Origin of the sequence: Vibrio rotiferianus CAIM 577 = LMG 21460, from assembly GCF_002741985.1 — a bacterium.
GTDB lineage: Bacteria > Pseudomonadota > Gammaproteobacteria > Enterobacterales > Vibrionaceae > Vibrio > Vibrio rotiferianus.
Genome location: NZ_APHW01000022.1, coordinates 115,343 through 346,028 on the forward strand (window position 1 = coordinate 115,343; position 230,686 = coordinate 346,028).

187 protein-coding genes, 2 tRNA genes, 13 pseudogenes and 1 riboswitch (2 of these 203 cut by a window edge) are annotated in these 230,686 nt (G+C 44.5%); of the genes and pseudogenes, 69 read left to right on the forward strand and 133 right to left on the reverse strand.

The window, feature by feature from the left end; all coding sequences use genetic code 11:
- The 15 genes from rnhB to rpsB all read right to left on the reverse strand — a co-directional run.
- A protein-coding gene (gene rnhB / locus B853_RS11065; RefSeq protein ID WP_038882875.1) for a ribonuclease HII crosses the window boundary here: on the reverse strand, window positions 1–411 show its 5' portion. The gene continues 228 nt to the left of window position 1, outside the view; the window shows 411 of its 639 coding nt (coding positions 1–411); its start codon is at window positions 409–411; its stop codon lies beyond the left edge, outside the window.
- Between the two features lie 9 nt (window positions 412–420).
- Window positions 421–1,560: a lipid-A-disaccharide synthase gene (lpxB, locus tag B853_RS11070; RefSeq protein WP_038882874.1), complete on the reverse strand. Its 1,140-nt coding sequence runs from the start codon at window positions 1,558–1,560 to the stop codon at window positions 421–423.
- Window positions 1,561–1,711: 151 nt separating this feature from the next.
- Window positions 1,712–2,500, reverse strand: a complete 789-nt coding sequence (gene lpxA, locus B853_RS11075; RefSeq protein WP_038882873.1) for an acyl-ACP--UDP-N-acetylglucosamine O-acyltransferase — start codon at window positions 2,498–2,500, stop codon at window positions 1,712–1,714.
- Between the two features lies 1 nt (window position 2,501).
- Window positions 2,502–2,954 carry a 3-hydroxyacyl-ACP dehydratase FabZ gene (fabZ, locus tag B853_RS11080; RefSeq protein ID WP_005430234.1) on the reverse strand — a complete coding sequence of 151 codons (453 nt, stop codon included), beginning with the start codon at window positions 2,952–2,954 and terminating at the stop codon, window positions 2,502–2,504.
- Between the two features lie 150 nt (window positions 2,955–3,104).
- On the reverse strand, window positions 3,105–4,136 hold the full coding sequence (gene lpxD, locus B853_RS11085) for a UDP-3-O-(3-hydroxymyristoyl)glucosamine N-acyltransferase (RefSeq protein WP_010449735.1): 1,032 nt from the start codon (window positions 4,134–4,136) through the stop codon (window positions 3,105–3,107).
- A gap of 6 nt (window positions 4,137–4,142) precedes the next feature.
- A complete protein-coding gene (locus B853_RS11090) occupies window positions 4,143–4,652 on the reverse strand; it encodes an OmpH family outer membrane protein (protein WP_010449736.1) in 510 nt (169 codons plus the stop codon).
- A 16-nt stretch (window positions 4,653–4,668) separates the two neighbouring features.
- Window positions 4,669–7,083 (reverse strand): outer membrane protein assembly factor BamA, encoded by a 2,415-nt coding sequence (gene bamA, locus B853_RS11095; protein WP_038882872.1) that lies wholly within the window; start codon window positions 7,081–7,083, stop codon window positions 4,669–4,671.
- Window positions 7,084–7,128: 45 nt separating this feature from the next.
- Window positions 7,129–8,487, reverse strand: a complete 1,359-nt coding sequence (rseP, locus tag B853_RS11100) for a sigma E protease regulator RseP (protein ID WP_038882871.1) — start codon at window positions 8,485–8,487, stop codon at window positions 7,129–7,131.
- The gene (gene ispC / locus B853_RS11105; RefSeq protein WP_038882870.1) at window positions 8,487–9,692 is read right to left on the reverse strand and encodes a 1-deoxy-D-xylulose-5-phosphate reductoisomerase; all 1,206 of its coding nucleotides are present in this window, start codon (window positions 9,690–9,692) and stop codon (window positions 8,487–8,489) included. Before ispC ends, rseP begins: the two co-directional genes overlap by 1 nt.
- Before the next feature lie 51 nt (window positions 9,693–9,743).
- On the reverse strand, window positions 9,744–10,586 hold the full coding sequence (locus B853_RS11110; protein ID WP_010449744.1) for a phosphatidate cytidylyltransferase: 843 nt from the start codon (window positions 10,584–10,586) through the stop codon (window positions 9,744–9,746).
- 12 nt (window positions 10,587–10,598) lie between these two features.
- Window positions 10,599–11,354 (reverse strand): undecaprenyl pyrophosphate synthase, encoded by a 756-nt coding sequence (uppS, locus tag B853_RS11115; RefSeq protein WP_010449746.1) that lies wholly within the window; start codon window positions 11,352–11,354, stop codon window positions 10,599–10,601.
- A gap of 96 nt (window positions 11,355–11,450) precedes the next feature.
- Window positions 11,451–12,008 carry a ribosome recycling factor gene (frr, locus tag B853_RS11120; RefSeq protein WP_010449748.1) on the reverse strand — a complete coding sequence of 186 codons (558 nt, stop codon included), beginning with the start codon at window positions 12,006–12,008 and terminating at the stop codon, window positions 11,451–11,453.
- Between the two features lie 97 nt (window positions 12,009–12,105).
- Complete coding sequence (gene pyrH, locus B853_RS11125; protein ID WP_010449750.1) at window positions 12,106–12,837, reverse strand: UMP kinase; 732 nt, start codon at window positions 12,835–12,837, stop codon at window positions 12,106–12,108.
- A 153-nt stretch (window positions 12,838–12,990) separates the two neighbouring features.
- Complete coding sequence (gene tsf, locus B853_RS11130) at window positions 12,991–13,836, reverse strand: translation elongation factor Ts (protein ID WP_038882869.1); 846 nt, start codon at window positions 13,834–13,836, stop codon at window positions 12,991–12,993.
- Between the two features lie 131 nt (window positions 13,837–13,967).
- On the reverse strand, window positions 13,968–14,696 hold the full coding sequence (gene rpsB, locus B853_RS11135) for a 30S ribosomal protein S2 (protein WP_005529366.1): 729 nt from the start codon (window positions 14,694–14,696) through the stop codon (window positions 13,968–13,970).
- Window positions 14,697–15,093: 397 nt separating this feature from the next.
- On the opposite strand from rpsB, the gene map reads away from it, so the two are divergent.
- The 3 genes from map to B853_RS11150 all read left to right on the forward strand — a co-directional run bounded on the left by map (window position 15,094) and on the right by B853_RS11150 (window position 19,233).
- Entirely contained in the window at window positions 15,094–15,972 is an 879-nt protein-coding gene (gene map, locus B853_RS11140) for a type I methionyl aminopeptidase (protein ID WP_005436764.1), read from the forward strand.
- A gap of 100 nt (window positions 15,973–16,072) precedes the next feature.
- Window positions 16,073–18,697 carry a bifunctional uridylyltransferase/uridylyl-removing protein GlnD gene (gene glnD, locus B853_RS11145; RefSeq protein WP_038882868.1) on the forward strand — a complete coding sequence of 875 codons (2,625 nt, stop codon included), beginning with the start codon at window positions 16,073–16,075 and terminating at the stop codon, window positions 18,695–18,697.
- 152 nt (window positions 18,698–18,849) lie between these two features.
- Window positions 18,850–19,233 (forward strand): DUF3461 family protein, encoded by a 384-nt coding sequence (locus tag B853_RS11150; RefSeq protein WP_005431713.1) that lies wholly within the window; start codon window positions 18,850–18,852, stop codon window positions 19,231–19,233.
- Between the two features lie 95 nt (window positions 19,234–19,328).
- Here the strand turns inward: B853_RS11150 and truC are convergent, their stop codons facing one another.
- Together truC and B853_RS11160 are read right to left on the reverse strand one after the other, a co-directional pair.
- A complete protein-coding gene (truC, locus tag B853_RS11155; protein WP_038882867.1) occupies window positions 19,329–20,096 on the reverse strand; it encodes a tRNA pseudouridine(65) synthase TruC in 768 nt (255 codons plus the stop codon).
- A gap of 5 nt (window positions 20,097–20,101) precedes the next feature.
- Window positions 20,102–20,416 carry a YqcC family protein gene (locus tag B853_RS11160; protein WP_038882887.1) on the reverse strand — a complete coding sequence of 105 codons (315 nt, stop codon included), beginning with the start codon at window positions 20,414–20,416 and terminating at the stop codon, window positions 20,102–20,104.
- A gap of 76 nt (window positions 20,417–20,492) precedes the next feature.
- Between B853_RS11160 and B853_RS11165 the strand changes: the two genes are divergently transcribed.
- Window positions 20,493–21,530, forward strand: coding sequence for a DUF3549 family protein (locus B853_RS11165; RefSeq protein WP_038882866.1), 1,038 nt, complete (start codon window positions 20,493–20,495; stop codon window positions 21,528–21,530).
- A 13-nt stretch (window positions 21,531–21,543) separates the two neighbouring features.
- Complete coding sequence (locus tag B853_RS11170) at window positions 21,544–21,843, forward strand: DUF3301 domain-containing protein (RefSeq protein WP_005446190.1); 300 nt, start codon at window positions 21,544–21,546, stop codon at window positions 21,841–21,843.
- Here B853_RS11170 and B853_RS11175 read toward each other — a convergent pair.
- Entirely contained in the window at window positions 21,803–22,288 is a 486-nt protein-coding gene (locus tag B853_RS11175) for a GNAT family N-acetyltransferase (RefSeq protein ID WP_081641138.1), read from the reverse strand. The genes B853_RS11170 and B853_RS11175 overlap by 41 nt on opposite strands.
- A 906-nt stretch (window positions 22,289–23,194) precedes the next feature.
- On the opposite strand from B853_RS11175, the gene B853_RS11185 reads away from it, so the two are divergent.
- From B853_RS11185 to B853_RS11195, 3 genes are all read left to right on the forward strand, one after another.
- A complete protein-coding gene (locus B853_RS11185) occupies window positions 23,195–23,488 on the forward strand; it encodes a hypothetical protein (protein ID WP_038882864.1) in 294 nt (97 codons plus the stop codon).
- Complete coding sequence (locus tag B853_RS11190; RefSeq protein WP_005436748.1) at window positions 23,485–23,928, forward strand: YaiI/YqxD family protein; 444 nt, start codon at window positions 23,485–23,487, stop codon at window positions 23,926–23,928. The genes B853_RS11185 and B853_RS11190 overlap by 4 nt, the downstream gene beginning before the upstream one ends.
- A 95-nt stretch (window positions 23,929–24,023) precedes the next feature.
- The gene (locus B853_RS11195; RefSeq protein WP_038882863.1) at window positions 24,024–24,749 is read left to right on the forward strand and encodes a MipA/OmpV family protein; all 726 of its coding nucleotides are present in this window, start codon (window positions 24,024–24,026) and stop codon (window positions 24,747–24,749) included.
- Between the two features lie 56 nt (window positions 24,750–24,805).
- On the opposite strand, the gene B853_RS11200 is transcribed toward B853_RS11195, so the two are convergent.
- From B853_RS11200 to B853_RS11210, 3 genes are all read right to left on the reverse strand, one after another.
- Complete coding sequence (locus B853_RS11200) at window positions 24,806–26,392, reverse strand: AbgT family transporter (protein WP_010449785.1); 1,587 nt, start codon at window positions 26,390–26,392, stop codon at window positions 24,806–24,808.
- Between the two features lie 228 nt (window positions 26,393–26,620).
- Window positions 26,621–26,746, reverse strand: coding sequence for a type B 50S ribosomal protein L36 (ykgO, locus tag B853_RS11205; RefSeq protein WP_004738564.1), 126 nt, complete (start codon window positions 26,744–26,746; stop codon window positions 26,621–26,623).
- A 3-nt stretch (window positions 26,747–26,749) separates the two neighbouring features.
- Window positions 26,750–27,010 (reverse strand): type B 50S ribosomal protein L31, encoded by a 261-nt coding sequence (locus tag B853_RS11210; protein ID WP_010449792.1) that lies wholly within the window; start codon window positions 27,008–27,010, stop codon window positions 26,750–26,752.
- A 122-nt stretch (window positions 27,011–27,132) separates the two neighbouring features.
- Between B853_RS11210 and tsaA the strand changes: the two genes are divergently transcribed.
- The 5 genes from tsaA to B853_RS11235 all read left to right on the forward strand — a co-directional run bounded on the left by tsaA (window position 27,133) and on the right by B853_RS11235 (window position 31,009).
- A complete protein-coding gene (tsaA, locus tag B853_RS11215; protein WP_038882862.1) occupies window positions 27,133–27,828 on the forward strand; it encodes a tRNA (N6-threonylcarbamoyladenosine(37)-N6)-methyltransferase TrmO in 696 nt (231 codons plus the stop codon).
- 111 nt (window positions 27,829–27,939) lie between these two features.
- Window positions 27,940–29,655, forward strand: a complete 1,716-nt coding sequence (locus B853_RS11220) for a proline--tRNA ligase (protein WP_010449796.1) — start codon at window positions 27,940–27,942, stop codon at window positions 29,653–29,655.
- A gap of 174 nt (window positions 29,656–29,829) precedes the next feature.
- Window positions 29,830–30,498 carry a tellurite resistance TerB family protein gene (locus tag B853_RS11225; RefSeq protein ID WP_038882861.1) on the forward strand — a complete coding sequence of 223 codons (669 nt, stop codon included), beginning with the start codon at window positions 29,830–29,832 and terminating at the stop codon, window positions 30,496–30,498.
- Window positions 30,499–30,611: 113 nt separating this feature from the next.
- Entirely contained in the window at window positions 30,612–30,818 is a 207-nt protein-coding gene (locus B853_RS11230) for a YaeP family protein (RefSeq protein ID WP_005529380.1), read from the forward strand.
- On the forward strand, window positions 30,818–31,009 hold the full coding sequence (locus B853_RS11235) for a DUF4250 domain-containing protein (protein ID WP_010449802.1): 192 nt from the start codon (window positions 30,818–30,820) through the stop codon (window positions 31,007–31,009). The genes B853_RS11230 and B853_RS11235 overlap by 1 nt, the downstream gene beginning before the upstream one ends.
- 93 nt (window positions 31,010–31,102) lie before the next feature.
- Here B853_RS11235 and B853_RS11240 read toward each other — a convergent pair whose 3' ends face one another.
- The 3 genes and pseudogenes from B853_RS11240 to B853_RS11250 form a co-directional block, all read right to left on the reverse strand.
- A complete protein-coding gene (locus B853_RS11240; RefSeq protein ID WP_005436738.1) occupies window positions 31,103–32,467 on the reverse strand; it encodes a sodium-dependent transporter in 1,365 nt (454 codons plus the stop codon).
- A gap of 243 nt (window positions 32,468–32,710) precedes the next feature.
- On the reverse strand, window positions 32,711–33,454 hold the full coding sequence (locus tag B853_RS11245) for a YggN family protein (protein ID WP_081641140.1): 744 nt from the start codon (window positions 33,452–33,454) through the stop codon (window positions 32,711–32,713).
- A 60-nt stretch (window positions 33,455–33,514) separates the two neighbouring features.
- Window positions 33,515–33,996 (reverse strand): annotated as a pseudogene (locus B853_RS11250) (GreA/GreB family elongation factor).
- A 76-nt stretch (window positions 33,997–34,072) separates the two neighbouring features.
- On the opposite strand from B853_RS11250, the gene B853_RS11255 reads away from it, so the two are divergent.
- Window positions 34,073–35,998 (forward strand): RecQ family ATP-dependent DNA helicase, encoded by a 1,926-nt coding sequence (locus B853_RS11255; protein ID WP_038882858.1) that lies wholly within the window; start codon window positions 34,073–34,075, stop codon window positions 35,996–35,998.
- On the opposite strand, the gene dinB (B853_RS11260) is transcribed toward B853_RS11255, so the two are convergent.
- Together dinB (B853_RS11260) and dinB (B853_RS11265) are read right to left on the reverse strand one after the other, a co-directional pair.
- Window positions 35,995–37,071 (reverse strand): DNA polymerase IV, encoded by a 1,077-nt coding sequence (gene dinB / locus B853_RS11260; protein ID WP_050568915.1) that lies wholly within the window; start codon window positions 37,069–37,071, stop codon window positions 35,995–35,997. The two genes, B853_RS11255 and dinB (B853_RS11260), sit on opposite strands and share 4 nt — an antisense overlap.
- Window positions 37,072–37,176: 105 nt before the next feature.
- Complete coding sequence (gene dinB / locus B853_RS11265; RefSeq protein WP_038882856.1) at window positions 37,177–38,226, reverse strand: DNA polymerase IV; 1,050 nt, start codon at window positions 38,224–38,226, stop codon at window positions 37,177–37,179.
- A gap of 270 nt (window positions 38,227–38,496) precedes the next feature.
- Between dinB (B853_RS11265) and B853_RS26005 the strand changes: the two genes are divergently transcribed.
- Window positions 38,497–38,661: a hypothetical protein gene (locus B853_RS26005; RefSeq protein WP_158111749.1), complete on the forward strand. Its 165-nt coding sequence runs from the start codon at window positions 38,497–38,499 to the stop codon at window positions 38,659–38,661.
- Window positions 38,662–38,819: 158 nt separating this feature from the next.
- Here B853_RS26005 and B853_RS11270 read toward each other — a convergent pair whose 3' ends face one another.
- The 4 genes from B853_RS11270 to B853_RS11285 all read right to left on the reverse strand — a co-directional run bounded on the left by B853_RS11270 (window position 38,820) and on the right by B853_RS11285 (window position 42,425).
- Window positions 38,820–39,455: a hypothetical protein gene (locus B853_RS11270; RefSeq protein ID WP_017046385.1), complete on the reverse strand. Its 636-nt coding sequence runs from the start codon at window positions 39,453–39,455 to the stop codon at window positions 38,820–38,822.
- A 56-nt stretch (window positions 39,456–39,511) separates the two neighbouring features.
- The gene (locus tag B853_RS11275) at window positions 39,512–40,594 is read right to left on the reverse strand and encodes a hypothetical protein (protein WP_128826879.1); all 1,083 of its coding nucleotides are present in this window, start codon (window positions 40,592–40,594) and stop codon (window positions 39,512–39,514) included.
- Complete coding sequence (locus B853_RS11280; protein ID WP_038882854.1) at window positions 40,587–41,657, reverse strand: PD-(D/E)XK nuclease domain-containing protein; 1,071 nt, start codon at window positions 41,655–41,657, stop codon at window positions 40,587–40,589. Before B853_RS11280 ends, B853_RS11275 begins: the two co-directional genes overlap by 8 nt.
- A gap of 369 nt (window positions 41,658–42,026) precedes the next feature.
- Entirely contained in the window at window positions 42,027–42,425 is a 399-nt protein-coding gene (locus B853_RS11285; protein ID WP_038885220.1) for an AbrB/MazE/SpoVT family DNA-binding domain-containing protein, read from the reverse strand.
- Window positions 42,426–42,930: 505 nt separating this feature from the next.
- Here B853_RS11285 and B853_RS11290 point away from each other — a divergent pair.
- Entirely contained in the window at window positions 42,931–45,552 is a 2,622-nt protein-coding gene (locus B853_RS11290; protein ID WP_038885219.1) for a TrlF family AAA-like ATPase, read from the forward strand.
- Between the two features lie 151 nt (window positions 45,553–45,703).
- On the opposite strand, the pseudogene B853_RS26900 reads toward B853_RS11290, so the two are convergent.
- Window positions 45,704–45,843, reverse strand: a pseudogene (locus B853_RS26900) (type I restriction-modification system subunit M N-terminal domain-containing protein); the annotation flags it as partial.
- A 13-nt stretch (window positions 45,844–45,856) separates the two neighbouring features.
- Window positions 45,857–47,962 carry a type I restriction-modification system subunit M gene (locus tag B853_RS11295; protein WP_081641195.1) on the reverse strand — a complete coding sequence of 702 codons (2,106 nt, stop codon included), beginning with the start codon at window positions 47,960–47,962 and terminating at the stop codon, window positions 45,857–45,859.
- Window positions 47,963–48,843: 881 nt separating this feature from the next.
- Here B853_RS11295 and ltrA point away from each other — a divergent pair.
- Window positions 48,844–50,315, forward strand: a pseudogene (gene ltrA / locus B853_RS11300) (group II intron reverse transcriptase/maturase).
- Between the two features lie 386 nt (window positions 50,316–50,701).
- Here ltrA and B853_RS26015 read toward each other — a convergent pair.
- The gene (locus tag B853_RS26015; protein WP_167411364.1) at window positions 50,702–50,869 is read right to left on the reverse strand and encodes a hypothetical protein; all 168 of its coding nucleotides are present in this window, start codon (window positions 50,867–50,869) and stop codon (window positions 50,702–50,704) included.
- A 279-nt stretch (window positions 50,870–51,148) separates the two neighbouring features.
- On the opposite strand from B853_RS26015, the gene parS reads away from it, so the two are divergent.
- Window positions 51,149–51,574, forward strand: coding sequence for a type II RES/Xre toxin-antitoxin system antitoxin (gene parS, locus B853_RS11310; protein ID WP_038885218.1), 426 nt, complete (start codon window positions 51,149–51,151; stop codon window positions 51,572–51,574).
- A 225-nt stretch (window positions 51,575–51,799) separates the two neighbouring features.
- On the opposite strand, the gene B853_RS11315 is transcribed toward parS, so the two are convergent.
- On the reverse strand, window positions 51,800–52,174 hold the full coding sequence (locus B853_RS11315; protein WP_038885217.1) for an MbcA/ParS/Xre antitoxin family protein: 375 nt from the start codon (window positions 52,172–52,174) through the stop codon (window positions 51,800–51,802).
- A gap of 232 nt (window positions 52,175–52,406) precedes the next feature.
- Between B853_RS11315 and B853_RS11320 the strand changes: the two genes are divergently transcribed.
- Both B853_RS11320 and B853_RS11325 read left to right on the forward strand, forming a co-directional pair.
- Window positions 52,407–52,742 carry a helix-turn-helix domain-containing protein gene (locus tag B853_RS11320; RefSeq protein ID WP_038885216.1) on the forward strand — a complete coding sequence of 112 codons (336 nt, stop codon included), beginning with the start codon at window positions 52,407–52,409 and terminating at the stop codon, window positions 52,740–52,742.
- Window positions 52,735–54,141, forward strand: coding sequence for a HipA domain-containing protein (locus tag B853_RS11325; RefSeq protein ID WP_038885214.1), 1,407 nt, complete (start codon window positions 52,735–52,737; stop codon window positions 54,139–54,141). The genes B853_RS11320 and B853_RS11325 overlap by 8 nt, the downstream gene beginning before the upstream one ends.
- Before the next feature lie 222 nt (window positions 54,142–54,363).
- Here B853_RS11325 and B853_RS26460 read toward each other — a convergent pair whose 3' ends face one another.
- From B853_RS26460 to B853_RS11360, 7 genes are all read right to left on the reverse strand, one after another.
- Window positions 54,364–56,775: a hypothetical protein gene (locus tag B853_RS26460; RefSeq protein ID WP_143700788.1), complete on the reverse strand. Its 2,412-nt coding sequence runs from the start codon at window positions 56,773–56,775 to the stop codon at window positions 54,364–54,366.
- Complete coding sequence (locus B853_RS26465; RefSeq protein WP_249027412.1) at window positions 56,775–60,509, reverse strand: ATP-binding protein; 3,735 nt, start codon at window positions 60,507–60,509, stop codon at window positions 56,775–56,777. Before B853_RS26465 ends, B853_RS26460 begins: the two co-directional genes overlap by 1 nt.
- Before the next feature lie 86 nt (window positions 60,510–60,595).
- Window positions 60,596–61,471: a DUF5677 domain-containing protein gene (locus tag B853_RS11340; protein WP_031852475.1), complete on the reverse strand. Its 876-nt coding sequence runs from the start codon at window positions 61,469–61,471 to the stop codon at window positions 60,596–60,598.
- A 430-nt stretch (window positions 61,472–61,901) separates the two neighbouring features.
- Complete coding sequence (locus B853_RS11345) at window positions 61,902–62,453, reverse strand: hypothetical protein (protein ID WP_038885212.1); 552 nt, start codon at window positions 62,451–62,453, stop codon at window positions 61,902–61,904.
- Window positions 62,446–65,229: a hypothetical protein gene (locus B853_RS11350; RefSeq protein WP_038885211.1), complete on the reverse strand. Its 2,784-nt coding sequence runs from the start codon at window positions 65,227–65,229 to the stop codon at window positions 62,446–62,448. Before B853_RS11350 ends, B853_RS11345 begins: the two co-directional genes overlap by 8 nt.
- Before the next feature lie 9 nt (window positions 65,230–65,238).
- The gene (locus B853_RS11355; protein WP_038885210.1) at window positions 65,239–67,488 is read right to left on the reverse strand and encodes a hypothetical protein; all 2,250 of its coding nucleotides are present in this window, start codon (window positions 67,486–67,488) and stop codon (window positions 65,239–65,241) included.
- Window positions 67,481–68,713, reverse strand: a complete 1,233-nt coding sequence (locus B853_RS11360; protein WP_038885209.1) for a site-specific integrase — start codon at window positions 68,711–68,713, stop codon at window positions 67,481–67,483. The genes B853_RS11355 and B853_RS11360 overlap by 8 nt, the downstream gene beginning before the upstream one ends.
- Before the next feature lie 317 nt (window positions 68,714–69,030).
- Between B853_RS11360 and B853_RS11365 the strand changes: the two genes are divergently transcribed.
- Window positions 69,031–70,245, forward strand: coding sequence for a diguanylate cyclase (locus B853_RS11365; protein WP_038885207.1), 1,215 nt, complete (start codon window positions 69,031–69,033; stop codon window positions 70,243–70,245).
- 76 nt (window positions 70,246–70,321) lie between these two features.
- Here B853_RS11365 and nqrM read toward each other — a convergent pair whose 3' ends face one another.
- From nqrM to B853_RS11410, 9 genes are all read right to left on the reverse strand, one after another.
- Window positions 70,322–70,555: a (Na+)-NQR maturation NqrM gene (gene nqrM / locus B853_RS11370; protein WP_005436655.1), complete on the reverse strand. Its 234-nt coding sequence runs from the start codon at window positions 70,553–70,555 to the stop codon at window positions 70,322–70,324.
- A gap of 22 nt (window positions 70,556–70,577) precedes the next feature.
- A complete protein-coding gene (locus tag B853_RS11375) occupies window positions 70,578–71,582 on the reverse strand; it encodes an FAD:protein FMN transferase (RefSeq protein ID WP_038885206.1) in 1,005 nt (334 codons plus the stop codon).
- A 155-nt stretch (window positions 71,583–71,737) separates the two neighbouring features.
- Window positions 71,738–72,961, reverse strand: coding sequence for an NADH:ubiquinone reductase (Na(+)-transporting) subunit F (nqrF, locus tag B853_RS11380; RefSeq protein WP_005436653.1), 1,224 nt, complete (start codon window positions 72,959–72,961; stop codon window positions 71,738–71,740).
- A gap of 33 nt (window positions 72,962–72,994) precedes the next feature.
- Window positions 72,995–73,591 carry an NADH:ubiquinone reductase (Na(+)-transporting) subunit E gene (gene nqrE / locus B853_RS11385; RefSeq protein ID WP_005436652.1) on the reverse strand — a complete coding sequence of 199 codons (597 nt, stop codon included), beginning with the start codon at window positions 73,589–73,591 and terminating at the stop codon, window positions 72,995–72,997.
- Between the two features lie 7 nt (window positions 73,592–73,598).
- The gene (locus B853_RS11390; RefSeq protein WP_005436651.1) at window positions 73,599–74,231 is read right to left on the reverse strand and encodes an NADH:ubiquinone reductase (Na(+)-transporting) subunit D; all 633 of its coding nucleotides are present in this window, start codon (window positions 74,229–74,231) and stop codon (window positions 73,599–73,601) included.
- Complete coding sequence (locus B853_RS11395; protein WP_038885205.1) at window positions 74,231–75,016, reverse strand: Na(+)-translocating NADH-quinone reductase subunit C; 786 nt, start codon at window positions 75,014–75,016, stop codon at window positions 74,231–74,233. Before B853_RS11395 ends, B853_RS11390 begins: the two co-directional genes overlap by 1 nt.
- Window positions 75,006–76,247, reverse strand: a complete 1,242-nt coding sequence (locus B853_RS11400; RefSeq protein ID WP_010449833.1) for an NADH:ubiquinone reductase (Na(+)-transporting) subunit B — start codon at window positions 76,245–76,247, stop codon at window positions 75,006–75,008. Before B853_RS11400 ends, B853_RS11395 begins: the two co-directional genes overlap by 11 nt.
- A 3-nt stretch (window positions 76,248–76,250) precedes the next feature.
- Entirely contained in the window at window positions 76,251–77,591 is a 1,341-nt protein-coding gene (locus B853_RS11405; RefSeq protein ID WP_038885204.1) for a Na(+)-translocating NADH-quinone reductase subunit A, read from the reverse strand.
- 460 nt (window positions 77,592–78,051) lie between these two features.
- The gene (locus B853_RS11410) at window positions 78,052–78,360 is read right to left on the reverse strand and encodes a BolA/IbaG family iron-sulfur metabolism protein (protein WP_010449838.1); all 309 of its coding nucleotides are present in this window, start codon (window positions 78,358–78,360) and stop codon (window positions 78,052–78,054) included.
- A 217-nt stretch (window positions 78,361–78,577) separates the two neighbouring features.
- Between B853_RS11410 and B853_RS11415 the strand changes: the two genes are divergently transcribed.
- From B853_RS11415 to B853_RS11430, 4 genes are all read left to right on the forward strand, one after another.
- Window positions 78,578–79,735 (forward strand): methyltransferase, encoded by a 1,158-nt coding sequence (locus tag B853_RS11415; protein WP_038885203.1) that lies wholly within the window; start codon window positions 78,578–78,580, stop codon window positions 79,733–79,735.
- 28 nt (window positions 79,736–79,763) lie between these two features.
- The gene (locus B853_RS11420) at window positions 79,764–80,333 is read left to right on the forward strand and encodes a YajG family lipoprotein (RefSeq protein WP_010449842.1); all 570 of its coding nucleotides are present in this window, start codon (window positions 79,764–79,766) and stop codon (window positions 80,331–80,333) included.
- Complete coding sequence (locus B853_RS11425) at window positions 80,333–80,878, forward strand: peptidylprolyl isomerase (RefSeq protein ID WP_038885201.1); 546 nt, start codon at window positions 80,333–80,335, stop codon at window positions 80,876–80,878. The genes B853_RS11420 and B853_RS11425 overlap by 1 nt, the downstream gene beginning before the upstream one ends.
- A 71-nt stretch (window positions 80,879–80,949) precedes the next feature.
- Entirely contained in the window at window positions 80,950–82,302 is a 1,353-nt protein-coding gene (locus tag B853_RS11430; protein WP_010449846.1) for an AmpG family muropeptide MFS transporter, read from the forward strand.
- Between the two features lie 67 nt (window positions 82,303–82,369).
- On the opposite strand, the gene B853_RS11435 is transcribed toward B853_RS11430, so the two are convergent.
- From B853_RS11435 to B853_RS11450, 4 genes are read right to left on the reverse strand one after another with little or no spacing between them, the layout of a single operon-like run.
- Window positions 82,370–83,029 (reverse strand): ChrR family anti-sigma-E factor, encoded by a 660-nt coding sequence (locus B853_RS11435; RefSeq protein WP_038885200.1) that lies wholly within the window; start codon window positions 83,027–83,029, stop codon window positions 82,370–82,372.
- Window positions 83,026–83,610 (reverse strand): RNA polymerase sigma factor, encoded by a 585-nt coding sequence (locus tag B853_RS11440; protein ID WP_029561030.1) that lies wholly within the window; start codon window positions 83,608–83,610, stop codon window positions 83,026–83,028. Before B853_RS11440 ends, B853_RS11435 begins: the two co-directional genes overlap by 4 nt.
- A 45-nt stretch (window positions 83,611–83,655) precedes the next feature.
- Window positions 83,656–85,017 (reverse strand): DUF4397 domain-containing protein, encoded by a 1,362-nt coding sequence (locus B853_RS11445; protein ID WP_038885199.1) that lies wholly within the window; start codon window positions 85,015–85,017, stop codon window positions 83,656–83,658.
- Window positions 85,014–85,610 carry an LON peptidase substrate-binding domain-containing protein gene (locus tag B853_RS11450; RefSeq protein ID WP_038885198.1) on the reverse strand — a complete coding sequence of 199 codons (597 nt, stop codon included), beginning with the start codon at window positions 85,608–85,610 and terminating at the stop codon, window positions 85,014–85,016. Before B853_RS11450 ends, B853_RS11445 begins: the two co-directional genes overlap by 4 nt.
- A 323-nt stretch (window positions 85,611–85,933) precedes the next feature.
- On the opposite strand from B853_RS11450, the gene B853_RS11460 reads away from it, so the two are divergent.
- From B853_RS11460 to csdA, 4 genes are all read left to right on the forward strand, one after another.
- Window positions 85,934–86,734, forward strand: coding sequence for a nucleoside-specific channel-forming Tsx family protein (locus B853_RS11460; RefSeq protein ID WP_010449855.1), 801 nt, complete (start codon window positions 85,934–85,936; stop codon window positions 86,732–86,734).
- Window positions 86,735–86,841: 107 nt separating this feature from the next.
- Window positions 86,842–87,732 (forward strand): 2-dehydropantoate 2-reductase, encoded by an 891-nt coding sequence (gene panE / locus B853_RS11465; RefSeq protein WP_038885197.1) that lies wholly within the window; start codon window positions 86,842–86,844, stop codon window positions 87,730–87,732.
- The gene (locus B853_RS11470) at window positions 87,729–88,328 is read left to right on the forward strand and encodes a DJ-1 family glyoxalase III (protein WP_038885195.1); all 600 of its coding nucleotides are present in this window, start codon (window positions 87,729–87,731) and stop codon (window positions 88,326–88,328) included. Before panE ends, B853_RS11470 begins: the two co-directional genes overlap by 4 nt.
- Entirely contained in the window at window positions 88,328–89,539 is a 1,212-nt protein-coding gene (gene csdA, locus B853_RS11475; protein ID WP_038885194.1) for a cysteine desulfurase CsdA, read from the forward strand. The genes B853_RS11470 and csdA overlap by 1 nt, the downstream gene beginning before the upstream one ends.
- 101 nt (window positions 89,540–89,640) lie before the next feature.
- Here csdA and csdE read toward each other — a convergent pair whose 3' ends face one another.
- The 4 genes from csdE to B853_RS11495 all read right to left on the reverse strand — a co-directional run bounded on the left by csdE (window position 89,641) and on the right by B853_RS11495 (window position 92,815).
- A complete protein-coding gene (gene csdE, locus B853_RS11480) occupies window positions 89,641–90,069 on the reverse strand; it encodes a cysteine desulfurase sulfur acceptor subunit CsdE (RefSeq protein WP_038885193.1) in 429 nt (142 codons plus the stop codon).
- A 21-nt stretch (window positions 90,070–90,090) separates the two neighbouring features.
- Entirely contained in the window at window positions 90,091–90,900 is an 810-nt protein-coding gene (gene tcdA / locus B853_RS11485; RefSeq protein ID WP_038885191.1) for a tRNA cyclic N6-threonylcarbamoyladenosine(37) synthase TcdA, read from the reverse strand.
- Between the two features lie 102 nt (window positions 90,901–91,002).
- Window positions 91,003–92,106 carry a murein transglycosylase A gene (gene mltA / locus B853_RS11490; RefSeq protein WP_038885190.1) on the reverse strand — a complete coding sequence of 368 codons (1,104 nt, stop codon included), beginning with the start codon at window positions 92,104–92,106 and terminating at the stop codon, window positions 91,003–91,005.
- A gap of 262 nt (window positions 92,107–92,368) precedes the next feature.
- The gene (locus B853_RS11495) at window positions 92,369–92,815 is read right to left on the reverse strand and encodes a DUF2850 domain-containing protein (RefSeq protein WP_010449869.1); all 447 of its coding nucleotides are present in this window, start codon (window positions 92,813–92,815) and stop codon (window positions 92,369–92,371) included.
- Between the two features lie 164 nt (window positions 92,816–92,979).
- On the opposite strand from B853_RS11495, the gene argA reads away from it, so the two are divergent.
- Both argA and B853_RS11505 read left to right on the forward strand, forming a co-directional pair.
- Window positions 92,980–94,317, forward strand: coding sequence for an amino-acid N-acetyltransferase (gene argA / locus B853_RS11500; protein WP_038885189.1), 1,338 nt, complete (start codon window positions 92,980–92,982; stop codon window positions 94,315–94,317).
- A 261-nt stretch (window positions 94,318–94,578) separates the two neighbouring features.
- Window positions 94,579–94,767 carry a hypothetical protein gene (locus tag B853_RS11505; protein ID WP_010449872.1) on the forward strand — a complete coding sequence of 63 codons (189 nt, stop codon included), beginning with the start codon at window positions 94,579–94,581 and terminating at the stop codon, window positions 94,765–94,767.
- Window positions 94,768–94,804: 37 nt separating this feature from the next.
- On the opposite strand, the gene recD is transcribed toward B853_RS11505, so the two are convergent.
- The 3 genes from recD to recC all read right to left on the reverse strand — a co-directional run bounded on the left by recD (window position 94,805) and on the right by recC (window position 104,630).
- Window positions 94,805–96,964, reverse strand: a complete 2,160-nt coding sequence (gene recD, locus B853_RS11510) for an exodeoxyribonuclease V subunit alpha (RefSeq protein WP_038885188.1) — start codon at window positions 96,962–96,964, stop codon at window positions 94,805–94,807.
- Window positions 96,964–100,602: an exodeoxyribonuclease V subunit beta gene (gene recB, locus B853_RS11515; RefSeq protein ID WP_038885187.1), complete on the reverse strand. Its 3,639-nt coding sequence runs from the start codon at window positions 100,600–100,602 to the stop codon at window positions 96,964–96,966. The genes recD and recB overlap by 1 nt, the downstream gene beginning before the upstream one ends.
- 551 nt (window positions 100,603–101,153) lie before the next feature.
- The gene (gene recC / locus B853_RS11520; RefSeq protein ID WP_038885227.1) at window positions 101,154–104,630 is read right to left on the reverse strand and encodes an exodeoxyribonuclease V subunit gamma; all 3,477 of its coding nucleotides are present in this window, start codon (window positions 104,628–104,630) and stop codon (window positions 101,154–101,156) included.
- A 359-nt stretch (window positions 104,631–104,989) separates the two neighbouring features.
- On the opposite strand from recC, the gene B853_RS11525 reads away from it, so the two are divergent.
- The gene (locus B853_RS11525) at window positions 104,990–106,807 is read left to right on the forward strand and encodes a DUF3413 domain-containing protein (RefSeq protein WP_038885226.1); all 1,818 of its coding nucleotides are present in this window, start codon (window positions 104,990–104,992) and stop codon (window positions 106,805–106,807) included.
- A 63-nt stretch (window positions 106,808–106,870) separates the two neighbouring features.
- Here the strand turns inward: B853_RS11525 and B853_RS11530 are convergent, their stop codons facing one another.
- Complete coding sequence (locus B853_RS11530; RefSeq protein ID WP_038885186.1) at window positions 106,871–107,845, reverse strand: TDT family transporter; 975 nt, start codon at window positions 107,843–107,845, stop codon at window positions 106,871–106,873.
- Between the two features lie 111 nt (window positions 107,846–107,956).
- Between B853_RS11530 and B853_RS11535 the strand changes: the two are divergent.
- The 4 genes and pseudogenes from B853_RS11535 (at window position 107,957) to B853_RS11550 (ending at window position 111,511) form a co-directional block, all read left to right on the forward strand.
- Window positions 107,957–108,873 (forward strand): annotated as a pseudogene (locus tag B853_RS11535) (LysR substrate-binding domain-containing protein).
- A gap of 147 nt (window positions 108,874–109,020) precedes the next feature.
- Window positions 109,021–109,320, forward strand: coding sequence for a YebG family protein (locus B853_RS11540; RefSeq protein WP_005380208.1), 300 nt, complete (start codon window positions 109,021–109,023; stop codon window positions 109,318–109,320).
- Window positions 109,321–109,476: 156 nt separating this feature from the next.
- A riboswitch (Fluoride riboswitch) is annotated at window positions 109,477–109,552 on the forward strand.
- Between the two features lie 259 nt (window positions 109,553–109,811).
- Window positions 109,812–110,504: an iron-sulfur cluster assembly scaffold protein gene (locus tag B853_RS11545; RefSeq protein WP_005386501.1), complete on the forward strand. Its 693-nt coding sequence runs from the start codon at window positions 109,812–109,814 to the stop codon at window positions 110,502–110,504.
- Between the two features lie 23 nt (window positions 110,505–110,527).
- Complete coding sequence (locus B853_RS11550) at window positions 110,528–111,511, forward strand: GGGtGRT protein (protein WP_038885185.1); 984 nt, start codon at window positions 110,528–110,530, stop codon at window positions 111,509–111,511.
- Window positions 111,512–112,010: 499 nt separating this feature from the next.
- Here B853_RS11550 and B853_RS11555 read toward each other — a convergent pair whose 3' ends face one another.
- The 3 genes from B853_RS11555 to B853_RS11565 all read right to left on the reverse strand — a co-directional run bounded on the left by B853_RS11555 (window position 112,011) and on the right by B853_RS11565 (window position 114,444).
- A complete protein-coding gene (locus B853_RS11555; RefSeq protein WP_038885184.1) occupies window positions 112,011–112,442 on the reverse strand; it encodes an SMI1/KNR4 family protein in 432 nt (143 codons plus the stop codon).
- Between the two features lie 18 nt (window positions 112,443–112,460).
- Window positions 112,461–113,384 (reverse strand): HNH/ENDO VII family nuclease, encoded by a 924-nt coding sequence (locus B853_RS11560; RefSeq protein WP_050568970.1) that lies wholly within the window; start codon window positions 113,382–113,384, stop codon window positions 112,461–112,463.
- A 223-nt stretch (window positions 113,385–113,607) separates the two neighbouring features.
- Window positions 113,608–114,444 (reverse strand): DUF3560 domain-containing protein, encoded by an 837-nt coding sequence (locus B853_RS11565; protein WP_227741915.1) that lies wholly within the window; start codon window positions 114,442–114,444, stop codon window positions 113,608–113,610.
- A 147-nt stretch (window positions 114,445–114,591) separates the two neighbouring features.
- Here B853_RS11565 and B853_RS11570 point away from each other — a divergent pair, with 147 nt between their 5' ends.
- Entirely contained in the window at window positions 114,592–114,852 is a 261-nt protein-coding gene (locus B853_RS11570; RefSeq protein ID WP_038885183.1) for a type II toxin-antitoxin system Phd/YefM family antitoxin, read from the forward strand.
- Window positions 114,852–115,154 carry a type II toxin-antitoxin system RelE/ParE family toxin gene (locus B853_RS11575; protein WP_038885182.1) on the forward strand — a complete coding sequence of 101 codons (303 nt, stop codon included), beginning with the start codon at window positions 114,852–114,854 and terminating at the stop codon, window positions 115,152–115,154. The genes B853_RS11570 and B853_RS11575 overlap by 1 nt, the downstream gene beginning before the upstream one ends.
- On the opposite strand, the pseudogene B853_RS26470 reads toward B853_RS11575, so the two are convergent.
- Window positions 115,129–115,335 (reverse strand): annotated as a pseudogene (locus tag B853_RS26470) (recombinase family protein); the annotation flags it as partial. The gene B853_RS11575 and the pseudogene B853_RS26470 sit on opposite strands and share 26 nt — an antisense overlap.
- 238 nt (window positions 115,336–115,573) lie before the next feature.
- Here B853_RS26470 and dapD point away from each other — a divergent pair.
- Window positions 115,574–116,605 (forward strand): 2,3,4,5-tetrahydropyridine-2,6-dicarboxylate N-succinyltransferase, encoded by a 1,032-nt coding sequence (dapD, locus tag B853_RS11585; RefSeq protein ID WP_038885181.1) that lies wholly within the window; start codon window positions 115,574–115,576, stop codon window positions 116,603–116,605.
- A 395-nt stretch (window positions 116,606–117,000) separates the two neighbouring features.
- On the opposite strand, the gene glpQ is transcribed toward dapD, so the two are convergent.
- Together glpQ and glpT are read right to left on the reverse strand one after the other, a co-directional pair.
- Entirely contained in the window at window positions 117,001–118,056 is a 1,056-nt protein-coding gene (glpQ, locus tag B853_RS11590) for a glycerophosphodiester phosphodiesterase (protein WP_038885180.1), read from the reverse strand.
- 54 nt (window positions 118,057–118,110) lie between these two features.
- Window positions 118,111–119,478 (reverse strand): glycerol-3-phosphate transporter, encoded by a 1,368-nt coding sequence (glpT, locus tag B853_RS11595; RefSeq protein ID WP_038885179.1) that lies wholly within the window; start codon window positions 119,476–119,478, stop codon window positions 118,111–118,113.
- 870 nt (window positions 119,479–120,348) lie between these two features.
- Between glpT and B853_RS11605 the strand changes: the two genes are divergently transcribed.
- The 6 genes and pseudogenes from B853_RS11605 (at window position 120,349) to mltC (ending at window position 132,657) form a co-directional block, all read left to right on the forward strand.
- Complete coding sequence (locus tag B853_RS11605) at window positions 120,349–121,203, forward strand: MIP/aquaporin family protein (protein WP_010449920.1); 855 nt, start codon at window positions 120,349–120,351, stop codon at window positions 121,201–121,203.
- Between the two features lie 58 nt (window positions 121,204–121,261).
- Window positions 121,262–122,779, forward strand: coding sequence for a glycerol kinase GlpK (glpK, locus tag B853_RS11610; RefSeq protein WP_038885178.1), 1,518 nt, complete (start codon window positions 121,262–121,264; stop codon window positions 122,777–122,779).
- Between the two features lie 189 nt (window positions 122,780–122,968).
- Window positions 122,969–123,760 (forward strand): DeoR/GlpR family transcriptional regulator, encoded by a 792-nt coding sequence (locus tag B853_RS11615; protein WP_038885177.1) that lies wholly within the window; start codon window positions 122,969–122,971, stop codon window positions 123,758–123,760.
- A gap of 178 nt (window positions 123,761–123,938) precedes the next feature.
- Window positions 123,939–125,498 carry a glycerol-3-phosphate dehydrogenase gene (glpD, locus tag B853_RS11620; protein WP_038885223.1) on the forward strand — a complete coding sequence of 520 codons (1,560 nt, stop codon included), beginning with the start codon at window positions 123,939–123,941 and terminating at the stop codon, window positions 125,496–125,498.
- Between the two features lie 358 nt (window positions 125,499–125,856).
- Window positions 125,857–131,366: pseudogene (locus B853_RS11625) on the forward strand (SslE/AcfD family lipoprotein zinc metalloprotease).
- Window positions 131,367–131,532: 166 nt separating this feature from the next.
- Window positions 131,533–132,657 (forward strand): membrane-bound lytic murein transglycosylase MltC, encoded by a 1,125-nt coding sequence (gene mltC, locus B853_RS11630; RefSeq protein ID WP_038885176.1) that lies wholly within the window; start codon window positions 131,533–131,535, stop codon window positions 132,655–132,657.
- 115 nt (window positions 132,658–132,772) lie between these two features.
- Here the strand turns inward: mltC and B853_RS11635 are convergent.
- Window positions 132,773–133,958 (reverse strand): annotated as a pseudogene (locus B853_RS11635) (NnrS family protein).
- Window positions 133,959–134,157: 199 nt separating this feature from the next.
- On the opposite strand from B853_RS11635, the gene B853_RS11640 reads away from it, so the two are divergent.
- Window positions 134,158–134,709 (forward strand): gamma-glutamylcyclotransferase family protein, encoded by a 552-nt coding sequence (locus B853_RS11640; protein WP_010449929.1) that lies wholly within the window; start codon window positions 134,158–134,160, stop codon window positions 134,707–134,709.
- A 38-nt stretch (window positions 134,710–134,747) separates the two neighbouring features.
- Here the strand turns inward: B853_RS11640 and B853_RS11645 are convergent, their stop codons facing one another.
- Together B853_RS11645 and B853_RS11650 are read right to left on the reverse strand one after the other, a co-directional pair.
- Window positions 134,748–135,359, reverse strand: a complete 612-nt coding sequence (locus B853_RS11645) for an outer membrane beta-barrel protein (RefSeq protein WP_038885174.1) — start codon at window positions 135,357–135,359, stop codon at window positions 134,748–134,750.
- Between the two features lie 141 nt (window positions 135,360–135,500).
- A complete protein-coding gene (locus B853_RS11650) occupies window positions 135,501–135,833 on the reverse strand; it encodes a tRNA-binding protein (RefSeq protein ID WP_038885173.1) in 333 nt (110 codons plus the stop codon).
- A 177-nt stretch (window positions 135,834–136,010) separates the two neighbouring features.
- Between B853_RS11650 and B853_RS11655 the strand changes: the two genes are divergently transcribed.
- Window positions 136,011–137,009 carry a substrate-binding domain-containing protein gene (locus tag B853_RS11655; RefSeq protein ID WP_038885172.1) on the forward strand — a complete coding sequence of 333 codons (999 nt, stop codon included), beginning with the start codon at window positions 136,011–136,013 and terminating at the stop codon, window positions 137,007–137,009.
- Between the two features lie 181 nt (window positions 137,010–137,190).
- Here B853_RS11655 and galM read toward each other — a convergent pair whose 3' ends face one another.
- The 4 genes from galM to galE form a co-directional block, all read right to left on the reverse strand.
- Window positions 137,191–138,249, reverse strand: a complete 1,059-nt coding sequence (gene galM / locus B853_RS11660; RefSeq protein WP_038885171.1) for a galactose-1-epimerase — start codon at window positions 138,247–138,249, stop codon at window positions 137,191–137,193.
- A gap of 52 nt (window positions 138,250–138,301) precedes the next feature.
- Window positions 138,302–139,462, reverse strand: a complete 1,161-nt coding sequence (gene galK / locus B853_RS11665) for a galactokinase (RefSeq protein WP_038885170.1) — start codon at window positions 139,460–139,462, stop codon at window positions 138,302–138,304.
- 201 nt (window positions 139,463–139,663) lie between these two features.
- Window positions 139,664–140,716, reverse strand: a complete 1,053-nt coding sequence (locus tag B853_RS11670; RefSeq protein WP_038885169.1) for a UDP-glucose--hexose-1-phosphate uridylyltransferase — start codon at window positions 140,714–140,716, stop codon at window positions 139,664–139,666.
- 150 nt (window positions 140,717–140,866) lie between these two features.
- Window positions 140,867–141,886 (reverse strand): UDP-glucose 4-epimerase GalE, encoded by a 1,020-nt coding sequence (gene galE, locus B853_RS11675; protein ID WP_038885168.1) that lies wholly within the window; start codon window positions 141,884–141,886, stop codon window positions 140,867–140,869.
- 457 nt (window positions 141,887–142,343) lie between these two features.
- Here galE and mrdA point away from each other — a divergent pair.
- The 5 genes and pseudogenes from mrdA to B853_RS11700 all read left to right on the forward strand — a co-directional run bounded on the left by mrdA (window position 142,344) and on the right by B853_RS11700 (window position 150,889).
- Window positions 142,344–144,241, forward strand: a pseudogene (mrdA, locus tag B853_RS11680) (penicillin-binding protein 2).
- 243 nt (window positions 144,242–144,484) lie between these two features.
- Complete coding sequence (gene ebgR, locus B853_RS11685) at window positions 144,485–145,471, forward strand: transcriptional regulator EbgR (protein WP_038885165.1); 987 nt, start codon at window positions 144,485–144,487, stop codon at window positions 145,469–145,471.
- A gap of 343 nt (window positions 145,472–145,814) precedes the next feature.
- Window positions 145,815–148,913 (forward strand): beta-galactosidase subunit alpha, encoded by a 3,099-nt coding sequence (gene ebgA / locus B853_RS11690; RefSeq protein WP_038885164.1) that lies wholly within the window; start codon window positions 145,815–145,817, stop codon window positions 148,911–148,913.
- A gap of 3 nt (window positions 148,914–148,916) precedes the next feature.
- A complete protein-coding gene (locus B853_RS11695) occupies window positions 148,917–149,366 on the forward strand; it encodes a beta-galactosidase subunit beta (RefSeq protein ID WP_038885163.1) in 450 nt (149 codons plus the stop codon).
- Window positions 149,367–149,455: 89 nt separating this feature from the next.
- On the forward strand, window positions 149,456–150,889 hold the full coding sequence (locus B853_RS11700; protein ID WP_005449069.1) for an amino acid permease: 1,434 nt from the start codon (window positions 149,456–149,458) through the stop codon (window positions 150,887–150,889).
- A gap of 100 nt (window positions 150,890–150,989) precedes the next feature.
- Here the strand turns inward: B853_RS11700 and B853_RS11705 are convergent, their stop codons facing one another.
- Window positions 150,990–151,916, reverse strand: a complete 927-nt coding sequence (locus B853_RS11705) for a LysR family transcriptional regulator (protein ID WP_038885162.1) — start codon at window positions 151,914–151,916, stop codon at window positions 150,990–150,992.
- Window positions 151,917–152,028: 112 nt separating this feature from the next.
- Here B853_RS11705 and chrA point away from each other — a divergent pair, with 112 nt between their 5' ends.
- Window positions 152,029–153,168, forward strand: a complete 1,140-nt coding sequence (gene chrA / locus B853_RS11710) for a chromate efflux transporter (RefSeq protein WP_038885161.1) — start codon at window positions 152,029–152,031, stop codon at window positions 153,166–153,168.
- A gap of 100 nt (window positions 153,169–153,268) precedes the next feature.
- On the opposite strand, the gene B853_RS11715 is transcribed toward chrA, so the two are convergent.
- The 15 genes and pseudogenes from B853_RS11715 to B853_RS26025 all read right to left on the reverse strand — a co-directional run bounded on the left by B853_RS11715 (window position 153,269) and on the right by B853_RS26025 (window position 166,876).
- Window positions 153,269–154,342 (reverse strand): phosphatase PAP2 family protein, encoded by a 1,074-nt coding sequence (locus tag B853_RS11715; protein ID WP_128826882.1) that lies wholly within the window; start codon window positions 154,340–154,342, stop codon window positions 153,269–153,271.
- Window positions 154,343–154,376: 34 nt separating this feature from the next.
- Complete coding sequence (locus tag B853_RS11720; RefSeq protein WP_038885159.1) at window positions 154,377–155,390, reverse strand: tetratricopeptide repeat protein; 1,014 nt, start codon at window positions 155,388–155,390, stop codon at window positions 154,377–154,379.
- A 15-nt stretch (window positions 155,391–155,405) separates the two neighbouring features.
- Window positions 155,406–156,350 carry a type II secretion system F family protein gene (locus tag B853_RS11725; RefSeq protein WP_038885158.1) on the reverse strand — a complete coding sequence of 315 codons (945 nt, stop codon included), beginning with the start codon at window positions 156,348–156,350 and terminating at the stop codon, window positions 155,406–155,408.
- A gap of 2 nt (window positions 156,351–156,352) precedes the next feature.
- Complete coding sequence (locus B853_RS11730) at window positions 156,353–157,321, reverse strand: type II secretion system F family protein (protein WP_038885157.1); 969 nt, start codon at window positions 157,319–157,321, stop codon at window positions 156,353–156,355.
- 9 nt (window positions 157,322–157,330) lie between these two features.
- On the reverse strand, window positions 157,331–158,773 hold the full coding sequence (locus tag B853_RS11735; RefSeq protein ID WP_038885155.1) for a TadA family conjugal transfer-associated ATPase: 1,443 nt from the start codon (window positions 158,771–158,773) through the stop codon (window positions 157,331–157,333).
- Between the two features lie 15 nt (window positions 158,774–158,788).
- Window positions 158,789–159,997, reverse strand: coding sequence for a nucleotide-binding protein (locus tag B853_RS11740; RefSeq protein WP_038885151.1), 1,209 nt, complete (start codon window positions 159,995–159,997; stop codon window positions 158,789–158,791).
- A 12-nt stretch (window positions 159,998–160,009) separates the two neighbouring features.
- Window positions 160,010–160,528, reverse strand: coding sequence for a TadE/TadG family type IV pilus assembly protein (locus tag B853_RS11745; RefSeq protein WP_038885149.1), 519 nt, complete (start codon window positions 160,526–160,528; stop codon window positions 160,010–160,012).
- Window positions 160,525–160,995: a TadE/TadG family type IV pilus assembly protein gene (locus B853_RS11750; protein ID WP_050568971.1), complete on the reverse strand. Its 471-nt coding sequence runs from the start codon at window positions 160,993–160,995 to the stop codon at window positions 160,525–160,527. The genes B853_RS11745 and B853_RS11750 overlap by 4 nt, the downstream gene beginning before the upstream one ends.
- A gap of 5 nt (window positions 160,996–161,000) precedes the next feature.
- Window positions 161,001–162,301 (reverse strand): annotated as a pseudogene (locus B853_RS11755) (pilus assembly protein TadG-related protein).
- Window positions 162,302–162,330: 29 nt separating this feature from the next.
- A complete protein-coding gene (locus B853_RS11760; RefSeq protein ID WP_038885145.1) occupies window positions 162,331–162,558 on the reverse strand; it encodes a hypothetical protein in 228 nt (75 codons plus the stop codon).
- A gap of 14 nt (window positions 162,559–162,572) precedes the next feature.
- Window positions 162,573–164,053, reverse strand: a pseudogene (locus B853_RS11765) (type II and III secretion system protein family protein).
- Between the two features lie 7 nt (window positions 164,054–164,060).
- A complete protein-coding gene (gene cpaB / locus B853_RS11770) occupies window positions 164,061–164,816 on the reverse strand; it encodes a Flp pilus assembly protein CpaB (protein WP_038885143.1) in 756 nt (251 codons plus the stop codon).
- Between the two features lie 14 nt (window positions 164,817–164,830).
- Window positions 164,831–166,146 (reverse strand): annotated as a pseudogene (locus B853_RS11775) (AAA family ATPase).
- Window positions 166,147–166,206: 60 nt separating this feature from the next.
- Window positions 166,207–166,689 (reverse strand): A24 family peptidase, encoded by a 483-nt coding sequence (locus B853_RS11780; RefSeq protein WP_038885139.1) that lies wholly within the window; start codon window positions 166,687–166,689, stop codon window positions 166,207–166,209.
- Between the two features lie 13 nt (window positions 166,690–166,702).
- Window positions 166,703–166,876 (reverse strand): Flp family type IVb pilin, encoded by a 174-nt coding sequence (locus B853_RS26025; RefSeq protein ID WP_010449993.1) that lies wholly within the window; start codon window positions 166,874–166,876, stop codon window positions 166,703–166,705.
- A gap of 340 nt (window positions 166,877–167,216) precedes the next feature.
- On the opposite strand from B853_RS26025, the gene B853_RS11785 reads away from it, so the two are divergent.
- The gene (locus B853_RS11785) at window positions 167,217–167,942 is read left to right on the forward strand and encodes a helix-turn-helix domain-containing protein (RefSeq protein ID WP_038885138.1); all 726 of its coding nucleotides are present in this window, start codon (window positions 167,217–167,219) and stop codon (window positions 167,940–167,942) included.
- Window positions 167,943–168,069: 127 nt separating this feature from the next.
- A complete protein-coding gene (locus B853_RS11790; RefSeq protein WP_038885137.1) occupies window positions 168,070–169,761 on the forward strand; it encodes an AMP-binding protein in 1,692 nt (563 codons plus the stop codon).
- Between the two features lie 69 nt (window positions 169,762–169,830).
- Here the strand turns inward: B853_RS11790 and B853_RS11795 are convergent, their stop codons facing one another.
- Window positions 169,831–170,040, reverse strand: a complete 210-nt coding sequence (locus B853_RS11795) for a DUF1127 domain-containing protein (protein WP_050568967.1) — start codon at window positions 170,038–170,040, stop codon at window positions 169,831–169,833.
- Window positions 170,041–170,137: 97 nt separating this feature from the next.
- On the opposite strand from B853_RS11795, the gene B853_RS11800 reads away from it, so the two are divergent.
- Window positions 170,138–171,067, forward strand: coding sequence for a LysR substrate-binding domain-containing protein (locus B853_RS11800; protein WP_038885136.1), 930 nt, complete (start codon window positions 170,138–170,140; stop codon window positions 171,065–171,067).
- Window positions 171,068–171,172: 105 nt separating this feature from the next.
- Here B853_RS11800 and fusA read toward each other — a convergent pair whose 3' ends face one another.
- A complete protein-coding gene (fusA, locus tag B853_RS11805; protein ID WP_038885134.1) occupies window positions 171,173–173,260 on the reverse strand; it encodes an elongation factor G in 2,088 nt (695 codons plus the stop codon).
- Between the two features lie 217 nt (window positions 173,261–173,477).
- Window positions 173,478–174,857 carry a DNA repair protein RadA gene (gene radA / locus B853_RS11810; RefSeq protein WP_038885133.1) on the reverse strand — a complete coding sequence of 460 codons (1,380 nt, stop codon included), beginning with the start codon at window positions 174,855–174,857 and terminating at the stop codon, window positions 173,478–173,480.
- 151 nt (window positions 174,858–175,008) lie between these two features.
- Here radA and B853_RS11815 point away from each other — a divergent pair.
- Window positions 175,009–177,359, forward strand: a pseudogene (locus B853_RS11815) (PilZ domain-containing protein).
- Between the two features lie 55 nt (window positions 177,360–177,414).
- Here B853_RS11815 and serB read toward each other — a convergent pair.
- On the reverse strand, window positions 177,415–178,395 hold the full coding sequence (serB, locus tag B853_RS11820) for a phosphoserine phosphatase (protein ID WP_038883839.1): 981 nt from the start codon (window positions 178,393–178,395) through the stop codon (window positions 177,415–177,417).
- Between the two features lie 91 nt (window positions 178,396–178,486).
- Here serB and B853_RS11825 point away from each other — a divergent pair, with 91 nt between their 5' ends.
- Window positions 178,487–179,092: a YtjB family periplasmic protein gene (locus B853_RS11825; RefSeq protein ID WP_029561031.1), complete on the forward strand. Its 606-nt coding sequence runs from the start codon at window positions 178,487–178,489 to the stop codon at window positions 179,090–179,092.
- 76 nt (window positions 179,093–179,168) lie between these two features.
- Here B853_RS11825 and deoD read toward each other — a convergent pair whose 3' ends face one another.
- From deoD to B853_RS11875, 12 genes and pseudogenes are all read right to left on the reverse strand, one after another.
- On the reverse strand, window positions 179,169–179,888 hold the full coding sequence (deoD, locus tag B853_RS11830; protein ID WP_038883842.1) for a purine-nucleoside phosphorylase: 720 nt from the start codon (window positions 179,886–179,888) through the stop codon (window positions 179,169–179,171).
- A 144-nt stretch (window positions 179,889–180,032) separates the two neighbouring features.
- Window positions 180,033–181,253, reverse strand: coding sequence for a phosphopentomutase (locus B853_RS11835; RefSeq protein ID WP_038883845.1), 1,221 nt, complete (start codon window positions 181,251–181,253; stop codon window positions 180,033–180,035).
- A 64-nt stretch (window positions 181,254–181,317) separates the two neighbouring features.
- Entirely contained in the window at window positions 181,318–182,646 is a 1,329-nt protein-coding gene (gene deoA, locus B853_RS11840) for a thymidine phosphorylase (RefSeq protein WP_010450019.1), read from the reverse strand.
- 98 nt (window positions 182,647–182,744) lie between these two features.
- Entirely contained in the window at window positions 182,745–183,521 is a 777-nt protein-coding gene (gene deoC / locus B853_RS11845; RefSeq protein WP_010450021.1) for a deoxyribose-phosphate aldolase, read from the reverse strand.
- 581 nt (window positions 183,522–184,102) lie between these two features.
- Entirely contained in the window at window positions 184,103–185,386 is a 1,284-nt protein-coding gene (locus tag B853_RS11850) for a NupC/NupG family nucleoside CNT transporter (protein ID WP_038883847.1), read from the reverse strand.
- Window positions 185,387–185,590: 204 nt separating this feature from the next.
- Window positions 185,591–186,366, reverse strand: a pseudogene (locus B853_RS11855) (TatD family hydrolase).
- Window positions 186,353–186,520: a DUF5363 family protein gene (locus B853_RS26030; protein WP_160167634.1), complete on the reverse strand. Its 168-nt coding sequence runs from the start codon at window positions 186,518–186,520 to the stop codon at window positions 186,353–186,355. Before B853_RS26030 ends, B853_RS11855 begins: the two are co-directional and overlap by 14 nt.
- 120 nt (window positions 186,521–186,640) lie before the next feature.
- Window positions 186,641–188,230 (reverse strand): peptide chain release factor 3, encoded by a 1,590-nt coding sequence (gene prfC, locus B853_RS11860; protein ID WP_010450029.1) that lies wholly within the window; start codon window positions 188,228–188,230, stop codon window positions 186,641–186,643.
- 120 nt (window positions 188,231–188,350) lie between these two features.
- Window positions 188,351–188,620, reverse strand: coding sequence for a diguanylate cyclase domain-containing protein (locus tag B853_RS26475; RefSeq protein ID WP_249027414.1), 270 nt, complete (start codon window positions 188,618–188,620; stop codon window positions 188,351–188,353).
- Window positions 188,599–189,426, reverse strand: coding sequence for a GGDEF domain-containing protein (locus tag B853_RS11865; RefSeq protein ID WP_249027415.1), 828 nt, complete (start codon window positions 189,424–189,426; stop codon window positions 188,599–188,601). Before B853_RS11865 ends, B853_RS26475 begins: the two co-directional genes overlap by 22 nt.
- Before the next feature lie 171 nt (window positions 189,427–189,597).
- Entirely contained in the window at window positions 189,598–190,053 is a 456-nt protein-coding gene (gene rimI / locus B853_RS11870) for a ribosomal protein S18-alanine N-acetyltransferase (RefSeq protein WP_010450033.1), read from the reverse strand.
- 12 nt (window positions 190,054–190,065) lie between these two features.
- The gene (locus tag B853_RS11875; RefSeq protein WP_010450035.1) at window positions 190,066–190,464 is read right to left on the reverse strand and encodes a DNA polymerase III subunit psi; all 399 of its coding nucleotides are present in this window, start codon (window positions 190,462–190,464) and stop codon (window positions 190,066–190,068) included.
- Window positions 190,465–190,527: 63 nt separating this feature from the next.
- Between B853_RS11875 and B853_RS11880 the strand changes: the two genes are divergently transcribed.
- Window positions 190,528–190,980 carry a DUF2541 family protein gene (locus B853_RS11880; protein ID WP_038883852.1) on the forward strand — a complete coding sequence of 151 codons (453 nt, stop codon included), beginning with the start codon at window positions 190,528–190,530 and terminating at the stop codon, window positions 190,978–190,980.
- Window positions 190,981–191,052: 72 nt separating this feature from the next.
- Here B853_RS11880 and B853_RS11885 read toward each other — a convergent pair whose 3' ends face one another.
- Window positions 191,053–191,556 carry a GNAT family N-acetyltransferase gene (locus tag B853_RS11885; protein WP_038883854.1) on the reverse strand — a complete coding sequence of 168 codons (504 nt, stop codon included), beginning with the start codon at window positions 191,554–191,556 and terminating at the stop codon, window positions 191,053–191,055.
- Window positions 191,540–192,067, reverse strand: coding sequence for a ubiquinone anaerobic biosynthesis accessory factor UbiT (ubiT, locus tag B853_RS11890; protein WP_010450041.1), 528 nt, complete (start codon window positions 192,065–192,067; stop codon window positions 191,540–191,542). The genes B853_RS11885 and ubiT overlap by 17 nt, the downstream gene beginning before the upstream one ends.
- Window positions 192,068–192,331: 264 nt before the next feature.
- Between ubiT and B853_RS11895 the strand changes: the two genes are divergently transcribed.
- The 3 genes from B853_RS11895 to B853_RS11905 all read left to right on the forward strand — a co-directional run bounded on the left by B853_RS11895 (window position 192,332) and on the right by B853_RS11905 (window position 196,431).
- Window positions 192,332–194,368 carry a sensor domain-containing protein gene (locus B853_RS11895; RefSeq protein WP_038883856.1) on the forward strand — a complete coding sequence of 679 codons (2,037 nt, stop codon included), beginning with the start codon at window positions 192,332–192,334 and terminating at the stop codon, window positions 194,366–194,368.
- Window positions 194,369–194,518: 150 nt separating this feature from the next.
- Complete coding sequence (gene ubiU / locus B853_RS11900; protein ID WP_038883858.1) at window positions 194,519–195,532, forward strand: ubiquinone anaerobic biosynthesis protein UbiU; 1,014 nt, start codon at window positions 194,519–194,521, stop codon at window positions 195,530–195,532.
- Window positions 195,533–195,552: 20 nt separating this feature from the next.
- Window positions 195,553–196,431, forward strand: a complete 879-nt coding sequence (locus B853_RS11905; protein ID WP_038883897.1) for a U32 family peptidase — start codon at window positions 195,553–195,555, stop codon at window positions 196,429–196,431.
- Window positions 196,432–196,501: 70 nt separating this feature from the next.
- Here B853_RS11905 and vmrA read toward each other — a convergent pair whose 3' ends face one another.
- The 17 genes from vmrA to rlmE form a co-directional block, all read right to left on the reverse strand.
- On the reverse strand, window positions 196,502–197,848 hold the full coding sequence (gene vmrA / locus B853_RS11910) for a sodium-coupled multidrug efflux MATE transporter VmrA (RefSeq protein ID WP_038883860.1): 1,347 nt from the start codon (window positions 197,846–197,848) through the stop codon (window positions 196,502–196,504).
- A 57-nt stretch (window positions 197,849–197,905) separates the two neighbouring features.
- Window positions 197,906–198,319: a MarR family winged helix-turn-helix transcriptional regulator gene (locus B853_RS11915; protein WP_010450050.1), complete on the reverse strand. Its 414-nt coding sequence runs from the start codon at window positions 198,317–198,319 to the stop codon at window positions 197,906–197,908.
- Between the two features lie 98 nt (window positions 198,320–198,417).
- The gene (gene nlpI / locus B853_RS11920; RefSeq protein ID WP_038883862.1) at window positions 198,418–199,335 is read right to left on the reverse strand and encodes a lipoprotein NlpI; all 918 of its coding nucleotides are present in this window, start codon (window positions 199,333–199,335) and stop codon (window positions 198,418–198,420) included.
- Window positions 199,336–199,515: 180 nt separating this feature from the next.
- On the reverse strand, window positions 199,516–201,648 hold the full coding sequence (pnp, locus tag B853_RS11925; protein WP_038883865.1) for a polyribonucleotide nucleotidyltransferase: 2,133 nt from the start codon (window positions 201,646–201,648) through the stop codon (window positions 199,516–199,518).
- Window positions 201,649–201,970: 322 nt separating this feature from the next.
- The gene (gene rpsO, locus B853_RS11930) at window positions 201,971–202,240 is read right to left on the reverse strand and encodes a 30S ribosomal protein S15 (RefSeq protein WP_010450057.1); all 270 of its coding nucleotides are present in this window, start codon (window positions 202,238–202,240) and stop codon (window positions 201,971–201,973) included.
- Window positions 202,241–202,390: 150 nt separating this feature from the next.
- Window positions 202,391–203,335 carry a tRNA pseudouridine(55) synthase TruB gene (gene truB, locus B853_RS11935; protein WP_010450060.1) on the reverse strand — a complete coding sequence of 315 codons (945 nt, stop codon included), beginning with the start codon at window positions 203,333–203,335 and terminating at the stop codon, window positions 202,391–202,393.
- A complete protein-coding gene (gene rbfA, locus B853_RS11940) occupies window positions 203,335–203,742 on the reverse strand; it encodes a 30S ribosome-binding factor RbfA (protein ID WP_005449148.1) in 408 nt (135 codons plus the stop codon). The genes truB and rbfA overlap by 1 nt, the downstream gene beginning before the upstream one ends.
- Before the next feature lie 110 nt (window positions 203,743–203,852).
- Window positions 203,853–206,537 carry a translation initiation factor IF-2 gene (gene infB, locus B853_RS11945; RefSeq protein ID WP_038883867.1) on the reverse strand — a complete coding sequence of 895 codons (2,685 nt, stop codon included), beginning with the start codon at window positions 206,535–206,537 and terminating at the stop codon, window positions 203,853–203,855.
- Between the two features lie 21 nt (window positions 206,538–206,558).
- Entirely contained in the window at window positions 206,559–208,046 is a 1,488-nt protein-coding gene (nusA, locus tag B853_RS11950) for a transcription termination factor NusA (RefSeq protein ID WP_038883870.1), read from the reverse strand.
- Window positions 208,047–208,082: 36 nt separating this feature from the next.
- Window positions 208,083–208,538 carry a ribosome maturation factor RimP gene (gene rimP / locus B853_RS11955; protein WP_038883871.1) on the reverse strand — a complete coding sequence of 152 codons (456 nt, stop codon included), beginning with the start codon at window positions 208,536–208,538 and terminating at the stop codon, window positions 208,083–208,085.
- 228 nt (window positions 208,539–208,766) lie between these two features.
- Window positions 208,767–208,843, reverse strand: a tRNA-Met gene (locus tag B853_RS11960).
- Window positions 208,844–208,899: 56 nt separating this feature from the next.
- A tRNA-Leu gene (locus tag B853_RS11965) sits at window positions 208,900–208,983 on the reverse strand.
- Window positions 208,984–209,000: 17 nt separating this feature from the next.
- Entirely contained in the window at window positions 209,001–209,342 is a 342-nt protein-coding gene (gene secG / locus B853_RS11970; protein WP_010450072.1) for a preprotein translocase subunit SecG, read from the reverse strand.
- Between the two features lie 223 nt (window positions 209,343–209,565).
- The gene (gene glmM, locus B853_RS11980) at window positions 209,566–210,906 is read right to left on the reverse strand and encodes a phosphoglucosamine mutase (protein ID WP_010450075.1); all 1,341 of its coding nucleotides are present in this window, start codon (window positions 210,904–210,906) and stop codon (window positions 209,566–209,568) included.
- A gap of 19 nt (window positions 210,907–210,925) precedes the next feature.
- Complete coding sequence (gene folP / locus B853_RS11985; RefSeq protein ID WP_038883898.1) at window positions 210,926–211,756, reverse strand: dihydropteroate synthase; 831 nt, start codon at window positions 211,754–211,756, stop codon at window positions 210,926–210,928.
- A 69-nt stretch (window positions 211,757–211,825) separates the two neighbouring features.
- Complete coding sequence (ftsH, locus tag B853_RS11990) at window positions 211,826–213,805, reverse strand: ATP-dependent zinc metalloprotease FtsH (RefSeq protein ID WP_038883874.1); 1,980 nt, start codon at window positions 213,803–213,805, stop codon at window positions 211,826–211,828.
- A 108-nt stretch (window positions 213,806–213,913) separates the two neighbouring features.
- On the reverse strand, window positions 213,914–214,543 hold the full coding sequence (rlmE, locus tag B853_RS11995; protein WP_010450082.1) for a 23S rRNA (uridine(2552)-2'-O)-methyltransferase RlmE: 630 nt from the start codon (window positions 214,541–214,543) through the stop codon (window positions 213,914–213,916).
- Window positions 214,544–214,681: 138 nt separating this feature from the next.
- On the opposite strand from rlmE, the gene yhbY reads away from it, so the two are divergent.
- The gene (gene yhbY, locus B853_RS12000; RefSeq protein WP_010450084.1) at window positions 214,682–214,978 is read left to right on the forward strand and encodes a ribosome assembly RNA-binding protein YhbY; all 297 of its coding nucleotides are present in this window, start codon (window positions 214,682–214,684) and stop codon (window positions 214,976–214,978) included.
- Window positions 214,979–215,044: 66 nt separating this feature from the next.
- Here the strand turns inward: yhbY and greA are convergent, their stop codons facing one another.
- On the reverse strand, window positions 215,045–215,518 hold the full coding sequence (gene greA, locus B853_RS12005; RefSeq protein WP_010450086.1) for a transcription elongation factor GreA: 474 nt from the start codon (window positions 215,516–215,518) through the stop codon (window positions 215,045–215,047).
- Between the two features lie 536 nt (window positions 215,519–216,054).
- On the opposite strand from greA, the gene B853_RS12010 reads away from it, so the two are divergent.
- Window positions 216,055–217,074: a porin gene (locus tag B853_RS12010; protein WP_038883875.1), complete on the forward strand. Its 1,020-nt coding sequence runs from the start codon at window positions 216,055–216,057 to the stop codon at window positions 217,072–217,074.
- 113 nt (window positions 217,075–217,187) lie between these two features.
- Window positions 217,188–218,612, forward strand: a complete 1,425-nt coding sequence (gene dacB, locus B853_RS12015; RefSeq protein ID WP_038883877.1) for a serine-type D-Ala-D-Ala carboxypeptidase — start codon at window positions 217,188–217,190, stop codon at window positions 218,610–218,612.
- On the opposite strand, the gene B853_RS12020 is transcribed toward dacB, so the two are convergent.
- Together B853_RS12020 and tyrS are read right to left on the reverse strand one after the other, a co-directional pair.
- On the reverse strand, window positions 218,591–219,436 hold the full coding sequence (locus B853_RS12020) for a magnesium transporter (RefSeq protein ID WP_010450092.1): 846 nt from the start codon (window positions 219,434–219,436) through the stop codon (window positions 218,591–218,593). The two genes, dacB and B853_RS12020, sit on opposite strands and share 22 nt — an antisense overlap.
- Before the next feature lie 424 nt (window positions 219,437–219,860).
- Complete coding sequence (gene tyrS, locus B853_RS12025; protein WP_038883879.1) at window positions 219,861–221,048, reverse strand: tyrosine--tRNA ligase; 1,188 nt, start codon at window positions 221,046–221,048, stop codon at window positions 219,861–219,863.
- 129 nt (window positions 221,049–221,177) lie between these two features.
- Between tyrS and shyC the strand changes: the two genes are divergently transcribed.
- A complete protein-coding gene (gene shyC / locus B853_RS12030; protein WP_038883881.1) occupies window positions 221,178–222,470 on the forward strand; it encodes a peptidoglycan DD-endopeptidase ShyC in 1,293 nt (430 codons plus the stop codon).
- A 38-nt stretch (window positions 222,471–222,508) separates the two neighbouring features.
- Here shyC and B853_RS12035 read toward each other — a convergent pair whose 3' ends face one another.
- The 3 genes from B853_RS12035 to erpA form a co-directional block, all read right to left on the reverse strand.
- The gene (locus B853_RS12035) at window positions 222,509–225,643 is read right to left on the reverse strand and encodes an efflux RND transporter permease subunit (RefSeq protein ID WP_038883884.1); all 3,135 of its coding nucleotides are present in this window, start codon (window positions 225,641–225,643) and stop codon (window positions 222,509–222,511) included.
- Between the two features lie 9 nt (window positions 225,644–225,652).
- A complete protein-coding gene (locus B853_RS12040; protein ID WP_038883886.1) occupies window positions 225,653–226,768 on the reverse strand; it encodes an efflux RND transporter periplasmic adaptor subunit in 1,116 nt (371 codons plus the stop codon).
- A 115-nt stretch (window positions 226,769–226,883) separates the two neighbouring features.
- Window positions 226,884–227,225, reverse strand: a complete 342-nt coding sequence (erpA, locus tag B853_RS12045; protein ID WP_005449174.1) for an iron-sulfur cluster insertion protein ErpA — start codon at window positions 227,223–227,225, stop codon at window positions 226,884–226,886.
- A gap of 246 nt (window positions 227,226–227,471) precedes the next feature.
- On the opposite strand from erpA, the gene hemL reads away from it, so the two are divergent.
- Window positions 227,472–228,767 carry a glutamate-1-semialdehyde 2,1-aminomutase gene (hemL, locus tag B853_RS12050; RefSeq protein WP_005425271.1) on the forward strand — a complete coding sequence of 432 codons (1,296 nt, stop codon included), beginning with the start codon at window positions 227,472–227,474 and terminating at the stop codon, window positions 228,765–228,767.
- A gap of 95 nt (window positions 228,768–228,862) precedes the next feature.
- On the opposite strand, the gene B853_RS26690 is transcribed toward hemL, so the two are convergent.
- Window positions 228,863–228,991: a hypothetical protein gene (locus tag B853_RS26690; protein WP_010450103.1), complete on the reverse strand. Its 129-nt coding sequence runs from the start codon at window positions 228,989–228,991 to the stop codon at window positions 228,863–228,865.
- A gap of 135 nt (window positions 228,992–229,126) precedes the next feature.
- Between B853_RS26690 and B853_RS12055 the strand changes: the two genes are divergently transcribed.
- Both B853_RS12055 and rsmC read left to right on the forward strand, forming a co-directional pair.
- A complete protein-coding gene (locus tag B853_RS12055) occupies window positions 229,127–230,212 on the forward strand; it encodes an AI-2E family transporter (protein ID WP_038883887.1) in 1,086 nt (361 codons plus the stop codon).
- Window positions 230,213–230,288: 76 nt separating this feature from the next.
- Window positions 230,289–230,686 carry the 5' portion of a 16S rRNA (guanine(1207)-N(2))-methyltransferase RsmC gene (rsmC, locus tag B853_RS12060; RefSeq protein WP_038883889.1) on the forward strand. The gene runs 625 nt beyond the window's last position, so only the first 398 of its 1,023 coding nucleotides appear in the window; the start codon lies at window positions 230,289–230,291; its stop codon lies off the right edge, out of view.

Below are 230,686 nucleotides of genomic sequence, written 5' to 3' on the forward strand. Positions count from 1 at the left end.
CACCACTGCTTGGGAGTCCATTGGTAGTTCAGGGCAACGATTACCATCGATAAGTGCAAGATCTGGCTGCACTTTCAAACCCGCAATCGCACGTTGCATGGCAACCATGGTCGCTTGCAGGATGTTAAGCTCGTCAATTTCCTCAGGAGAACAGCGGCCTACAGCCCATGCCAAAGCTTTCTCTTTGATTTCTGGCAGCAGTGCAAGGCGTTTTTTCTCACTCAGCTTTTTCGAATCGTTTAAGCCTTCAATTGGGTTATTTGGGTCTAAAATAACCGCGGCGGTAACGACATCGCCTACCAAAGGACCACGCCCTACCTCATCAACACCCGCAACTAACTGGTAGCCTTGCGGGCATTCAAACGGTGGTAGTTCAACTTTTGCTTTGGTCGTTTTTGGTTTTACAGCCATGGTAAATCTCTATTTTTCAATCAGTTTTAGAACCGCGTTTGCGGCTTGTTGATCCGCATCTTTGCGAATCCAATGGTGCATTTCAGTGAACTTATCCAACATTTCTCGGTTGTCGCTCTCTAGTAAGCGAGATACTTCGTCGAATAAATTGTCTGGCGTGCAATCATCTTGCAGATATTCTTTAACCAGCTCAGTATCGGCCAGAATGTTCGGCAACGAAACGTATTTGGTTTTCAGCAAACGCTTAGCGAGGAAAGCCGTCACCGCGTTTACACGGTAACCCACAACCATTGGACGCTTGAGCAGCATGCACTCTAACGCTACGGTGCCAGACGCCAACATCACGGCATCGGAAGCGGTAATCACGTTACGCGCCGTATCATCCACCAGCTTGAAGTCCAACTCTGGTGCATGCTCTTTCCACGCTTGCTCGAATTGTTCGCGACGTTTCTGGTTTACTAGCGCAACGGCAAAACCAAGATCTGGGAATTTCTGGTGTAACTTCTTACACGTTTCGATAAATGGCTGAGAGAGCATTTTCAACTCGCTGCCACGGCTACCCGGAAGTACCGCTAACCATTGCTTATCTTGCTCTAAACCCAGTAGCTCACGTGCAGGCGCTTTGTCTGATTGCAGCGGAATGGAATCAGCCAATGTATGACCAATGAATTCACAAGGCACGTTGAATTTATCGTAAAACGCTTTTTCAAACGGTAGGAATGCCAACACTAGGTTAGTCGCGGCTTCAATTTTGAAGATGCGCTTTTGACGCCATGCCCAAACTGACGGGCTTACGTAATGCACAGTTTTGATGCCAGCATTTTTCAGGTCTAGCTCAACACGTAAGTTGAAATCTGGCGCATCGATACCAACAAAGACATCCGGCGGATTATCAGTGAAGTATTTCACTAGCTCAGCTTTGACTTTCAGCAGCCTTGGCAAGCGACCTAGCACTTCCACCAAGCCCATTACGGCTAGCTCTTCCATGTCGAACAGAGACTTGCAGCCTTGCGCGATCATTTTAGGGCCACCAATCCCAACAAACTCTGCATCTGGGTATTGCTGTTTTACCGCCTTGATAAAGCCTTCACCTAGCGTGTCGCCAGACAGTTCTCCGGCAATGATGCCGATACGTAATGGTCTTTCCATATCTACTTCGCTATTTTCCTGTGCGCTATGGGTAGCGATTTACTCTATGTAGCCTTACAAACCGCAGCGTACAAACCGTTATCCATAAAACACAAAAAGACCGCAGCCCAATTTGGGCGCGATCTTTTCAACTTAACCGCTCATTCGTTATTTAACGAATAATGCCACGTTCCGTTGTTTCCAAAATATCTGAGAAACGTTGCACTGCAGGCCACTCTTGTGCCATTTCAGCTAGGATTGGTTTCACTTCTTCCAGAGTCTTACCTGAACGGTAGATTTCTTTGTACGCTTTTTGCAGCGCACGAATTTCTGGTTTTTCGAAACCGTTACGCTTCAAGCCAACCAAGTTCAAACCAAATGGTGTTGCGTGGTTACCTTGAGCCAATACGTAAGCTGGTACATCTTGAACAACCGCAGAACAGCCACCAATGTAAGCGTACGCGCCCACGGTACAGAATGGGTGAATAGCAGAAAGCGCCATTACACCAGCATGGTCTTCTACGGTTACGTGGCCACCAAGAATCGCATTGTTACCAATGTGAGTGTGGTTACCTACGACAACATCGTGTGCGATGTGCGCGTTAACACAAAGCAGGTTATCGTCACCGATCACTGTCGTCGCTTTATCTTGAACCGTACCACGGTGAACCTGAACCGCTTCACGAATCACGTTACGGTCACCGATAACCACTGTTGTATCTTCGCCGCCGTACTTCTTGTCTTGGTTTTCTTCACCAATCACAGCATGTGGGAAAATGCGGTTATCTTTACCAATTTTGGTGTGGCCTTTGATCACTACGTGAGACATCACTTCTGTGCCTTCACCAATCTCCACCGTAGAGGTGATGTAAGTGAAAGGACCAACGATCACGTTAGCGCCGATTTTCGCGCCTTCTTCTACCACCGCAGCTGGGTGGATTTTAGCGGTTTCATGAATCATATTAAAACTCTCGACGAGCACACTTCAGCTCTGCTGAACATACCACTTCGCCGTCAACTTTTGCTACACCACTAAATGCAGCAATACCACGACGCTCTTTTAGAAATTCTACTTCAATAATCATTTGGTCGCCTGGCACTACAGGTTTACGGAACTTAGCGCCGTCAACACTTGCGAAGTAGTACAGTTCGTTTTCCGTTGGTGCACCAAATGATTTAAACGCAAGTAAGCCAGTTGCCTGAGCCATTGCCTCTAAGATTAGTACGCCTGGGAATACTGGCAGCTGTGGAAAGTGACCTGTAAACTGAGGTTCATTAACCGACACGTTTTTAATCGCGTGAAGGTACTTCTCTTCTTGGAAGTCAATCACTCGGTCGATCAATAAGAATGGGTAGCGATGAGGTAGTAGCTCTTGAATTTCAGAGATGTTCATCGTTTTCTTTTCAGTAGTCAAAGTCGTCTTCCTATATCAATTCTCAACAACCAAGATGGCCCCCCCCTTACTCTGGGGACGGTAAACCCACTTGGTGATAAATCTACTTATAGCGCGTCATTATAGAAGAAAAAGACCCGCATTTCGCGAGTCTTTGTTCAGAAAGTGGAACTAAGATTCTTCTTTCGGTTTAAGTTGCTTTTCAACGGCTTTCAATCGTTTGTTCATCTCATCAATGCGGTGAACTCGAGTTGCCGTCTTACGCCACTCTCGGTTGGTTTGCAATGGAATGCCTGACGAGTACAGGCCTTTCTCTTCGATACTGCGCATAACCATGCCCATACCGGTAATAGCAACCCCATCCGTGATCTCGATGTGGCCATTGATAACCGACGCGCCACCGATTTGGCAGTACTTACCAATTTTTGTACTGCCTGCCACAATAGTACCACCGGGCATCACCGTACCATATCCGATCTGCACGTTGTGAGCGATTTGAAGTTGGTTATCAAGAATTACATTGTCTTCGATGATCGTATCTTCAAGAGCACCACGGTCGATAGTGGTACATGCACCAATCTCAACACGGTTGCCGATACGTACAGAGCCAAGTTGAGGAATTTTAATCCACTCACCTTTGTCATTCGCGTAACCGAAACCGTCTGAGCCGATGACGGTGCCAGATTGCACTAGGCAGTCATCGCCCAGCGAAACTTCATGATAGATAGTAACATTAGCCCAAAGCTTGGTGTTGTTACCTAGCTTTGCGTTTTTACCGATAAAGCAACCTGCGCCAATACTTACGTTGTCGCCTAACTCTACACCCGTTTCAATCACTGCGTTTGCACCGATTGTTACGTTAGTACCCATCTTCACGTCTGCTGCGATTACGGCACTTGGCGCAATCTCATCAGCTGGCTTTGGCGTTGTATCCATAGCTTGAACTACACGAGCAAAAGCGATGTAAGGATCGGCAACCACAAGAGAGTTTCCAATACATTGGTCCTTGTGATCGGCTTTCACCATTACAACTGTCGCTTTACACTCAGAGAGGTGCTTTGCGTATTTAGGGTTAGACAAGAAGGTAACATCACCTTCTTGTGCTTTATCCATGGGAGCTACACGGTTTACAACGAGAGACTCGTCACCAAATAGCTCACCCCCGGTAATTGTCGCCAACTCGGCTAATGTTAATGTCTTCATAACTTCTTATTTTAGAGCTTTAATTACGTCTTCAGAGATGTTGTATTCTGGCTTACCGTATTGAAGTGAAGTAGTGTCAATAACGAGATCGTAACCTTTCGCCTTAGCAACTTTTTCTACTGCATCTTGGATAGATTTGAATAGCTTCGCTTTCTCTTCAGCTTCACGGCGAGCGCCAGCTTTCTCTAGTGCTTGAGCTTTTACTTTGTATTCACTGTCTAGCTTAGCAATATCAATACGTAGCTTCTCAATTTCTTCTTGACCTAAAAGTTCACCGTCACGCTGCAGTTTCTCAATCTTTGTCTTAGCTTGCGCTTGGATTGACTTAAGCTCATCAGCTTTGCTTTTGAAGTCTTTCTGCATTTTTTGTAGAACCACTTCACGCTGAGGAAGAGCCTGAAACACTTGTGCTGTATTGATGTAGGCAATCTTTTGCGCTGCTTCTGCAGCGTTTGCAAACATAGATGAGCTCAGTACAAGAAGGCCTAAACCAGCCGCTTTGATCATTTTATTCAAAATATTTTCCTCAAATTTAGAAGGTTCTGCCGATAGTGAATGTGAAGACTTCTTCGTCATCGCCATCGTATTTTTTAAGTGGTTTCGCTAGTGAAAATACCAGTGGCCCCATTGGAGACATCCATTGTAACGCCGCACCATATGATGAACGGTAGTTAGTAGGATCAGAGTAATCGTAATAGTAACGGTCACCAAACTCGGCACCAGAGTCTCGATAATCGAACTCTGTATCCCAAACACTCGCCATATCAAAGAAGATACTGGTACGAATCTGGTTACGAACTTCATCAGATGCAAATGGGGTCGGAACAATAAGCTCCAAACTTGCTAACGCTACTGCGTTACCACCTACTGCGTCATCAGTCGCGGTATCTACACCGTTGTTAGAACCAGAGTAATCACGGTAAACGGCTTTTGGACCAACCGAGTTAGAGCCGAAGCCACGTAGAGTCGTGAAACCACCCGCGTAATAGTTCTCGTAGAATGGGAACAAGTTGTCGTTACCATTCGTCTGACCATAACCGTTACCGTAACCTAGACGACCGCGGAACAAGAGCGTGAACTCGTGTTTTTTAGTCAATGGTACATACTGACGCACGTCATATTGCATCTTAAAGTACTGAACATCAGAACCTGGTACCGTCATCTTGTAGAATGCACGTTGGTGATTACCCGCTGTAGGGAAATAGCCACGGTTCAAATTGTTTCGTGTCCAAGAAATATTGATATCGAAGTCATTGGTATTCAATGCACCGTTCGCATCAATATTTTCTGATTGAGCTTGTAGGAACTGTTCAACCTGTAGGTAAGGAGAAAGGTTACCGATCTTGTTGTGCGTGTAACCGACACCAAATTCGAAGCGGTTTAGTTCATCAAATGGGAAACCCCAAGTCAGGTTAGCGCCGTAACTTTCATTGGTGTAGTCAACGATACCTGCTTCAGATGCTTCAAACTCATCATAGAAAATTTTACCGCCAAGACTCACACCATCGAGGTTCCAATAAGGGTCTCGATAATCTAAGCTGATATTTTTTTGGTAGTCATTCATCATCGCATTGATACCAACGCGGTTACCACTACCAATAAAGTTATCTTGCTGTAGACCAACTTGGAAGCTTACACCTGATTCTGTACCGTAGCCGACACCAAAGTTCACGCTACCAGAGTTGGCTTCTTTAACCGAGTAAACAAGATCTACTTGGTCATCGCTGCCAGGAACACGTACCGTTTGAACTTCTACGTTTTCGAAGTAACCAAGACGGTTAAGACGCGTTTTACCCGTTTCAATCGATTTCGAGTTTAGCCAGCTGCCTTCCATCTGACGCATCTCGCGACGCAAAACTTCATCCTTAGTGGAGTTGTTGCCCGTAAAACGAATATCACGAACGTAAATGCGGCTACCTGGCTCAACATTTACAACCAATGACACTTCTTTGTTCTCGTCGTCGAACTCAGGAATTGTACTTACCTGCGGATAAGCATAGCCAGACTCACCGAGCACACGTTTGATGCCTTCCTCTAGCGAGGTCACTTTAGAGCCGTTGTAGGTCTCGTTGGCTTCGAACGGCACCATTTTCTCGAATCGAGCGTCTTCACCAATCAAATCGCCGCGGAATTTTACATCTTTAACGGTGTAAACCTCTCCTTCCTCTAGGCCAAGAGTGATATACACCCCCTTCTTATCTGGGGAAATTGCGACTTGCGTCGAGTCTACATCAAACTTCAAATAACCACGGTCTAGGTAATAGGATTTCAGAGCTTCAATATCACCAGCAAGCACTTGCTTTTGATACTTTTCATCAGCGAGGAAGTTCCACCACGGCACATCAACGTTTAAGTTAAAACGAGAGCGGAGTTCATCATCAGTAAAGACTTCGTTACCAATAAAGTTGATTTGCTGAATCTTCGCCGATACACCTTCGGTGAAGACGAATTTCAAATCAGAACGATTACGAGGCAATGGAGTAACAACCGCTTTTACCGTAGCGTTGTACTTACCAACGCTATAGTAAAAATCTTCTAAGCCTTTTTCGATATTACGTAAAGTGGTTCGGTCTAGAGCTTCACCTTCACGGATACCTGATGCATTCAGGTTTTCCTGTAACTGCTCATCTTTGATCGCTTTGTTACCAGAAAACGCAATGCTAGCAATAGTCGGTCTTTCTTTAACCTGGACTACAAGTACATCTTGATCCTTAAGTACTTTTACATCCTCAAAGTTACCCGAAGCGTAAAGAGCACGAATGATGTCCGCAACATCTTGTGAATCGACCGTGTCTCCTACTCGAACAGGCATTTTCAACAACGCAGCACCAAGTGCCACACGTTGTAATCCTTCAATCTGGATGTCTTGAACTACAAAGTTTTCTGCCCCATTTGCCGAGACACTGGTTGCCAGTAAACTCGCAAATAGAATTCGCTTAATCGCCATATTTGTTCTAATTATTCCTTGCTACTGCTAGATGTCTCTGAAGAATCACAGACGAGTAAAATCATTAAATAGTGCCAGTGCCATTAACGAAAAGATAATCGCACCACCAATTTTATATCCCATTTCCTGCACTTTCTCAGGAACTGGGCGTCGGATGACTGCTTCAATTGCAAAAAAGAGCAGGTGACCACCATCCAACATTGGTAAAGGAACGAGGTTAATAATACCTAGGTTAACACTGATCAGTGCTAGAAAACCTAAAAAGTAAACCAGACCGTAGTCTGCTGTCGCCCCTGCCCCTTTGGCTATCGAGATTGGTCCACTTAAATTATTCAAACCAACATCACCTACAATCAGTTTCTTAAGCATACTGATTGTAAGTCCAATAACTTGACCTGTTTTGTCAATCGCTTTGCCAATAGACTCGAATACACCAAACTGTAATTCGAAGCGATAACTTTTTGGCCATTCTGCGACTTTAGGTGCGATACCCGCAAAGCCAACTAATTGTTTGTTAGCTAGCTCACGACTACCCGGAGTCAAAGTGAATGATTGCTCTTCACCTTGACGTAACACTGTCAGTTCCATTGATGTTTCTGGGTGAGAACGAATGGCTTCGACCACTTCTTCCCATTTAGAAATCTTATTACCATTAATCGCGATGATTTTATCGTCGGCTTGCAGACCTGCTTTTTCAGCAGCCCCACCTTCGCTTACTTGCGCTAACTCCGTGAAAATCTCTGGCGTATATGGTTTAAAGCCAAGTGATTGCATCGTAGATTGCGTTTCTGGGTCAAAGTTCCAATCACGAATATCAAGTGTTCTCGTGACCTCTGAACCAACTTCGTTTGCTGAAGACAACGTCATCGTCACAGAATCATCACCAATATGGGAAATTAACCCCATGTTGACTGATTCCCAGTCCGGAGTTTTGATACCTGAGATGGATTTTAGTTCCATTCCAGATTCAATTCCTGCTTGAGCAACGATTGAATTGGGTGTTACTTCACCGATTACTGGCTTTACTGCTGGTACACCAATAAGGAAAACTAACCAATAGGCTACAATAGCAAATAGAAAGTTAAAGATAGGGCCGGCGGCAACGATAGATGTGCGTTTCCACAAAGGCTTTTGATCGAACGCCAGGTGTTTTTCATGCTCTGGGATATCATCAATACGGCTGTCCACCATCTTGACGTAGCCACCCAGAGGAATCATAGAGATGCTATACTCTGTTCCGTCTTTGCCTACCTTACTCCAGATAGACTTACCAAAACCGATAGAAAACTTTTCAACTTTTACACCGCAACGACGCGCAACCCAAAAGTGACCAAACTCGTGCACGGCAACCAAGATGCCCAATGCAACGATAAAAGAAACCAAATTCCACAAGATACCAGTCATTAGCTACGCTCGCGTAAAAATTCTAAGGCGATAGTTCGTGACATTCTATCTAGCTCTATCAAGCTTTCCAAGTTATTCACATTCTCAGTTGTATGGCTTGCGGTGATTTTGTTCAAAACTGACTCATTGATGCGAGCGATATCAGTAAAACCAAGGCCATTATTCAAGAACGCATCCACAGCAACTTCATTCGCAGCATTTAATGCTGTTGTAGCATGCTGACCTTCATAGCATGCATCAATCGCTAACTTAAGACATGGGTAGCGAGCAAAGTCAGGTTGAAGGAATGTCAACTCACCAACTTGAGTAAAGTCGAGCGGTTTCACTCCGGCATCCACTCTTGATGGGTAAGACATCGTCAATGCAATCGGGGTTGCCATATCTGGCTCCCCCATCTGCGCCAATACTGAACCATCACGATATTGCACCATAGAGTGAATCACCGACTGAGGGTGAATGATCACTTTCAACTGTTCGCGAGCCGCATTGAATAGCCATTTTGCTTCAATGTACTCAAGACCCTTGTTCATCATGGTCGCAGAATCAACCGAGATTTTTGGTCCCATTGACCAGTTCGGGTGAGCAATGGCTTGCGCTGGAGTCACTTTCTCTAGATCTACGATATCGGTGTAACGAAATGGCCCACCAGAACCAGTGAGAAGAATAGAAGAAATACCATGCTCTTCTAAGTTACAACGACCTAGGTTAGTTTGAACTTGTTGTGGGAGGCACTGGAAGATCGCGTTGTGTTCACTATCAACAGGGAGAAGCTGAGCACCATGCTCGGCAACCGCATCGATAAACAGCTGACCAGACATTACTAGCGCTTCTTTATTGGCTAGCAGTACACGTTTACCCGATTTTACCGCTGCCATGGTTGGTAACAGACCTGCCGCACCAACGATAGCTGCCATTACGCTGTCGACTTCTTCTAAGGCAGACACATGACAAAGCGCATCGACACCACCTAACACCTCAGTATTTGGTGAGATAGAAGCCAGCTCTGATTGCAGAGCCAATGCCGCCGCTTTATCCGCCATCACAGCGTATTTTGGTTGCCATTTACGGCAAAGCACGACCATCTTTTCAACGTTAGTGCTTGCCGCTAATGCGACGATAGAAAACAGCTCAGGGTTCTGTTCAACCACTTTAAGTGTGCTTGCACCGATTGAGCCTGTTGCACCAAGAATCGTTAACTTTTGCATGATGTAAGACCGTTAGAAAAACTCAGGAGCGACGAAGCCGCTCCCGATAAATTAGAATACGTAGTAAAGAAGAGCAAATACTGGGAAGGCAGCAGTTAGGCTGTCGATACGGTCAAGAATGCCGCCGTGCCCTGGAATGATATTACTGCTGTCTTTGATACCTGAAACACGTTTGAACATACTTTCGACTAGGTCACCAAGCACAGAGATCACAACCGTAATCAGCGTAATGATCACCATATGAAGTGGGCTAGTAAATTGGATATCAAACCAACCTGCAAATAACCATCCAACAATCAATGCTGCGATGATACCGCCAATCAAACCTTCGATTGTTTTGTTTGGGCTCACATGAGGTGCCATTTTGCGTTTACCCATGCTTTTACCAGCGAAGTAAGCGCCGCTGTCTGCAGCCCATACCAAGAAGCAAACGTACAGCACAAGTTTTGCGCCGTGGTATGGATCTACTGAAATATCAGAAGCCCTAAGAATGATCACACTCCAAAGAAAAGGGATCAGAGTTAGAAAACCAAACACATGACGAAGGGCTTTACTGCCTTGCCATAAGTTGGTGGTTTTAGGATAAGTGATTGCCATGCCACTTGCGATAATCCACCATGCAAAACCAAGCGCTAATAAGGCGTAGTGTGGTGCTGCAAGTTGATTTAAGCTTGTTACATCTGGCGAAATGAATAGAAAACTTAGTCCGGTTACAACGGCTGCCGGAACAAGCGCAGCAATACGTGAATTGCTTTCTGTAAACTGTGTCCACTCCCAAAAGCCTAACAGCGTTACCGCAGTCAAAGCGATAATGAAGCCAATTAGGGGTAATTTAAAAATACCTAAAATAACTAGGGGAGCTAAAATTAGTGCTGTTATTATTCTCTGTTTCAAACTAACTAGTCCTTATTGAGCAGCCATTAATGCCTTTATTTGCTCGCCAGTACAGCCAAATCGACGTTCACGGTTAATAAACCAAGTTACCGCCTCAACCAAACTGTCTTCGTCAAACTCTGGCCAATACTCTTGCGTGAAATACATTTCCGCGTATGCTAGTTGCCACAACATGAAGTTGCTGATACGACACTCTCCACTAGTGCGAATAAGCAAGTCAACTTCTGGTAGGTCTGCCATCGTCAAGTGTTGAGTAAACATTTGCTCGGTTATCGCATCTACACTAATTTCCCCATTGAGAACTTTCGAAGCCAGTACTCTCGCCGCCTCGGTAATATCCCACTTACCGCCATAATTAGCCGCAATGTTAATTACCATGCCAGTGTTGTTAGCTGTCAAAGCTTCAGCCTCAATAATTTTACTTTGCAGGCGCTCACTAAAACGGCTGGTATCACCAATAACACGCAAACGTAAGTTGTTTTTATGCAGTTTTTTCACTTCGCTTGATAGTACCGAAATGAACAACTCCATCAAAAGGCCAACCTCTTCTTCTGGTCGTCGCCAGTTTTCACTGCTAAAAGCAAACAAAGTAACGGCTTGAATGCCAAGCTTTAAAGCTGCTGCTATAGTTTTTCGAACGGCACTAACGCCTTTTTTATGACCAAATACGCGAGGTTTTCCTTGGGACTTAGCCCAACGGCCATTACCGTCCATAATGATGGCAATATGCTTTGGAAGGGAATCAGAGAAGGCTTGGGAATTTTGCATAGGGAGTTAATTGAGTTCCATCAGTTGGACAGACTAACACAAAAAAACGCTGCACTGTGAGCACAGCGTTTTCCAACAGTGATGTAGTTGGGAGTATTAAACTTCCATCAACTCTTTTTCTTTCGCGGCAAGAACATCATCGATCTTCTTAACTGCTACGTCAGTCAGTTTTTGAATCTCGTCTTGTGCTTTGCGATCTTCGTCTTCAGAGATTTCTTTATCTTTTAGAAGACCTTTTAGGTCGCTGTTTGCATCACGACGGATGTTACGTACTGCAACACGTGCGCCTTCTGCTTCACCACGAACGATCTTAACTAGGTCTTTACGACGCTCTTCCGTTAGCGGTGGAAGTGGAACGCGAATGATTGTACCAGCAGACATTGGGTTTAGACCAAGGTCAGACATCATGATCGCTTTTTCAACTTTCTGAGTTAGCTCTTTGTCGAAAACTGTGATTGCTAGAGTACGAGCGTCTTCAGCAACAACGTTAGCTACTTGGTTAAGAGGCGTAGCAGCACCGTAGTATTCTACAGAAATACCCGATAGTAGGCTTGGGTGCGCGCGGCCAGTACGAACTTTAGAAAGGTTGTTCTTTAGCGCTTCAACGCTTTTGTCCATGCGCTCTTGCGCGTCTTTATTGATTTCGTTAATCACGGTTTCACCTTAAAAATGTCATCTTTCCTGAAGAAAGCCTAAAGGGCTTGAGCAAAGTGAAACACCATCCAATATTCTAGTTGGATGGTGTTGAGATTTACGCGTCAGCGCAGATCAGAGTACCTTCAGCTTCGCCCATAACCACGCGACGTAGTGCGCCTGGCTTGTTCATATTGAATACGCGGATTGGCATTTTGTGGTCACGAGCAAGTGTGAACGCAGCCAAGTCCATTACTTTCAATTCTTTATCCAGAATTTCAGCGTAAGATAGCTTATCATACAGCTCTGCGTCTGGGTTTGCTACTGGGTCAGCAGTAAATACACCATCAACTTTTGTCGCTTTTAGAACTACGTCAGCTTCGATTTCGATACCACGTAGACAAGCTGCTGAATCCGTCGTGAAGAATGGGTTACCTGTACCTGCAGAGAAGATCACTACACGGCCTTGACGAAGTTCACGAATAGCATCTGCCCAATTGTAATCGTCACACACACCTTTTAGCGGAATTGCAGACATTACACGAGCGTTTACGTATGCGCGATGAAGTGCATCACGCATTGCTAGACCGTTCATTACTGTTGCTAGCATACCCATGTGGTCACCCACAACACGGTTCATGCCTGCTTCAGCTAGACCAGCACCACGGAATAGGTTACCGCCGCCGATTACCACACCAACTTGAACACCCAGTTCAACCAGCTCTTTAACTTCTTGAGCCATACGGTCAAGTACCGCAGGGTCAATACCGAAACCTTCTTCGCCTTGAAGAGCTTCACCGCTCAGTTTTAATAGAATACGTTGATACGCTGGTTTAGGGTTCGTAGTCATGGAGTTTACCTTCCAAAAGAGAGTTGTCGATTAACAGTCATGAATAGACACAAGATTACTTATAGCTATTCATCACGGTTAAATTTTGCGGCTCTTTTCATAAAAAGACCGCAGCCAAGGCCACGGTCTAAAATTTGTGCGCATCTCTAAGGATTAACCTTTTTGAGCAGCAGCTACTTCTTCAGCGAAGCTCATTTCTTGAGCTTTCTCGATACCTTCACCTACTTCTAGGCGAACGAATGTAGCAACAGAAGCACCTTTCTCTTTTAGCATTTCGCCAACAGATTTCTTAGGTTCCATGATGAAAGCTTGACCAGTTAGAGAGATTTCGCCAGTGAATTTCTTCATGCGGCCGATAACCATCTTCTCAGCGATCTCTTGTGGCTTGCCTTCGTTCATAGCGATTTCAACTTGAACTTCTTTCTCTTTAGCAACTACGTCAGCTGGTACGTCTTCTGGGTTAACGAACTCAGGCTTAGAAGCAGCAACGTGCATTGCAACGTGCTTAAGAGTTTCTGCGTCGCCTTCACCAGCAACAACAACACCGATTTTCTCACCGTGACGGTAAGAAGCGATTGCAGTACCTTCTACGTAAGCAACGCGACGGATGTTGATGTTTTCGCCGATTTTAGCAACTAGAGCTACACGCTCTTCTTCGAACTTAGCAACTAGCTCTTCAACAGAAGCTTTAGAAGCTAGAGCGTCAAGTGCTACTTTTTCTGCGAATGCAGTGAAGTTACCATCTTTAGCAACGAAGTCAGTTTGGCAGTTAACTTCTAGAAGAACAGCAACGCCGTTTTCTTCTTTGATGATGATTGCGCCTTCAGCAGCAACGTTACCAGCTTTTTTAGCTGCTTTCGCTGCGCCTGACTTACGCATGTTTTCAATTGCTAGTTCGATGTCAGCGTTTGCTTCTACAAGCGCTTTTTTACATTCCATCATGCCAGCGCCAGTGCGCTCGCGAAGTTCTTTAACTAGAGCAGCAGTTACAGTTGCCATTCTCTATTCCTCGTTTGATTCGAAATAAGGTAAAAAACAGGGGCCTACATTGTCGGCCCCCATTGCTAACTATAACTCAGTCTATGCTACAACAAGGTTTCACATAGACTAAGTGTGACACAGAGCCGTTATTATTCAGCTTCTACGAAACCGTCTTTTTCAGCAACTGCTGCAACGTCTTTGTTGCGACCTTCAGACACTGCAGATGCTGCAGCGTTTAGGTATAGTTGAACTGCGCGGATCGCGTCGTCGTTACCTGGGATGATGTAGTCAACGCCGTCTGGGTTAGAGTTAGTATCTACCACAGCGTATACTGGAATACCTAGGTTGTTAGCTTCTTTAATTGCAATGTGCTCGTGATCAGCGTCGATTACGAATAGAGCGTCTGGTAGGCCGCCCATATCTTTGATACCACCAAGAGATTTCTCTAGCTTCTCCATTTCACGAGTACGCATTAGAGCTTCTTTCTTAGTTAGTTTTTCGAAAGTACCGTCTTGTGCTTGTGCTTCGAAATCTTTTAGACGCTTGATTGATTGACGAACTGTTTTGTAGTTCGTTAGCATGCCGCCCAACCAACGGTTGTTAACGTAGTATTGGTTGCTTGCGATTGCAGCTTCTTTAACAGCTTCAGATGCAGCGCGCTTAGTACCTACGAATAGAACTTTACCTTTCTTCTCGCCAACTTTAGCTAGTTCAGCTAGAGCTTCGTTGAACATTGGTACAGTTTTTTCTAGGTTGATGATGTGAACGCGGTTACGAGCACCAAAGATGAATGGCTTCATTTTTGGGTTCCAGTAACGAGTTTGGTGACCGAAGTGAACACCAGCTTTCAGCATATCGCGCATTGATACAGTTGCCATTTTAAAATCCTCTATGGGGTTAGGCCTCCACATCCCCCATAATTCCGACCAAGCTTCTGCTCAGCACCCCGGAACATGTGACGGAATGTGTGTGATTTAAAGATAAAAGTTTAATCGGAAGAAGCCTGCTTCGCTGCTATTCTAAAGAAAAGCAAAGAGAACAGTCCTCGATTCCGGCGCGCTTTATACCATATTTTAGCCTAAGATGGCTAGTAAAAATTGTTTCTTACAATTCTAATTTACCTATCACACCTACCCCTACTCCCTCTTAAATTCCATGACTAGACTACAAGTAAGAATGACTCATATTCTTAACTGGCTTGGGTTAACCGCAAGATGTCTGATAGAATGCGCGCATTCGCACGTTAGCGTGCTTACGAATAAGTAGAGAAAGCCAATGTCAATCAAGATTAAAACTGCTGAAGAAATCGAACGCATGCGTATTGCGGGCAAGCTAGCCGCAGACACTCTAGAAATGATCGAACCGCACATCAAAGCCGGTGTGACGACAGAAGAGTTAAACAAAATCTGTCACGATTACGCTCTAGAAAGAGGCGCTTACTCTGCACCGCTTGATTACCATGGATTCCCTAAATCGATCTGTACGTCAATCAACCACATCGTTTGTCACGGTATCCCAGCAACTGAAGACGAGAAAGGTGCAAACGGCCAAATGAAGCCAGCTGTACTTAAAGATGGCGACATCATCAACGTTGATATTACGGTTATCGTTCCTAACGATGAAAACGCGGATCTAAGTGTTCGTCCACAAGGCTACCACGGTGATACGTCTAAGATGTTCTTAGTGGGTGATGTTTCACCTGCAAATAAACGTCTGTGTATGGTGGCTCAAGAGTCACTGTACATCGGCATGCGTCAAGTAAAACCAGGGGCAACAGTAGGTGACATCGGTACCGCTATCGAGAAGTACATCAAAGAAAACAATAAGAACAACCCACGTAACAAGTTCTCTATTGTTAAAGACTTCTGTGGTCACGGTATCGGTGATGAGTTCCACGAAGAGCCACAAGTGGTTCACTACAAGAACAAAGACCGTCGTGTACTAAAAGAAGGTATGTGCTTTACTATTGAGCCAATGATCAACGCAGGTAAGTTTGGTTGTACTGTTGACGCTCAAGACGATTGGACGGTTTACACTGGCGACGGTAAAAACTCTGCACAGTGGGAACACACTATCGTGGTAACCAAAGAGGGTTGTGAAGTACTAACACTTCGTAGCGACGATACCATTCCACGAATGATGAAAAACGTTTAATCGCCCATCACTTTCCATATCCCCGCCCATGCGGGGATATTTTTTATCTGCAGCAAATTTGTTAGATTGCTAATAGTTTTAGCTTGCACGGATAGCAAATATGACCCTTCAGTCTCCTCTTACGTTTACCGATGAACAGATCAACATCGGCGAACTTAAGCAAGAACTCGAAAAATTCAGTTCATACCAAAAAGAAGAATTCCTTCAACATCACCCAGTGACGAACCTCGTTTTGTCACGTGCTGAGTACATGGATTTACTCCTCAATCGTTTATGGCAACACTTCGGCTTTAAAGACATCCATAATATTTCATTAGTTGCCGTAGGTGGTTACGGGCGTGGTGAGTTACACCCTCTGTCTGATATCGACATTTTGATTCTGTCCAATAACAAACTGCCAAACGCGCTAGAAGCCAAAATCAGTGAGTTCATTACCCTGTTGTGGGATTTACGCCTCGAGGTGGGCCACGCTGTGCGTACTGTGGATGAATGTGCAGAAATAGGCCGAGCAGATTTAACCGTTGCAACAAACCTACAAGAAGCGCGTTTGTTGTGTGGCAGTGAAGATACTTTCCAAGCGTTGAAGAAAGTGGTGCTATCCGACTCTTTTTGGCCGAGCGAAACCTTCTACCGCGCTAAGATTCAAGAGCAGCGTGAACGCCATGCTCGATATCATGACACCACCTACAATCTTGAACCTGACATCAAATCCACGCCGGGTGGCTTACGTGATATTCACACTTTAAGCTGGGTGGCACGCCGTCACTTCGGTGCGACCTCATTGTTGGAGATGAGCCGCTACGGATTCTTAACCGATGCGGAATACCGAGAGTTGGTTGAATGTCAGGATTTCCTATGGCGTGTACGTTTTGCCCTGCATATTGAGCTGCGTCGTTACGACAACCGATTAACTTTTGCTCATCAGGCACAAGTCGCGGAGCACCTTGGCTACGTTGGAGAAGGTAACCGAGGCGTCGAGATGATGATGAAGGAGTTCTACCGTACCCTTCGTCGTGTGGCAGAGTTGAATAAGATGCTACTCAAGCTGTTCGATCAAGCGATCATCAATGGTGGCGCTTCCGAAGACGCAGAAATCATCGATGAAGATTTCCAACGTCGTGGCGCACTGATCGAAGCACGCAAACCAGCACTATTCCAAGCACGCCCAGAAACGATTTTAGATATGTTCCTGCATATCGCCAACGATTCAAGCATTGAAGGCGTCAGCCCACCGACTTTGCGTCAGTTACGTACCGCACGTCGTCGTTTGAACAAGTTCTTGCACACCATTCCAGAAGCACGTGAAAAGTTTATGGCGCTGTGTCGTCATCCAAATGCGCTGCATAAAGCGTTCAGTCTAATGCACAAACTTGGTGTACTCGCAGCGTATCTACCGCAGTGGAGCCAAATTGTAGGACAGATGCAGTTTGACCTCTTCCATGTCTACACAGTAGATGAGCACAGTATTCGCCTGCTCAAGCACATCAATACCTTTAGCTACGCAGAGAACCACAGCAAACATCCAATTTGCTGCGAAGTTTACCCTCGAATCCAGAAAAAAGAACTACTGATTCTGGCGGCGATTTTCCACGACATCGGTAAAGGCCGCGGCGGTGACCACTCGGTGATTGGCGAAGGCGAAGCGTATGACTTTTGTATCGAACACGGCTTGTCTAAGCCAGAAGCGAAACTGGTTAGCTGGCTGGTAAGGCATCATCTGTTGATGTCTGTGACGGCACAACGTCGTGATATTTACGATCCAGACGTGATTACCGAGTTCGCCAAGCAAGTTCGTGATGAAGAATACCTTGAGTACCTTGTGTGTCTGACCGTTGCAGATATCTGCGCGACCAACCCAGAACTTTGGAATAGCTGGAAACGCACCCTGCTCGCCGAATTATTCTATTCAACCCAACGTGCGCTTCGTCGTGGCTTAGAGAACCCAGTGGATGTACGCGAGCGTATCCGCCACAACCAACAAATGGCCTCTGCCCAGCTGCGCAAAGAGGGCTTCTCTGCGCGCGAAATTGAAGTTCTGTGGCAGCGCTTTAAAGCCGATTACTTTTTGCGTCACACCCATAAGCAAATCGCTTGGCACTGCGAGAACCTACTACGCATGGAAGACACGAGCAAACCTCTGGTGCTTATCAGCAAAAAAGCCACGCGTGGTGGTACTGAAGTGTTCGTCTATAGCCCAGACCAACCCGCATTGTTTGCTACCGTCGTAGCTGAGCTTGACCGCCGCAACTTCAACGTACATGACGCGCAGATCATGACAAGCAAAGATGGCTATGTGCTCGATACTTTTATGGTACTGGATCAACACGGTAAAGCGATTGAAGAAGGCCGCCATAGTGCCGTGACTAAGCACATTACCCACGTATTGGAAGACGGTCGTCCGACAAAAATTAAAACGCGTCGTACACCAAATAAGCTCCAGCACTTTAATGTAAAAACCAAAGTTGACTTCCTACCTACTAAGAGCAAAAAGCGTACTTTGATGGAGTTTGTCGCTCTCGATACGCCGGGACTGTTGGCAAAAGTTGGACGTACCTTCGCAGACTTGGGCATTAACCTCCATGCAGCAAAAATCACCACCATCGGTGAGCGTGCAGAAGACTTGTTTATCCTAACCAGTGAAGCAGGCGGCAGGCTAAGTGAAGAGCAGCAAACAGAACTGCGTGAGAAGCTGATAGAGAAATTGTCTGACTCAGTTTCGGCCTAAGTAAAAACATAAGTTTCATCAACAACTAAGGTGGGCAAGAGTGATAGCGATCTTGCCCACAAGTTGAGCAATTTGATGAAATATCAGCTATCTAGCTCATAAATGGGCTGCTACAGTTGTATTGACTCCAATTCAATACACAGAGGTAGCCTATGTATCCCCACCTCACTGGTTTGGGCATCCACGATCCAAAACAGATTGAACGTTATTCCCTACGCCAAGAAGCACATAAAGACGTCCTAAAGATCTACTTCCACAAGCAGAAAGGCGAATTTTTCGCTAAGAGTGTGAAGTTCAAATACCCTCGCCAAGTCAAAAGCGTGCTGGTAGACAGCGGCAGTCACAAATACAAAGAAGTCACCGAGATCAACCGCAACCTCACTCTGGTTATCGATGAACTGAATAAGATCACCAAGCCAGCGAAAACGACTGAAGTGGATGTGAAAGAGAAAATTCTCTCTGATCTTCGCCATCTGGAAAAAGTCGTTTCTAGCAAGATCGCAGAGATCGAGGCGGATCTGGAAAAACTAAAATAGTCCGCTTTATTCCTAAATAATTAAAAAAGAGGTTGGTATACATACCAACCCCTTTCTCGTCTTATCTTTCGCCGGCACAGCTCAATCTAAGCGCATTATTTAACCAACGATTCATCCCACTCAAATCGAGTGAACAACTGCTGCCAAGTCTCATCGATATTGGCTTTCATCACGATTTCTTCATCGGTAAATGGATGCACAAAACGCAACTCTGATGCATGCAACAACAGTCGGTGAGAGTCGAATTCGGTACGGTACAACTTGTTGTGCTTACCATCACCATGTGTTGTATCACCAACAATAGGATGACGCAGGTGAGCCATGTGACGACGCAGCTGGTGCTTACGTCCTGTCTTCGGCTTCATTTCCATCAAACAGTAGCGCGTGGTTGGGAACTTACCTGTTGAATAAGGTACTTCCACTTTTGCTAGCGGTTTGTATGCCGTTACTGCTTCTTGTGCTTCTTTCTCTTGCGAAGCAAACTTATCAGCAATCTTATCGAGTTCAACTTTCAGAGCGTAATCTAGCACACCCTCTTCTTCGATCCAGCCACGAACGATCGCGTGATAGGTCTTCTCCATCTTATGCTCTGCAAACATTGGCATGACTTGCGATGCCACTTCACTGGACAGAGCAAACACAAGCACACCAGAAGTAGGGCGATCTAAACGGTGCAATGGGAAAACATGCTGACCAATTTGATCGCGTAGCGTTTGCATCACAAATTGAGTCTCATGCTTATCCAACCAACTGCGATGGACTAACATACCTGCAGGTTTGTTCACCGCAACAAAGTACTCGTCCTGATAAACGATCTCTAATACAACGGGTTCAACAGATAGTGATGTTTCTTGTTCTGACATTGAGGTTACTTACATAGTTCGTCGATGGTTCGGATAGTCTCAAGCAATTCGCCATAATGCAGCTTTTGCTTCCACGCTTCTGCGAAATACGGCTCAATAGAAAAGCCACGTGGCAAAGGTTGGTTACTTTCCACTAACGCACGCATACGTGCAATAAAAATCCACTGTAACCACTCATGAGGATGCAGCGTATCAATCGCGAAAGGTTCCGTGCTCTGAAGCGCTTCTGCCGAGGGCATGGTTTGTTGCCACAGCTCATGGTGCTGCAATTGCGCTTCAAGTTGTTGAAGTAAGTCGACCAATTGGATGTTTGTTGCCATTAATTCCATCTCGAACCTTGAATTAGCCGAGAATGATACCATTTCTTGTGAAAAGAACATTAGGATGTCGTATTTAATGGAAAACATTCAAACCCTCACTCAGCTGTTAAACAACAGTCAGTGTGAGTATCAAGTCTTCGACCTTGGTCGTCGTATCAAGACCATCGAGCCACAAGTCTTTGCGGATGTGGAAAAAGGTCAATGCCCTTACCCATTCCCAATGCAACGCAAAGCGCATTTGGCTATTGCCTACTGGAATGAGCAAAAGCAGCCTTGGATTTGGTTCTTGAAGTTCGAGTTGGATGAACGTGGCCTGCTCAAGCAAGCGGATATTGGTAACTTCATTAAATACGTCGTAGAAGCCATGGGTACTCGTTTAAGCGAGGAAATGTCGGAAGAGCAACAACAAAAGCTTTCTAACAACCCATACACTTTCAAACCTGCGGAAGAAAAGATGGCCGTCTTCCACAGCCAAGTTCGCGCTAACTTGGACTTACCCACCAGCCAGTATTACGAGCACACCCAGCACTACTTTAGCGGTGGTTTAGGGTGGGAAAACTGGCAAACGGTTGGTCTGCAAGGCATCACCGATATGGCTGCACGCCTAGGCAAAGAGCAAAATGCCGTCACCTTACGTAAAGCCCTAAATCATTTACCTAATGAACCGCTTTACGCTCTACTTGGCGCATTAGAACATGTTGACCTGCAAGAGCGTTTAGCAGAACGCATTGCTGAGAAAGCGCTACAAGAAATCGAAAGTAACGAGCCAGACTTATTCTTACTTTCCGCTTTGATTCGTGCCCTAGCTGGCGCACCAATCGAGGTGTCACAGCCAATCTTAAAAGCGATTTTGCAAAGCCCACGATTGAGTCACCAAGAAGTGTTGATCGGTATCGCTGGCCGCACGTGGCACTTACTCGGTGACGCTGGCATCGCTAAGCAATTTTTGCTGCGACTTGCACAAACTGGGAACCAGGCTCTATTTAATCAATTGTTTGCTGACCTAGTGATGCTACCAGAACTAAGGTTGGTTCTTTTGCCTCTGCTGCACTCTAGCCCATCAGAAGAGCTAGCGACTGCATTGGTAAAACTGCAGCAAGCAACAAAGGGATAATAAAGGATTAGGGATGATCGGTGACCTATTAGCCATTTTAGGACTGTGCTTCTTCTGCTTTTTATTTTGGCAGCAACGACGTCAATCGGAGTTGGCAAAAGCGGCCATTACGCGTAAATGTGAGCAGTTGGATCTGCAATTGGTGAGCATCGCTTTTGGTGCGCATAAACTAAAAACGCCAGACGGAATCTGGCGTTGGCATACAGTGTATCAATTTGAGTTTTCATCCCTTGGTGATGATTGCTACCAAGGAGAGTTGACGATGATCGGATTTAGGCCGCTGAACTTTCACCTACCGCCACATCGCTTGTAAATTCCATTTCAAAGTAAGGGCCGTAAAGGTCCTTACTCTCTCTAGTCTTTGTAAATCCAAGTTTTTCCAATACTGCCGTGGATGCTTTGTGATGGCTGTTCACATTCGCTTTGACTTTGTGTAGCCCAAGCTCACGGCACGCTTTCGGGAAAAACGCCTTTAGCGCTTCTGTCGCTAATCCTTTACCCCAATAAGCTTTATCAAAGATAAATCCCAGCTCTGGTTCATGATCCAGATTCGAAATGAATACGTGTCCCATGTAATCACGACTGGTACTCTCAAGCACCGCCATGCTGTAGACATTCTCATCATCCAGAACCTTCTCAAACAACTGCTTAGCAGAAGACACCGTATGAGGGCCGTTCATCTCTGCGCGATTTCTAGCGCAACAATTCAACATCACGAACTCTAGTTGCAACGACTCATTGTAGGGTAGAAGAAGCATTCTTCTGGTTACTATGGTCACATCTGTTCCTTGATTACAGCAAACTTAATTTATCCACATAACAATAACTCATGAGCTATCGATTTGTTATGCGGTACATAACGCCATTTAGAGAAGCCGAAAGTTAAACCAACTGATTGGAAAGGATATTGATCTGGATTGTTTTTTATTCAGTGTTGTAAGGAATTTATAAATAATGTGATACTGACACTTTTAATTATTTTAAGTTATGTAAATGCCAAAATAAGAAAGACCCCGACACTAGCGTATCGGGGTCATAGTCTTACTCGCAGCAGTCCGGCTACTAATTAGTGCTCCATGCATCATCCATAATAGTGGCTGATTCCGTCAGCTTAGTCCTTACGTCGCCGTCCTAGCGGTGTCCTTATCATCCTGATAGCTAACATTCCTCGTTAGCGCGCATCACTTGTTCCTTGAGCGGTGTCCTTTGCATCGTCCTGATGCTGTCCTTACCTCAATCCTATGAGGGGTCCATTGTCTTTCCTTAGTCATCAACATCCTATTGATGATTGTGTCCTTACAATGTCCTACGCTCCTTGCTTGATCACTCATCCTGAATAATCAAATCGTCGTCCTGACGATGACCAAATCCTTGGTGCTTTCCTGTTCCATGTCTGCTTCCTGCCGACAAGGTTTAATTTACGCTTTTCCCTTTAAATCACAATCTACCCTAGAAAATCTTTTGCTGAAAAACTTAGTTAACAGCATGTTAAAATTATATTTTTCATATACTTATTGCGAAAAAATTCTATTTGGCTGATGACGAAATCGTTTTCTCTCACAACCCGTGTGAGAGATCTCGCACAAGGCACTGCCGAAATTGCTATTCGCTAAAATCTGTAGTGCAAAGTATGATGATATAAGTCATTTTAGTAGGGACAAATTATGTTAACTCAAGACGTCACTAAAGAGCTGGAAGCCGTGATGGAGCAGTTGCAACAGCAAGGTAAAGAGCCGACCGTAGCTCTAGTTAAAGCTCGAATGAAAACACCTGTGCCGATGCCAGCATTAATCGCAACCATCAAAAGCTGGAAGAACGCCAACCGTATTCCTAAAGTCGAGGTTGCGGTTCAAACTCCAAAGGAAGAAGATCGCATCACCGCGCTCGAAAACACGGTTGCTCAACTGGTGACTCGCGTTGAAGAACTTGAAGCAAAGCTGAGTGAGAAGGCATCATGAAGTTGTGGGTAGATGCGGATGCTTGTCCGAAAGTCATTAGAGAGACAATTGTACGTGCCGCTGAGCGAACCGGTGTGGAATGCACATTTGTAGCAAACCATGTGGTCCCTGTACCCAAGCGTGCCAATATTCACTCTCTGCAAGTACCGGCTGGCTTTGATATTGCCGATAACGAAATCGTACGTCGCGTGGAAGCCAATGACTTAGTGATTACCTCTGACATTCCATTGGCAGACGAAGTGATCAGCAAAGGGGCTCAAGCATTAAGCTCACGAGGCGAGTTATATACCAAAGACACCATCAAAGCGCGTTTGAACATTCGTGACTTTATGGACACCATGCGCTCAAGCGGTATTCAAACAGGCGGCCCTGCGGCTCTGTCTCAAACAGAACGCAGAGAGTTCGCAAATCATCTCGATAGAATCCTTGCTAAGCGTTGACGCTCTCTTCCTCCATCAATGAAATCAGCCTATTGATGAAATAGGATTAGTAAAACTCCGTTCTTTGTTGTTATAACAAAAACGGAGTTTTATTTATGAATGCAAGGATCGTCCTTCCCCTCTCACTACTTTTTGTCTCTGCTGATTCACTTGCCAATCAAGAATCTTTTGGCCTCGTAGGAGGCAGTGTTACCTATGGCGAGAGCGTTTTTTCCGTCAAAGACACACCTCAGCTTGGTGCGACACCTAACTTGTTCTATTCCGGTCCCATTGGCTTTGTTGATGGCAGCTTAGCAAGTTGGCAAGCGTTACCTTATGTTGGGCTATCAGCCAACTGGCGTTTCACGGAAGTCTCCGATACGTTTGCCGATCTTCCAAACGGCATCGAAAGTCGTGATGGCAATGGTGAACTTGGTATTACTTTAGGCACCGTTGGTGCAAGACTGACTTATCTGCATGACGTTACCTCAGAACATAACGGTTACGAAGTTCAACTGCATCTCGGTCGGACGCTAAAAACTTGGCTACCTCCGTTTACCCTCACTCCCTTTCTAGAGGTCGATTATCGAGATAAAAAACTCTCCAACCACCTGTACAGTGTCTCAGCACGAGAAGCGGTAGCATCAGGACTAAGAGAGTTTAAAGCCGATTCTACTTTTGTTTATCAAGCTGGAGTTATTGGTTTGTATGAGTTCACACCATCTTGGATAGGCATTACAAAAGCTGAATTTATTCATCATGATAGTGAGAGCCCTTTGATTCAGCGTGATGTCGGTTGGTCATTTGAAGTCGGTTTCACTTACCGTTTTGCAGGGTTATAAATAGACAAAAGCCTGCGAGAAACGCAGGCTTTGATTAAGCTGAGTGAGGTTGCCAATTAAGGCGTGTAGTACGTTGCCGCACCAGGACCTACTGGTAAACCAAATACGAATACCCATAGGTAGAACAGTACACTCCAACCAACAATGAAGACGATTGAGTAAGGTAGCATGGTCGCGATCAGCGTACCGATACCTAGGTTCTTCATGTAGCGTGTTGCTACCGCAAGGATAAGACCGAAGTAGCTCATCATCGGTGTAATGATGTTCGTCGTTGAGTCACCGATACGGTAAGCCGCCTGAATCGTTTCTGGCGCGTAACCAACAAGCATTAGCATAGGAACGAAGATTGGTGCTGTCACAGCCCACTGCGCCGATGCCGAGCCAATCATCAAGTTGATGAAACCACACATTAGGATGAAGGCGAAGAACAGCATTGGACCAGTTAGACCGATTTCTTGCAGGAAGCTTGCACCCGCTACCGCGAATACTTGACCAAAGTTTGTCCACTTGAAGAAGGCAACAAATTGAGCCGCAAAGAATACCAAAACAATGTACATGCCCATTGAAGACATTGACTTCGACATTGCATCAATCACATCGCGATCATTTTTCATGGTGCCAACAACGCGACCGTAAACAAAGCCCGGTACTGCGAAGAAAACAAAGATGAACGCAACAATACTCTTCAGGAATGGAGAGCCTGCAACCGTGCCTGCATCAGAGCGCAGAACACCGTCAGCTGGAACGATAGTCCAAGCTAGTAGCGCAGAAACCGCCAGTACCGCAATACCTGCTAGTTTTAGACCTTTCTTCTCTACGTCAGTCAGACCACCCATCTTATCTTGAGATAGGTCTTCTGCCGCTTCTTCATCATTGTATTTGCCAAGTTTTGGCTCAACGATCTTCTCAGTAACAAATGCACCGGTAATCGCGATGAAGAAAGTAGAAACAAACATGAAGTACCAGTTTACTTCTGGGCCTACTGTGTAAGTTGGGTCAATCATCTGCGCTGCTGTTTCAGTGATACCTGAAAGCAGTGGGTCAACCGTACCAATCAGTAGGTTTGCGGAGTAACCACCAGATACACCAGCAAACGCAGCCGCTAGGCCAGCAAGTGGGTGACGACCTAGAGAGTGGAACAGCATTGCCGCGAGTGGGATCAGTACCACGTAGCCAAGCTCAGAAGCCGTGTTTGAAATGATACCAGCGAAAACTACCGTTACCGTAACCATGCGCTGAGAAGCGCCCATTACTAGGCCACGCATTGCAGCAGAAAGTAGTCCAGAATGCTCTGCAATGGCAACACCCAGCATCGCCACCAGTACGGTACCTAACGGTGCGAAGCCTACGAAGTTTTTCACTAGGTTAGTAACAATCAGTTGTAAGCCTTCTGCGTTTAACAGACTAACAACTTGAATCATGCCGTCGGCGGCGCGACCAGGTGCACCTTCAGGGCGAGGGTCAACTACGGAAACTTCGAAGTAACCAGCAATGCCAGACATGACTAGGATTGCAAGACAGAAAATAGCGAAAAGTGTGATCGGGTGGGGTAATAGGTTCCCCAAATATTCAACTGTATCTAAGAAGCGCGTGAACATTGGCTTCTTTGGCGAGTTTTGTTTCATTGAAGCAGATGAACTCATCTGTTCCCTCCTTGTATGTATTCCTGCGCATATGTAACAAAAATGTCACTAAGCATGCGCAGGGTACTCGACACAAGGGTTAAGTGAAAGTTCAAAACGTTACAAAATGTAACCAATAGTCGAACTTATGACCTATAATAGATAAAAATATAGTTATATCATCCATGCATAGATCATAAATCAGAATTATAAGTAAGCAGATTCCATAAATTCTCACGATATTTATGGTTATTTCTGCACCGCCTTAAACCGTGGATTCGTTTTGCAAATCACGAATAAACGCCCTCTCCTCTTGACGATTTGACAATCAGGATGACGGCTTTTTGCACTCTTCAATGATTTAACCACCTTCATTTTTTAATCCTTATCTTTGCCAAATTGACCAAAACGACGATTGAAGTTTGCAATACGACCTTCCGCTTGAACCACACGTTGTTTGCCTGTGTAAAACGGATGGGACGCTGACGAAACGTCTAACGTGAAATATGGGTAAGTTTTGCCATCTTTCCATTCGATAGTTCGGTCGGTTTGCAACGTTGAACCAACCACAAAATATTCGTCTACGCTGGTGTCGTGAAATACCACAGGTCGGTATTTGGGGTGGATACCTGGCTTCATAAAAATAGTCCTTTCGATTAATTGTTATGTTATAACATTTTAATTAATAATCATTCTCAACAAGAAAAGCAAGCAAAATTTGTGATACTTTTCTTCTCAAACCTTTCATCAAGACACAAACCATGTATTCCATAGAGCCAATTGGCATTATTGAAAGCCCGTATAAAGAGAAGTTCGCTGTTCCTCGCCAGCCACGTTTGGTACCCGCAGCGCGATCACGCGTCAAACTTCAAGGCGCAGCAAATAGCCCTGAAGCCGTGCGCGGATTGGAGCAGTTTTCTCATGTTTGGTTGTTGTTTTTGTTTGATCAGAATTTAGAAGCCGGATGGAAACCAACTGTGCGCCCACCTCGTTTGGGCGGCAATGAGCGTATTGGTGTGTTTGCTTCACGCTCTACCTTTCGCCCCAACGGCATTGGTATGTCTGCTGTAGAAGTCAAAGGCATCAGTAAAAAAGGCGATCAGATCTATTTGGATCTTGGCAACGTAGACTTGGTTGATGGCACACCGATTGTCGATATCAAACCATACATCCCCTACTCGGATTCGATTAGAGAAGCACAAGGCGGTTATGCCGAAGAAGAGCCTGAAACATCGCAGGTCGAATTCTCTGACATTGCACTGGCGGCACTCGAAAAGCATAACGATACTGAGTATGTAAAAACAGTTCTCGAGCAAGTTCTGGCACAAGATCCTCGTCCGGCTTACAAGAAAAACAAGTCTGACAGCAAGGAATATGCGGTAAATTTGTTCGATTTAAACGTCAAGTTCGCGGTTAGCGATAACTTAATAACAGTTACTGCGATTGAAAGCTTTTGACAAAGGCATTTGGCTGATATTATAGGCGGCTAACAATTTTCCCCTCGTGGGACCTTCATACTCCTGCCCATTCTGGCTTGAGTATCTAACTTTAATAAACGGATAAATTTAATGCGTACCAGTAATTATCTTCTTTCTACTCTGAAGGAGACTCCAAACGACGCAGAAGTAGTGAGCCACCAGCTCATGCTACGCGCGGGTATGATCCGTAAGCTGGCTTCAGGTCTATACACCTGGCTGCCTACTGGTCTACGTGTGCTGCGTAAAGTCGAAAACATCGTTCGTCAAGAAATCGACAATGCAGGTGCAGTCGAAACTTTGATGCCCGTTGTTCAGCCGTTTGAACTATGGGAAGAGACAGGTCGTTCTGAGAAGATGGGTCCTGAGCTACTTCGCTTTACTGACCGTCATACTCGTCCGTTTGTTCTTAGCCCTACAGCTGAAGAAGTGATCACTAGCCTTGTGCGTAACGAAGTGAGCTCTTACAAACAGCTTCCGCTAAACCTGTACCAAATCCAGACTAAATTCCGTGATGAGCGTCGCCCACGTTTCGGTGTAATGCGTGCACGTGAATTCTGCATGATGGATGCATACAGCTTCGACATCGACAAAGAAGGTCTAGAGAAATCTTACCAAGCGATGCACGATGCTTACTGTAAAGCATTCGATCGCATGGGTCTTGAGTACCGTCCAGTACTTGCTGACTCTGGTGCTATCGGTGGTAGCGGCTCTCAAGAGTTCCACGTACTAGCTGAAAGCGGCGAAGATCTAATCGCATTCTCTACTGAGTCTGATTACGCAGCGAACATCGAAAAAGCAGAAGCGGCAGCGCCTGCAGGTGAGCGAGCTGAGCCAACTCAAGAGATGACGCTGGTTGATACGCCAAACGCGAAAACAATCGCTGAGCTTGTAGAACAGCACGGTCTACCAATCGAGAAGACGGTTAAAACTCTATTCGTTAAAGCGTCTGATGAAGTAGATGCTGACATCATCGCTCTTATCGTTCGTGGTGACCACGAGCTAAACGAAGTGAAAGCAGAAAACCTACCTCAAGTTGCTTCTCCACTAGAGATGGCAACAGAAGAGGAAATGCGTGCACTGATCGGCGCTGGCGCTGGTTCTCTAGGCCCTGTTGGTCTTGAACTGCCATTCATCGTTGACCGCTCTGTTGCAGCAATGAGTGACTTCGGCGCGGGTGCAAACATCGACGGTAAACACTACTTCGGTATCAACTGGGGTCGTGACGTAGAACTAGGCCAAGTTGAAGACCTACGTAACGTAGTTGAAGGCGATCCAAGCCCATGTGGTCAAGGTACGCTAATGCTTAAGCGTGGTATCGAAGTTGGTCACATCTTCCAACTAGGTAATGTTTACTCTCAAGCGATGAACTGTGGTGTTCTTGGTCCTGACGGTAAGAACGTAATCCTAGAGATGGGTTGTTACGGTATCGGTGTATCACGTGTTGTTGCTTCTGCAATCGAGCAGAACCACGACAAATACGGCATCATCTGGCCTGACGCACTAGCACCTTTCCAAGTGGCTATCGTTCCTATGAACATGCACAAGTCTGAAGAAGTGAAAGAAGCGGCTGAGAAGCTGTACGCTGAACTGACGGCTATGGGTATCGAAGTACTATTCGATGACCGTAAAGAGCGCCCAGGCGTGATGTTCTCTGATATGGAACTTATCGGTATTCCTCACACTATCGTGATCGGTGATCGTTCAATGAAAGAAGGTAACTTCGAGTACAAGAACCGCCGCTCTGGTGAGAAGACAGCCGTTGCAATGGCAGACATCGTTGAGCACGTTAAAGCTCAGCTACAATAAGCTGCACTAAGCACACACTGTGCTGAATATATAGCGATGAAAAGGGTTGGCTTCGGTCAGCCCTTTTTTACGTCTGTTTTTTAAGCCTGTTGGCCCTCTCTAATATTAGCGCTGTTAATCTTTGGTTCAGATTCATCACCTTACACTGAATTCAATCTAGTAAGGAGGTCACTCATGGATCTAAAAAGTCTTCTTAACCAAGCTCTCAAATCAGACCTGCTCAAGCAAGGTACCGATGCGCTTGGTAAACAATCGAGCAATATCAAATCTTCATCTAGTTCTAGCCAACTAAAAACCCTTGGCGCAGGTGCGATCGGCGGCGGCCTTATCGGCATGTTAATGGGCTCTAAAAAGAGCAAAAAGATGGCCAAGAAAGTCGGTACAGGCGCACTCAAAGTCGGTGGCGCAGCGGCACTAGGTGCTCTGGCTTACAAAGTCTACAACGATTGGCAATCGAAACAGGATACACAAGGCGTCAACGAAACCTTCGATCCTGATGACAACAAACATGCAAAGCTGATCCTTAAAGCCATGATTGGTGCAGCGAAAGCCGATGGCCATGTCGATGAAGAAGAAATGGCTCGCATCGAGCAAGCACTGACAGAAATGGGCGCAGATGATCATGTAAGACAGTTGGTTCATCAAGAGCTACATAAGCCTCTCGATCCGGCGGAAATTGCGCGCTTGGCGACCTCTCCACAACAGGCTTCAGAAATATATCTGGCATCACTGATTGTGGCCGATGAGCAAAACTTTATGGAAAAGGCGTATTTGCAGGAACTTGCTAAGCAGCTCAACCTTGCTCCAGAAGTGACGCATCAATTGGAAGCACAGTTGCAGTGATGAATGTTTGCTCAAGTTGCTTGTTAACTTGAGCCAAAACAATTCTCTGCTTTGAGTTTCAAAACGGCTATGTGTATATTTGAGAGCAGTTATCATTTATTAAGGATTTAGCCATGCAAGTATACGGCTGTTGTGAATTAGTTCGTGAGCTTTACGCTCAAATCGGTAGTGGCGATCAAGCTTACGTGCCTCAAGCAATCTCGTGTGCCGTAAGAGCACTGAATGACGTTGCGGCAGACGAGTCTCTACCAAAAGACGTGCGTGAAAAAGCGGCGTTTGCTGCGGCAAACCTACTGATCTCTGATTTCGAGGATAAGTAATGAATTTAGCGAACTTCGAATCCATGGATCCAATCATGCTGATGAGCATCGTCAACATGAAGCTACGTGACGACTTCGGTGGTGATCTGGATAAGCTGGTTGCATTCTTTGATATCGACCGCGCAGCACTTGAAGCAAAGCTGGCAACGGCGGGTTTTGACTTTCTGCCTGACGCAGGTCAGTTCCGTTAATCGCTCATCGCGACGGACAACGTAAACAACGAATAGAAAAAAGGGCTTGATGCATCCATCAAGCCCTTTTCTTTTGTACTTTGCGTAAGCTGATTAGCCGAACGAAGCCCAAATAACGGTCGCGACCAGAATCGGACAAACAAACTTCACGTATGCTGGCCACAACTTACCGAACCAACCTTGAGTGAACTCAGGACAACCTTGCTCAAGCTCTTTGATTTTTGAGTGACGATTCCATACCCAACCACCAAATAGACAGAACAGTAGCGCCGCCATAGGTTGTAGATATTGCGTTGCGATGGTCGCAACCATGCCAAACAGTGCGCCGAAGTTAAATACGATAACCACACTGAACAGCGCAATCAGGCCACCTAATACCCAGCTTGTCGTGCTGCGCTTAGTGTTGAATCGCTCACCCACCAGTGCAACCGGACATTCAAGCATCGAGATAGATGAAGTCAGTGCTGCGATCGTCAGTAGTAAGAAGAACACGATTGAGAATAGTTGACCAAGCAAACCTAAACTATCAAACATCAGCGGTAGAACTGTAAATACCAGTGTATCTGAACTTAATAGCGAACCATCTTCTGCATAGATTTGAACGCCTTTTTGCATCGCAACGAACATTGCAGGCATTACCACTAGACCAGCAATAAAGGCAACCGCGGTATCTACCATAGTCACGTTCATCGCCATCTTAGGCAGGTTCTCTTTCTTGCTTAGGTAGGAGCCGTAAATAAGCATCGAACAACCACCAATCGTTAGCGAGAAGAAACCTTGTCCCATTGCTGCAAGGATAAGTTTGCGATCCCATACTTTCTCGAAATCAGGTACCAGATAGTGCTTCAAACCTTCCATCGCACCGTTTTGCGTCATGATGTAGATGAACAGCAAACCAAACAGAACAAACAGTGCTGGCATTAGACGTGTAGACCACTTCTCAATGCCCTGCTTCACGCCGCCTTGTACGATCAAAATGGTTAATACATAAAATGTAATCGTACCAAACAAGTTGCGCTCAACGCTGAAGCCTTTCAACCATTGTGTCGCCGCTTCCATGCCCATGATGTCGGTAACTGCGCCCAACATAAAGCAGATCAACCAGCCGCCTACAATCGAGTAAAACGCCAAAACCGCACTTGGTACACTCAGACCAATCCAACCAACTAGGCCGCCAAGCTTCTTGCCCACTGGGTTGTCTGTTAGAGAGCGCATACTGTCGACTGGGTTGGCTTGACCATGACGACCGATCGCCATTTCAACCACCAGCATTGGGAATGCAACGATAAGAATCATCACCAAGTACACCAACAAGAAGGCGCCGCCGCCGTTGCTTGCTGCTTGGGTAGGAAAGCCCCAAATGTTACCTAGACCCACCGCGGCACCAGCTGCCGCTAAGATGAAACCAAGGCGTGAACCAAAATGCTCACGAGGCTGAGAAGAAGTTTGTTGCGTCATACCACTCACACAAATATCAATGAACTAGCTGACTAGTACACTATAGCAATATCATCTTCTCAACAAGAGCGATTAGGTTAATTACTCGACAGTTAGAACAAATAGTAGATATTCAGTTTGTAAATTTCTACGTACAACAATAAACGACTAAAAAACAAAAAGGGCCGTTGATGACTCAACGACCCTTTTTATAAGTCTTGGTGGGTACAGATTGGCGCGCTATTCCACCACTTCCCAAACTTCTTATATTGTGAAGACTTGGTAATCTTTCAGCTCTGGGATCTTCTTCAGTAGGTCTTGTTCTTCACCCGCCATATCATCCAGAGATTCACACAAATCTTCCGCTTGTTTTTCTACGTCTTTCGAGTGTTCTGCTAGGCGCTCTTGTACCTTAGCTTGCAGTTCGGCCATGCTTTCAGACAGCGCAGTTAGGTTCAAACCACCGTCTTCTTTCATCTTGGCAGACAACGCTTCAAATGCGCTGGTTAGGAATTCTTTGTTAAAGATTTCTTGGGCTTTTTCGAAGTCTTGTGACCATGATTCAGTCATCGAATCAAAGCTATCAGCAGGCAGAATAAAATCACCGTCTTTGTAGTAACGAGCTTCTACATCTGCAAAGAAGTCTTTTACTGCGACTTTCACGTTATCAAATGAATCTGGCGCATCAAGGCTAACCGCGATGTCATCTATAATGTCGTTTGCCAATGCTAAGCCATCACTTGCCAACTGTTTTGCTTGCGGAATGTAAGCATTCATCTTCTCGCGGTAATTCTCGATTGCCGCTTTCTGATCATCATCAAGCTCGATCAACTCGCCTTTGATAAACAGGTTATTGTCTTCGTCGACAACCGCTTTTTCACCATTGGTATGCACGATTTCTAAGTTCTGACCATCCATACGAACTTCGTTGTTAATATCGACGCGACACTGGGCTGCATAGCCACTGGCGCTGATGGTCAACAATGAGAGTGTGAGCAGTTTCTTCATTACTTTCTCTTTTTTCATGGTTATTCTGTTTAACTATAACAAGCAACTATGGATAAGATGTCAGCAAACCGTCACGACTTCATAACAAGTTGTTTTATCGCCAATTTTCATATCAATGTCTTCCCCTTCTTCTTTGCCGACCAAAGCACAACCAAGGGGGGGGATTTCGGCGTGAGAACAAACACTTCTTTGCCTTGCCATTCAACGGTCAGTCCACCGGAGCAAGGGCCAATAAAGAAGGCTTTTTCAGTATCATTCTCGTCCACTAATTCCACATAAGCACCAACCGCGATACGTGCATCGACAAAATCACGCAACACAAGGGTGCGGTACTGGCGAAGCTCTTCTTCACTCTCTTGTACACGCATTGCTTGCCCGTGTGCCAGATACGATGCCTCAAGTGCTAATGTGTCGTACTTGTGCTCAGGTACCGTCTCTTCATCTGTCGCTGCATCAATAGCTCTTTGCGTCGAGGCATGAGCAACTTGCAGTTTATCTTCGAGTTGTTGAATGATTATTTGGACTAAATCGACTTTGTTCATACTTTTAGGGCGCGCGTTTGGCACTCAGGGTGTGTTAATGTAGCCCAGTTTATCATCAAACCAAGGTTTCCCTATTATGCAAAGTGACTCGCTTCAGAAAACGCTTCAATCCGTGTTCGGGTTTGACTCATTAAGATCCGGCCAACAACCGGTGATTGAAGCAGTAATGAACGGGCACTCAGCCGCTGCCATCTTCCCAACTGGCTCAGGGAAATCGCTTTGCTACCAACTTCCTGCTACTCAGTTACCACACCTGACGTTGGTGATTTCACCGCTTCTTGCATTAATGAAAGACCAACTAAGCTTCTTACAAAGCAGAGGCATTGCTGCGGCATCTATCGACAGTAGCCAAAGCCGTGAAGAAGCACAGCAGGTGATGGCTGGTGTGAAGAATGGACATATCAAGATTTTGATGATCTCGGTGGAGCGACTCAAGAACGAACGTTTTCGCGAGTTCATTCGTCAAATTCCGCTTTCTCTAATGGTGGTCGACGAAGCGCACTGTATCTCAGAATGGGGTCATAACTTCCGTCCTGACTACCTTAAACTGCCGCAATACCAACGTGAACTGAATATTCCGCAAACCCTGTTGCTAACCGCAACAGCAACGCCTGCGGTTATTGAAGACATGCAAAGTAAGTTTAATATCGCTGACGAGAATATTACGGTTACTGGTTTCTATCGCTCTAATCTCGATATTTCTGTGGTGCCTTGCGAGGAAGAAAATAAGCAAACACAGCTGAATGACATCATTGCTGCGGCCCCTAAACTGCCGAGTATCGTGTACGTAACTCAACAGCAAACCGCAGAGCAAGTTGCTAGCTCACTGATTCGTTTAGGCATCAATGCTCATGCTTACCACGCAGGTATGAAAAGCGACATACGCGAGAAAATCCAACAGCAGTTTATGGACTCACAAATCGACTGCATTGTCGCCACAATCGCGTTTGGTATGGGGGTAGATAAATCCGACATTCGTCGTGTTATTCACTTCGATTTACCGAAATCTATCGAAAACTACGCACAAGAAATCGGGCGCGCTGGACGAGATGGGCAGCGCTCGGAGTGTATTCTTTTGGGGAATACTTCTGGCTTAACAGTATTAGAGAACTTTGTTTACGGTGACACGCCAGAGCCAAGCTCAATCAATTATGTATTAGAACAAATTCGCGAGAACACGCCTCAGTGGGAAGTGATGGCGCTACGCTTATCTCGCGACAGCAATATTCGCCAACTGCCACTAAAGACCTTGTTGGTTTACCTAGAGTTGGCAAAAGTGATTGAAGCCAAATACAGCTATTTCGCGGAATATCGCTTCAAGTTCTTACAAGACCAGTCTTTCATCCTCAATCATTTCCAAGGTGAACGACGTCAGTTTGTTGAAGCTATTTTTGCTTGTTCAACCAAAGCGAAAGTGTGGTGCCAAGTGGATTTAGAAGCCTTGTGGATGAACTATCAATCTGAGCGTAGTCGTGTGGTTGCGGCGCTTGATTACTTCCACCAAAACGGTTGGATTGAATTAGAAAGCAAACAGCTCACGGATGTGTATTCGGTTCTCCCTGCTACTCAAAATCAAGAAGCGATTTCTCAGCATTTGGCTGAGCTGTTCCAATCCAAAGAACAGAAAGACATTGAACGAATTCATACCATGCTGAGCCTGTTCCAGTCATCAAGTTGTCTGAGTCACCAATTGGCATATTACTTTGCTGATCATGATGCACCAACGCAATGTGGCCACTGTTCTGTGTGTCGTGGACAAGTCGCATCGTTCCCTCAACCACAACAAGTACAACCTGAGTTGACTCACCTATCCGCTTGGGTTGATGAATTTGTCCAACTTTCACCAACGGTGATTAGCAATGCCGCTGTGGCGCGCTTCCTATGTGGGATCAGCACGCCAATCATTGCTCAGCTTAAAGCCAGCAAACTGCGAGGCTATGGTTCAATGGCGAATGTCTCTTTTGCACTGGTACTAAAACAGGTTGAGTTAGCGCGAGCTTAGAAGAAACTCAATTGGCGCGCTTGTTGTTCAGGCTTGAGCATCACACTCAAGCCTAACAGCCTTATTTCTCGGCCGTTTTGGCGCTTGAGAATGTCTCTTAGCAGCACTTTGAAGTCTTCGAGTTCAAGTTGAGGATGAATGTGCTCGATCGTTGTGAGTTGAAAATCAGCAAACTTGAGCTTGATCCCCTGCTTGATGATCGATTTATCTGGGCTGGCTTTCTCTAAACGTCTCTCCAGTTCAGGGTACAACTTGTCTTCAATCACCTTCCAGCACTCATCATAAGTAGCAATGTTTTCGCTAAACGTACGCTCTACCCCAACCGATTTACGTTCGCGCTCGACCACCACTTCGCGATCATCAATGCCATGGCTACGCTTCCACAAGGACGCACCTTGGCGCCCAAATTGGCGCAACAGCTCACGGTAATCACTGTTTTTGATGTCTTCACATAGGTAGAAGCCTGCTTGGTGTAGTTTCTCCAAACTGACTTTGCCAACACCGGGAATCTTTTCTAGCGGTAGTTTATCCACCACTTCTTGAACCTTCTCTGGCGGAATCACAAACTGACCATTAGGCTTGTTCATATCGGAGGCGACTTTGGCGAGAAACTTAATCGGCGCAATACCGGCAGATGCCGTTAATCCCAACTCAGAGTATATGTCGTTGCGAATTGACTCAGCGATTAAGGTCGCAGAGCCTCGGCACATCTTAGAGTCAGTCACATCCAAATAAGCTTCATCGAGAGACAGCGGTTCTATTAGCGGGGTATATCGCTCAAAAATGGCTCGTATCTGTTGGGAAACTTGTTTATAGACGTGCATTCTACCGGGAACCACGAGTAAGTTCGGGCATAACTGGAGCGCACGCGCTGTTGGCATCGCACTACGAACACCAAATTTGCGCGCTTCATAATTACACGTACTGATCACCCCACGTTGTTTCTCATGACCGCCGACAGCAAGAGCCGTCCCTCGGTAACTTGGGTTGTCACGCATTTCTACAGCGGCGAATTCTAACTCGTAGGTGAAAAATGTAAGTTTGACTGACTGAGTGAGTGAGAGCGCTTTTATAACTTAGGTTTAGATACAAGTTTTAACTTACACAAACCCCTTACAAAAAAATCCGAGAAATTTATGTAAAAAACGGGCATTTCGTTAAAAATTCACTTACAAAAATCACAAAGGGAGGTTTAACTGGTCTGTAGATACTTTGGGCTCAACACCAACATTTAAACCAATCAAACGAACCCTTCGCCCCTGTCTTCTGTTAAATGCTTCTTCACATAACCTAATAAAAAACTGCTTATCAAAAGTATCATGCCTATGTTCAACTGTTGTTTGCTGAAAGTCATTAAACTTAATCTTCACACCAAGCTTTGAAATAAGCTTTCCTTCAAGCGCTTTCTCCAATCTTTTTTCCAATTCTAAAAACAAGGGATCAATTGCTAAAAGGCATTGCTCTAAGTTATCAATATCACTGAAGTAAGTTCTTTCGACCCCTACTGATTTTCTTACCCTCTCAACAACAACAGGTCTATCATCTATTCCGTGACACCTATCCCTGAGAGTGTTACCGAATTTACCAAATTGACTAATCAGAATATTCCTATCGGCCTCTTTGACATCTTTACCTTTAAACAAACCAAGCTTATTAAGTTTTTCTAAAGTAACCCTGCCCACACCATTGATCTGGCCTAAGTCCAAATTATCAATAAATGATTGAATTTCATCAGGCGTAACAACGCAAATACCATTTGGTTTATTCACATCTGAAGCGACTTTAGAAACAAACTTTAATGGGGAAACTCCTGCCGAAGCCGTTAAATTCAATTCAGTTTGAATAGATTTACGTATGTCTTCTGCAATTAAAGTTGCTGAACCTTGAAACAGCTTAGAACCTGTGACATCTAAATACGCCTCGTCTAACGATAGTGGCTCTATTACATCCGTATACCGTCTAAAAATTTCATGGATTTGCCTAGATACCGCCTTATACTTTTCCATATTTCCAGACACTACCGTTAAGCTTGGGCAAAGTTGCAACGCTTTTGCTGTAGACATAGCCGAACGCACACCAAAAGCTCTCGCCTCATAGCTACAAGTTGCAATAACGCCGCGACCATCTTTCCCTCCAACAGCTAGAGGGATTCCACGTAAAGAGGGGTTGTCCCTTGCTTCTACAGAGACATAGTAACTGTCGAGATCTATATGGATTATCTTTTTCATTAATGAAAGTTCACTATATCCCTGAAATGTTTAGTAAGGCGATATCATCACTGCGTGAAAACATCACCTCACTACAAGGGTATTTAAAAGAACGATGGTCAAGAAAAATCATAAATGCCTAGCGAGTAGTGAGCGGTGCGAGCGTAACGAGTGGCTTTATTATTATTCTTTACCATCACTGACAGATTTAATTGCTCAAAAAACCACCGTCGAACATGTGTATTTATACAGTGTACTATCATAGCGTACCCATCACAAAGGAGGATTTGTATGCAAGAAGAATTGCTCTATTTAATCAATGCGAAAGCGCAGATTTTGGGCGTGTCGCCAAGTGCGATAAAGGCGGCTTTAGCCATGGAGTGCTTACTGGATGAAGAAGCTGCCGATGACCCAATTTCATTGATCAGAGACACCAGCATAAACGATATACGTTAATGCATAACGTTAATAGCAGCGCATCTTTGGACAGAACCGATTTAGAGCAACCTGTCAGAGCTGATTACATCGTGGCTACAGAACTGACAGATTGAATCCAGACTAATCCAATTTATACCACCTGGGTTATCTTTACTTTAATAGCTTTCATTAACCAGCTATTGGTTTATGAGCGTATTTTTGATTGATGGCAAGATGTAACCTAGATACTCATCCCGAACCCTTAAGCTACATGTTTTAGATAGTTCAAAGTCAATGGTATGCCCATCAACGTAAATTGAACTACTAAGCTTGTCTAGCTTATATTCCTTGCCTTCTATAAGCTTTTCCAGTGCCTGAAACGCATCTTTTATGCTCGTTATTTCGATACTAGCTTTCGCCGCTCTGTCTATGACTACGCGGCTAACTTTTACCTTTCCAGTGCCTTCAAGCTTTGCGTTAAGATCACTTTCGAGTACACATCTAAACGCTTTCAAGCTCAACTCTGGGTTACTAAAGCCCATCTGAAAGTCAAACAGTCTCGTGAAGCAATCCAAAAACGTCCTCGTCGACTTTGGTGAGTTATAAATCACCATCAATAGTTTGTTTGTATCTAGAGCCTCGATATGAAAGCTGATGTTTCTATAGGTGACGTACGAAATCTCATCGATAACATTACCAAATTGGTCATAGGTCTCATCGTTAAACTCTACTTTTTCAGAGTACGTAGCGTGAAGAGCTTCCGATTCATTCAGCGAAACGCCGTGAAATGTAAAGTCATGCTGCTCATCAGATTGCTGCCTTAATTTAGACATTATTTCTGAGACGCTCTTTTTACTATTTATCAGTAGTAACTTCAGCCTCTGACGACTCATTTTCGTCCCCCCCCTTGAGTTTCTGCTACGATTTCATCGACTATCGTACGTGCAGTATCTTCGATAAGCCTAGATATCCGTAGCTCTTCTTCGTTGTCCAGCTTTGATGAGTTTTTGTTGTATTTTCCTTTCCCTTGATACTTGAACTTTCCTCTAGTTACATACGCGAAATCTTCAAAAGTTTCAGGCTCACTAAACATTGCTTCCATTACATAGATATCCGAGTCGACAAGCTCCTCTTCAAACTTCCATCGGATCTTGGAAATATAAAATCCACGACCATATAAATCCTGAAGTTCATCAGACTTTAGTACACCTTCACCTTTCAATGAGCCTCTACTGATGTGTATACCAGAATCTCCAGAGTCCTCTTCATCATCTGTTGGTTTGGGGTGGAATAAATAAACATCCGTAACGTCTCTCACCTTAAAGCCATTCATGCCATAGATTAACCGCTGAAAGAACTTAGTCCGCATATCAGCATCGTCCACTGAAGCTAAATTAATACGAGTAGAGTCGAATTCCTCACCTGCCTCTTCGGCTGTCAGTGCGATAGACTCGCGAATGGTTCTCTCGTACTCTTTCACTTTTGGATTGTCGGGATATCTTACTGTGTAACCAGAATCCGTTTTCTCGATTGTGATGGTCGCTTCTTTCTTAACAATTTGCTTAAACTCAGATTTTGTATAATCTGGCGTTTCATACGTTATATCAACAACATAATTACCGTGCTCATCTTCACGCCAAAGACACAGATCATCTTCTTCAGTGACTTGTTTCTTTAGGACTTCTAGTGCCGTCTCTAAAGAGTCTGTGTCCACTACTGTCGCATAGTCGCTAGTCGTCGTTTTTTCTTTACGCTGCACCACGCCCATCGCTGTCGCTATTCTTTGATGGTCATAGTAGTCATGGTTGTATTTAGAAAATTCACGAGCAAGTGCTTCTCTTTTGGTTTCAATCGAGATGATAACGCCTCGTGAAAGGAACAAATCCCTGAGTTCAGGATTGTTAATCTTAGAAGTGTTGAGCGCGTCAAACAAAGCCTTATCAGTGACGCTATAAAGATAATTTTTATGCATGAACACCCTTCCAACCAATATCTTCGGAGTTATAGAACTCTATCTTGTAAGGAATTAACTCCAGTGTAATATTGAGTCTCTTCTTCATTTCTTTGTCATAACCCCACTCGTGGGCATACTTTTCCAGCGCTCGATTAAAATGAGAACGAGCTGAACCACTGGTTTCAGTGTGAGGTACCTTTAATCGAATCTTGTTGTCAGTGTTCAATAGCTGGTACTTTGAGAGCAAATCTAAGAGGTAAAGAAATTCATTATCGGTATTTGCTTGTCGATTGTAGTAAACAATGTAACCAGGATCGTATACAGCTTTAATCTGACCACCAACGATATCATGTACCTCATCATGCTTGATGATTATGAAAGGTGATGACAACATTTCGATAGTCGCTGGCAGATATTTCTCCGAAGAGACGACCTTATGGAAGGTCAACTCTGGGTAGTAAAAACCAAACTCTGTTTTTGGAAACGTACTTTGACGCACCATATCGTTAATATCAGAGGCAATTGTCATCCAATAGTTAATCTGAAGTGGTTCGATAAAGTGTAGTTTTTTATCTTTAGGAACAGGTATCTTTGAAAGCTGAACAGGCTTAGGTAACCTACCTGTTTGACCTTTCTCTCGCTTGGGTGGGTAAAAAAAGTCGTAGAAGCCTTTCTGGTATTGATTATCGTGGTTATAAACAAACAGTAAACCGCGGACTTCAAAATCACCCGCAGGAATTAGGTATTTATCTTGCCAGTGCGTACTATTACCGGCGCAATCAATCGTCTTCGCCAGAGATGTCAAAGCTTCTTCTATCTTCGCAGGGCTTATTGAGCCCTTACCGTAGCTTTTTAAATCGGTATTAAAAAGGACGTTTTTGTTGCTATAAGGATCTTTGTAACCCCAAACGACATCAACAGGGTGGGTGTGCTTCTGGTTTTTGTTTTTGTCTAAGTGCTTTTCCTGTTTTCTACATGGAAAGTCTTGGTCGTAAGGACCATATTGCTCCCATTTAAAAATGCTTAACAAATTGGAAGATACAACTTTCGCGATCTCCTCACGAGGCCCGTTTTCAGCCATTAATTCTAACCCTACTATTGATAATTAAATTTACTCTAAACTTAATTGTATAATATGCAAATGATTGACTCTCTTCTAGTGGCTAGCTCAATGTACCGTCAAGTTTTTCTCTAGATTGGGTTTGTCTTGTCTAAAGCGGCAACGTAAAATTGGTCAAACTAACTTTGGGGCAATTTTGATTTTGACTGATTTGTGCAACAGGCTGTTGCACAATGAGAAGGTTGGAGTTATGGCAGAATTTGCAACAACTGAGGTTTTCCTCGAAACCTTAGTAATTGATACTAGAAAAGGATGTATCCAAGTGTTAAACCCACAACCATTATGATGATACTGGTTAATGTCATATTGTTGTCGACCCATTCATCAAGCTTACTCATTCGAAGTTCCTCCTTCTTTGCTAATCATGTCAAAACCATGTTCAACACCATAAATTACTTCACGTAAGAGTGCCTTATTTGGTGAGTTCAAATTAGCAATGACTCGACCAATTTCATTGCCCAAGTCACAAAACTCAATATCACCATCTGGAAGGCTATCAAGTGCTAACTTGAGGTTTGAAAGAAAAATATTAGGGTTCAGCAAATCTGAACTAGGTTCATCGAAAACCTCATTTCGGTCAGCCATGAAATCATCTGTAACCCATTCTCCCCCGTCGGCGAAGGATATCCAATCAGGTTTTGTTTCGCTCTTTGCAAGCAAATCACTGTGAGTATTATAAGGAGTCATCCCTTCTAGCAGCTCTTTTTCGGTCAACTTTTTCTTGCTCATCGCATACAACCTGACAGGATATTTAGATTAGTTGCAGTATAGCAAACTCAGCTAGACTGCCGTTAGAACGAATGCGCTGAAACAAACTTTGGGGCAGATCTGAGCTAAGTGGCACTTTTTGAGAAAGTGCCACCAGTAAAACTTCAAGCCTATGAAGCCTCTGGACAAAAATCATTTTCGCGCTTCAATCAAACCAAGCCAGTTGGCATTAGATTCTGTGGGGGAAAGGCTTTTTTTGAGGCGGAGAATTGTTGTGATATGAGCTTCAAAGAATAGTCAACCCCAGCATTTATATCTAAACATCATGTCATGAGGATAGAGTCGAAAATATACTCCCACTAGATGAGAAATCTTGTCACTACGAATGGGACGCTAGAAACGGAAGTGAGGCTTATACTGCTGGGGAAGATTAAGTGCAACCAATTTCTCAGCAATAAATGACACAAACGATCTGTTCCGTTAAAATGGATTAAGTTTCTGTTTTAATTGAAAGGTTGGATGTTATATGACTTTTGGAGCTAGGTTTCATCGTGGAGATCTCCACATTCACAGTTATGGTTCTGCCGGTTCATATGATGTCACTGATAGTCAGATGACGCCAGAAAATATTATTGCAAAGGCAATAGAGAAAAACCTTTCAATCATAAGCATCACTGATCACAACAAGATTAGCAATTCTATTGATGCGGTAAATATAGCTAAAGACAAAGAAGACTTACTCGTTGTTCCAGGAATAGAAATATCCACAACTCAAGGGCATCTACTCGCCTACTTCGCCACAACCCAAGATCTAGAAAACTTCTACGGTAAACTGAACTTCGACCCCGATAAGAAATTTTCAACGCAAGGAATCTACGAGTGTTTAGAGTATGTCAAAAAATATAATGGTTTCGGTATGTTAGCCCATATTGAGGTTGATTCTGGGTTCGAACTAACCATTGGCAAGTTCAACGAGATCTTCGATTTGGCCTTTCAACATCCCTCAATATTAGCGTTAGAAATCAGAAATCATGAATCGGTAAATTTCTATACACAGGATGATGATAATCCAGATAGAAAACATGCCATGAAGAAAAGAAACCAAATTCTTGGCTTACCTGACTGTTATAAGTTAGCCAAAGTGATGTCTTCAGATGCCCATTCTATGAATGCATTTGGTAAAAATGCATCTGGTGCTGATCGCCTAACCCGTTTCAAGTTAGATGAATTAAGTTTCGATGGATTACGAATTGCCCTGATGAGTCATGATTCTCGGGTTAGGCTTGAGGATGATGTACCTATCGCCCTACCGAGATTCAAAGAAATCAAAGCATTTGGAGGGATACTTGATGGGATGTCTATCGAACTAAGTAATAATATGAACTGTATTATTGGTGGTCGCGGTACAGGTAAATCTACTCTTGTGACCGCTATTCAAGAAGCATCAAACAACCCTGTGGATACCACCGCAGTCCAAAGAAGTAATGCGTGGCCAACAAAAATTGAACTGACATACGAAAATGAAGCTGGTCAGAAGTTCAAATACGTTCTTGAACACGGCGACTTGACTTGCATAGATGGAGATTCTAATGAGATCAACTCTCAAGTTCCTTTGGAAGCTTACTCTCAAGGTTTTACTACATTTTCAAGTAATGGCGATGAGGACGATAAAGACAAAAAGCTTCTGAAATTCTTCGATGGTTTTACAAATGTTCAGCACCTAAAAGATGAAGATCGCTCAAAAATAGTACAAATATCTACAAATTTCGAGCAGTTACAGAGTTTAACTAATGAAGTCGCCGAAAAATCTAATGTAGACAAAGAACTACAAGAATTACAGAGCAAGAAATCCGCATACGAAAAACAGAATGTTGGTGAGTTAATGAGGCTTCATTCTAGTTTGGTAGAGGAAGAGGCACTACGAAAAGAGTTAGAGGAATCACTCGGTGCATTGAGCAAAAGATATAAGCAAGTCTTATCTGATAAAGATGAAATTACCGAACTACTCAACATAGATAGAACCAAAGTTCATGTTGGTAAAGATCATGTCGATAATGTATTGGGTATCGTCCAAGAGTTCTCTGATATCGTTGACAGACACCAAAAAGAGCTAAGTGAAGAGCTAGAACAAAAACTGATCGTACTCAGAAATGAGGTTAGAGCTTGGCGTGACAAAGAAGGAACAGCGAAGCAACAGATTGAAATCAAAAAGAAAGAATTAGACGATAAGAAAATCCCCTATGATGAAGGGAAATTTATCACTCTATCCAATGACATTACTAGACTTCAACAAAGACAAAAAGATATTCAAAAATCAGCCAATAAGCTAAAAGAAATCAAAACAGAGAGAGCAAACCTTTTTAAAGAACGAGATAGAATTAGCAAAGAAATACAGAAACACAGACTGGGATTTTGTACACGAGTTAACCAAGATTTATCTGGTTCTGTTGATGGATTGTTTGTACAAGCAAAAGTTGGTGTGGGGTATCTATCCAAAGAGTTCTCAACATTCATCAAAACTGCTACTGGATGGTATAGATGGGCAAATAGTGACAAAATTGCCAATTCAATATCACCTCTTGAGTTTTACAAGAATATGAAATTCAAGAAATATGATTTCTTATCTACGCTAGGGTTGAGCGAAGTTGAGATTGAAGATGTTAAGACGAAAATTTGTGGCTTAACACTAGAGAAAGTTCTATCTATCCCATTTAGAGAAAGACCTAAATTGACTGTCACACGCCATAACAAATCTCAACGAGACGCAGATGTTAAAGATATCAGTGAGTTGAGTTTGGGACAGCAGCAATCAATTATGTTGTCTATCCTCATCCAATCAGACAGTAATCTTCCTCTAATCATCGACCAACCAGAGGATAACCTAGATTCAGAGTTCATCTTCAATAGCGTGGTCTCTAATCTTCGTAGGTGTAAAGAGAAAAGACAGATTATCGTTGTCACACACAACTCAAACATAGGAGTTCTTGGTGACGCTGAGTTAGTGATACCGCTTGTTGCGTCTAATGATAAATCTTCTATCGTTGGCATGGGGTCAATTGACAACAGAGAAACTCAAGATCAATGCTGTGAAATACTTGAGGGTGGTAGAAGAGCATTCTCAACAAGAAAAGAAATTTACAGAATTTGATGTGTATGTTCGGGCTAGGGATAACCCTAGCCCATTTTATTCTAGGGAGTTGGTTCGATAGTATTCGGAGTCTCCCATACCTACCTTTAGAACGCTCACATGTAAGTTAGCTTCGAGCTTACAGGGAGGTATTTGCAGCGTGTCACTACACTGAAAGGTATTTGTAGAAGATTTAGGCCAAGTATGTAATCACGGAAGTCATCAGATCAGAAGTAGCAGATATGTTACCACGAAGCGTATTTGCGATGTTCCAAAGCTGCTTTTTAGTTCTTTTTGGTATTGTTCAACCATGAGGTGTCCGCAATTAATGTAAGTTTTTAGATTCAAGCCACTTTAGATGACTACTTAAACCATCTAGTCCAGGGTAAATAGAAAATCTATTGATACCATAGATAGATAATTGTTTTTTCAAATCGCTTCTGAGTGCATTTGGAATGATAAATATTTTCATCTGTTTTGATTTATAGGCAGCCATAAGGTTCGTATGAGCGGTAAAAAGACCATTCTGTGCGATTATTCTTGGTGTGAGGTTATCGGGAATGTATCTCCGAACATCATCGTGCGGCTTAAGGTCTAGAGGTGACTCATATTTTTCTATATCAACAGGGTCTTTTCGGTCAATCAGCACATAGATTGCTGAATCTGAATTTGTTTCTTCTTCAATTGCAAAATATAGTGCTATAAGCGGATTCTTCGACCAATCTAGCAGCCTTGTTGGTAAACCATGATGTTGTGCTAAAGCCAACCACTCCCAGTCATTTTTTGGGGTGTATTCTAGGTGAGGCAATGCCTGCTGCTTAAATGCTTTGAAAAGCCTTTTCTCAGCGTTAATCAACTCATTTTCATCACTATAACCTAACCGCATAATCGACGGCTCAAGCTTGAAGTCACAATCCTTAACTCCGCGATATACCGTATGCTCTGCATTCAGCTTTTGCACCTCAGAGTGGTAGTGCTCGAAGCTCTTCAAGGTAATGCGCTTCACCACATCAACATAGTGGGGAATGTTTAAATTATATTCATTAGAAACTATATCCTCTTTAGTTATCAAAGCTGAAAAATCTTCTACTTCAAGGCGATTCTCTGCTGATTCAAGAATACTGTTTAAACCCTCTTCAGATAATGTTGGTATTCGCTTAGACCTATCAACCTTCTGACTAGCATCTATAAATAAAATAGGGGCATCAGCGTTGCGGTTTTTTCTAAAAACCAAAACACAGGTCGGAATAGATGTATAGGATAGTAAGTTCTCAGGCAGGCCGATGACCATATCGAGAAGCCCCTCATCGACCAAATATTTACGTATTTCACCTTCGGCACCTCTTCTAAATAAGGAGCCTAATGTGGTAACTACTGCCATAGACCCAGTCTCATTTAACTGATAGATCATGTGTTGAATGAAAGCAAAATCAGCCGCCTTCTTGGGAGCAAGCAAACCAGATTCAGAAAATCTAATATCGTTCTGAAAGCTTTCTCTTGCCGACCAACGCATACTAAATGGTGGATTAGCTACTACGGCATCAAATCGCTGATTGAGGTGATATGGTGACTCTAAAGTATCGCCATTTTTGATATCGAAGCGGCTACATGGAATACCATGTATAAGCATATTCATACGAGCCAAGTTATAAGTGTTTGAGTTGATCTCTTGCCCATAGAACTTTAAGTTTGGATTGTTTGTTTCTTTCGCTACACGTAGTAATAAAGAGCCGGAACCGCAAGTTGGATCATATACTGTTTCTATGTCTGGATTATCAAGGGTTACTAATTTAGCCAGTAACTTAGAGACCATTTGTGGTGTATAGAACTCACCAGCTTTTTTGCTAGTACCACTGGCAAGCATACCTATTAGGTATTCGTAGGCGTCCCCAAGAATATCAACTTCATTGTTGTCCAAATGTAAATCGATACCATCTAATTGCTCAAGCACTTGGGCAATCAGCTTATTACGAGCATCTGCCGTTTTGCCTAACTTGTTAGAGGTGAAGTCTAGTTCTTCGAATAGGCCCTTGAAGTCATCAACACAACCTGAACCCATGCTACTTTGTTCGATGTCATAAAGAACATCATGCACAGCATCAAGAATAAACTCACCGTTAGCTCCCGCTTTAGCAAGCACATGAAACAGCCCAGACGGCTTAAAGAAATAACCTAGCGTGTTTAAAGCTTCTTCTTTAATCGCTTCTAAATGCTCTTGACCCTCTTTACTGACTTCATCAATTTGCTCGAATTGGATTCCGTTCTCCAAAAGCAATTCATTAGCGTAGTGATTTAGCTTATCTGATAGATATTTGTAGAATATTAGACCACAGAGATAGCCGAGAAAATCGTCTGCTAACATGCTGCCACGAAGGGTGTTGGTTATATTCCAAAGTTGCTTATTTAATTCTTGCTGTCGTGGTTCAATCATGATTTTTCAGTTACGTATCGTTTAGTTGGCGGCATTGTAACTGAAATGAGAATTGAACTAGAGTGCATAGATCATTTTTAGATCTACGAAGTGGCTAGAAAGGTTGAGATTATCGGTGAAGCTGACCCCAACAATCGCTGATTACGTTAGAAAAAATTCCACAATTAATACAGCGATTTTTCTGTTACCCATAATCCGTGTGTGACCATCCTTTATGTAGTCAGTTGGACTAAACCGGCATTAGTAATATTTGTTTAAATGGGATTGTTCAGAAATGATAAGAGTAACAACTCTAAACAATAAAGGGGCGTGCGACGTGATGTCGTATGAAGCGCTGTTCACCGCTCAACGAGTGAACCATCTGTATCACCAGATGAACCTAGGAGCCTGAATAAAGTAGCGGCTCTGACAATGTAACTAAGGTTGGTATTTTCCAATCGGGATTGAAGTCGTGAGAGGACGATCCTCCTGATAACCACAACATCGGGTGAGTGCTAGGTAGTCAGCATGATGAACATAAGTGAATCCGCGTAAGGTGCGTTATGTTGTGAAACAGCGGAAGTGGTTAACACGCTGTAGCCAAAAGGCACGAGAGTCGGAAAGGGATTGCCCCATGCTCTTTCGTGATCGTTGAACTCTCCGCACCATAGCGGGCATCTAAACTGACATTGCGCGACATACGGAACACGGTAAGCCTGTATCACTCCCACTGGGAAAGTCTCTGCGACCGATAGTGATGCAGGTAGAGGATGTTGGAAAAAGCGAAGGCTGCATTGTAACGATGCAGATACAGATACCTATCTGGCACGAAAGTGAGCTGACTTCCGACAGGTCTTCCGTTGCAAGAGAATTTGAAGAACTTTATTCAAGGAGAAACGCAAATGATGATTTCAAAAGAGATTAGTGCCTCTCCTGACAGTGCTCAGTGGCAATCCATAAACTGGAAAGCCGTTGAATCCCATGTTTTAAAGCTTCAGATGCGTATTGCAAAGGCAACACGAGAAGGTAAACACGGCAAAGCGAAAGCGTTGCAGTGGATACTAACTCACTCGCGTTCGGCAAAACTTCTTGCTGTTAAGCGGGTATCTCAAAACAAAGGCAGTAAAACGCCTGGAATAGACGGCGTCATCTGGAACACGGATATGCGCCGTATGAAAGCAGTCAGTCAATTGAGCAGAAAAGCTTACCAAGCCAAACCGCTCAAGCGTATCTACATCCCCAAGAAAAACGGTAAGCTCAGACCACTTGGTATCCCTTGTATGGTTGACAGAGCGCAGCAAGCGCTTCATCTTCTTGCACTAGAGCCAGTGTCAGAAACACTTGCCGACCCTAATAGTTACGGATTTAGACCAAACCGCAGTACTGCCGATGCAATCGCTCAGTGCTTCAAATGTCTGGCACTAAAGAAATCTGCACAATGGGTTCTTGAGGGAGACATCAAAGCCTGTTTCGACAAAATCGGGCATCAATGGCTTATGAACAACATTGCCGTAGATAAACGCATGTTGGAACAATGGTTAAAGTCTGGCTTTATGGACAAAGGGCTGTTCTATCGCACTGACGAGGGGACACCACAAGGCGGGGTCATATCCCCAACCTTGATGCTAATGACGCTTGCAGGACTTGAGCAACGCATAAAGTCTATTGCACTCAAAAGGGTGCTAGAGCCAACTTTATTGGATACGCCGATGATTTCGTCGTCACCTGTGCTTCAAAGGAAGTACTGGAGAACGATATCAAACCGTTGATTGCTGATTTCTTAGCAGAAAGAGGCTTAACACTCTCCGAAGAGAAAACGCACATTACCCACATCAGCCGTGGTTTTGACTTTCTAGGTTTTAATCATAGGAAGTACAAAGGGAAATTGCTCATTAAACCGAGCAAATCCAACACACTACTGTTCTTGACCAACTTGCGCGAACTCATCAAAAAGCACGCAACAATCCCCGTTAACGATTTAATCAAGTTAATAAATCCGAAACTAAGGGGCTGGTCGAATTACTATCGACACTGCGTGGCTAAACAGGTATTCGGATATGTAGGTCACAAGCTATTCCATACGTTATGGCACTGGGCTAAAAGGCGTCATCCAACAAAATCCAGAACTTGGATCGCCCTTAAGTACTTCATCAACCGTCAAGGCCAATGGCAATTTCACGGTTGGCAGAAGATCATGAATATGGATTGTCAGTTCAATCTGTTTCAAATAGCCAAGGTGCCAATAGAGAGACATGTGAAAATCAGGAGCGCTGCTACGCCTTTTGATCCTCAATACCAAGAATACTTGGCAAAGAGAAAATCAAAGAAGCAATGCCGTAACTCTTGGCATGAGCCAGCTCTCGCTGCCTTATAAGTTGCTGGGTGCCAATCGGTGCCTTAGTGAAGGCTTGAGCCTAGTGCGGTGAAAGTTGCACGCTGGGTTCTTAGAGGGACGACCCTTGGTAACAGGTGTCGTCTACTCGACAAAGGTGAGTTTGCTGTGAATTTTTCTGACACACCTCTGGACACTATCTGCAATCGAAACAAACGGGGCGTCCACATATGGTAAAAAGCGACATCCAACCACTAGTATTGCCTGTCTTTGTATTTCCCAAAAGCTTGAGTTAGTAGGTAGGAGTAATAACCGTAAATTTAACCTCATTTACGGTTGAATCTGAATTTCCCAGAAAACTGGCATGAATGGCGGTAATATTAACCGAAAATTTAATAAAATTTACGGTTGAATCAGGTGATTGGTTGTTAACGCTGGTATTTTTTCTTCAGCTTTTTTAGCTCTTCTGGATTGTTTTTCTCTAGCTCTTTTTCATATTCATCCATATATTTCGAGAGCCAAATGTGAACGTTTTCCGAATAGAGAGTAAAAGCACCAATAGCTAAACTCAATGCGAATATTATACTTAGAAACAAAATCTTAGTCCTCTCATGTGTTGTGCCGACGCGCTAGTTCGTACTAGCTAACAACTCTATCAATTCATCAGTTGTAACTGTTCGGTGTTTTTCATGAACCATTTTTCGTTTATAACATATACAGCAATACGATATTTGGGTTAGTTCTAGTGTGGCAAAACAAGCTTGCCACTAATTGGAAAGAGTATGTAGGCAACTAGCAAGCCTCGACACATTTCCGTGTTAAAATAATCTAATTACACCTATTGTGTAAGTGTAGTTAGATTCGGAGGTACTTTAATGTTCAGTGCAGCTTATGAAATGCTTGGAGGTGATAAGCGTAAAGCTCAGAGCGTAATCGATAGCCTAAAAATTATTCGTCAAGGGCTTCCTGTTGAAATGCTGGATAGAGGAATGTTAACTCTTGGTCTGACTAAGACAGATTACGCGAAAATTATTGGCGTTAATCTACGTACTCTCCAGCAAAAAATGAAAAAGCCGAACGCAACGCTAAGCCCAACTGCCAGTGAACATGCTCTTATGCTTGCAGATATGGTCAAAGAAGCAGATGAGTATTTTGGTGATCGTGATGCGACATTACGCTGGTTAAATAAACCCAGTTTGGTGTTTGAAAACGAAACACCACTTTCACTCTGTGACACAAAAACCGGTATCATTCTGGTGACAGAAGAGATCAATAAGTTGACGTACGGATATACGGCTTAACTGGAAACCTACCAATGGTCTTGTCACAAAGCCACTTTTCTGACATAACAGGGAAAGTTGGTCCGCTTGGTTCTGCGACATAGGCTCTTAGACACACTATGATTGGGGGCAAGCGTGTTAGTTCCAGCCCATATAGCGTATCTCTGCCTTACAAAGTAGGCTTCATCCGGAAAGAGATGGCCAATGGATCAACATATCAACCTGATCTTTTGAGATAAAAACATCTCAAGAAAAATCACCATACTTGATACGATTTAATGCATCTAAAACGCGTTTTAAATCGCCTTTAAGCACAACTTCTAGCGGAGTTAGACCAGATAGCGCTGGAATTGCGGAAGTTAACCATTCTGCTCTCAAACCAGAGTCCTCAAACACATCCTCCATTTGCTCTTTTAAAGTAGGGTGTTGTGAAAGAATGTACTCTATAGACTTCGACTGGGTATCATCCTCAAGTTCAACTTTGCGTAAAGTCCATGAGCCATCGTTATTGTCGAGCCATTCGATTTGATCGCCTTCTTCCCATTGCAATTCTTCTTGCAGTATTTCTGGAATGTTGAAGAAAGCTTCACCATCACAGGTCTTCTCAATTTTAACTTTCATTGCTGCTTAGAACCTTATTCTATTCACATGGTGATTTTATGACACGCTTACTCTAGTTTAGCAAAAACAGATTGCCACTAATTGGAACGAACATGCAACTGGCAAACCTACCATAAGTAACTTAAATTGCACTTATAGATAATTTCTTATACAACCACTACAAAAGTGAGTTATAGTGAACTTATATAGCAGGACGAACCCAATAGTGACAAAAGTACATTAAAAGGCTCTTATGAAAAAAGGTAAGATGGTAAAGGCACAACCTATGCCTGATTTGAATACCGAGTTCAGTATGGAAACGCTGGGGAGCGCCATTCGCTCAAAACGCACCGATAGAGGCTGGCGTATTGATGATCTCGCTTCAAAAGCCAACTTATCTCGTAGGACAGTCATGAAAGTAGAAAAAGGCGATACCAGTGTCACCTTTGCCAATGTACTCGTCCTCATGGACATCTTAGGGCTATCGTTACGCCTTATCGATTTAAACCTATTTGTTCGTCCACATAACCAAATAACCTCCCAAGCTGAAAACAGCGTGAGAGGCAATGAGGACGGTTGGTATGAGTAAGTTACAACAGTTAGACGTGTTTATCGGTACGAATACCAAAATTGGTCGTTTGACTCTCCCCGTCGGAACAGAAACAGAGTTCTCATTCATCTATGAAGAAGAATGGAAACACACTGGTTTCCCAATTTCGCCCCGCATCCTTTTCGATGATCAGGCTTCGCCACGTAGTATCGAGAACTATCTCAGAAATCTCCTTCCTGAAGGAGAAGCCTTTGAGGAGATGATACAAAACACCACGATCTCCAAAAGCAACACGTTCGGGCTGATTCGTAAGCTTGGTGCGGAAACATCTGGCGCATTATCTTTTCGAGTTCCAAACTCAGAACCTGAGGAAACCAGCTTTAGAGCTGTCCCTGATGATGAGCTCATAGAACGACTAGAGCGAAATCTATCGCCATTAGTGTATTGGGACGGTAAGGTTCGCCTTTCGGTTGCCGGTGTGCAAAACAAGTTAAACTTACTTAAGCGCGGTGATGAATGGGGATTTGGTGAAGGAAAACTAAGTTCGAACTACATTCTGAAGTTTGAAAGCGGTAAAGCACCGTGTATTGCTGTGAATGAGTTCTTTTGCATGACATTAGCTAAGCTAGCAGGTTGGGACGTCGCTAATGTTGAGTTAACCCGTATTGGGAAGACTAGGACACTGATCATAGAGCGGTTCGATCGTGCCTATATCGAGGCTCGTGATGTCGTTCAACGAAAACATGTGATTGATGGCTGTCAGGCGACTGACTTACCTCCAGGTTACAAATACGAGCGTCAGAATGGGGATGAAGGCGATGGTGTATATACGCGTGATGGCGTTTCCTTCCCACGCCTACTGAGCGTCAAAACCATAGACACGGTAATCACCAACCTAAAGCTTACCCAATGGATGCTCTTTAATTTAGCAACACTAAACTACGATGCTCATGGTAAAAATATTAGCTTCTTCGTCACCCCTAAAGGCCTTGAACTGGCCCCTTTTTATGATTTAGTCAACATAGAAGCTATCGCTCAAGAGGGAGCAAAACGTAACTCACGAAGCGGTAAATTGTCTGCTGATGAGGGGCGTGCCGCCAGTATCCCTCAATATTTTGCAATGTCGATTGGAGATTGGGAAAGTGAAGACTTTCAAAATCCACCGAAAGGTAACTTCAAACGCCCTATCACCAGCTATGATTTAGCTGAATTCGGTGCTCTGCTCGGCTATTCAGGCACCAAAATGGCTTCCATAATTGCAGAGACCACTGGTGCCATAAAGAATGCCCTGAAGGAAACGGTTGGACTTACCGAAGCTCAAGGAATCGATGACGGAGAGCGTGAACACATAGAGCTATGTGTGTCACTCATCCAAACAGAGTGTGAATACTTGTTAGCGCAAGCCGACAGTGTGCCAGAAATGAGTGAGCTTCTTTAATAGCAAATGCAGGGGCGATCTTTAGCAATTTATAAACCATTTTTGGACAAAAGCAGGTTAGTATTATTGCTCTAAAATGTTTCGATCAGATTAGGAAAAGTATGCTAAAGCTAAAGGTTTCATCGTTTGATATAACAAAATCACTTCTGTCTATATAATTTAGTTAGGGGTAATAGCTACCCCTAGCACATATATGCAACAATGAACAAAATGCCAATGTAACTACCAATTAACCCTCTGTTGGATGGCGCTAGTTATAGGGTCATATGTACCTCGACCATAACTACGTATAACTGCGTTTACTTTTGTCGCTTCGCCAATAACTTCCCGAATTTTTTCAGTTGCCGAGTGTGAGGCGATGACAAGCCATCCATTTGAACAGATATCATCCATTTTAGGTGGTTGTCTAGAAATAGGACCATCTTTCCAATAGATGCTTTCAACCATTACATCGCCTTTCTCATTAATCCAGCGAAACAATCCTTCATCAGAAACAGACCAACCTAGATAAAAGCCAATAGCTGGATTTAACGCTAACCATTCAAGGCCACCATGATCAATGTAAGCACCTGTACCATAAATCACCAACGATGGTTCATCAGCAAAAGTTATTTTGGGGTAATCGCTTGCAGACCAATGCTTCATACTTGGGAAGAAAGCATAAGGTGAGGTAACTTCTACATCATCATTCCATTCAGGATGACAGACTGTAGACATACGAACCTCCGTCGGCAAATCCCAATCTAACCAGCTCCAGGTTGTAAGCTCACCAATAATTTGTTTTCCAGTGTCTATACGATCAACAAATTGTGTAATACCTTGTTCAATACTTCCCAACCATTCATCGTGATTATGAGATACATCTCGATCTTTTGCTTTCGGAACAACAATGCACTCTGGTCTAATAGCGGGCTCAAGCCCCAATAACAATTCATCACTACGTTTGAAAATAGCTCGCAGAAGATCAACTCCTTGAGGAGGTATTCGCCCTGCATCCAATAACTCGCATACCGCATATGAGAGAGCTAGCTTAGCCACTTTTGGTCTCAGTCGATGATAGGTCAGCTTTAGTCCAACGCCTTCCAACCAGTTTCTATAAATTTCCTCAGCCTGCTTATTCCATTCACTCTCTGGAATCAAAGTTTTCATAAATTCACAAACTTTGTAGGCTAAATTCTCAAACGGTACGTTTGACATATCAGCCACAAGCCTCGCTTCAGTCATCAAAGGCCTAAGCAACTCAATCGGGTCATCAACATCAGGAAGTGTTTCTCCAGGACGGATAGCTGAAAAAGGAATAGCTTCCTTTTTATTACTTATTTCTGGTAACTCCAATCCGTATATCAAAGGTAACTTTGAGCGTTCATATGGAGGTAGCCGACCTTTTATTTCTAGCCTACTAGACAAATCCAAGGCAATCATCCTCACACTAAAGTCTTCCGACGCACAGAGTGAAGATATTTCCTGCTCAAATTGAAGAACAAACCCTTTGAAATCCTTTGCTAAGCTACTTAACAAAGATACTACTTTTACCTGTGCCAATCCAATTTTGTCTATTCTATGAGCTACTTGCCTAAGAATTTCTGGCCAATTTGCTTCAATTTTAGCCAAGTCAACGATTGCCTGATGAGCCATAACCCCTAATTCAGGAATAGCCACATCAAGCATATCGAATGCAAACTCAATGAGTAAACTAGCATCCTTCTTCTCGCCAATGTCATCTAACAGTGCCGGTGGTTTCTCAGCCCCTTGTTCAAAAGCGTCTAGCTGGTATGCATGTTCTTTGATTTCCTTCCAAATGGGCAGGATATCTTTATCCTCAAAGAGGATATCGACAATTTCTGGTAAGTTCCAAATTAAACTGCTTGGATACCTATATTCACCAATGTAATCATCAACTAAACAAGCGAGCGCTTTAGGGCGCCACTGTTTAGCATCAATTTCAACAAGGGTTCTAAATATCGACTGTCTAGAACCCCCATCCCAATGTAAATCCCAACCTTTAGCATCTGAGTTATCGAATAAACCTTCTAATAAACTGTTCGCTTTATCCACTTCACCATGTGAAGACAATGCGCCAGCAATACAAGAAACAACATTATTATCAGGCTTAAATGGCTTTAAGAGCTTGTAGAGTTCCTCTAATTGAGGGGCATTCATACCTTTTAAAAAAGGTTGAATTAAGTTCATCCAGCGGAAATATTCAACGGATTTCACATTTCGAAGAAGCTGAAAAAGGTTTTCAGGAGAATTTATTTTCAGTTGAGTCTCTTCTTCTGTAAGTTTTTCCCCTGTATTTAGTGTCAGAGAAGGTTCATGAGTAACATGCTTTTCCTGGGGAGTAGAAATCGCCATTGAGGCATAAAAACTATTGTCCAACCCCGCTTCCCTGACGCCAAGCGCTACCCCTTCTAACCACGAGTAACGATTTGAAGGCAATAAGTGTATATTGATAGATGCAATAAGCTTTTCTATCTCATCCGTCACCCTATCATCAGAGGATTGACAGGTCCGAGACACTAATTTTTTAGGCAGATCAGAAGGATTGTACTCTTCGAAAGGGAGCAGCAGCTTTCTCGTCATCACTGATATTTCTTTCAATGGCGGACTAGAGCCATCAAGCATTCCAGACATCAACCTGTTAGGCCCGGAGCATAATCAAGCCCTTTATGATCGAATAACCACCTCAAGAGCTTTAAACCATATCCCGGATTCCAACGTGTGGTCATAGTGATGAGATCAAGTCCTGCTTCCTGCGTACCACGACCATTTCCCGACTGTTCCAAATCTACTAACGCCAAAGAAAATCGACATATTTCGCCGTAGGCTAAATCAGGATATTGACTGATCAACTTACCTAACCACGATACCCAATGGGAAAATTGCCTGTCTTTCCTATGATATATTCCAAAAGAACCTTTGAAGATTTTTGGTAACAGGCTAGCCGCTCGATCTGGTTTACCAATCGTTGACCACATGATAGAAAGTTCATAGTACTCAGACATTTTAGAGTGAATGTCGTCAAAATCGGTGATCTCTTTTTCGATTTGATCCAGTACGTCAACTAAACCATCCCTGCTATATCCTTCCTTATACAAAGTGAAAGCAATCTCTCTGCGCCAGCCAGTCGGCCAATACCGTTTATCCCAATCTTTTCTAAACGCATCGGCTAAAGCCAAAATACAATCATGTCCATGCTGAGCAGCAGCTCTTATTGCGAAGTTAAAGTAATCAACAGCGGCTGATTCGAACTCATACCACCCAATCCAATCCCTTGTTTGATCATAAGGCTTTCGTAACAATTCAAATGATGGCTTTATCTCCTGAACAATAAAACTTGGTAGCAGCTTCTCTCCAGCCCAACCCCGTCCCCAAATGCTTGAAAACCTCACTAAAGCACGTTCAAATAAGACGTTTCCTGTATACTTTTTTTCGCTTTCATTTGGAACCACTTTAACAGGATCAACATCTTGCCCTAGGGCCGCTCGTAGTCTGTTAAGACGAATTCTATCTGCGAATGGACTTAGGTTCTTCCATTGGCCATGAACACCATATTTATAAAGTTTTGGCTGTTCAAAATTTTCAAACCATTCTTTAGCTTTTTCTATATTTCCATTGGATCTGTAATCCAGTTCAGCAACCAACAACTTTTCTGAAAAATCCAAGTCATTATTTTCAGACCAATCAATGACAGCCTCGAATGCGGTGTCTATCAAAGCCAATGGATATTGGTTAATGCATATGGAGACACATAAATCTATAAGACTATCAAAGTGCTTCCTTTTTTCTGACAAGAAATAGAAAAGCTCAGTTATTTTTTCTTCGTCTTTTGTTTCATAGATACCATTGACCAACCGTCTCATTAAGCGAGCATGTAGGTCTTCATCATTTCCACTCCATGATCCCACACCATCAACTTCACACTTCGTTTGGTGTATAGTTGAGACAAGGTCGCCTAGCGGCATGAAATAATGAGCTACATCAGCCCATCGTTTCAAATCTTCAGCTCCCCCATGATGCGGTTCAATAGCGTCTCCACCTGACAAGTAACTTAGCGGCTCAGCAGATTCAAAGACCCTTTTAGCTTCATTAAAGAATTTGTTCTCCGCTAGAACTTTAGAAAATTTGAGTGCTTCTGAATCACTTACCCTTAGCAGCTCACCATCGAATATGTAACTAAGCGCTGAACTTACTCCCTCCGATGAAAATAAGAGAGCAAGTATATCAACCTCATTAAGGGCGTCTCTTCGCTCTCTAAGCTCACTTTCAATTAAGAGACATCTCACTACGGCAAGTGGATCATTCAGCTCCTTAGCCGACAATAGAACAGCGTCAATATCATCTGTTAAACTCGAAGTATTCCGAAGATTAAAGAACTGGTCTCTAAAGTAACTTTGAGTCCCTGTATCAATTACAGCTTGCATCTGCCGAGCATTAAAAAGGTGGTAAACCGCCTCCCATCGCATTGGATCATTATCCTCAGACGATTGAATACAGTGTTTAGCTAATACCTTGTGATATTCAATATTTTTTGAATCATCAAAATTACCAAATAGGTTTCGGCACGTTTTATCTAAAATAAACTGTCGAAAACTGTTATGAAAAAAGCGCCAACTTACATCACTATCCTTCTTGAAATAGTGGGCTGCACTTGAAATAAAAGCGCGAATAGTTGAATGATCAGACCATTTCTCAAGCACGTGAGTGTTTATTGGCACTCTCAATCTTGACAATAACGCAAGCAAGTCAACAAGCTTCTGATTACTCTCTATTTGTCGCCAATAAACTGAATAGCTTTGCTCAATATGCCCTTGGTAAAGAGGAAATTCATCAATAGCTTCATCATAACTCCTACCCGATCCGCCAGTAATAAACTGCAGCAAATAAACCAAAGATAGTGGGTGCCCTAATGACTTTTCAAAAATTTTCTTCTTATTATCATCTGTTAGGTCGGAACAGCCTGGCCATTCGTTTATGGCTGCATAGACATTTGTCCGAGTAAGAGGAGATATAACAATGGTTCGACTTCCATGGCTGACATGCTCCTTTATCGTATCAGAAAGATCGTTCAACTCTAGCGTTTGACTACCTAGAACAAATATCACTCCATCAGGCACGGTGTTCGGGAGAGGCAAATCTGACAACAAACTCTGTAATGGGTTTTGTTCTCGCTGAATATGATCTAACCCATCAACCATTATGATGGTGGTTACGCCATCATTTTTCCATTTGTCATGGGCTTGTTGAAGCTGCTCTCCTAACAATGATAGGTACTCTTCTCTTGAGCCTGGCTGCCCGGAACTTTCACCACGAAAGCCGTGATTTCTTAGCGATAATGTGATGTCATGAAGAAAAGTAGTCGCTTCACCACGCCCTTGGTAGGTGCTATCGGGTACATATGCGTAATATCTAACTAGTTTATATCCTGCTTTATACTTTAAAGTATGAGTAAGCGTTGTTGACTTTCCTGAGCCAGGGCTTCCAAGCAATGCGACATAGCCCTGCTTGGTTTGTGATAAAACATCAGATATAGAACCAACAGTTTCTTCAATTCCTTGATAAGTTCGATCGATAGGAAATTCATGAACAAACTTATGCTTAAACCTATGACTCCACGCCAACCTATCTAACATATCATCTTTGGACAGCTCAATAATTCGGCGTTCACCTCCAGCCATTTTCGTCAAAAGGTTATATATCTTTTCAATATCTTTTTGCTTTCTTGCTTGTCCTTGATTAGTTATAGGGATATCTGCTGGTCGCTTATAGTTGAATTCAAGCTCACAGTTGCGAATGAAATTCAAAAATTGGTCATCATTAAATTTTGACCGTTTCTGTAGATCCAACAGTGCCTTTTGCCAGCACACGGATACTGTATCTAAGCCTGTTTCACACCATCGTCTATCGAACCAGCATTCTTTTAAGAAAGATTGAAAGTGAGCATGTCGGGGAGCCGTGTCGCCTAAAGGAATTTGAGCTTTAGAGCTTGAACTAGGTACTGATTTATGAAGCAAATGAACTTTTACAATTCTATCTTTATTATTTGTGCTTAAGTGCTTCCACCCCTCTGAAAGTTGCCTGAAAAGGCTCAGCTTCTCATCTCCCTGCTTTGTCGAACTATCCCTTACAAAATCTGCATAGCTAATTGTTCCAGTGTATTCCGCCCACTTCACCTGATACGCATCAAGCTTACCAGTAGTCGCAATCAGTATATCATCTAAGCTTCCAGCATCAGGATCGGCGACTCGAAACCATTCAAGACTTCCATCAAGCAAAGCTTCATATATTAAGCCTGCTGCTATTTCATACTGCGGAACATACCCCAGCATTGCAGTACGTTCACCATCACCTGAATTAATACTAGACACGATAAAAATGATTCCTTAAAAACAGTGTTACACATTGAGAGAAACGCCTTAAGCAGCCTGAGGGGTAGAACTCTTTAGCTTAGAGGCTAGCAATTTGAGCCGTCATACTTCTGATCAAATATCATAAATACTCTATTGTTAACTCTTTCAATCCAGTCGAGAATATTAGTCATATTCTCGTCTTCACAATCGATCCGTCTCAACCATAGCCTGTATGACTCATTGCAAAACTTGAGTGTGGGACAGATATATCTTATATCGGCAGGATGATAAAAAGGGTATACAGAGAATGTTTTGTCCTCATTCTTTTGAAGACACCAGTCCATAGACTCGTTCCAAGAACCGTGAATAGACTCAGACATCATGCCGTAAGTGTATTTATAAAGATCCTCGTATGAAATTTCCTTAAATATGTCGAAAAAGTTCTTACCTTGAAGCTTCCATCGATTTGTCTTCTGTACCTTGAAGTCCTCTTCCGTGAAACCTTCCAAGTCCATTTTTTCTTGAACTGACTTAAGAAGGCGTTTTCCCGCCTTGGTCTCAAAAAATCGAGAGCCTTCTTTTAACTCACGAAGTATTCTCAACCTGTCTTTGTAAGAGCACTTTCTGTAGTCCTCAATTACTTCCGGTTCACTTAATAATAAGTATTCGGCAGTTACTGCTGCTTCGATTAACGGCCTTTCTAAAATACTTATAATTTCTGCATTATCCTGTTCGTAGTAGAATACAACTTCCTTGAGTAGCTTCCAGATCCTCGTTAGTAATCCCAAAATAGGCGCATCTTCTAAGTTGAAGCCAGTAGGATTACGTTCAATGTTTCGAACCCTAGTAATGCAATCATAAATCTCGGCCACATCCTTTACGAAAGTACCCGTAAATCTATTTATGTCTTCTAGTGTTCTAAAACTTTCTCCAACATACACTTCGTCGTATCGACTGATGATTTTTTCTATTTCGTCCAAGCGAAGTTGCTCCTGTTTGGTTATGTTCTCTCAATGCAGCGGTTACATTAGATGCGTCAGTAAAAGTTGGTCAAATAGCGGGTTAGCCAAATGAGAGTGAGCAACAAGGTAAGAAGGAATGGCGTAAAGGAATGCTTACCGTGTTCGGCTCTAACGCAGTTCTTATCGATGAAGCGTTAACTTCAATGACACCCTGACAGATTAACTCCTGTGAATCACAACCTACCATCTAGACAGATGCAGGCTTACATTATTATTCAATCATAACCATATTGAATCATTAGAAAAAGTAGATCAATTAATGACAAAAAAAATTAGTCCTGAGTCATAGGCTAGAACGTTTTGGGGCACAAACGTTTTAGCGCTTTTCCTGAATTAGCATTTACAGGATTACCTTTAGTATCACTAAACGGATAGCTTTTTGGACGTTTTATATAAGCCCTAGCTTTCTCTTTAAGTCGATAGGTAGGCTAGCTGAGGCTAAATCCAATGTTTCTTTAGTGCTGCGGCTTTTGAGTTCATTGTACTTCTTTTCTAAAGATTGGTGACTTTGAACAATGACTTCTTTTTTCTTAACTCTGATTCCCTTTTTCTTTCTATTTAATTGCTTCTTTTGCTCAAGCTCATGCATCTCTAAGAGTTCTTGATTAACATCATCAAAGAAGGCTTCAATGTCTTTACTGAATGAGGACGCATTAAAAATACTTTGTGCTGACCGACCAACGACTTTGGCTACGTTAGACTTTTTAATTTGGTAGAACTTCTTAGTTTTATTTGTTGCTACCTCACCAAAGCTTGAAATCGCTTCTTCGGCTTCCTTTTTTAAATCAAGAATGGCATGGTAAGCTTTATGGGTTGTATGCTCGGGTTCGTTAACCACCCATGAAGGTTGTTCATTCTGTTCTGATTTATCTAAGGCATCATTTAACGAGTCCAGAAACTCATCCGACATAAGCTCATCTAATTCAAAGTCATTATGCATACAGTTTTTTCTCTTCCATACTCTTGCTTTCTATAGCATCAATTGCTTTGCTAATTGCAGCTAAAATCTTGTCAACACTGGCAGCATTCTTTTCATTTCTAAGCTCTGTAATACGCTTCCAGCTTGATTTAAGTGTTGGTAGGTGTGCCTCTAACAAGAAACCAAAAGCGTGTTCCTGTAACGCCTCTTTTACCATCGGTTGAATCACTTGCCATATCCCTTTGATATTACCCTCCGTGATGAGTGCATTGGTACAATTCAGACAAAACTCAGGCTTGGCATCTTGTGGGTTTAACGACCCCATTTTCGAACATTTTGCTCTAGAATCCGCACCATCACGAGGAATACAAGTAGCGAAAGTATTTACTTGAATATCAATGATACGACCACTTAACGCCTCTCTTAGAGCAAGTATTCCATTATCATCTTTCACTTGCGTTAATGATGTCGCTTTTTTCACGAACTGTGCCAGACCGCCTACGTATTTTTCACCAACTTGCTCTGACTCTATAATCAGCAACTCGACCAATGAGTTTAGGTAACGCTGCTTCGCTGATTGCATTAACCCTCTAGCATCTTTATCTCTTAGATACGCCATGAAGAAAGAATTATCTAGGTGAGCAAACTGGTGGCGTATGACCGCACCCACATCACCCTGATAGCGTGTGAGAACTGATTCAGCCCATATATGACGAAAAGCGTGAGGGGAAGGATAACGCACACCTTCTAATAACTCAGAGCTAATATCCTTCATCGTTTTCTTATCATTCAAATCCACTGAGCCACTGGTTAGCAGCGCTTTAGTTTGATCGGAAAGATAATTTTCGATGACTTCTTGATGCTTTGTATTTTCAAGAGGCTCACCTTTAGAGAATAAAATAAGAGAGGCTTTCAGTGCTTTTTGAGCTCGATAGCCATTAAAAGATGAGCAAGAAAGACGTAACCAATCCTTTTTCACCTCTTGAGCACAAGAAAGTAAATTCTTATAACGAGCACTACCAACACTGCATTTGGTTGACAACAATTCTAATTCTTTTTGCTCATAAATCGTCAACTGAGTAATGTGCTTGCTATTTAAGGTATCGAGCTTAATCACATCATTAAAAGGCTGGTACGCTCTAACAAAGCCTTCCCAACTCGCTTTAACTCTATTCTCAATGTATGTAACAGATTGATTAATTTTATCCTTTTCAGTATGTTCTGCATAAGAATATAGGCACGGCTCATCGCCTTCATGCCCGAACACCTCATTTAATTGTGCGGCAACTTGATAGCACTGAGAGGTAATTTCTCGATTAATTTTGGTTGAACCGCCCGTTTTAGGGACAAACCATTTAAGCTTGAAGCGAAATGGAACATGGGCATTGTCGAGAATATCCAAGTTCAGTTCAGATTGTATCGCACTCAATGGAAAACCGAATTCAGATTTTCGATAGCCTGTCCACGCCACAACAAGGCTAGTCATCGCATGAAACGAAATATCTATAGCTGCTTTAAAGCCTTTATACGTTTTAAACTCTTGATTAGAAAATTTTTTATTTGCCCAAGCGCCAATATCAGCAAAAAACTGCTCCCTCCCCAATTTTTGCTTAGAGACAGTTGTTTGCATTTTTACGTACACTTCATCTACGGATAATTGGCTTAAAGATTCAGCCTCTAAAAAGGTTTTATCTAAGGAAAGTAAGTAGCCTTGCCATACCTCATGCGATGTCTTATGCCCCTCCAAACCTAAGTATTTTTGCAGCATTAATATTCGAATTAATTCCACTGAATCACTTCGAGAGGATAAGCCTAACTCAACAACTAACACTTCAATGGATTGGTCTTTTAAAGACGTTACCAACTCAAATCGCTTCGAGTATTCCTCAAAAAGCGCATCTTTCACTTCCACAGCAAGAGCATTAAAATTAATCCCTACCCTGTGGGTAGTAGGCTTGTACTCTACACTTCTTAATATTGCTGTAAGTATGACTTCACGAAGGGAATTAGAAGAACTAACATCTAAACTCTTCATCCCATATTTAGTGTCGATACTCTCAAATACCAACCTACATACGGAGGCATACAGAAAGTCGTTTTGATAAACAAGATTAAGATAGTCACCGTAATATTGCCCCAACTCAAGTCCAAGAAAGTTAAAGCTACCGCCTTTTTTAAATTCAGCAAGCGTGATGCTGTATTGTGATTGGCAGACTTCACCTAAGCTCTTTTCAATTTTCTTTCTTGTTAGAGAGGAATCAATAACACCAACCACACCAAGAGCTTTGAGGTTGTTTCTTATTTTATGGAATTGGACTGGGCGAATCGCCCCCAGATAAGAAGGCGTTGATACACGATTCACAAATCCATACTGGCTGACCGTTCTCCCCATAAACGATGTCCAAAAAGATTCCAATAACGATGTAGTAAGGCTTGTTGCGCTATTCTCCTTAAGCAAGACGAAAAGGTGCAGCATCATTTGATAAGCAGGAAGTGCCTTATCAACACTAGCAGGGCTGATAACACTCAGACAAACTAACTTTGCATATTCCTTCGCATTCAAAAGATAATCATACCCATCCTTTAAATAGGTCGCTACGGATTCACGGTTAAACACAGGCAAATCAAACCATGAGAAATCCAATGTTGTGACGCTACCGTTTTGTTTAAATTTAAAGTGCCAAGTGTCAGAATAAACATCGCCTTTATCACTCATGAAAAATGGGTTAGCGGTCAGCTTTAAATTCTGGTCATACCAAAAACTATCAATTGGATTTCTTAATACGGTTAGTGCCATAGTTCCCCCTTACATCGAGTGAAAGACGCTCATTACCACGCCATTTTTTATCATTAAGTCAAACAGCTCCCTACCTTTACGCTGTGACGTTTTACTCATCTTCGGCAAGGTATCTTCTAGCCATTCTACAGTCGGTATCACGGTTTTAAATAAGTGGTCAGGGTTATGAGAAAGAAGCTTCTTGTAATTCTTTTTGAATTCATGGAGGTAATTGTGTATTTTTAAAACAGTAATAGGGCTATCTGAAACATAGATCGGCGATAACCCTTCATCTTCTTTTTGGTCACTCAGCGCCATCACGCCCACTTCATTAACACGCCCCTTTTCTTGCCCTGTGACGACTCTAAGCCTTGCATTCATTTCCTCATGTTTGTATGCAATCAAATCTGTGACCGCCATAAACTCACTATTAAATGCTGCGACTTGTTTTTCATTCTCAGGCTTAAAGTTCAAATTAAAAACATTCTGAATTAAGTCCAACATCACCTCGCGAGTGATTCGACCTGAGCTATTCATCCACTCTTCATTCTCTTCGGTTAAATAGCTTACTTTCTCGGTTTGGTTTGAGTGAGAGTTTCGATTAATCAGGTAATTCAATGTGTATGGGTCACTAAATGCATGAACCGCACTATTTTTAATAGATTGAAGACCAAAAAATTTTCTCTGACAACGCGATTGCGATTGAGCGACTAACTTTCGCCTCTCTTCTATCGTTATTTTATAAGGGTTCTCAATAACATTTTGAGGATGGATACCGTGGGAAATCAGGGCGCAAATTGCTTGAGGCATTAAATTAGGTAGCTGCTGTTTTTCGTGTGCAGCTTTAAGCTTTTCAGACAAATCGCTTATTTGAAGTAGCGCATTAAAAACACCTAAAAGTGAGTGGATTTTGTTACTAATCGACAAGTCTTGCTTAGTAAAGAAAGGTAAGCCTTCATCTTGCTGTTCTAGTAGTATTAAAAGCGCCTTACCTTCTGGTGTTCGAGCGGATAAAGAACGGGTTGTATGAAACACTTTAGCCCGACCTTTAAAATACTCACATTCAATATTGGTGACCCTCCCGCCAACTTTCATCAATCTAAAATCAGAGTGCCTTAGTTTAGGTATGTCATTTGGTTGCACCGTTAAGCTTGCCATTAACCAAGCAAACATTAGCCCTCCGACATCAGTCAGTGCTTTTGATGAATCACCCTTTAACACATCCTTAATCCACTTGATAGAGAAAAGAACACCATCTAGTGATGTAGTAAAATGAATGCTTGCGAAATCCATATTAACTTTCGTTTTGTCACGTTTTTTATTCAGAAAAAGGCTATCACACTCATCCTGACTCTTTAATGCAGAAGTAATAGCACTGTAGGCAGCTAAACTCCTTGAATTAGAAAGAATGAAAGTCCCTAGCGCTGCTCTAAGGGCATTCGATGGATTATCTTGCTTATGATAAGCAGACAACATCAAATAAATGATATTACCGACTGCTTTACACCTATCGAAGATGCTATCCTTTGACTCAATAGCTAACCAAGAACTTAGCTGAGGCTCCATGCTCTTAATCAGCGTATGTAGTTCATCTTTATAGGTTTTCAATTCAAGAATAATAGTGGCTGCGGTTAGGCTTAATGAATTCATCGCCAGCTTTGGGGAAGCGAGAGCGGAATAAAGCTCACTTCCAATACCAATATCGTCTCTTCTCAACCAATCTAACGCACCGAAATAACTGGCTATGGATTTTTGAGACCTATTCAGGTTAGGGGTAGATTTCGTCTTGCGAAGTTCAATAAGATACGCATACTCATCACTACTTAACTCTTTTCTTAATGATTCAGACTCAATAGAATAACCCAACACAACCTTTAAATTGACTAATGGGCTTAGACCCCCATGATTGTCTAACTCATCCATACGGTCGGTTTCGTAAAGTTTTAGTGCTTCGTAGCGATTTTTAATTTTGTGGGCATTAAGCCATTCAATGAATGGTTTGGCTACCTTCGAAAATAGATCTTTTGCAGAAAGCGCAGCGCTTTTATCAAAAAAGACGTAGTTATAAGCCGCAATCATTGCCTTGTAGATAATCGCTTTATCGGAGTCCTTGGTGTCGGTCATTAATAGAGTATAGGCAGCACTAGATACACCCTTAGGGATAAAAATAGACCTAACAGAGAAAGGAATCTTTATTGACGTAACAGGCTGTTTTTTCGCAAACTCACTAGATAGCAGTGTTTCTATTTCAACGTTTGAAAGTGCCTCTAAATTATCCATTAACCACCTCCTTTAGTAACTGCTCTCTCTGACCGCAAGCATGAATGTACACTTTGGTGGTTTGGTTTGAATACTTGCTATCTACTTTATGTCCTAAGCGTCTTGCGGTTTCAATATACACCGCAGATTCCGTGGTAATCGATTCGTATGATTTCTTTGCTTTTTGGCAACCTTCATAAAAAACATCAGTGCCAAATGAGTGTCTTAAGTGGTGGTAACTCAGTGCTTTATCCAACTCTTGGTAGCCTGAGTAAGCTTCTGGATTCTCTTGCATTAATTTGCGAACTTTCTTTAATACATCGGCAAAAACATCACTTCCAAATCGCTCAGATACAACTTTACCTCGACTACTATTAATTGAATTTGATACCAATAACTGATTGCACTCAGTTTTTGGTCGCTCCAAATCATAATATCGCTTCATTAATGCTAGGTGATTACGCTCAATATAAAGCTTTCTCTTTGAGCCATACTTTGCATGAAAAGAAGCTAGATGATACTCGAATTCCTCTTTATTAGGGTTATCCGTCATATCTTTAAAAAGGCTCAATAAGCCTTTTTGAGTAGAACCATCAGCCTTAAAGTCATCCAAGTAAAATCCTTGGTTTTCACGAGTTCGACAGCCAAGTTTCCCACCATTTCGGAGTGCAATTTCACTTAATAAGGTGCTGCAATTTCTATAAAGCAGTTCTCTTGTCGCTGGAAGGAGGTACTTTATAATAAGTTTCGACTTGTTATTTGAACGAACAATTTCTCTATTTTCTGAATAAATAAAGATTTTCTTATATGGAGTATCAAAAAAGTAAGAGAGCCAGTTGTAATAACTACTTAGTGACATCACCGCTCGATTAACTACAACTTCACTAGTTTCCATCGTCTGAATTAGATGGTCATTAATAAATGTATTCATATATTCAGCAGGAAGAGCAGTATGGTTACCGAGTGTAAGTAGGGGATGTTCTGATCCTTTGGCGTAATCTTCTAACCACTCAAGGAAAACGCCTAATTTCTCACCCCTGACATATTGAGCATCTTCACCAATTTCAACCTCCTTGAATTGGAAGTCATATTGTTCGGTCTCAGGGTTCTTTACTTTTTCATGGACAACAGAAAGCCCATTCAAGGTGGTGTAACGATTATAAAGGCAAGGTAACAGAAGTGGCACATCGTTATCATCAAGATAAATCCAGTGCTTGTTATAAGTTTTATCATTTATTCTTTGCATACATTTTTCCATTGCATTGCTACCTTTAAGCAAAAGGTATCAAGCAATAAAAATACTTACAATTTTTTTCTTAAATCAACACCCTCAAGTTTAAAAGCAATCCATATCAACGTGAATGATTTTTCTTACTCGTTCTTGCACGATCTACACACAAATAACACTGTTTAAAAAAACAGTATAGCGATAAATAGGCGCATTTAAAATAGTGTTATCTGGAGCCAGAGCCAAGAATTTTTTCATGGTATTCACCCCACTTTCTATTATTATTGAGCTCTATAACATTAAAAGTAATTTATATACAAAAGTAGGGAAACTTTTTGAGTAAGAGAATTTTGGTTGTCGAAGACAGCCGTGCTTATAGAAATTACCTGCAGCAAATATTAACGAAAGCGGGCTACGAAGTACTTGCTGCTGAAAGTTATGATGAAGCGAAATCAACCTTAGCTTCACAACCAGAGCTGTTGTGCGCCGTATTAGATTACTGTTTGCCAGATGCTCAAGATGGCGAAATTATTGATCTGCTGTTATCTCATAACCAAAAAGTTATCGTGCTAACAGCCATGTTCCAAGAAGATATTCGTGAGCAGATGCTAGCGAAAGGTGTATTGGATTACATACTGAAAGACAGCATGGCTTCTGTCTCTTACCTACTTCCTCTCATTAAGCGCTTAACAAATAACCAGCAGCATAAGTGTTTGGTTGTAGACGACTCAATGACTGTTCGCCACCACGTTGTGCAGTTGTTAGAGCACCAATATATCCAAACACTTCAGGCTGAGAATGGCCAACAAGCGATTGAGTTAATAGAACAAAATCCCGACATCACATTTATACTCACCGATCATGACATGCCAATAAAAGATGGCATTACAATGATCCGTGAATTACGGCAGAATTTTGATAAAAACCAACTCGCTATTCTTGGTATCTCCGGAAGTGATGACCACACAATGACCGCTCGCTTCCTCAAAGCCGGTGCTAATGATTTCTTATATAAGCCATTTAATCAGGAAGAGTTTTTCTGCCGTGTTCATCAAATACTGGATATGAAGGAAGCGACAACAGAACTGTTTAGAATGGCAAACCAAGATGCTTTGACTGGATTGTGGAATCGCCGCTTCCTGTTTGGCCAAGCTTGTGATGGTTGCGAAAAACGTAATATTGCCATGTTAGATATCGACTTCTTTAAAAAAGTGAATGATAACTACGGGCACGATGGTGGCGATGCGGCACTCGTTATGGTCGCGAATATATTAAAAATCTATTTCCCGGATGATGTGATTGCGCGTTTCGGCGGCGAAGAGTTTTGTATTCAAGCGTGCGGTAGTTATGAAGATTTTGTGACCCGCTTGGAGCAAATGCGTCAACGAGTGGAGAAGACCCCTATTCCTTATCAAGATAAGAACATTCAAGTGACCATTAGTGTTGGTGTGGCGAGTGTTGAAGGTGATCTTGACCAACAGATTAAAGTGGCAGACGACCGTTTATATCAAGCAAAAGGGAATGGGCGAAACCAAACTATTTATCAGTAAGCCTCTCCTCTTGATATAAAGCCTAAAAAACAAAACCCAGCCATTAGCTGGGTTTTATCATTCTTGCTATCGCTGATTAAGCAATGCGATCTTTTTCCCATGCAGCCAGCTTTTCTGCGCGGGCAGCTTCACGAGCTTCACGCTTCTTACGCGCATCACATGGTTCTGGGCAGTTACATACCTTCTCAATACCAACCGCACCAAGACCACCACAACTGCCTTTTACCACCTTCTTTTGGAAGATGTAACCCACTGCCATCGCTGCAATCACCGCAACAAAAACAGCAAAAGTAATTAGAAATGTACTCATAAGGACATGCTCACTTCTGTTGTTATTTCTTCATGAACGGCTTGTATGCTTCCGAAGCCAGCTCTTTAAAACCATCATCCGTTTTCACAATCATGAAAACAGGAATGTTATTTTCGTTCGCGATTTCCATGCCTTTGTCTTCACCTAGTACCATAAGGCCAGTTGCAAGACCATCAGCCGTCATCGACGATTTATCCAGTACCGTTACAGACACCACTTTATGATGGATTGGTTTGCCTGTTTGCGGATTGATGATGTGAGAGTATCGCACACCATTGCTCTCAAAGTAATTACGATAGTCACCACTTGTTGCAATTGCCATGTCGCCAGGCTCAATAATTTCTTGAATTGAGCGCTCATCAACAGTCGGCTTTTCAATTGCAATACGCCATGGCACACCTTCACGATTAATGCCTTTCAAACGCATTTCACCGCCAACTTCTACCATGTAGTTGTGAATGCCTTGTGATTGTAGGTAATCCGCAACCACATCAACACCCCAACCTTTTGCGATAGTAGATAGGTCAACGTACAAGTTTGGAATGTCTTTCGACATTTTATTGCCTTCAACCGAAAGGTGGTGAATACCAGTATTCGCTTTACGAGCAGCTAGCTCTTCATCTGTCGGAACCACATCTGGACGCGCTTCTGGACCAAAGCCCCAAAGATTCACTAGTGGACCAACGGTTACGTCTAGTGCGCCTAGAGTAAGACCGTTCAAGCGAATCGCTTCTTTCACTACCGTTGCCGTTTGCGGTGATACTTCAAATGGCTCACTGGTCTGGTGTTGGTTAAAACGGCTAAGCTCTGAATCTTCACGGTAAGTCGACATCTGATCGTTCACTTCTTCAAGTAGGCGGTCGATTTCTGTTTGCAAAACTTCAGGCGATGGCAGGCCATCTTGCTCGATGTATTTAATGTTGTATGTGGTACCCATTGTTGGGCCACTTAAATGAACTTGATCTGCAGGCTGTTCACAACCAGCTAGAACCAATAGAGAAGCGAATGCAACAAGCCACTTTTTCACTTGTTTACTCCTATTGTCGTTAAATTGATATGGAAAATGGGTTCTCTCAAGACAAACCGATTTCCTATAGCAACTGTTGAATATGGTTTTTATTTCTACAAAAAATAATGGCTAGCTCTTAGAGAGCTAGCCATAGATTCAATCACTTAGGGGGATTAACCACCGAAGTCATCTAGAAGGATGTTTTCATCCTCTACACCTAGATCTTTCAGCATGCCGATTACAGCCGCATTCATCATAGGTGGACCACACATGTAGTATTCACAGTCTTCTGGCGCTTCATGATCACGTAGGTAGTTCTCGTAAAGAACGTTGTGAATGAAGCCAGTGTAACCATCCCAGTTATCTTCTGGCATAGGGTCAGACAGTGCACAGTGCCATACGAAGTTATCGTTGTCAGCCGCTAGGCCATCGAAGTCTTCTACGTAGAACATTTCACGCTTAGAACGTGCACCATACCAGAATGACATCTTACGCTTAGAGTGCAGACGTTTCAGCTGGTCGAAGATATGAGAACGCATTGGAGCCATACCTGCACCACCACCAACGAATACCATTTCAGCATCAGTGTCTTTCGCGAAGAACTCACCAAATGGACCAGAGATCGTACACTTGTCGCCTTCTTTTAGAGACCAAATGAACGATGACATGATACCAGGTGGTACGTCAGGGTTGTTTGGCGGCGGCGTAGCGATACGCACGTTAAGCATGATGATACCGTGCTCTTCTGGGTAGTTAGCCATAGAGTATGCGCGGATCGTTTCTTCGTTTACCTTAGACTCGTAGCGGAACAGGTTAAACTTGTCCCAATCTTCACGGTATTCTTCAGGTACATCGAAATCAGCGTATTTAACGTGGTGAGCTGGCGCTTCAATCTGGATGTAACCACCAGCACGGAAAGGTACTGATTCGCCATCTGGGATTTGTAGCTTAAGCTCTTTGATGAATGTTGCTTTGTTATCGTTAGAGATAACAGTACATTCCCACTTCTTAACGCCGAAGATTTCTTCAGGAAGTTCGATGTCCATGTCAGTTTTCATTGCAACCTGACACGCTAGACGCTCACCTTCACGTGCTTCACCTTTAGTAATGTGGTCAAGCTCGGTAGGTAGGATGTCACCACCACCTGATTTAACTTTTACGCGACACTGACCACAAGAGCCACCGCCACCACAAGCAGAAGATACGAATACGCCAGCACCAGCTAACGCAGATAGTAGCTTACCACCTGGTTGTGTAACGATCGCCAGTGAAGGGTCATCGTTCACAGAAATTGTAATGTCACCTGTTGGTACAAGCTTAGACTTAGCGAAAAGAATCACTAGTACTAGCGCAAGTACGATCAGAGTAAACATCACTACACCAAGAATAATGTCCATTGACTATTCCTTAATTGTTGCGGTTTACCCGACTTACAGTTGAACACCAGAGAAAGACATAAAGCCTAACGCCATTAGACCTACAGTGATGAACGTGATACCTAGACCACGTAGACCAGGAGGTACATCTGAGTACTTCATCTTCTCACGGATACCTGCAAGAGCGACGATCGCTAGCATCCAGCCCACACCAGAGCCGAAACCGTAAACAACAGATTCAGCAAAGTTGTAGTCACGTTGTACCATGAAAGATACACCACCGAAGATCGCACAGTTTACTGTGATCAGCGGTAGGAAGATGCCTAGCGCGTTGTACAAAGGTGGGAAGAAACGGTCAAGAACCATCTCTAGGATCTGTACAAGTGCTGCGATTACACCGATGAAGGTGATGAAGTTTAGGAAGCTAAGGTCTACGCCCTCAACTAACGCGTTCTCTTTCAGAACTAGGTTGTAAACTAGGTTGTTCACAGGAACCGCGATAGTTAGTACTACCACAACTGCAACACCTAGACCGAAAGAAGTCTTAACTTTCTTAGATACGGCAAGGAAAGTACACATACCTAGGAAGAAAGACAGTGCCATGTTTTCGATGAAAATCGATTTAACTAGCAGGCTGATGTAATGTTCCATGACGTCCTTACTCCTTCGCTTCGATTTGTTCAGGTCTGATAATGCGGATAGCCCAGATCATGAAACCGATTAAGAAGAATGCTGATGGTGCAAGTAGCATCAGACCGTTTGGCTGGTACCAACCACCGTTGCTCACTAGAGGTAGAACTTCCAGGCCAAATAGTTTGCCTGAGCCAAATAGCTCACGGAAGAAACCAACAGTGATAAGAACGAAACCGTAACCAAGACCGTTACCGATACCATCAATTAGCGATGGGATTGGCGCAGATTTCATTGCGAATGCTTCTGCACGACCCATTACGATACAGTTCGTAATGATCAGACCTACGAATACAGATAGCTGTTTAGAGATATCGTATAGGTATGCTTTAAGCACCTGGTCTACCACGATTACTAGTGATGCGATGATTGCCATCTGAACGATGATACGCACACTGTTAGGAATGTGGTTACGGATTAAAGAAACAGAGAAGTTCGACAGTGCAGTTACAAACGTTACCGCTAGTGTCATTACAAATGCTGTTTCTAGTTTAGTTGTTACTGCAAGAGCAGAACATACACCAAGAACCTGCAGCGCGATCGGGTTGTTATCCAACACCGGCGCCATAATGCTCTTTTTAATGTTTTGTGCGCTAGACATTAGTTCAGACCTCCGTCACGAACTTTTGCTAGGAAAGGACCGAAGCCCATGTCACCTAACCAGAAGTCAAATGTACCTTGAACACCGTTACCAGTTAGTGTCGCACCAGATAGGCCATCAACGCCGTGTTCAGAACCTTCTGGAGCACCACCTTTAACAATCTTAATTGCTGGTTTGTGGTTCTCATCGAATAGTTTCTTACCAACGAATTGAGCGCGCCATGCTGGGTTTTCTACTTCACCACCAAGTCCAGGAGTTTCACCTTGCTCGTAGTAAGTAATACCAGACACAGTGTTACCGTCAGTTTCAACCGCAACGAATGCGTACATCATTGACCAAAGACCTGTACCGTGAACAGGGATGATAACTTTCGAGATTTCATCACCACTTTTCACTAGGTAAACGATACCTGTGTTAGCACGACGTAGGATCTTAGCTTTGTCTTCATCAGCCGTTAGCTTGATAGACTCAGCTGGATCTTTAGCGGCTTTACGTTGGTCGTAGTTAGCTGCTGTAGAGCCATCTTCAGCTTTCTCTACAAAGTCACCCGTTTTGAAATCAACTAGACGAGGTTCAATGTATTGTGCAAATAGCTCAGGTACTTTTTTACCGTCTGCTTCAATGCCAGCAACTTCTACAATCTTAGATTGCTTATCTAGGACAGCGTTAGCTTTTTGCTTATCACGCAGGCCTACGGCTGCTGTTGATACGATGATTGAACAAACAAGGCTCAACCCGATAACAACACCCAGCGTCTTTTTAATGCTGTCGTTATTACTTGCCATAGCGTGCTAGTCTCCGCTTGATGTTCTTCTCAATAACCACATGGTCGAACAGAGGTGCGAATAGGTTCGCGAATAGAATCGCCAGCATCATACCTTCAGGGTAAGCTGGGTTAACTACACGGATCATCACACACATTGCACCGATTAGGATGCCGTACCACCATTTACCGCCGTTGGTAAATGAAGCTGATACTGGGTCAGTTGCCATGAAGAACATACCGAATGCAAAACCACCTAGAACTAGGTGCCAGTGCCAAGGCATGTTGAACATTGGGTTGGTGTCAGAGCCAATCACGTTGAATAGTGTTGACACTGCAATCATACCGATCATTACACCCGCAATGATGCGCCACGAAGCGATTCGCATGTATACGATCATCGCTGCACCGATCATTAGAGCTAGAGTCGATACTTCACCAATTGAACCAGGGATGTTACCGATGAAAGCATCCATCCAAGTGATAGGAGCGCCAGTGATGTTGTTGATCAACGCGCCGCTACCGCCGTGAGCCCATTGGCTAAGAGCAGTTGCACCAGAGAAGCCGTCAGCTGCTGTCCATACTACGTCACCCGAGATTTGTGCTGGGTAAGCAAAGAATAGGAAAGCACGACCCGCAAGAGCAGGGTTCAAGAAGTTACGACCTGTACCACCGAAGATCTCTTTAGCAACAACAACACCAAATGTGATACCTAGTGCCGCTTGCCATAGAGGTAGCGTTGGTGGAACGATAAGTGCGAATAGGATAGAAGTTACAAAGAAGCCTTCGTTAACTTCGTGCTTACGCACCATACAGAAAAGTACTTCCCAGAAGCCACCAACAATAAATACTGTTGCGTAGATCGGTAGGAAGTAAGTCGCACCTAGTAGCATCTTACTGCCAACACCAGCTTCAGCACCGATGGTGCCGCCAAACATTTCTGTTAGCCAGTAGTGCCAGTTACCTGCGATAACTGTCGCTAGTTGATCACCAGCGTACATGTGGTTAAGTGCTGCGATAGCTTGGCCACCCGCGTTGTACATACCCCAGAACATTGCTGGGAATACCGCGAACCAAACCATGATCATGATACGTTTTAAGTCAACGCTATCACGAACGTGCGAGCTACGTTTTGTTACTAGACCTGGCGTGTAGAAAAGTGTTGCTGCTGCTTCGTACAGTGCAAACCATTTTTCGTGTTTACCGCCTGGTTCAAAATGATGCTCGATATCCTCTATGAATTTCTTAAGCATGGATTACCCTTCCTTCACAATGGTATCTAGGCATTCACGAAGTAGCAGACCGTACTCGTATTTACCAGGACATACAAAGGTGCACAATGCCAAATCTTCTTCATCCAGTTCAAGTGCACCCAGTGCTTGAGCACTGTCAGTATCACCGGCACATAGATCACGAAGTAGCAAAGTAGGTTCCATATCAAGTGGCATTACACGTTCGTAGTTGCCGATTGGAACCATTGCACGATCACTACCGTTAGTTGTCGTTGTCATATTGAACAACTGACCTTTAAAGATGTGACCAAGGAAAGATTTTGTGATTGAGAATTTGTTTTTACCAGGAACAGCCCAGCCAAACAGTTCTTTCTCACGACCTTCACGCAGGACAGAAACCTGCTGATGGTAACGGCCAAGGTAAGCATGTGGACCAGACGCTTGTGTACCAGAAAGTACCGAGCCTGAAATCACACGAACTTCGCCTGGCATCAATTCGCTGTCAGTTAGGTCTTCAAGAGAAGCACCTACAACAGTACGAAGAAGACGTGGGTTATTCACTACAGGACCAGCAAGAGATACAACACGATCTGTGTATAGCTCACCAGTTAGGAATAACTTACCGAACGCGATAACGTCTTGGTAGTTGATGCTCCAAGCCACGTTTTGTGCATTTACTGGGTATAGGAAATGCATGTGGGTGCCAGCAAGACCTGCTGGGTGAGGGCCATCGAAGACGTGTTCTTCTACGTTAGACTGAGAAGAGCGTGGCAAGCTAGTGCCAGATTTACATACGTAAACCTTGCCTTCTGTCAGGGCTGAAAGAATGTCTAGACCTGCAACGAATGCTTCTTGTTGTTCATTGATGATCAACTCAGGCTGTGCTGCTAGTGGATTAGTATCCATTGCAGTTACGAAAATAGCCTTAGTAGCAGACTCGATTGCTGGAACCTTGCTAAACGGACGAGTACGTAAAGCGGTCCAAAGGCCAGATTCAACCAATTGAGTCTTGATCACTTCGCGATCTAGACCTGCTAGTTGAGCTGCTTCGAACTTATCAAATGTAACCTGCTCTTCGCCTGCCACTTCAATCACTACAGATTGAAGTACACGCTTAGCGCCACGGTTAACTTCGATCACTTTACCGGCTGCTGGAGCAGTGAACTTAACGCCAGGGTTCTTCTTGTCTTCAAAAAGAACTTGCGCTTTTTTCACTTCATCGCCAACGCGGACATGCATGGTAGGACGCATGCCAACGTACTCTTCGCCAAGCAAGGCGACTTTTTTGATGGTCTTACCATCATTAATCACCTGGGATGGAGCTCCTGCGATAGGAAGATCCAAGCCCTTCTTTATTGTAATCATACGCACTTGCACTACTTTTATCGGGAAAAAGATTCTTTTGATTGCGTAACTTTTAGACACGACATCAGTGTCCGGTTTTGATGCTGTTTAAAACATCAAAATCGCAACATCCTATTAAAAATCTCATCACATTTTTTGAGCGAGATTTATCAGGTGCAGTAGTCTAGCATTTTTTGGGAACTTGATGCCATGACCAATGATAGCAATAGTGGTTTTATTTCGACCGAATCAGATCTAAAAGGCTAAAGAATAGTCATAAGTTTGAACCATCGCACAATTGCATCGTCCTCTACGAATACCTATTTAGTGATATATTCATGGTTTGAAACAAACAGAAATTTCTATTTATTTGTTGAAACACTGTTAACACATTTTTTAACCAGCTTTTGTACCACATTGTGTCCCCGTAAAAATGTAAAATAAAAAAAGATGACTCTCGTCATCTTCTTTTATCAATACTTTAGCGCCCTCCGCCCATGCACATTGGGCTATCTGGCGCACCATTTTGTTGCTCATGCCACTCAGCTTCAGTGTAAGTATGAATCGCCAAAGCATGAATGTGATTATCAAGTTCATCAGCCAAGATTTGGTTAACTTGTCGGTGGCGACCAATTAAACGCTGACCGTCAAAAGCATTACATACGACAATCACTTTAAAGTGGCTTTCTGAGCCTGGTGGAACATTATGCATGTAGCTTTCGTTAATCACTTTTAGGTAACTAGGCTGCAGCTCACTATGTAGCTTCTTTTCTATGATTTCTTGGATCATATTACGTCCTCGCAAATACGAATTATGCAAGTATATACGCAACTCATTCAAACAACGTACAACTGGTTTAAATTTCAAAGAGCCTTCACACTTCTTTGCCTGTATCACGTACAGCGCTAAAACACGAGAAACAGAGAATTGACAGCTTTTTAGTATCTTGTCCCGCTATCATCTGCGACAATACCAGCTGTATGTTACAACTACCCTTAACTCACTTATGAAAACCGAACTGAACCTTCACGATAGAAGTCTTACACTTCATCGCTTCCCAAAGCGCGCTAATGAAACACTTCAAGCTTGGGATGCGGGAGATGAGTACCTAATTAACCACGTGGAAGAACTGGATCTGCCTACCAATCAGAACATACTTATCATCAATGATAGTTTTGGAGCATTGGCATGCTGGTTTTCAGAGAAGCATAACGTCACATCGATAAGCGACTCATTTGTCTCTCAAAGAGGAGCTCAACTGAACTTAGAGAATAATCACTGCAATAGCGTGACTTTTGACTCAACCATCAGTGAAATTTCCAACCAAACCGATATAGTTTTGCTTCAGTTACCCAAAAGCAATCGTCATCTAGTTTGGCTGTTGAGCCAACTACGTAAAACACTGCCCGTATCGTGCCCTATTATCGCAGTAAATAAAGCGAAAGATATTCATACATCAACGCTCAAGTTATTCGAAAAGCACTTAGGCGAAACAAAAACGTCTTTAGCTTGGAAGAAGCATCGCTTGGTTTTTTCTGCTGCCAATGCACAACCCGTTATCACAGTTGACCCTTTTACGGTTTGGGGTGTCGAAGGTGAGAACATACAACTAAAAAATCTGCCAAATGTTTATTCAGGCGAAAGCTTAGATCTGGGTGCCCGCTTTATGCTTCAGCATATTCCGCAAGATCCTAAAATCAAAAGCATCATCGACCTTGGATGCGGTAATGGTGTGTTGTCAGTAAAAGCAGGACAACTCAACCCAGGCGCTCAGTTAACGCTCGTTGACGAGAGCTTTATGGCTATCGAGTCTGCCAAACAGAACCTTATTGATAACCTAGGTGCCGAGCATCCCGCCCAATGCATCGTCAATAACTGTTTAGATGGCTTTGAGCACAATAGTGCAGACTTAATCATGTGCAACCCACCATTTCATCAGCAACAAGCTATTACCGACCATATTGCTTGGCAAATGTTCTGTGATGCGAAACAAATTTTGAACCAAGGTGGTAAATTACAAGTCATAGGTAATCGCCATCTTGGTTACGACGTTAAGCTGAAACGCTTGTTTGGCGATAAAAATGTGAAACTTGTCGCTTCTAACAGCAAATTCGTAATTTTACAGGCGACAAAAGATCCTGCTAAATTAAGCGTTATGCAATAAAGCTATGACTTTAAAAAGGAATAATAAGATGAAAAAACTGGTATTAGCAGCTTCAGTTGCCCTGCTTGCTGCCTGTTCAGCTCCACAGCAGCCACAATTGAACCTTATGCCTCAAACAACTTTGAGCACGAATTCAATTGTACAGGGAAAAACCTACAGCTTAACCAGTAAAGACGTCCGCGCTGCACAATATGTGGCATTGGTTGATAACGGCCGTTCAAATATTTTACCTCTACACGCAAAACAAAACCTTAGAATCACTCTTGAAGACGCATTTGCTCAGCAATTTGCTTCTCAAGGTTTCCGCACCGACCTCAATAGCAATAACTCTATCGAACTAGAGATCCAAGAAGCGCTTATCAATGTGAAACATTCGGTCATGGAAAATGAGATGGATGCGAAGGTCGTCATCGAGATCACTGCAGAAACACCTGAAGGTAAATTGGTTAAGACTTACACGGGTACCGCTAAGCGCTCGGGTACATTAAGTGCCTCTGATTCAGACATTGAAGAAACGCTTAATGATGTTATTAGTTTAACCTTAAAAGAAGCTGCGAATGATTCTGAACTTCGTCAGTACATGCAGGAGCGATTCTAATGCTACGTAAAGCGATTCTTTCTCTTGCGCTATTGAGCTGCAGCGTTTTTGCGGGCCCAAAAGTCGCGTTTGAAACCACGTTAGGAAACTTTACGGTGGAGCTAAACGAAGAAAAAGCACCAATAACCGTCGCAAACTTCCTGAAATACGTAGAAGATGGCAGTTACGAAGGTACGATTTTCCACCGCGTAATCCCTGGCTTTATGGCTCAAGGTGGTGGCTTTAACCAAGATATGCAAATGGTTCAAACGTACGCTCCAATCAAAAACGAGGGTAACAACGGTTTAAATAACGACCGTGCAACCATCGCAATGGCTCGTACCAATGCTCCCGATTCAGCTACTCGACAATTCTTCGTTAACCTAGTAGATAACGATTTCTTGAACTACGGCTCTCGCCCACCAGGTTATGCCGTGTTTGGCGTTGTTACTGAAGGCTTCGATGTCATTGAAAGCATGGCGAAACAACCAACCAAATCCATTGGTCGGATGCGCGATGTCCCAGAGACACAAATCGTCATCACCAAAGCAACACTACTCAAATAGCCAAAATCATAAGCCCTTTGAATATTCGAAGGGCTTTCTCTTTTAGCGGCTCTATTTTAACGGATTGATTTATGTCTTCATTACCTTCCATCACTTGGTTGGAAACGGTAAAAAGTTACCTCGATAAACGCCTACTTTGGGTTTTCATGCTTGGCTGCTCAAGCGGCTTTCCATGGGTGCTTATTGGTTCAAACATGTCAGGCTGGCTCAAAGACGCTGGCTTAACGTTATCGGCAATCGGTTATTTCGGTAGCGTTTTTGCAGTTTACGCAATCAACTTTTTATGGGCGCCATTAGTTGATCGTGTCAAATTACCTGTTTTGCATCGTTTACTAGGGCAGCGACGAAGTTGGATTTTTCTTTGCCAAAGTATCGTGCTAGTTGCGACCTTATTTATTGCTGATGTGAACCCAGCAGAGAATTTGATTTTCACCTCTATGCTTGCTCTATGTATAGCAACAGCATCCGCAACCCAAGACATCGCTATTGACGCTTTTCGTATTGATACCTTCCCGAAAACAGAAGACTCAAAATTACCTCAAGCTTCAGCAATGGCAGTAATCGGTTGGTGGACCGGTTATTCGCTACCTGGTTACCTTGCATTTATTAATGCAGATACTGTGGGATGGAACGGCGTCTACTACGGCATGGCAATGATTGTTGTTCTGCTCATGATTTTTACTCTACTGGTTGGTGAGCCAAATACTCAGCGAGAACAGCTTCAACGAGAAGCAGAACAACGCCATAAAGAAGTTGTAGGCTCAAAGTTAGTTGCTTGGTTCACTGTAACCGTCGTTGAGCCATTTTTGGACTTCTTTAACCGTAATGGAGTTCGGGTCGCTATCACGTTGCTACTGTTCGTCTTTCTATTCAAAATTGGTGAAGCGTTCTTAGGTCGTATGTCGATTGCCTTCTATAAAGAGGTAGGCTTTAGCAATGAGCAAATTGGCTACTACTCTAAGCTCATTGGATGGGGCGCAACTATGGTATTCACGTTTGTAGGTAGTATGTTCAACGTGAAGTTCGGCATTGTAAGAGGCTTGATGATTGGCGGCATTGCGATGTCAGCAAGTAACCTCATGTTTGCTTGGATTGCGAAAGTTGGCCCGAGCGAGCATTTATTCTTAGCAACGATCTTTGTGGACAACTTTACAACGGCATTCTCTACCGTTGCTTTTGTGTCGTTCTTGACGGTCCTTACCGGACAAGCTTTTTCAGCAACTCAATACGCTCTATTAGCTTCACTTGGTAACTTTGGCCGAACCACTCTTGCTTCTTTTAGTGGCGAACTCGTTGACTACTTGAATGATTGGACAACCTTCTTTGTTCTCACCGCTTTGATGGTAATTCCGAGTTTAATCATGCTTTATTCACTGCGACACTATTTCACTGAGTTGCTCGAAAAAGCAAGACAAAGAGATTAAGAAGAAATAATGGAAAAAAGCCACCGAACGTCGGTGGCTTTTTTATTGGGATTTGTTGAGCCAATATCTATGGGTACATGCCCTTTCCAAACATATTGAAAATTCGAGCTACACCTTGTGTAAAAATCATCGGCTCCGTCAGGACTGTTAAACATAAACAGTCTTCTCCTGGCTTCGTGAACGGACTATGCTTAGCAGTGGCGTCTTTGACCAGCAGATCACCAGCCTCGTAATGACCCTCCTCGTCACTAAAACCACCATGTAACACTAAGGTCGACTCCAAGCCTTTGTGAGTGTGCTGAGGAATCCGTACATCTTCACCGATGTACATAAGATTGACGCGAGCATCCTCTCCAAGATCTAACTGAGCGCTATAAACTTTGCCGCCGTAACTTTTCCAATCACTGACTAAGTCAGAAAACCGACTCAGTGTTTTTGGTAATGTGAAGTCTTTCCCTGCGACTTGAACTTTAGCCTGTTCTAGTACAATGGTGTCGTCGGACACCGCTTCTGCACACAATATTTCATCAAGCATAGTGTCAAACTCTTCTCCATACTCTGTAGGAATATCACTCACGAGTACGGCCTGAGCAGCCTCTACCTGATTTACATATGCACGACAGTCGGAGCAAGTCTCTAAATGCGTAGCGACAACTAAGCCAGAAACTGCGTCAATACTTCCCGAAGCATATGCCTCTAACAAGTTTTTATCTGGATGTTTGTTCATAATTGCTCCGTATGCATTGAATGCCTCAATTTCTCAACTGCAAGCCTCAGCCGAGATTTCACCGTGCCTAAGGGGATCTCAAACATTTCTGCAACTTGCTGATGTGGTAACTCTTCCAAATACACCGCTCTTAGCACGTCTCGCTGATTTTTGGGTAAAATCTCCAAGAACTTCACAACTTGCTCTTTTAGCATATCTTGCTCTGGTGAGTAATGGTCGACCAAATCAGGCGGGTAATATTCTGAAGGCCAAATGTCATCAGAATGAATATGTAACTCCTTCCCTTTCTGCTTTCTCAGCAAGTCAAAGCAAAGGTTACGCAATATTGTGTAGATCCAAGTGGAAAGAGCACTTTTTGCTCCGTCGTACAAATGTGCTTTCTGCCAAACGGTCGCCATAGTCTCTTGAACCATTTCCATTGCGACCTGCTCGTTTCCAACATGTTTGTAGGCGAACTGCTTAAGCTTCGGAGCGTAGAAGCGGAAAACGAAAGCAAAAGCGGCTTTATCTCTCGCTTTTACTTTATCCATATAGTCGTTCCACTCGCTTCGCCCAAGCTTCTGCGGGCTATCACTCATCATAATCAGCCTTTTAAGGGGAGGAGTTTCCTCCTCCCTTCCTTTTCCCTAATCTGAGATGTCATCAACGATTAGGTTGAAGCCACCATTGTTGCCATCATCGATAGCAATTACTTGATATACGACACCGTTCATTAACGTTACGGGGGCAGAATCTATGGCTACCGTTGATGGGTCGCCAGCGACCGTTACAGTTACAAAATAAGATCCTTCCGCCACGTATACGCCTTGCACACTATCTTTATACGCAAAGTTCGCTATTGCTGGATCACTTCCTTCTATGCCTGTACTCGCAGTGAGATAGATATCTACCATTTCAGCGACTGGATTTGCAGCAGCATGAGTAACATTTAACGTTGCACTGGTTACTACAGATCTACGCATATCTTCAACAACGAGAGGTTCAACCATAGTAGATGCCATTCCTACGGCATAGATACTGTAATCCATACCGCCCATCAAAGGGACACCATCTGCGTCAATGATGGTCGTTCCAGAAGCCTGATCGATGACATCGATGTCGTAATTACCCGAATCAAGCCCTAGGTAACTACCTACGCCCGGAGTAGTTCGTTCAGGCGCGAACTCAGGATTAGAGAGCATTGCGAACGGCGCTCCATTCACGTTGACATCGACAGTACCTGCGTCTTCAACTAAATGACCAACTCGTACTTCCGCTTTACTCCCCGTATCCTCAATTATAGAAGAACCAGAACCATCCAATACCAACAACTTCACTGGAGAAGTGCTGTCTGAATCTCCCGTTTTGATAGCTGCAATGGTCAAATTTGCATTTGCCGGCAATGGGATTGAGCCTGAATCAAAGGCAACCGAATCGCCCACAGCCAAACGCACTTGGTAATTGTCAGCTGGAATATTCAGAACATCAGTTGAGTCTTTATAACCTAGCATTGCAACGGGCGTTGACATAGACAAGTCTGCGCCAGGAGCCGTTACATAAACATTCACTGGCGGTATCTCCGCCGCCGCATGCACTATTTGAACATCCAAGTTATTTTCATCCGCCATAGAAGCTGCGCTACGAGTTACCACTAGAGGCTCAACTGTACCTTCCGCGGCATCACCCACGACAAAGGCTGTATATTTAGTTTCGCTGTTTAGGTCCAACATCGTCTCTGGAACAACATTCAACACTTCACCGCCCGGTAGTTGTACATCGACACGAACCGTGTTTTCTCCCGCCATTAACTTGACGTAACCAGAGCCAACACCGTAATCAACGCCGGTTAGTGCTGCGTTACCATTTATCCATACATTCGCTAAAGGGGCATCCGCCGAAGCGTGGACAGCTTGCAGGTTTGAATATTCAATTGTGTCGCTGTCTGAGCCGCAAGCAGCCAAACCGATGGCAGCAACTAAGGTCACTGCGGATTTAGTAAGTCCTTTCATATCCTAGTCTCTCTTTCGTTTGGGGCTTCAATGGCATGTGTAAGAAACGTTAGAGCTTCGATGCAATCATCCGCACCTACTAACTTTTCAAACAATGAACGGTCGAGTGGCAAAAGCTCCAACCAACGCTGCGTAACCCAAGAAGGATCATCATAAAAACGGTGTTGATACAGGTTACCAAGTTGGGGGAATTGTTCGTAAACGTGAGCGAGTTGCGTACTCAAGTGAAGAAAGTCTGGATAGGAGTGGGGCTGTTGCCAATTTTCCATCCATTCAACGTCAGCATGACGAAGACCATCAAAATCAGAGCGCAAACGCTTCACTCGGAAGCGTCTCTCTCCCACGACCGTAATGCCAAGAAGCCCATCACTGAGTGTTTCGAAATCAACGATGGTCACCAAAGTACCGATAGACGAAACGTTTCCCGCTGCTCTCTGGTCACTATCGTTACCGACCAAGCACACCCCAAACCCAACGTTCTGTATGCTGCATTCTTTCACCATACGTTTGTAACGCGGTTCAAAAATACGCAGATTCATTTTCCCTTCGGGTAGTACAACCGAGGTTAATGGGAACAACATCACTTCATTCATTAAATCGTCCTCTTTGATTCAATAACTCATACGAGGGACGTATCAGTCAGATCACTAACGATTTATGTTGGTTAAACGACTGGCTTAAAATGTCATAAAATCGCCCGCGCAAACGATCTAAATCACACTATTTATGCAAAAACATGCAACAACATAAAAGTTCCGTTATTAAAATTAGTTTCGTGACAAACATCACCAAAAACCTTCATTTTTGCATCCTTTATCACTTTCATTTGCGATTTTTATCGCTATTATCCCTGCCAATTGGAAAGCGCAGCAAAGATTGCGTGTTCTGAATCATTACAAACATAGAGAGTCCCCTTATGCGTAAATCACTTCTAGCTCTTGGCCTTCTAGCGGCTACTTCAGCTCCAGTAATGGCTGCAGATTACTCTGACGGCGACATCCACAAAAACGATTACAAGTGGATGCAATTCAACCTTATGGGTGCATTTGACGAACTTCCAGGCGAGTCATCTCACGACTACCTAGAAATGGAATTCGGCGGCCGCTCTGGTATCTTCGACCTATACGGTTACGTTGACGTATTCAACCTAGCTACAGACAAAGGCAGCGACAAAGCTGGCGCACCTAAAATCTTCATGAAGTTCGCTCCACGTATGTCTCTAGACGGCCTAACTGGTAAAGACCTATCTTTCGGTCCAGTTCAAGAGCTTTACGTTGCAACTCTATTTGAGTGGGACGGTACTGATTACAAAACAAACCCATTCTCAGTAAACAACCAAAAAGTTGGTCTAGGTTCTGACGTAATGGTTCCATGGTTGGGCAAAATCGGCCTAAACCTATACGGTACTTACCAAGGTAACAACAAAGATTGGAACGGTTTCCAAATCTCGACTAACTGGTTCAAACCATTCTACTTCTTCGAGAACGGTTCATTCATTTCTTACCAAGGTTACATCGATTACCAATTCGGTATGAAAGATGAGTACTCTACTGCTAGCAGCGGTGGTGCAATGTTCAACGGTATCTACTGGCACTCTGACCGCTTCGCAGTTGGTTACGGCCTGAAAGGTTACAAAGACGTTTACGGTATCAAAGATACTGACGGCTTCAAATCTACTGGCTTCGGTCACTACCTAGCTGTAACTTACAAGTTCTAATAGAACCGATAAGTTCCCCAAAAATGGCGCCTCTCGGCGCCATTTTTATTTGCTTTCCTTTTCTCCCTCATTATCCTTGCAGCAAACCTTTTTAATGAGAGCGTTTGGTGAATATTCTTATCCTTGGGCCGGGAGCTGTTGGCTCACTATGGGCGACCAAATTTCAATTTGCTGGGCACAATGTTTCCTTATGGGGAAGAACCTCTGATAGTAAGCAACAGCTTCAACTTGATGACGCTCCTGCAATTAGCTTCGCTAATCAGCACCTTCCTTCTGTACAAGCCGCAGATCTTATTGTTGTGACGGTAAAAGCATGGCAAGTAGAGGGAGCCATTGAGCCTATTCTTCCCTACATCAGCGAAGACACAATCGTGATGTTACTGCACAACGGTATGGGCACTGCACCGCTACTTGAAGCAAAAATGCCTGATAACCCATTGATAGTTGCCACAACAACACACGGTGCTTACAAACCAAGTAAAGAGCTGGTTCTTCACACTGGTCAGGGGAATACTCAACTGGGTGGTTTTAATGCTAAAGGTGCTCAGTGTGGCTTTCTTGCAGATGTGATGAACCACGCTTTGCCCGAGGTAAATTGGAACTCAAACATCAACGCTGCGTTGTGGACCAAACTTGCGATCAACTGTGCTATCAATCCACTGACCGCGATCCATCAATGTAAGAATGGTGAGCTTGCCGCTCCTGAGTTTGCCATCGAGTTGACTAATATCACTCATGAGCTGGTAGCAGTCATGAATAAAGAAGAGATAGAGATCGATTTTGACTCTTTGCATGCCACTATTATGCAAGTGGTTAACGCTACAGCGGCCAACTACTCTTCTATGAGACAAGATGTTTTTCACCAGCGTCGTACCGAGATAGACTTTATTACTGGTTATCTACTGCAAGCCGCCGAAAAGCATCAAATCAGTACGCCAGAGAACGCCAAACTCTATCAACGCATCAAACAGATTGAACAAAGCTGGACAGAACAATGAACAAAAAGATCTTAGTACCTATCGCTCCGGGCACCGAAGAAATGGAAGCGGTAACCGTTATCGACTTAATGGTTCGAGCAGGCTATGACGTAACGGTTGCAAGCGCAGACTTCGATGGTGCACTGACTATGAAAGCTTCTCGTGGTGTGACACTAACCGCGGATTGCAAGCTGGTTGATATTGCCGATGACGAGTTTGATGCGATTGTTCTATCTGGTGGCGTAGGTGGTGCAGAAACCTTCCGTGATAGCACCATCATGATTGAGATCCTGAAACAGCATATGTACGAAGGTAAACTGGTTGCGGCAATTTGTGCTGCTCCTGCTTTGGTTTTGCAACACCACAACCTTTACCCTGAAGCTTTGATGACATGTCACCCAAGCTTCCAATCTCATATTCCGGAAGACAAATGGCGAGCAAAACGTGTCACCATGGACGTGAATCACAATCTACTGACAAGTCAGGGACCAGGAACCGCACTTGAGTTCGCTATGGAAATCATTATCAAACTTTCCGGTAAAGAGCATGGATGGATGGTTGCAGAGCCGTTAGTCACTATCCCAACACTGCATTATCACGAGCTCGGTGACGAATAATGTTTGACGTAAACGCTGTACGCGAACAGTTCCCAGCTCTGAATCAAGACGTCAACCAGTCACCTTTGGTTTACCTTGATAGCGCAGCAACAACACAAAAGCCACAGTGCGTGATCGATGTGATTAGCCATTACTACAGTGCACAAAATGCTAACGTGCACCGTGGCAGTCACAGCTTAACAGCCAACGCGACCAGTCAATTTGAAGCGGCTCGTGAAACCGTTGCGAAGTTCATTGGGGCAAGCAGTTCCAAAGAAATCATTTGGACTCGCGGCGCAACCGAAGCACTAAATCTAATCGCGCAAACTTATGCCCGAAGCTCGCTCCAAGCAGGTGATGAAATCCTGATCAGTGAAATGGAACATCACGCCAACATCGTGCCTTGGCAAATTGTCGCAGAGCAAACGGGCGCGAAAATCGTTAAAGTTCCGATGACCTCCGATTGCCAATTCGATATCAGTGCATTTGAAGCATTGTTGTCGGAGCGCTGTAAAATCGTAGCATGTGCACAAATCACCAATGTGACGGGTTCTCGTCAACCTATTGAGAAAATCATCGCTAAGGCGCATTCGGTAGGCGCGGTTGTTGTTGTTGATGGTGCACAAGGTATTGTTCATGAACCGTTGAACTTGGCAGAGCTCGATGCTGATTTCTATGTCTTCTCTGGTCACAAACTGTATGCACCTGCAGGGATTGGGGTTCTTTATGGCAAGCTTGAGCTTTTAGAAGCGATGCCACCATGGCACGGCGGCGGCAAAATGGTCGAAAGAGTCTCGTTTGAGAAAACCACCTTCTCAGCCTTGCCGGGTAAGTTTGAAGCGGGTACACCGAACGTCGCAGGCGCAATTGCGCTAGCAAAAGCGATCGATTGGTACCAAGGCTTCGATCAAGCCGCAGTAGAGGCACATCTACATTCTCTGCAGAACAAAGCTTACCAAGCACTAAGCCAGTTGGATGACATTCAAATCCTCGGTTACCAACCGAACGCTTCAGTACTTACTTTTGTGATGGACGGCGTTCACCACCAAGACATTGCTACACTGCTTGACCAACAAGGTATCGCTGTTCGTGCTGGGCATCACTGTGCTCACCCTCTGATGGATGCGCTCAACGTCAAAGGTACGGTGCGTGTTTCTTTTGGTATCTACAATACGTTAGAAGATGTTGAGAAGCTGATTGCAGCCGTCGAGAAAGCGGTCGATATGCTTTAACAATCAAGGTACCAATCTAGATACATAGAAAAAGGGTTGAAACCATTTGGCTTCAACCCTTTTCTTTGTTTTGTTCTTTATGCGGTGTTAACTAATCGCAATTACTGAGCCTGTGTTTTGATCTGCTCAACAATCGCTTTCAAACCGTTGCCACGCGATGGGCTTAGATGAGCAATTAAACCCAGCTTTTCAAAGTAAGCATCAATATCAAACGTTTGGATTTGCTCTGCCGTTTTGCCGTCGTAAGCTGCCATCACCAAGGCAATCAGACCACGAACGATACGCGCATCAGAATCAGCGCAGAAGTGCCATACGCCTTCTTGCTCTTTGCTCACCAACCACACTAGGCTTTCACAACCAGATACCGTAATTTGTTCTGATTTAAGCTCTTCAGGCATATGAGGCAGCTTTTTACCCCATTGAATCACCTGACGGTAACGGTCTTCCCAACCTTTAAATTGCTGCATGGTTGCGGCGATGTCTTCACTGGTGATATCAGTACCAAACGGCGAAACAGGGAAATCAGTCATGATGCGCTCTCTTCTTTGAATTTACTTCTTATGCTTTTGAATCAGCTTTTCAACGATGCGAGATACCGCAACAAAACCGAACGTTGCTGTTACAACCGTCGCTGCGCCAAAACCACTCGCACAGTCCATTCGTTTTGGACCTTCTGCTGTCGATTTCACGCCACATACTGAACCATCTGCTTGTGGGTACTTCAATTGCTCCGTAGAGAACACACAATCAATACCAAACTTACGCGCTGGATTTTTCGGGAAGTTATGATGACGACGCAACGTATCTTTGATCTTCTTCGCCAATGGATCTTGGATAGTCTTGGTCAGATCCGCCACCATGATTTGGGTTGGATCGATTTGACCACCAGCACCGCCTGTCGTGATCACTTTGATCTTGTTGCTACGACAGTAAGCCAGTAGAGAGGCTTTTGCTTTTACGCTATCGATCGCATCCAACACGTAATCGAACTCTCTGCTCAAGTACTCGTGCTGGTTATCTGGCGTGATGAAATCGTCAATCAGATTGACCTTACATTCAGGGTTAATCAGCTTAACGCGCTCTGCCATCACTTCAATTTTGCTTTGACCAACTGTGCCTGTCATCGCATGGATTTGGCGGTTAATGTTAGTCACACACACGTCATCCATATCAATAAGTGTCAGCTCACCAATACCAGTACGTGCCAGCGCTTCTACCGCCCAAGAACCTACGCCACCAATACCAATCACGCACACGTGTGCGGCACGAAGAATTTCTACTTCGCTGTTACCGTAGAGACGACGAGTGCCACCAAAACGTTGGTTATAGCTGTCAGATGCCGGAGTATCGAGTTCACGCATATTGAAGTTCCAGATGATCGATAGAAAAACAAAGAGTGCGATTTATACGCACTCTTTGATGAAATGTCTAGATGATGAGAGGCGATTCCTCTCACTAGGCGCTTATTGTAACTTCTCTGGTGGTAAAGCCCAAGGCGCTTGCGTTGGCGTGTTTTCCAAACCCAACTTCCATACTCGGCCAAAGTGCTTGTAATGACCCGCTTCGGTACCTGCACGTGGGCCCATACCATGGTACAAGTCGAGATGGTTTTGTTTTACCGCTCCGCCAGTGTCCAGCACAATAAGAAGGCGGAGTTGGTGCGCACCACTCCATGTACCGTCTTTATTAAGTAACGGTACTTCTGCCAAAATTGGCGTACCCATAGGAAGAATCGAGCGATCGCCCGCCACCGATGCCATTGGTAATAGAGGGATACCTGCAGAACCCGTTACCGGCGCATCCGCTTGTGGCGCGAAGAAGACATAAGACGGATTTTGCTCAAGCAACTCACGAACCGTTGCTTCATCGTTTGCCATTACCCACTCTTTGATTGCTTTTAATGACATCTTTTCACGTGGCACTTCACCACGATCAATCAAAATACGACCAATGCTTACGTACGCTTTGTTGTTCTTGCCTGCGTAAGCGAAGTATTCCAGCGTATCGTCATCTTCAAAATGAACAAAGCCGCTGCCCTGGACTTCCATCATAAACGGATCAATCATATTTGGTGCGTAGCCAAGCTCTAGGCCTTGCCCCTCTAGTGCACCGTTATAAATCTCTGCACGAGTCGGACAGTCCGAGCTGCAAGTCGGCTTGCCATAAACTGGGTACTTAAACTTAGCATTTGGCTCGTGACGCAATTCCATCACTGGTGAGAAATAACCCGTAAATAACACATTACCCTTTTTGTCACCGCCCCCAAGTTGAGCGGCCTGAATCCCGAAAGCACTTAACGCTGTGGTATCACCACTTTGCAACGCCCACTCACTCAACTTCTCGTAAAGTGGTTGGTACATTTTTGCCATTGAAGGCGACTTGGTTACAACTTGCTCTGCTTGCTTGTTGAACTCAGTAAAGTCTTGCGGCTTGTTAGATTCAACCACATTCACTTCATTAAGTATGTTGGTAAATTCACCATCCAGATATTGTTGAGCACGATCTGTTGGTTGAGCACAGCCAAAGAGAAGGCTTAACGTCATTAGAGGTAGGAGTTTTTTATGCACGGAGGATTTCCACAGTTAAATATAGCGAAAGGATGACAAACAAATACCTACGAAGCAATTGAAAAGCTGCGACAAAGTGTATCAACAATGAGCGAATGCACGAGCGCCTCGTACAGTTCATCAACCAAATATATTTATAGCAGAGGAAAATAAAGGAAATGTCCAAGCAATGTTTGATATTGCAGATCCAGTAAACCAGAGAAAATTACATCGACAGATGTTAAACCATCGCTTCCATGCGATGAACAAGTGGTTCGGAGTTCTAGCGTAGAGACAAGTCGCTTTTGCCTTCTAAACGGAAGACTGGCAAATAATGCGCATTTGAGTCCAACTTCATTTCAGTATGATTTTGTCCCACGAATTCAAACTCTCTTACCTTAGAGCCCACCTTATACGAAAAGGTTTTACCGTCAAACTCAAAATCAGTGGCTACGGTAGAGCCCTGAACGATGATGCCCCTTTCACTGACAATGAACTCTTCACGAGCGTAAGGCGCAACCTCTTGCTCAATCCACTTACCATAGATAAGAGACTTTGGTACCGGCTTATATACAAAACGACCAATCAAGTCTCCATAAACACCAATAACAGCAAGCGTTCCGACTAAGGCAATAAACATCAGTGCACGTTCAATCCACTTACGGGTATTGGTTTTTTTCTGAGTTGGCTGTTCGTTAATAGCAGCGTTTTTTTTCGCTAAAGAAGACATCACACTTTCTTACTTTGAAACCACACACACATTCTACTCTTTTATAGTAAAAAGAATAAAGAGTGAGCAAATTGATGTTTGCTCTTTGTTCCAAAAAAACACCTTGCCAACAATTGAATAAAAAGACAATATTACAGCATAAATAAACACAAGGAATGGCCGTAGTGAAAATTCGCAGTACTGCTCTAGTTAAAGGATTCCGTCAATCCACACCCTATGTGAACGCCCACCGTGGAAAAACCATGGTCTTAATGTTAGGGGGAGAGGCGGTTGCGGATAAAAACTTTGGCAATATTATCAATGATATTGCGCTTATGCACAGTCTAGGAATTAAGGTAGTACTTGTTTATGGTGCTAGGCCACAAATTAATCAGCTACTAGAAAAACAAGACCTTACGACGCCGTACCACAAAAACGTTCGAATCACAGACGAAGCAGCACTTTCGGTAGTTATGCAAGCAGCAGGGCAACTACAACTGGCTATTACCGCACGTTTATCGATGAGCCTCAATAATACGCCGATGGCAGGAACACAACTCAACGTCGTGAGCGGTAACTTTGTGATTGCTCAGCCCCTCGGAGTGGATGACGGTATTGATTATTGCCACAGTGGTCGTATCCGTCGAATCGATACCAATGCTATCCATCGCACACTCGATCAAGGCTCAATTGTACTGCTTGGCCCTATTGCCAGCTCTGTGACAGGCGAGTGTTTTAATCTGCTCTCTGAAGAAGTTGCCACTCAACTAGCGATAAAACTAGGCGCAGATAAACTTATTGGCTTCTGTTCAGAGCAAGGTGTGATTGATGACAATGGCAACGCCGTCGCGGAGCTGTTCCCTATCGAAGCAGAACATGTCATTAAAAAGCTGACCGAGAACACCTCGCCGGACACCGACTATAACTCCGGTACATTACGTTTTCTTAAAGGCTCCATTGCCGCATGTCGTGCCGGAGTGCCACGAAGTCACCTGATCAGCTACAAAGTGGATGGCGCGTTAATTCAAGAGCTTTTCTCTTTCGATGGCATCGGTACCCAAGTCGTGATGGCCAGTGCCGAACAGGTGCGCGAAGCCGATATCGATGACATTGGCGGTATCCTAGATTTGATCCGTCCACTAGAAGAGCAAGGAGTCTTAGTGCGACGCTCACGTGAGCAACTTGAGCAAGAAATTAGTAAGTTCACCATTATAGAAAAAGACGGTTTGATAATAGGCTGTGCGGCTTTATACCCATATATCGAAGAACGCAAAGCAGAGATGGCCTGTGTTGCAATCCACCCTGACTATCGAGATGGAAACCGAGGACTACTACTGCTCAACTATATGAAGCATCGCTCAAAATCAGACTGCATTGACCAGATTTTTGTACTGACTACCCACAGCTTGCACTGGTTCAGAGAGCAAGGCTTTTACGAGGTGAATGTTGATTACCTACCTGTAGTAAAACAGGATCTGTATAACTTTCAGCGTAAGTCAAAAATCCTAGCGTTGGATCTTTGAACCACATGATCAACTAACACAAACCGTTCAATTAATGTGCAAACCATTACATTAAAATTGAATGAATATTTATCGTTGATTTATTCATCTGGTTGGCTATACTTTGCGCCAATGCGGTCAAAGTTTAACCGCCAAGGATCTAGGTGAGAGAACTCTCTCCACCCTAAAATACTCAGCATTAATTACGTTTCTGCTGAGTATCCGTATATCAAGGACAGCTGTTTATCTGACTTTTATTAAAGCCGAGAAGAGCACTGTTATATGAGAACTATTATTTGTAATTCGCTGCAAAGCTTTTGGGATATGGCTGATAATCATTTTCTAGAAGGCCTAGATGTGCATTGTGTGTTCCCTGTTAATGATGCCATCAGAGAGTTCATCTTAAGCTACCAAAAACAGTACAACATTAAGAGCGTGTCATTTACCAACGCTTTTAGTAAAGCCAGTTGATAGAAGAAGACCGAGCATCATGCTCGGTCTTTTTGTTTTAACTAGATAAGCGAGATACCAACCCACTCGCTCGAGTAGTTTTCACCTTAATACCACGCTTGAGGACATTCATCTCAGCGTACATCGCAAGCCGTTTCTTCGCGCGAGTAATACCGGTGTAGATCAGCTCGCGAGTGAGGATTGGACTGAAATCTGGCGGCAAAATCATCAGCGTGTATTCAAACTCACTGCCCTGTGATTTATGAATGGTCATCGCATATGCGGTTTCATGCTCAGGGACTCGGCTTGGCAGTACCGATTTCACGCTGCCATCCGGCAGTTCAAAGAACACTTTAAGACGTGATTCACCTTCGCTGTCGTCTCGCATACAAATACCGATATCACCGTTATACAATCCCAAGCCATGATCGTTACGCGTGACCATCACAGGTCTGCCGTGATACCAAAGCTCGTCTTGGGTTTGAATCAACTTACGTGCAGCTAGTGCTTTTTCAATGCGTTGGTTTAAACCTGCCACACCAAAATCACCTTCACGGATGGCACACAATAATCGACATTGGTTAAAGGTATCCAGCACTGCTTTAGCTTTGTGGGTCAACGTTTCTGGTTCCCCAGTCTTCTTGTCAATCTCTTGTTGCCCGATGCGTTTTAGATAACGACCATATTCGGCAACCAAAGTCTGCATCATCTGATTGTAATTTTGGCTACTCAGTGCGAAATGCTCGATATCAGCAAAATCACGATTCCAAACGTCATCTACTTTTGCGGCTGAGCCAGCGTTGACCGCTTTTGCTAGCTGACCGATACCAGAGCGGGCGTCGAATCGGTAACTCTTTTGCAGCATACACAAGCTATCGGCAATCGAAGCATTACTGTTGGTACTGTACGCCAAGGTGTCAAAGCCTGATAACTTCGCGACCGCAGACGCCTGCTCTTTACCAAAGCCAAATGCGTGGAACGAACAGATATCACCGAGCACCGCACCCGCTTCTACCGATGCCAATTGGTCTTTATCTCCGAGAAGAATCAAACGTGCATGCTTTGGCAGCGCATCGACGACTTTGTACATCATCGGCAGATCGACCATAGAAGCTTCATCCACCACTAAAATATCGAGGTGTAGTGGATTTTGTTTGTTGTGACGAAACTCTACACTGTTTGGGATCGCGCCCAGTAGTCGATGCAAAGTGCTCGACTCGGTTGGAATTTTCGCTTTAAGCTCAGGCTCCACTGGCAACTCTTGAATCGCTTTACCAATAGACTCCGTCAAACGTGCTGCCGCTTTACCTGTTGGCGCCACTAGCTTGATGGTGAGGTTTTTCTCTTGTCCAGCTTGCTCAATCAGCGCGGCAAGCAATTTGGTTACCGTGGTGGTTTTACCCGTACCCGGCCCACCGGAAATGACCGCGAAACGACGCGTCAGTGCTACCGCTGCCGCGACCTTCTGCCAATTAACACAAGCCGATAATGGTACAAGCTTGTCCAGCACTTGCAGATCGTGAACTTGTTTCGCTTGGCAGACCGCCCCGTCAATGGCTGACCAATCGAGACTGTCTACAGTGACCACATCCAAATGGTCACAGACTAGCTGCTGGCGTAGCACTTGGTTACTGGTTCCTGCCTCTGTCGCTTTGGCTAATGCATTGAACAAAAAGTGATACTGACGAGCAAATAAATGATGCAGCAACTCAGACAAACGTGTGAACTCTTGAGGCTGAAGGTTTACAGCCGCACTGAGTTGATTGAGCTTGTCCGCCAACGTCACTTCATAGTGCCAGTAACGATGTAAGTAGAGACGCTCACCATCAAACATCATTGGCAAGGCTTCACCTTGTGCACCAACTAAAGGCGACGATTGCAGAAGCTCAACCCAATTAACGCCTTGCAGCTGAGTATTAAGCACTAACGCAGACTCTCCAAACAAACCGAGCTTACTGGCAAGGTCCGCTGGTTGCCCTTGGCTATCAAACAAAGGCAAACAGATGTGTCCTTTCCCCAGTTCACTGCTGAGCACGCCAGCAATAAAAGCCAGTTCTTGGCTGTTCACTTGTTGCTCAACTTGCGAATAGATAAAGCGCGCGAACTGGAAATCCAATTGGCGAATCGCCCCTTTATTTGCTAGCGATTCTAACGTTGCCAATAGATCTGGCGTTGCCATCGCACTGCTTTGCTCAGAAAGAAGATCATTGGTTTTCATCAAATTAACTCCATCTGCCCCGATTCACTGGATCGCGTGTCAGGTGCTTGACCATCAATCAAATGATCCATCTCTTGTAAAAATTCAAAGGTTGGCTTGGCAGAAAAAATACCATGATCACTTTGCCCATCCATACCACGCAAGAACAGGTAATAAACACCGCCAAAGTGCTGTTCATAATCATAATTTGGCAATCTGCTACGCAAGAAACGATGCAGTGCCAAAGCATAGATTTGGTATTGCAGATCGTAGCGATGATCCGCCATCGCCGACTTCAACGCATCGCCATGGTAATGGAATACATCATCACCTAAGTGGTTCGATTTCCAGTCGAGGACGTAGTATTTGCCTTGGTGCTCAAACACCAAGTCAATAAAGCCTTTCAACATGCCTTGCACGGTTTGGAAACCCAAATCGCCCGCTTTGGCAGAGAGCGGATCATGACGTTGAATCACGCGGTTCAATGCAGGTGCAGACAACACTTCAATCGGCAATAAGAATTCCATCTCAACCAAACGTTGCGCCGGACCTTTTTGATTGAGCAGCAGGGCTTTGCTATCCAAAGGCGTTGCCAGCACGGTATCAATCAACTGTTGCAGGATTGGCAGCCACTCTTCATCAAGCTGTTCACTTTCCATCAAGCCGAGGATGATTTGGGTGTTCTCTTCCGTTGTCGCGGGCTGAGTAAACTCAATTTCCTCAAATAAGCTGTGCAGAAAAGTACCCGGACGTGCGCCACGCGGGAAGTTGAAGATAGAGCGTTCTGGCTCAACCAATTCAGCTTCATCTTGCTCTTCTGAAGAGTCAATATCAAAGCCAATGATTTCAATCGTCGCGTCATGTTCAGCATGATGAGAACCTTGCTTAACTAAACCCGAGTAACTGGTGATTCGCCAGTTTCTATCAATCGGGTTTTGCAGCTCTTTGGCAGTCAACGGTTCTAACTCGGTTTGCTCCGCAACATATATCTCGTCGTGCTGCTTTGGAGGGTCACAAATCATGACGTTATCGAGATTCTCTTGTTGCTTCTTCAGTCCTACAAACAGGTCGTTGATGCCGCCCTCTTGACCATTTTGCACCAAGTAACCAATCGCACTGTGATGCACACCTGTTGGCTCTTTGGTTGAGCGACCATTGCGCAGTGGTGAAGCACCAATAAAGCAAGCATACACGGCACGCGTTAGCGCTACATAGATAAGACGCAAGTCTTCAGCAAGGCGCTCTTTATCTGCTTGTTTTAACGACGCATCATTGCCAGTAATATCGAGTACGGTGCGATCGTTCTCTGCGTCGTAGTATTTGGCTTCACTTGCTTCTCGGTAACCAAACACAAATGGCAGGAAGACCAAGTCATATTCCAGACCTTTAGATTTGTGAATGGTGACGATTTGCACCAAGTTACGCTCTGATTCCAAACGCTGAATTTGATCATCGCTGCCACCTAGCCCATGTTCTGCATCGCTGATGGATTGGGCTAACCAACGCAGCAAGCCGTGGTCGCTGTCTAATTCGTTGCTCGCTTGCTGCAATAGCTCACCAATGTGCATCAGATCGGTAAGTACTCGCTCACCGTTTTCGCTTTGTGAACTCGCCCCTTCTTCTAGCAAACGCTCAGCAATATGACGCTTACTGATCACTGCTCGCAGCATAGGAAGCACACCACGTTGCCCCCAGAGCTTGCGATATTCTTTGAACTCGTTAACCGCGTTTTCCCACACGGTTTCATCGTTGTTGAGGGCGTCTAAGCTGGCTGCATCTAGAGCGAACAATTCTGATGCTAGGCTGGCGCGTAATGCTCTGTCGTTTTCTGGCGTTAATACCGCTTGCAGCAAACGCTGTAAGTCTTGTGCGACGGAACTGGTAAACACGCTATCGCGGTTGGACAAATACACACTAGCAATGCCTTGGTCTGCTAACGCCTGTTTGACCATGCGACCTTCGCTACCCGTTCGCACCAACACTGCAATGTCGCCCGCTTTAACTGGCTTCTGCTTTTCGCCATTAACCAGACAGGCTTGACCTTGTTGCGCTGCGGTCAAAATGGTTTGAATTTGGCTTGCTGTCGCCTCAGCCATAGCGGTCAGGTATTCACCTTTTGGCAGAGGTTTATCTTCCGCTTCTTGCAGCCAATAAGTCAGTGCAGGCTGCTTTTGACCACCCATGGTCCAAACACGTTTGTCTGCACTTGGGCTGTAATCCACGGGGTGGAATGGAATGTCGGAGTCGTAAATAAACGGGCTGTCTGGCAGAGCAAAAATCTGGTTCACTGCCAATACCATATCGGCACTTGAGCGCCAGTTGGTGCCAAGGGTGTAGTGAGCACTAACTTGGTTACGCGCCTTGATGTAGGTAAAGATGTCCGCGCCACGGAAGCCGTAAATCGCCTGCTTCGGGTCACCGATCATAAACAAACCGCACTCAGGATTATCCAAATAAATGCGGCTAAAAATACTGTATTGCAGTGGGTCGGTATCTTGGAATTCGTCGATCATCGCAACCGGATAAAGCGTACGGATACGCTCTGTCAGTAGTGCGGTTTCATCGGTATCAATCGAGGCAGAAAGCTGAGTCAGCAAGTCATCAAATGACAACCATTGCTTCTGATTTTTTGCTTTTGCCAGCATCACGCGACAATGCTCAATCGCATGAGCTAACAATGGCGCTTTTAAGCTGATTGGGTTGGCAAGGAAGGCTTCTATCGCCTCAAACGCCGGGTGCTGTGGCGCAGTGCCTTTCGGGGTTTTCTCAAATAACACATTCTGCGCGAACTTCTCCAGCTTATCTGGATAGTCATAGCCCGTGGTTTCTTTCGAAGCCCATACGTTGACCGCTTCTAACCACGTCGGCAAAGACTTTTTGGTGTAGCTGCGTTTGTTGACATCGGAATCAGCAATCAGTGCGAGGAAATCCTCTTGGCTATCACGCCATTGGGCTTTCAAAGCATCAATTTGCTTTAAGTTTTGCTCATGCAAATCGGCAAGGCTACCTTGCATTGCAGGAACAGAGAGACTTAACGGCGCACCCGTGAGGTAGTTGCTGATGTCATACAGCAGATCCGATGGCGAGCCCCATAGTTGACGCACTTCTCCTGCCAAAGCGAATGGCAGAGGATAGAAGTTTCGACGCCAGTAATCGGCAACCACTTGCGCTTTAAGATGGCTTTCGTCCGTTACAAACTCATTGTTGAAACGACTACCAGATTCGAAAGCGTTTTGCGTCAGCATGCGTTGGCAGAAACCGTGAATGGTGTACACCGCGGCTTCATCCATTTGGCGTTCCGCTTGCAAAAGGATCTCGGCGGCTTGCTTGTGATCCTCAATTTCTTCCAATAAAGGTTGAATCACAGGATCTGAGCTTTGTCCGCGAGCGAATGCGATCCTCGCGTCGTGAATACGTGCACGAATACGATCACGCAGCTCAGCTGTTGCAGCCTCTGTAAAGGTCACGACCAGAATTTGATCCACAGTCAACGGCACGCAGTGCTTCGTATCGGCAGTGCCATGCCCTAGTAGGAGTCGCAGATACAAACCCGCGATGGTAAAGGTTTTACCCGTACCTGCCGATGCTTCAATTAACCTTGCACCATGCAGTGGAAAAGTCATGGTTTGCAGTGGAGTTGGAACTGACATTTGCGCCATAACGCTGAATCTCTCCGGATTATCGACTGACCGAACTGTGATCTGTCGTTAAAAATTCTATTTATATGTCTAACAAGTTGGAATATTTAGAGGTTAGTGGGATCTCACTCACGGTTATCCTGATCTTCAACCGCTAGTATGCGCGTCACGAGATAAGCCAAGCCTTTCAGGCAGCTACACTCAAACGAATCATGGTCCCTCTGACCTTGTGGCCGTACAGCGAACGCCCTACAAAAAATAATGATTTTCTGGCGGCCACCCTACTCTCTTTTTTGTCTAAATAATCCAACTTATTCTTATACCCAAGTGACTTCAAGATACAGGATTCAGAGCGTTGTCACTGATTCAAGTTCAAGGAAAACAACGCTGTGTAATAGATTGCTCTTTCCAAGTTGTTTGACGATGAAATTGCTTCAGTGACACGCTCCCGAAGGGCGAGTTGTCTTGGCTCGTATACTTCGTTGACGATTTTTAATTTAGAGCCACTAGATCTTCAAATCATCGCCTCGCCTACAAGCCAAGTCAATCTCGCTGAACCAAGCATCTTGAGGTTACTTGGGTATACTTTCAGCATCCATCGCCGTCAATCTTGCGCCTTGAAGAACCAATGCGGTCAGCATGCGAACTTCTGCTGCAAGCTCGTCATTCCAAGTAGACCAAATACGCGAAATATACGTGTTATTTCCTTCTCCTGGACTCATGTAGCCATCATTGAATGCATCCGCCATTTTCTTCAGCGACTTCTCTTCGTCATCAGCCCAGTGACCACGACTAAAGCCTGCCTCGACACACGCCAGTGCTGTTTTCGGGAAGTAGGGTAATGGCTTGGTCATGCCTTCAAAAAACAGACGTACTAATTCAGCAAGTAGTTGTTTCGCTTGCGTAGCGTCTGCCATTGCTGGGTAAACTAAATGCACCGCGCCTTCCTTGCGGTCATAACCGATAACGTGGGTCTTTCTAGGCTGACCAGAGGCAGACATAGCAAGATGATCAATCCATGCAGCAAGATAATCCTGCGCACGAATTTTACCGCTTCGGTAGCGAATCAACCCAGATTGATAACATTGAGTTAGCCAACCGGTTAGACGGATATTCTTTCCTTCACCAAGCACATCGAAGGTAAGGTCGATTTCTAAATCGTCTTGCGGTGCGCCGGATAAAAACGCCAACTTATCCACCAGCTCTTCCGCTTGCACGCGGTTGGTTTCAAACTCGATATCACCAAATGCGCCAACCGGTAATTTGCCCTGCGCGCGTTGTTCACTCATAAAGTGCTTGAGTACGTCTGCTTTTGCGGACGGTTGAGTCATGGCGGTTTCGAGCAAGGTTTCCAGTAGCTCATCACGCATTTGATAGCTTTCTAAACCGCCTAATACGAAGGGCTCGTCATCTTCCATCACAGGCAATGGCGGCTCGAACATCACTTTCAAACGGCGGTTAAAGAAATACTGAACAGGCAAACGCCAAAAGCGTTGTAATTCCACCAAATCCAATTCGATTGGGAAGGTCGCACCAAGTAAGTAATCATCCAATGCACGGTTAAACTCGCCACGCGCATGACCCTGCGATAGATTGCTTTGGGTCAACGCTGCTGGAATCCACTCTTTGGCATAGCTTGAATGAGAACCTTGGAATGCGCTTGGGCTGAATGGCACCATGGCATGCACATTCACTAACTCCTTGAGTAGTTTATCTCCGGAGTCATCGACAGGCTGGTCTTGATCGCCATCTAGGCAGTAGTTCTGATGGCAATATTCCATCAACTCCGACACCAGAACAGACGGCATTCGCTCGGTGTTGTCTTGGATAGAACGCCCAACGTAGCTGATGTACAAACTTTGCTGCGCAGATAGCATGGCTTCTAAGAACAGGTAACGGTCATCGTCTCGGCGTGAACGGTCGCCCGGCTTAGTGCGCCCCGTCATTAAGTCAAAACCTTCTGGTGGCATTGAGCGCGGGTAAACGCCATCGTTCATACCGAGTAGACACACGGTTCTAAATGGGATCGAGCGCATCGGCATCAGAGTACAGAAGTTCACTTGTCCGGCAAGGAAGCGCTGGCTGACCCGTGTTCCTGACAGCTTGTTTTGTAGATACTGGCTAACAATAGAAGGCGACAAGGCATCATCAAATGCCGCATCGGTTAGCTGTTCTTTCAGTTGGCTTAAGGTATCTCGAATCGACTTGAGCGCCATTTCCCCTTCTAGCTCAACAGAGAAGAAGTCATCCAACATCGCCACCAAGGTTTCACGCCATGCATCAATCGACTGAACATAGGAAAGTTTGCGGCGATATTGGCTAATTTGTTGAATAAAGTGAGCTAACTTACCAGCAAGTTCTGCGCCCATACCTTGCACTTCATTATATGGCGAGAGGCTACCCTCTTGCGCTTCAAACAAACCGGCAGATTCTGGCATCGCGTAGCCTAATAACATACGCTGGATACCAAATTGCCATGTGTTTTGGCGTGTTTCTGGCAGTTCAAATTCGCTGCCGGTATGGCTATCTAGCCCCCAGCGAATACCGGATTCTTCTACCCATTGTTTAGCTTGAAGGAAATCATCTTCGCTTAAGTCGAATCGCTTCAAAATCGCCGGCGTTTCTAACAGCTCAAGTAATTCAGAAGCCAAACAACGTGTATTCGGTAAATTAACAAGTTGCATGAAAGCCGCCAAAATTGGGCTTTCTTGATCGGCCGTTCGGTCTGAAATCGAGTAAGGAATAAATCGCTCACCCGGCGCATTGCCGAACACCGCCTGAATCGCAGGGCTGTAGGCATTGATGTCTGCCACCATGACAATAATATCGCGCGGTTTCAGTGTTGGATCGGCATCGAACATTGCCAAAAGCTGATCGTGTAGCACTTCCACTTCTCGCATTGGACTGTGGCAAGAGTGCAAGCTCAGAGATTTATCACCCAAACTCACCACTTGTTTGTGCTGACTGCTGTCGATTTGCTCGTCGTCTTGGTGCTCTTCTAAATTAAGAATGTCGGCTTGAAGTTGATGGAGCAGACTGTCGCGCTCGACATCAACAAAAGCTTCAATCTCATGGGATTCAAGCTGCGACAACAGATACATGTTATCGCGCCCAAGTTTACCCATCGACGCCAACAAGCTGTTACCCACCACATCGGTATGCAGTTCATCCACTACGTTTTCTTCTAGTGAACCTTTTAACTGCTCACTCTCACCTTGTACTTCAGAATGGTCTTCTTGCCACACCACGTGCTGACGATGTTTTGCTGCTAAGCGAGCTAGGAATTTACGGTCACGTACTTCACCCCAGTAATAACGACAAGGGTTGGTAAACATCAGATGCACATCAATGTGTTCACCAATGGCTTTGAGCGCATCCATGTAACGTGGCGGCAGTGAGGAGATGCCAAATACAAACAGACGCTTCGGCAGATGGTCAAAGTTACCGTTGAAGTTTTCTAGCGTATCAATGAAGTGTTCATACAAGTTGGCACGATGGTAAGGCGATTGCTCCAAAGTGACGGTGTGGTCGTACAGTGCCTGCCATAAAATCGGCTGCCATGGGTGTTCGCCTTCAAGTTCAGGCACTGTTTGCCCTGCTTCCCAGCTTGCAATCCATTCTGGGCGATACACCAAATAGCCGTCGAAGATATCGGCAATTTTCTCTGCCAGTTGATACAGTTTGGAGTTGTCAGTATCGTCTTGAAGATAACGAGCCAAAGGTTCGAATGACGCTTCGTTCAACAAACCCGGAAGCAGGTGCATCAACTTCCACGTCATGGCTTCTTTGTTGAAGGCACTGCGCTTTGGCACATCAGCCAATACTTGGGTAAACATTTCCCAGATAAAGGTCGCTGGCAGCGGAAAATCTAGGTTTGCCGCAACACCAAACTCTTTCGCCAATTCCATTTTCAACCACTGAGACATACCTGGGCTTTGCACCAGAATTTGCTCTTTCTCGAATGGGTTTTCTAATGGGTTGATGCGAATTAGTTCAACAAGAAGTGATTTGAGAACATCGACCTGATTGGAGTGATAGACAGTAAACAAAGTAAGTGCACCGAATGCCAATGGAAACTGCTAGCAAGCTTAGCACAGCCGCATTTATTCCTAGAGCGATCTCGATAGCTTAAATAACAAAAGGTTAGAGAACACTCAAACTCTGCGCAAATAACCAGCAACTGACATTTGTAAGCGACACCTTACATGCAAATACAAAGCGTGACACTAGTCACAAGTATTTCATGATAAAAAACACCGTTTTATAATCATCACAAATTTCTATAACAATCCCCATCATATTGAACATCGGTATGAAGCTCACAAAGGAAGGCGAAATCGCTTCTCTTTCCGGCAGCTATCCACTTCACATTCAATTAAATGGGCGAAAAATACTGGAATATCAAAGTATGTTGCGCAAACTTTCATCTAATAGCGCTTGGTTGATGGCATTTTTTGCTTGCTTTGCTTTATATCTATCGATCGCTTGTTACCCGTTTTTGTTGTCGAATAGCCAAGCAGAACCGCTCACATTTCTACAAGAATACTACTTAATCGCCACACAGCTAGGCTGGCTGGGTTTGATTGCTCTGCCACTGATGTTGAGTTGTTTATTGCTGTCCTTTTTGCCGACACGCATGTTCAAAGCCGTTGTGATTGCGGTGGCAATCGCACTCTTGATCATGTTGAAAGTCGATATCCTCGTTTTCCAGCAATATAAACTGCACATCAACGGCCTACTGATCCGCATGTTCTTTGAAGGTGGTCGTGACGTATTTGAAATCTCTTGGATGAGTTGGCTGATCTTCATTAGCGATATTGCATTACTGGCAATCGGCCTCGCATTTACCGTTTGGCTAAGTAATAAGATGGCACATAGTCGCGCTAAGTTTGTGCTAATAAGTGTGTGGTTTGGCTTGTTACTTAGCACTCAGGCAATCCACGCATACAAAAATGCGCTCTACGATAACGAAGTCAGCCAGTTTTCGAATAACTGGCCTCTTTACTATCCATTGACGGCACGCAAATTCATCTACAGCCACAACTTAGTAGACGAAAACACGGCATCACATAACCGCGTTGAACTGAAGAATGTTGAAAGTGGTTCGCTTAACTACCCGCTGACACCCATTAATGTCGAGCGCAGAGACACACAACCGAACGTCCTATTCATTCTAGTTGATGCATGGCGCTACAGCGATGCAACGCCAGAAATCATGCCTAATGTCAGCAAGTTCACCGAGAAAACGGTCAATTTCACTCAACATATGAGCGGTGGTAACTCGACTCAAGCAGGTATTTTTAGCCTATTTTACAGCTTGCCAGCGACTTACTGGGATAGCTTTTATGCCAGCCAGCGCTCCCCTATATTCCTCGATACTCTGCAAAATCAAGGCTATCGAATGGGCATCTTTGGTTCAGCGCCATTAACTAGCCCACCTTTGTCACGTACCGTTTTTAAAAAGGTGAAAGACCTCACCCTAAAGCAAACGGGTGAAACACAAGTCGAGCGTGATCAGCAAATCACGGAAGAGTTTATCCAGTTCCAGCAACAGGAAAGCGATAAACCGTACTTTGGCTTCTTGTTCTATGATTCAGCCCATGGCACAAGCTTTCCTGAACCAGAATTTGCTAAGTTCAAACCTTACTGGGAGCGCGTCGACCATATTCTTCTGAATAATGATTTCGATGCATCGCTTTACCACAACCGCTATAAGAACTCGTTGTACTTCATCGACAGTCTGATTGCGAACGTGCTAAAGAATATAGATCTGGAGAACACCATTGTCGTGATCACTTCAGACCATGGAGAAGAGTTTAACGACCATAAAAAGAATTACTGGGGTCATACTGGCAACTACAGTGATACGCAAGTTCATGTGCCTTTATATGTGTTTCTGCCAAACCATCAACCAGAGCAAATTCAATACCGAACCACACACTTTGATATCGTTCCAACTTTGATGAACGGCCTATTTAATGTGAAAGGTGCTACTGATTCATACAGCGTTGGACACGATCTATTTGATAGCCATATATCTCGTGATTGGTACATCGCAGGTAGCTACTACAACTACGCTTTGGTAGGGAAAGAGACCATGTTAGTCGTGAACCCTGGCGGACAATCCCAACAGCTTGATAAACGCCTCAACGTTGATAGGAAGCATCAGGTGCCCGTTAGCGTAATCCAGAACTCGTTGAATGAGATGTCTCGTTTCTATAATTAAGGATAAGAAAAAGCCTCTTGGCGAGAGAGACCAAGAGGCTTTTTTTGCTTATGCATATTTTATTTATGCATGATGTGCTGTCACTAAGCGTGGTTGAATCAGCAAATTATTAATGTATTGCAATGCTACATAAGTCACTACGATTGTCGCCACTATCAACTCAATGCCAGCTAGACCACGAACTTGTTGTACATAGTGTGCAGCTAGACCATTTGCTTCCATCCAATTTGCAGTTTTGAATAGAGCTGTCGCACCAATCACCATTGGGAAGGTAAACGCTGCATAGCCTGGACTAAATGGCAGTCTTAGCAGTTTAAAGAAGGCTAAGTAGATGATGGCTGTCATCAATACTGCGATACCAAACAATAGAGCAATAATCACTGGTGAAGGCGTTGCGGTTACGGTTAGATAACCTGCCAGCGATAGGCTTGCTGGAGCAGCCAAGATTGCCATGGTTGGTTTTGCTGCATCTGGAATTTCATGGGTGAACATGAAACGGTAGATCATGATTGGTAACATCACGGCATACGCAACCATACCGAATACCAAAGCACCATGCGCAATTGGTGCAAGCACTGGATTACCAGAGAAAGACACATCGGCAACGATGATACCCACAGGTGGTACGAACCAGCTTGGCACCATGTGGTGTAGCTCGAAGTCTTTCGCACGGTGGTATAAAAAGCTCGCAAGGAACACGATATGTAGAGCTACCGCTACTAACCAAAGCACGTCACCTGCAACAGGGGAAAAGTGCCCTAATGAGTTTGAAACCACCATGGTTCCCATTGCGAAAGTCGGAACGACACTACCCACCACAGGGTGCGCAAGATCTTGTCTTAACAAGTGATTGTGAAAAAGAAATTTAACTCCCAAGATTGCTAACAACACGCTTGCAATACCTGCGCTAATCCACTGTCCATAGCCATGTAATTCGGCGAAGTTTTCCCAACTCCAACCTAAGCTCGCAATACCAAGAGCCAGACCCGCCATTGGGGTTGGTGCTCCCATTACTTTTGCTTTTGTTCTTTGAATCATTACGACCTCAAATCTAGGCTAACTTTCTATGGGGTGTATATTACTCTTGCACTTCGTTCCAATATATCTAATTATTTAGAACTAACGTTCAGATTTACTTAACGGAATATCATGCCTAGTCATATCTCTCTCAAACAACTGAAAGTTTTTACTACAATCACTCAGCACAAAACGCTGACAGCAGCTTCAGAAAGTCTGTTTCTTTCTAAAGCTGCCGTGAGTATGGCGCTATCTGAGCTAGAGAAACAAATTGGTCATCACCTATTTGATCGAGTGAACAACCGTTTGATTCTCAACCAAGAAGGACAAAAACTTCTGCCCCTCGCGGATGAGCTCCTCAACCGAGCTCGGGATATTGAGAGTGTATTCGATGGCGATCAAACCCTATCGGGCTTTTACGTATCGGCGCCAGTGACACCATTGGCAACCAAGTCGCGCCTTATCTGCTAAGTGATTTCCGTCAGGATACCAATCATCAGTCACAGAGTTTGTTCATCTCTAACTCAGCGCAGATTTGCGACATGTTGATCGCCTACGAGCTCGATATCGCACTCATTGAGGGCAAGACCATACACCCAGAGCTGGAGTCAACGCAATTCAGTGAAGATGAAATGTGTGTGATTTGTCCACCGGATTACCCTAACTTCGATGAGGGGCCAATCAGCCTCAACGAACTTGAAGACACCGAATGGATCTTGCGTGAGGCTGGCTCTGGTTCGAGAGAGTTTTTTATGCGTGTCATTGCGCCACGTTTAGAGCACTGGCATGAGGCCTTCCAACTAAACACTACCGAAGCACTGATTAACTCTGTGTCTGCGGGGCTTGGCTTAGGTTGTTTATCACGCCTATCCGCCGAGCCTGCGATTCGAGATGGTCGTGTGAAAATGCTCAACATGCCGCTGGATATGAAGCGTCGCTTCTGGCTGCTACTCCACAAAGAGAAGTATCAAAACCCGCTATTGCGCACGTTTATTGAGTTCTGCCAAGATTGGGAACGCCCAGAGAACCCACACCTTAAAGATGACTAGTTCAAGATAGGTAGTTCAAGGCAGATAGTTCAAATGCTGGTCACTTAGTTGTACACGGCTCTCATTCTTAGGCTTGTCGCTAGACTTAACTGGTCAAAAACTGTATAAAAAGCCAGTATAAATTAATCAAGTTAGAGGACCAACACCATGGCTGTAATCGTCAAGTACGTGGTAGAACGCAATGGAGAAGAGAAAATGACTTTTACCTCTAAAGCGGAAGCTGACGCATACGACAAAATGCTGGATATGGCGGACGAGTTATTCTCACTGCTAGGTAAAAGTGAACTTCTAGAAGACGAAGGCAAGCAAGAAGATCTTGCAATGTTCCTTGCGCAGAACAAAGAAGAAGTGCTTTACGCTCTGGGTGCAAAACGTAAACCTGCACCAAAAAAAGCAAAGAAGCTTGAAGCTGTTGAAGAAGATAGCGAGCAAGAAGACGCTGCATAAGCCTCTAATTTGTTTCGAGAAAACGTCGCATTATGCGGCGTTTTTTTATGCCATTCATTTATCGCCATATATCTCTAGCAATATAAAGAACCGATTTAATATCCCAAATTACTCTAAATTTCATGTTGCAGATTAGTGTGACTTAGATCTAATCTAATTGCACACGGTGATGGGGTGCCACCGGAATCGAAAGATTCGAACCGCTTTTAAAGCTAATGACTCCTACAGAAACGAGAACAGGTCAGCCCTGTTGGAAATGCTTTACCAATGTTGTTAAAGCAAGAGTTCTGTAGTGAGCAATTCAACTCTTCTCCAACCCCGCTCCTGTTTTCTCAAAAATTAAAAAGATATCCAAAATAGTTGTTAACTCAACAAGGCGACAAACGCATGAGCCTCCTGAACATAGTTTTTCTATTTGATGGAGCGAATAAGAGCAGTCAACGCCGTTGAGTCTGACCAATATGCTGGATATCGTACACTGGGAAAACATTATGCAATACTCACACGAAATCCAATCAATGTGCCCGATTCAACGCGGCGATCTTCATGCATCTGCACCGATCCCTGTTGAAGGCGCAATGATCAATCCAAAAGACGTTATCGCGATTTCTGGTCTTAGCCACGGCGTTGGTGCTTGTGCTCCTCAACAAGGCGCAGCAAAACTGACTCTTAACGTCAAAAACGGCATCATCGAAGAAGCTTTGATCGAAACGATCGGCTGTTCAGGCATGACTCAATCAGCCGCGATGGCCGCAGAAATCCTAACTGGTAAAACTATTCTTGAAGCACTGAATACCGACTTGGTATGTGATGCTATCAACGTCGCGATGCGCGAAATCTTCCTTCAATTTGTTTACGGTCGTACTCAATCTGCTTTCTCTGAAGGCGGCTTGGAAATTGGTGCGGCACTGGAAGACCTTGGTCAAACTCAACGTAGCCAAGTGGGTACTAGTTACTCAACTAAAGCAAAAGGCGTGCGTTACATGGAGCTGGCTGAAGGCTACGTAACAAAACTCGCACTAGACGAAAACAAAGAAGTGATTGGTTACCAATATCTCAACCTCGGCAAGATGATGAAAGCCATCAACGAAGGCGTATCTGCTGCAGAAGCCGCAGACAAAGCAACGGGGACTTACGGTCGTTTTGACGAAGCCGTAACGACCATCAACCCACGCCAACAATAATTGCCACCAAGAGGAAAGAGATTATGAACTCTCCAATTACTGAATCTGTACGTCGCACATTAGACGAAATGCAACTTTCTTCTCTGGAAGAGGCTTACCAATACTGTATGGATCGTGGTATCGACCCTAAAGCACTAGTGATGGACACTCAACCTATCGCGTTTGAAAGCGCTGCCGATGCCTACACTCTGGGCACTGCTTTGGCGATTTTCCGCGGAGCAAAAACAGCAGAAGAAGCTGCAAACATCATAGGTGAAGGCCTTCAAGCCTGCACTAAACCCGGCAGCGTGGCAGAGCAACGCCAAGTGGGTATCGGTCACGGTGCATTGGCGGCTCGCCTACTGAATGAAGAAAGTGGCTGTTTCGCTTTCCTTGCTGGTCATGAATCATTCGCAGCGGCAGAAGGCGCAATCAAAATCGCATTGAATGTGAACAAATCACGCAAAAATCCGTTGAAAGTGATCCTAAATGGCTTGGGTAAAGACGCCGCTTACCTAATCTCACGCATCAATGGTTTCACTTACGTACGCACTCAATACAACTACCAAACTGGTGAGTTAGTTGAAGTAGAGCGTCGCCGTTTCTCCCAAGGTCCACGTGGTGAGATCCTTTGTTACGGTGCTGATGATGTACGTGAAGGCGTGGCTATCATGCACAAAGAGCAAGTGGATGTGAGCATCACAGGTAACTCAACCAACCCGACTCGCTTCCAGCACCCAGTAGCAGGTATCTACAAAGCAGAACGTAACCGTGAAGGTATGCCTTACTTCTCTGTGGCATCAGGTGGTGGTACTGGTCGCACTCTACACCCAGATAACGTCGCAGCAGGCCCTGCCTCTTACGGTATGACCGATACCATGGGTCGCATGCACGCCGATGCGCAATTCGCGGGTAGTTCTTCAGTACCAGCGCACGTTGCGATGATGGGCTTTATCGGTATGGGCAACAATCCAATGGTAGGTGCAACGGTTGCACTTGCAGTAGAGGTCGGTGAGCTAAGCCTCTAAGTCGATTTATCGCTTTACTATCTAAAGCGAGTAAATCCCACAAACCCAGTGTAGGGGGAGTGACTTCGGTCCTCCCCTTATTTTTGGTTCATCGCGGATTTCCGAGGAAAGCCGCGAGATAGATACTCTCTCATTTAAGAATCCCCTTCAATTTAGAGGGTTACGTTATAACCCTCTCCTGACCAATTGTTAAAAACAACCTTCAATTTTACGATTTCATATCAGAGCAGGAAAGACAAAAATGAGGCATAAAGCAAGCCCCCAAACATAGTAGAAATAGGGTTGATTCTCATGTCATATTACCTCATCAAAGTCAGTTAGAAATGGGGCATCCCAGCCCCCTTTGATAGGTTATCCTATGCTATTTAGCCACTCCGCCGTAAATTTACCAGCGATTGGCTTGGTTGCTAATATCATCCTAATTAGCAACTCTGGGTCGCAATTAGGATCAGTAACAACACAGCCAATCAGCTTAGGGTTAAACTTTCGGGAGTGGGTTCTATTCTTCCTCATCTAGCAAATAACAAAAAAAATCACTGTAACTATCCCACACATCAGGATTTATACAACTATCTGTTCCTAAACCATTTACATCTGTAGAATCACACCAAATCACTTTATCATTCTTAACGTTCATAACAATTAGCCCTGAAGGAGGCTCCGCTATAACAACAAACTCATTAGGTAAATTTGTTGTTGTCCTTAATCTCAAAGTTTCATTAACAACATTTGTCGCGGAACCTTCTGCAGCAATTTCATGATGACTAATGCCTCCTAGCACTCCCCCTGAATAGAACCCGGATATAACTCTGAAATCCTCTGGTAAATGGAGCCCTAGCTTATTTTCAACCGCATCGATAGTCCCATCAGCACACGGCTCGTTCCCATAAAGGTCTTCATATCGACTTTTTAATTTTGTAAAAGAATTCATAAATATCACCTCAAGCAATCAATCTTTAGTCCTAGTTTTCCAATATTCACGATCATCAACAGAAAACTTCTTTCTGTCTGGCTGCAAGGTTGGATGGGGTTTACTTCTTCCATATTGACTATGTAGTGCGTCTTGCCCAGGCTTTCCTACGCCATGGTATTTTGTACTTGCTTCAACTAACGGCCCCGTTCTTTTCTGTCCTAAATGATGAAGTGTTGCAAAATTTCCATCAGGCAGTTGAGGGGGCAGGCCACCTTTTTCAGCCGCTTCAGCATTTGTTTTACCAATGTACCTTTTATCTCCACTTGTTCGAGTTTGGTTCCAATTCACATCATTCCTTTGATGCACGACATAGTTAAAATGTGTTCCTTTTTCTCTAGTAGCCTGCCACTCAATTTTAGTTTGGAACACCTTTTTTGCTTTATCAGGAATTACCTTCTCAAGCTTTCCTGGAACAGCGGCGGCAACAATCATCGCGGCAGCTCCAACGGAAGGATTTGTAATAAACTCCTTTGCTGCATTAAATGTATCTGCTGCACTTCCTAGTGGCGTTAGTGACAACGGCCCTGACAAATCTCTGTTTTTTGTATGCTCAACATACCCTTTGATGAACTCAGGATCGTTACCGTAACTAGGTATATTACTGACAGCCCCAACTTGAGATTGTCGTGCCTCTAATATGCGCTCTTGCCGCTGTCTTTCGTATTTGTCTCTTGGAGTCTCTTTTTCCTTTGGTGGCGGCTCTGGGGCTTTCATCACTCCAAACACCGTACCATCTCGCCCAGAATTCCTATCCCATGCAGCTTTAAGCTGATCCTGACCCCTTTTCATTTCGTTATGCAAAAAACAGGTACTACATGTACATATATCAGGGTCTTTATTAAAAGGACACTTATACCAATCGGAACCTAGCTCAAAGCCAAATTCATCATCAAAAATCATAGGCATTTCCCGTTGTTAGTAAAAACAACGAGAACAATACCAAACAATTCTTAGGGGCAAAAACTTGCTCAATACCATAAAGTTATGAGCGATTGCGACTACAATATAGTTTTTTGAAACACTATTTCTGTTGGTACTGTATTAATTGCCCTTCCAGCTTCGCACTCCGCTTTTGAGCTTCACTACATACCTTTCAATTCTTCAACAACAAATTGAGTCACTCTCACTGGATGCGGCCTTCTTCCTCGTAAAGCGTCCAATTAACGTCCTCTATCTTGCCGGTATCATCTACTGGCGCTTCATTGTGCAATTTCTCTAGCTCCTCAATGCGCTGCTTCGTTGTTCTAATTACTGCGTTGTTGTTTTGTAGCGCATAGCTTGCAAAACCTGTTCTACCGCAAAAATCTCCTTTTAGTAACTCAACTGCAAGTTTTTCAGTAAGTTTTTGCGTTTGGGTCATGTATTCAATCTTATCTTCATCAGACATGTGCTTTGAGCGAATAACTTTGTTAATCGACCTCATCATTTCTTGGCTACGTTCTAAGTTGGCAAGCTTCTCCTTTAGCTTTTGAATCGCTTCAGGGTCATCAGGTGCTATACCAGCACTTCCCACACTTTCAGCTTTTGCTTCTAAATAGTTAGCTTTATCCTGAGCTTCAACTGACTTACGCATATTGCTATCAATATTTTCAATAAGACGGCGGTGCTTACGTTCGCTATGGTGGCCAACTAGAATTGGCTGGCCAAATGGTAGAACATCACCCAAACGGTGAGCCGTTTCAAAACACGCGTTAGATTCAGCTCTCGCATTCTCTGCACGTACTTCCAAACGTTCTTTTTTATTCTCGATACGCTCTTGATAATCGCCGCCAAGACTGCCGACTTTGCGAGTTTTGGTTTCGTCCGTTGGTGGGGTTGGCTCTGGGTGCATGTGGTCGTGGTTAAGTGGTGAAATGTAACCTTGCTCTAGAGCTTCAGTCACTTGCGCAAAGGTAAAGATAAGCTTTTCAGCCTTTGAATTTTCCTCCTCTATCTCTTCTTTTTCTAAAGAAAAAGTCATCACCACATCATTTGAAAAGTGGCAAATGCAGTCGTAAAACTTTGCACACGTTAATACACCTTTTTGAACAGTGTTCCACTTCATTCGTTTTAAATGATTCGTATGAATCGAACGATTCGTTTATAATGAACAAAAAAGGAGCACACTATGCAATCATTAACCGCAAACACCGCAAAAACTAAATTTGGTGATTTACTGATGAAAGTACAGCGAGAGCCAGTTCAAATCAGCAAAAATGGTTCACCTGTGGCTGTCGTAATGTCATGTGAAGAATACGAAGAACTTGAGGCATTGAAAATGGCGATGGTGAAGTCACGTTTTGAGCAAGCGGAACGAGATATCGCTAATGGCAATTTAGTCGATGGTGAAGCCTTTATGAACGAATTAGATTCAGGCAAGTTTGACTAATGACACAATACAAACTTTCTCCCGCAGCCCAAACGGACCTGATCGACATTCGCCGTTATACGCTTGAAAATTGGGGAGACGCAAAGTGGACCAATTATTTTGGAGAGCTCAAACAAGCAATGACGTTGTTAGCTAGCAATGAGTTGATTGGGATTGATATGCCGGAGCTAGGAACCGGTTACTGCCGCTTTCCGTTAAAGCATCATGTGATTTATTACATAAGAAAACCTGACCACATTGTTATTGCTGCAGTCTTAGGGCGTAACATGTCACCAGCTAAGCACTTTCAGCGACAGTTGTAGCCCTTAAGCCTCTGCGCTTAATGTAATTTCGTAATGTACTTGGGGCTTCATCAATAAGCTTTGCAGTAGGGCGAATCCCAAGTCCCATGCTTAGGTATTTTTCAATTTGATCCCTTTTGGGGTCGAGCTTGAGCTTTTCCGCCTATCCTTTTGGTCGACCTAAGATAACACCGTTTTTTTTGCTACGATAATCCCCAGCCCCTCGCCCCTGCTCAACCTACACTCAATCAAAGCTGGCTTTTGCGACACATTTCTCATCAGACAAACATATCTCTAAAAAGACAAAAGGTATCCATCTACAGACTTTCTCCATTTCCCCTCTTTAAACTCCCCAACACTCTCTTTATGATGACTGACAACTTAATTATTTCTTGTCAGTGAACAGACGAGACACAAGACTCAACACATGGAGATCAACTATGGCTTTCTTCTCTCTAGCCTTTGGTACGGCAACTAAAAACCGCGACGGCAAAATCATCGAAGCGTTTTTCCCAAACCCAGTTCTTAACCCAAGCGAAGCGCTTGTTAACGCACTAGCAGCAGTAGCAGGTTACGAGCAAGGCAACCAAGCTATCGAGATCTCTGCAGCACAAAGCGCAGAACTGGCAGCAGCATTTGAAGCAAACGGCGATGCTGCAAACGCATCTTTCGCAGCAAAAGCAGCAGAATCAGCACAACCACTTGTACTGGTTATCCTTGCAACTGACGAGCAGCCACAAAGCGTTGCTGAAGGTTTCCTAAAACTTCAACTTATCTCTAACCGCCTAGTTCAACCGCACGGCACGGTACTAGACGGCATCTTCGGTCTACTACACAACATCGCATGGACTAACGAAGGTCCAATCGACCTACCTGAACTAGCAGAGCGTCAAATCGAAGCTCGCCTAGCGGGTCGTGCACTAAGCGTAGATTGCGTAGACAAGTTCCCTAAAATGGTGGACTACGTGGTACCAACTGGCGTTCGTATCGCTGACACTTCTCGCGTACGTCTTGGCGCACACGTTGGCGAAGGCACAACGGTAATGCACGAAGGCTTCATCAACTTCAACGCGGGTACAGCTGGCGTGAGCATGGTTGAAGGTCGTATCTCTGCTGGCGTAGTGGTTGGTAACGGCTCTGACATCGGCGGCGGTGCATCTATCATGGGTACGCTATCTGGCGGCGGTAAAGTTGTGGTTTCTATCGGTGAAAACTCACTACTAGGCGCGAACGCAGGTCTTGGCTTCCCAATGGGTGACCGTTGTACTATCGAATCAGGTCTATACGTAACCGCTGGCTCTAAAGTGCGCATGCTAGATTCTGCAGGCCAAGAAGTTGAAGTAGTGAAAGCACGCGATCTTGCTGGTGTTTCTGACCTACTGTTCCGTCGTAACTCTGTAACAGGTCAAATCGAGTGTCTTGCAAACAAGAGCGCGGTTGAACTGAACAGCGAACTGCATAAAAACAACTAATAAGAATACCCAACTAACCTCGAGATGCTTGATTCAGCGAGGCTGACTTGGCTTGCAGGCGCGGCAACGAGTTGAAGATCTAGTCAATCTAAATCAAAGCTCGTTAACAAAGCACGAAAGCCAAGACAACTCGCCCTTTGGGAGCGTGTCACTATTACGATTCCCACGTCAAATAACTTGAAAATAGCGAGCTATTTCACTTCGTCATTTTATCAGTGACCACACTCTGAACTGAGCATCTTGAAGTCATTTAGGTATTGCAGTAATTAGCCCTACGAAAAATCCCCCAGCAGGAAACTGTTGGGGGATTTTTTATTGCCTGAGAGAGGGCACATTGTTACGACATGGCGTGTGACGTAATACTGAGAACTTCAAATACTCAGCTTTTTTGAATTTTACTTGTTCAGAAAGTTGACTGCTTTATCAGGGAAGTCAGTAAACAAACCATCCACTTTCACTTGATTGTAGAAGATGTCCATCATGCCATCGAAGCTGTCTGTGTACGTTGGAATACGCCCAGGGTCCGCTCGGAAAGTGTAAGGGTGCACTTGCAAGCCTGCGTCTTTTGCCGCTTTCATCAAAGGTTTAATGATGATGTTATCCTTGGTTGATTTGTCATCCACCAACATTGGCTTCCAAGGACCGATCCCTTCCGCATATTCCGCGACCTTCTTCATACCATTGGTTTCAAACATCCAGTCATAACTGTATGGTGTTGCCTTGTCGCCTTTGTACTCCATGGTCTCGTTCCAATCGGTATAAGCCATGAGCTGAACGAGCTTTAAATCCATGTCCATCTCAGGCATGAGTTCACTGTTGATGCGCTGGAGTTCATTGGCATCGAAACACTGAAGGTATACTTTGTCGTCTTGCGAATCGTAACCGTACTGTTTTAAAACTTTAAGCACCGCTTTTGAGATGTCTTTACCTTCATGGCGATGGAACCACGGCGCTTTGATTTCCGGGTAAATACCGATGTCATAACCCAGCGTTTTGTTTAAGCCTTGGATCAGCTCAATCTCTTCAGCAAAAGTAGGTACGGTGAAGTCTGATTTCCACATTGGGAATCGTGTCGGATAGCCAGCAACCTTGTTACCTTTATCATCAATGTTAAAGCCTTCAGTGACTCGCAATGATTTGATTTCAGCCAACGTGAAATCAATCGCGTAGTAACGGCCATCTTTACGAGCACGGTCTGGGAATCGCTCTGCCACATCGGTCACGCGATCGAGATAGTGGTCATGCAGCACGACCAATTGATCGTCTTTAGTCATCACCACATCTTGCTCGATGTAATCTGGTTTCATCGCGTACGCCAACGCTTTTGCTTCTAAAGTATGTTCTGGTAGATAACCCGATGCGCCACGGTGCGCGATAACAAGCGGTTGTGCAATTGCTCCAGCGGAGATGCTCAGAGCGAGAACCGTCATGCAAACTGACGTTGTTTTCATTGTTATTTCCTTAACTTATTTGAAGGGGCAGTATTCCACTGCCCCTTTAAGGTTTTATGACGCCAAAGCTTCTTTCTCACGCGCTTTTTGTTCATGGTGAGCGCGCTCGCCAAGAAATGCGTAAGTCAAACAAACGATAGACGTGATACATGAACCCACGAGGATGATAAAACCGCCATCCCAGCCAAAGTGGTCTACCGTGTAGCCAAGAATCGCGTTTGCCGCTACCGCACCGCCCAAGTAACCAAATAAGCCAGTTAGACCTGCAGCCGTACCCGCCGCTTTCTTAGGAGCAAGCTCTAGAGCATACAAACCAATCAACATTACCGGACCGTAAATCAAGAAGCCGATTGCAACCAGCGCCATCATATCGACTGCTGGGTTACCTGCTGGATTGAACCAGTAAACCAGCACAGCTACGGTTACTAACGCCATAAATAGAATACCGGCAGGAGCACGACGACCTTTAAACAGCTTGTCTGAAATCCAACCACACAATAGCGTACCTGGGATGCCCGCCCACTCGTATAGGAAGTAAGCCCAAGAAGATTTATCAACCGAGAAGTCCTTCGCTTCTTTGAGGTATACCGGCGCCCAGTCCAGCACACCATAGCGGATCAGATAAACAAACGCGTTCGCAATCGCGATTGACCACAACAACTTATTAGAAAAGACATACTTGAAGAAAATTTCCTTCGCCGTCATTTCTTTTTCGTGTGACTTGTCGTAATCGTCAGGGTAATCGTCTTTGTACTCTTCAATTGGCGGAAGACCACAAGACTGCGGTGTATCTCTTACGGTGAACCAAATAAAGACAGCTACGAGCGTGGCAAAAAATGCAGGTACATAGAAAGCGGTGCGCCAATCGTCGTTAAATGCCCAAAGGCCAAGAATAAATAGTGGGCCAATCAAACCACCACCTACGTTATGCGCCACGTTCCAAACCGATACGATCTCGCCACGTTCTTTACGTGACCACCAGTGAACCATGGTTCGACCACAGGCAGGCCATCCCATACCTTGGAACCAACCGTTTAGGAACAATAGAATAAACATCGCGGTAATGCTGCCCGTAGCCCAAGGCATAAAACCGAAGCAGAACATCACAAGCGCTGACATTAATAGACCGCCACTTAAAAAGTAACGAGGGTTCGAGCGGTCAGAGACACTGCCCATTAAGAATTTTGATAAACCGTAAGCAATAGATACCGCAGCTAAGGCAACCCCAAGATCACCACGACTGAACCCTTGCTCAATCAAGTAAGGCATCGCCAAACTGAAGTTTTTACGAACCAGATAGTAGCCGGCATAACCGACAAAGATGCCGAGAAAGAGTTGCCAACGTAAGCGGGAATAAGTGCCATCGATCTTATCGGACGATAAGCGATCGATGTGCGCCTTGGGTTTGAATATTCCAAACATAGGAACCTCATTAATATAGTGAGCAATGGTAGGGAGCTTTAAGTCGCGAACGAGCAAAATAAAGTTTCGTTCGAAAGTTAGTGCATTTTATGAAATACGATTTTTATTTCTGTGATAAATGTTGCATAGGGATTAAATTTCAGTAAATACAGTAGACTAGAAGCATTTAATTAGACAGTGCTTCCATTTCCCCCACATTCCGTTACTGTTCATATAGAGCATGAAGTGCGCAAACGAACAAAATCACTGCTATCTTAAGCAAACCAAGTGCTCAAATGACCACATAAATGGATAAAAGGTAGAGATGGAAGAGATTAAACACGTGATTTAAGTAATGAAAGCGTCAATATGACGTGTTGCAACAATGTCACAACGTTAACAATTAGGACCGACATCAACCAACCACTCCCAAAGTGCATTCAAAGCGAATCTCCGAGTAAAAGACGGTTTATCAACCACGGATAAACGTCTTATCTCTTACTGATGGCGCAGCTCTGGGCAACGAGTGAATGAATATCAGCAATCCCTTATCATCATTAGTGTTAGCTAGCTCTTTAGGGTTAGTTTTCGACCAATAATCTGAGCAATTTACCACCATTCACGAAGCAGCTTCACAAAACTCCTCTTACCAGTTTGTGCATTGATTTTCACATCGGTAGTTTTAGTCCATCAAAGCAAAATTGAAGACCATAATTCGTTTTATCGAGTTTCCTTTTTGAGCAAAAGATGCGTCAATTAACAAAAACGAAGAGTTTGATTAACAAATTTATGCTCAAACGCTCACTTTTGACGCTCGTTTGTTTTCGCAAACGTTTATATATGCACAATAGAACCGTGCTAGATAAGCATAAATATTAAAGGACTCTTAACATGACAACGAACAAACACCCCTCACTGCTCGGAGAATGTTTGGCCGAGTTTATCGGTACAGGATTACTTATCTTTTTTGGCGTAGGCTGTGTCGCAGCACTCGTTTTGACCGGGGCTCAATTTGGTCAATGGGAAATCAGTATTGTATGGGGCTTTGGTGTCGCCATTGCTATTTACTGTACTGCGGGCGTATCCGGAGCACACATCAACCCTGCCGTGACTATCGCGCTAGCGATGTTCCATGGATTTGATAAGGCGAAAGTTGTGCCTTATATCGTTGCGCAAATGCTAGGTGCATTTTGCTCTGCCGCTTTGGTTTACAGTTTGTACAGCAACCTTTTTACGGATTACGAAATCGCACACAACTTCGTTCGTAGCAGCCAAGACGCATTAGCAACGGCGGGCATTTTCTCGACTTACCCACACGCTTCTCTCTCTTTCTTTGGCGCTTTTGCTGTGGAATTCGTGATTACTGCAGTGCTGATGTTTGCCATTCTTGCTCTTGGTGATGAGAACAATGGCGCACCTCGCGGCGCGATGAACCCTCTACTGATCGGTATCCTCATTGCGGTTATCGGTGGTTCTTTAGGCCCACTGACTGGCTTTGCGATGAACCCTGCTCGTGACTTCGGCCCTAAGCTGTTTGCTTACTTTGCAGGCTGGGATTACGCATTGACTGGCGCGCGTGAAATCCCATACTTTATTGTTCCAATTCTTGCTCCTATCGCAGGTGCTTGCTTCGGTGGTTGGTTGTACCCGAAAGCGATTGCTGCGTATCTGCCACAACAAGGTCATGGCTGCACTATCCCTAACCAGTGCGAGACCGAAGAAGAAGCAGAACAAGCGCAAGCTTAACCCCTACCAATTCGAACATTTACTAAAATATAAATAACGAAACAAAAGGATTCTTACCATGACTGAGCAAAAATACATTGTTGCCCTAGACCAAGGCACGACAAGCTCTCGTGCTGTCATCCTGGATCATGACGCGAATATCGTAAGCGTCGCTCAGCGAGAATTTACTCAGATTTATCCAGAGGCTGGTTGGGTTGAGCATGACCCAATGGAAATCTGGGCAACTCAAAGCTCTACTTTGGTTGAAGCACTTGCGAAAACAGGTATCCGTAGCGACCAGCTTGCAGGTATCGGTATTACCAACCAACGTGAAACCACAATTGTATGGAACAAAGAAACGGGCAAACCGGTTTATAACGCGATCGTATGGCAATGTCGCCGTACTGCCGATATTTGTGAAGAATTAAAAGCACGCGGACTGGAAGATTACGTTCGTGACAACACTGGTCTGGTTCTAGACCCTTACTTCTCTGGCACAAAGGTGAAGTGGATTCTAGATAACGTTGAAGGTGCGCGTGAAGATGCCGAAGCAGGCAAACTGTTATTCGGTACCGTTGATACTTGGTTGGTTTGGAAGATGACACAAGGTCGTGTTCACGTAACGGATTACACTAACGCTTCGCGTACCATGCTGTTCAACATCAACGACCTATGCTGGGATCAGAAAATGCTGGATGAAATGGGTATCCCAGCGTCGATGATGCCTGAAGTAAAACGCTCATCAGAAATCTACGGCCAAACCAACATTGGTGGTAAAGGCGGTACTCGTATCCCAATCGCTGGTATTGCAGGTGACCAACAAGCAGCGCTTTACGGTCAGATGTGTGTAGAAGCAGGTCAAGCGAAGAACACCTACGGCACAGGTTGTTTCTTGTTGATGAACACGGGTAAAGAGAAAGTAACCTCGAAAAATGGTCTACTGACTACCCTAGCATGTGGTCCAAAAGGCGAGCCAGCTTACGCTCTTGAAGGTGCGGTATTCATGGGTGGCGCGTCAATTCAATGGCTACGTGATGAAATGAAGATCCTGGCTGGCGCTGAAGATTCAGAATACTTTGCAACCAAAGTGGATTCTTCCAACGGTGTGTACGTTGTTCCTGCATTTACTGGCTTAGGTGCACCATATTGGGATGCTTACGCTCGCGGTACGATTGTCGGTCTAACTCGTGGCGTAAACTCTAACCACATTATCCGTGCAACTTTGGAAGGCATCGCTTACCAAACTCGTGATGTGCTGGATGCGATGCAAGCAGACTCGGGCATTAAGCTCGCGAACCTGCGCGTTGATGGCGGCGCAGTAGCGAACAACTTCCTAATGCAGTTCCAGTCAGACGTACTCAACACCGAAGTTCACCGTCCTCAAGTAACTGAAGTGACTGCTTTGGGTGCAGCATACCTAGCTGGTCTAGCGGTTGGTTTCTGGAATAGCATTGATGAGCTGCAAGACAAAGCGGTGCTCGATCGCACATTCGAACCACACGATGATGAAGAAAAACGTAACCGTCGTTACAAAGGTTGGAAGCGCGCAGTTAAGTGTGCTCAAACCTGGTCTGAGCTTCACGACGAAGACGATTAATTTCTGATAAACGATTAGTTTCCTCCAGATTAATCATAAAGAGCGCCGAATTGGCGCTCTTTTTTGCGTTCGATCGCGGATTCCACACTCCCACAGCTTCTCACAATGCGCTAATTCGAGCACAATAGAGCAAGTTTCTATTTTCGATTTTGAAGCATTGGTCGTTGCCAGTGCACAAGGGAGTGCTAAGTGAAGCAAATACCAAGACACCAACAGATCGTTGATTTGGTGAAAAAACAAGGATATGTCAGCACGGATGAGCTGGTAGAAAAGTTTAATGTTAGTCCACAAACCATTCGTCGCGACCTAAATGACCTCGCGGATGAAAACAAAATTAGACGCTACCACGGTGGTGCAACCATTCCTCTTAGCTCAGAGAACACGTCGTACAACACGCGTAAAGCACTTAACTTCAATGAGAAGGATGTGATTGCGGAAGAGTTAGTAAAACATATTCCTGACGGCGCCACCTTGTTTATTGATATTGGCACTACACCAGAAGCGGTGGCTCGAGCGCTGAATAAAAACCACAAACAGCTTCGCGTGGTGACCAACAACATTAATGTTGCCACCATTCTTTTACCAAACCCAGAAATCAAAGTGATTTTAGCTGGCGGTGAAGTTCGTAATCGCGACGGCGGCATTGTCGGTGAAGCGACCCTCGATTTCGTCAAACAATTTCGCCTTGATTTTGGCATTTTGGGCATCAGTGGTATCGACTTTGACGGCTCACTATTGGACTTTGATTACCACGAAGTTCGAGTAAAACAAGCCATTATTGATAACAGTCGCAGTGTGTTCCTTGCAGTTGACCATTCGAAGTTTGGTCGCAATGCCATGGTAAAATTAGGCAATATCGCACAATTGAACATGGTGTTCACCAACAAACAACCACCAGAAGAGATTCTCGCTATTCTAAGAGAAGCCTCGGTTCCGCTCGAAGTGGTTGATACAAAAATAGAAAGAGTAGAAGCCGAATAGCGTTTACACTCACTATTTACGCGCATAAATGACCTCTGTCTTAATTAGGCAGAGGTTTTTTTGTGCCCAAATCACACAAAACGCTCATAAACGAAAATAAATAATGACCATAAACGAAACCTAAGCTAGGATAAACTTATGTTCCAAAATGCTCGTTCGCTCACAAGAGGTCAAATTTATGAGTATTCAACAAAATGCTTCCACGACGAATTCATCCCCTACTCTAGATATGATCGTGATCGGTGGCGGCATTAACGGGGCCGGTATTGCTGCAGATGCTGCTGGCCGTGGTTTAAGCGTCGGTTTGTACGAAGCTAACGACTTCGCATCGGCAACCTCTTCTGCAAGTTCAAAACTGATCCATGGCGGATTACGTTACCTTGAACACTATGAATTTCGTTTGGTTTCGGAAGCGCTCGCTGAGCGTGAAGTGATCTTACGTAAAGCACCACACGTGGCTCTGCCAATGCGCTTCCGTTTACCTCATCGTCCATTTTTACGCCCAGCTTGGATGATCCGCTGTGGTTTGTTCCTTTACGATAATTTGGGTAGACGCACCACACTGCCAGGCAGCAAAACCGTCAACCTAGCAAAATCAGGCCTTTTAAAACCTGAAATGAAAACCGGTTTCGAATACTCAGATTGTTGGGTAGACGATGCGCGCTTAGTCTTACTTAACGTTCTGGCTGCAAAAGAGAATAACGCAGAAGTTCGCAACTACTGCCGCGTTGAAAAAGCGCACCGTGAAGGCGGCATTTGGCATGTCACTATTCATGACGTAACCACAGACCAACGTTTCGAACGTAAAGCGAAAGCTCTGGTTAACGCAGCTGGTCCATGGGTGAAACAGTTCTTTGATGAAGGATTAGAGCAAACCTCCCCTCGCAACATTCGTTTGATCAAAGGTTCGCACATCGTTGTTCCTCGTATCCACAACGAGCCGCAAGCCTACATCCTACAAAACAAAGATAACCGTATCGTATTTATGATCCCTTACTTAGATAAGTTCTCGATCATTGGTACAACGGATGTGGAATACAAAGGCGATCCACGTGAAGTCGCAATCTCCGAAGATGAAGTCGATTACTTGATCGATATCGTTAACCAACACTTTGTCCACCAGCTAAGCCGTGAAGACGTGGTGTGGACATACAGTGGTGTACGTCCGTTGTGTGATGATGAGTCTGACTCACCGCAAGCGATCACACGTGACTATACACTAGAACTGGATGCTGAATACGATCACGCGCCTTTACTTTCAGTGTTCGGCGGCAAGCTCACGACTTACCGTAAGCTTGGTGAAGCGGCGATGAAGAAACTTGCCCCGTTCCTACCTGAAATGGGTAAAGACTGGACGGCAAACCAAACCCTTCCTGGCGGTAACTTCAGTTGCAGCCGTGAGCAACTGGCGAAGATGATTCATGCGAAATACTCGTGGGCATCAGAAGCGATGTTGCTGCGCTATGTGACTCAGTTTGGTACACAAACTTGGGAACTAATGGAAGGCACTAACAGCGTAGAGGATCTTGGCCACTGCTTCTCTGAGCAAGCAAGCGGCGTATATCAACGTGAAATTGATTACTTGATGAATCACGAAATGGCGCTAACCGATGAAGACATCTTATGGCGTCGTACAAAACTTGGTTTATACATGAACGAAGAGGAGAAAATCGCACTGGCAGAATATCTAAAAGAGAAGCTGCAACAAAAAGTCGTTAGCCTCTCACAAGTAAGTTAAATTGGACTCTCCTAATACAAAGCCTGCACCCCGCAGGCTTTTTTTGTTGCTAGAAATCAAACATAAGCCATTGATTATAAAGCAAACGCAATTGGTAAAAAGTTTTTTATCGTATGAACAATTGTAATTTAGCTACACATACCGTCTAGCATATTTTAATTTAAACTAATTCGAATAGAATGCGCATTTTCCTTCATAACAAAAATAAAAAATGCCTAAAAAACTCATACTTTCAACCATCATATCTATGGTGCTTACTGGTTGCTTTAGCGACTCAGGGAGTAGTCAGCCTCCTTCAGTAGAGCCGCCCTCTTCGAATCACCCACCTAGTGTAGAGTCAGTTCCTGAGCTTACTGCGCTGGTCGATCATAAGGTAACTTACCAACTTGTTGCCTCCGATAGAGACGGGGGTTCTCTGAGCTATCAACTGAACGATGCGCCCGATTTTGTGTCTGTCGATAAACTTGGCTTGGTCACTATTGCTCCAAAAGAACCAGACCAAGACCAGTATCAATTTTCTATCAGCGTCTCAGACGGTAAAGCAAAGGTAACCACCCAAATTCAGCTCAATGTGTTTGCTCAACCAACAGCATCTTGCCCTGAAGATACGACTGATCCAGAGTGTAATAATGACAGCGGTTTCCAACCTAACTTCGCTCCTGAGCTCACCGTTGATGCGCAAATCGATGTTAAGGCAGATATCGCATCGAACTATCAGGTCAGTGCTAAAGACTACAATGGTGATCAACTAAGCTTCTCTTTAAACCAAGCACCTTCTTGGGCATCGATTGATAACCAAGGGCTTATGAACTTCGTGCCAACTGCGGCTGATGTTGGCACTTACGAGCTTGCAGTGATAGTCAGTGATGGCACATTCGACGTAACCGCTGATACTCAACTAACCGTGCATTTAGGCATGACACCGGTAGATCCAGACTTGATAAATCATGCTCCGGTCGTTGATCCTATCCCTGTACTCAAAGCCAAGATCCAACGACCATCAACTTATCAAGTTCTTGCGACGGATAAAGATAATGATGCACTGGCTTACTCTTTAAAAGATGCGCCTGATTTTGTCTCCATCTCAGAAAATGGTCTGCTATATATAGAGCCACTAAACAACTCAAATGCAGGAAGTCATCATAGTCAGGTACTAGTGAGTGATGGCTCACTTCTCACATCTCGTAATCTAACCATTCACGTTAGTGATCAAGATGAACCAGGTAATGACAACAATGCTCCTATAGTTCAGTCAATAGCACCGATCACCGCTTTCACTGATCAAACGCTTGAATACCAAGTCATCGCATCTGACCGAGATGGGGACCGTTTGAGCTTCTCACTTGATAACTCGCCAGAATTTGTCTCGATCACTCAATCAGGCGTTCTTACTTTCGCACCAACGCCGGTGCATGAAGGCAATTATCAATTTGATGTTACGGTCAGCGATGGGAAGTTAAGCACAAAGACAACCGTTATTGCTCAGGTTCATCTTCCGACAGCATCCTGCGATGAAGACAGCACCGCACCTGAGTGTGTGAACCCCGATGAAGGTATGGAAGTCACCTTCTACAAAGCTAGTCTGACAGCATCAAACAAGCCATTAAAAGGCGATGTGAGCTGCAACGGGCAATCACTCTTAGAAGGTCACTTTAGTACGACAGAAGGTGACAGCTTTACTTGTTACTTAGAATCACTCGATTCCAGTTCAATAGAGCTCGGAAGCTTCATCGCTCCCGATCACAAGAGCCAAAGCCTCAACTCAGATGCATTAGTTCCCATTGCCTTTGAGCTCACCAACGTCATCGGTAAAGGTGATAATGCGGCGAAAGTATTGGAGTCGATCTCTTCTTGTCCAGAGTCACAACAGGTCTGCCTTAACAAGATGGACAGCATCGACATTGCCGGGATCTATAACTCAGCTGCACTCGATTCAGACGAAACCGTAGGCGCGTTTTTAGTCGCTAAAAGTGAAGAGTCTACTGACGATGTAGGTAAAGCACCGAGCTCACACCGAGATCCTAATTTGGTTCCTGCGGTATCTGGTGGTGATAACGATTTGAACAGTGACTTTGTGTCATCTAATGCAGAAGCCAGTTTGACATATCAGCCAAGTGTAGAGGCTCAAGTATTAACTCGCAGTACATTAACTGACGCTCATGGACTGCCGATTGTGGGAATCAGCTATTTCTCCGCACACTCAACGGGGGTAACAGATGCGAATGGTGAATTTGAGTATTTGTGGGGGGGGATTCACTCACATTTGGCATTGATACCTTTGAGTTTGGCTCCGTTATCGGTAACAAGGTAAGTTATCAACTTGCCGATGTGACAGAAAACCCTGCAGTAAAAGCGAACATCCAAGCTTTATTGCAGCGTTATGGCGAAGCAAGTGGCGAACAGATCACGATTGATGGTCAAGTACGGGACGTATTCTCACAATACCCGAACGTCATCAATGAGCTGATCAAGCTTACCCTACCGAATGGTGGAAAGTTAGAAGGTACCTCTTTCAACTTGCCTAATGAATTTGAAAAGCAATTTGAACAGGGACTTACTGCTCTCATTGATCAATCTTTGAAAAAGACATCAGTTGTCGCAAATCGATCACCAGTCGTCTTTTCTCTGAATGATGATAAATACGTGACCAACTCACTCAAAGCAATCTTTGACGGCGTCACGACTTTCCATGTCTTCAACGATAACAGCAGTTTCTATGGTGCAACAGGTTACACGCGCGGAATGCGTATGTTGAATATGTCAAACCGTGCGTTCCCAATTGTCATGCCACGCACCGACATTAACCGACAAATTGCTTTTGACGAAGCCCAAGCCTGGACACGAGAAGGTAAGCCATACATCGCAAACTGGCCTGACATTGAAATGCCAGCCATCCCTAAAGTTTCAAAAGACAACGCCACCTTCGGCTTTCCATTTGTTACAGCTGGAGAAATCGGCTTAGGCAAAGTGGTATTTATGGGCAACAGCTTGTACCCAAGTATCCTGTCTTGTCCAAACAACTACTGGGCGAACGACGCACTGCGTATTGACAGTACCGCTTACTCTTGTACAACCACTATTGATTTATCTGATGACCCAAGAAACGATCATGGCAGCATGAAACGCTTCTTCAGTAATCTGTTCCAATGGCTCGCACCTGAGTTGAACAATGGTGGCATTCGTGTTGCCACCAATATCGACCTAGCTGCGGCAGCAAGAAGTAATGTGTCTCATGGCACTCAATATGACTTCTTTATTAGCCCAGAATACGGGTTTTCCGCAGTCGATAAAATCAGTAAAGGTGGCTTTGAGGCGCTTTCTATCACAGAAACACCATTGCTTATTCTTCAAGGTTATCAACCGAAAGTTCTCGGTGATGGCATGACTCATCGCTACATCGCGGATTTAGATCAAGCAAACCTAACTCAGGAAGATATCACCGCTCTCATCCACTTTATCAATGATGGTGGCAGCGTGATATTTATGGATGCCATCGACGAAAAGCTAAACCCTGAACCTTTAGGACGTCTAGCCGATGCAGCTGGTATGTCTATTGGTGGCAGTAACGTGACGCCAACTAACCAAGCTTTCTGCGGTTCATCATACTACTGCCAAAGCATGTATCCGAACCTTCATGTACGTAGCCGCTATGACATGGTCGTACTAGAGCGATTCCCAGATGTCAATGGCAAGCGCCCTTACCAAGTCAATGATGACGGATCGATAACTTGGGCTCCGCCAATTGATATGCCAAGCCTTGAAATTCCTCAATATCAAGTAGAGAAACTTGATAGCAATGGAAAACCAATGCTAGACGAATCTGGGCAACCAATCATGGAAACAAAACATGCTCGTATTTTTGTACAAAATGAGCAAGAAACAGCAGCAGCGATTGCTGAACTGCAAAATGCGTTTCCAGGTACATCAATCTGTAGTCATGATTACGAATACGAAATCGACTGTATCGAGATTCGCAAAGGTGATGGTGTCGTTGTTCGTGGAAACTATTGGCGAAAAGACTTCGATCGTTACCAAATAAACCCAGACGTAGTGGATGGCATGGTGAAAGCTGCGAACTTAGGCACCAATATCCAAGCGTTGATGGATCATGAACTTTACTACCGAACTAAAGGCAACAAAGGTATTCGTTTATCTACCACAGAGCTGAACCAAACCTATGACAACCTATCAGTATGGTTATGGAACAACAATGATTATGCTTACGATCAGGACGTTCAAGATGAGCTCGGTTTTGAAACTCTAGTCAACTACCTGAATTGCTACACAAACAATAAACATGGCAACGGTGGGACTTGTCCTGACTCATTAAAGGCTCAACTGATTGAGCACAAGATGATTCACGGTGAAGGTGAACTATTAGGGCAAATGAACCCTAGCTACCCATTGAACTATACTGAAAAGCCTTTGACTCGCATTATGCTCGGGCGCTCATTCTGGGACTACGATATTAAAGTGGATACATCAGCATACCCTGGTCAAAGTACAGGAGAGGCATCCTCTGTTTCGATTGATATTAAAACCGCGGGCTCCCCTGTAACCTTCTCAGCAGGAAACAATCAATCGACTGGACTTTGGGCACCACAGTTACAAGAAGTCACTGTGACAGGCGGCGTAGAAGCTAACATCACCGTAATGATGGCCGATGATTTAACAGGAAAGCCTCAACATGAGACTCGTCTAAATCGTCCACCTAGAATGCAAATGAACTTTGCCCACGATGGGGGATTAACCAAGTTCACCGTTCCTTACGGGGGTCTTATCACGGTTAAACCAATAAGCTCTGCTTCTGCAGATAATGCAATAGCGACATTCACTTTTGATGGCGTACAAAAAGCGGCATGGTGGAAAGAAGGGAAATGGGTGCACTCGATTGAAGAGAGTACCGCCCCAATCGCAGAAGTGGACACGGGGAGCTTCATTTATACAACGGCCGTTAAGAACTTAACCAATGCGGATCTAGTAAAGTTCAGTGAAGAAATGAATCAGTTTGCTGAAGCTGCAAGTGATTTCTATGGTCGAGATGAAGTAACAACTGAGGGCAAGCATCGACGTTTTACCTACGAAGATCTCACTGAATTCCGCCACCGATTCGTCAATGACGTACAGATCTCGATTGGTGCTGCACATTCAGGTTATCCAGTCATGAACAGTGGCTTTAATGCCCAAAATGAGAACATACCATTACAACCTCTGGCTAGTTGGTTACTGTGGCATGAGGTAGGTCACAACTTAGCCTCAGCGCCATTTACAGCTGCTGGTAGCACTGAAGTAACTAACAACTTGCTTGCCCTATACATGCAAGAGCAAGTCAATGGCAAAATGGTTCGTATCGAAGCTGACATCCAAAAAGCCCCATACTGGCTGGAGCAAAACAGCGGTCATGCTTGGAGCCATGGCGATGCGGGTTTACGTTTGGTTATGTTCGGACAGCTAAAAATCTGGGCTCAAGATAACTTCATCATCGACAATTGGTATTCATCAGGAACTGAAAAGCCAAGCATCTACAATCATGACCAAGGATGGAACATGTTTAAGTTCATGCATCGCAAATCCCGTGGCGATTCACAAGGTGATGAAGGTATGAACTACTGTAGTGCACAAGCCACTGGGCTTAGCGGTGGTGACTTGATGATGCTTTGTAGCTCTTACGTTGCTAACCACGACTTGAGCGATTTCTTTACTCTCTGGAATGTTGGTGAAACATCAAGTACCAGTCCTGAAGGAATCAAAACATACTCAGGTGGAATCAGTAGCACAGCCCTAACAATGTTAGCTGGCCTTAAACTACCGAAACCAGAAACCCCACCTCAAGCGATCAGTCACCTTCCTGATGCTGTAGTGCATTGATCCAATAGTTTTGGCCTCGAAAGAGGCCATTACTTCTCCCGACCTATTTTCCATTTATCGATACCACAAATTTTTTTAATTTCATGGTGTTAGTACATTTTTCTATCATTTCATTCCTTTATGTAGATCACGAGTAATCTACAACTTCAGCCAACTATGGACTCTGATGAAACAAACTATTTTGCTGCTATCGCTGTTATTAGCAGGCTGCTCACTTGGCCCAGAAGGGCCTCACCAACAGCAACCAACACAACCGTGTGATTGCAGCGCTTATGAACCACCGATTTCTCCGCCGACCTCAAATGACAGTGATATCGCTAAGCTATTAGCACATATCAAAAAGCTCGCTCAAGATCGTTGGGGTGAGGATGAATTTGTTGAGGCCGGTAAACATCGCTATGTGAAATACCTTGATGGTTATAGCACTCGCGCTCACATCGATTTTGAGGCGGGTAAGATTTATGTTTCAACGATTTCTCAATATCAACCAACCGAAAAGTTACAAAAAGCCATTGTACAAACGTTACTGATGCCTGCAGACCCTGCACATGCTGAGCTCTTTAGTGATAAAGAGGCAGTGCTGCGTGGGAAGCCTTTCTTACTTGGGCAGGTTTTGGATCATGATGGCAAACCAATTGAATGGGAATGGCGAGCAAATCGCTACGCGGATTATTTGATCGACAACAGGTTGCAAAAAAAAACCATCAAGCGTGGTAGTGCTTACTATGTTGAAATTACCATGGTAAAGGACCACTTAGAGCAGCGTGAGTACCAATACGCAGGCCTGGTTCAAGATGCAGCGAAACGATATGGGTTATCTGAAGATCTAATTTTCGCCGTGATCAAGACGGAAAGTAGCTTTAATCCTTACGCAGTTTCTCATGCCGGAGCTTACGGTTTGATGCAAGTTATTCCTAAAACCGCTGGTGCTGACGTATTTAACTTGGTGAAAAACAAACCCGGAATTCCGACCAAAGAGTATTTATTCGATCCAGCAAACAATATCGATACCGGTGCGGCATATTTCTATATATTGAAAAACCGCTACTTGCGAGATGTAAAGCACCCAACTTCCAAGCACTTCAGTATGATTTCCGCGTACAACGGTGGCACTGGTGGCGTTCTTTCGACGTTTGATAGTGACCGAAAGCGCGCGATGAACGAACTCAATAGTCTAAATCCAACTCAAGTTTATCAGGCTCTAACGACTCAACACCCAAAAGGGGAAGCAAGACGTTACTTACAAAAAGTTCTGTATTTCCAAAAAGACTTTAGTGAAGGGAACATATAGATACCAGGGGTTGTTGACCTTTCGAGTTGGCTTTTGCAGCGAAAGATAAACAGCCCCTAGGGCTTGGCAATAATCCAAGCCCTTTGTCATGGAGAAGAGTCAAGACTTTCTGAAACTAGCCAGGGTGCCCATCCGCTCGTGGAGTAAGCAACATAATACCAAAACGCCATACAAACATACCAAAGGCAAGGATCCACAATGCGGCACTCACATCGATCCAAATGAGCATATGTGAAGGGTCAAAAATAACGCCCAAACTTCTCGTTAACGCGGCTCCAATAATCGCAATAAACGCGATACTCATATTCGGACCTTTGTAAATCATGCGCCCTGTGTGCCCCATAGTGACGCGAGCAATCATCGCTAAGATCAATCCACCCAGTGCACCAATCGCAAACAAGTGAATCAAATTGTGACTGGCAAATGCGTTGTCCCAACCACCCCGCAAGATAAGGCTTAAAGGCAGACACAAATACGCCGTATGTAAAGACCACACAAGTGGCTCACTTAGGGTTAACCAAGGCTTCCAACGTAGGAATCGAACCAGTTGCGCGACTCCGGCAAACAGCATCAGTGGCTTACCAAGTTCAGCAAAAGTTACCGGGAAGAAGCTCAACACAAACAACATGATCAAAGGTAGGTTTGCTAGCCAATCTAACCACATGAGTGGCTGAGCTTTTTCGAAGTTAAAACGACGAGCAGTGAAGAAAGGAATCACTCTCCCCCCCCATCACCGATAGTAATAACGTGAACCACCAAAGCATCGCCTGCCATACCGCCGATGAAGTGAATGGAGGCATGCCCTTCACCGTGGCATAACTGGCAAAGTTCGCAAAGATTGCGAGTAAGAATAGCGGGACAAAAAATAGGTTTCGCCAACCTTTAGCACGGTATACACGAATGCCTACTTCATATGCTACAAACAACAAAAATAGTGCTTCAATACTGCTGGTTAACCAAAGTGGTGCTGGTGTCCATAGTAATATTCTTGGTGCCAACCATAAGGCAAACAAAGCCAATAACGTGTAATGCTTGGTGCCATTGATGCCAGTCCAGTTTTGCACAGCAGTCAGCACAAAACCCACCACGATGGCCATCGAGAAACCAAACAACATTTCATGTACATGCCACCACAACGCAGGAACACTCAGTGCGCTTGGCTGTCCGGTCTGAAACATCCATACCCATATCGCAATCGCGATAATGGCGTAGATAGAGCCAAACAGGAAAAAGGGTCTAAACCCGAGTCGCAGCCATGCGGGGATTTTTTCTTCCACTTTTTTATCGGTGATATTCAGCATTGTGATGCCCTCAAGTACCTTTAGGTACTGTCCAAAAATTCAACACCAGCGATCTTACCACAAACATGCATAGAAAATACATGTTATAATTTTAAACTATCCTTTCTAGGTAAAAGCGATGCTCCCTGCGTTGCTTGGAGAGTACTGTTTAGGTATAACAGGTAGAGATGATTTCGTCGAAGTAAGGGAAGCAATCGAGATGTATATATTTGGCTATGGCAGCTTAATTAATTCAGCCTCACGTAAGTTAACGGGGCAAACTGGAGAAGCCATCCCGGTAGTTGCTCATGGACTAGTGCGTTATTGGGGGAAAGTCGATGACAGCTATATCCTGTCCCCCCTAGTTGTGAATGAAGGTGAAGGCCAAGTAAACGGCGTATTACTTGAAGTTGATGACCAAGCACTGGCTGAGTTTGACCGTCGCGAGCGTGGTTATCACCGTATTCAAATTCGCCCTGAGCAAATTGAAGCTGAAGTCTCGTTTAACCCAGAGCACAGCATTTGGGTCTACGTCAAAAATGATCCTCTACCGCCCTGTTCACTCAGCCCAATCATGCAAAGCTATGTCGATACTGTTTTAGCTGGTTGCTTGGAAGTATCTCACGCCTTTGCTGAACACTTTGTCGACCATACTATTGGTTGGCAGCATGCAAAAGAAAATGATCGCCACCAGCCTAAATATGGCAACCTTGCTGGAGTGCAGGTCCATCATTATGAAGTGATCGATAACCTAATTAAAAAGGGAGCCTAGCCGCTCCCTTTTGTTACAGTTTTTTAGCTGATACCAAGTTAGAACCTGTAATCTAGACCTACATAGAAACTGTCGAAATCGAAATCAATATCACCACCATCACCTTCAATTTCAATCGATACAGAAGAGGCTCGATAACCACCTGAAATCATCAATCCAGACATGAACTCGTATCCTGCTTCTACACCATAGTTAAAGCCGACATTGCTTCCGTCATCAGCAACCCCGTCAAGAGTAAGGTCAACCCCTAACACTCCAATTCCGGCAATCGCGCCAGCATAAAAACCTGTTCCTGGAAGGTAGTATTTCGGCTTAACATTTACGTTAATCCCATAGGCATCGATTTCGGTCTTAACTTCTTTCGTCGTAAACCCATCCGAAATAGTGGCGATACCATCAAACGAACCGAAATTCATGTATTCGGCCTCTAAGGCAAAACTCAGCTGCTGAGTTAAAGCTCGTTCAACACCAAAACTTACGCCAAATCCCGTGCTGGAGGATAGGCCACTAACTGTTGATTTAGGGATATCAAGATCAGTATTGTGCACCTCAACTCCAACATATCTACCTATGTTTGTGTTGGCTTGAACAGAGCATGACAAAACAACTAATCCCACGGCCAATGACAAAGAAGACGCTGCGTATTTCATTATAATTTCCTTAAACATCATGATTTTAAATAATATCAGCCAAGGAAATATAACTTATGTTGCATATCATTTAAGCTTAATAGCTATAAAATGAGACGTCATGCATAAATATTTATAATATTAGCTATCTGTTTGTTAATGCTAAACAATTCTTACCCCGGCAGGCATTACGCGTTCCGGTGTCAGTAATACGCTTTCCGACTCATCGTCAGTTTCAGCGCACAGCAACATACACTCAGAGGTTTCACCACGCATCTTAGCTTTTGCTAGATTACACAGCACTACCACTTGTTTACCCATTAACTCTTCTTCTGTGTAGTACGGTACAAGGCTCGTTACCGTTTGCAGGGTTTTCTCACCGACATCGATCTGCACAATGTACAGCTTGTCTGCATTCTCGTGGCGCGCCACCTCGATGATTTTTCCGGTGCGAATTTCTAACTTTGCAAAGTCTGAGTAAGCGATCGTTTCCATTTATTAAAACTCCAGTAAAACTTTACTAAAAAGATAACGTTTACACTATCAGTAAGATTAATAATTACAAGAGGTAAAGATCGCACTTTAGAAAGTAACCAACTGTTAAAATTGCACTTATTACACAATGGGTGTTTAATACTCCGGTTAACGTTTTTAGCCAACGAAAGGTTCCTCATGGCAACAATCAAGGATGTCGCGAAAGAAGCCGGCGTATCGGTCGCGACCGTCTCTCGCGTGATCAATAAATCACCGAAAGCAAGCCAATCTTCTATCGATGCAGTGACGCAAGCGATGAGTAAGCTTGGCTATCGCCCTAACGCGGCAGCACGTGCACTCGTAAGCCAAAGTACCAATACGATGGGCGTGCTGGTAAGCGATGTCTCTGACCCATTCTTCGGCACCATGGTCAAATCGGTTGATAACGTGGCAAGAGAAAATGGGAAGCACATTCTGATTGGCAATGGCTACCACAACCCAGAAGACGAACGCCAAGCGCTAGAGTTGCTGATTAATAGCCGCTGTGAGGCGATTGTGATCCACTCTAAAGGCTTATCAGATGAAGAATTGATTGGCTACGCCAAAGAAGTTAAAGGCATGGTGTTGATCAACCGCCATATCCCAGAATTGGCAGAGCGTTGTATCTCTCTTGATAACCGCAAGGGCGCATACTTAGCGACGGAATATTTGATTCGTCATGGTCACACCAAGATCGCATGTATCGCCTCATCCCATGACATCGAAGATACCGACGAGCGTTTACAAGGTTACCAAGCGGCACTGAAAGATCACGATATTGAGCTATCAAAAAGCTATGTCGAATATGGCGAGCCAAACAGTGACGGCGGCGAAACAGCCATGACCAATCTGCTGACCAAATCACTGGCAATCACTGGCGTGGTGGCTTACAACGACTACATGGCAGCAGGCGCGCTGGCGGCATTAGACCAAAACGGCATCGACGTACCAGAAAAAGTGTCTATGGTTGGCTTCGACGATGGCTTAATTGCTCGCTTCGTCAACCCAAGTTTAACCACGATTCGTTACCCAATCGAAATGATGGCAGAGCGTGCCGCACGCTTGGCGTTAGCGTTATCGCGTGATGAACAAGTGGAAGATGACACCATCATCTTTAGCCCGACTTTAGTGCGCCGTAATTCGGTGGTCCGTCTTTAGAATATCGCGCTAGTCAATGCCAAAACAGATTACAAAGTAAAAGCTCTGCCACCGATGTGACAGAGCTTTTTCTTTTTGGGTGTTTGTAGAGAGCGTTATTTTGCCAACTTTCGATGAGCTTTTGACCTACTGTGAGCAAAAAGCCTACTGTAACCCAAAAGCTCGAAAATGCTAAGTCTACCTAGAAAGCAAACTGATAAGTGGTGCAGAAGCGGTACTCTTGTTCAGGCTCAAGAATACAGCTTGGCTGTGCCCACTCAGCATGGTTTGGCGAATCTGGTAAAAACTGGGTTTCTAACGCCAAGCCCCAGTAGTCTTGGTATTCACCACCACGTCGATTTGGTGCACCCGCTAACCAGTTGCCCGTATACAATTGCATCGCAGGTTTGTTGGTCACCACCGACAAGTGTACTTTTTCATCTGGAGAAACCACCAGCGCAACCGGTTTTGCAACATCACGATGAGCATCAAATAGGTAGCTATGGTCATACCCTTTGGCGGCAATCTGCTGTTCATCTTGTAAGAAATGCTCCGATACTGACTTTTCATTTCTAAAATCAAAGCCCGTTCCTTTCACATCTTGCAATGTCCCCAAAGGAATACCGGCCTCATTGGTTGGTAGATATTGCTCTGCTGAGATGGTTAAACGGTGAGAACGGCAATCTAAACCCGCCTCTGAACCCAATAAATTAAAGTAGGCATGGTTGGTCAAGTTTACTGGTGTCGCTTTGTCGGTCTTAGCGAAGTACGCAATGCTCACTTGGTTATCATCAGTCAGCGTATACGTCACTTGCACTTCTAGATTGCCCGGAAAACCTTGGTCGCCATCTTCAGACAGCAAAGAGAACGTCACTTGCTGTTCGGACTGAGACTCAATCTTCCAACGACGTTTATCAAAACCTTCCACACCACCATGCAAGCAGTTACCTTCTTGGTTGGTAGACACTTGAAATGCTTCGCCATTCACTTCAAAAAGACCATTGGCGATGCGGTTTGCGTAGCGACCAACAGTGACACCCATGTAACCCTGTTGCAGCATGAAACTCCCCATCGTCCCCACTCCGAGAAGTACTTCACGCAACTCCCCATTCGCCAAAGGTAAACGACAACTCAGCCATGTCGCGCCAATATCCATAAAGGTAACGCTCATGCCTGTGTTATTTTTCAGTTCGACCACGTTGGCAGGCGCGCCATCAAAGGCGGCCTGCTGTGTCATCGTGATAGTTAATGGCTCAGTCATCTCTCACTCCTACTGCGTCTTAAAGCACTTTGAACTTAAAGCAATTTTGCACTTAAAGTACTTCGACTAAACCAGCGCCGTTTTTTGCTTGGCACACGTAGATGGATTCTTTTAGACCCGTTGCTGCTTGGTACTTCGCTTCTACCGTTGCTTTCACTTCGTCAACCAATGCTGGCGGTACAATCGCAACGATACAACCACCAAAGCCGCCACCTGTCATGCGCACTCCGCCTTGCTCGCCAATCACTTCTTTCACCATCTCAACTAACGTATCGATTTCTTTGACTGTGATTTCGAAATCATCACGCATGGACGCATGAGACTCAGCCATCAGTTCACCCATAAGCTTCATATCGTGCGCGCGAAGTGCTTGCGCTGCTTCTACCGTGCGGTCGTTTTCTGTGATTACGTGACGAGCACGTTTTGCTACTAGCTCATCAAGTTCAGATACTTTCTCGTTGAACTGTTCAATGGTCACATCACGCAGTGCTTTCACACCGAAAATGCGCGCCGCTTCTTCACACTGCTCACGACGTGTATTGTATTCGCTGTCTACCAAGCCACGTTTTTTGTTTGAGTTGATGATCACCACCGCCATGTCTTCAGGCATTGATACCGCTTCAGTTTCTAGGCTACGACAGTCCAACAGCATCGCGTGGTTTTCACGACCTTCTGCCGAAATCATTTGGTCCATAATGCCGCAGTTACAACCAACAAATTCGTTCTCTGCTTGCTGGCCGTTTAGCGCAATTTCCGCTTGGCTGATTTCAAGATTGAACAGCACTTTGAATGTTTGACCGATCACGACTTCCAACGCTGCCGACGAGCTTAAACCCGCACCTTGAGGCACGTTACCGCTAACAGAAATATCCGCACCAGAGAATTGGTAGCCACGAGCAAGAAGACACTTCACCACACCGCGAATGTAGTTCGCCCACATTTTGTCTTGTTGGAATGTGATTTCTTGAGTGATATCGAACTCATCAACTGCGTTGCCGTAATCTACAGAAACCACGCGCACTAGGTTGTCTTCACGCTTCGCTGCCGCCACAACCGTTTGATAGTTGATCGCACATGGCAGTACGAAACCGTCGTTGTAATCAGTGTGCTCACCAATCAGGTTTACACGACCAGGTGCTTGAATAATGTGGCTTGGGACATAACCCAGCACTTGTTCAAAAGAAGTTTTCACATTTTGGATTAGATCAGACATAGGGACATTCTCTTAAATTTTAAATTTGGTATTGGTGTAACCGGTGTTAAGTCCTGATTTCCAGTTTCGTATTCACTCGGTCTAATCCTCCCCCTTAATAAGGGGGAGTTAGAGGGGGTTAGCCCTCCACTCACAAATAAAAGAGAATTTGACCGAGTTTTAGGTAAAACCAGCGATAACTCCGGTTATTCATTAATTGGTTTATTGCTCTTTGTAGTGCACATCGCTTAGGTCACGCAGACGCTGCGCCGCTTGTTCTGCGGTTAGGTCGCGTTGGCTCTCTGCCAGCATTTCATAACCAACCATGAACTTACGAACCGTTGCACTACGTAGCAGTGGTGGATAGAACAACGCATGCAGTTGCCAATGGTCGATATCGGTGCCTTCTTCAAAGAACGGCGCGTAATGCCAGCCCATTGAGTAAGGGAAAGAGCATTGGAATAGGTTGTCGTAACGGCTGGTTAGCTTTTTGATTGCAACCGCTAGGTCATCACGTTGCTCATCGGTTAGCTCACTCATTCGACGAATGTGCGTTTTAGGAAGTAGCATGGTTTCGAATGGCCACGCCGCCCAGTAAGGAACAACAGCAACCCAGTGTTCGGTCTCAACCACGGTGCGTGAACCATCTTTAAGTTCAGCTTGCACGTAATCCACCAGCAAGTTGCTGCCATGCTCTTGGTAGTACGCTTTTAAGTTGTGTTCTTTACGTTCGATTTCGTTTGGCAAGAAGCTGTTTGCCCAGATTTGACCGTGTGGGTGAGGCTGAGAACAACCCATGGTCTCGCCCTTGTTCTCGAATGCTTGAACCCAAACGTAATTTTTACCCAGCTCTTCGATTTGATCATTCCACGTGTCAATCACGCCACGGATTTTGTCGACCGGTAGTTCAGGCAAGGTTTTGCTGTGATCAGGCGAGAAACAAATCACTCGGCTCAACCCGCGCACACCTTGCGTTTTGAACAGAGGGTTATCTGACTCAGGTGCATCTGGAGAGTCCACCATCAATGCTGCGAAGTCATTTTGGAACACATACGTGCCTTGGTAATCTGGGTTTACATCACCAGAAATACGCTCGTTGGTTGGGCAAAGGAAACACTTCTCGTCGTAGCTTGGTAGCTCATCAATTGCAGGTTTCTCGTCAGCGCCACTCCAAGGGCGTTTTGCACGATGCGGTGACACCAAAATCCACTGACCGGTTAGTGGGTTGTAACGACGGTGTGGGTGATCCACTGGGTTAAATTCAACATTCGACATCTTACTTACTCAACTTTTAAAATTTCTTTCATCTGCATTCCCCAATGAAATTGGAGTTGCAGCTAGGCGGCAAGCTTTCCAATATCCATGAGCATAGGTTTTCTATGTGATTGGAATTGGAAAGTGCAGGCAACAACGCTGCAGCTTCAATTACGTAGGGGAATAGCCTTGTGGGTTATTTGACTGCCAGTTCCACGTATCTGCCGTCATTTCCGCAACACTGCGGGTCGCTTTCCAGCCAAGGTCTCGCTCCGCTTTATCTGTACTTGCCCAGCATTCTGCAATGTCACCAGCGCGACGAGGACAAAGCTCATAAGGCACTGGATTACCGCAAGCCGCTGCGAACGCTTCTACCATCTCAAGCACGCTAGAGCCTTTGCCCGTACCTAAGTTGTAAATGTGCAAACCGGCTTTTTCACCCACCGATTTCAGCGCTGCGATATGGCCATCAGCTAAGTCCATCACGTGAATGTAATCACGCACGCCTGTGCCATCCGGTGTTGGGTAGTCATTGCCAAATACCGATAGTTTTTCGCGACGGCCTACTGCCACTTGCGCGATAAACGGCATCAGGTTGTTTGGGATGCCCTGAGGGTCTTCACCCATGGTGCCCGATGGATGCGCACCGACTGGGTTGAAGTAGCGCAGCAAAGTCACGCTCCAGTCGTTTTCTGCGTTGAACAAATCGCTCAAGCACTCTTCCACCATGTACTTGCTGCGACCGTATGGGTTAGTGGTCGCCCCCGTTGGAGAGTCTTCCGTAATCGGCACAATGTCAGGATCGCCGTAAACCGTTGCCGATGAGCTAAATACAATGCTTTTCACGCCCGCTTTACGCATGCTGCGCGCCAACACCAATGAACCATTCACATTGTTGTCGTAGTATTCCAATGGTTTCGCGACAGATTCGCCCACCGCTTTCAGGCCAGCAAAGTGAATCACTGCTTGAATGTCATGCTTGGCAAATACTGAGTCCAAAAAGGCTTCATCACGAATGTCGCCTTGGTAGAAAGCCGGTTGCTTACCGGTTAGCGCTTCAATGCGGCTTAACACTTCCACTTTGGCATTACACAAATTGTCAACAATGATTGGCTCCATACCTGCTTCAATCATCTGGACACATGTGTGACTGCCGATGTACCCCATACCGCCTGTGACAAGAACTTTCACTTTTGCTTCTCCACTTTTGCTGCTCGATGCTTGGGAATTGGTTGAGCCTGATCACCAAGCAAATTCGCTCATCTCTTAACTGGCTAAAAGTCTACCAATCAAAACCGATCCAGATCCGTGATCAAACTCAAATTAGTGTAAACGTTTCCACAAAAATAAAATCACAGCTTGAAACAAATATAATTGGCACAATTGGAGTTAATTAGAAAGAAAAATACGACTTATGACACTTATATGTATCAACGTTTACACTCTTAAGAAAAGGCGCGGTGATTCACGCATACAAGAAAGCTGGTTTGCCACAATCGATCCCTGACATTGCTCTTACAAAACGAGAGATAAAGCCCGCTACAGTAGCCCCGCCTCAAATGTAACCATTTGTAACAGGGCTTATTCCACAGTCTTTTCCCTCTCTTTGGGCAAACAGAAAACTGAAACCGCATCAAAAGAGCTATTCATGTTACGTAAGCGAAACGAATTTCGAGATCATACCCAGGAAGTGAGGTTGTTTAAGAACCGTGCCATCGTCGCCTTTATTGGCATGGTCATTTTATTAGGAGGCTGGTCGCCAACCTATACAACTTGCAGGTTAATCACTTTAAAGACTACCAAACCCGCTCTAACGATAACCGAATCAAGATACTGCCTATTGCGCCTACTCGCGGCCTCATCTACGACCGAAATGGCGTATTGCTTGCGGAAAACCGCCCCATTTACAATCTTGATATGGTTCCCGAACAAGCAGGCGATCCGGATGCACTGATTGAAAATTTGCGTCATTACATCGATATCACACCGGAACAAGTCAAATCTTTTAAAAAGCGCTATAAACATACTCGCCGTTTTCGCTCTGTTACGATCATGAATGAGCTTAATGAAAAACAAGTAGCGCGCTTTTCAGTCCACCAATTTGAGTTTGATGGCGTCTTTGTCTCCGCCGATCTCAAGCGCTTCTACCCTTATGGTGCAGAGTTAACGCATGTATTGGGCTACGTTTCTCATATCAATGATCGAGACTTACGCCGCCTTGATGAAGAAGGCAAATTACAGAACTACCAAGCAACACAAAACATCGGAAAGCTAGGCGTAGAACGTTACTACGAAGACACTCTACACGGCACCAAAGGCTACGAAGAAGTCGAAGTAAATAGCCGAGGCCGAGTGATCCGTACCATCCAATATGTGCCGCCTATTCCAGGCAAAGACATAGTGTTGAACCTAGATATTGAGTTGCAAGAGTATGTCTATAAAGAGCTAGACCATCGTCAAGGCAGCGCAGTCGTACTCGACCCAAGTGACAACAGCGTACTCGCTATGGCATCTAGCCCAAGCTACGATCCGAATCCATTTGTGAACGGTATTTCCAGCAAAGCCTACAGCGCTCTGTTGAACGATCCAGCTCACCCTTTGGTTAACCGCACTACATTGGGCGTTTACCCACCCGCTTCAACCGTAAAACCTTTTATGGCAGTGGCTGGGCTCGAAGAGCACGTAATCACACCAAATACCGTACGTAACGATCATGGCACTTGGCGCATTCCTGGCTCGAAACCTAACTCAAAAGCATGGCGAGATTGGAAGCGCTGGGGCCACGGGGATGTTGACGTCACCAAAGCCATTGAGGAATCGGTTGATTCGTTCTTCTATCAAACCGCTTTTGACCTTGGTATTGACCGAATTTCTGCATGGATGAACCAATTTGGTTTTGGTTTGCCTACGGGTATCGATATTTACGAAGAAAGTAGCGCCAACATGCCAACTCGAGAGTGGAAAATAGCACGCCACCGCACACCTTGGTATCAAGGTGATACAGTGCCTATCGGCATTGGACAAGGTTATTGGACAGCAACACCAATGCAAATTGCAAAAGCGACTTCCTTCCTCATTAACCATGGAGAAATGAAAGCCCCGCATTTACTCAAAGCCGTGATTGAGCACGGTGAAAGCTTTGAAAACCAAGTCAAGGTCACGCCAAAAGACTTACCTCCTATCGAAGGTGTCCCCGATGAGTATTGGGATATTCCAATTAACGCGATGCGCTTAGTAAACAATGGGGCTCATGGCTCAGGTCGCCGCGCATTCAAAGGAGCGGAATACAGCAGTGGTGGTAAATCGGGTACCGCACAGGTGTTTGGCCTGCGCAAAGACGAAGTCTACAACTCGAAAAAGCTCGCGAACCACCTGCTTGACCATGCGTTGTTCACTGCGTTTGCACCGTACGACCATCCGAAATACGTGGCGACTGTCGTCATTGAGCACGGTAACGGTGGTTCAAAAGTAGGTGCTCCGTTCATTCGTCATGTATTTGATCACCTACTGGTCGAGCCAGATAAAACCAAAGGTAAAAAGTCTTAGGTTTAACCTTATCGCCTTGCCGCTTATGTTAAGTGGCAATAATAAACAATAAAGTCCGACCGGAGTGTCCTAGCCGCTCGGGCTTTTGTTTGCTTAAAACTCATCTTCTCGCAGTAATATCTTCATCTCACTCCTCGCACAGTTTTACTAAAAATTTGTGCATCTATAAGTAGCTGTTTACAATGGGGGGGGATTATTGCTTTTTCTCACTGGGACAGTGAGCTTTGCCTACGGGAAGTATACATGGCAACATTAAAAGATATCGCTACCGAAGCTGGCGTCTCACTCGCGACCGTATCGCGGGTGTTAAATGACGACCCAACCTTGAGCGTAAAAGAAGAAACCAAACACCGCATCTTAGAAATCGCAGAAAAGCTGGAATACCGCACCAGCAGTTCCAAAAAAGCCACCAAAGAAGCGAGACAAAAACACCACTTTTTAGCATTGTATAACTACAAGCAAGAAGCCGAGGTGAATGACCCTTATTATTTGTCGATTCGTCACGGGATAGAAACCCAGTGTGACAAATTGGGCATTACGCTAACCAATTGCTACGACAGCATCATCGATGTAGAAACGCAAAAGATCACCGGTATCCTTCTAGTCGGTAAAACTGACAGCGCTGTGATTCGTAAATTGCCTAAACGTCTTGCTGACAGCATTTGCTACATCGACTTCTCTGACAGCGATAGCACATATGACTGTGTAGATATCGATCTTGCGCGAATCAGTAAACAAGTGGTCGACTTCTTTGTCGAACAAGGCTACGAACGGATTGGTTTTATTGGTGGTCAAGATGAACCAAACACTGCAGACATTCGTGAAAATGCATTTGTAGAATACGGCAGCTTGAAAGGCGTGGTGTCTGAAGACGACATTTATCGCGGCGACTTCTCTAGCTTATCTGGTTACGATTTAGCAAAAGCCATGTTAGCAAAAGGCGATTTTCCTAAAGCGCTCTTTATCGCTTCAGACTCGATTGCAATTGGTGTTTTACGAGCGATTCATGAATTCGGTTTGAACATTCCACAAGACATCGCCCTAATCAGCGTCAATGACATCCCAACCGCCCGATTTACCTTCCCTCCACTCTCAACTGTGCGCATTCATTCTGAGATGATGGGTATTCAAGGGGTAAATTTATTGGTAGAAAAATACCGCGACGGTCGCGCACTGCCTCTACAGGTGCATGTACCGAGCAAATTAAAACTCCGCGGCACCACTCAGTAATTCCCTTCACATTATTAAATTTATAAAGCACTGAATATTCAGTGCTTTTTTGTTATCCCCTCTTTAAATCTAGCTATTTTTTATCCACTTTACCTAAGAAATCGACTTGGGATGCCATTCCTTTATCCTGATCACATCTTGTTCAATGATCGCTCGATAAAACGTGACCAAGTTAAAGTTAAACGTTTTCACTAATTTATTTTAGTAAAACTTTTACTAATATCTTTTCCCAGATAATTCATCACTCTTTTTCAAATGACATCGGCTGCATTTCTTTTGGATAGCTTCAAGCATTGGACTCCTCCTTTGCCTGCTACCAAACTAAGCCGAGGGGAGAACAAACGTGAACAATTGGGAAAACTTCCTTCACTTGCATGAGAATCGTATGGCACCACGTGCTTACTTCTTCTCTTACGATTCAATTAAAAACGCACAAACATTCCAACGAGAACTGAGCAGCCGTTTCAAACTGCTAAGTGGTCAATGGACATTCAACTACTTCACCAATCCTCTCTTGGTGCCAGAAGAGTTTTACTCACAAGAAATGGAAGAATGGGGACAAATTACCGTTCCAAACATGTGGCAAATGGAAGGTCATGGCGACCTTCAATACACAGATGAAGGCTTCCCATTCCCTATCGATGTGCCTTTTGTTCCGACAGATAACCCGACAGGCGCTTACCAACGCACGTTCACTCTGGGTCAGCAATGGGACAACAAACAAACCGTCATCAAATTTGATGGTGTTGAAACCTACTTCGAAGTTTACATAAACGGTCATTACGTTGGCTTTAGCAAAGGCAGTCGCTTAACCGCAGAGTTCGACATTTCTTCTTACGTACAACAAGGTGAAAACTTGCTGTCTGTGCGTGTGATGCAATGGGCAGATTCGACTTACATTGAAGACCAAGACATGTGGTGGACGGCGGGTATCTTCCGTGATGTTTACCTTGTCGGAAAAGAGCACGTTCACGTCCAAGATCTAACTGTTCGTACTGATTTCGCCGACGATTACCAAAGTGCAACCCTAAGCTGTCAAGTTGAGCTAGAAAACCTGTCGACTACGGTTGCGTCTGGTTACACGCTGGAATACACGCTACAAGACAAAGGCACTGTGGTTGCAAGAGGCCAATGTGATTCACTGACAATCCAAGACAACAGCCAAGCAAGCTTTGCCATTGATATGGTCAATCCTGTCCATTGGACAGCAGAAAATCCATACCTTTACCAACTGTTCATTACGCTAAAAGACGCACAAGGCAATATTGTCGAAGTGATTCCGCAGCGTGTTGGCTTCCGCGACATTAAAGTGCGTGACGGTCTGTTCTATATCAACAACCAATACGTAATGCTGCACGGTGTAAACCGTCATGATAACGACCACCTAAAAGGTCGTGCTGTTGGCATGGATCGCATCGAGAAAGACCTGATCTTGATGAAGCAACACAACATCAACTCAGTTCGCACCGCGCACTATCCTAACGACCCACGCTTCTACGAACTGTGTGACATTTACGGTTTGTTCGTAATGGCAGAAACCGACATAGAAACCCACGGCTTCGCGAACGTTGGCGATCTAAGCCGCATCACCAACGACGCTGCATGGGAAAGTGTGTTTGTAGACCGCGCAGAACGCCACGTTCACGCCCAAAAGAACCACCCTTCCATCATCATGTGGTCACTAGGTAACGAGTCCGGTTACGGCTGCAACATCCGCGCAATGTACGACGCAACCAAAGCGATTGATGACACCCGCTTAGTGCATTACGAAGAAGACCGCGATGCAGAAGTGGTCGACGTAATTTCTACCATGTACTCACGTGCGCAGCTCATGAATCACTTTGGGGAGCACCCACACGAGAAACCACGCATCATTTGTGAATACGCACACGCAATGGGTAATGGCCCTGGCGGTCTGACGGAATACCAAAACGTGTTCTACAAGCATGACCACATTCAAGGTCACTACGTTTGGGAATGGTGTGACCATGGCGTATTAGCGCGCGATGAAAATGGTCAAGAGTTCTACAAGTACGGCGGCGACTACGGCGATTATCCAAACAACTACAACTTCTGTATGGATGGTTTGATTTACCCAGATCAAACGCCGGGACCAGGCTTAAAAGAGTACAAACAAGTTATCGCACCAGTGAAAATTCACGCGGTGGAAGGCACAAAAGACCGCTTTACCATAGAGAACAAATTGTGGTTCACCAACCTGAATGATTACACCATCACTGCAGATATCCGAGCGGAAGGTGAAACGCTGCGCTGCGTGCAGTTTAAGGTCGAAGAGCTTGCAGCGAACAGCGCACGTGAAATCACGATTAATTTGCCTGAACTGGACGAGCGTGAAGCCTTTATTAACTTCACCGTGCGTAAAGACAGTCGAACTCTGTACAGCGAAGCAAACCACGACATCGCGACCTACCAGTTCCAGCTAAAAGAAAACACAGCAAGTGAAGCCGAGTTTGTTAACCACAATGCGCAAGCGTTAGTAACAACAGAAAGCCGCTTGGAACACGTGATTGAAGGCCACAACTTCACGCTGATTTTCTCTAAAGTCAACGGCAAGCTGACCTCTTGGCTCGTCAATGGTGAAGAGCTGATTCAATCTGAGCCTAGACTGAACTTCTTCAAGCCAATGATTGATAACCACAAACAAGAGTACGAAGGTTTGTGGCACCCAGCACACTTGCAAATCATGCAAGAGCACTTCCGCACGCTGCAAGTCGAAGCAACCGATGATTCGGTTTCGATCACGACCACCAGCATCATTGCACCGCCGGTGTTCGATTTTGGCATGCGCTGTACCTACCGCTACCAAATCAACGCACAAGGGCATTTGAATGTGGAACTGAGTGGCGAGCGCTACGGCGATTACTCGCATGTTATCCCTGTGATTGGTTTGGATTTGGGCATCAACGGCAGCTTTGACCAAGTCAGTTACTACGGTCGCGGTCCTGAAGAAAACTACCAAGACAGCCGCCAAGCCAACTTGATTGATGTTTACCACAGCACGGTAGCCGACATGTTTGAGAACTACCCGTTCCCACAAAACAACGGCAACCGCCAACACGTTCGTTGGGCATCACTAACGAATCGCCACGGCACGGGGTTATTGGTGAAACCACAGCAAGAAATTAACTTCAGCGCGTGGTTCTACACCAACCAAAACCTGCACGAAGCTCAACACACCATTGAGCTAGAAAAGAGCGGCTACATCACGCTCAACCTTGACCATCAAGTGATGGGACTGGGCTCAAACTCATGGGGCAGCGAAGTGCTCGATTCATACCGCGTGTACATGGATGAATTCCGTTATGGCCTAACACTGATGCCACTTCAAGCAGGCGATTGCAGTGCACAAGCCATGGCAAACCATGATTTCGACAATGCGTTCTTCACTCAACCTAATACTCAAACAGCAAACGAGGCGTAATCCATGATCGTGTTAGACAACTTAGACCAATTCAAAGTCGTGTACCGCAATGGGCGTAAATGGCAGCGCTGTGTCGAGGCAATTGAGAACACCGTAAACCTTAAAGATGGCGTGATGTATTCCATCGGAGACTCCTTGGTTTACATGATTCAAGACGGCACAAAACAAACTGAAATGTTCGAAGGCAACCGCCGCTACTTCGACGTGCATTACTACCTTGAAGGTCGCGAAACGGTGGAGTTCGCTGACAAGAAAAACCTACAACCTGAGCAAGCTTACCAAGATGAAACTGACCGCGAGTTCCTTTCCGGCCAAGGGGATACTCGTGAGCTTTGTGAGGGTCAGGTAGCGATTTTCGATAACACCAAAGCCTACCGCTTCCACGGTGATAACCGCGTTAGAAAGTTCGTGCTGAAAGTCACTATCGAAGATGGCTACTTCTTAAATAAATAACAAAAGCAAAGAACAAGAGAAGGGCTGCGCTCACAGCAATGCAAGCCCTTCCTCCCTACAATTCCAACGTGATTCATCGGAGATAGAAAATGTCTGAATCCAAACGTAATACGATAGGCAAATTCGGGTTGTTGTCCCTTACCTTTGCCGCGGTCTTTAGCTTCAACAACGTAATTAATAACAACATTGAGATCGGTCTTGCTTCAGCGCCAATGTTCTTCTTGGCAACCATTTTTTACTTTATTCCTTTCTGTTTGATCATCGCAGAGTTTGTATCGTTAAACAAAGACTCGGAAGCCGGTGTGTATGCATGGGTAAAAAGCTCACTTGGCGGACGTTGGGCGTTTATCTCTGCCTACACCTACTGGTTTGTTAACCTATTTTTCTTCACGTCATTGCTGCCACGCGTTATTGCTTATGCGTCATACGCGTTCCTTGGCTATGAATACATTCTGACCCCACTCACCACAACAGCACTGAGTATGATTCTGTTTGCGTTCGCAACTTACGTATCAACCAACGGCGCGAAGATGTTGGGTCCAATTACCTCAGTCACTTCTTCTTTGATGCTGCTACTGACTATGTCGTACATCCTGCTTGCTGGCGCTGCATTAGTCGGTGGCGTTCAACCTGCTGACCCAATCACAGTAGAAGCCATGGTGCCAGACTTTAGCTGGGCATTCCTCGGCATTACCACTTGGATCTTTATGGCAGCAGGCGGTGCTGAATCGGTGGCGGTTTACGTAAACGACGTGAAAGGCGGCTCAAAGTCTTTTGTTAAAGTGATCATCGTTGCAGGTATCTTCATCGGCGTACTTTACTGTGTCGCTTCAGTGCTGATTAACGTGTTCGTACCTAGCGAAACACTTAAATACACGGGTGGTTCTGTACAAGTGTTTGAAGGCTTAGCAGCGCACTTCGGCTTGCCTGAAATATTGATGAACCGATTTGTCGGCTTAGTGTCGTTTACCGCAATGTTCGGCTCTCTGCTAATGTGGACAGCGACACCAGTGAAAATCTTCTTCTCTGAAATTCCAGAAGGTATCTTTGGTAAGAAAACCGTAGAGCTAAATGAAAACGGCGTACCTGCTCGTGCAGCTTGGTACCAATTCCTTATCGTTATTCCACTGATGATCATCCCGACTTTGGGCTCGAACACAGCGCAAGATCTGATGAACACGGTCATCAATATGACGGCTGCGGCTTCAATGTTGCCACCACTGTTTATCATGTTGGCTTACCTAAACCTACGCCTAAAACTGGACCATCTAGAACGTGATTTCAAAATGGGCTCTCGTATGACAGGTATCGCTGCGGTTTCTGTGCTTATCGTTATCTTTACTGTGGGCTTCCTAGCGTCAACCTTCCCAACTGGCGCAGACATCATGACGATTATTTTCTACAACGTTGGTGGCATTGTGATTTTCCTTGGCTTTGCTTGGTGGAAGTACAGCCAATACGAAAAATCACTCGACCAAGAAGAGCGCGCCAAAGAAGCAGCGCCAGCAACTCAAGCAATGTAAGCCTTACACATAACGCTTGATAGCACCTGACCACATTCGTCAGACCAAGGGCACCCATCGGTGCCCTTTTTTATACCCAAGTAACCTCGAAATGCTAGGTTCAGCGAGAGTGCGTTGAAGTAACGATATCTGCCACCAGCTGACGTAGCCACATCCCTTTGTCTTCATTGTTACGACTGGTGTGCCACAGCATAGCAATATCAAAATCGGCAACCGCAATCGGCGGCTGCACAGACACTAAACCATCTGAAAACCCTTCTGCTGATGCCATTTTTTCCGGCACAATGGCAATCAAATTACGTTGTTTAAGCAGATTGCGGATCGTCAAGAAGTTACGAGAAGCCACTGTTACCTTGCGGCTTAAACCATGTTCCGCGAGTTTTTTGTCTACCTGGGTACTTAAACTGCCATCCGGGCTCACCAAGGCTTGTTCAATATTGGCAAATGCTTCAATCGATAATTCAGTCTCACCGTTTAAAACCTGCTTATCGCATAGGCACACATGCTTTTCAGTGTAGAGATATTGGCTATCAAAGTTGTCATCGAGTACGGGCATGCTACCAAGAATGACATCGAGCTTGTCGTGTTCAGTAATGGCGACATAGTTGCTACGGTTAACATTGATAAAGCTGATTTGCGCTTCTGGCGCGCGCTTGCGGATGTCATCATAAAGCAGAGGTGCGAAGATGAACTCAGCGTAATCAGTAAGACCAATGCGACACACGCCAGTGTAGTTTTCTGGCTGAAACTCGGACTTAGTCAGCAAGTCTTTGGCAATGGAATCCAATAAATGATGCACTGTTGGCGCGATATGATGCGCGTGCTCAGTCGGATCCATTTTATGTCCTTTACGCTCAAACAGAGGGTCATCAAACAGCACACGTAAACGCGACAAGCTATGGCTCATGGCGGACTGGCTGACAAAACTCTTCTCGGCAGCCAAACTCACACTGCGATAGCGATACAGATAAGAGAAGGTCACCAACAGATTCAAATCGATGTTACGCCACTGAATATCATCTTTCACAAATCACCCAATCCCATTTCATTCATAGATGAAATTAAAACTATTAATTTGAGTCATCTTAGTACATTTCATACAGTAACTGGAGTGTTATTGGAGATTTGACAGGCTCAATATGTTTACCATTTTTAAAACCTTTTTTTGGCTTGGTTGGATCAGTTTCGGTGGTCCTGCTGCACACATCGGTTACTTCCGCCAAACTTTCGTAGAAAAACTCAAGTGGATTGATGATAGCGAATACGCACAAATCGTAGCATTGAGCCAATTTTTACCTGGACCGGGGTCAAGCCAAGTTGGCTTTGCCTTGGGTTACAAACGCGGAGGTCTGGGCGGCGCTTGTATGGCGTTTCTTGGATTCACACTGCCTTCGGTGATCATCATGTTGGCACTTGCGATGGTGAGCAGCCAAATCACGGATACTGCACTGTTCCAAAACATCGTACACGGCTTGAAGTTACTGGCTGTTGTGGTGGTCGCTGATGCGACATGGGGAATGTACAAAAACTTCTGCCAAAGCAAACTAACAGCAGGATTGTGTGTAGCAACCGCAATAGCGCTATTGGTTGCACCTAGCATCATGACACAAATGTTGGTCTTAATCGTGGCAGGTTTGATTGGTACTCAATATCTAAAGAAAAAATCGACCACACCAGCAGAGCCGTTTAAACCGACTGTCGCTCCACTCGCCCTGTTTGCCGTACTTATCGTTGGCTTACCATTGGTGGCTCATACGCTACCGATGCTAGGGTTATTTAGCGACTTCTTTCAAGCAGGCAGTTTAGTGTTTGGTGGTGGTCACGTGGTTCTTCCGTTGCTGCAAAACATCGTTGGCGATCAGCTCAGCCAAGATGCTTTCCTAACGGGCTACGCAGCAGCGCAAGCTGTACCTGGACCGATGTTTACTTTCGCAACTTACATTGGCTATGAGCTATCGGATACTCCAATTTTAGGGGCACTAGTTGCAACACTGGGTGTCTTCCTTCCGGGCTTTTTGCTGTTACTCGGCGTGCTGAAAAACTGGCAAGCTCTAGCTGGCAAACCTACGGTATCTGGCGCAATTAATGGCGTGAATGCCTCAGTAGTTGGTTTACTCTTGGCGGCACTCTACCAACCAGTATTCACTAGTGCTGTGATTGCTCCGATTGATATCGCATTAGTCATTGCCGGTTTCTACCTACATAAAAAGCTCAATCTATCTGTACTTTGGATGATCGTATTCTTTGTCGCAGCAGGCTGCGTGACTGGTATGATTTAAAATTCAAACTAAAAAGCGCACCATCCGAATAGCTTGGTGCGCTGCTTGAGGGGCAAAAAACAGTCCTCCCTACACCGTATCCATTGCCACTTCTTGGGTTTTACTTTTTACACCGACTTTCCCAACCACAAATTGCGCCACTTTCCAAATCACCACAGTAACAACTAAAGCGACATAACCGTCTACCGCGTAATGCCAAGCAAGGTGTACGGAAGCAATCATAATGATGATCGCAAAACACCAAAGTAAGATTCCCACCTTTTTGTTGATTTGATACCCCCCCCAGCGCCAGCAAAACGGAAGAAGCGACATGCATACTAGGCATAGCCGATATTCCCGCACCTATGTCAGTGCTCCGAGAGGAGTATGACTGCCATAAATACTCTTGAAGCTGTGACGTTTCACCGCCGTATATTTGCAATAACCAGAAAGAATCAACTTGATTAGACAGTCGCTCCATTAAAGGTAAGTACATGGTCTTATCCGGATACAGTAAGTGCATAAAGCATGGTCCGGCTGAACTCATTGCTACTGCTAAAATGCCCCCAACAAAAAACCAAGTCATAAAAAATGAAAGCAGGTAGGATTGTCGATTGTACTCATTCTTGCAATACCACATGAAGTACAAGAAGCTACCCCAAATCAGCAAAAACCAAAGGTTGTAAGCGAAGTTAAAAAACATCGTCCAGTATGGACTAGCAAACAGCTCATGGGTTAATACCCAAGGCGATATGCCTCCGTGAAGAAAAAGATCCCATTGATAGAACAGTTCATCAAATCTAAAAGCATGAATATCAGGGATGATCTGCTTAAGATAGGTATAGTTTGCTAAACAGATATTGAGCAACATCACCCTTGATATAAAGACAACAACTTTACTCGCCGGAGATAACATCCCTTTCAAGGTAATATAATAAGAATAGAATAATCGCTCTTCTTTCTTTATCAGCATTTTGAAGTAGAAAAAGAAACTCCAAGAAAAGAATAAAGCTTTCAAGCAGATAGACAGTCGACCCAAGTAATCACTGAACTGATATTGATAAACGACTTGGTCTTGATAGATGCTATAAACCACATAAGTCACTAAGCAAGTCAGCAAAACAAAATAATAAAGGAGCTTATCTTTAATAAGCTCTTCAGCAACTTCATTCAAAGAACTTACTAAGATCCGCATAGCGACGCCCCTTTGGTTATCTCATTCGCAAACATCAGAAAACAACCATTGATGTATCCGTTCCTTCACGAACCATAGCTAAAGCACGTTCTAAGTTTTTATTGGCCATTTCATAGTAAGAAGGGTTCTTATTGATCGCTTGTTGAAGGTAAGGAATAGCTTCATCTGGCTTGCCTTGTAGAATCAAGAAATAGCCCACATTATTGAGTGCTTCAGGCTCACTCATGTGTTTATTAAATATGCTTAACGCTTGACGTGGCTGGCCTTTTGCAAGTGATATTAGACCTAAATTATTGATTGCGCGCTCATTTGACGGACTAACACTCAATGCAGCACTAGTGAAATGTGTTGCTCTGAAATAATCTTCAATCATGTAGTACGAGTAACCAAGACTAACCAGCGCGTTAACGTTTCGGTTATCTATTTCGACCGCTTTTCGAAGCAGTGCTTGGGCTGTTTCGTGATTTCCTTTGACATCAGCTAACACGCCAAGCCCTACGTATGAATCACTTGGCGAAGATTCATCAAAACGCAAGCCTGCAACGGACTCTTTAGAAATCGTATCTTTGGTCAAATTAGGCTCTCCACCTAAGCGGATTTGGTCGGCATTAATGGCTCGCAAGTAATAGCTTTGTCCGACCTCCTTCTTTCCTTGCTTGGTATTTAGTTTTCCTAATTCGGCCAGAGAGCCAATATGATCAGGGTTTTCAGCCAGTGATGCTCTAAATGATCTATCGGCCAACTCATAGTTCTCTCTGACTAGATGGATTTTACCTACGGTATAAAGCGTCTTGTCTTTATGTTGAGCATTGGGGAAGGCAAGCGAACGTATGTACTCATAGAGTGCAAGGTCAATATTGTTATTGTTCAGGGCGGCATCACCTCGTTGAATAGCTTCCTCCTCTGTTGCCGGAGGTGCATCACTTGTTAAAGACTCTACGGGTTTTCCTGAATATAGGCTCTCATCAAAGTCCGAGCCATTTTGTTGAGAGGAGCATGCTGCAAGAAGTGTTACAGCCCCAATTAAAATTATTTTTCGAATATCCATATCCCCTATCCCTCTTTATAAAAAGGCTTCGGCAAGAATAATTAATGCCGGTCCGACTGCGACAATAAAGAAACAAGGCCAAATACACAGCACCATTGGAAACATCATTTTTACTGGTATCTTTGCGGCCATCTCTTCTAATGCTTGCTGACGCTTATCCCGATAATCTTCTGTATACTCGCGTAAAGAGTCGACTAAGCTACCACCAATTCGGGATGCATGGCTGAGCATGCTTACAAGCCCCATGATTTCCTCAACACCCGTTCTTACCACGAGTTCTCGTAGAGCTTCTGGCATCGGTTTACCTGCTTGGATCTTCACACAAACAGTATCAAGCTCATCGGCCAATTCTGGGTGAGAGATGGCTAGCTCGTTGGCTACTCGCCTTAATGCAGCATTAAAGCCCAATCCGGATTCGGTACACACCACCAACAAATCCAACATATCAGCAATACCAGCGCGGATATTTTCTTGGCGTTTCTTCACCATCTGTCTTAATGCAATATCTGGAGCAAAAAGCCCTATCGCGACGGCCAAAATCATGTAGGTATAGAGACGCCCTGTATTAGGGAAAACAATGTAAATAAACATGGCGACCAAAAGGCCGATAATAGTGGTAACGGATTTAATAGCGTAAAACAGTGATAGCGCGTTACGTTGATGAAACCCTGCATGCATCAGTTTATCTTTGGTCGTTTCTCGTTCCTTTTCACTACTCGGTGAAGTAAGAGGCGCTAAAGATTCCAATGTATCCATCATTCTTGCATTTGCTTGTGAGCGTCCTTGAGGCTCTCCAGATAGCTCCGCTAATTTTCTTTTAATTGGAGAGTTCACTCCCATAAGCAAAGAGCCAATCGTCAGAACAACCAAAATCGTTGCAATCATGATGAATGCCATGATGAGGATCTCTTGATCGATATTGATTTGAGCCAGCCAATCTCTTAATTGTTGTTCATTCATAGCTACACCCTCATACTGACTATTTTTCGAATCCAAAGGGTGCCAATAAATAGCGCGACCATCCCCATTCCAATCAGTTTCACGCCTGTCGGTGTGTTGTGGAGAGGAGCGATATAGTCAGGTTTTGAAATGGCAATAATGATGTACATTGCAAACGGAGCCAAAACTAGAATCCACGCAGACATCCTTGATTCTGCTGAAATAGTTTTGATCTTTCTGGTTAGCTTAAAGCGAGCTCGCAGAATACGAGAGAGCTTTTCAATGTTCTCAATTAAGTTACCGCCCGTCTCTTTCTGCATCATCACCGCGCTGGCAAAAGCCAACATAGAAATCGTAGGTGTTCTTTCAGTCAATTGCATAATGGCTAAACGCAAGTCGTAACCATAATTGAGTAGATTGAAGGTTTTAAGAAACTCAGGTCCGAGAGGTGCCGGCATTTCACGACCAACTTCCCCAAAAGCTTGGTTGATCGGTTGTCCCGCTTGCAATACGCGCTTAATAATATCTAGAGCTTCTGGTAGCTGCTCTTCAAACTTCATCAAGCGTTGATCGATTCGCTTTTGAACATATAAGTATTCACAAACCCAAATCAGAAACATAACAGCAATGCAAAGGTACCAAGCCTGACCAAAAAACAGGAACAACAGCGCAACTGCCACTCCCCCAAGCAATGACGCTAATAGAAACTTACTGAATCCAACATTAATGCCCGCTAGCTCGAGTTTTCTTTTAAGGTTGTCAAAGATACCGATTTGAACCAATTGCTGTTCTAACGGGCTTAAGTCTTTGAGCGCATTTGCCCTCAACAAGTTGATGCTCTCTGCATCAACATTTTTCCGACTTTCTTTTATTCTTTTGAGCAGTTGCTTCTGCTTTACTTTTTTACCAGCCGAAGGAAGAATCAATGCCTGACTGATAAATACAACCGACAAAAACAGTAAGAAGAGAAAAATAGGACCTTGGTTTTCCATACTCCACTCCTATAGCTTTTCCTCGGTGAACAGTTCAAATGGTACATCTAGACCACGTTTTATCAGTTGGTCATGGCAGCTAGGCACAATGCCTGTTGCTACATAATCACCGAGTACGTTGCCTTCCTTGTCCACCCCAAGCCTTTGAAACTTAAAGATCTGCGACATAGTAATCACATCGCCTTCCATACCATTGATTTCTTCAACGCTGACCATACGACGTTTACCGTCCTCTTGGCGTTCCATCTGCACCACAACGTGAATCGCTGAAGCAATTTGGGCACGCAAGTTTTTCGTCGAAACATTCCACCCCGCCATTGAGAACATGTTTTCAACTCGTCCTAGTGCATCTCGGGGAGTGTTGGCGTGAATAGTCGCGAGCGATCCATCGTGGCCAGTATTCATCGCAGATAACATATCAACAGCCTCAGCACCACGTACCTCACCTATCACGATTCGGTCTGGGCGCATACGCAATGAGTTTTTGACTAACTCACGCTGGTTGATTTCACCTTTTCCCTCAATATTTGCCGGGCGAGTTTCTAAACGGACAATATGAGGTTGTTGCAACTGAAGCTCCGCTGAATCTTCAATGGTGACAATTCTTTGATTTTTAGGGATAAAGCCCGAAAGAATATTTAAGGTAGTGGTTTTGCCAGAGCCAGTACCACCAGAAATAAGAATATTGAGCTCACCCACCACTGCAGCTTCAAGGAAACGAGCCATACCTTCAGACACAGAGTTCAATTGAAGTAAGTTCTCCATGGTTAGGCGATCGACTGCAAATCGACGAATCGATACTGAAGGACCATCAATAGCAAGAGGAGGGATGATCGCATTAAAACGAGAACCATCTTTTAGACGAGCATCAACCATAGGTGAAGATTCATCAATACGACGACCAACCTGACTGACGATTCTATCAATAATATTTCTTAAGTGACGCTCGTCGAGAAAAGTGTGTGGTGTTTTTTCGAGCTTACCAAACCGCTCGACATACACATCATTATGACCATTCACTAAAATATCTGATATTGATGGGTCATCTAACAATGGCTCTAAAGGCCCAAGACCAAACACTTCATCTTCAATTTGTTTAATTACACGGCTACGTGCTTCAGAACTAAGTGCATGTGTCTTGTCTTCCGAGATCAGCTGAATTACCGCTTCTTTCAGTTCTGTTTTGGCTCTCTCTTCTTCCAAGTGAGAGAGTAAGCCGACATCCAACGTATCAAGCAATTGTTTATGGTAGTAATGTTTAACAGAAAGGTCTTGCTCAAGCTGTTTTTTCTGCTCTTCGACGGCTTTCAGTTTTGCTTCTAGTGGTGAAAGAGATTTATCACTCTCGGTTTCCAGATCCTCTTGCTCTACCACCTCTTCCTCAAGCTTGACTTCCTCTTCTTGCGCTAGTTCAGAAAAACTTGCCCCAACACTTTTTCGTTTAAAAAACATAGCCCCCTCCTTGGCTTATGAGAACAATTTCTTAAACCAGCTTTTTCCATCCTCTTTCGGGTTCTCTAATAAGTGCGATATCTCGGCTAGAGATGCTTTTATCGCACTATTCTTCTTCGATTGAACAATTGGGTTACCTAAATTGGCACACTCTAACGCTAACGAAAAATTATTAGGTACAATATGAATTGAGCGTCCTTTAATTGTATCTTCGATATCTTTTACCGATATTTCGGCTTTTTTATCAAAGCGATTGACTATTATTTCAATACTATGGGCACCAACGCTATAATCTAACTCCAAAATCCTTGCATAATTGGAAGCATGCTTTATTGAGGTCACATTTTGTTGAACAACTAAGAATACATGTGTTGCTGGAGAGATAATCTGTTGAAATGTATGGTCAATGCCATGAGACATATCGACAATAATATGAGAGTAGAACTGTCTCAATAACGGCAATAACTTGCTTATCCCAGCAGAACATTTGTAGTTATCTTTGATATTTTCTTGGTTAAAACAGAGATAATTTAGCCCTGAAGAGTGCTTATAGATTAGTGTCTCTAATGATAGTTCATCAAGATCTGAAATTTGTTCAACAACATCGTTGATACTGTATTTTGGTTTGCAGTTTAAGTAATCTGCCGCATCACTAAACTGCATATCGAGATCGACAAGCAATACTTTGCTTTGAACGTAACTTGCTAATTCAATCGCAGAGTTCAAAGCCAGCGTTGTTGCTCCAGCACCACCTTTTGTATTGATGAACAAGGTTAAATCACCCATCTTTTTGCTGAAAATCTTTTCTTCAGCCGTTGTTTTTAAAACTGGATAAATTTCCTCAAAATCAAATTTTTTAGAAAAATAGTCTGATGCACCCAGTTTTAGAGCCATTTTCAGCGATGCCGTATCATGCTCTTCACCAAATACGATAAGTGATGTATTGGACTGCTGTAAGTTACTGTCGTTAGAATAAACATGAGCTATTTTTTGAGCCCACCCATCTCCTGTTTCGACATAAACCAAATCCGGAGTTTGCTTACTCTTTACGTTTTCTTGAACAAATAACTTTAGCTCAATCCATTCAATGTTGACGTTTAAGCACTCGGATAACTCAGCGACCATATGTGCTTTAAATTCTGACGATGAATACACAACCCAAACAATCAAATTTGTTTTCAAGGTTTTACTACGGTCGCTTGCAATTTTTATTGGTTTCAACACGTTGCTACTCCCTCAGCAGTTCGTAATAACATCGCTTCCCTCTGGCCTTAAAATTCCAAGGCTTTCTGCGGGAAGGATGGTTTCAAAATTTGGTGTCGTTCCTATAGCATTAATCAAAAATGATAATACGACAAACTGAAAACTATAATTAATTGCTCGTGCTTTGACGTATTTGATCTGTGTTAATGTTGCATCAAGAGCTGCCGAGTCCGCCATTGGGGTACTCAAAAATCCAGAGACATCCACAGTATTACCATTTTGATCTAAATAGGTAATTTCCAAATTATTTGCATTAAATCCCGATGGGTAAATATTCGTTACGGCAGGCATTGACGGAATATCATCCCTATCGGCTACATAACAAACTGTCGCTAAACGCGCAGCTCTCCTAGTTACTTCATTCACCATTTGCGTCGAATAAAAATAGGCAGCGAATTCCAAGATAACGAAAATAACGAGCAGTACACTAACCGCAATAATCGAAAACTCGACTTGAGTAACCCCTTTCTGTTTTGACAATAGCGTCCTCATGGCCCCGTCCTCATCTTTGCTGATGCCCCAATTGAAAACTGAAGAGATTCATTGGAAAACGGTAAACTCGAAAATAAAGGTGTGTAATTGTAAGTGGCTGAAAGGGTCACTTCCTTATTCGCAGCCGTTGGTTGCGTCACTACGATATCGTTGACACCTATTAAGTCGATGATAGGCGACCCTGTTGCTGTCGGGTTACCATAAACCACAACATTTTTAATATTGGATTCTTCGGCTATTGCATCAAAATTAAGCGTACCGTAAGTGTCCACAACAGCGTATCTCGCACCATTTTGAAGCGCTTTATTCACTTGGGTATATTGGATGAATGCTCGCCCCACATCCATCACTAGTACGGCCAGCATAAGTAATACAGGCAACGTAATAATAAACTCAATAGCAGCCAATCCTTGACTGTGACCTCGCTTACCAAAAACTCTAGCGTGACGCTTCGCTGGATTAGTCATACTCATCATGATTCTCCACTTAACGGATCATCATAAAGCTGTATGCGATATGGTCCCTTATCTGTAGGGTTATTGCCCGTTGCACCATTGTTAATCATGCAGTCGTAAAGGAACTGACCGAAAATAGACGCTTGGCCCGAGTTTTCAACCCTCTGAAGTAAAAAGAAGCATCCAAAGCCCAAAACATCAAAGTCAGTTTTACCAGTAGAATCTTCTGTACAATCAACGATTGGCACTCGCAAGACTCTTCTACCACTCTGGCCAGCATCACCTAAATAAATGTTGCCTGGGCAGCTCCCCCCCCGCCTTCACAGGCGCTCAACTCATTCAAGTAATCGGCGTAATATAGATCCCCAGAGTAGGTTCCTCCTTCCTGCATCAGATTATTTGGCTCTCTTACATATTTATCTGGCAGGACTGTTCCATCATTCTGAATTGGCCCTGAGAAATCATTGAGCCTTGTGTTTAAGCCCTGGGCAACGGGGCCAATACTGTTACCTGGCTTGGTGGTTACGGTAGCCCCGACAGCTGCACAGCCGTTGTAAGCCCCAGCTAATGCTTGGCGAACTAAAGCGGAACCACCACCACTATTACCGCCACTGTCATCTCCACTCCCTACGTCACCAGAACTAAAATCCAGTAACTGGAAGTTCCCTGGGCCCATATCTGTATTATCTTGGTCGCCAACTTTGAGCTCATGTATCAATGAAGGCGATCTATCAGTATTAGGATTGTAACCGTCTGGGTTATAACCCCATACCTCGCCAGGCGCAGCAGTTGGATCTCCACACATTGCAACCGGAGTGATATTGCAGGTATAAGCAATAGCAGCACTTCGTCCCGCTACTGCGCTAGCAGATACATTCTTATTGCCACCAAAGATGTAGCTCAAATACTGAGTCAATGGCATCTCTGTTACCGCCACACGAACGTAGATGTCTTCGTCAGCTGGCAGTGTAAAAGAAGCCGCATTGACCCAGCTTTGCCTATCAGCGGAGAAAGTAACCGCTGAGTTGCTACTAGTAAACGTCATTTCACTGTTACCAGACGCAGCCGCAAAGCTATTTAGCATCGCGATCGCAGCCGTCTCGGCTTGAGTTACGTCCAAGGTATCATCTGCCACTACCGCCCCAGCTAAAGCAGCTGAATCTACCGCATTCTGTAATCGAGCCTTATTTAATATTTGATGGTTAATATCGATTGCAAATGCTGCCATCGCTAAGATGAACAGCATCAACAAACTTACTAACACCAAAACGATACCACTTTGCTTCGCTCTGGATGAGGCATTGCCTTTTGCTAGCATAGCCCACTCCTTTAAGCAGTAAGTTCTGCTTAGTTTTTGTCTTTGGCTATCCCATTATTGTTGTAAACCTCAAGACTCACTTGCGAACGCTCGCCACTACCCTCTGGCAAGTAGCCTAAGTTCTCTTGCCACGCGTTAGGGTTGAGTGTTTGCTCTGCTCGTAATTGGCTTACTGAGATTCCAAGCTCTGGTTCATTCGCACAGCCCAAGATCCCCAGCGATGTAACAAAAGTGAATAATAAAAATAGTTTTTTCATCCTGAGTCCCCCCCCTATAAACTGTGTCCAAATTTACCCTCGGAACCACCTTCCGAAACGTTGTAATCAATAACATTAAGATCAAGCTGATCATCGCTGTTCAATTTGTATCTATCAAAATCGAGCTCAGCCCCTTTACCCAATAAATAGAACTCCACGTCGTTTGGACTTACGAAACCATCTGTTGGCAAGGTTACCCTTCTTCTATCTACTGGTTTGGCTAACCTTGGAGTAACTAAAATCACCAGTTCCGTTTCACCAGACGTGAATTCCTCACTCTTAAACAGTCGACCAAGTACCGGGATATCACTCGCCCCCGGGATACCGCTATCAACATTGCGCGCATTCTCACTTAGCAACCCTGCAATCCCGATAGTTTGTCCATCTGCAAGTTCGAGAGTTGTTCCTGCACTACGCTTAGTGATTGGAGGAATAAAGAATGCGGCATTAACTTCACCTGGACTAAAGGTTAATACCCCTGAGTTAGCAATTTCACTAACGTTGACATTCATCTTTAAATTGATTTTTTTATCACTAAGAATATATGGAACAAAATCTAACGCTACGCCGTATTCTTTATAATCAATAGTGATGCCATCCTCATTCGGGACGGGGATAGGAAATTCACCACCCGCAATAAACTCTGCTTGAGTACCACTCAGTGCCGTCAAACTTGGTTCCGCGAGTACTTTTGCTACCCCGTTTTGCTTAGCGACATCCAGTGCAAACGTAAATAGAGTATTACTGTCAATGAAGGAGCCAAGAAAACCAAACTCATTCACACCAGGCGCATTAAGGATAGGCTGGATGATCCCATCAATACTTTGAATATCGCCCCCTACTGTTGTTGCCCCCCCCAGGTAAAGTCCCCACTCTTTTGAAAGAAATGGAAATTAGAGTCAAAGCGACGTACAAGACTACGTTGAACCTCCGCAACAGTTACCTCCAAAGTAACTTGTTGCGCACCACCGATAGATAACAGATTAATAACCGGGCTTTCATGTACTTTCTCGTCGTCACTGCTGTCTTTTTCCTTATCTACGGCATCACCGACAGCAAAGGTTTCAGCCACTTTAATTGCGGTATCCATGTTTTGCTGATTACTTACCAAACCACGCAACACAATTTTTTCTTGTGCGCTATGTACTTCGATACTTTCATTAGGTAAGAATTGATGTAGCTTCGCCTTAAGGCTGTTCAAGTCATGAGTAACTTCAACATTAAAAGATTCGATGATCCGACCTCTACTATCCCAAACAGAAACGTTCGTCGTCCCTAGTTTTTTACCAATGAGAAATAGCTCGTTGGATCTCAATATCAAAAGATCTAATACTTCAGGATCCCCCAGTGTTACTTTCTTCGCTTTTCCTGAGATCATTAGTTGAGTTGACTGATGATGCGGTACAGTAACGATTTTTCCAGACTGCGCTGCTAACGCATTAACAGAAAAACTGACTAGAAGTAACTGACAAAAAATAAGAATTGTTCTTTTCATAAGTCACCTAATTACTTACTCGGACATTCGATGCCTGAGTTCCCTTAATTACCGTCACGCTTGGTCGCGGTGTGTAACGTTTCTTCGCAATTGGTTTATCGACCTCGTGAGGGTTTCTTAGCGCTAATTGGATCTTTCCTTTACTATTTTCTGTCAGTAGTTTTTCCGCTTCTTTCGGCGTCACTTCCAACGTTACGGCTCGAACAATAACTGGCTTGTTATCTTTGGTTTTTGCGGTTTGGTCTACTGCCAATACCTTGATATTTTTAAGAACAGTGGTGGTGTTAGCTCTTTTCCCTTTTCCTCCACCGATGGTATTAAGGATATCCACCTTATTCCCCGGCAATAAGAAACCTGCGACACCGATAACGTCATTTACACGTATTGTTACCGCGCGTTTACTTTCAGGAATTAGTGCAGCAAGAGTTGCCCCTTCACCAGGTAAAGCTAAGCGCTCCGGCTGAACCATCTCGCCATCGTAAATGGTAGTCGCAACGATTCTTCCAACGGCTTGTTCTGGTACTTTTAACGTGCTCTCTTTAATCCAATCCACTTCCATTAATTTCGTGGTCAAATGGCGTTCTTCAACAACAGTACCTGGCTCTAACTCCATTGCTGCAACTAACACCGGATGACGCTCTACTTCTTCAAGTTCAACCGTTGGCTGGTTTTGTCCATCCAACCATTGTTTCGCAATCATCACAGCTCCCAACCCAAACACAATTGAGAGTAACAACAGCATCACTATCTGTGTCCGACTCATAATTCCCTATCTCCCTATTCATCAACAGTAAAGTAGAGCTCCCACGCTCTTCGCAGAATATCTGCGTGAACTTCACTGCCGCCCCCCCCTCAAACAATAAAATATCTCGACTAATACCTAATAGATCCTTAGGCAAGCAAGGGTAAAAAGCCTTACCACTCTCACTATGCAGCCCCATCAATGTGTCAACGATTCCATCTTCTAAAGACAACTTCTTAAGCTTGGCCGTTTCATTTAACAGTGCGATATAATCAGAGTGTTCCAACGGACGAAATTCCACCTTATACCCCAGTCTTCTTAAGAAGGCTGGGTCCGCAATTGAGCTTGGAGGTAAGTTGGATGAAAATGCTAGCGTCAACATAAACGGCACGGTAATTTGTTGACCATTGGGTAAAGCTAGGTGATCGAAGAAATATTCCATTGGTACAATCCAACGGTTGAGAATGGCATCCACTGGCATAGGTTGACGGCCTAAGTCATCAATAACCAATATCCCATTGTTGGCCATCATCTGTAGTGGCGCGATCCAAATACGATTGTGCTCACTGTGGTTCACTTCCAACATTTCCATGGTGAGCTCACCGCCCACTTGAATATTCGGTCGTTCACACAACACCCATCGCTTGTCGTAATGTCGTTCTAGCTTTATGCTCAATCGTGCATGATTATCATCTAATCTACGGTGATGGTGCTCCGAATAGACTTTGATAATATTGCCGTCAGCGTATACCGCATAAGGGATAAAGACTGACGTATTCATCGCATTCAATACTCGAGCCGCCACATAACTCTTACCTGTACCTGCATGACCATAAAGCAGCAAAGCTCTGCCAGAGTTGATAGCTGGTCCCAAAATAGGGACTAGCCTATCTGAACCATAAACATCTTGAAGCGCCCGCTCGACATCTTTTCGTTCAATAGGGTATTTACGAATATCTTGTGCCTCAACGACAGTCCAATATTCCTCTAAAGAGATAGGAACAGGCCCAATATAAGCGTCCTTACGAAACGCAAGTTCTGCTTCAGCCATACCAAGCTCAGTAAGCCCATAGCGAACATTAGAATAGGAATGATGTGTTTGATCTGTGACAGGCTGATACACTTCTACCCAACTGCGACGTCTTAGTTGAGCCAATGCGTTTTCAACAATATGAGAGACAACGCAAAGCTTACTAGTTAGCTGAACTAGATCGCACTTTGGATAAGCGGACAAGTGCTTCAGAACTAAATTCTCTAGTACAGCGGGCGGTACCCCTAGAGCCTCTTCTGATGCTGGCACTTTTGGTGGCGTAATTTGTGGCACAAGTTTTTCCAAGCAAACAGAGCCCATGCGACCTCCCTATCACAGGCAACTTCATTACTTATCAGAAGCGCAAGAATCTCTTGTCTACTAATAAATGTAAGAGTAATAAGCTAAGCCAATAACAATGACAGGAGCGAATGGGATAACTAAATGAGACTCGTGCCTAAAGCCGGGTATGACTTTTCGTAAGCAGTAGCCCCTCACCTGATGCGACAATGATTTATCACTACTTGCAATATTCAGAGCAGCATAAAACAGCCCTACAATACCCCCGGCAAGAATGACCCACATCATCGCGTCCCCAATACGACTTAACCCCAACCATACACCTATGACTGCCAACAGTTTGACGTCTCCACCAGCCATGGCTCTCACCATAAACAAACCAAAGCAGATGAAGAATGTAACGACGCCCCCTTTGACGTGATCGAACCAATCCGTACTAGGGGTGCTAATGAGTGAAGCAACAACAACTAAAAATAAAACAAGAACATATTTGTTAGGAATGCGGTGCCTCTGAGCATCAGAGACACCAATAGCAATCAATAATCCCCAAACAAGCAGATCCATTTCAGACCAACTGTTATTGAGAGCTAATAGCTGTCGCGACTGATGTAAACTTGGTAGCTAGAGTACTCCAGAAGCCAATATTAAGCAGTGCAGCTACAATCAGCGCAGCACCAAGAATGTATTCCAGTAGCGTTAGACCTTCTTCGTCTTCAATAAAGTCATTGAATAACTTGCGTACAGATTCCATTTGTAGTCCCCTCATAATTCCCATGTAAATGACGCTTTTGCAAAGCAACTTGCGCCATGGATTAACAGTAGGACAAACGAAAAATTGACGGTTAGGACTTTTTTGCTAACGATTAGGACTTTTTTGCCAATTAATATTTCTATTAACACATAGCTATGCGTTGAATATTCGGATATTAGATCGATACCCATATCACACTTGAATAACTGCTTAATAGTTCTAAACTTAATGCTGACATGATGGCTAATACTCAATACAAGAAATATAAAAACTAGCGTGTAATTGGATCACTCAGGCTTTCAAAAACATTGTGACCGTCTCAATAATGAGAGGAAAGAACGTGAGAGAAACCATCACTATTCATTGGCTTGGTGAGCCATTTCATTCACTTCCACAGCACTTTCGTGGTGATATAGAGTCCAGATTTGAAGTTTTAGACTACGGCAAGGATATCGCCGTCATGAGTGAAAAAGGTATTGAACACTACCTTATTTACTTAACTCAACCTGATCATAATTTTCTCAAGTCGGTTAGCACTCTATGCTCCAACCTTGATAAAAAACTCATTGTCCTATTCAATAAAAATGAAGAACTTGTACTACCTCAAGATAATATTTGTTCCGAAATTTATCACTTAGGTTCAAGCCATTTCCCTGACTGGATAGAATCAGTAAGGTTAAAATATTTTCAAGGTGCAACATACAATAGAAATATCGATTTAAACTTAGAAATTAACCTCTTACACAATAATTCTAATTTAGATCGTGTTATTCAATACGTGACTAAAAACGTTCATCGAGAAATAAAAGAGCAAGATGTCGCTGCGTTATGTCATTATTCTGTAACGTATTTTTCTAAGTTATTTCATCGAAAAGTCGGGATAAGCTTTAGAGACTTTGTGACAACTAAACGAATCAGCCTTGCAAAGAAGCTGCTCGTGGAAGATAGCTCAGCCAAAATTGCTTATGTGGCCTACCAATGCGGATACCGAGACGTGTCTTACTTCTCTCGGATCTTCAAGAAAAAAACGGGCTACTCTCCTGCCGCATATCGTCAAAAATTTTAACACTCCCCACAACGTTATTAAACGCACAGAAATGAGCAATGATACTCACTGATGTGGATTGAACATGCTAAAGTTAACAATGTTTTAACAACTATAAGTACAAGTAAAAGACATGGAGTCACTTAACATGAATCAGCCTAACCCTAAAGTCGCTACTGGCTGCGCTCTCCCGCCACCAAATGAAATGATTCTCAAATGGGCAAAGGAACGCCCAAACGAAGTCTATCTAAAGCAAATCATCAACAGACAGTTTGTTGAGTTCACTTATGCTGAAGTTGCTGAACAAGCACTAAAACTTGTGTCTGCACTACGAAACCTCGGAGTAAAGCCTGGGGACAAAGTGGCATTAGTATCGAAAAACTGTGCCGAATGGTTTATCTGCGATCTTGCGATGATGCTTGGTGACTATGTTAGTGTGCCAATTTTCCCGACAGCTGGCGCGGATACTATCGAGTACTGTATTACCCACAGTGAAAGTAAAGCTTTGATCGGCGGTAAGTTAGACGATCCAGCCGCAACGCAACAAGTCATTAATGCAATTCCAGATTTAATTAGTATTGCGCTACCTTATGACACTGCACCTAATTGCCAATATCAGTACAAGGAACTGATCGCCAATATAATGCCAAGTGAAGAGCGCCCTCAACACACTGACGATAAGCTAATGTCGTTGGTTTATACTTCCGGTACCTCAGGGCTGCCGAAAGGTGCAATGCTCACTTACGGCGCGTTCAGTTGGTCTGTTCAACAGTTGATTAATCATATTGGCATTCAAGAAAACGACCGTTTGTTCTCTTATTTGCCACTTGCTCATATTACCGAGCGTGTATACATCTTCGGCTCATCCATCATGGGTGGTGTTACCACCGCTTTCCCAGAGTCTCTCGATACCTTTATCGAAGATGTGAAAATGCATCGTCCGACACTGTTTATCTCCGTACCTCGTTTATGGACCTTGTTCCAGCAACGCATTCAAGACAAACTTCCGCAGAAGAAACTCAACATTCTGTTAAAAATCCCGTTTGTTAACTCTCTTATCAAAAAGAAACTGGCAGATGGCCTTGGTTTAGATCAAGCACGTGTTCTTGGTTGTGGTTCTGCGCCCGTGTCACCAGCTTTGTTGGAGTGGTACCGCAGCGTAGGCTTGAATATCACGGAAGCTTGGGGCATGACGGAGTCTTTCGCCTACAGCACACTCAACTACCCTTTCCGTGCCGATAAGATTGGCTCAGTGGGTAATGCCGGTCCAGGTATTGAACTTAAGATTGCTGACGATGATGAAATCATGGTTCGCGGTAAAGGCTTGTTCTCTGGCTACTATAAGAACGACATTGCTACGCAAGAGTCGTTTGACTCCGAAGGGTGGTTGCACACGGGGGATATTGGCTCAATCGATGCGGACGGTTACCTGACTATCCAAGGTCGTAAGAAGGACACCTTTAAAACTTCAAAAGGTAAATTCGTTGCGCCAGTTCCTATTGAGAAGAAACTGTTCGAATACAGCCGCGTCGAAATGATGTGTTTGATTGGCCTAGGCTTACCAGGACCTATCTTGTTGGTGGTGCCACACGACTTCCCGGACTTCGACAAAGAACGTTACGCACGAACGACTCGCAAAGTGATCGCTCGTATGAACGAAGAGCTGGAATCACACGAGCAAATCAAAGGGGTATTGATGATTCAAGACCCGTGGAGCATCGAAAATGGTATTCTGACTCCGACCTTGAAGATCAAGCGTCATGTCCTAGAGCAGAAATATCATGAAATTGGTCACAACTGGCCAAAAGGTGAAATGGTTGTGTGGGAAGAAGACCTGTAATCAATTCATCACCCTACACTATCTTGTCAAACGCTCCCAGTTAGGGAGCGTTTTTATTTCTCAACCCAATCACTCACGCCAAAAAGGTTTATTAATTTCCTTTCGCACTTCTCTTTCACTATAACCAATGTCATCCAAAAGATGTTCTGGCAGCTCTGCGAGATGACGCCGTGTTCGGTGGTTCTTTCTCCAAATAGAGAGTTTAGAAAAGATAAACTGAACCAAACGTTGTTGTGGCTTCGAGGCTAATCGCCCACAAATTTGCACGGTATTGTTCATATCTCCTCCTTTTGATTCACATTGACCTCTTAATAATCAGTGACTACCCTGTTATTCTCAAACGATAGAATCTGACATTGAGTTAAGGAAAACTAATGTGAAAGAGCGTATGCCTCCGCTACAAGGGCTGTACTACTTCTACATCGCTGCAAAGGAGGGCAGCTTTAAAGCGGCAGCAAAGCACTTGTTTATTACCCCAGCCGCGATTAGCCAGCAGATACGTCAACTAGAAGAGTTTCTTGGTACCGATTTGTTTGTGCGCCAACATCGAAAGATTCTCCTCACTCCAGAGGGGAGTTTGCTATTTACCCAAGCTGAGCGAGGGTTCGACCACCTCCAACAAGGTGTGCGTTTGATTAACCAAGATCCCAACCCAAATCACCTCTCCATCTCAACATTGCCCTCTTTTGCCCACCACTGGTTAGTACCAAGAATCACAGCGTTTCGGCAACGTCATCCAGATATCTCCTTGTTAATGGAACCAACGAACGAGCTGGTGTCATTCCAAGACAGTCAAATTGACCTTTGCGTTCGCTATGGACATGGCGATTATCCGCACCTTGAGTCACAGTGGCTAATGGATGAGGTCTTCTACCCTGCTTGCCATCCGGTTTATCAGAAAGAGCACAATATCTACCATATAGAAGACTTGGAGAAAGCGGAGTTAATTGAAGATTTATGGCCCGATCTAGATTGGAATTTGTGGCTTGAAACGCTGGGCCATAAAGCAGCGAAGCCGACCCTAAAATACAGTGGTTCGCATTTAGTACTGGAAGGTGCACTTTCTCTACAAGGCGTCGCTTTGGTTAAACACAGTTTGGCGTATCGTTATATTCAAGAAGGTAAACTGGTTCGAATCGGCGACGTGGGAATTCAACCCAAATATGCCTATTACCTTTGTGCGCCAACGGGGTATTTAAAGCGTCAAAAAACGCAGCTGTTTAGTCAGTGGATAAAAGAAGAGATTGCTGAATTTGAACGCAGTACCGTTCGTGATTTTGAAACGATTCAATTAAAAGAAAAGTAAAGTCAGTAATAGATGTTGGACAGCCCTATAGCTCGGTTTACCGACAGATATTAAAAAGCCCCGCACAAGGCGGGGCTTTGAGATCTTAAAGAGTTAAATTAAGAATTACTTCTTAGCTTCGCGCTCTTTAACTTCTGCGATTACTTGCTCAGCAACGTTTGCTGGACAAGCTGCGTAGCGTGCGAACTCCATAGAGAACTGACCACGACCAGAAGTGATAGTACGTAGGTGACCGATGTAACCAAACATTTCTGATAGAGGAACGTCTGCTTTAATACGAACGCCAGTAGTACCAGCTTGTTGGTCTTTGATCATACCACGACGACGGTTAAGGTCACCGATTACGTCACCAACGTTGTCTTCTGGAGTGAACACGTCAACGTTCATGATTGGCTCAAGAAGTTGCGCGCCAGCTTTAGGCATAGACTGACGGAATGCACCTTTAGCTGCGATTTCGTAAGCGATTGCTGATGAGTCAACTGCGTGGAAACCACCGTCGAATAGTTCAACTTCAACGTCTAGAGTTGGGAAGCCAGCTAGAACACCAGTATCCATCATTGACGCAAAGCCTTTCTCAACTGCAGGCCAGAATTCTTTAGGTACGTTACCACCAACAACTGTTGACTTGAACGTGAAGCCAGAGTTTGGCTCACCTGGTTTGATACGGTAGTCGATCTTACCGAACTGACCAGAACCACCAGACTGCTTCTTGTGCGTGTAGCTATCTTCAACTGCTTGAGTGATAGTTTCACGGTAAGCTACCTGTGGAGCACCTACTTCTAGCTCAACGCCGTAAGTACGCTTAAGGATGTCTACCTTGATGTCTAGGTGAAGTTCACCCATACCTTTCAGGATAGTTTCACCTGAATCTTCATCAGTCTCAACTTGGAATGATGGATCTTCTGCAACCATTTTACCGATCGCGATACCCATTTTCTCAGTAGAACCTTTGTCTTTTGGAGAAACAGCAATAGAGATTACTGGTTCTGGGAAGATCATAGCTTCTAGAGTACATTCGTGCTTAGGATCACATAGAGTGTGACCAGTTTGAACGTTCTTCATACCTACTACAGCGATGATGTCACCAGCTTGAGCTTCAGTAAGTTCGTTACGTTCGTCAGCTTGCATCTCACACATACGACCGATACGCTCAGTCTTACCAGTTGCAGAGTTAAGGATTGTGTCACCCTTCTTCATGCGACCAGAGTAGATACGGATAAATGTTAGAGCACCGAAACGGTCGTCCATGATCTTGAACGCAAGTGCTTTTAGTGGCGCGTCAGCGTCAACTGTAGCAACTTCACCTGTCGGCTCACCAGTTTCTGGATCTGTTAGAGGTTGAGCATCAACTTCAGTTGGAGCTGGTAGGTAATCTACAACAGCGTCAAGGATAAGTTGCATACCTTTGTTTTTGAATGCAGAACCACAGAACGTTGGGAAGAACGCTAGATCACGAGTACCTTTACGGATACAAGCTTTTAGTTGATCGATAGTCGGCTCTTCGCCTTCCATGTAAGCTTCCATTAGGTCGTCGTCTTGCTCTACAGCAGTTTCAACTAGCTCTTCACGGTACTGTTCTACGTCGTCAACCATGTCAGCTGGAACGTCTTGGATTTCGTAGTTTTCTGGTAGACCTGTGTCATCCCAAACGTAAGCTTTACGGTTTAGTACGTCTACAACACCAACGAAATCGTCTTCACGACCGATAGGTAGAGTCATAACTAGTGGGTTTGCACCTAGTACGTTCTTAACTTGGTCAACAACGTTGAAGAAGTCTGCACCCATACGGTCTAGTTTGTTTACGAAGATCAGACGAGCAACTTCTGAGTCGTTCGCGTAACGCCAGTTTGTTTCTGACTGAGGCTCAACACCACCAGAACCACAGAATACACCGATACCACCGTCAAGAACTTTAAGTGAACGGTATACTTCAACTGTAAAGTCTACGTGTCCAGGAGTGTCGATTACGTTCAGGCGGTGACCGTTCCACTCACAAGTTACTGCTGCAGACTGGATTGTAATACCACGCTCAGCTTCTTGCTCCATGAAGTCAGTTGTAGACTCGCCGTCGTGTACTTCACCAGTCTTATGGATTTTACCAGTAAGCTTCAGGATACGCTCAGTTGTGGTAGTTTTACCCGCATCAACGTGCGCGAAAATACCAATGTTTCTGTATTTTGATAAATCAGTCATTGTCTTACTCTGTTAATAAGGTATAAAGTGCGCGCAGAGTATATCACAATCTGTCAAGACGGATACCTTTGCGTGCCATTGGAACAAAAAAAATTTTAACGTCGATTTTCCACCATCAAATAATAGTCAAACTTCGCAATTTGTGTGCTTAATTCGATTATATTAAGGATAGATTCAACATTATTATTACCCCTAAAATTGGGGCACAAGATAGTGTTTACAACTCATCAAATGCTTCAATAGCCTCCGATAGTTTTTTTACACCATGGATTTGCATACCAGGAATACCGCCCTTTGGCATATTCGCTGCTGGTACGATCGCTTTCTTAAAGCCGTGCTTGAATGCTTCATTCAGACGCTCTTGGCCACTTGGTACAGGTCGAATCTCACCCGCCAAGCCAACTTCTCCAAACACGACGACATCTTTCGGCAATGGTCGGTCACGAAAGCTTGATAAAAGCGCCATAACTAAAGCAAGGTCTGCACTGGTCTCTGTGACTTTCACACCACCAACTACATTCACAAACACATCTTGGTCTGCCATTTGTAGACCACCGTGCTTATGCAGCACTGCTAATAATAGAGAAAGGCGGTTCTGTTCTAAACCTACCGCTACACGACGTGGGTTTGCCAATTGTGAGTAGTCGACCAACGCTTGAATCTCTACTAATAGAGGGCGTGTACCTTCCCAAACCACCATCACAGAAGAACCAGATGTCTCTTCTTCACCACGGGATAGGAAGATTGCCGAAGGATTATTAACCTCTTTCAGCCCCTGTCCCGTCATAGCAAAGACGCCAAGTTCGTTCACAGCACCAAAACGGTTTTTGTGGCTGCGTAAAGTACGGAAGCGGCTATCAGTACCACCATCGAGTAGTACTGAACAGTCAATAATATGCTCAAGCACTTTCGGGCCGGCAAGAGTACCATCTTTTGTTACATGACCAACAATAAATACTGCAACGTTGTTTTGCTTCGCATACCTCGTTAATGCCGTTGCCGATTCACGCACCTGCGCCACACTGCCCGGTGAAGACTGAACGTCAGACACATGCATGACTTGAATCGAGTCAATAACCATAATGCGCAGCTGTTCTTTCTCAGCGATCTGGCAAATTTTATCAACGTTGGTTTCAGACAGCATCTTAAGATGCTCTTTTGGTAAACCAAGACGAGAAGCGCGCATCGCGACTTGCTGAAGTGATTCCTCACCAGTGACGTAGAGTGTTGGCATTTGCGCAGACAACAAACACATAGTTTGCAGCAGCAATGTCGATTTACCCGCACCAGGGTTACCACCAATCAGAATTGCAGCACCAGGAACAACGCCACCACCAAGCACACGATCGAGCTCTTTAAAACCACTAGTAAACCTTGGTACTTCTTGTAAGTCGATTTCCGATAAGGTTTGAACTTTCGATTCTGTTGCTGAACCAGCATAACCACTCAAGCGTTCATTGCGCGCAACTGTCGGAGATGCCGCGATACGAACTTCGGTAATCGTATTCCACGCACCACACGCATTACACTGTCCCTGCCAACGCGGGAAGTCTGCGCCACAATCATTACAAACATACGCTCGTTTTGCTTTCGCCATGATGCCTCGATTTTTTCAACACTCGGTTTCTTCAACAAATGTGACCAAGCACCGCCATGTCATACCTTATATGACACGAAGTATTGATATACTTAAGTTTCGCTTTGCTTAGCCGATATAATCTAAATAACGACATACTTTAACAGAAATAATGCAGCAATCTGAAATACTCTCTTTAGCAGAAAGACTCATCCCTGTTTATGGCTCGAACGACTTTGACTTCGTTTTGGGCCAATTAACTGAGGGAGAAGCGCCGTCGGCCAAAATATTGGTCAAGATGGAACTAAAGCGCATCATGACTCCTTGCACAAAAAGCATCGACTTACGCGGGCGAGTAAAAGGAGAATGCCGAGAGTATATTTTAGATGGTATTGCCCATTGGTTAGATGACGTCGCTTTTAATACCTACCACAAAAACATCAAGCGATTTGGTGGATATACGGAAGGTGTTTGGGAGACTTTAGTCAACACCAGAAACAATTTTCGGGTTATGGGCAACTCAAATGCCGCGAATCAAGCAACCCAACTCACCAACCTCAGAGCCCATTCCTTGCCGAGCCTGTGCATCTCGGGTATGACCTAAAGCGCCAAGAAAAGCGATTAAGAGTACAATCGCAAGTAGAAATAAAGCTGGCAAGAGGTCAAGTTCTCCATGGGCTGAGTATCGATCTCTCAAGCTCAGGTGCAAAGTTTAAAGTACCAAGTGCTTTTAAATACGCGCTTGGAGAAATCATCCAAGTCACCTTCAGTGAAATTTCAGGAAAATCTCAAGTTGCTGGTATCGAAAAGCCTCTTGAGTATCGAGTCTTGGCAGTGGATGATTGCTACGAGAATGACTCTGTAAAATATCTAAGAACATTACGCCTTACTGATACCAACATCATCGCACGTGTGATTGATGAAGCACTAAACAGCGCTTCAAAAAGAGCAAGGCATGATAATCAAGACAAGATTATTCGAGCAAGGACAAGGGGATACGAGCACATCGCCTTAAAGCACACTGGTAATTTGCCGTTGTTTTTTGAAGGCAGTAAGTTAAAACTTGCGATGCTAACGCCAAATAATCAGAAGTTGTGGCAATACTGGCATGATGAACGAAACCAACAAAGCCTTGGTGCGCTATTTAACCCTCAAAGGGTGGCAAGCCTTATAAAAGCCGGAGTGAAAGGTGCAAGTAACGTACTCTATTCTTTCACTCATGAACACGAAGGCAAGGTTTACTTCTACTCAATGCTCATGCCAGAGGCAACTCGAGAGCAAAGGCAGCTTTTCTGGCATCTAGGCGCGCGTAGGAAAAGTTGGAAAGCATTTCGCATTTCAATCTTTGAACTATCGAAAAAAGAAAAAGAAGATCTAGCTGCATTTTCAACAGAGCTAGCCAACAGCTCGGAGTCGCTCTCCCACGTCGGCATCTTACAAGAGATATCCGATTTCAATGCCGGAGCAGATTACCTACTTACTGAAAAACCTCGCTTGCCAGCAAATACCTTGAATAATTTCCGCCATCCAAGAAAAGTGGTTGGCAATCCGAAAGGCATCTACTTCGACGCACGCTCTCGACGCAAAGAACCAAGGTATCGCTTTAAGACACCATTAGTGTTAACAGCCTCAGACAAAATACAGTCATCAGGCTTTACATTAGACCTATCGAAGAGAGGACTTGGGTTAATTCTTGATACACCAACGCCATTACGTTCTGGCCAAGAAGTAAGAGTCAATTTTAGAGAGCTGCAACTCTACGATAAAAAGCTTCCACTCAGTGAGGTTCCCTATCGCGTCATTCGGGTTAGCCCTGATGGCAAAGGCATTCAATTAGTTATCGATGAGAATAGTAAGACGATCAAAGTTATCGCATTCCTCAACAGTATTATCGAACACAATCAAGATAAGCTGATACCACAAAAAGAACTACTACCAAGCAATGCGTTATTAGAACGGCTGCATTGTATTTTGCTTTCGCGAATTGTGAGTACACCAATATTTGTCAGCAAGCAAAGCTCATCGACAATAAAAACACCCGTAATGGGGGTGAACTTCCCATTACCGAAACACGTCGAACTATTCGCTCGTCTAGGACACAAACAGCATTACTCTCTTGAGCCGCTGTTTAAAGGTCGCTCAAGCACATTAATCGCAGAACCTATCAAGCGTATCGATGGCGCTCAGGCCAAACATCATGACGCTTATATTAGTGTTGAGTACACCGGTAAAAAAATCACCGGCATTCAGTCAAAGCTTCACGGTGAATTTTCCAGCATAAAAGAACGAATAATGTTCATCAAGAAAGCGCGTATGGCGGGAGAGTTTCTTGCGGTTAGAATCTCCAGCGCACCGATTTTTGATGCAATGACTTCATTACTGGAAAAAGATTTGAGTGACTTAACTCAATTTGGCGTTCATCAAGCAAGCAAGCTAGAGAAAGAACTCACTGCACTCGTTGGTTATATCGAATTAGAAGACATCACTGAAGAAGTTCTCATTCGATTGGAGTTAACACAATAGAAAAACACCGCCGAGATGGCGGTGTTTTTCTATCTTTATTTGGAAGAAGATCCGATTAAGGTTTCGCTTTCCAGCTGATTTTCTGCTGCTTAACCAACGCCCCAGAAAGAATACACAGTACACCGCCAAGACCTGCGAATCGCACAGCGGTTTGCGCTTGTTCTTCAACCTTAGGTTTGGCATGATAAGCAACCCCAAGGCCTGCCGCAGCCATCATCACCAAATCGTTGGCGCCATCACCCACCGCCACGGTGTTATGCTGTTCAATGTCATATTCTTCGGCAAGCTCGACCAAAATGTCGGCTTTGGTTTGTGCAGAAACGACATCACCCAAAACTTCGCCAGTCAGCTTACCATCAACAATTTCCAACTGATTAGACTGAGCAAAATCTAAGCGAACCTTGTCTTTGATAAAGTCGGAGAAATAGGTAAAGCCACCTGAGGCAATGGCAGTCTTCCAGCCCAATGCATTAAAGGTAGTAATCAAGGCCTCGAAATCTGGCATAAATGGCAGTTGGCTACGCACCTGCTCTAAAATCGATTCATCAGCACCTTTTAACTTACCCACACGCTGACGCAAACTTTGTTCAAAGTCCAATTCACCTTGCATAGCACGCTCAGTCACTTCTGCGACTTCTTCGCCCACACCAGCAAGTTTAGCAATTTCATCAATACACTCTATTTGAATTGCCGTTGAGTCCATATCAAACACGACCAACCCTGGCGCAGATAGATCCGGTACTTCATTTAATGAAGCGTAATCCAGCTTTAAGCTTTGTAGTATGGTTTCATGCTCTGGTGTAAGGTTGCCCGCCATTAATGCCACTTCATACTGACCGACTTTCCACGTATCTAAAATTGGATTGTAGAAGCCTGTATAGAAGTCGATATCTTCAAAATTGCGAGGCTCAAGGTGTTCACCAAATACGATCCAATTCGCCTTAGCTTTATCGAGTTGTGTAACAAAGCGAGTTTCAGGTAGTCGTTTTAAAAGAGTCGTATGCCTTCTGATAGGCAAGCTTTTTGACGCGTCCATGTATATAATCCCTTATGACTTTGCTAAAACGTTACCCTAACAATCTAAAAAGGCAAGTCTTTGTTTTATGTTGAACGGATGAGTAATAGCTATGAGTGAATCCTTATTCTCGGTAAGAAATGCCTTGCGAATACTCGCACTGATTTTGTTATGTGTGATGTTTTTTATCACCATCAAAAACAGTGTCGTAATCAGTAAAGGCAATGAGAAAATTCAGGCCCAGCAACTAGAGACACTCACGAAGGTATTGATCTCACAAGCTTCCCTGTCGGCGAGTGAAATGATCATTAACAAAGATCAAGAACGCTTACTAAAGCTCACCAATCAATTAGCACAAGATCGTTTAGTTTTTGATGCCACTATTTATGACGCTGAAGGTATTCGCTTGGCTTCTAGCGAAAAAGCGCTATCTGTACGTGAGGTGTTAGGACTGGACACACCACTGGCCACAGCCTCTATTGGTCGTCAGCAGTTGGTGGAACCTGTATACGCTGACAATGCACTTATTGGATTTGTACGCGTCACCTTTGAAACAGGACGTGTTACCGCAATATCTGACCACCACTATCGTAAAAGTGATCGCTACATGTACATGATGATACTCATGAGTTTTGTGGGTGGCATGCTATTTATTATGATTTTACGTCGACAGACAATCCGCCGTAAGAAAGGGGAAAACCTGTTGCTGACCAAGTAAATCGAAAAGCGAATTCAGAAAATAAAACAGCCCGCATGATGCGGGCTGTTTGCTTTTATAATTTACAGCAAGAAGATTACTCTTCATCACCTAATAGAACTGAGTCAAGTGCAATGATCATCATGTCATTGAACGTAGTTTGACGCTCTTCAGATGTGGTTTGCTCGCCAGTTTTGATATGGTCAGAAACAGTACAAATAGTCAGCGCTTTTGCACCATACTCAGCTGCAACACCGTAGATACCAGCCGCTTCCATTTCAACACCCACAATGCCGTACTTGTCCATTACTTCGAACATTTCTGGATCAGGTGTGTAGAATAGCTCTGCAGAGAATAGGTTACCTACTTTTACGTCTACACCGCGTGCTTTTGCTGCTTCTTCTGCTGCGCGAACCATTTTGTAGTCAGCGATAGCAGCGAAGTCATGACCTTTAAAGCGGATACGGTTAACTTTAGAGTCCGTACAAGCACCCATGCCAATCACAACATCACGCACTTTGATGTCTTCGTTTACCGCACCACAGCTACCGACACGGATCACTTTCTTTACACCGAAGTCTTTGATCAGCTCAGTTACGTAGATTGAACATGATGGGATACCCATACCGTGGCCCATTACCGAGATCTTACGACCTTTGTAAGTACCGGTGTAGCCGAACATATTACGAACGTCACACACTTGAACTACATCTTCAAGGAAAGTCTCTGCGATGTATTTAGCACGTAGCGGATCACCCGGCATTAGAACGACGTCTGCGAAAGCACCCTTTTCTGCATTGATATGTGGAGTTGCCATGTTTCTTTTCCTTAACCTGTCTCTAGCGATCCGCACTGCTACTGGCGGCTTTGGCTAGAATATTCTCATTTCCGACAAGCAACATTTTATGCTGCCAACATAAAACTAGGAGCATGATGCTCCTAGTTTTCAAAACCTAACTAATTATAGGAAGTTCTTACCGTAATCCATTGGAGAAGTACCGAAGTAACTTGCCAATGTTTGACCGATATCGGCAAAGCTCTCACGACGGCCTAGTGAACCTGCTGGTACCTTCTTACCGTAAACAATCACAGGGATGTGCTCACGAGTGTGATCAGTACCTGGCCATGTTGGGTCACAGCCGTGGTCAGCCGTTAGAATAAGCACGTCGTCTTCTTCCATTAGCTCAAGTACTTCGTTAATGCGACCATCGAAGTACTCAAGTGCAGCTGCGTAGCCCGCTACATCACGGCGGTGACCGTAAGCAGAGTCGAAGTCCACGAAGTTAGTGAATACGATTGTGTTGTCACCCGCTTCTTTGATTTGCTCTAGCGTAGCTTCGAACAATGCAGGGATACCAGTCGCTTTCACTTTCTTAGTGATGCCGCAGTTTGCGTAGATATCAGCAATCTTACCGATAGAAACCACATCACCTTGCTTCTCTTCAACAAGCTTCTGTAGAACGGTTGCTGATGGTGGCTCAACAGAAAGGTCACGACGGTTGCCCGTACGCTCGAACTGACCTTTACCAGCACCGATGAATGGACGCGCGATAACACGACCGATGTTGTAATCTTCTAGCTCTTCACGTGCGATTTGGCAAAGCTCTAGTAGGCGGTCTAGACCGAATGTCTCTTCGTGACATGCGATTTGAAATACTGAATCAGCAGACGTATAGAAGATTGGCTGGCCAGTCTTCATGTGCTCTTCACCAAGATCATCAAGAACTTGTGTGCCTGATGCGTGGCAGTTGCCAAGGAAGCCGTCTAGACCAGCACGCTCAAGAATACGGTCAGTCAGCTCTTTCGGGAAGCTGTTCGCTTTGTCAGTAAAGTAGCCCCAATCAAAAAGAACAGGTACACCAGCGATTTCCCAGTGACCAGACGGCGTGTCTTTACCAGAAGAAAGCTCCGCTGCGTGACCGTAAGCACCGATGATTTCTGCATCTGCGTCTAGGCCAGGTGCAAAGCGACCTGTAGACTCTTTATGCGCCATTGCCAGACCTAACTTAGATAGGTTTGGAAGACGAAGTGCGCCTTGACGCTGATCGTTGTTTGCTAGGCCTTGCTCACATTGGTCAGCAATATGACCAAGTGTATCTGAACCTACATCACCAAATTGCTCAGCATCTGCTGCTGCGCCGATGCCGAATGAGTCTAGTACTAAAATAAATGCTCTTTTCATTGCTCGTTCCTTAGGCCCACTCGGCTTCTTATTATGGTGAGTAGGCCTTGTGTAATATTACTTATTAAAGATCTTCTGCTCGGATTTGGCGGTAAACCTCTGGTGTTGGTGTGTATTCGCCACCAACTTTAATTGCACTGCGAAGTGCTTTTGCTGCTTCTTCCCACTGCTCTTCTGTGCGAGCGTGGATAACAGCAAGAGGCTTATCGCTATCTGCCACTTCACCTAAACGGATGAAGTTGTCAAAACCAACTGCATAGTCGATTTCGTCTGTCGCAACACGGCGACCGCCACCCATAGAAACAACAGCCATACCGATAGCACGTGTATCCATCGCAGACACGACGCCAGTTTCTGTTGCGTATACAGGCTTGATGATTTCAGCTTTCTCTAGGTAATTATCGTAGTTTTCTACGAAGTCAGCAGGGCCACCTAGGCCAGCTACCATCTTACCGAAGCACTCAGCCGCTTTACCGTTGTCTAGCGCTTCCATCAGTTTCGCACGTGCGTCTTCTGTGTTCTCAGCAAGTTTGCCAAGTACCAACATTTCTGCACATGATGCCATTGTTACTTCAAGTAGACGTGGGTTACGGTATTCACCTGTTAGGAAGCGAACCGCTTCGCGTACTTCCACTGCGTTACCCGCAGAAGAAGCCAATACTTGGTTCATGTCCGTAAGGATTGCGGTAGTCTTAGTGCCAGCGCCGTTTGCTACTGCAACGATAGATTTTGCTAGCTCTTCAGACGCTTCGTAAGTTGGCATGAATGCGCCAGAACCTACTTTTACGTCCATTACTAGCGACTCAAGACCTGCTGCTAGCTTCTTAGATAGAATAGAAGCAGTGATCAGTGAAATGTTATCCACTGTTGCTGTGATATCACGAGTTGCGTAAACGCGTTTGTCAGCTGGTGCAAGATCGCCAGTTTGGCCGATAATTGCGACACCTGCGTCTTTAGTAACATCACCAAAAACTTCGTTAGTTGGTGTGATGTTGTAGCCTGGGATAGACTCAAGTTTATCCAGCGTACCGCCTGTGTGGCCCAGACCACGGCCAGAGATCATAGGAACGAAACCACCACATGCTGCCACCATTGGGCCAAGCATTAGTGAGGTAACGTCACCCACACCACCTGTAGAGTGTTTATCAACAATCGGGCCACCAAAGTTCATGTGGCTCCAGTCGATAACCATACCAGAGTCACGCATTGCACACGTTAGTGCGATACGCTCAGGCATTGTCATCTCATTGAAGAAAATAGTCATAGCAAACGCAGCGATCTGACCTTCAGATACTGTGTTGTTTGCTACGCCTTGAATAAAGAAGTTGATTTCGTCGGCAGTTAAAACTTCGCCATCACGTTTTTTACGAATAATTTCTTGTGGTAAATACATTAGTGCCTCCCACGCTCGTTATGAGCCATGGTTAAAGTAGGATAAAGAGGTTTGGTAGCACCAAAAACTGGTGCTACCGTTCAGACGTATTGTTGGAATTAGTAAGCTGTTGGATCAGCAACTTCGTCCGATACTTCTAATGTATTTAGTAGGTTTGTTAGCAGGCTAGACGCACCAAAACGGTAATGACGAGCATCTACCCAGTTGTCACCTAGGATTTCGTCAGCCATTGCTAGGTATGCTGCTGCATCTTCAGCAGTACGCACACCACCTGCAGGTTTGAAACCAACAGATTCTGCAACACCCATATCACGAATAACTTCAAGCATCATGCGAGCGTATTCTGGAGTCGCGTTTACTGGCACTTTACCAGTTGAAGTTTTAATGAAGTCAGCACCCGCTTCGATACAGATTTGTGATGCTTTCTTAATTAGCGCTTCTTCTTTTAGTTCACCTGTTTCGATGATCACTTTAAGAAGGATATCACCACAAGCTTCTTTACATTGCTTAACTAGTTCGAAGCCAACTTTCTCATCACCCGCCATTAGAGCGCGGTATGGGAAAACAACGTCAACTTCATCTGCACCGTAAGCGACAGCCGCTTTAGTTTCAGCAACAGCGATTTCAATATCGTCGTTACCGTGTGGGAAGTTCGTTACTGTTGCAATACGAACTTCTGGCGTACCTTGCTCACGAAGTGTCTTCTTAGCAATAGGAATAAAGCGAGGGTAAATACAAATTGCAGCTGTGTTGCCTACTGCTGTTTTCGCGTCATGACATAGTGAGATCACTTTTGCATCAGTGTCGTCATCATTCAGCGTAGTTAGGTCCATAAGTTTTAGTGCACGTAGCGCTGCTGCTTTTAAATCGCTCATTTCTATCTCCGATCAATATTCAAAAAATTCACTACTCAGCCTCACATCACTTCTCTAACTATAATCAACAAGTCGAGACAGTGTGAGAAATTGGCTAAACAGTCTATTAATGAACGGACTTGGTTCCCTGAAGACTCGGCATATACAGCGAATAATTCATATGCCAATTGCTATCCTTGTCACCGCACAGTACCAGTTTGGCCTATGGCACAACAATCTATGATTGCGGTGTCTTTAATATCACATCAAACAATAAAACTCTTGCTAGATTTGATATTGAGGGCAAATCATTTGCCCATCGAGTATGTAGTATTCATGGAGTGATTAAGTAATAACCTTAACCGCTATCCTGTGATTACTACATTATAGATATTCACCGCAAAACTGTAGCACCAAATAGAGCGCAAACGGTTTGTATCTCAAAATTTTCCGGCCTCTATTCCACCAACTTCGTAAGCCACTCACGTAGGCTTGCGTACGGTAGAATTTTTTAGGTCCAAAAAACGAAAAATGCCCCGCAGCAATTTCTTGCTACAGGGCATGGTTTAAAACGGCGTCTATATATTAAGAACCGATTCTAATTAAAGTGCTGCAAGGCTAAGGCAGAAACCTGCGATAGTAGCTGCCATTAGGTTAGACAACGTACCAGCAAGAACTGCTTTAATACCCATGCGAGCGATATCTGAACGACGGTTTGGTGCAAGGCTACCTAGACCACCAAGTAGGATCGCGATAGAAGAAAGGTTCGCGAAGCCACATAGTGCGAATGAGATGATAGCTGTTGTCTTCTCAGACATTACTTCACCAGTTGCTGCAACTACTTGAGCGCTTTCACCTAGGTAAGGTGTGAAGTTCAAGTAAGCAACGAATTCGTTGATAACTAGTTTCTGACCGATGAATGAACCAGCAACAACTGCTTCGTTCCAAGGAACACCGATTAGGAATGCTAGTGGAGAGAATGCGTAACCTAGGATTAGCTCTAGTGTTAGTTCAGGCATACCGAACCAACCACCGATGCCACCTAGCATACCGTTAACAAGAGCAATAAGACCTACGAACGCGATTAGCATTGCACCAACGTTTAGTGCAAGCTGTAGACCAGAAGCCGCACCGCCCGCTGCTGCGTCGATTACGTTAGCTGGTTTGTCGTCGCCACCGTCCATTGCTTCTTCGATGTCTTCGTGAGGCTTATCAGTCTCTGGGTGAAGAATCTTAGCGAATAGTAGACCACCTGGTGCTGCCATGAATGATGCTGCTACTAGGTACTCTAGAGGAACACCCATTGAAGCGTAACCTGCTAGTACACCACCAGCTACAGATGCTAGACCACCACACATTACCGCGAATAGCTCAGATTGAGTCATCTTAGGTACGAATGGACGAACAACTAGAGGTGCTTCAGTTTGACCTACGAAAATGTTAGCTGCAGCAGACATTGATTCCGCGCGAGAAGTGCCAAGCGCTTTTTGTAGTGCACCACCAAGAATCTTGATAACCCACTGCATTGCGCCAATGTAGTAAAGAACTGAAATCAGTGCTGAGAAGAAGATCAGTGTAGGAAGAACGCGGAATGCGAAGATGAAGCCGCCGCCGCCGAATACTTCGAACATCTTGTCAGAAACAAGACCACCGAATAGGAATGATGAACCATTGTTACCGTAGTTGATAACGTTAGAAACACCAGTAGAGAAACCGTTCAGTAGATCACGGCCCCAAGGTACATAAAGAACAAATGCACCTAATACGAATTGGATAGCAAATGCGCCACCCACAGTTCTTAGATTGATAGCTTTACGGTTATTAGAAAATGCAAATGCAATAGCAAGAAGCACTACCATACCGACTAGGCTCATAAACAGGCTCATAGTTTATGACTTCCTTATAAGTTATTTGTTGGCGTGTTACAAAATGGAGCTATAAAGCGGGGGCAATTATACTCATCCAGAATCAATTAAAGTAATGCCATCCTCACACTTTCTTATAAGATTCATCATTGATTCACCTGCGTTTGTGAGTTATCTCACAATAAGAAGGGAAACGTTTTCGATTCTGAACAGCATCTTTAGATTTTATTCACATATGGAGAAGGCTGAATTGCTATTTTCCCATAGACTTTCAGCAATCGATTGCTTTTCTCTGTTATGCAACTCTGAGAGTTGATTCAATATATGAATGAGTTTGGCAGGGTGATTCGGCTCGCCCTGATAGCCAAGTATAGGCATATCCGGAGCGTCCGTTTCTAAAACAAGATATTCAAGTGATAATCTTTGAATCGCGTCGCGTGTTTTATTCGCTCTTGGGTAGGTAATTGAGCCGCCAACACCGATAAAAAAACCTAATCGAACCCATTCCATTGCTTGCTGATAACTGCCAGAAAACGCGTGCAATACGCCCCCCCCTTTGGTAACTTAGCCGCTTTAACCATTTGGATAAGTCGATTATGCGCTTTACGGCTGTGCAGAATCACCGGCAAATCAAATCGCCTGGCGAGTTCAAATTGCAACTCCAGCGCACGTTCTTGCAATTCAACCGGCACTTCGATGGCGAAATCGAGACCGCACTCCCCTATCGCAACGCATTGTTGGTTGGGCGAGGAAAGTAACGATTCCAGCTCTGGGGCAAACTGCTCAAACTCTGGTTGTAGAAAATAGGGGTGAAAACCCAGCGCGTAATAAAGGTGAGTGTATTGATTGGCCAACTCTTGAATACGAGCCCAGTTACTCGGCCCAACAGAAGGAATCAAGATGCGCTCAACGCCTTGCTCGCGAGCGAGATCGACTTGGTGAGCAAAATCCTCTTGAAAGACATCGAAGTCAAAGTGGCAATGGGTATCAAACAGCTTCATTGTTTGGCTTCTCTTGCTCTGCTTTTTTAGCAGGCTCGTCTTCATGAACTGGGTCTTGTTTATACTGCACACAACTGCGCTTTTGATCAGGCGTCAGCCCCATCTCTTTACACCAATCATCGTAGCGTTTGAGTCCTTTTTTAAACCAGTTCATTGCACACCCTTTTTTAGCCCATAGAATTCTTTCTGCGCCAAATAAAAAACGCCGTTAGCTAAGTGTATAGCTAACGGCGGCTTATAATCTAGTACGCGATGTAAAGCGCGTTAGATTCGATTAGTGCTCACGAGTCGCACGGAAATCGATATCAGGGAAACGCTCTTGCGCTAGGTTTAGGTTAACCATGGTTGGTGCGATGTACGTTAGGTTATCGCCACCGTCCAATGCAAGGTTCGTTTGGTTCTTACGCTGGAACTCATCCAGTTTCTTCGCATCACCACACTCAACCCAACGTGCTGTTGCTACGTTAACACCTTCGTAGATAGCTTCAACGTTGTATTCTGACTTCAAACGAGCCACAACCACGTCAAACTGAAGCACACCAACGGCACCAACGATCAGGTCGTTGTTTTGCAGTGGACGGAATACCTGTACCGCACCTTCTTCAGACAGCTGAACCAGACCTTTTAGAAGCTGCTTCTGCTTCAATGGATCTTTTAGACGAATACGACGGAACAGTTCTGGTGCGAAGTTTGGAATACCAGAGAATTTCAGCGCTTCACCTTGAGTGAAAGTATCACCGATTTGGATCGTACCATGGTTGTGTAGACCAATGATGTCACCGGCGTAAGCGTGCTCTGCACGAGAACGGTCACCCGCCATGAACGTTACCGCATCAGAGATACTTACTTGCTTGCCAAGACGAACGTGGTTCATCTTCATGCCTTGCGTGTAAGTACCCGATACGATACGCATGAAGGCGATACGGTCACGGTGCTTTGGATCCATGTTTGCTTGGATCTTAAATACGAAACCAGAGAATTTGTCTTCTGTCGCTTCAACATCACGCTCAACCGCTTGACGTGTTTTCGGTGCAGGTGCCCACTCCGTTAGACCGTCTAGCATGTGGTCAACACCAAAGTTACCCAGTGCCGTACCGAAGTAAACTGGCGTTAGTTCGCCGGTCAGGAATAGCTCTAGATCAAACTCAGGACATGCGCCCATGACTAGTTCAAGCTCTTCACGCACACTTGCTGCTAGGCTCTCACCGACTTTCTCATCAAGCTCAGGGTTGTCCAGACCTTTGATGATGCGCACTTCTTGGATTTCATGACCATGACCCGACTCGTACAGAATAGTCTCATCACGGTGAATGTGGTAAACACCTTTAAACTCTTTACCACAGCCAATTGGCCATGTAATTGGCGCACACATCATGCCAAGTTCGTTCTCTACTTCATCCAATACTTCCATTGGATCACGAACATCACGGTCAAGTTTGTTCATGAAGGTTACGATTGGCGTATCACGCAGACGCGTTACTTCCATCAGCTTACGAGTACGATCCTCGACACCTTTCGCTGCATCGATAACCATCAGACACGAGTCAACCGCCGTTAGAGTACGGTAGGTATCTTCTGAGAAGTCTTCGTGTCCAGGAGTATCAAGTAGGTTTACCAGACAATCATTGTAAGGGAACTGCATTACAGAAGTAGTAACCGAGATACCACGTTCCTTTTCCATTTCCATCCAGTCTGATTTTGCGTGCTGCGCGTTACCACGACCTTTAACCGTACCTGCTTTTTGGATCGCGTTTCCGAATAACAGTACTTTTTCAGTGATGGTGGTTTTACCCGCATCCGGGTGAGAAATAATAGCGAACGTTCTGCGCTTAGAAACTTCGCCTAGAAAAGGTGTATTTGACATGAAACTGATCTTCTTTGATGTCTGGTAGCTTGTTTGAAATTTAAACAAGCCTTATTCGATTCAATATTGCGCGGTATTCTCGCTTATTATTGCTTTAGGGGCAACTTTCCTCTGACGAGTTCAGAGAGATGTCGGCTGATTGACCTTATCCTTCCATGCTAACTCACCTAGCGGCGCGACTCTGTTGGCAGATATGACTACCTGATCTCTTCCATTTTGCTTCGCATCATACAATGCAATGTCTGCACGCTTTACCCACATATCCGGAGTATCTTCAGCAATCAAACACTCTGACATACCCACACTAAGAGAGACCTGAGCATGACGTGGATAGTGTTTCGTTCTTACTTTCTCGCAGATGCTGTTCATCATGATGTGAGCACTTTGCATAGAAAGCCCTTCAAACAACAGTAAAAACTCATCTCCCCCCCCAATCGGAATAACAGATCATACTCGCGGGAGTTTTGATTTAGGATTTTGACAACCTCTGTAATCACTTCATCTCCAACGTCATGCCCATAAAGGTCATTAACTTGCTTAAAGTGATCAATATCGATAACCGCGATTGTTGACGCTTTCTGCTTCTTTTTCTCATCAAGCGCACGATATAGAAATGCCTCTAACTGACTCCGATTCAGCGCTCCAGTCATCGAATCTCGTGTCGAGAGGTATTTTAGGCTGTTTTGTAGCTCTACTATTTTGTGTACCGCAACATGAGCAACAACCGTGCAGCAAATCAACGCAATGATGAATCGTAGTATGATGCTCAATTCGAGCTGCTGCCAAGTGGCGACCATGCAACCTAAAATCATAAAAATATTGGTTACGAGTGCATCTTTCGTCGGGATAATAAACACCAGCGCTACGATCACAGGGAAAACCCAATAAGTGGCAATGACACCAAAAGTAGACACACTTAAGACAATAGATAACCAGAGCAAAAATAAAGGGATGCGGTGACCAATTACTCCCACACCCAGCATAAATAGGCACGCCAACTCAACCACAAAGCTAAGCTGAAAGCTTAATAGAACAACCCCGAGTAAGGTTTCACCAATGATAAGGTTTTTTACTCCTAGGGGAATAAATGTCGCTAATGTCACGAGCATCAAAACCTTGAGCACCACTTCACGACTAGTCTCATCAAACAACTGAGCCACAAGAGTATCGAGTTTTCTAGGATACGACTTAGTCAACGCTCCCTCCCTACACTTTATAGATCGTGTTTCATATAATTTATAAATCTATAACTATGTTGAAGATAATGCGAACAAAAGTAGTGATAGAGAGTAAATATGTGTGAGGACGGTTTATAAAAGCCTTGGATGGACCAAGGCTTTAGAATCAGGTGGGACAAATGCCAGCATTTAGTTGAAGAAGATATAGCTCATGATTATTGCGTCTTCCTTACCATTACCAGTTTTCGCTGGGTAATAGTTATAGCGACGATCCACTTCATTAAAACCCGCTTGCTCATAAATATGGATTGCCGGGTGGTTGCTTTCACGTACCTCCAGCCAAGCACTTTCTGCTTTGGCTTGCTCGCAGTGTTCGATAAACGCATCCAGCAATTTTTGTCCTAACCCTTTGCCTTGGTGAGATGGCGAAACGGCAATGTTCAGTAGCGTCACCTCTCCAACAATATTCTGCCCATAGAAGTAGCCAACCACTTGAGAACCTTCAAGCATGACATGGTGACAAGCACCACGGCTCGTTAAATCTCGAACCAATGACTCAGCCCAAGGATGAGAATGGGCTTGTTGTTCAATTTGCCAGACTTGGTCAAGGTGCTCAGCACCCATCGGCGTAATTTCAATTGTCACGCGTTAGCTCCGTTAAGAGTACGAACAGATTTGTTGCCACAATGCGCGGCGTTGTTCGTTGTTGCCATCAATATCTTGTAATAGCGGTGAAGTCAGTTGCTTGGCATTGATGCTCACATCAGCCTCACAACCCGCAAACCATACCCACTCTAGCTGATGTTCACCTAAAGAAGATAAGCCTTCTGGCTCAATGTGCATTGCGTCATTGAGTGTGAGCTTAATGCTCTTCAATACACGCTCAAACATCAAAGCGGTCTCATTTTTTGGACACATTGGCGATACCAATAAGAGTTTACATGAACTTTGCAAATCTAATAATGGTGCTTGATAGCCTTCTAGCCTTTCTGGATGACTCAGCTCCCATGTGCTGATCCCCATCTCGTGTAAATACTGTTTCTCGTTAATTGACATCTTTTGTCACCTATTTGAACGAGGCAATCCTATCAAAATTTCGCATTTAAAGTCAGAGGTGTTATGAAGCTTTTCCAATCACTCGCAATCACATTACTTATCGCCACCACCAGCTTCACTACTTTTGCTAAGGATAACAATGATGGTTGGGAGCTTATCGCCGAAAAGACCGTAAACTTCCAAACCGAAACCGACACCGTTGAACCCAATGGTCTGTTTAAAAACCGTCAGTTCAGCAAAATTAAGATCAAATGTACTCAAGGCACCATGAGTATTAAAAACATGAAAGTCACCATGACCGATGGCAGCGAGAAAAAGTTGAAAACCATGGTCGGTACACTAACGAAAGGTATGTCGACTCGAGCTTGGACACTGCCTGGTTCAGAAAACGCTAAATTCAAACGTCTAGATATGGAATACAAGAGCTGGGGCAACATGACTCTCAATGCTGCGGGCATGAGCAAAAAAGCCAAAATAGAGGTTTGGGGTAAAAAGCGCGTTCAAGAACAGGGTTAATCTACTCTTCCTATCTACTTATTAAAACAAAGCCCGCTTTTTATAGCGGGCTTTGTCGTTGAATATTAGCGATTATAGCTCAGAGAACTCTGGAGAATAATCGATGCGACCAGAACGTCCATCACATTGACCTTCTACCAGCTCAGCTACGCGAAATGCACCTTGTGGTACTTCCCACGCACAATCGAAGCCCATATCTTCGCTAGCTGTAAAGCCTTGACGCCCGTAGTAAGCTGGATCGCCCAACACCACACACACTGGGTAACCAAAATCACGCAGTGAATCAAAGCCTTCTTTGATCAACTCGGCTGCAATGCCTTGGCGACGGTAATCTTCATGCACAGCCAAAGGCGCAAGACCTTGCCACGACAAATCTTCACCATTCAACGTCACTGGGCTAAACAGCGCGTGACCAACCACTTCACCTTCATCGGTACATGCCACCAAAGATAACGTGAGCTTGCCGTTTTCACGCAAACGCATCACTAAATTAGCCTCTGCATCCGTTGGGAAGGCGTGTTTCAATAAACGGTCAATAGTGAGAATGTCCGCTGGGGCTTCAGTTCGAATAAGCATTCGCTACTCCAGTTTCTTGTTCTGGTTCTTGAACCCCTTTCTGAACAAAGTCCGCCAATTGGTTCAGTGCCACTTGCATCGCTTTTGGCAGCTGCTCTAAATCGACACTATCCATCAGGTTCTTAACTTCTAAGCCAAGTTCAGTGTCGCCCTCAATAGACAGACGACGTTGGAAGAACAGTGTATCAGGGTCTTCTTTGCGGCCAGCAATCAGGACTAAGTCGTTAAGGTTGCCGCTAAAACTCACATCTTCCTGAACTGGTTTCTCTGCCACCAGCAATTTTTCATCTTGATAGCTGATGTACCATGCTAAGTTCAAGTCTTTAATCGCAACTTTCAGCCACTTATCTTCAAGGAACTCAAAATCGCCATCTTCTAGAGCTTCTTTGAATACCATTTTCAAACCTTCTAATAAGGCTTTTTTCTGAACAGTTTGTGGCAATAACTGGACTGGAGATCGCAAAATTGATGCTGCGTTCTTTACTAGTTGACTGCGAATCTTGTTTAACACGCTAATTATCCGTTACTTTGTCATGAGAATGCTTATATTAAGCGATAGAGTAATACCTATACCTGTTATGCATCAATAAAAATTGTTTGTTTGCTTCATAAGCAGTTTTATGGCGAAGCCATCTTTTTTTGAACTTACGTAGAGATTTGAAGCACTCACATTGATAAACCTTTAATAACGGGATATTCAAAGTTATAGTTATCAAAACAGCGTTTTTATTACACGGAAGAATAATCAGGCTCTTTGGAGATCGGTAACCCCATAATGCCTTCGCAGCACCTAAAACATTGGTTTGTAAAGCTCACCTCAAATAGTCCTTTTTTCTTTGCCATCTTAGATAACGAGTATCGTTATCGAATGGTAAGTGAGCGCTATTGCGATATTACAGGTTTAGAACACGATGATGTTGTCGGTCTTACCGACGAACAAGTATTGGGTGAACAGTTTTATCATAAACTTCAGCCATACTATCAGCGTGCCTTTAGCGGAGAGCACATTGAGGCAGAAATTACGCTCGATGAAACTGACTTAGAAACCAGCCTTCATTTCAGTATTTCTCCAATTATTGAAGACAAACAAACTCGATTTGTTGTTTTTCATGCCATCGATACCTCTGAAAAACAAATCCTTGTTCGCTCTCTTGAAGAGTCCGAAACAAAGTTTAGTAAGCTGACTCAGTTATTACCCGACGGCTTATTGCTGGTTGAAGATGACATCATCATCTCTGCAAACCCTGCCTCAGCACGATTGCTTGGCTTGAACTCACCACATGAATTACTTGGCGAAGAGCTCTCTAGGCTGTTTATCGATGAGAACAGTAAGAAAGTATTCAGTCATAAACTCAGTTCATTATTATCGGAAAAGCCGTTTATTTGCCTGACTAGTGCTCGCTGTGGCTTTGAACGTAAAGTTCAACTCAATGCTGATGTCACCGCTATTCTTGGTAGTGAATCTCAAATCATCTTGATTCAAGATGCGGATGACACACCAAAAAATTTATCGAATAGTACTGAAGACGCACATATCGATTCACTGACTAAACTTTATAACCGATTTGGCTTTACCAAGCGTTTAGAGCAGTTAATCAGAAGCCAAACACCACTCTTGGTCTTCTATCTTGATATCGACAACTTCAAAAACATCAATGACTCACTTGGTCATCATATTGGCGATAAAGTCATCCAAGAAGTTTCAGCCCGACTAAAACGTTTATTACCTAACCAAGCTATCATTGGCCACTTAGGTGGTGACGAGTTTGGCATCATCCTTCCTGAGCCTGAAAACTCAAGAATGGCGGAGATTATCTCTGATCGTATTATTTCCCTGATCAACCAACCTTTCGATCTGCATCACTTTAGTAAACGCCTCGCGTGTTCTATCGGTAGTGTTCGTTATCCAGAAGATGGTCAAGACGCGCGTATTCTGCTGCAAAACGCAGACACCGCTATGTACGAAGCAAAAGATCGCGGCCGTAACCGTCTGATTAAATTCAACGACCAGATGAACAAAGAAGCACGCATGCGTTTGTGGTTAGAGATCGAGCTACAAAAAGCGTTGCAGCAAAACGGTTTGGAAGTATGGTACCAGCCAAAAGTTAACGCGCGTGACTTCAGCATTAACGGCGCAGAAGCACTCGTACGTTGGAAGCACCCAGTCGAAGGCTACATTAGTCCAGGGGCATTTATCCCTGTAGCAGAGCGCGCAGGCTTGATTGAACACCTTGGTCGTGTGGTAATGCGTGATGTATTTAACACAGTAAAACGCTGGAAACTGCAAGGTATCTTACCGGGCCGCGTGGCCATCAACCTCTCTCCAGAGCAATTTGGTAACCCGCAACTGATCGATTACATGGAAAAGCTACTACGCACCACAGAACTCGATCCAAGCTGTATTACCTTTGAGCTGACAGAAAGTGCGGTAATGAGCGACAGCGAACACACGGTACAAATGCTTAATGCGATCAAAAAACTTGGCTTTGCGTTGTCCATCGATGACTTCGGTACTGGTTACTCTTCCCTTTCCTACCTAGCCCGCTTTCCGATCGATGAACTAAAAATCGACCGTGCGTTTATCAACGACATCGATACACTACCGAAACAGGTGACGGTGATTGAGAACATCATCAATCTTGGTAAATCATTAGATTTGACCGTTGTTGCCGAAGGCGTAGAAACCCATCAGCAAGCAACACTACTATCGAACCTGCAATGTAACTCGATTCAAGGCTTCCATTTCTACCGCCCTCAACCTAAACACGAAGTTGAAGAGTTGTTTGCACAAAACCGCCGTCATAAGAACTGATCTCAACTACAGCAAAATCTGAGATTTACCCCCTTACTCTCAAGGGGTAAATCTCAACTTTATTGAGCTAAACCTAACTTAGGTCAATTTCGCTATTCATAATTCTTCATAAAATGCGGGCACCTTTTTATTCTCTATGATTGTGAGCATATGGAACTCTTGTGTCCTGCGGGTAACTTGCCTGCGCTAAAAACCGCGATTGATTGCGGTGCAGACGCCGTATACATCGGCTTTAAAGACGATACCAACGCTCGTCACTTTGCTGGCCTGAACTTCAACGGCAAGAAGCTTGAAAAAGCGGTGCAGTACGTTCATGACCGCAACAAAAAGATCCACGTTGCGCTAAACACCTTTGCCCATCCAAATGGTTTCGACCGTTGGACAAATGCGGTCGACAATGCAGCGGCACTGGGCGTGGACGCGCTGATCGTGGCTGACATTGCGGTACTTGAGTACGCTGCTCGCAAATACCCTGAGCTAGAACTGCACCTGTCAGTACAGGCTTCAGCAACCAACGTTGCAGCCGTTGATTTCTACAAACAAAACTTCAACGTAAAACGCGTAGTACTGCCTCGCGTACTGTCTATCCATCAGGTAAAACAGCTTTCTCGCAATATCACCAGTGATGTCGAGCTAGAAGTCTTTGCTTTCGGTAGCCTATGCATCATGTCGGAAGGTCGTTGCTACCTATCGTCTTACATGACTGGCGAATCACCAAACACCGTTGGCGCGTGCTCTCCGGCGAAATACGTTCGCTGGCAAGAAACAGAAAATGGTCTGGAATCTCGTCTTAACGATATCCTGATCGATCGCTACAGCGCAGGTGAAAACGCGGGCTACCCAACCTTATGTAAAGGTCGTTTTGAAGCTGAAATCGAAGGCGAGAAAAAACGCTACCACGCACTGGAAGAGCCAACCAGTTTGAACACCCTGTCTATGCTGCCAGAACTGTTTGCTGCGAATGTCGCTTCAGTAAAAATTGAAGGTCGCCAGCGTAGCCCTGCGTACGTAGAACAAGTAACGCGCACATGGCGTGCTGCGATTGATCGCTACCAAGCAAACCCAGAAGCTTACCAAGTAGAAGCGGCTTGGGATTCAGCGTTGGCAAACGTGTCTGAAGGTACGCAAACCACACTTGGTGCTTACCACCGTAAATGGCAGTAGAGGTTAAGATGGATAACTCAATGAAATACGCGCTTGGTCCACTGTTGTACTTCTGGCCAAAGCAAGATGTTGAAGCGTTTTACGAACAAGCGAAATCAAGCTCTGCGGACATCATCTACCTTGGTGAAACCGTATGTTCGAAACGTCGTGAAATGAAGCCTGCACATTGGTTCGATATCGCGAAAGAACTCTCTGCATCTGGCAAACAAGTCATGCTATCAACGATGGCACTATTAGAAGCACCAAGTGAAGTGAACATCATGAAGAAGTACATCGACAACGGTGACTTCGCGATTGAAGCCAACGACGTGTCCGCGGTTCAACTGGCTTCTGAGCATAAAGTGCCTTTCGTCGTTGGCCCTGCGGTTAACACTTACAATGCGCACACGCTTAACTTGTTCCTAAAACAAGGCATGATCCGCTGGTGTATGCCTGTAGAGCTATCTCGTGAATGGCTCAGTAATACGCTGGTTCAATGTGATGAGCTTGGTATTCGCAATAAGTTTGAAGTAGAAGTATTCAGCCACGGTTATCTACCATTGGCTTACTCGGCACGCTGCTTTACCGCTCGCGCAGAAAACAAAGCTAAAGATGATTGCGAAACTTGCTGTATTAAATACCCAACAGGTATCCAAGTAAGCAGCCAAGAAGGTCAAGAAGTCTTTAACTTGAACGGCATCCAAACTCAGTCAGGTTACTGCTATAACCTGATCAACGATCTACCAAGCATGGAAGGTCTGGTTGATGTGGTTCGCCTAAGCCCACTGGGTCTCAGCACCTTCTCTGAACTGGATCAGTTCCGTTCAAACGAGAAAGGCACCAACCCTGGCAAAATCCAAGACCGCCAATGTAACGGTTACTGGCATCAACTTGCAGGTCTGGAAGTGAAGAACATCTAATCCCTGCTTACGATTTCAAAGCAATAAAAAAGCGAGGTACTGACCTCGCTTTTTTTACATCTTTTCGTCGTTAAGAGACTTGAACACTCGGCTCTGCTGAGCTCTCGTTCATTAGCTTCTTAATATCACGCCACAACATTGTCATCACCACTAAACTTAAGGCGATGTTGGACAGTGGGAATGCAATCCAAATACCCGTCACACCCAACAGCTTCGGCATAATGAACAAGAACGGTAATTGAATCACCATATTACCGATGGTCACGAACATGGCTTTACTGCCTTTGTTGACTGATTGGTAGTACGCCGCGGCAACCACTAAGAACCCATCTAAGAACAATGCAAACATATGGAGACGAATACCGACTACCGTCGCATCAATCAGATTCTGGTCAGCATTGTTGAACACCGATACAAACTCGTACGGGAAGATGTTCATCAGAATAACAAACGCGACACCACCAAGCACTGACGTGCCCATTGCGACCTTCAACAGCTTACGAATGTTATCTTGGTTGCGTGCGCCATGGTTATAGCTCACTAAAGGCTGCATACCATTGGCAATGCCTTCTGCAATCAAATAGTAAACCGTCACGATGTAGCCCAAAATAGCGTAAGCACCAATCAACAACGCGCTGCCGTATTGGGCAAACAGCGCATTGTGCAGAGCGACCATCATTGAGCCATAAGCGTACATAAAGAAGCTCGACGTGCCAATCATGACAATCTTAGGAATGACATCAAACTGCATCTTCAAATCGCTGAAAGACAAGCGCATGTTGGCTCTGGAAGTAAAGAAGTACCCCACCCCCAAAATCGTCACAACCATCTGCGCCAGAGCGGTAGCAATAGCAGCACCGGTAAGCTCCCAGCCAAGCCAAGCGATAAAAATATAGTCGAGCACGATATTGATCACCGCGCCGATCACCATCAAGATGGTGGCTAAGTTAGGGCTATCATCATTGCGAAGCAAAAATGGCACCGCAATCGAGCCTAGCGAGAACACACACGCCACGCTGAGAATGTGTAGGTATTGCAAGCCTAGCTCGTAAACACGACCTTCTGCGCCCTGCCAGCGAATAAAGTCATCGGCGAAGAAGAACAAGGTTGTCGCCACTATTGGCATCAGAGCGACTAAAAGCAATAGACCAGTTGAAAGAATGCGTTTCGCGCCCTCACTGTCCTTTTCACCTTGTTTGATAGAGGCCAGTGCCCCCGTACCTACCCCGACCATCATACCGATACCAAGTATCGAGCCAATGATCGGCCAAGCAACGTTGATCCCCGCTAATCCTTCAGCACCGACATAACGACCGATAAAAATGCCATCAACAACTTGGTATAAGCCGTTAACCAACATGGCTGCAACGGTCGGAATTGTGTATTTCCAAAACTGTTTATAGATAGAGTTTTGCATGACTACCACCAATAGTTAGCAAGGCTAACTAAATAGATAAAAGAATAAAATGTATGTTTAGTTTCCGAGCGCTTTATCCAGTAGCGCTTTCAATTGCTGTGCTTCTTGCTTATCAAGTTTACGCATCAGTTGTTCAGAAATATCCTTATATACCACCTGTTCAAGGGACATTTCTGCGATCACTTCTTCCGTTAGCAAAACACGCTTTGAACGCGCATCTTCGTTACAAGCGATGCGTCTAACCAATCCCTTTTTCTCCAAACGAACCACCATATTTGAAGCTGAAGGTTTGGTGACTTGCAGCTCTTCAGCCAAGTCAGTAATACGCACACCTTCTGGATGAAGCTGAATCACTCGTAAGTAATCGAACTCATTAAAGCTCAAATGTGAAAGCGGATCTTCCTTGGCATAAACACGCCACGCTTTAGCGCAAAAACGCTCTAAATCAATCAGGCTTTTTTCTAATGCCACAGTAATTTGCCTATTTAGTTAGCAAGGCTAACTATTTTAGTGAAGCAGCCTAATTTCTTCAAGTACAAAAAAGCCGCTCTAGTTGAGCGGCTAAAAAACTATTGTTGCTGAGTACTTTCTGCTTTAATTTTTGCTAAACGTTCTTGCTGTAGCTTTTCGTAAATCTGAGTCAGCTCAACAAATGAATAGCGGTGTTCCACATACTCATAGACATTGAACGAAATCGCTAATTTATATAGCGATATAGCATCTGCTACATCACCCTCTAGTTGATAACGTTTGCCGAGATAGAAATAAGTTTCCGTTAAACGCTCTGCTAGGCGGTGATTCTCCCGCGTCCCTTCCATGATAGCTTTCAGTGCTGCGTCATCAGGCACATCTCTCAGCATAATGGCGACTAAAACCCAACCCCACTCTTCGCTAATATCGCGTTGATATCTTTGCTGTAGGTTTGCCTTCGCTAACTCTGGATTTTGCTCTGCTTCAATAATGTATAACCACAATGCTCGAAAAGGATCTTTAGGGTTCTCTTCGTAGTGCTTTGTCATATCTTCCATAGCAAGATCAATTCGACCACCATAGTACAAAGCAATCGCACGGTTACGTTCCGCATAAGAGTTCTCTGGCGCAAGCTCTAATGTTGAATCAAATGCTTCATAAGCCGCGTCGAACTCACCTAGCTGAGTAAAGTAAACGCCAAGCAGATTGAATATATCTGGCTGAGCAGGATTTAGCTGTAGTGACTGATTAAAATCAAGGCGAGCGAGATCTCTCAAACCAACGCTATCGTAGTAACTCCCGCGCTCATAATGCATTTTAGCTCGCACTTCATCACTAAGATCTGGTCGTTGTAATAACTGAGATAGCCGTGCGATCTGAACCTCTTGCTGTACGCTAGGCTGCAATGGCACAGCCATCGGTGGATATACCCACTGCTGAGAGGTTTGTTGAGAAGTGCTAGCGCACCCCGTCAATGCAATTGCGATACATAAACTTGCGGTTTGAAACCATTTCACTAATTGATACTCCTGTTTGGACCGCCTTTAACTCACGATGTATTAATGCACTATAGGATATTTCTGCCCATCAAATACAATTAAAAATAGCAAGTTAAAAAAAGGGGAGCGAAAATGCTCCCCTTTTATAGCACGTTTTCAGGCCGTTAATCTAATAAAAGACCAAAGCCCAAATCAGTATTACTCGTCTTTAGCAGCAGGTGCTTCAGCAGCTTCTTCAGCTGGCTTTTCTACCGCTTCTTTCATGCTTAGACGTACACGACCTTGGCGGTCGATTTCAAGAACTTTAACTTGAACTTCTTGACCTTCAGTTAGGTAATCAGACACTTTCTCAACACGCTTTTCAGCAATTTGAGAGATGTGTACTAGACCATCTTTACCAGGAAGAATAGTAACGAATGCACCGAAGTCAGCTAGGCGAGCAACTTTACCTGTGTAGATACGACCCACTTCAACTTCTGCAGTGATCTCTTCGATACGACGGATTGCTTCTTTCGCAGCTGTACCTTCAGTTGCAGCAATCTTAATTGTACCGTCGTCTTCGATTTCGATAGTTGTACCTGTCTCTTCAGTTAGAGCACGGATAACTGCACCACCTTTACCGATAACGTCTTTGATCTTCTCTGCGCTGATCTTCATTGTGTGAATACGCGGAGCGAACTCAGAGATATCTTCACGAGCACCAGAGATAGCTTCATCCATTACAGATAGGATGTGCTTACGTGCACCTTGCGCTTGGTTAAGAGCAATTTGCATGATCTCTTTAGTGATACCTTCGATCTTGATATCCATCTGAAGTGCAGTGATACCGTCGTTAGTACCTGCTACTTTAAAGTCCATGTCACCTAGGTGGTCTTCGTCACCAAGGATGTCAGAAAGAACAACGAAGTCGTCGCCTTCTTTAACTAGACCCATTGCGATACCCGCAACAGAAGCTTTAATTGGAACACCAGCATCCATAAGTGCTAGAGAAGTACCACATACAGAAGCCATTGAAGAAGAACCGTTAGATTCTGTGATTTCTGATACTACACGTACTGTGTATGGGAACTCATCTACAGATGGCATTACTGCAGCAATACCACGCTTAGCTAGTTTACCGTGGCCGATTTCACGACGCTTAGGAGAACCTACAAAACCAGTTTCGCCTACACAGTATGGAGGGAAGTTGTAGTGTAGTAGGAAGTGATCTTTACGCTCACCTGTTAGCTCGTCGATGATTTGAGCATCGCGCTGCGTACCTAGTGTCGCAGTTACGATTGCCTGAGTTTCACCACGAGTGAATAGTGAAGAACCGTGAGTACGTGGAAGAACGCCAGTACGTACGTCAAGCGCACGAACCATGTCTTTTTCACGACCATCGATACGTGGGTTACCAGCGATGATGCTACGACGAACAACTGTCTTCTCTAGATCGTGGAAGATAGTGTGGATTTCTTTTGTGTTTGCTTCTGGATCTTCAGCAAGCAGCACTTCGTTTACTTCAGCAGCAATCGTGTGAATACGGTCGTAACGAGCCATCTTCTCAGTGATTTGGTAAGCTTCAACAAGCTTAGTTTCTGCAAGTTCAGCGATCTTAGTTACAAGCGCTGTGTTCTCAGCAGGAGCAACCCAATCCCAAGCTGGAGTTGCTACTTCAGCTGCGAATTCGTTGATTGCAGAGATAACTGCTTGCTGTTGATCGTGACCGAATACAACTGCAGAAAGCATCTCTTCTTCTGTTAGGTTGTCTGCTTCAGACTCAACCATAAGAACAGCGCCTTCAGTACCAGCAACAACTAGGTCTAGTTTAGACGTCTCTAGTTCAGTGTTGCTTGGGTTCAGTACTAGTTGACCATCAACATGACCAACACGTGCTGCGCCGATAGGACCGTTGAACGGAATACCAGAGATAGCAAGAGCAGCAGAAGTACCGATCATTGTTACGATGTCTGGTTGAACGTCAGGGTTTACAGACATAACTGTCGCGATAACCTGAACTTCGTTTTTGAATGCATCCGGGAATAGAGGGCGAATTGGACGGTCGATTAGACGAGCAGTCAGTGTTTCACCTTCAGATGGACGACCTTCACGCTTGAAGAAGCCACCAGGGATTTTACCTGCAGCGTAAGTACGCTCTTGGTAGTTAACTGTTAGAGGGAAGAAGTCTTGACCTTCTACCGCTTCTTTTTTACCAACTACAGATACGAATACTGATGTATCGTCCATAGTAACCATAACTGCTGCAGTAGCTTGACGTGCAATAACGCCAGTTTCTAGAGTAACTGTGTGGTTACCGTACTGGAACGTTTTAACAACTGGTTTTTCGAACATTGTTATTCCTTGTTTCCAAGCGCATCGAGTGATTTGCTCAGAGAGTATTGATTGATACCCAAGGCATTACGAATCGCGACTAGTAAAAACAAACTGATTAGGTATTCAGTTCACTTTTAATAGTCGCGACCTTTTGGTCGACGTTGTGACTGTAATGCAATGAGCTACTTTGGATATAAAACTCCGATCGTGGAATTTTACCGTGCGTAGTATAACGACTTAAATAGGATTTGGCTAAGCTATAGCAATTAAATTAAGTAGCGGGCAACAAAAAAGGGGCTAAAAGCCCCTTTTTCGACAAACTGTTCTATGCAGCCGCTGATTAGCGACGTAGGCCTAGACGCTTGATTAGATCTTGGTAACGAGAAAGGTTTTTACCTTTCAGGTAGTCAAGAAGCTTACGACGGCGAGAAACCATACGTAGAAGACCACGACGGCTGTGGTGATCGCCTTTGTGCGCTTTGAAGTGACCTTGTAGGTGGTTGATAGAAGCTGTAAGTAGAGCTACTTGAACTTCTGGTGAACCAGTGTCGCCTTCGCCTTGTGCGTATTCTGCAACGATTGCTGCTTTAGTTTCTGCATTCAGAGACATAATTCTCTCCTAATAAGAGTAGGTTTAAAGTTGTAGCAGCCAATCTCTGATTCAGCCGCTACGCGAAGCGCGAATTATAGGGAAGTTTCCTTATACGCGCAATATAAAAATACCGGCGATTTCGCCGGTATTTTCAATTCACAGACAAGCCTATGCTTCGTCGCGGAACACCACCAAACGTTTTGGTGCTACTTTTCCATCGTCGTTCACTTCTGCAACACCAATAAAGAGCTTGTCTTCACCGGAGGTCATGCGAATTGGTGTGCCTTCCGGAGCCCCAAACACTTGGACTGGCATGCCGTGCTGTACTAGGTTAGTCAGCTCAGCGTTGAGATTTACCTCTGGCAAGTCTTCTACTGCGGTATCCATTGGCAACAACAGTGGATCAAGCAACTCTTTAGGCGCTACTTCGTCACGATGCGCTTGCTCTAGCAGCTCATTAAGTTGCTCTAGCGTCACCATTTTTTCGTACGGGTATTTAGCAACACCAGTACGACGAAGCATTGTCACGTGTGCGCCACAACCAAGCATTTCACCTAGGTCATCAACGATAGTACGAATGTAAGTGCCTTTCGAGCAATGCACTTCCATCTCAACTTCGTCACCTTCAAAGCGGTGAAGCACGATCTCATATACCGTGATCTTACGAGATTCACGCGGTACTTCAATGCCTTTACGAGCGTACTCGTACAGCGGCTTACCTTGGTATTTCAATGCTGAGAACATTGAAGGTACTTGGTCTGATTCACCACGGAACGTATCAATGCACGCTTCTAGCTTCTCTAGATTCACGTCAATAGGACGCGTCTCTACCACTTCGCCATCAGAGTCAGACGTATCAGTACGCTCACCAAGCTTTGCGATTACGCGGTAGCGCTTGTCTGAATCCAACAAGAACTGAGAGAACTTGGTTGCTTCGCCTAAGCAGATTGGCAACATGCCCGTCGCTAGTGGGTCCAATGCACCGGTATGACCCGCTTTCTCAGCAAAGTAGATACGTTTTACTTTTTGCAGTGCATCATTGGAAGAAATACCTGTTGGTTTATCCAACAAGATAACGCCATTAATTGGACGACCTTTACGACGACGAGCCATTACTCTTCCCCTGCCTGATCTTCTTCGCGACCTGAATCTTGTTGCTTGCGTTTATCTTCGCTAACCACTTCAGAAACTAGGTTCGACATGCGCATACCTTCTACTAGCGTGTTGTCGTAGTAGAAACGGATTTCAGGAGTCAAACGTAGGCGAATACGCTTGCCTAGCATCATACGGATGTGCACTTCGTGTTCACGTAGTGCCGCAAGGCATGACTCTGGTGTTTGCTCACCCACACATAGGAAAGTAACGAATACTTTTGCGTAAGCAAGGTCGCGTGACACTTCTACATCTGAAATCGTAACCATGCCTAGGCGAGAGTCACGAACTTCACGTTGAAGGATCATCGCAAGTTCTTTTTGCAGCTGCTGTGATACGCGCTGCGTGCGGCTAAATTCTTTTGACATATTCATTCTCTTAAATAGAAAGAATGGGGGGGATGGTCAAGCCAGCCCCCCATGGTGTATTCAACAACCAATTACTATTTGTCTTTCAGACGGTTAGTAATTTTAGTCAATTAGTCTAGAGTACGTTTGATTTCAACGATTTCGAATACTTCGATCTGGTCGCCTACGCGAACGTCGTTGTAGTTCTTAACGCCGATACCACACTCGTAACCATTCTTAACTTCTTGAACGTCATCTTTAAAGCGACGTAGTGACTCTAGTTCACCTTCGTAGATAACAACGTTATCGCGTAGTACGCGGATTGGGTTGCTACGCTTAATCAGACCTTCAGTAACCATACAACCAGCGATTGCGCCCAGTTTAGGTGACTTAAATACGTCACGTACTTCAGCAAGACCAATGATCTCTTGCTTGAATTCTGGAGCAAGCATACCGCCCATTGCTTGTTTAACTTCGTCAATCAATTGGTAAATGATTGAGTAGTAACGTAGATCAACGCTTGCAGCTTCAATCGCACGACGAGCAGATGCATCAGCACGTACGTTAAAGCCAAGGATGATTGCGTTAGAAGCTTCTGCAAGAACTGCATCAGTTTCTGTAATACCACCAACACCAGAACCAACGATGTTTACTTTCACTTCGTCAGTTGACAGTTTCAGTAGTGAGTCAGCAATTGCTTCCACAGAACCTTGTACGTCTGCTTTAAGAACTACGTTTAGTTCAGCAACTTCACCAGCAGTCATGTTAGAGAACATGTTCTCTAGTTTAGATTTCTGCTGACGAGCAAGTTTCACTTCACGGAACTTACCAGCACGGTAGTTCGCTACTTCACGTGCTTTACGCTCGTCACGTACTACTGTTGCTTCATCACCTGAAGAAGGTACGCCTGAAAGACCTAGGATCTCTACAGGGATAGATGGACCAGCTACTGTGATTTCTTTACCTAGTTCGTCACGCATCGCACGAACGCGGCCGTATTCTTGACCACAAAGAACGATGTCGCCTTTGTTTAGCGTACCAGATTGAACTAGTACTGTTGCTACTGGACCACGACCTTTATCTAGGCGAGATTCAACAACAACACCAGACGCCATACCTTCTGCTACAGCTGTAAGTTCTAGAACTTCAGACTGAAGAAGGATTGCTTCTAGAAGACCGTCGATGTTTGTACCCTGTTTAGCAGAGATGTGAACGAACATGTTCTCACCGCCCCATTCCTCAGGGATTACGTCGTATTGAGCTAGCTCATTCTTAACGTTGTCTGGGTTCGCGTCTTCTTTATCGATCTTGTTCACAGCAACGATTAGTGGAACGCCTGCCGCTTTCGCGTGCTGGATCGCTTCAACTGTTTGTGGCATTACGCCATCGTCTGCAGCTACTACTAGAACTACGATATCTGTCGCTTGAGCACCGCGAGCACGCATTGCAGTAAACGCTGCGTGTCCAGGAGTATCAAGGAACGTGATCATGCCGTTGTCAGTTTCAACGTGGTAAGCACCGATGTGCTGTGTAATACCACCCGCTTCACCTGAAGCAACGTGTGTACGACGAATGTAGTCAAGTGTTGACGTTTTACCGTGGTCAACGTGACCCATGATAGTTACAACTGGAGCACGTGGTACTGCTTCTGCGTTTGTATCGCGGTCAGATAGTACTGCTTCTTCCAGTTCGTTCTCTTTACGAAGAACTACCTTGTGACCCATTTCTTCAGCAACAAGTTGTGCTGTTTCTTGGTCGATCACTTGGTTGATAGTCGCCATAGCGCCCATCTTCATCATTACTTTGATAACTTCTGTCGCTTTAACCGACATCTTGTTAGCAAGTTCAGAAAGAACGATTGTCTCACCAATCACTACGTCTTGTTTCGCTACAGTCGCAGACTTGTCGAAACCGTGCTGCATAGAAGTTGGCTTAGCAAGTTTGCCTTTGTTACGGCCCTTACCACCACGTTGGTTACGACCACCACGTGATTGATCGTCTCTAGCAGGCTTCTTCTTCTTACGGCGAGCACCACCTTCTTCTTTGCGATCAGCTGCATCTTCAGCTTCACGAGCGTATGTAGAAGTGGTTACATGGTAATCAGAGTTTTCAAGTTCTTTCTTCTTAGACTCTTCTTCCGACCAACGAGCTTCGTTCTCTTCTGCAAGTTTACGAGCTTCTTCAACAAGCTTAGCCGCTTCTTGCTCAGCTTTACGTTGGGCTTCTTCTTCCTGACGACGCTTTAGCTCGTCAGCTTCTTTCTTCGCTTGCGTATTAACATCCGCATTTTTTGCATTCATTTCTTTCTTAGCCTTTTCAGCTTGTGCGCGTTTTGCCTTTTCTTCAGCTTCACGTTTTGCATCCGCTTCACGTTTTGCTTTTTCTTCGGCTTCGCGCTGTGCTTTCTCTGCAGCTTCACGTTTGACTTGTTCTTCAGCCTCACGCTTCGCAAGCTCTTCAGCTTCACGTTTTGCTGCTTCCTCAGCCTCACGTTTTGCGTCGTCTTCGATAGTGCTGCGCTTCACATATGTGCGCTTCTTACGCACTTCTACTTGAACATCCTTACTTTTGCCGCCACCTGCTGCAACACTTAATGTGCTACGAGTCTTACGTTGAAGCGTCAGTCTAGTAGGTTCAGATTCGCCCGACGTATCGCCGTGCTCTTTCTTCAGGTGAGAGAGAAGCTTCTGCTTCTCCTCATCCGAGACATGGTCAGAACTCGCTTTGTTCATGCCTGCGTCAGCAAGTTGTTCCATTAAGCGGTCGACTGGAGTACCAATCTCTTCACTCAGTGCTTTAACTGTTAATTGTGTCATGCCGCTTCCTCCTTGCTGATATTATGCTTCTTCGCCGAACCAACAGATGTTACGCGCAGCCATAATAAGCTCACCTGCACGCTCTTCTGTTAGGCCATCAATACCTTCTAAATCATCGATACCTTGGTCAGCTAAGTCTTCTAGTGTTGCCACGCCTTTCGCTGCTAGTTTGAACGCCATTTCGCGCTCTAGACCTTCAAGACCTAGTAGATCTTCAGCAGGCTCTAGACCTTCAAATGACTCTTCTTGCGCTAGAGCGATTGTCGTTAGTGCGTCTTTCGCACGGCTACGAAGTTCTTCTACAAGCTCTTCGTTCAGGCCGTCAACTTCTAGTAGTTCGTTAACTGGAACGTACGCAACTTCTTCTAGCGTTGAGAAACCCTCTTCAACAAGCAGTTGAGCGAAGTCTTCTTCAATGTCTAGGTACTTCATGAAGTTTTCGATAGATGCTTGAGACTCTTCAGCATGCTTCTTCTGAAGGTCCGCCACTGTCATTACGTTTAGTTCCCAACCAGTCAGTTGAGATGCTAGACGTACGTTTTGACCGTTACGACCGATAGCTTGTGCTAGGTTGTCTGCCTCAACAGCAATGTCCATTGAGTGTGCATCTTCATCAACAATGATAGAAGCAACATCAGCTGGTGCCATTGCGTTGATTACGAATTGAGCTGGGTTATCGTCCCAAAGAACGATATCAATACGCTCACCACCAAGCTCACCAGATACTGCTTGTACACGTGCACCACGCATACCAACACACGCACCTACAGGGTCGATACGTTTGTCGTTTGTTTTAACAGCGATCTTAGCGCGAGAACCTGGGTCACGTGCAGCACCTTTAAGTTCGATGATTTCTTCAGCGATTTCTGGCACTTCTACACGGAACAATTCAGCCAACATTTCTGGCTTAGAACGTGTAATGAAAAGTTGGAAACCACGAGCTTCTGGAGCAACTTTGTAAAGAAGGCCACGAACACGGTCACCTGGACGGAAGTTTTCACGAGGAAGTTGGTCATCACGAAGGATTACCGCTTCTGCGTTGTTACCTAGGTCAAGAACGATCGTCTCACGGTTTACTTTCTTAACAGCACCAGTGATAAGATCACCTTCGTTGTCAATGAACTGTTCTACGATCTGTGCGCGCTCTGCTTCACGTACTTTTTGCACGATAACTTGCTTTGCAGTTTGCGTTGTAATTCGATCGAATGTAACAGAAGGGATATCGTCTTCTACGAAATCACCTAGCTGAAGCTCTGGATCTTCATACTGTGCTGCTTCGAGTGAGATTTCTTTTGTTGGGTTTTCAACGTCTTCTACGATCAACCAACGGCGGAATGTTTCAAACTCACCCGTTTTACGGTCGATAGCTACACGTACATCAATTTCGATTTCGTATTTCTTCTTTGTAGAAGTCGCTAGAGCAATCTCAAGAGCTTCAAAGATACGCTCACGAGGTACCGCTTTTTCGTTCGATACCGCTTCTGCTACCGCTAAAATTTCTTTACTCATTGTATTTAGCCTCTAAGCTTCAAATTTTTTAGGGAACTAAAATTTAGGGATCAGGTTAGCTTTTGAAATGTTACTTAGAGCAAACTCTTCTTGTTGCCCCTCACAAGTAACTGCTATTGTTTCACCGTCTACGCTGTGGATAATACCTGTCCACTTGCGGCGGTTTGCAACAGCCATTTTCAATACGATGCTGACCTCGTGACCAATAAATTGCTCGTAATGTGCTGCTTTGAAAAGTGGTCTTTCTAAGCCTGGAGAAGAAACTTCTAGGCTGTAAGCAACAGAAATTGGATCTTCAACGTCTAATACCGCACTTACCTGATGGCTAACTTCTGCACAGGCATCTACGTTAATACCATTTTCATGGTCGATGTAGATACGTAACGTTGAGTGCGCACCCGCACGAATAAATTCTAATCCAACTAACTCGTAGCCTGTTGCCTCTACTGGAGCTTCAAGCATTTCAGTAAGTTGTCTTTCTAAACCAGTCATTTTAACCACTCCAGAAACAAAAAAAGGGCTCAGAGCCCAATCAAAAAACCAAGCAGTATCTGAGTAATTATAAAAACTCAGATAACAAAAAACCCCGAAAAGTCGGGGTTTTATGCTGCTGGACCCTGATACGTTAAGAATAGCGAAAAGTGCTTTTCTTAACTCACAGTGTGGTTAGCACTGTGCAAACTTGCCAATCGAGTCATTCTTTCCAACGAAAGAAGAGATTGGTTGCGGGGGCCGGATTTGAACCGACGACCTTCGGGTTATGAGCCCGACGAGCTACCAAGCTGCTCCACCCCGCGTCCGACTTGCTGAGCATTATACCGCCAAACAAGTGATTTACAAGTTTGTAAATTTATGGTGCCGAGAGAGGGACTCGAACCCTCACACCAAAGGCACTAGCACCTCATGCTAGCGTGTCTACCAATTTCACCATCTCGGCTACACAAACCTTACAGCTTATTGAGGAATTTCATCACCAGTTGGTGCTGGAACTTCACTCGCTGCATCATTAACTTGCTCTACAACTTGTTGTTGACCTAGTGTTGGATCAACCCATTGAGATTCTGTCTTATGTGTAGACATACGACCAAGTAGCAAGCTAACGATAAAGAATACTGTTGCTAAAATAGCAGTTGTTCGGGTTAGGAAATTACCTGAGCCACTTGCACCAAACACTGTGTTTGAAGCACCAGCACCGAACGAGGCTCCCATATCTGCGCCTTTACCTTGTTGAATCAACACAAGGCCAATCACACCAAGCGCTGCCAACAGGTAAATCACAAGTAGAACTGAAAACATTTTTTCCACCTATGTTCCAAATTGTTGAGCCAGCGCCGTTCATAAGTTCAAACAATGAGCATTACGAACAAGGCTAGCGACCTCCTGACTGGAGGCCGAGCAATACTAGCGAAAGCCAGCAACGCTGACAAGGGGAAATTGCCAAAAAAACAATGGCAAAAGCCCAAGCGGTCAAAAAAAGGGCAAAACTTACTCTTAATTCACCACATTAACCTAAGAAAACTTAACAGTTATCTTTGATTGCTTGAGCGATCTTTAACGCAGAACTCTGAACTAAGTCAGCATCTTCACCTTCAACCATCACCCTTAGTAAAGGCTCTGTGCCTGACTTACGCAGAAGAACACGGCCTTTTTCACCTAGTTCAGATTCTACTTCAGCCACTGCATCAAGCACGGCACTAGCCTCGAGGGGATTGCTATCACCTTCAAAACGTACATTTTCTAGCACTTGAGGGTACAAGGTCATACCTTGAGACAAATCATGTAGTGACATCTCACTGCCAACAATAGAAGCAAGCACCTGTAGTGCAGCTACGATAGCATCTCCGGTCGTAACCTTGTCCAGCAAAATCACGTGACCAGAGTTTTCTGCACCGATCTTCCACCCTTTTTCTAGCAAGCGCTCCATAACATAACGGTCACCGACTGCTGCACGCACGAATGGAATACCTAATTGCTTCAGACCATTTTCCATGCCTAGGTTGGTCATTAGTGTACCAACCACACCGCCTTTTAGTTCACCTCGGCGTAACGCATCACGTGCGATGATATAAGCAATCTGGTCACCGTCGACCTTGTTACCTAAATGGTCAACCATGATGATTCGGTCGCCATCACCATCGAACGCAAGGCCAAGATGAGCTTGCTCTTCTACAACACGTTTTTGTAATGCACGGACGTCTGTCGCACCGACTTCATCATTGATGTTAGTACCATTTGGTTCCACACCCATTGCAACAACATCTGCACCTAGCTCTTTGAATACGTTAGGAGCAATGTGGTAAGTTGCGCCGTGTGCACAGTCAACTACGATCTTCACATTGGCAAGACTAAGCTCTGATGGGAAAGTGCTCTTACAAAATTCAATATAACGACCTGCTGCATCATTTAGGCGAGTTGCTTTACCAAGCTCGGCAGATTCCACACATTCGATGTCTTTATCTAGCTCTGCTTCGATAGCCAATTCGATATCATCCGGAAGCTTAGTACCTTCAGATGAGAAAAACTTGATGCCGTTATCGTAGTATGGGTTGTGTGACGCTGAAATAACGATACCCGCTTCCGCTCGGAAGGTTTGCGTCAGATAAGCAACTGCCGGTGTTGGCATTGGACCGGTAAAGGTCGCTTTCAGACCAGCCGCAGCAAGACCCGCTTCTAACGCAGACTCAAGCATGTAGCCAGAAATACGCGTATCTTTACCAATAATAACTTTTTTAGTGCCTTGTTTCGCTAATACACGACCAGCCGCCCAGCCAAGCTTGAGTACAAAGTCAGGTGTAATTGGGTATTGACCCACTTTTCCACGCACACCATCGGTACCAAAGTAACGTCTTTTATCAGACATATAACGTTCCTTAATTCTTTTAGATATTGTTTTTCGTCATCTCAACAACTTTCATTGCTTCAATGGTTTCTTCGAAGTCATGAACTCGGATAATCTGAGCACCTTTCATCGCCGCAATGGTCGCACAAACCACGCTAGCGTTGGTGCATTCAGCTGCGGGTTTATCCAACAGCTTAAAGATCATCGATTTACGTGAAATGCCAGCCAAAATTGGCAGACCAAATTCGTGAAACTTCTCGAGATGAGCAAGCATATGATAATTGTGTTCAATTGTTTTGCCAAAGCCAAAACCTGGGTCGAGAATAAGTTGTGACTTATCAATACCGACCGCTTCACAAGCTGCAATACGCTCTTGGAGAAATGCCGCGACATCTTCCATCAGATCATCGTATTGAGGATTGGCCTGCATCGTACGTGGTTGGCCTTTCATGTGCATCAAGCAAATTGGCAAGTTTGCTTTCGCTGCCACTTCTAACGCCCCTGGCTCTTGAAGTGCGCGCACGTCGTTAATTAAGTCTGCCCCGGCCTCAATGGCTTGATGCATAACCTCAGCTTTACTAGTGTCAATAGAAATCCAAACATCATGTTTTTCACGGATCGCTTTGATCACGGGGACAACACGCTGTAATTCTTCTTCTAGTGAAACATCCGGGGCTCCAGGGCGAGTCGATTCTCCACCGATATCGATGATGCTGACACCAGCAGCAATCATTCTCTCAGCTTGAGCAAGTGCAAGTTCAAGTGAGTTGAACTTACCACCATCAGAAAATGAGTCAGGAGTGACATTGAGAATCGCCATAACATGCGGACGAGAAAGGTCGAGAGATTTGTTGTTTGCTTTAATAATCATAGCTTTAATAATCACAACATATACAAAAACCCCGAGCTTAACTCGGGGTTTATTATCAAAGGCTACTCTTTATTCAGAGTCTTTCTTTTCTGGCGCTTCGCTTGAAGTCGCTTCTTGAGATGACGGTTGCTCTACTGGTTTTGTAGACTCTTCCGACTTCTCTTCAGCTTTTGCTTCAGGTTTAGCCTGAGGCTTATCGTTGTCTTCTGGTTTGCTTGCAGGCTTATCACCCCAACCAGCAGGTTCACGAATCTCAGTCTTACGCTCCATCAAGTCTTCAATCTGGCCAGCATCAATGGTCTCATACTTCATTAGCGCATCTTTCATCGCATGCATGATGTCCATGTTGTCTTCCAAGATTTTCTTCGCACGGTCATAGTTACGGTCGATGATCTTACGAACTTCATCATCAATAAGTTTTGCCGTGTCATCAGACATGTGTTTAGTCTGAGTCACACTACGACCTAGGAACACTTCACCTTCTTCTTCCGCGTAAAGTAGCGGACCAAGTTTTTCAGAGAAGCCCCATTGCGTTACCATTTTACGCGCAATGTCTGTTGCACGTTCGATATCGTTAGAAGCACCTGTCGATACTTTGTCAGCACCGTAGATAAGCTCTTCCGCTAGACGGCCACCGTACAAGCTAGAAACCATAGATTCTAGGTGTTGGCGAGACATGCTCACGCGGTCTTGCTCTGGTAGGTACATCGTCACACCCAACGCACGACCACGTGGAATGATTGACACTTTGTACACTGGATCGTGTTCAGGAACCAAGCGACCAACAATTGCGTGACCCGCTTCGTGGTATGCTGTTGATTCTTTCACTTCTTCAGACATCACCATTGATCGGCGCTCTGCACCCATCATGATCTTGTCTTTTGCCAGTTCAAACTCAACCATAGAAACGTTGCGCTTGTTACCGCGTGCAGCGAATAGAGCCGCTTCGTTAACTAAGTTTGCTAGGTCAGCACCAGAGAAGCCTGGAGTACCACGTGCGATTAGAGAAGGCTCTACGTCACCCGCTAGAGGCACTTTACGCATGTGAACTTTTAGGATCTGCTCACGCCCACGTACGTCTGGAAGACCAACAACCACTTGACGGTCAAAACGGCCAGGACGCAATAGCGCAGGGTCAAGTACGTCAGGACGGTTAGTCGCAGCGATAACAATGATACCCTCGTTACCTTCAAAACCATCCATCTCTACAAGCATTTGGTTTAGTGTTTGTTCACGTTCATCGTGACCACCACCAACACCTGCACCACGTTGACGACCAACCGCATCGATCTCATCGATGAAGATGATACAAGGTGCTGCTTTCTTCGCTTGTTCAAACATGTCACGCACACGAGATGCACCAACACCAACGAACATTTCTACGAAGTCAGAACCAGAGATAGTAAAGAATGGTACTTTTGCTTCACCTGCAATGGCTTTCGCTAATAGCGTTTTACCAGTACCAGGAGGACCAACCATTAGAACACCCGTCGGAATCTTACCGCCCAATTTCTGGAAGCGGCTTGGATCACGTAGATAGTCCACCAGTTCTTTTACGTCTTCTTTTGCTTCGTCACAACCTGCAACATCCGCAAAAGTTGTCTTGATTTGTTCTTCGCTCATCATGCGAGCTTTACTCTTACCGAAAGACATAGCGCCTTTACCGCCGCCGCCTTGCATTTGACGCATGAAGAAAATCCATACACCAATCAGTAAGATCATTGGGAACCAAGAAATGAAAATCGTGCCAAGTAGGCTTTGCTCTTCAGGAGGCGTACCTTGCACTTTCACGTTTTGGTTAATTAGGTCATCTAGAAGCTTCTGATCATACACTGGCATGTAAGTGACCATTTTGGCACCACCGCCACGACGAACGAAACTAATTTCACCGTCTTTAAAAGTTGCTTCTTGAATCTGGCCTTGGCCAACTTCCTGTACAAACGTGGTGTAATCCACGGTTCTGCCATTGCTCTCTCCAGGGCCAAAGCTCTGGAATACCGACATCAACACGACAGCGATAACAAGCCACAGAATTAAATTTTTTGCCATGTCACTCAAGGTGTCAGCCTCTCGATAACTAATTGTAATTAAAGGTAGGGTACTACAGTTTATAAGCTGTAGCTATAGTGTTAACCATGCTCTAAACGAGCGAAATAGTTAACCTTTGTAACCAGTGGCTACAACAAAGACCTCTCGTGAGCGAGCTCGCGATGAGTCTGGTTTTCTGATTTTTACGACTTTAAACATGTCTCGGACTTCTTTCACAAATTGATCGAAGCCTTCACCCTGGAAAACCTTTACGACAAAGCTACCATTAGGTGCTAGAACTTGTCGACACATATCTAAAGCCAATTCAACTAAATACATAGCTCTCGGCTGATCTACAGAGTTGTTACCAGCAATATTAGGCGCCATATCAGACATTACTACGTCAACCATCGAAGGTTGGATTCGTTCTAATAAAGCATCTAAGACCGCCTCATCTCTAAAGTCTCCTTGCAGGAAGCTTACACCAGCGATTGGATCCATAGGTAGCAAGTCACACGCGATGATTTGACCTTCTTCACCTATTATCTTAGCAGCATATTGAGACCATCCGCCTGGAGCCGCGCCTAAATCGACAACAGTCATCCCAGGTTTCAACAATTTATCTTTTGTTTGGATCTCGTCTATCTTGAAGTAAGCACGTGAACGGTAGCCTTTCTTACGAGCTTCATTTGCATACTTATCATCAAAGTGTTCTTTCAACCAACGACCAGAACTAGCCGAATGTTTTTGTTTACTCATTTTAATCCCAACAAGGCGTAATTAGGAGCTATTGTTCTAATAGGCTCAACCTATTACTCAATAAATTATAGTCTTCAGCAATAGATGGCGTTAAAATAGCTTTTTTCAACCCTTATTTTAAAGAAAATTGGCCGCGTAATGAACCTAAGCACCAAACAAAAGCAGCACCTAAAAGGCCTGGCTCACAGTTTAAAACCTGTTGTGCTAATGGGCGCAAATGGACTTACAGAAGCCGTGCTAGCAGAAATTGAAATCGCTCTGAACCACCACGAACTGATCAAGATTAAAGTTGCATCAGAAGACCGTGAAACAAAGCAGCTAATCATTGATGCTATTGTGCGTGAAACTGGCGCAGAAAAAGTACAAGTTATTGGTAAAACACTTGTCCTATACCGTCAATCTGAAGAACGTAAGATCGAAATTCCACGCAAGTAATTTCAGTTCTTAGCTTCAGAAAAAAAGGTCGCTTAATGCGACCTTTTTTGTATTTAAGCAACAGTATTAGACGTACTCTACGCTGTCGATTTCAAAGTCTTTAGCACCGCCAGGGGTCTGAATCACGACTTCGTCACCTTCCATCTTACCGATCAAGCCGCGGGCAATCGGTGAACTAATAGAAATACGACCCGCTTTGATATCCGCTTCGTCATCACCAACGATTTGGTAAGTTTTCTCATCTTCTGTATCACAATCGATCAGGGTAACTGTCGAACCAAAGATAACCTTACCAGTGTTATCCATTTTCGTTACATCAATCACTTGAGCAACAGACAGCTTGTACTCAATATCACGAATCTGCGCTTCACAGATGCCTTGCTCTTCGCGTGCTGCGTGATACTCCGCATTTTCCTTTAAATCACCTAGTTCACGAGCCTCTGCGATCGCTTCAGATATTTGAGGGCGAAGCTTAAGTAGACGATCTAGTTCTGTGCGCAGGAGTTGTTCACCACGCAGTGTCATTGGAACTTTTTCCATTATATAACCTCAAGGCCAAAGGGTTCTTTGGACAAAAAAAACCTACCCAATCTAAAAGATTAGGTAGTGAGTTAATTGATGCATTTCTTCTAGTTTAAACAAACTCTAGGGTGAAATCACCCTAATTTAAAAACCGTCGAAATAACGTGATGTAATGCACTTAAATGCAGCAAACTTAGTTTCGAGACACATCTCAAATTATTGAAAAACAACTAGCTAGCCACACACAAAAACATCAAAAAAGATAAAAACAAATCAATGTCAGAACCAAGAAAACTACGACATATCCAATAAAATACAACAACTTAAATTATAAAAACCGACAATCGAACAGTGTTCATCAGTTCAATTTATATCATTTTACTAACTCATAATGAAACTTTAGCAGTAAAACATGTCCGGCAAGTTATTACGTCATAGTGTTTTCGAAAGTGAAGTTTTCTCACAAATGAAACTATACGCATAACAGTAACTTGTGAGAGATTACCTCTCCCCCATAAAACAATGATTATGGACAGCTAACTAGGACAAATAAGATGAAAAAGACTCTAATTGCTCTTTCTGTATCTGCAGCAGCTATGGCAACTGGCGTTAACGCAGCTGAACTTTACAACCAAGACGGCACTTCTCTAGAAATGGGCGGCCGCGCTGAAGCACGTCTATCTATGAAAGATGGCGATGTAGCAGACAAATCTCGCATCCGTCTAAACTTCCTTGGTACACAAGCGATCAACGACAACCTATACGGCGTTGGTTTCTGGGAAGGCGAATTCACTACTTCTGATGAAGGTAAAGTAGACAACAACAGCAGCGATCTAACTACTCGTTACGCATACGCTGGTCTAGGTGGCGCATTCGGTGAAGTGACTTACGGTAAAAACGACGGTGCACTAGGCGTTATCACTGACTTCACAGATATCATGGCATACGCTGGTAACTCAGCAGCAGACAAGCTAGCTGTAGCAGACCGTGCAGACAACATGCTTGCTTACAAAGGTCAATTCGAAAACCTAGCTGTTAAAGCAAGCTACCGTTTCGCTGACCGTATCGAAAACACTGCTGGTACTGAGTACACAGACAACGGTGAAGACGGTTACTCTCTATCTGCAATCTACGCTTTCGCAGACACAGGTCTTGAGCTAGGTGCTGGTTACGCAGATCAAGATAAAGCTAACGAGTACATGCTAGCTGCATCTTACACAATGTCTGATCTTTACTTCGCAGGTGTATTCACTGACGGCGAGAAAATGGAAGACCTAAACAACCGTAACACAGTTGATTACACTGGTTACGAGCTAGCGGGTGCTTACACTCTAGGTCAAACAGTGTTTACTTCTACGTACAACAACGCAGAAACAAACAATGAAACTTCTGCAAACAACTTCGCTATTGATGCGTCTTACTACTTCAAGCCTAACTTCCGTGGTTACGTATCTTACAACTTCAACCTGATTGACGCAGGTGACAAGTTTGGTTCAACTGACACTAGCAAAACAGTTGCAACTAAGATCGATGCTGAAGACGAGCTAGCTCTAGGTCTACGCTACGACTTCTAATTGAGTCTTTAGACTTGAAGAAATGCCCGCACATTGCGGGCATTTTTGTATTCAGATATTCACACAAATTCAGTATATACTCTCCTCATCTACCACAAGAAAGTATCATCACCATGCGTATACATTGGCCAATTTGCTTTTTCTTTTATTGCTTCAGCATGATTGTCCATGCGTATCCATATCAAGAGGTACTTCCTGATGGGGTGCGTCTTAGCCTAGTCGCAGAAAGATTGAGTGACCAAACTGAGCTGCTAGGCTCAGTACCAAGTTCTCAGCTGTTTCCGCCAGCAAGCACCCTAAAAGTCGTCACCGCACTAGCGGCAAAGTTAGAGCTGGGAGATAGTTTCACCTTTGCCACCAGCCTTTCCAAAGCTAATGACGACCTTGTCATGTCATTTAGTGGCGATCCCACGTTAACAAGCAAAGACTTGAGTAACCTGCTGGATCAACTAAAAGAAAATGGTATTACCGAAATTAAAGGAAATGTCTGGTTAGATGACGCTATGTTTGTTGGCTATGACCGCGCCGTAGGCTGGCCATGGGATATTTTAGGCGTGTGTTACAGTGCCCCAGCCAGTGCGATTACATTAAATGAGAATTGTGTTCAGGCGTCTATTTATACTCAAGACAATGGTAAAACACGGGTATTTGTCCCAGAGCATCAACCAATTCATGTTTCAACCTCAGCAATTACCGTTAGCAAATCGGCTCAAAAAGCAAAACATTGTGACTTGGACCTTATTGCACACTCCTCAAACCAATACGAGCTGAAAGGTTGCCTAGTTAAACGTGATAAGCCACTGCCACTTAAATTTGCGGTGCAAGACCCTAGAGCGTATACCAGTCGTGTCGTCTATACATTACTGCGCCAAAAAGGGGTTAAGCTCCATGGGCAAGTATTGATTGGAGCTCCAGCCAATGGCATCAACACGAAGCTTATTGCTAGCCACCACTCTAAAGCTTTGCCAGCCTTGCTTGAAGAAATGTTAAAGCGCTCAGACAACCTAATTGCAGATACATTAACGAAGACTCTAGGACACCATTTTTATATTCAGCCTGGCAGTTTTAGAAATGGCACCGAAGCGATCAAGCAAATCATATTCGCCAATACATCTATTGATATAAAAAATGCACAGCTTGAAGATGGCTCTGGTTTATCGCGTAATAACCGTATCTCAGCCGCATCAATGGCAGACATCCTTCGTTACATATGGAAGCATGATACAGAGCTAAACCTGATTGCAATCATACCTAAATCTGGTGAATCGGGCACTTTGAAATACAGACAGAGTATGCGTAAGGCACCAATAAAAGGGCAATTAATTGCGAAAAGTGGTTCGCTTTACGGGACGTATAATATGGCGGGTTATGGGCTTGATAAAAACGGCAAACCAAACACCTTGTTTGTTCAGTTTGTGTCGGACTACTTCCCAGAAAAAAGGGACGATAACAAACCTGTCATCGCCCCTATCACCCGTTTTGAAAAACTGTTCTACCAAGACATTGTGAACTTTAGTCAGGCAATGCCTAAGAAGTAGTTCACCACGGTAAAGTAGATCCACATCCCTGATATATCGACAATCGATGCTAATACTGGACTCACCAATACGGCAGGGTCCAGTTTAAAAGCTCGAGCAATAATAGGTAGCAAACCGCCAAGTGTGGTAGAAATAGTCACCTGAATAAATAGTGCAACCGCAATAGCCAATGCGATATCTTCTAGCGCAAAGCCGCCCGTTGACTGCCCGTTGCTAAAAAGCATAATACGCCCCACCATCACAACGGCGATCGCTAATGCAATAAATAGCGCTACGCGGCTTTCTTTCCATAGAACTTCTAACCATTGGCGCTTCTTAAGCTCTCCTGTTGCAAGAGCACGAATGACCAAGGTTGCAGCTTGTGTCCCCGTATTACCACCCGCAGCAGCAATCACTGGCATGTACACCGCAAGTAAAACGAGCTGGCTCAAGGTGTCTTCATACTGCGCGATGATTAAACCAGACACAATTCCGAGCAACGCAAGTGCAATGATCCAGCCAATACGCTGCTTCACATGCCCTAGTACGCTCGTGGAAAGATAACCGTCAGGTGTATCAACTTCAGACATATGCAGGCCTAACTGGTGAGCATAGTGACGAGCACGTTTGTCATGCCCAGCTTGTTCAAGTTGAGCAATAAGGCTATTTACATAGCCAACCGAGCAGTGTTGCAAGATACCGACTGCCTCATCAATAGGCATGATTGTTAATAAGTGCAGTTGCTGCTCTTGCTCGTATTGCAAAAACGCATTACGAGCGGCACCAATTTCTACTTCAGAAAAGTTTGGTGTTGTTTCAATAAAAGTGTTGTTCATTACCGTCATGGCGAATCTCCCGATTGGCATTGGTAACGACCATCGACAACGCACGCAAACAACGTTCAATACACCCGCTTCATATATTTGAAACTCGGGGCGCACGAAAACATCAATGCCAAAGCACTGTCTATTCAGAATTTATGAAAGGAAATAACAAGAAGGAAAACTAGAAGAAAAGATGCCTCACCACTCAGGTAAGGCGGAGATCGCCAATACCGAAGCGGGTTATTTCGCTCCCTTTATCTTACTCACCCAGCAACTGGGAGGATGGTCGGTATTGTTCATGTAAATCTCCGATAAAGCTGCTCACTTAGCAGCGCGCGTATAGTAGCAAAGTTAGACAACTTTTACAGTTCATCTCAGGCTAATTCACCAAATTTTTATACAAAAAAAGCGCCATATAGGCGCTTTCATTTTGAACAGTTATTGATTACTTAATAGTAATACGTGCGAATTTACGTTTACCGACTTGGAATACGTAAGTGCCTGTTTCAGGAGCAAACTTCGCATCAGCAACTTTCTCGCCTTCGATCTTAGCAGCGCCTTGTTTAACCATACGCATTGCTTCAGAAGTTGAAGCACATAGACCCGCTTCCTTCAGTAGGTTTGCTACCGGAGTGCCTGCTTCAAAATCAAACTCTGGCATTTCGTCAGGGATTTGGTTCTTAGCAAAACGGTTCACGAACTCTTGCTCTGCAGCGTCTGCATCCGCTTCACTGTGGAAACGCGCAATGATTTCTTTCGCTAGCAGAACTTTGATATCACGTGGGTTCTTACCTGCTTCTACATCCGCTTTGAACTGTGCAATCTCTTCTAGAGGACGGAAAGACAATAGCTCGTAGTAGCTCCACATTAGAAGGTCTGAGATAGACATGATCTTACCAAACATTTCGCTTGGCGCTTCGCTGATACCAATGTAGTTGCCTGAAGATTTAGACATCTTCTTCTCGCCGTCTAAACCAACTAGAAGCGGCATCATCAGTACAACTTGAGGTTTTTGACCGTGAGATTTTTGCAGTTCACGACCCATTAGTAGGTTGAACTTCTGGTCAGTACCACCCAGTTCAACGTCAGTTTCCATTGCTACTGAATCCCAGCCTTGAAGCAGTGGGTACATGAACTCGTGGATAGCGATTGGCTGACCACCTGCATAACGCTTTTTAAAGTCGTCACGCTCAAGCATACGAGCAACAGTTTGGTTCGCAGCAAGACGAATCATACCTTCTGCGCCTAGCTCAGATAGCCACTCAGAGTTGAACTGAATTTTAGTCTTAGCTGGGTCTAGGATCTTGAACACCTGCTCTTTGTACGTTTCAGCGTTACGTAGAACGTCTTCACGACTTAGCGGTGGACGAGTTGTGTTCTTACCTGTTGGGTCACCAACCATTGCAGTGAAGTCACCGATTAGGAACGTCACTTCATGACCTAGTTCTTGGAACAAGCGAAGCTTATTGAAAATAACCGTATGGCCTAGGTGAATATCAGGTGCTGTTGGATCGGCGCCTAATTTAATACGTAGAGGACGACCTTCTTTTAGTTTTGCGATAAGCTCTTCTTCTGGAATCAGCTCTTCAACACCGCGCTTAATCTCGGCTAGTGCAGCTTCAATGCTCGCCATTCTTGTTCACTCCCACAGATTTGGCAAAAAGTTAATAGCTGGACATCTTACTTGAATAGCGATGCATTTTGAAACACGTTAGACTAGGTAGTTGTCATTTTTTACGTTTAAATCAGTTATCCAATACTCATGCATTCATTTTTTGTCCGACTTCCACTCTTGCACAAAGTATTGATCGGTGTTTTTAGTGCTCTCATTGTTGTTGCACTGTTTTTTTTACCCGATCCTCAAGACCTAGCACCAGAGCAAAGCCGATTAGAAATCGGCCAGCATTACCCTGTCCCCCTCTCTCTGCCAACAAACTTATCTAACCCATCCCTTAGTTCACTTCCTTCAGTGCTAAGATGGGAAACACATACGGTGAAAGAAGGTGAGAGTGCTGCGGTGCTATTCAATCGTATCGGCTTATCACCTCGTCTTCTCCACGACCTGATTACAACTAATAAAGAGATCAAAAATCAGCTTACCCGCCTTCGTCCAGGAGACGAGCTTAAGTTTGGTTTTGATGAGAACAATGATTTTGTTCAGCTAAAACGCACACTCAATGCATTCGAGACATTTAGAATTAAGTCTGAGGGTGGCAAATACATCTCTCAAGTTGATAAAAAAGAAGTCGATTACCAATACAACTACGCTGAAGCGACCATCAAATCTAACTTCTGGAATGCCGGCATTTCTTCGGGTTTAAATGCTAACCAGATTATGGAGCTGGCTGGGATCTTTGGTTGGGACATCGACTTTGCTTTGGACATTCGTAAAAACGACACTTTTCGCGTACTTTATCAAGAAGAGGTGGTTGAAGGTGAAGTGATTGGACGCGGCAAAATCATCGCAGCAATATTCCACAACCAAGGCGATAAGTTTACCGCTATTTTGGATGAGAAAACGGGGAAATACTACGACGAGAACGGCCGCGCCATGAAGAAAGCTTTCTTGCGTGCACCTTTGGATTTTCGTCGTGTAACATCAAACTTCAACCCTCGTCGTTTACACCCTGTGACTGGCAAAGTCCGCCCTCACCGAGGTACAGACTATGCTGCTCCGGTGGGTACGCCAATTTGGGCAGCTGGTGACGGTGTCGTACAGAAATCTGCTTATAATAAGTTCAACGGTAACTATGTCTTTATTAAGCACAGTAATACTTACATTACCAAGTACTTACACTTAACTAAGAGAATGGTAAAAACAGGCCAACGTGTTAAACAAGGACAAACTATCGGCACCTTGGGTGGAACAGGTCGAGTAACTGGTCCGCACTTACACTATGAGTTTTTAGTCAATGGCGTTCATAAGAATGCGAGAACGGTTAAATTACCACAGTCCAAATCGCTAACCGGCAAAGCAAAGCAAACCTTTATGGCGAATGCGAAAATCAGCATGGCTAAACTAGATCGCTACAGTAAATTGCTCGCAATGAAGTAATTAAAACGATTTAAATTGAACAATGACTAAGAGGCAGCCTAAGCTGCCTCTTTTGTTTTAGGGTCAGGTTCATCAATATTGTGTTCACGGCCAAGCATCAACAAACACGGTGTCAGCACCAAGGTCAACACAGTCGCAAAAGCCAAACCACCAGCGACTGCAGTGGCTAATTGCGACCACCACTGTGTGCTCGGTGCACCAAATTCTATTTTCTGGTTCACCAAGTCGATGTTCATCTCTAATACCATCGGCAACAAGCCAAGTATCGTTGTTACCGTGGTCAATAGCACTGGGCGCAGACGTTGTACGCCCGTACGCAAAATCGCGTCTGATTTTTCTAACCCTCGCTTGCGCATTTGGTTATAAGTATCAATCAGTACGATGTTGTTGTTCACCACTATCCCAGCCAGTGCGATCACTCCAATACCGGACATAATAATGCCGAATGGCTTTTGGAAAATCAGCAGCCCAACAAACACACCGACGGTAGAGAACAGCACTGCACTTAGGATCAAAAAGGCTTGATAGAAACTGTTAAACTGAGTAATCAAAATAAGCGCCATCACGCCAAGAGCAACCATAAAGGCACTTTGCAAGAAAGCGGAAGAGTTCTCTTGCTCTTCGTTTTGCCCACGAATTTTAAACTCAATCCCAGCAGGTAACCCCAATTGTGCCACTTCCGCCGTTATCTTTGGCAGCTCCAGTGCGAGGTTATACCCCTCAACCATATCCGCTTTGATATTTACCACTCGGCGTCCATCAACACGACGAATCGTATCCTGCTTATGATCCGGTTTAATCTGCGCAAAGTTAGTGATCGGCACTAGGCCCGCTGCCGTTTTTACTCGTAGCTGATCAAAACGCCCAATATCCCGCTTATCTTGTGGATAACGCACTAAGATATCGACTTCTTCATCAGCATCATCCGGCAGATAATCACCAATCTTCAAACCGTTAGTAACAAACTGGACGGTATTCCCAACCAGAGTTGCATCAGCAGCAAAGCGAGAGGCATCGTCTCTGCGGATATCAATCTGCCAATCAATCCCTTCTTTATTGGTTGTATCACTTAAGTTAGTTAAAGCGGGATTTCGATCAGCCCAGTAACGAACCATTTTGGCGGCGCTGTCTAATTGGTCGATGCTTGAATTTTGCGCCGACATTTCAATCACAAGATCATGCTCAACTGGTGGTCCGGCATCGGGGAATTTGTACTCCAATTCCACGCCTGAGAATTGGTTAGTGGTTTGTTTGAGTTCTTCAATGATGTCTTTCACTTTACGGCGATATTGCCAGTCAACAGGGGTAATCTGAATTTGACCAATCTCATCACCGTCATTTGAATCGGAGCCTGTGCGCGTGTAGACACTTTCAAACTCATCATGCCCTAACATTACTTTCTCAATCTCTTTCATTACGATGTCTTTCTCATTGATCGACAAATCACCATAAGAACGCACTTTGACAGTAAAGAAAGCGGGATCCACTTCAGGGAAGAACTCCGCCCCTAGTCCCGCTTTGTTATAAGTAAAGCCGACACCACCAGCGAGTAGTATGGCGCTGAATAGAACTTTCAGTGGATGCTTGATAGCGACCGAGAGCGTTTGATAGTAAAGCTTGGTAATACCGGTGGCCTTATCAAACTCGCCATTATGAAGATCAATCATCTCTTGCTGGCTTTTAGGGTTAACCACTTGTGGCTTACCAATAATTCCACCAATGACCGGCACGAACAGCAGCGCCATCATTAACGAAGCTGTTAACGTCGCAATCAAGGTTAATGGCAAGTACTTCATGAACTCGCCCGTAATGTCCGGCCAGAACAATAGCGGAGCAAACGCAGCAAGAGTAGTCGCAGTAGATGCCGTAATAGGCCAAGCCATCCGTTTTGCCGCGTCTCGATATGCTTCTTTACGTGGCGTACCTTCTTGCATACGCCTATCAGCAAATTCGGTCACCACGATAGCACCATCCACCAGCATACCGACTGCCATGATCAGCGCGAAGAGCACGACAATGTTGACCGTTAAGCCAAATACCGAAAGCACCAATAAGCCCGTAAGGAATGAGCCAGGAATGGAAATGCCTACCAAGAGAGCGGTTCGCACACCAAGTATCGCGATAATGACGATAACCACTAAGATAATCGCGGAAAGGATATTGTTTTGTAGATCACTAAGCATCAGCTTGACATCGTCAGACTGATCCCACGTATACTTAACTTGCAGGTTATTTGGCCAATCCGCTCGCTTTTGAGCTTCAACTAGGACTTGCTTAACGAGTTCAACCGTTTCGATAATGTTTTCGCCCGCACGTTTTTTAACATTCAATACGACAGCCGGATCACCATCCAAGCGAGCAAAGCTTTCAGGGTCACGGAAGGCTCGGCGCACTGTCGCAACATCACCAAAAGTGATCACCTCTTTGCCATTAACCTTGATCGGCAACTCTAATACGTCTTTTAGAGAATCAAATACGGAAGGGACTTTAACCGAGAAGCGACCATAACCCGTATCGACAAAGCCGGCAGCAACCACTCGGTTGTTTAAAGCAATCAAATTGTAGATATCGGCTTGATCCAAACCGTAACTTTCCATCAATAGCGGATCAACCACGATCTCAACGATGTCTTCACGATCACCGGCAATATCAACTTCCAATACCTGACGATAGCTTTCTAGCTTGTCACGCAGTGCACGAGCAATCTGCACTGTGGTGCGCTCAGGAACCGTGCCATACAAAACCAGTGTGAGAACCGGCTCCTCGGAAGCAAATGTTACCTCGTTTACTGTCGGCTCATCGCTATCTGCTGGCAGTTTGGGCTTAGCGAGATCAACCGCATCACGCACATCAGCCATGGCCTCAGCTAGGTCAACACCAACACTAAATTCCAGCGTCACTGAGGCATGCCCTTCAGAGGCCACCGAGGTCATCTCTTTTACCCCTTCGATAGAACGCAGCTCTTGCTCTATTGGACGAACCAATAAGCGCTCCGCATCTGTTGGAGAAATACCTTGGTGCCCTACTGACACATAAATGATTGGGATTGTAATGTCTGGGCTCGATTCTTTAGGAATCGTAATGTAGGTAATCACGCCAGCAATAAGAATCATCACTAGCAAAGTTAACATCGTACGTGCACGCGATAACGCAGCATCAATCAAAGCAAACATATTGCCTCCTTATTGCTGGTTCACGGCTTCAATGGCGTCATCCACTTTGGTCGCCATCACTAAATCACCATCACGCGCAAAACCTTGCCCAAGTACAATGATGTCCACTTGGTCACCCAACCCTGATAGCCAAACGCCATCTTTCTCGGCTTTCACAAGTTGAATCGGCACAAAATGGACATGTTGGTCTCGAAGCGTTTTGATACCAAGATTACCTGCTTCATCTAACGCGAGCATGGCTGCGGTTACTTTCACTGCCATCACTTCACTAAGCGACAATACCACTTCAGCGCTAACACCCGCAGGCATTGCACTTTCATCGTTGCTAATTTCAATCTCAATTGGGAAGGTATTGGTCGAAGTAGAAGATACGCGCCCGATATAGCGGATGACGCCTTGATGATGGATGTTATCGATGGTTCTAACATCAGCTTTCTGACCCTCTTTTAAATATTGGATATGACGCTCACTCACATCCGCTTCAATGACTAACTTCTCTAAGTCAATTACGGTCGCAATAGGGTCACCGACACCAACAAAATCACCCACTTCAACGAATCGATGGTCAAGAATGCCATTAAATGGCGCTCTTACTTTGGTTTTTTTAAGGGCAGTTTCAACGTTACTGAAGTTTGCGCGAGCATCAACAAGCGCTGCTTGAGCAGTGGCAAAAGCGACTTCACCTTGCAGACCTCGGTTCTTCAAAGACTCTGCAGCTTTGAACTCTTTTTCTTTCACGCGCAACATCGCTTTGGCGCGCTTAAGCTGAATATCGAGATCGCGCTCATCAATGTTAGCAATCACCTGCCCTTGTTTAACACGCTGCCCTTTCTGAACATTCAAGCTGACTATCTTACCTGCGACTTCAGCCCCTAAGCGAGCTTGTCGATTTGGTGCAGTCCGTCCATATAGTTCTATGGTTTTACTGGTTGGTTGCGCGGAAAAAGAGTTAAACATCACCTTTGCGACAGGTGTGTCATCTGATTGAGAGGATAGAGAAGAGACCGATTCGTCTTGTGCGTTGAGTTGACCCATTGCGAGCCAAACAGCCAAAACGATGACAAGTGTTAGCGAGACTAGCCATGGACGTTCGACAATGCGACGTCCGAAAGAAGTTCCAGACATATAAAGTCCTTTTTAATTTTATCCCCCACTTAATCGTGAAAGCAGGGACTGCGTTTACGTGACTTCCTGCTACGTAAAACTCAGGCAGCCAATTGGCTGCCTGTTGCGGTGTTAACTACACACTAAATGATGCACCACAACCACAGGTTGTCGTTGCATTTGGGTTGTTAACGAAGAAGCGCGCTCCTTCTAAACCTTCCGTGTAATCAACCACGCCACCGATTAAGTATTGCAGGCTCATTGGGTCTACAACCAGTGTTACGCCACTGTTTTCGATCGTAGTGTCACCTTCATTTACGCTTTCATCAAATGTGAAACCGTATTGGAAGCCGCTACAACCGCCACCAGTAATGTATACGCGTAATTTCAGTGCTGGGTTTTCTTCTTCCGCAATCAGCGCTTTAACGCGTGATGCTGCAGCATCAGAAAAAGACAATGGTACGTTTACTTCGCTCACGAAGACCTCTCTCACTCGTGTAATGCGTCAAGCCTGAAGCAAGACGTCAAATTTATGCTAATTAGAGCGATTATCCAATACCTGACCAACTCGTTCAAGTATTCACCGCCGATTCTTTAGATCAGATGCTGATATGTAAGATTACGCCGCCAGACTACACATAAATTACCCAAAACGTTTCTAACTTGAGATTAGCTAGGTACAATGCGCTCCACTTGGTCCGAGCAATCAAAAGAGGATAACCCCATGACCAAATCATCAGAGCTATATCAAAAAGCTCAGCAAACCATTCCTGGCGGTGTGAACTCACCAGTTCGTGCATTCAACGGCGTTGGCGGCTCTCCGCTATTTATCGAACGAGCAGACGGTGCCCTGATTTTTGATGCCGATGGTAAAGCGTACATTGATTACGTTGGCTCTTGGGGTCCAATGATTCTAGGTCACAACCACGCAGTTATTCGTGAAGCCGTTATCGATGCAGCACAACGCGGCCTAAGTTTCGGTGCACCAACTGAGATGGAAATTGCAATGGCTGAGCTTGTGTCTGAGCTAGTGCCATCTATGGAACAAATCCGCATGGTGAGCTCTGGTACAGAAGCGACCATGAGCGCTATCCGTCTTGCTCGTGGCTTTACTGGCCGTGACAAAATCATGAAGTTTGAAGGCTGTTACCACGGTCACGCAGACAGCTTGCTAGTAAAAGCCGGCTCTGGTGCTCTAACTCTAGGCCAACCAAGCTCTCCTGGCGTTCCTGCTGACTTTGCTAAGCACACGCTAACCGCAACATTCAACGATCTAGATTCAGTACGTGAGTTGTTCGCAGCAAACAAAGGCGAGATCGCATGTATCATCGTTGAACCAGTAGCGGGCAACATGAACTGTATCCCACCAGTAGAAGGTTTCCACGAAGGTCTACGTGAAATCTGTGACCAAGAAGGTGCACTACTGATTTTTGATGAAGTAATGACAGGCTTCCGCGTAGCACTAGGCGGCGCACAAGCACACTACAACATCAAACCAGATCTAACGACCCTAGGTAAAGTAATCGGTGGCGGTATGCCAGTGGGTGCTTTCGGTGGTCGTAAAGAAGTCATGCAATACGTTGCGCCAACAGGTCCAGTTTACCAAGCAGGCACACTTTCAGGTAACCCTGTCGCAATGGCTGCGGGCTTTGCATGTTTGAACCTGCTAAAAGAAGAAGGCAACGAGAAACGTCTTGCAGCAAAAACCAAACAACTTGCTGAAGGCTTCAAAGTACTAGCAGAAAAGCACGGTATCCCAATGGTAGTAAACCAAGTGGGCGGCATGTTCGGCTTCTTCTTCACTGACCAAGAAACCGTAACTTGCTACGAAGACGTGACTAAGTGCGATGTCGAGCGCTTCAAGCGTTTCTTCCACCTAATGCTAAAACACGGTGTATACCTTGCACCATCAGCATTCGAAGCAAGCTTTACTTCTCTTGCTCACGGTTCAAAAGAAATCGATGCAACACTAGAAGCTGCTGATCGCTGTTTCGCAATTCTGGCTGAAGAAGCAAAATAAGCGCTCTCTACCAGAACACCAATCGCAAAAAAGGACCTTCAAGGTCCTTTTTTATTATCTGGATTAGGCTTGCCAATTCACAATCACGAGGATAGCTAACACGCCAAGAACAATACCAAACCACGGTATACGTTTGGCTTTCTTTTCACTTTTGCACTTCTTATCGCCGCTACAACAACCCATTTTTCCATCTCTTGATTGATAACCGTCTGATTTGTGGTCATTATAACAAGGTCAATTGCCCCTTCCCAATTCAGCTATGTCATAAGCTTGAAAGAATCGTCGGTGCAAAGTAATAAAGATTTTGCGCTGTGGTATAAGGCGTAAAACATAAATCATCCGTAAGTTGGATTAATCACATGCCGAATAATGTAAAAATCACGTCGAGTCATCGAGTGCTAGTTGTTGCACTGCTCGCCGCTGCTTTTGCCTGCTATTTATTGGTCGAGCCTTATATCAACTCGATCGTAATGGCGTTTATTATTTCTCTGCTCATGTTCCCAATACATGAGTGGTTCGAACGAAAATTACCTAACCATAAAAACTTGGTTTCACTGCTCTCTTGTGTGGTTCTCACCTTTATTATTGTGATTCCATTACTGTTTGTATTTGCTGCTATCGTGCAGCAAGGGTCGGTATTTTCGCAAAACACCTACAAGTGGGTAAGCAATGGTGGTATCCAAGATATCTTCCAACATCCTTGGGTTGTCAAAGGGTTAGCGCTGGTTAATGAGTACTTACCTTTCGACAAAATTGAACCACAAGCCATCGCTGAGAAAATTGGTCAATTCGCGACATCATTTGGTTCAAACCTTGTTGCTATCAGTGCCAAAATCCTAGGAGACGCAACCAACTTCCTGATGGACTTCTTCCTGATGCTGTTCGTTTTGTTCTTCCTATTACGTGACCACGACAAGATCATCTCAGCGATGCGTCATATTCTGCCGCTCTCTCGCAGTCAAGAAGACAAGATTCTGACCGAGATTGAACAGGTCTCCAAGTCAGCAGTGATGGGCTCATTCTTAACCGCCATCGCTCAAGGTTTTGCAGGCGGTATTGGTATGTGGCTCGCAGGCTTCCCTGGCTTGTTCTGGGGCACTATGATGGGCTTTGCATCATTTATCCCTGTAGTTGGCACGGCGCTAATTTGGATTCCAGCGGCCGCCTACTTGTTCCTAACTGGTGATACGACTTGGGCTATATTCCTAACGGTGTGGAGTGTGGTCGTGGTTGGCTCAATCGACAACTTGCTGCGTCCACTGCTAATGCAAGGCAGTGCAGGCATGAACACGCTAATGATCTTCTTCTCGCTGCTAGGTGGTCTGCATCTGTTTGGTTTAATTGGTCTTATTTATGGTCCGTTGATCTTTGCCGTGACCATGGTGCTGTTCAATATCTACGAAGAGGAGTTTAAAGACTTCCTCAATCAACAAGACAATAGCTAGCAACCGCTTATTCACTTCAAGCTTGGGCCAGATTATGCGAAAATCTGGCCCTAATTATTTCTGATGAACCAAATTTATGTCTGCTTATATCGCTCCTAGCCAAATAGCTCAGCGCCAACTTGAATACTTCAACGGCAAACACGTTTTAGTTGCAGGGGAAGTTGAAGACCTGTTTCCTCTTGAGCTAGTAGCTCATTGTGAGTCTGTTGAAGTGTTTACTTCTAACTACAGCTACTACCGTCAAATTCGTGCATCGGACAAAGTGAAGAGTCACTTTGGGTCAGAGTTTGATATTGAGACTCAAGCAGACATGGTGCTTTTATACTGGCCAAAAGCCAAAGCGGAAGCAGAATACTTACTGGCAATGTTGATGGCTAAGTTAGGCATCAACACAGAAATCGTCGTCGTTGGTGAGAACCGCTCAGGCATCAAGAGCATTGAGAAGATGTTCAAAGAATACGGCCCTGTGAACAA

Coding starts and splice junctions, on each gene's coding strand:
- lpxB (WP_038882874.1), bottom strand. CDS start 1,560: ATGGAAAGACCATTACGTATCGGCATCATTGCCGGAGAACTGTCTGGC.
- lpxA (WP_038882873.1), bottom strand. CDS start 2,500: ATGATTCATGAAACCGCTAAAATCCACCCAGCTGCGGTGGTAGAAGAA.
- lpxD (WP_010449735.1), bottom strand. CDS start 4,136: ATGAAGACATTAACATTAGCCGAGTTGGCGACAATTACCGGGGGTGAG.
- bamA (WP_038882872.1), bottom strand. CDS start 7,083: ATGGCGATTAAGCGAATTCTATTTGCGAGTTTACTGGCAACCAGTGTC.
- rseP (WP_038882871.1), bottom strand. CDS start 8,487: ATGACTGGTATCTTGTGGAATTTGGTTTCTTTTATCGTTGCATTGGGC.
- ispC (WP_038882870.1), bottom strand. CDS start 9,692: ATGCAAAAGTTAACGATTCTTGGTGCAACAGGCTCAATCGGTGCAAGC.
- uppS (WP_010449746.1), bottom strand. CDS start 11,354: ATGCAAAATTCCCAAGCCTTCTCTGATTCCCTTCCAAAGCATATTGCC.
- pyrH (WP_010449750.1), bottom strand. CDS start 12,837: ATGACTACGAACCCTAAACCAGCGTATCAACGTATTCTATTAAAACTG.
- tsf (WP_038882869.1), bottom strand. CDS start 13,836: ATGGCAACTGTAACTGCTGCTCTAGTTAAAGAACTTCGCGAGCGCACT.
- rpsB (WP_005529366.1), bottom strand. CDS start 14,696: ATGGCAACTGTATCAATGCGCGATATGCTGAAAGCTGGTGTTCACTTC.
- map (WP_005436764.1), top strand. CDS start 15,094: ATGTCAATCAAGATTAAAACTGCTGAAGAAATCGAACGCATGCGTATT.
- glnD (WP_038882868.1), top strand. CDS start 16,073: ATGACCCTTCAGTCTCCTCTTACGTTTACCGATGAACAGATCAACATC.
- B853_RS11150 (WP_005431713.1), top strand. CDS start 18,850: ATGTATCCCCACCTCACTGGTTTGGGCATCCACGATCCAAAACAGATT.
- truC (WP_038882867.1), bottom strand. CDS start 20,096: ATGTCAGAACAAGAAACATCACTATCTGTTGAACCCGTTGTATTAGAG.
- B853_RS11160 (WP_038882887.1), bottom strand. CDS start 20,416: ATGGCAACAAACATCCAATTGGTCGACTTACTTCAACAACTTGAAGCG.
- B853_RS11165 (WP_038882866.1), top strand. CDS start 20,493: ATGGAAAACATTCAAACCCTCACTCAGCTGTTAAACAACAGTCAGTGT.
- B853_RS11170 (WP_005446190.1), top strand. CDS start 21,544: ATGATCGGTGACCTATTAGCCATTTTAGGACTGTGCTTCTTCTGCTTT.
- B853_RS11175 (WP_081641138.1), bottom strand. CDS start 22,288: ATGCTTCTTCTACCCTACAATGAGTCGTTGCAACTAGAGTTCGTGATG.
- B853_RS11185 (WP_038882864.1), top strand. CDS start 23,195: ATGTTAACTCAAGACGTCACTAAAGAGCTGGAAGCCGTGATGGAGCAG.
- B853_RS11190 (WP_005436748.1), top strand. CDS start 23,485: ATGAAGTTGTGGGTAGATGCGGATGCTTGTCCGAAAGTCATTAGAGAG.
- B853_RS11195 (WP_038882863.1), top strand. CDS start 24,024: ATGAATGCAAGGATCGTCCTTCCCCTCTCACTACTTTTTGTCTCTGCT.
- B853_RS11200 (WP_010449785.1), bottom strand. CDS start 26,392: ATGAGTTCATCTGCTTCAATGAAACAAAACTCGCCAAAGAAGCCAATG.
- ykgO (WP_004738564.1), bottom strand. CDS start 26,746: ATGAAGGTGGTTAAATCATTGAAGAGTGCAAAAAGCCGTCATCCTGAT.
- B853_RS11210 (WP_010449792.1), bottom strand. CDS start 27,010: ATGAAGCCAGGTATCCACCCCAAATACCGACCTGTGGTATTTCACGAC.
- tsaA (WP_038882862.1), top strand. CDS start 27,133: ATGTATTCCATAGAGCCAATTGGCATTATTGAAAGCCCGTATAAAGAG.
- B853_RS11220 (WP_010449796.1), top strand. CDS start 27,940: ATGCGTACCAGTAATTATCTTCTTTCTACTCTGAAGGAGACTCCAAAC.
- B853_RS11225 (WP_038882861.1), top strand. CDS start 29,830: ATGGATCTAAAAAGTCTTCTTAACCAAGCTCTCAAATCAGACCTGCTC.
- B853_RS11230 (WP_005529380.1), top strand. CDS start 30,612: ATGCAAGTATACGGCTGTTGTGAATTAGTTCGTGAGCTTTACGCTCAA.
- B853_RS11235 (WP_010449802.1), top strand. CDS start 30,818: ATGAATTTAGCGAACTTCGAATCCATGGATCCAATCATGCTGATGAGC.
- B853_RS11240 (WP_005436738.1), bottom strand. CDS start 32,467: ATGACGCAACAAACTTCTTCTCAGCCTCGTGAGCATTTTGGTTCACGC.
- B853_RS11245 (WP_081641140.1), bottom strand. CDS start 33,454: ATGAAGAAACTGCTCACACTCTCATTGTTGACCATCAGCGCCAGTGGC.
- B853_RS11255 (WP_038882858.1), top strand. CDS start 34,073: ATGCAAAGTGACTCGCTTCAGAAAACGCTTCAATCCGTGTTCGGGTTT.
- dinB (WP_038882856.1), bottom strand. CDS start 38,226: ATGAAAAAGATAATCCATATAGATCTCGACAGTTACTATGTCTCTGTA.
- B853_RS26005 (WP_158111749.1), top strand. CDS start 38,497: ATGCAAGAAGAATTGCTCTATTTAATCAATGCGAAAGCGCAGATTTTG.
- B853_RS11270 (WP_017046385.1), bottom strand. CDS start 39,455: ATGTCTAAATTAAGGCAGCAATCTGATGAGCAGCATGACTTTACATTT.
- B853_RS11275 (WP_128826879.1), bottom strand. CDS start 40,594: ATGCATAAAAATTATCTTTATAGCGTCACTGATAAGGCTTTGTTTGAC.
- B853_RS11280 (WP_038882854.1), bottom strand. CDS start 41,657: ATGGCTGAAAACGGGCCTCGTGAGGAGATCGCGAAAGTTGTATCTTCC.
- B853_RS11285 (WP_038885220.1), bottom strand. CDS start 42,425: ATGAGCAAGAAAAAGTTGACCGAAAAAGAGCTGCTAGAAGGGATGACT.
- B853_RS11290 (WP_038885219.1), top strand. CDS start 42,931: ATGACTTTTGGAGCTAGGTTTCATCGTGGAGATCTCCACATTCACAGT.
- B853_RS11295 (WP_081641195.1), bottom strand. CDS start 47,962: ATGATTGAACCACGACAGCAAGAATTAAATAAGCAACTTTGGAATATA.
- parS (WP_038885218.1), top strand. CDS start 51,149: ATGTTCAGTGCAGCTTATGAAATGCTTGGAGGTGATAAGCGTAAAGCT.
- B853_RS11315 (WP_038885217.1), bottom strand. CDS start 52,174: ATGAAAGTTAAAATTGAGAAGACCTGTGATGGTGAAGCTTTCTTCAAC.
- B853_RS11320 (WP_038885216.1), top strand. CDS start 52,407: ATGAAAAAAGGTAAGATGGTAAAGGCACAACCTATGCCTGATTTGAAT.
- B853_RS11325 (WP_038885214.1), top strand. CDS start 52,735: ATGAGTAAGTTACAACAGTTAGACGTGTTTATCGGTACGAATACCAAA.
- B853_RS26460 (WP_143700788.1), bottom strand. CDS start 56,775: ATGTCTGGAATGCTTGATGGCTCTAGTCCGCCATTGAAAGAAATATCA.
- B853_RS11345 (WP_038885212.1), bottom strand. CDS start 62,453: ATGCATAATGACTTTGAATTAGATGAGCTTATGTCGGATGAGTTTCTG.
- B853_RS11350 (WP_038885211.1), bottom strand. CDS start 65,229: ATGGCACTAACCGTATTAAGAAATCCAATTGATAGTTTTTGGTATGAC.
- B853_RS11355 (WP_038885210.1), bottom strand. CDS start 67,488: ATGGATAATTTAGAGGCACTTTCAAACGTTGAAATAGAAACACTGCTA.
- B853_RS11360 (WP_038885209.1), bottom strand. CDS start 68,713: ATGCAAAGAATAAATGATAAAACTTATAACAAGCACTGGATTTATCTT.
- nqrM (WP_005436655.1), bottom strand. CDS start 70,555: ATGAGTACATTTCTAATTACTTTTGCTGTTTTTGTTGCGGTGATTGCA.
- nqrF (WP_005436653.1), bottom strand. CDS start 72,961: ATGGACATTATTCTTGGTGTAGTGATGTTTACTCTGATCGTACTTGCG.
- nqrE (WP_005436652.1), bottom strand. CDS start 73,591: ATGGAACATTACATCAGCCTGCTAGTTAAATCGATTTTCATCGAAAAC.
- B853_RS11390 (WP_005436651.1), bottom strand. CDS start 74,231: ATGTCTAGCGCACAAAACATTAAAAAGAGCATTATGGCGCCGGTGTTG.
- B853_RS11395 (WP_038885205.1), bottom strand. CDS start 75,016: ATGGCAAGTAATAACGACAGCATTAAAAAGACGCTGGGTGTTGTTATC.
- B853_RS11400 (WP_010449833.1), bottom strand. CDS start 76,247: ATGCTTAAGAAATTCATAGAGGATATCGAGCATCATTTTGAACCAGGC.
- B853_RS11405 (WP_038885204.1), bottom strand. CDS start 77,591: ATGATTACAATAAAGAAGGGCTTGGATCTTCCTATCGCAGGAGCTCCA.
- B853_RS11410 (WP_010449838.1), bottom strand. CDS start 78,360: ATGATCCAAGAAATCATAGAAAAGAAGCTACATAGTGAGCTGCAGCCT.
- B853_RS11415 (WP_038885203.1), top strand. CDS start 78,578: ATGAAAACCGAACTGAACCTTCACGATAGAAGTCTTACACTTCATCGC.
- B853_RS11420 (WP_010449842.1), top strand. CDS start 79,764: ATGAAAAAACTGGTATTAGCAGCTTCAGTTGCCCTGCTTGCTGCCTGT.
- B853_RS11425 (WP_038885201.1), top strand. CDS start 80,333: ATGCTACGTAAAGCGATTCTTTCTCTTGCGCTATTGAGCTGCAGCGTT.
- B853_RS11430 (WP_010449846.1), top strand. CDS start 80,950: ATGTCTTCATTACCTTCCATCACTTGGTTGGAAACGGTAAAAAGTTAC.
- B853_RS11435 (WP_038885200.1), bottom strand. CDS start 83,029: ATGAACAAACATCCAGATAAAAACTTGTTAGAGGCATATGCTTCGGGA.
- B853_RS11440 (WP_029561030.1), bottom strand. CDS start 83,610: ATGATGAGTGATAGCCCGCAGAAGCTTGGGCGAAGCGAGTGGAACGAC.
- B853_RS11445 (WP_038885199.1), bottom strand. CDS start 85,017: ATGAAAGGACTTACTAAATCCGCAGTGACCTTAGTTGCTGCCATCGGT.
- B853_RS11450 (WP_038885198.1), bottom strand. CDS start 85,610: ATGAATGAAGTGATGTTGTTCCCATTAACCTCGGTTGTACTACCCGAA.
- B853_RS11460 (WP_010449855.1), top strand. CDS start 85,934: ATGCGTAAATCACTTCTAGCTCTTGGCCTTCTAGCGGCTACTTCAGCT.
- B853_RS11470 (WP_038885195.1), top strand. CDS start 87,729: ATGAACAAAAAGATCTTAGTACCTATCGCTCCGGGCACCGAAGAAATG.
- csdA (WP_038885194.1), top strand. CDS start 88,328: ATGTTTGACGTAAACGCTGTACGCGAACAGTTCCCAGCTCTGAATCAA.
- csdE (WP_038885193.1), bottom strand. CDS start 90,069: ATGACTGATTTCCCTGTTTCGCCGTTTGGTACTGATATCACCAGTGAA.
- tcdA (WP_038885191.1), bottom strand. CDS start 90,900: ATGCGTGAACTCGATACTCCGGCATCTGACAGCTATAACCAACGTTTT.
- B853_RS11495 (WP_010449869.1), bottom strand. CDS start 92,815: ATGTCTTCTTTAGCGAAAAAAAACGCTGCTATTAACGAACAGCCAACT.
- B853_RS11505 (WP_010449872.1), top strand. CDS start 94,579: ATGAGAACTATTATTTGTAATTCGCTGCAAAGCTTTTGGGATATGGCT.
- recD (WP_038885188.1), bottom strand. CDS start 96,964: ATGAAAACCAATGATCTTCTTTCTGAGCAAAGCAGTGCGATGGCAACG.
- recB (WP_038885187.1), bottom strand. CDS start 100,602: ATGGCGCAAATGTCAGTTCCAACTCCACTGCAAACCATGACTTTTCCA.
- B853_RS11525 (WP_038885226.1), top strand. CDS start 104,990: ATGTTGCGCAAACTTTCATCTAATAGCGCTTGGTTGATGGCATTTTTT.
- B853_RS11530 (WP_038885186.1), bottom strand. CDS start 107,845: ATGATTCAAAGAACAAAAGCAAAAGTAATGGGAGCACCAACCCCAATG.
- B853_RS11540 (WP_005380208.1), top strand. CDS start 109,021: ATGGCTGTAATCGTCAAGTACGTGGTAGAACGCAATGGAGAAGAGAAA.
- B853_RS11545 (WP_005386501.1), top strand. CDS start 109,812: ATGCAATACTCACACGAAATCCAATCAATGTGCCCGATTCAACGCGGC.
- B853_RS11550 (WP_038885185.1), top strand. CDS start 110,528: ATGAACTCTCCAATTACTGAATCTGTACGTCGCACATTAGACGAAATG.
- B853_RS11555 (WP_038885184.1), bottom strand. CDS start 112,442: ATGAATTCTTTTACAAAATTAAAAAGTCGATATGAAGACCTTTATGGG.
- B853_RS11560 (WP_050568970.1), bottom strand. CDS start 113,384: ATGATTTTTGATGATGAATTTGGCTTTGAGCTAGGTTCCGATTGGTAT.
- B853_RS11565 (WP_227741915.1), bottom strand. CDS start 114,444: ATGACTTTTTCTTTAGAAAAAGAAGAGATAGAGGAGGAAAATTCAAAG.
- B853_RS11570 (WP_038885183.1), top strand. CDS start 114,592: ATGCAATCATTAACCGCAAACACCGCAAAAACTAAATTTGGTGATTTA.
- B853_RS11575 (WP_038885182.1), top strand. CDS start 114,852: ATGACACAATACAAACTTTCTCCCGCAGCCCAAACGGACCTGATCGAC.
- dapD (WP_038885181.1), top strand. CDS start 115,574: ATGGCTTTCTTCTCTCTAGCCTTTGGTACGGCAACTAAAAACCGCGAC.
- glpQ (WP_038885180.1), bottom strand. CDS start 118,056: ATGAAAACAACGTCAGTTTGCATGACGGTTCTCGCTCTGAGCATCTCC.
- glpT (WP_038885179.1), bottom strand. CDS start 119,478: ATGTTTGGAATATTCAAACCCAAGGCGCACATCGATCGCTTATCGTCC.
- B853_RS11605 (WP_010449920.1), top strand. CDS start 120,349: ATGACAACGAACAAACACCCCTCACTGCTCGGAGAATGTTTGGCCGAG.
- glpK (WP_038885178.1), top strand. CDS start 121,262: ATGACTGAGCAAAAATACATTGTTGCCCTAGACCAAGGCACGACAAGC.
- glpD (WP_038885223.1), top strand. CDS start 123,939: ATGAGTATTCAACAAAATGCTTCCACGACGAATTCATCCCCTACTCTA.
- mltC (WP_038885176.1), top strand. CDS start 131,533: ATGAAACAAACTATTTTGCTGCTATCGCTGTTATTAGCAGGCTGCTCA.
- B853_RS11640 (WP_010449929.1), top strand. CDS start 134,158: ATGTATATATTTGGCTATGGCAGCTTAATTAATTCAGCCTCACGTAAG.
- B853_RS11645 (WP_038885174.1), bottom strand. CDS start 135,359: ATGAAATACGCAGCGTCTTCTTTGTCATTGGCCGTGGGATTAGTTGTT.
- B853_RS11650 (WP_038885173.1), bottom strand. CDS start 135,833: ATGGAAACGATCGCTTACTCAGACTTTGCAAAGTTAGAAATTCGCACC.
- B853_RS11655 (WP_038885172.1), top strand. CDS start 136,011: ATGGCAACAATCAAGGATGTCGCGAAAGAAGCCGGCGTATCGGTCGCG.
- galM (WP_038885171.1), bottom strand. CDS start 138,249: ATGACTGAGCCATTAACTATCACGATGACACAGCAGGCCGCCTTTGAT.
- galK (WP_038885170.1), bottom strand. CDS start 139,462: ATGTCTGATCTAATCCAAAATGTGAAAACTTCTTTTGAACAAGTGCTG.
- B853_RS11670 (WP_038885169.1), bottom strand. CDS start 140,716: ATGTCGAATGTTGAATTTAACCCAGTGGATCACCCACACCGTCGTTAC.
- ebgR (WP_038885165.1), top strand. CDS start 144,485: ATGGCAACATTAAAAGATATCGCTACCGAAGCTGGCGTCTCACTCGCG.
- B853_RS11695 (WP_038885163.1), top strand. CDS start 148,917: ATGATCGTGTTAGACAACTTAGACCAATTCAAAGTCGTGTACCGCAAT.
- B853_RS11700 (WP_005449069.1), top strand. CDS start 149,456: ATGTCTGAATCCAAACGTAATACGATAGGCAAATTCGGGTTGTTGTCC.
- chrA (WP_038885161.1), top strand. CDS start 152,029: ATGTTTACCATTTTTAAAACCTTTTTTTGGCTTGGTTGGATCAGTTTC.
- B853_RS11715 (WP_128826882.1), bottom strand. CDS start 154,342: ATGCGGATCTTAGTAAGTTCTTTGAATGAAGTTGCTGAAGAGCTTATT.
- B853_RS11720 (WP_038885159.1), bottom strand. CDS start 155,390: ATGGATATTCGAAAAATAATTTTAATTGGGGCTGTAACACTTCTTGCA.
- B853_RS11725 (WP_038885158.1), bottom strand. CDS start 156,350: ATGAATGAACAACAATTAAGAGATTGGCTGGCTCAAATCAATATCGAT.
- B853_RS11730 (WP_038885157.1), bottom strand. CDS start 157,321: ATGGAAAACCAAGGTCCTATTTTTCTCTTCTTACTGTTTTTGTCGGTT.
- B853_RS11735 (WP_038885155.1), bottom strand. CDS start 158,773: ATGTTTTTTAAACGAAAAAGTGTTGGGGCAAGTTTTTCTGAACTAGCG.
- B853_RS11745 (WP_038885149.1), bottom strand. CDS start 160,528: ATGAGGACGCTATTGTCAAAACAGAAAGGGGTTACTCAAGTCGAGTTT.
- B853_RS11750 (WP_050568971.1), bottom strand. CDS start 160,995: ATGACTAATCCAGCGAAGCGTCACGCTAGAGTTTTTGGTAAGCGAGGT.
- B853_RS11760 (WP_038885145.1), bottom strand. CDS start 162,558: ATGAAAAAACTATTTTTATTATTCACTTTTGTTACATCGCTGGGGATC.
- cpaB (WP_038885143.1), bottom strand. CDS start 164,816: ATGAGTCGGACACAGATAGTGATGCTGTTGTTACTCTCAATTGTGTTT.
- B853_RS11780 (WP_038885139.1), bottom strand. CDS start 166,689: ATGGATCTGCTTGTTTGGGGATTATTGATTGCTATTGGTGTCTCTGAT.
- B853_RS26025 (WP_010449993.1), bottom strand. CDS start 166,876: ATGGAATCTGTACGCAAGTTATTCAATGACTTTATTGAAGACGAAGAA.
- B853_RS11790 (WP_038885137.1), top strand. CDS start 168,070: ATGAATCAGCCTAACCCTAAAGTCGCTACTGGCTGCGCTCTCCCGCCA.
- B853_RS11795 (WP_050568967.1), bottom strand. CDS start 170,040: ATGAACAATACCGTGCAAATTTGTGGGCGATTAGCCTCGAAGCCACAA.
- fusA (WP_038885134.1), bottom strand. CDS start 173,260: ATGACTGATTTATCAAAATACAGAAACATTGGTATTTTCGCGCACGTT.
- radA (WP_038885133.1), bottom strand. CDS start 174,857: ATGGCGAAAGCAAAACGAGCGTATGTTTGTAATGATTGTGGCGCAGAC.
- serB (WP_038883839.1), bottom strand. CDS start 178,395: ATGGACGCGTCAAAAAGCTTGCCTATCAGAAGGCATACGACTCTTTTA.
- B853_RS11825 (WP_029561031.1), top strand. CDS start 178,487: ATGAGTGAATCCTTATTCTCGGTAAGAAATGCCTTGCGAATACTCGCA.
- deoD (WP_038883842.1), bottom strand. CDS start 179,888: ATGGCAACTCCACATATCAATGCAGAAAAGGGTGCTTTCGCAGACGTC.
- B853_RS11835 (WP_038883845.1), bottom strand. CDS start 181,253: ATGAAAAGAGCATTTATTTTAGTACTAGACTCATTCGGCATCGGCGCA.
- deoA (WP_010450019.1), bottom strand. CDS start 182,646: ATGTATTTACCACAAGAAATTATTCGTAAAAAACGTGATGGCGAAGTT.
- deoC (WP_010450021.1), bottom strand. CDS start 183,521: ATGAGCGATTTAAAAGCAGCAGCGCTACGTGCACTAAAACTTATGGAC.
- B853_RS11850 (WP_038883847.1), bottom strand. CDS start 185,386: ATGAGCCTGTTTATGAGCCTAGTCGGTATGGTAGTGCTTCTTGCTATT.
- B853_RS26030 (WP_160167634.1), bottom strand. CDS start 186,520: ATGAACTGGTTTAAAAAAGGACTCAAACGCTACGATGATTGGTGTAAA.
- prfC (WP_010450029.1), bottom strand. CDS start 188,230: ATGTCAAATACACCTTTTCTAGGCGAAGTTTCTAAGCGCAGAACGTTC.
- B853_RS26475 (WP_249027414.1), bottom strand. CDS start 188,620: ATGCAAAGTGCTCACATCATGATGAACAGCATCTGCGAGAAAGTAAGA.
- B853_RS11875 (WP_010450035.1), bottom strand. CDS start 190,464: ATGTCAATTAACGAGAAACAGTATTTACACGAGATGGGGATCAGCACA.
- B853_RS11880 (WP_038883852.1), top strand. CDS start 190,528: ATGAAGCTTTTCCAATCACTCGCAATCACATTACTTATCGCCACCACC.
- B853_RS11885 (WP_038883854.1), bottom strand. CDS start 191,556: ATGCTTATTCGAACTGAAGCCCCAGCGGACATTCTCACTATTGACCGT.
- B853_RS11895 (WP_038883856.1), top strand. CDS start 192,332: ATGCCTTCGCAGCACCTAAAACATTGGTTTGTAAAGCTCACCTCAAAT.
- ubiU (WP_038883858.1), top strand. CDS start 194,519: ATGGAACTCTTGTGTCCTGCGGGTAACTTGCCTGCGCTAAAAACCGCG.
- B853_RS11905 (WP_038883897.1), top strand. CDS start 195,553: ATGAAATACGCGCTTGGTCCACTGTTGTACTTCTGGCCAAAGCAAGAT.
- vmrA (WP_038883860.1), bottom strand. CDS start 197,848: ATGCAAAACTCTATCTATAAACAGTTTTGGAAATACACAATTCCGACC.
- pnp (WP_038883865.1), bottom strand. CDS start 201,648: ATGTTCGAAAAACCAGTTGTTAAAACGTTCCAGTACGGTAACCACACA.
- rpsO (WP_010450057.1), bottom strand. CDS start 202,240: ATGTCTCTGAATGCAGAAACTAAAGCAGCAATCGTTGCAGAATACGCA.
- truB (WP_010450060.1), bottom strand. CDS start 203,335: ATGGCTCGTCGTCGTAAAGGTCGTCCAATTAATGGCGTTATCTTGTTG.
- rbfA (WP_005449148.1), bottom strand. CDS start 203,742: ATGTCAAAAGAATTTAGCCGCACGCAGCGCGTATCACAGCAGCTGCAA.
- infB (WP_038883867.1), bottom strand. CDS start 206,537: ATGACACAATTAACAGTTAAAGCACTGAGTGAAGAGATTGGTACTCCA.
- nusA (WP_038883870.1), bottom strand. CDS start 208,046: ATGAGTAAAGAAATTTTAGCGGTAGCAGAAGCGGTATCGAACGAAAAA.
- rimP (WP_038883871.1), bottom strand. CDS start 208,538: ATGACTGGTTTAGAAAGACAACTTACTGAAATGCTTGAAGCTCCAGTA.
- secG (WP_010450072.1), bottom strand. CDS start 209,342: ATGTTTTCAGTTCTACTTGTGATTTACCTGTTGGCAGCGCTTGGTGTG.
- glmM (WP_010450075.1), bottom strand. CDS start 210,906: ATGTCTGATAAAAGACGTTACTTTGGTACCGATGGTGTGCGTGGAAAA.
- folP (WP_038883898.1), bottom strand. CDS start 211,756: ATGATTATTAAAGCAAACAACAAATCTCTCGACCTTTCTCGTCCGCAT.
- ftsH (WP_038883874.1), bottom strand. CDS start 213,805: ATGGCAAAAAATTTAATTCTGTGGCTTGTTATCGCTGTCGTGTTGATG.
- rlmE (WP_010450082.1), bottom strand. CDS start 214,543: ATGAGTAAACAAAAACATTCGGCTAGTTCTGGTCGTTGGTTGAAAGAA.
- yhbY (WP_010450084.1), top strand. CDS start 214,682: ATGAACCTAAGCACCAAACAAAAGCAGCACCTAAAAGGCCTGGCTCAC.
- greA (WP_010450086.1), bottom strand. CDS start 215,518: ATGGAAAAAGTTCCAATGACACTGCGTGGTGAACAACTCCTGCGCACA.
- B853_RS12010 (WP_038883875.1), top strand. CDS start 216,055: ATGAAAAAGACTCTAATTGCTCTTTCTGTATCTGCAGCAGCTATGGCA.
- dacB (WP_038883877.1), top strand. CDS start 217,188: ATGCGTATACATTGGCCAATTTGCTTTTTCTTTTATTGCTTCAGCATG.
- B853_RS12020 (WP_010450092.1), bottom strand. CDS start 219,436: ATGACGGTAATGAACAACACTTTTATTGAAACAACACCAAACTTTTCT.
- tyrS (WP_038883879.1), bottom strand. CDS start 221,048: ATGGCGAGCATTGAAGCTGCACTAGCCGAGATTAAGCGCGGTGTTGAA.
- shyC (WP_038883881.1), top strand. CDS start 221,178: ATGCATTCATTTTTTGTCCGACTTCCACTCTTGCACAAAGTATTGATC.
- B853_RS12035 (WP_038883884.1), bottom strand. CDS start 225,643: ATGTTTGCTTTGATTGATGCTGCGTTATCGCGTGCACGTACGATGTTA.
- B853_RS12040 (WP_038883886.1), bottom strand. CDS start 226,768: ATGTCTGGAACTTCTTTCGGACGTCGCATTGTCGAACGTCCATGGCTA.
- hemL (WP_005425271.1), top strand. CDS start 227,472: ATGACCAAATCATCAGAGCTATATCAAAAAGCTCAGCAAACCATTCCT.
- B853_RS26690 (WP_010450103.1), bottom strand. CDS start 228,991: ATGACCACAAATCAGACGGTTATCAATCAAGAGATGGAAAAATGGGTT.
- B853_RS12055 (WP_038883887.1), top strand. CDS start 229,127: ATGCCGAATAATGTAAAAATCACGTCGAGTCATCGAGTGCTAGTTGTT.